General features: G+C 41.4%; 218 protein-coding genes, 8 pseudogenes and 2 other annotated features (2 of these 228 cut by a window edge). Of the genes and pseudogenes, 200 read left to right on the top strand and 26 right to left on the bottom strand.

Annotated elements, in window-relative coordinates; translation table 11 throughout:
* On the top strand, positions 1-1,047 hold the 3' portion of the coding sequence (locus tag QFZ73_RS03790) for an N-acetyldiaminopimelate deacetylase (RefSeq protein ID WP_307272569.1). 78 nt of this gene lie to the left of the window's left edge; the window shows 1,047 of its 1,125 coding nt (coding positions 79-1,125); its start codon lies off the left edge, out of view; its stop codon occupies positions 1,045-1,047.
* A gap of 62 nt (positions 1,048-1,109) precedes the next feature.
* Positions 1,110-1,769: a potassium channel family protein gene (locus QFZ73_RS03785; RefSeq protein ID WP_081395537.1), complete on the top strand. Its 660-nt coding sequence runs from the start codon at positions 1,110-1,112 to the stop codon at positions 1,767-1,769.
* Positions 1,770-1,849: 80 nt separating this feature from the next.
* Here QFZ73_RS03785 and rnjA read toward each other — a convergent pair whose 3' ends face one another.
* Together rnjA and QFZ73_RS03775 are read right to left on the bottom strand one after the other, a co-directional pair.
* A complete protein-coding gene (rnjA, locus tag QFZ73_RS03780; RefSeq protein ID WP_063231995.1) occupies positions 1,850-3,520 on the bottom strand; it encodes a ribonuclease J1 in 1,671 nt (556 codons plus the stop codon).
* Between the two features lie 3 nt (positions 3,521-3,523).
* Entirely contained in the window at positions 3,524-3,733 is a 210-nt protein-coding gene (locus QFZ73_RS03775) for a DNA-dependent RNA polymerase subunit epsilon (protein WP_063231994.1), read from the bottom strand.
* Positions 3,734-4,618: 885 nt separating this feature from the next.
* Here QFZ73_RS03775 and QFZ73_RS03770 point away from each other — a divergent pair.
* Positions 4,619-5,386 carry a Cof-type HAD-IIB family hydrolase gene (locus QFZ73_RS03770; protein WP_307263132.1) on the top strand — a complete coding sequence of 256 codons (768 nt, stop codon included), beginning with the start codon at positions 4,619-4,621 and terminating at the stop codon, positions 5,384-5,386.
* 47 nt (positions 5,387-5,433) lie between these two features.
* On the opposite strand, the gene def (QFZ73_RS03765) is transcribed toward QFZ73_RS03770, so the two are convergent.
* Positions 5,434-5,988 (bottom strand): peptide deformylase, encoded by a 555-nt coding sequence (gene def / locus QFZ73_RS03765; protein ID WP_307263130.1) that lies wholly within the window; start codon positions 5,986-5,988, stop codon positions 5,434-5,436.
* A gap of 238 nt (positions 5,989-6,226) precedes the next feature.
* Entirely contained in the window at positions 6,227-6,382 is a 156-nt protein-coding gene (locus QFZ73_RS03760; protein ID WP_251427575.1) for a YjcZ family sporulation protein, read from the bottom strand.
* A gap of 211 nt (positions 6,383-6,593) precedes the next feature.
* Between QFZ73_RS03760 and QFZ73_RS03755 the strand changes: the two genes are divergently transcribed.
* The 8 genes from QFZ73_RS03755 (at position 6,594) to QFZ73_RS03720 (ending at position 14,278) form a co-directional block, all read left to right on the top strand.
* The gene (locus QFZ73_RS03755) at positions 6,594-7,256 is read left to right on the top strand and encodes a YkyA family protein (RefSeq protein WP_307263123.1); all 663 of its coding nucleotides are present in this window, start codon (positions 6,594-6,596) and stop codon (positions 7,254-7,256) included.
* A 643-nt stretch (positions 7,257-7,899) separates the two neighbouring features.
* Positions 7,900-9,015 carry a pyruvate dehydrogenase (acetyl-transferring) E1 component subunit alpha gene (gene pdhA, locus QFZ73_RS03750; protein WP_307263120.1) on the top strand — a complete coding sequence of 372 codons (1,116 nt, stop codon included), beginning with the start codon at positions 7,900-7,902 and terminating at the stop codon, positions 9,013-9,015.
* A gap of 3 nt (positions 9,016-9,018) precedes the next feature.
* Positions 9,019-9,996, top strand: a complete 978-nt coding sequence (locus QFZ73_RS03745) for an alpha-ketoacid dehydrogenase subunit beta (RefSeq protein ID WP_251427584.1) — start codon at positions 9,019-9,021, stop codon at positions 9,994-9,996.
* A 121-nt stretch (positions 9,997-10,117) separates the two neighbouring features.
* Positions 10,118-11,476: a dihydrolipoamide acetyltransferase family protein gene (locus QFZ73_RS03740; protein WP_307263115.1), complete on the top strand. Its 1,359-nt coding sequence runs from the start codon at positions 10,118-10,120 to the stop codon at positions 11,474-11,476.
* Between the two features lie 3 nt (positions 11,477-11,479).
* Positions 11,480-12,892, top strand: a complete 1,413-nt coding sequence (gene lpdA, locus QFZ73_RS03735) for a dihydrolipoyl dehydrogenase (protein ID WP_251427590.1) — start codon at positions 11,480-11,482, stop codon at positions 12,890-12,892.
* A gap of 257 nt (positions 12,893-13,149) precedes the next feature.
* Entirely contained in the window at positions 13,150-13,407 is a 258-nt protein-coding gene (locus QFZ73_RS03730) for a hypothetical protein (RefSeq protein WP_307272566.1), read from the top strand.
* Between the two features lie 42 nt (positions 13,408-13,449).
* Positions 13,450-13,821 (top strand): polysaccharide deacetylase family protein, encoded by a 372-nt coding sequence (locus tag QFZ73_RS03725; protein ID WP_307263110.1) that lies wholly within the window; start codon positions 13,450-13,452, stop codon positions 13,819-13,821.
* Between the two features lie 19 nt (positions 13,822-13,840).
* Entirely contained in the window at positions 13,841-14,278 is a 438-nt protein-coding gene (locus QFZ73_RS03720) for a polysaccharide deacetylase family protein (protein WP_307263106.1), read from the top strand.
* A gap of 25 nt (positions 14,279-14,303) precedes the next feature.
* On the opposite strand, the gene QFZ73_RS03715 is transcribed toward QFZ73_RS03720, so the two are convergent.
* Entirely contained in the window at positions 14,304-14,738 is a 435-nt protein-coding gene (locus QFZ73_RS03715; RefSeq protein ID WP_307263101.1) for a DUF1885 family protein, read from the bottom strand.
* 373 nt (positions 14,739-15,111) lie between these two features.
* Here QFZ73_RS03715 and QFZ73_RS03710 point away from each other — a divergent pair, with 373 nt between their 5' ends.
* On the top strand, positions 15,112-15,237 hold the full coding sequence (locus QFZ73_RS03710; RefSeq protein ID WP_076366770.1) for a GapA-binding peptide SR1P: 126 nt from the start codon (positions 15,112-15,114) through the stop codon (positions 15,235-15,237).
* Between the two features lie 179 nt (positions 15,238-15,416).
* On the opposite strand, the gene QFZ73_RS03705 is transcribed toward QFZ73_RS03710, so the two are convergent.
* The gene (locus QFZ73_RS03705; protein WP_307263095.1) at positions 15,417-16,874 is read right to left on the bottom strand and encodes an aminotransferase class I/II-fold pyridoxal phosphate-dependent enzyme; all 1,458 of its coding nucleotides are present in this window, start codon (positions 16,872-16,874) and stop codon (positions 15,417-15,419) included.
* Positions 16,875-17,291: 417 nt separating this feature from the next.
* On the opposite strand from QFZ73_RS03705, the gene QFZ73_RS03700 reads away from it, so the two are divergent.
* The 9 genes from QFZ73_RS03700 to trpA all read left to right on the top strand — a co-directional run bounded on the left by QFZ73_RS03700 (position 17,292) and on the right by trpA (position 25,756).
* Entirely contained in the window at positions 17,292-18,251 is a 960-nt protein-coding gene (locus tag QFZ73_RS03700) for an NAD(P)H-dependent flavin oxidoreductase (RefSeq protein WP_307263092.1), read from the top strand.
* A gap of 56 nt (positions 18,252-18,307) precedes the next feature.
* Positions 18,308-18,583: a UPF0223 family protein gene (locus tag QFZ73_RS03695; RefSeq protein WP_063231981.1), complete on the top strand. Its 276-nt coding sequence runs from the start codon at positions 18,308-18,310 to the stop codon at positions 18,581-18,583.
* Between the two features lie 69 nt (positions 18,584-18,652).
* Positions 18,653-18,882 (top strand) — a binding site (T-box leader).
* A 35-nt stretch (positions 18,883-18,917) separates the two neighbouring features.
* Positions 18,918-19,154, top strand: a binding site (T-box leader).
* Between the two features lie 172 nt (positions 19,155-19,326).
* A complete protein-coding gene (gene trpE / locus QFZ73_RS03690) occupies positions 19,327-20,721 on the top strand; it encodes an anthranilate synthase component I (protein WP_307263088.1) in 1,395 nt (464 codons plus the stop codon).
* A complete protein-coding gene (locus tag QFZ73_RS03685; protein WP_307263084.1) occupies positions 20,718-21,323 on the top strand; it encodes an anthranilate synthase component II in 606 nt (201 codons plus the stop codon). Before trpE ends, QFZ73_RS03685 begins: the two co-directional genes overlap by 4 nt.
* Before the next feature lie 27 nt (positions 21,324-21,350).
* Entirely contained in the window at positions 21,351-22,373 is a 1,023-nt protein-coding gene (trpD, locus tag QFZ73_RS03680; RefSeq protein WP_251427602.1) for an anthranilate phosphoribosyltransferase, read from the top strand.
* The gene (gene trpC / locus QFZ73_RS03675; protein ID WP_307263079.1) at positions 22,373-23,149 is read left to right on the top strand and encodes an indole-3-glycerol phosphate synthase TrpC; all 777 of its coding nucleotides are present in this window, start codon (positions 22,373-22,375) and stop codon (positions 23,147-23,149) included. Before trpD ends, trpC begins: the two co-directional genes overlap by 1 nt.
* Before the next feature lie 10 nt (positions 23,150-23,159).
* Positions 23,160-23,774, top strand: coding sequence for a phosphoribosylanthranilate isomerase (locus QFZ73_RS03670; RefSeq protein WP_251427606.1), 615 nt, complete (start codon positions 23,160-23,162; stop codon positions 23,772-23,774).
* Positions 23,775-23,778: 4 nt separating this feature from the next.
* Complete coding sequence (gene trpB, locus QFZ73_RS03665; protein ID WP_251427608.1) at positions 23,779-24,984, top strand: tryptophan synthase subunit beta; 1,206 nt, start codon at positions 23,779-23,781, stop codon at positions 24,982-24,984.
* Positions 24,977-25,756 (top strand): tryptophan synthase subunit alpha, encoded by a 780-nt coding sequence (gene trpA, locus QFZ73_RS03660; RefSeq protein ID WP_307263074.1) that lies wholly within the window; start codon positions 24,977-24,979, stop codon positions 25,754-25,756. Before trpB ends, trpA begins: the two co-directional genes overlap by 8 nt.
* Before the next feature lie 90 nt (positions 25,757-25,846).
* Here trpA and QFZ73_RS03655 read toward each other — a convergent pair whose 3' ends face one another.
* Entirely contained in the window at positions 25,847-26,467 is a 621-nt protein-coding gene (locus QFZ73_RS03655) for a YktB family protein (RefSeq protein WP_307263071.1), read from the bottom strand.
* 194 nt (positions 26,468-26,661) lie between these two features.
* Here QFZ73_RS03655 and QFZ73_RS03650 point away from each other — a divergent pair, with 194 nt between their 5' ends.
* Positions 26,662-26,859 (top strand): hypothetical protein, encoded by a 198-nt coding sequence (locus tag QFZ73_RS03650; RefSeq protein WP_034314018.1) that lies wholly within the window; start codon positions 26,662-26,664, stop codon positions 26,857-26,859.
* Between the two features lie 408 nt (positions 26,860-27,267).
* Positions 27,268-28,062, top strand: coding sequence for an inositol monophosphatase family protein (locus tag QFZ73_RS03645; protein WP_251427633.1), 795 nt, complete (start codon positions 27,268-27,270; stop codon positions 28,060-28,062).
* Positions 28,063-28,182: 120 nt separating this feature from the next.
* Here QFZ73_RS03645 and QFZ73_RS03640 read toward each other — a convergent pair whose 3' ends face one another.
* Positions 28,183-28,365 (bottom strand): YlaF family protein, encoded by a 183-nt coding sequence (locus QFZ73_RS03640; protein WP_034314013.1) that lies wholly within the window; start codon positions 28,363-28,365, stop codon positions 28,183-28,185.
* A 124-nt stretch (positions 28,366-28,489) separates the two neighbouring features.
* Between QFZ73_RS03640 and typA the strand changes: the two genes are divergently transcribed.
* From typA to QFZ73_RS03625, 3 genes are read left to right on the top strand one after another with little or no spacing between them, the layout of a single operon-like run.
* Positions 28,490-30,337, top strand: coding sequence for a translational GTPase TypA (gene typA, locus QFZ73_RS03635; RefSeq protein ID WP_307263063.1), 1,848 nt, complete (start codon positions 28,490-28,492; stop codon positions 30,335-30,337).
* Between the two features lie 22 nt (positions 30,338-30,359).
* Entirely contained in the window at positions 30,360-30,668 is a 309-nt protein-coding gene (locus QFZ73_RS03630; protein ID WP_034314008.1) for a YlaH-like family protein, read from the top strand.
* Positions 30,669-30,672: 4 nt separating this feature from the next.
* Positions 30,673-30,957 carry a hypothetical protein gene (locus tag QFZ73_RS03625; protein ID WP_251427640.1) on the top strand — a complete coding sequence of 95 codons (285 nt, stop codon included), beginning with the start codon at positions 30,673-30,675 and terminating at the stop codon, positions 30,955-30,957.
* Positions 30,958-31,100: 143 nt separating this feature from the next.
* Here QFZ73_RS03625 and QFZ73_RS03620 read toward each other — a convergent pair whose 3' ends face one another.
* The 5 genes and pseudogenes from QFZ73_RS03620 to QFZ73_RS03600 all read right to left on the bottom strand — a co-directional run bounded on the left by QFZ73_RS03620 (position 31,101) and on the right by QFZ73_RS03600 (position 35,575).
* The gene (locus tag QFZ73_RS03620; protein WP_307263059.1) at positions 31,101-32,459 is read right to left on the bottom strand and encodes an IS1182 family transposase; all 1,359 of its coding nucleotides are present in this window, start codon (positions 32,457-32,459) and stop codon (positions 31,101-31,103) included.
* 323 nt (positions 32,460-32,782) lie between these two features.
* Positions 32,783-34,130: pseudogene (locus tag QFZ73_RS03615) on the bottom strand (IS3 family transposase).
* Positions 34,131-34,200: 70 nt separating this feature from the next.
* Positions 34,201-34,632, bottom strand: a complete 432-nt coding sequence (locus QFZ73_RS03610) for a hypothetical protein (protein ID WP_307263056.1) — start codon at positions 34,630-34,632, stop codon at positions 34,201-34,203.
* Complete coding sequence (locus tag QFZ73_RS03605) at positions 34,616-34,816, bottom strand: YlaI family protein (protein ID WP_251427645.1); 201 nt, start codon at positions 34,814-34,816, stop codon at positions 34,616-34,618. The genes QFZ73_RS03610 and QFZ73_RS03605 overlap by 17 nt, the downstream gene beginning before the upstream one ends.
* Positions 34,817-34,975: 159 nt before the next feature.
* Complete coding sequence (locus QFZ73_RS03600; RefSeq protein WP_307263050.1) at positions 34,976-35,575, bottom strand: YhcN/YlaJ family sporulation lipoprotein; 600 nt, start codon at positions 35,573-35,575, stop codon at positions 34,976-34,978.
* 267 nt (positions 35,576-35,842) lie between these two features.
* Here QFZ73_RS03600 and QFZ73_RS03595 point away from each other — a divergent pair, with 267 nt between their 5' ends.
* Positions 35,843-37,174: a PhoH family protein gene (locus QFZ73_RS03595; RefSeq protein ID WP_063231968.1), complete on the top strand. Its 1,332-nt coding sequence runs from the start codon at positions 35,843-35,845 to the stop codon at positions 37,172-37,174.
* Positions 37,175-37,238: 64 nt separating this feature from the next.
* On the opposite strand, the gene QFZ73_RS03590 is transcribed toward QFZ73_RS03595, so the two are convergent.
* The gene (locus QFZ73_RS03590; RefSeq protein ID WP_307263041.1) at positions 37,239-37,742 is read right to left on the bottom strand and encodes a peptidyl-prolyl cis-trans isomerase; all 504 of its coding nucleotides are present in this window, start codon (positions 37,740-37,742) and stop codon (positions 37,239-37,241) included.
* 221 nt (positions 37,743-37,963) lie between these two features.
* Here QFZ73_RS03590 and QFZ73_RS03585 point away from each other — a divergent pair, with 221 nt between their 5' ends.
* Together QFZ73_RS03585 and pyc are read left to right on the top strand one after the other, a co-directional pair.
* Complete coding sequence (locus QFZ73_RS03585) at positions 37,964-38,245, top strand: Fpa/YlaN family protein (protein WP_034313996.1); 282 nt, start codon at positions 37,964-37,966, stop codon at positions 38,243-38,245.
* Between the two features lie 611 nt (positions 38,246-38,856).
* Positions 38,857-42,295 (top strand): annotated as a pseudogene (gene pyc / locus QFZ73_RS03580) (pyruvate carboxylase).
* Between the two features lie 191 nt (positions 42,296-42,486).
* Here pyc and QFZ73_RS03575 read toward each other — a convergent pair.
* Positions 42,487-43,473: a COX15/CtaA family protein gene (locus QFZ73_RS03575; RefSeq protein WP_307263036.1), complete on the bottom strand. Its 987-nt coding sequence runs from the start codon at positions 43,471-43,473 to the stop codon at positions 42,487-42,489.
* Between the two features lie 602 nt (positions 43,474-44,075).
* Here QFZ73_RS03575 and cyoE point away from each other — a divergent pair.
* From cyoE to QFZ73_RS03540, 7 genes are all read left to right on the top strand, one after another.
* Positions 44,076-45,014, top strand: coding sequence for a heme o synthase (cyoE, locus tag QFZ73_RS03570; RefSeq protein WP_251427660.1), 939 nt, complete (start codon positions 44,076-44,078; stop codon positions 45,012-45,014).
* A gap of 253 nt (positions 45,015-45,267) precedes the next feature.
* Positions 45,268-46,350 carry a cytochrome c oxidase subunit II gene (gene coxB / locus QFZ73_RS03565; RefSeq protein WP_251427663.1) on the top strand — a complete coding sequence of 361 codons (1,083 nt, stop codon included), beginning with the start codon at positions 45,268-45,270 and terminating at the stop codon, positions 46,348-46,350.
* 24 nt (positions 46,351-46,374) lie between these two features.
* A complete protein-coding gene (gene ctaD / locus QFZ73_RS03560) occupies positions 46,375-48,246 on the top strand; it encodes a cytochrome c oxidase subunit I (protein ID WP_251427665.1) in 1,872 nt (623 codons plus the stop codon).
* A complete protein-coding gene (locus QFZ73_RS03555; RefSeq protein ID WP_034313980.1) occupies positions 48,246-48,875 on the top strand; it encodes a cytochrome (ubi)quinol oxidase subunit III in 630 nt (209 codons plus the stop codon). Before ctaD ends, QFZ73_RS03555 begins: the two co-directional genes overlap by 1 nt.
* 3 nt (positions 48,876-48,878) lie before the next feature.
* A complete protein-coding gene (gene ctaF / locus QFZ73_RS03550) occupies positions 48,879-49,214 on the top strand; it encodes a cytochrome c oxidase subunit IVB (RefSeq protein WP_048684534.1) in 336 nt (111 codons plus the stop codon).
* Between the two features lie 135 nt (positions 49,215-49,349).
* A complete protein-coding gene (gene ctaG / locus QFZ73_RS03545) occupies positions 49,350-50,261 on the top strand; it encodes a cytochrome c oxidase assembly factor CtaG (protein WP_307272563.1) in 912 nt (303 codons plus the stop codon).
* Positions 50,262-50,468: 207 nt separating this feature from the next.
* Entirely contained in the window at positions 50,469-50,930 is a 462-nt protein-coding gene (locus QFZ73_RS03540; protein WP_251427671.1) for a DUF420 domain-containing protein, read from the top strand.
* Positions 50,931-51,041: 111 nt separating this feature from the next.
* On the opposite strand, the gene QFZ73_RS03535 is transcribed toward QFZ73_RS03540, so the two are convergent.
* A complete protein-coding gene (locus QFZ73_RS03535) occupies positions 51,042-51,404 on the bottom strand; it encodes a YugN family protein (protein WP_063596328.1) in 363 nt (120 codons plus the stop codon).
* A 345-nt stretch (positions 51,405-51,749) separates the two neighbouring features.
* On the opposite strand from QFZ73_RS03535, the gene QFZ73_RS03530 reads away from it, so the two are divergent.
* The 5 genes from QFZ73_RS03530 to QFZ73_RS03510 all read left to right on the top strand — a co-directional run bounded on the left by QFZ73_RS03530 (position 51,750) and on the right by QFZ73_RS03510 (position 55,126).
* Positions 51,750-52,784, top strand: a complete 1,035-nt coding sequence (locus tag QFZ73_RS03530; protein ID WP_251427673.1) for a CAP domain-containing protein — start codon at positions 51,750-51,752, stop codon at positions 52,782-52,784.
* Between the two features lie 659 nt (positions 52,785-53,443).
* Entirely contained in the window at positions 53,444-53,875 is a 432-nt protein-coding gene (locus QFZ73_RS03525; protein ID WP_307263016.1) for a YlbD family protein, read from the top strand.
* Positions 53,876-53,887: 12 nt separating this feature from the next.
* Entirely contained in the window at positions 53,888-54,130 is a 243-nt protein-coding gene (locus tag QFZ73_RS03520; RefSeq protein ID WP_251427679.1) for a YlbE-like family protein, read from the top strand.
* Between the two features lie 60 nt (positions 54,131-54,190).
* Positions 54,191-54,616 (top strand): hypothetical protein, encoded by a 426-nt coding sequence (locus QFZ73_RS03515; RefSeq protein WP_251427682.1) that lies wholly within the window; start codon positions 54,191-54,193, stop codon positions 54,614-54,616.
* Positions 54,617-54,676: 60 nt separating this feature from the next.
* The gene (locus QFZ73_RS03510) at positions 54,677-55,126 is read left to right on the top strand and encodes a YlbF/YmcA family competence regulator (protein ID WP_063232132.1); all 450 of its coding nucleotides are present in this window, start codon (positions 54,677-54,679) and stop codon (positions 55,124-55,126) included.
* A 185-nt stretch (positions 55,127-55,311) separates the two neighbouring features.
* On the opposite strand, the gene QFZ73_RS03505 is transcribed toward QFZ73_RS03510, so the two are convergent.
* Entirely contained in the window at positions 55,312-55,635 is a 324-nt protein-coding gene (locus QFZ73_RS03505; RefSeq protein WP_307263010.1) for a hypothetical protein, read from the bottom strand.
* A 137-nt stretch (positions 55,636-55,772) separates the two neighbouring features.
* On the opposite strand from QFZ73_RS03505, the gene QFZ73_RS03500 reads away from it, so the two are divergent.
* Positions 55,773-56,048 carry a YlbG family protein gene (locus QFZ73_RS03500; RefSeq protein ID WP_048684554.1) on the top strand — a complete coding sequence of 92 codons (276 nt, stop codon included), beginning with the start codon at positions 55,773-55,775 and terminating at the stop codon, positions 56,046-56,048.
* Positions 56,049-56,102: 54 nt separating this feature from the next.
* On the opposite strand, the gene QFZ73_RS03495 is transcribed toward QFZ73_RS03500, so the two are convergent.
* Positions 56,103-56,492, bottom strand: a complete 390-nt coding sequence (locus tag QFZ73_RS03495; RefSeq protein WP_251427686.1) for a DUF7147 family protein — start codon at positions 56,490-56,492, stop codon at positions 56,103-56,105.
* A gap of 471 nt (positions 56,493-56,963) precedes the next feature.
* Between QFZ73_RS03495 and rsmD the strand changes: the two genes are divergently transcribed.
* Complete coding sequence (gene rsmD, locus QFZ73_RS03490) at positions 56,964-57,539, top strand: 16S rRNA (guanine(966)-N(2))-methyltransferase RsmD (protein ID WP_251427689.1); 576 nt, start codon at positions 56,964-56,966, stop codon at positions 57,537-57,539.
* The gene (coaD, locus tag QFZ73_RS03485) at positions 57,540-58,031 is read left to right on the top strand and encodes a pantetheine-phosphate adenylyltransferase (protein ID WP_251427692.1); all 492 of its coding nucleotides are present in this window, start codon (positions 57,540-57,542) and stop codon (positions 58,029-58,031) included. It abuts the gene before it with no gap.
* Positions 58,032-58,071: 40 nt separating this feature from the next.
* Here coaD and ylbJ read toward each other — a convergent pair whose 3' ends face one another.
* A complete protein-coding gene (gene ylbJ / locus QFZ73_RS03480; protein WP_307263000.1) occupies positions 58,072-59,289 on the bottom strand; it encodes a sporulation integral membrane protein YlbJ in 1,218 nt (405 codons plus the stop codon).
* 307 nt (positions 59,290-59,596) lie between these two features.
* Here ylbJ and QFZ73_RS03475 point away from each other — a divergent pair, with 307 nt between their 5' ends.
* Both QFZ73_RS03475 and QFZ73_RS03470 read left to right on the top strand, forming a co-directional pair.
* Positions 59,597-60,394: a patatin-like phospholipase family protein gene (locus QFZ73_RS03475; protein WP_251427698.1), complete on the top strand. Its 798-nt coding sequence runs from the start codon at positions 59,597-59,599 to the stop codon at positions 60,392-60,394.
* Entirely contained in the window at positions 60,384-61,403 is a 1,020-nt protein-coding gene (locus QFZ73_RS03470) for a SepM family pheromone-processing serine protease (RefSeq protein WP_251427701.1), read from the top strand. The genes QFZ73_RS03475 and QFZ73_RS03470 overlap by 11 nt, the downstream gene beginning before the upstream one ends.
* 79 nt (positions 61,404-61,482) lie before the next feature.
* Here QFZ73_RS03470 and QFZ73_RS03465 read toward each other — a convergent pair whose 3' ends face one another.
* A complete protein-coding gene (locus QFZ73_RS03465) occupies positions 61,483-62,688 on the bottom strand; it encodes a nucleotidyltransferase (RefSeq protein WP_251427704.1) in 1,206 nt (401 codons plus the stop codon).
* 218 nt (positions 62,689-62,906) lie between these two features.
* Here QFZ73_RS03465 and QFZ73_RS03460 point away from each other — a divergent pair, with 218 nt between their 5' ends.
* The 4 genes from QFZ73_RS03460 (at position 62,907) to QFZ73_RS03445 (ending at position 65,280) form a co-directional block, all read left to right on the top strand.
* A complete protein-coding gene (locus QFZ73_RS03460; RefSeq protein ID WP_048684570.1) occupies positions 62,907-63,428 on the top strand; it encodes a YceD family protein in 522 nt (173 codons plus the stop codon).
* Positions 63,429-63,493: 65 nt separating this feature from the next.
* Positions 63,494-63,667 carry a 50S ribosomal protein L32 gene (gene rpmF, locus QFZ73_RS03455; protein WP_034313929.1) on the top strand — a complete coding sequence of 58 codons (174 nt, stop codon included), beginning with the start codon at positions 63,494-63,496 and terminating at the stop codon, positions 63,665-63,667.
* A 149-nt stretch (positions 63,668-63,816) separates the two neighbouring features.
* Positions 63,817-64,581 carry an enoyl-CoA hydratase/isomerase family protein gene (locus QFZ73_RS03450; protein ID WP_307262986.1) on the top strand — a complete coding sequence of 255 codons (765 nt, stop codon included), beginning with the start codon at positions 63,817-63,819 and terminating at the stop codon, positions 64,579-64,581.
* A 78-nt stretch (positions 64,582-64,659) separates the two neighbouring features.
* Complete coding sequence (locus tag QFZ73_RS03445; protein WP_307262982.1) at positions 64,660-65,280, top strand: RsfA family transcriptional regulator; 621 nt, start codon at positions 64,660-64,662, stop codon at positions 65,278-65,280.
* 44 nt (positions 65,281-65,324) lie between these two features.
* Here the strand turns inward: QFZ73_RS03445 and QFZ73_RS03440 are convergent, their stop codons facing one another.
* Entirely contained in the window at positions 65,325-65,813 is a 489-nt protein-coding gene (locus QFZ73_RS03440; RefSeq protein ID WP_207437550.1) for an N-acetyltransferase, read from the bottom strand.
* Between the two features lie 463 nt (positions 65,814-66,276).
* Between QFZ73_RS03440 and QFZ73_RS03435 the strand changes: the two genes are divergently transcribed.
* The 3 genes from QFZ73_RS03435 to bshC all read left to right on the top strand — a co-directional run bounded on the left by QFZ73_RS03435 (position 66,277) and on the right by bshC (position 69,296).
* Positions 66,277-67,161 (top strand): 2-dehydropantoate 2-reductase, encoded by an 885-nt coding sequence (locus tag QFZ73_RS03435; RefSeq protein ID WP_307262975.1) that lies wholly within the window; start codon positions 66,277-66,279, stop codon positions 67,159-67,161.
* 4 nt (positions 67,162-67,165) lie between these two features.
* Entirely contained in the window at positions 67,166-67,558 is a 393-nt protein-coding gene (locus QFZ73_RS03430; protein WP_307262972.1) for a DUF3397 domain-containing protein, read from the top strand.
* Between the two features lie 109 nt (positions 67,559-67,667).
* Entirely contained in the window at positions 67,668-69,296 is a 1,629-nt protein-coding gene (bshC, locus tag QFZ73_RS03425; RefSeq protein WP_307262969.1) for a bacillithiol biosynthesis cysteine-adding enzyme BshC, read from the top strand.
* Positions 69,297-69,526: 230 nt separating this feature from the next.
* Here bshC and QFZ73_RS03420 read toward each other — a convergent pair whose 3' ends face one another.
* A complete protein-coding gene (locus QFZ73_RS03420) occupies positions 69,527-70,885 on the bottom strand; it encodes an IS1182 family transposase (protein ID WP_307262410.1) in 1,359 nt (452 codons plus the stop codon).
* Between the two features lie 523 nt (positions 70,886-71,408).
* Between QFZ73_RS03420 and mraZ the strand changes: the two genes are divergently transcribed.
* The 40 genes from mraZ to pyrE all read left to right on the top strand — a co-directional run bounded on the left by mraZ (position 71,409) and on the right by pyrE (position 113,523).
* Positions 71,409-71,840: a division/cell wall cluster transcriptional repressor MraZ gene (gene mraZ, locus QFZ73_RS03415; protein ID WP_034313914.1), complete on the top strand. Its 432-nt coding sequence runs from the start codon at positions 71,409-71,411 to the stop codon at positions 71,838-71,840.
* 52 nt (positions 71,841-71,892) lie between these two features.
* On the top strand, positions 71,893-72,825 hold the full coding sequence (gene rsmH / locus QFZ73_RS03410; protein ID WP_144478625.1) for a 16S rRNA (cytosine(1402)-N(4))-methyltransferase RsmH: 933 nt from the start codon (positions 71,893-71,895) through the stop codon (positions 72,823-72,825).
* 32 nt (positions 72,826-72,857) lie between these two features.
* Positions 72,858-73,214: a cell division protein FtsL gene (ftsL, locus tag QFZ73_RS03405; RefSeq protein WP_307262961.1), complete on the top strand. Its 357-nt coding sequence runs from the start codon at positions 72,858-72,860 to the stop codon at positions 73,212-73,214.
* Between the two features lie 2 nt (positions 73,215-73,216).
* The gene (locus QFZ73_RS03400; protein ID WP_307262958.1) at positions 73,217-75,373 is read left to right on the top strand and encodes a penicillin-binding protein; all 2,157 of its coding nucleotides are present in this window, start codon (positions 73,217-73,219) and stop codon (positions 75,371-75,373) included.
* Positions 75,374-75,485: 112 nt separating this feature from the next.
* Positions 75,486-77,408, top strand: a complete 1,923-nt coding sequence (locus QFZ73_RS03395; protein ID WP_251427728.1) for a stage V sporulation protein D — start codon at positions 75,486-75,488, stop codon at positions 77,406-77,408.
* Between the two features lie 158 nt (positions 77,409-77,566).
* Entirely contained in the window at positions 77,567-79,039 is a 1,473-nt protein-coding gene (locus QFZ73_RS03390) for a UDP-N-acetylmuramoyl-L-alanyl-D-glutamate--2,6-diaminopimelate ligase (protein ID WP_307262954.1), read from the top strand.
* A gap of 89 nt (positions 79,040-79,128) precedes the next feature.
* Positions 79,129-80,106: a phospho-N-acetylmuramoyl-pentapeptide-transferase gene (gene mraY, locus QFZ73_RS03385; protein ID WP_034313901.1), complete on the top strand. Its 978-nt coding sequence runs from the start codon at positions 79,129-79,131 to the stop codon at positions 80,104-80,106.
* Positions 80,107-81,459: a UDP-N-acetylmuramoyl-L-alanine--D-glutamate ligase gene (gene murD, locus QFZ73_RS03380; RefSeq protein ID WP_307262947.1), complete on the top strand. Its 1,353-nt coding sequence runs from the start codon at positions 80,107-80,109 to the stop codon at positions 81,457-81,459. It begins immediately after the preceding gene.
* Positions 81,460-81,614: 155 nt separating this feature from the next.
* Positions 81,615-82,715 (top strand): stage V sporulation protein E, encoded by a 1,101-nt coding sequence (gene spoVE, locus QFZ73_RS03375; protein ID WP_098371083.1) that lies wholly within the window; start codon positions 81,615-81,617, stop codon positions 82,713-82,715.
* Between the two features lie 351 nt (positions 82,716-83,066).
* Positions 83,067-83,975 carry a UDP-N-acetylmuramate dehydrogenase gene (murB, locus tag QFZ73_RS03370; RefSeq protein ID WP_307262942.1) on the top strand — a complete coding sequence of 303 codons (909 nt, stop codon included), beginning with the start codon at positions 83,067-83,069 and terminating at the stop codon, positions 83,973-83,975.
* Between the two features lie 131 nt (positions 83,976-84,106).
* Positions 84,107-84,889 carry a cell division protein FtsQ/DivIB gene (locus tag QFZ73_RS03365; protein WP_251427742.1) on the top strand — a complete coding sequence of 261 codons (783 nt, stop codon included), beginning with the start codon at positions 84,107-84,109 and terminating at the stop codon, positions 84,887-84,889.
* Positions 84,876-85,568, top strand: a complete 693-nt coding sequence (locus QFZ73_RS03360; protein WP_251427745.1) for a DUF881 domain-containing protein — start codon at positions 84,876-84,878, stop codon at positions 85,566-85,568. The genes QFZ73_RS03365 and QFZ73_RS03360 overlap by 14 nt, the downstream gene beginning before the upstream one ends.
* Before the next feature lie 42 nt (positions 85,569-85,610).
* On the top strand, positions 85,611-86,321 hold the full coding sequence (locus QFZ73_RS03355; protein WP_251427748.1) for a DUF881 domain-containing protein: 711 nt from the start codon (positions 85,611-85,613) through the stop codon (positions 86,319-86,321).
* Positions 86,321-86,686, top strand: a complete 366-nt coding sequence (locus QFZ73_RS03350) for a small basic family protein (protein WP_063231929.1) — start codon at positions 86,321-86,323, stop codon at positions 86,684-86,686. Before QFZ73_RS03355 ends, QFZ73_RS03350 begins: the two co-directional genes overlap by 1 nt.
* Before the next feature lie 261 nt (positions 86,687-86,947).
* Complete coding sequence (gene ftsA, locus QFZ73_RS03345) at positions 86,948-88,246, top strand: cell division protein FtsA (protein ID WP_251427751.1); 1,299 nt, start codon at positions 86,948-86,950, stop codon at positions 88,244-88,246.
* A 44-nt stretch (positions 88,247-88,290) separates the two neighbouring features.
* Positions 88,291-89,448, top strand: a complete 1,158-nt coding sequence (ftsZ, locus tag QFZ73_RS03340) for a cell division protein FtsZ (protein ID WP_251427754.1) — start codon at positions 88,291-88,293, stop codon at positions 89,446-89,448.
* A gap of 468 nt (positions 89,449-89,916) precedes the next feature.
* Complete coding sequence (locus QFZ73_RS03335) at positions 89,917-90,153, top strand: sigma-E processing peptidase SpoIIGA (protein WP_307262930.1); 237 nt, start codon at positions 89,917-89,919, stop codon at positions 90,151-90,153.
* On the top strand, positions 90,104-90,844 hold the full coding sequence (locus QFZ73_RS03330; protein WP_307262927.1) for a sigma-E processing peptidase SpoIIGA: 741 nt from the start codon (positions 90,104-90,106) through the stop codon (positions 90,842-90,844). The genes QFZ73_RS03335 and QFZ73_RS03330 overlap by 50 nt, the downstream gene beginning before the upstream one ends.
* A gap of 58 nt (positions 90,845-90,902) precedes the next feature.
* On the top strand, positions 90,903-91,622 hold the full coding sequence (sigE, locus tag QFZ73_RS03325) for an RNA polymerase sporulation sigma factor SigE (protein ID WP_034313874.1): 720 nt from the start codon (positions 90,903-90,905) through the stop codon (positions 91,620-91,622).
* 150 nt (positions 91,623-91,772) lie between these two features.
* Positions 91,773-92,552 carry an RNA polymerase sporulation sigma factor SigG gene (sigG, locus tag QFZ73_RS03320; RefSeq protein ID WP_034313871.1) on the top strand — a complete coding sequence of 260 codons (780 nt, stop codon included), beginning with the start codon at positions 91,773-91,775 and terminating at the stop codon, positions 92,550-92,552.
* 231 nt (positions 92,553-92,783) lie between these two features.
* Positions 92,784-93,053, top strand: a complete 270-nt coding sequence (locus tag QFZ73_RS03315; RefSeq protein ID WP_251427762.1) for a YlmC/YmxH family sporulation protein — start codon at positions 92,784-92,786, stop codon at positions 93,051-93,053.
* 55 nt (positions 93,054-93,108) lie between these two features.
* Positions 93,109-93,936, top strand: coding sequence for a peptidoglycan editing factor PgeF (pgeF, locus tag QFZ73_RS03310; protein WP_307262921.1), 828 nt, complete (start codon positions 93,109-93,111; stop codon positions 93,934-93,936).
* Positions 93,937-93,938: 2 nt separating this feature from the next.
* Complete coding sequence (locus QFZ73_RS03305) at positions 93,939-94,610, top strand: YggS family pyridoxal phosphate-dependent enzyme (protein ID WP_307262918.1); 672 nt, start codon at positions 93,939-93,941, stop codon at positions 94,608-94,610.
* 21 nt (positions 94,611-94,631) lie between these two features.
* The gene (locus tag QFZ73_RS03300) at positions 94,632-95,096 is read left to right on the top strand and encodes a cell division protein SepF (RefSeq protein WP_063231922.1); all 465 of its coding nucleotides are present in this window, start codon (positions 94,632-94,634) and stop codon (positions 95,094-95,096) included.
* 6 nt (positions 95,097-95,102) lie between these two features.
* The gene (locus QFZ73_RS03295; protein WP_251427771.1) at positions 95,103-95,369 is read left to right on the top strand and encodes a YggT family protein; all 267 of its coding nucleotides are present in this window, start codon (positions 95,103-95,105) and stop codon (positions 95,367-95,369) included.
* A 133-nt stretch (positions 95,370-95,502) separates the two neighbouring features.
* The gene (locus tag QFZ73_RS03290; protein WP_307262911.1) at positions 95,503-96,276 is read left to right on the top strand and encodes a YlmH family RNA-binding protein; all 774 of its coding nucleotides are present in this window, start codon (positions 95,503-95,505) and stop codon (positions 96,274-96,276) included.
* 85 nt (positions 96,277-96,361) lie between these two features.
* Entirely contained in the window at positions 96,362-96,877 is a 516-nt protein-coding gene (locus QFZ73_RS03285; protein ID WP_034313857.1) for a DivIVA domain-containing protein, read from the top strand.
* Between the two features lie 394 nt (positions 96,878-97,271).
* Positions 97,272-100,040 carry an isoleucine--tRNA ligase gene (gene ileS / locus QFZ73_RS03280; RefSeq protein ID WP_307262907.1) on the top strand — a complete coding sequence of 923 codons (2,769 nt, stop codon included), beginning with the start codon at positions 97,272-97,274 and terminating at the stop codon, positions 100,038-100,040.
* A 200-nt stretch (positions 100,041-100,240) separates the two neighbouring features.
* The gene (gene lspA / locus QFZ73_RS03275) at positions 100,241-100,711 is read left to right on the top strand and encodes a signal peptidase II (protein WP_251427780.1); all 471 of its coding nucleotides are present in this window, start codon (positions 100,241-100,243) and stop codon (positions 100,709-100,711) included.
* Positions 100,704-101,621, top strand: coding sequence for an RluA family pseudouridine synthase (locus QFZ73_RS03270; RefSeq protein WP_307262902.1), 918 nt, complete (start codon positions 100,704-100,706; stop codon positions 101,619-101,621). Before lspA ends, QFZ73_RS03270 begins: the two co-directional genes overlap by 8 nt.
* A 196-nt stretch (positions 101,622-101,817) precedes the next feature.
* On the top strand, positions 101,818-102,360 hold the full coding sequence (gene pyrR / locus QFZ73_RS03265) for a bifunctional pyr operon transcriptional regulator/uracil phosphoribosyltransferase PyrR (RefSeq protein WP_192203975.1): 543 nt from the start codon (positions 101,818-101,820) through the stop codon (positions 102,358-102,360).
* Positions 102,361-102,535: 175 nt separating this feature from the next.
* Positions 102,536-103,825, top strand: coding sequence for a solute carrier family 23 protein (locus QFZ73_RS03260; RefSeq protein ID WP_307262899.1), 1,290 nt, complete (start codon positions 102,536-102,538; stop codon positions 103,823-103,825).
* 194 nt (positions 103,826-104,019) lie between these two features.
* Positions 104,020-104,955, top strand: a complete 936-nt coding sequence (locus QFZ73_RS03255) for an aspartate carbamoyltransferase catalytic subunit (RefSeq protein ID WP_251427788.1) — start codon at positions 104,020-104,022, stop codon at positions 104,953-104,955.
* Positions 104,918-106,204 (top strand): dihydroorotase, encoded by a 1,287-nt coding sequence (locus QFZ73_RS03250; protein ID WP_307262896.1) that lies wholly within the window; start codon positions 104,918-104,920, stop codon positions 106,202-106,204. Before QFZ73_RS03255 ends, QFZ73_RS03250 begins: the two co-directional genes overlap by 38 nt.
* Complete coding sequence (locus tag QFZ73_RS03245; RefSeq protein ID WP_307262893.1) at positions 106,201-107,307, top strand: carbamoyl phosphate synthase small subunit; 1,107 nt, start codon at positions 106,201-106,203, stop codon at positions 107,305-107,307. The genes QFZ73_RS03250 and QFZ73_RS03245 overlap by 4 nt, the downstream gene beginning before the upstream one ends.
* Entirely contained in the window at positions 107,286-110,492 is a 3,207-nt protein-coding gene (gene carB, locus QFZ73_RS03240; RefSeq protein ID WP_251427797.1) for a carbamoyl-phosphate synthase large subunit, read from the top strand. Before QFZ73_RS03245 ends, carB begins: the two co-directional genes overlap by 22 nt.
* The gene (locus QFZ73_RS03235) at positions 110,489-111,268 is read left to right on the top strand and encodes a dihydroorotate dehydrogenase electron transfer subunit (protein ID WP_251427800.1); all 780 of its coding nucleotides are present in this window, start codon (positions 110,489-110,491) and stop codon (positions 111,266-111,268) included. Before carB ends, QFZ73_RS03235 begins: the two co-directional genes overlap by 4 nt.
* Entirely contained in the window at positions 111,265-112,206 is a 942-nt protein-coding gene (locus QFZ73_RS03230; protein WP_307262887.1) for a dihydroorotate dehydrogenase, read from the top strand. The genes QFZ73_RS03235 and QFZ73_RS03230 overlap by 4 nt, the downstream gene beginning before the upstream one ends.
* Positions 112,178-112,894, top strand: coding sequence for an orotidine-5'-phosphate decarboxylase (pyrF, locus tag QFZ73_RS03225; RefSeq protein WP_251427805.1), 717 nt, complete (start codon positions 112,178-112,180; stop codon positions 112,892-112,894). The genes QFZ73_RS03230 and pyrF overlap by 29 nt, the downstream gene beginning before the upstream one ends.
* Positions 112,888-113,523, top strand: a complete 636-nt coding sequence (gene pyrE, locus QFZ73_RS03220; RefSeq protein ID WP_251427808.1) for an orotate phosphoribosyltransferase — start codon at positions 112,888-112,890, stop codon at positions 113,521-113,523. Before pyrF ends, pyrE begins: the two co-directional genes overlap by 7 nt.
* Positions 113,524-113,576: 53 nt before the next feature.
* Here pyrE and QFZ73_RS03215 read toward each other — a convergent pair whose 3' ends face one another.
* On the bottom strand, positions 113,577-115,298 hold the full coding sequence (locus QFZ73_RS03215) for an Rqc2 family fibronectin-binding protein (RefSeq protein ID WP_307262882.1): 1,722 nt from the start codon (positions 115,296-115,298) through the stop codon (positions 113,577-113,579).
* 397 nt (positions 115,299-115,695) lie between these two features.
* Between QFZ73_RS03215 and QFZ73_RS03210 the strand changes: the two genes are divergently transcribed.
* The 17 genes from QFZ73_RS03210 (at position 115,696) to spoVM (ending at position 133,699) form a co-directional block, all read left to right on the top strand.
* A complete protein-coding gene (locus QFZ73_RS03210) occupies positions 115,696-118,374 on the top strand; it encodes a calcium-translocating P-type ATPase, SERCA-type (RefSeq protein ID WP_307272558.1) in 2,679 nt (892 codons plus the stop codon).
* Positions 118,375-118,529: 155 nt separating this feature from the next.
* Complete coding sequence (locus QFZ73_RS03205) at positions 118,530-119,405, top strand: YicC/YloC family endoribonuclease (protein ID WP_307262878.1); 876 nt, start codon at positions 118,530-118,532, stop codon at positions 119,403-119,405.
* Positions 119,406-119,458: 53 nt separating this feature from the next.
* Entirely contained in the window at positions 119,459-119,722 is a 264-nt protein-coding gene (remA, locus tag QFZ73_RS03200; RefSeq protein ID WP_034313813.1) for an extracellular matrix/biofilm regulator RemA, read from the top strand.
* A 10-nt stretch (positions 119,723-119,732) separates the two neighbouring features.
* Positions 119,733-120,347, top strand: coding sequence for a guanylate kinase (gene gmk, locus QFZ73_RS03195; protein WP_034313809.1), 615 nt, complete (start codon positions 119,733-119,735; stop codon positions 120,345-120,347).
* A gap of 3 nt (positions 120,348-120,350) precedes the next feature.
* Complete coding sequence (gene rpoZ / locus QFZ73_RS03190; RefSeq protein ID WP_098371057.1) at positions 120,351-120,557, top strand: DNA-directed RNA polymerase subunit omega; 207 nt, start codon at positions 120,351-120,353, stop codon at positions 120,555-120,557.
* A gap of 261 nt (positions 120,558-120,818) precedes the next feature.
* A complete protein-coding gene (coaBC, locus tag QFZ73_RS03185) occupies positions 120,819-122,027 on the top strand; it encodes a bifunctional phosphopantothenoylcysteine decarboxylase/phosphopantothenate--cysteine ligase CoaBC (RefSeq protein ID WP_307262871.1) in 1,209 nt (402 codons plus the stop codon).
* A 6-nt stretch (positions 122,028-122,033) separates the two neighbouring features.
* Positions 122,034-124,445: a primosomal protein N' gene (gene priA, locus QFZ73_RS03180; RefSeq protein WP_307262868.1), complete on the top strand. Its 2,412-nt coding sequence runs from the start codon at positions 122,034-122,036 to the stop codon at positions 124,443-124,445.
* A 95-nt stretch (positions 124,446-124,540) separates the two neighbouring features.
* Positions 124,541-125,026 carry a peptide deformylase gene (def, locus tag QFZ73_RS03175; protein ID WP_251427825.1) on the top strand — a complete coding sequence of 162 codons (486 nt, stop codon included), beginning with the start codon at positions 124,541-124,543 and terminating at the stop codon, positions 125,024-125,026.
* Complete coding sequence (fmt, locus tag QFZ73_RS03170) at positions 125,023-125,982, top strand: methionyl-tRNA formyltransferase (protein WP_307262861.1); 960 nt, start codon at positions 125,023-125,025, stop codon at positions 125,980-125,982. The genes def (QFZ73_RS03175) and fmt overlap by 4 nt, the downstream gene beginning before the upstream one ends.
* Entirely contained in the window at positions 125,969-127,321 is a 1,353-nt protein-coding gene (rsmB, locus tag QFZ73_RS03165; protein ID WP_307262858.1) for a 16S rRNA (cytosine(967)-C(5))-methyltransferase RsmB, read from the top strand. The genes fmt and rsmB overlap by 14 nt, the downstream gene beginning before the upstream one ends.
* Complete coding sequence (gene rlmN, locus QFZ73_RS03160; RefSeq protein ID WP_307262855.1) at positions 127,321-128,415, top strand: dual-specificity RNA methyltransferase RlmN; 1,095 nt, start codon at positions 127,321-127,323, stop codon at positions 128,413-128,415. The genes rsmB and rlmN overlap by 1 nt, the downstream gene beginning before the upstream one ends.
* 4 nt (positions 128,416-128,419) lie before the next feature.
* Positions 128,420-129,169: a Stp1/IreP family PP2C-type Ser/Thr phosphatase gene (locus QFZ73_RS03155; protein WP_307262852.1), complete on the top strand. Its 750-nt coding sequence runs from the start codon at positions 128,420-128,422 to the stop codon at positions 129,167-129,169.
* Between the two features lie 5 nt (positions 129,170-129,174).
* Positions 129,175-131,208 carry a Stk1 family PASTA domain-containing Ser/Thr kinase gene (gene pknB, locus QFZ73_RS03150; protein ID WP_307262849.1) on the top strand — a complete coding sequence of 678 codons (2,034 nt, stop codon included), beginning with the start codon at positions 129,175-129,177 and terminating at the stop codon, positions 131,206-131,208.
* 23 nt (positions 131,209-131,231) lie between these two features.
* Complete coding sequence (gene rsgA / locus QFZ73_RS03145; protein WP_251427844.1) at positions 131,232-132,113, top strand: ribosome small subunit-dependent GTPase A; 882 nt, start codon at positions 131,232-131,234, stop codon at positions 132,111-132,113.
* Between the two features lies 1 nt (position 132,114).
* The gene (gene rpe, locus QFZ73_RS03140; protein WP_307262844.1) at positions 132,115-132,762 is read left to right on the top strand and encodes a ribulose-phosphate 3-epimerase; all 648 of its coding nucleotides are present in this window, start codon (positions 132,115-132,117) and stop codon (positions 132,760-132,762) included.
* Positions 132,763-132,843: 81 nt separating this feature from the next.
* Positions 132,844-133,497: a thiamine diphosphokinase gene (locus QFZ73_RS03135; RefSeq protein WP_251427851.1), complete on the top strand. Its 654-nt coding sequence runs from the start codon at positions 132,844-132,846 to the stop codon at positions 133,495-133,497.
* Positions 133,498-133,618: 121 nt separating this feature from the next.
* Complete coding sequence (gene spoVM, locus QFZ73_RS03130) at positions 133,619-133,699, top strand: stage V sporulation protein SpoVM (protein WP_034313769.1); 81 nt, start codon at positions 133,619-133,621, stop codon at positions 133,697-133,699.
* Between the two features lie 191 nt (positions 133,700-133,890).
* Here spoVM and rpmB read toward each other — a convergent pair whose 3' ends face one another.
* Entirely contained in the window at positions 133,891-134,079 is a 189-nt protein-coding gene (gene rpmB / locus QFZ73_RS03125; protein WP_034313767.1) for a 50S ribosomal protein L28, read from the bottom strand.
* Positions 134,080-134,332: 253 nt separating this feature from the next.
* Here rpmB and QFZ73_RS03120 point away from each other — a divergent pair, with 253 nt between their 5' ends.
* The 37 genes and pseudogenes from QFZ73_RS03120 to codY all read left to right on the top strand — a co-directional run bounded on the left by QFZ73_RS03120 (position 134,333) and on the right by codY (position 170,127).
* Entirely contained in the window at positions 134,333-134,695 is a 363-nt protein-coding gene (locus QFZ73_RS03120) for an Asp23/Gls24 family envelope stress response protein (RefSeq protein WP_048684651.1), read from the top strand.
* Between the two features lie 18 nt (positions 134,696-134,713).
* Complete coding sequence (locus QFZ73_RS03115) at positions 134,714-136,384, top strand: DAK2 domain-containing protein (protein WP_307262832.1); 1,671 nt, start codon at positions 134,714-134,716, stop codon at positions 136,382-136,384.
* A 203-nt stretch (positions 136,385-136,587) separates the two neighbouring features.
* A complete protein-coding gene (gene sdaAB / locus QFZ73_RS03110) occupies positions 136,588-137,250 on the top strand; it encodes an L-serine ammonia-lyase, iron-sulfur-dependent subunit beta (RefSeq protein WP_251427857.1) in 663 nt (220 codons plus the stop codon).
* Positions 137,251-137,287: 37 nt separating this feature from the next.
* Positions 137,288-138,172: an L-serine ammonia-lyase, iron-sulfur-dependent, subunit alpha gene (gene sdaAA, locus QFZ73_RS03105; protein ID WP_307262827.1), complete on the top strand. Its 885-nt coding sequence runs from the start codon at positions 137,288-137,290 to the stop codon at positions 138,170-138,172.
* Positions 138,169-140,220: an ATP-dependent DNA helicase RecG gene (gene recG, locus QFZ73_RS03100; RefSeq protein WP_307262825.1), complete on the top strand. Its 2,052-nt coding sequence runs from the start codon at positions 138,169-138,171 to the stop codon at positions 140,218-140,220. The genes sdaAA and recG overlap by 4 nt, the downstream gene beginning before the upstream one ends.
* A gap of 121 nt (positions 140,221-140,341) precedes the next feature.
* Complete coding sequence (fapR, locus tag QFZ73_RS03095; RefSeq protein ID WP_034313744.1) at positions 140,342-140,899, top strand: transcription factor FapR; 558 nt, start codon at positions 140,342-140,344, stop codon at positions 140,897-140,899.
* Between the two features lie 24 nt (positions 140,900-140,923).
* Positions 140,924-141,910, top strand: a complete 987-nt coding sequence (plsX, locus tag QFZ73_RS03090) for a phosphate acyltransferase PlsX (RefSeq protein ID WP_307262820.1) — start codon at positions 140,924-140,926, stop codon at positions 141,908-141,910.
* Positions 141,911-141,937: 27 nt separating this feature from the next.
* Positions 141,938-142,886 (top strand): annotated as a pseudogene (fabD, locus tag QFZ73_RS03085) (ACP S-malonyltransferase).
* A complete protein-coding gene (fabG, locus tag QFZ73_RS03080; RefSeq protein WP_307262818.1) occupies positions 142,883-143,626 on the top strand; it encodes a 3-oxoacyl-[acyl-carrier-protein] reductase in 744 nt (247 codons plus the stop codon). The pseudogene fabD and the gene fabG overlap by 4 nt, the downstream one beginning before the upstream one ends.
* Positions 143,627-143,683: 57 nt before the next feature.
* On the top strand, positions 143,684-143,917 hold the full coding sequence (locus QFZ73_RS03075) for an acyl carrier protein (RefSeq protein ID WP_034313729.1): 234 nt from the start codon (positions 143,684-143,686) through the stop codon (positions 143,915-143,917).
* A 265-nt stretch (positions 143,918-144,182) separates the two neighbouring features.
* The gene (rnc, locus tag QFZ73_RS03070; RefSeq protein WP_137018983.1) at positions 144,183-144,926 is read left to right on the top strand and encodes a ribonuclease III; all 744 of its coding nucleotides are present in this window, start codon (positions 144,183-144,185) and stop codon (positions 144,924-144,926) included.
* A 20-nt stretch (positions 144,927-144,946) separates the two neighbouring features.
* Entirely contained in the window at positions 144,947-148,510 is a 3,564-nt protein-coding gene (smc, locus tag QFZ73_RS03065; protein ID WP_307262814.1) for a chromosome segregation protein SMC, read from the top strand.
* Positions 148,511-148,537: 27 nt separating this feature from the next.
* Positions 148,538-149,554: a signal recognition particle-docking protein FtsY gene (ftsY, locus tag QFZ73_RS03060; RefSeq protein ID WP_307262811.1), complete on the top strand. Its 1,017-nt coding sequence runs from the start codon at positions 148,538-148,540 to the stop codon at positions 149,552-149,554.
* Between the two features lie 255 nt (positions 149,555-149,809).
* Complete coding sequence (locus QFZ73_RS03055) at positions 149,810-150,142, top strand: putative DNA-binding protein (RefSeq protein WP_061462382.1); 333 nt, start codon at positions 149,810-149,812, stop codon at positions 150,140-150,142.
* An 11-nt stretch (positions 150,143-150,153) separates the two neighbouring features.
* The gene (gene ffh, locus QFZ73_RS03050) at positions 150,154-151,494 is read left to right on the top strand and encodes a signal recognition particle protein (RefSeq protein ID WP_307262806.1); all 1,341 of its coding nucleotides are present in this window, start codon (positions 150,154-150,156) and stop codon (positions 151,492-151,494) included.
* A 153-nt stretch (positions 151,495-151,647) separates the two neighbouring features.
* Positions 151,648-151,920 carry a 30S ribosomal protein S16 gene (gene rpsP / locus QFZ73_RS03045; protein ID WP_034313715.1) on the top strand — a complete coding sequence of 91 codons (273 nt, stop codon included), beginning with the start codon at positions 151,648-151,650 and terminating at the stop codon, positions 151,918-151,920.
* A gap of 13 nt (positions 151,921-151,933) precedes the next feature.
* Positions 151,934-152,164 carry a KH domain-containing protein gene (locus QFZ73_RS03040; protein WP_230158131.1) on the top strand — a complete coding sequence of 77 codons (231 nt, stop codon included), beginning with the start codon at positions 151,934-151,936 and terminating at the stop codon, positions 152,162-152,164.
* A gap of 221 nt (positions 152,165-152,385) precedes the next feature.
* Positions 152,386-152,772: a YlqD family protein gene (locus QFZ73_RS03035; protein ID WP_034313711.1), complete on the top strand. Its 387-nt coding sequence runs from the start codon at positions 152,386-152,388 to the stop codon at positions 152,770-152,772.
* A gap of 10 nt (positions 152,773-152,782) precedes the next feature.
* Entirely contained in the window at positions 152,783-153,301 is a 519-nt protein-coding gene (gene rimM / locus QFZ73_RS03030; protein ID WP_063231884.1) for a ribosome maturation factor RimM, read from the top strand.
* Positions 153,301-154,035 (top strand): tRNA (guanosine(37)-N1)-methyltransferase TrmD, encoded by a 735-nt coding sequence (gene trmD / locus QFZ73_RS03025; RefSeq protein WP_251427886.1) that lies wholly within the window; start codon positions 153,301-153,303, stop codon positions 154,033-154,035. The genes rimM and trmD overlap by 1 nt, the downstream gene beginning before the upstream one ends.
* A 130-nt stretch (positions 154,036-154,165) precedes the next feature.
* Positions 154,166-154,513, top strand: a complete 348-nt coding sequence (gene rplS / locus QFZ73_RS03020; RefSeq protein ID WP_034313702.1) for a 50S ribosomal protein L19 — start codon at positions 154,166-154,168, stop codon at positions 154,511-154,513.
* Positions 154,514-154,729: 216 nt separating this feature from the next.
* Positions 154,730-155,290 (top strand): signal peptidase I, encoded by a 561-nt coding sequence (lepB, locus tag QFZ73_RS03015; protein ID WP_251427889.1) that lies wholly within the window; start codon positions 154,730-154,732, stop codon positions 155,288-155,290.
* 17 nt (positions 155,291-155,307) lie between these two features.
* Positions 155,308-156,180: a ribosome biogenesis GTPase YlqF gene (gene ylqF, locus QFZ73_RS03010; RefSeq protein WP_251427892.1), complete on the top strand. Its 873-nt coding sequence runs from the start codon at positions 155,308-155,310 to the stop codon at positions 156,178-156,180.
* A gap of 155 nt (positions 156,181-156,335) precedes the next feature.
* On the top strand, positions 156,336-157,118 hold the full coding sequence (locus QFZ73_RS03005; protein ID WP_373458988.1) for a ribonuclease HII: 783 nt from the start codon (positions 156,336-156,338) through the stop codon (positions 157,116-157,118).
* A 12-nt stretch (positions 157,119-157,130) separates the two neighbouring features.
* Positions 157,131-157,412: a hypothetical protein gene (locus QFZ73_RS03000; protein WP_307262787.1), complete on the top strand. Its 282-nt coding sequence runs from the start codon at positions 157,131-157,133 to the stop codon at positions 157,410-157,412.
* Positions 157,345-157,935: a hypothetical protein gene (locus QFZ73_RS02995; protein ID WP_307262784.1), complete on the top strand. Its 591-nt coding sequence runs from the start codon at positions 157,345-157,347 to the stop codon at positions 157,933-157,935. The genes QFZ73_RS03000 and QFZ73_RS02995 overlap by 68 nt, the downstream gene beginning before the upstream one ends.
* A gap of 242 nt (positions 157,936-158,177) precedes the next feature.
* Positions 158,178-158,384, top strand: coding sequence for a hypothetical protein (locus QFZ73_RS02990; protein WP_307262779.1), 207 nt, complete (start codon positions 158,178-158,180; stop codon positions 158,382-158,384).
* A gap of 18 nt (positions 158,385-158,402) precedes the next feature.
* Positions 158,403-158,674 (top strand): annotated as a pseudogene (locus QFZ73_RS02985) (EscU/YscU/HrcU family type III secretion system export apparatus switch protein).
* A gap of 490 nt (positions 158,675-159,164) precedes the next feature.
* The gene (sucC, locus tag QFZ73_RS02980; RefSeq protein ID WP_061462395.1) at positions 159,165-160,325 is read left to right on the top strand and encodes an ADP-forming succinate--CoA ligase subunit beta; all 1,161 of its coding nucleotides are present in this window, start codon (positions 159,165-159,167) and stop codon (positions 160,323-160,325) included.
* 18 nt (positions 160,326-160,343) lie between these two features.
* The gene (gene sucD, locus QFZ73_RS02975) at positions 160,344-161,246 is read left to right on the top strand and encodes a succinate--CoA ligase subunit alpha (RefSeq protein WP_251427904.1); all 903 of its coding nucleotides are present in this window, start codon (positions 160,344-160,346) and stop codon (positions 161,244-161,246) included.
* A 118-nt stretch (positions 161,247-161,364) separates the two neighbouring features.
* Positions 161,365-162,231 (top strand): DNA-processing protein DprA, encoded by an 867-nt coding sequence (dprA, locus tag QFZ73_RS02970; RefSeq protein WP_307262769.1) that lies wholly within the window; start codon positions 161,365-161,367, stop codon positions 162,229-162,231.
* 265 nt (positions 162,232-162,496) lie between these two features.
* Complete coding sequence (gene topA / locus QFZ73_RS02965; RefSeq protein ID WP_307262766.1) at positions 162,497-164,572, top strand: type I DNA topoisomerase; 2,076 nt, start codon at positions 162,497-162,499, stop codon at positions 164,570-164,572.
* 427 nt (positions 164,573-164,999) lie between these two features.
* Entirely contained in the window at positions 165,000-166,307 is a 1,308-nt protein-coding gene (trmFO, locus tag QFZ73_RS02960; RefSeq protein WP_251427912.1) for an FADH(2)-oxidizing methylenetetrahydrofolate--tRNA-(uracil(54)-C(5))-methyltransferase TrmFO, read from the top strand.
* Positions 166,308-166,366: 59 nt separating this feature from the next.
* Positions 166,367-167,269, top strand: a complete 903-nt coding sequence (xerC, locus tag QFZ73_RS02955; RefSeq protein ID WP_307262761.1) for a tyrosine recombinase XerC — start codon at positions 166,367-166,369, stop codon at positions 167,267-167,269.
* Positions 167,270-167,289: 20 nt separating this feature from the next.
* A complete protein-coding gene (gene hslV / locus QFZ73_RS02950) occupies positions 167,290-167,817 on the top strand; it encodes an HslVU peptidase proteolytic subunit (RefSeq protein ID WP_048684874.1) in 528 nt (175 codons plus the stop codon).
* Positions 167,818-167,829: 12 nt separating this feature from the next.
* A complete protein-coding gene (gene hslU, locus QFZ73_RS02945) occupies positions 167,830-169,239 on the top strand; it encodes an ATP-dependent protease ATPase subunit HslU (RefSeq protein ID WP_076366543.1) in 1,410 nt (469 codons plus the stop codon).
* Between the two features lie 108 nt (positions 169,240-169,347).
* Entirely contained in the window at positions 169,348-170,127 is a 780-nt protein-coding gene (gene codY, locus QFZ73_RS02940; protein ID WP_057278408.1) for a GTP-sensing pleiotropic transcriptional regulator CodY, read from the top strand.
* Positions 170,128-170,271: 144 nt separating this feature from the next.
* Here the strand turns inward: codY and QFZ73_RS02935 are convergent.
* Positions 170,272-171,628, bottom strand: a pseudogene (locus QFZ73_RS02935) (IS1182 family transposase).
* A 987-nt stretch (positions 171,629-172,615) separates the two neighbouring features.
* Between QFZ73_RS02935 and flgB the strand changes: the two are divergent.
* From flgB to QFZ73_RS02745, 38 genes and pseudogenes are all read left to right on the top strand, one after another.
* Positions 172,616-173,009 (top strand): annotated as a pseudogene (flgB, locus tag QFZ73_RS02930) (flagellar basal body rod protein FlgB).
* A 65-nt stretch (positions 173,010-173,074) separates the two neighbouring features.
* A pseudogene (locus tag QFZ73_RS02925) lies at positions 173,075-173,223 on the top strand (chemotaxis protein CheW); the annotation flags it as partial.
* Positions 173,196-173,660 (top strand): annotated as a pseudogene (locus QFZ73_RS02920) (chemotaxis protein CheD). The pseudogenes QFZ73_RS02925 and QFZ73_RS02920, both read left to right, overlap by 28 nt.
* Before the next feature lie 122 nt (positions 173,661-173,782).
* Positions 173,783-174,550, top strand: a complete 768-nt coding sequence (locus QFZ73_RS02915; RefSeq protein WP_307262749.1) for a FliA/WhiG family RNA polymerase sigma factor — start codon at positions 173,783-173,785, stop codon at positions 174,548-174,550.
* Between the two features lie 378 nt (positions 174,551-174,928).
* Positions 174,929-175,144, top strand: coding sequence for a hypothetical protein (locus tag QFZ73_RS02910; RefSeq protein WP_251427922.1), 216 nt, complete (start codon positions 174,929-174,931; stop codon positions 175,142-175,144).
* A 400-nt stretch (positions 175,145-175,544) separates the two neighbouring features.
* Entirely contained in the window at positions 175,545-176,258 is a 714-nt protein-coding gene (rpsB, locus tag QFZ73_RS02905; protein WP_034313644.1) for a 30S ribosomal protein S2, read from the top strand.
* 308 nt (positions 176,259-176,566) lie between these two features.
* Positions 176,567-177,451, top strand: coding sequence for a translation elongation factor Ts (tsf, locus tag QFZ73_RS02900; RefSeq protein ID WP_251427925.1), 885 nt, complete (start codon positions 176,567-176,569; stop codon positions 177,449-177,451).
* 125 nt (positions 177,452-177,576) lie between these two features.
* A complete protein-coding gene (gene pyrH / locus QFZ73_RS02895; protein ID WP_034313639.1) occupies positions 177,577-178,299 on the top strand; it encodes a UMP kinase in 723 nt (240 codons plus the stop codon).
* Positions 178,300-178,302: 3 nt separating this feature from the next.
* Positions 178,303-178,860 (top strand): ribosome recycling factor, encoded by a 558-nt coding sequence (gene frr / locus QFZ73_RS02890; protein WP_053534379.1) that lies wholly within the window; start codon positions 178,303-178,305, stop codon positions 178,858-178,860.
* A gap of 400 nt (positions 178,861-179,260) precedes the next feature.
* Positions 179,261-180,034, top strand: a complete 774-nt coding sequence (locus QFZ73_RS02885) for an undecaprenyl pyrophosphate synthase (protein WP_137019721.1) — start codon at positions 179,261-179,263, stop codon at positions 180,032-180,034.
* 25 nt (positions 180,035-180,059) lie between these two features.
* Positions 180,060-180,857, top strand: coding sequence for a phosphatidate cytidylyltransferase (locus QFZ73_RS02880; RefSeq protein ID WP_251427940.1), 798 nt, complete (start codon positions 180,060-180,062; stop codon positions 180,855-180,857).
* Between the two features lie 38 nt (positions 180,858-180,895).
* Positions 180,896-182,056, top strand: coding sequence for a 1-deoxy-D-xylulose-5-phosphate reductoisomerase (dxr, locus tag QFZ73_RS02875; protein ID WP_251427943.1), 1,161 nt, complete (start codon positions 180,896-180,898; stop codon positions 182,054-182,056).
* A gap of 7 nt (positions 182,057-182,063) precedes the next feature.
* Positions 182,064-183,332, top strand: a complete 1,269-nt coding sequence (gene rseP / locus QFZ73_RS02870) for an RIP metalloprotease RseP (RefSeq protein WP_251427946.1) — start codon at positions 182,064-182,066, stop codon at positions 183,330-183,332.
* Positions 183,333-183,599: 267 nt separating this feature from the next.
* Entirely contained in the window at positions 183,600-185,300 is a 1,701-nt protein-coding gene (locus tag QFZ73_RS02865) for a proline--tRNA ligase (protein WP_307262729.1), read from the top strand.
* A 165-nt stretch (positions 185,301-185,465) separates the two neighbouring features.
* On the top strand, positions 185,466-189,788 hold the full coding sequence (locus QFZ73_RS02860) for a PolC-type DNA polymerase III (protein WP_307262725.1): 4,323 nt from the start codon (positions 185,466-185,468) through the stop codon (positions 189,786-189,788).
* A gap of 193 nt (positions 189,789-189,981) precedes the next feature.
* Positions 189,982-190,455 (top strand): ribosome maturation factor RimP, encoded by a 474-nt coding sequence (rimP, locus tag QFZ73_RS02855; protein WP_192204054.1) that lies wholly within the window; start codon positions 189,982-189,984, stop codon positions 190,453-190,455.
* 43 nt (positions 190,456-190,498) lie between these two features.
* Complete coding sequence (gene nusA / locus QFZ73_RS02850) at positions 190,499-191,629, top strand: transcription termination factor NusA (protein ID WP_076366463.1); 1,131 nt, start codon at positions 190,499-190,501, stop codon at positions 191,627-191,629.
* Between the two features lie 16 nt (positions 191,630-191,645).
* Positions 191,646-191,921, top strand: coding sequence for an RNase P modulator RnpM (gene rnpM / locus QFZ73_RS02845; protein WP_057913378.1), 276 nt, complete (start codon positions 191,646-191,648; stop codon positions 191,919-191,921).
* A gap of 4 nt (positions 191,922-191,925) precedes the next feature.
* Positions 191,926-192,231: a YlxQ family RNA-binding protein gene (locus tag QFZ73_RS02840; protein WP_061144653.1), complete on the top strand. Its 306-nt coding sequence runs from the start codon at positions 191,926-191,928 to the stop codon at positions 192,229-192,231.
* A gap of 19 nt (positions 192,232-192,250) precedes the next feature.
* On the top strand, positions 192,251-194,407 hold the full coding sequence (gene infB, locus QFZ73_RS02835) for a translation initiation factor IF-2 (RefSeq protein WP_251427954.1): 2,157 nt from the start codon (positions 192,251-192,253) through the stop codon (positions 194,405-194,407).
* Positions 194,404-194,685 carry a DUF503 domain-containing protein gene (locus QFZ73_RS02830; RefSeq protein WP_251427957.1) on the top strand — a complete coding sequence of 94 codons (282 nt, stop codon included), beginning with the start codon at positions 194,404-194,406 and terminating at the stop codon, positions 194,683-194,685. Before infB ends, QFZ73_RS02830 begins: the two co-directional genes overlap by 4 nt.
* 17 nt (positions 194,686-194,702) lie before the next feature.
* Positions 194,703-195,071 (top strand): 30S ribosome-binding factor RbfA, encoded by a 369-nt coding sequence (gene rbfA, locus QFZ73_RS02825; RefSeq protein WP_034313607.1) that lies wholly within the window; start codon positions 194,703-194,705, stop codon positions 195,069-195,071.
* A gap of 164 nt (positions 195,072-195,235) precedes the next feature.
* Positions 195,236-196,156, top strand: coding sequence for a tRNA pseudouridine(55) synthase TruB (truB, locus tag QFZ73_RS02820; protein WP_251427960.1), 921 nt, complete (start codon positions 195,236-195,238; stop codon positions 196,154-196,156).
* A 33-nt stretch (positions 196,157-196,189) separates the two neighbouring features.
* The gene (gene ribF / locus QFZ73_RS02815) at positions 196,190-197,140 is read left to right on the top strand and encodes a bifunctional riboflavin kinase/FAD synthetase (RefSeq protein WP_251427963.1); all 951 of its coding nucleotides are present in this window, start codon (positions 196,190-196,192) and stop codon (positions 197,138-197,140) included.
* Between the two features lie 135 nt (positions 197,141-197,275).
* Positions 197,276-197,545 carry a 30S ribosomal protein S15 gene (gene rpsO, locus QFZ73_RS02810; protein ID WP_053345367.1) on the top strand — a complete coding sequence of 90 codons (270 nt, stop codon included), beginning with the start codon at positions 197,276-197,278 and terminating at the stop codon, positions 197,543-197,545.
* Positions 197,546-197,864: 319 nt separating this feature from the next.
* Positions 197,865-199,982, top strand: a complete 2,118-nt coding sequence (gene pnp / locus QFZ73_RS02805) for a polyribonucleotide nucleotidyltransferase (protein WP_251427966.1) — start codon at positions 197,865-197,867, stop codon at positions 199,980-199,982.
* 157 nt (positions 199,983-200,139) lie between these two features.
* Entirely contained in the window at positions 200,140-201,099 is a 960-nt protein-coding gene (locus tag QFZ73_RS02800) for a polysaccharide deacetylase family protein (protein WP_307262699.1), read from the top strand.
* A gap of 46 nt (positions 201,100-201,145) precedes the next feature.
* Positions 201,146-202,372: a M16 family metallopeptidase gene (locus tag QFZ73_RS02795; protein WP_307262696.1), complete on the top strand. Its 1,227-nt coding sequence runs from the start codon at positions 201,146-201,148 to the stop codon at positions 202,370-202,372.
* A gap of 163 nt (positions 202,373-202,535) precedes the next feature.
* On the top strand, positions 202,536-202,805 hold the full coding sequence (locus tag QFZ73_RS02790; protein WP_307262694.1) for a YlmC/YmxH family sporulation protein: 270 nt from the start codon (positions 202,536-202,538) through the stop codon (positions 202,803-202,805).
* A gap of 228 nt (positions 202,806-203,033) precedes the next feature.
* A complete protein-coding gene (dpaA, locus tag QFZ73_RS02785; protein WP_251428244.1) occupies positions 203,034-203,936 on the top strand; it encodes a dipicolinic acid synthetase subunit A in 903 nt (300 codons plus the stop codon).
* Entirely contained in the window at positions 203,933-204,535 is a 603-nt protein-coding gene (locus QFZ73_RS02780; protein ID WP_034313581.1) for a dipicolinate synthase subunit B, read from the top strand. Before dpaA ends, QFZ73_RS02780 begins: the two co-directional genes overlap by 4 nt.
* A gap of 211 nt (positions 204,536-204,746) precedes the next feature.
* A complete protein-coding gene (gene asd, locus QFZ73_RS02775) occupies positions 204,747-205,802 on the top strand; it encodes an aspartate-semialdehyde dehydrogenase (RefSeq protein WP_251427977.1) in 1,056 nt (351 codons plus the stop codon).
* Positions 205,803-205,908: 106 nt separating this feature from the next.
* Positions 205,909-207,135, top strand: coding sequence for an aspartate kinase (dapG, locus tag QFZ73_RS02770; protein WP_307262686.1), 1,227 nt, complete (start codon positions 205,909-205,911; stop codon positions 207,133-207,135).
* A gap of 49 nt (positions 207,136-207,184) precedes the next feature.
* Complete coding sequence (gene dapA, locus QFZ73_RS02765) at positions 207,185-208,054, top strand: 4-hydroxy-tetrahydrodipicolinate synthase (protein ID WP_063231824.1); 870 nt, start codon at positions 207,185-207,187, stop codon at positions 208,052-208,054.
* Between the two features lie 283 nt (positions 208,055-208,337).
* Positions 208,338-210,008, top strand: a complete 1,671-nt coding sequence (locus tag QFZ73_RS02760; protein WP_307262681.1) for a ribonuclease J — start codon at positions 208,338-208,340, stop codon at positions 210,006-210,008.
* A gap of 133 nt (positions 210,009-210,141) precedes the next feature.
* Positions 210,142-210,888: a ClpP family protease gene (locus QFZ73_RS02755; RefSeq protein ID WP_094246577.1), complete on the top strand. Its 747-nt coding sequence runs from the start codon at positions 210,142-210,144 to the stop codon at positions 210,886-210,888.
* Positions 210,885-211,112, top strand: a complete 228-nt coding sequence (locus QFZ73_RS02750) for a YlzJ-like family protein (protein WP_063231821.1) — start codon at positions 210,885-210,887, stop codon at positions 211,110-211,112. The genes QFZ73_RS02755 and QFZ73_RS02750 overlap by 4 nt, the downstream gene beginning before the upstream one ends.
* A 241-nt stretch (positions 211,113-211,353) precedes the next feature.
* Positions 211,354-213,684 carry a DNA translocase FtsK gene (locus QFZ73_RS02745; protein ID WP_307262673.1) on the top strand — a complete coding sequence of 777 codons (2,331 nt, stop codon included), beginning with the start codon at positions 211,354-211,356 and terminating at the stop codon, positions 213,682-213,684.
* A 30-nt stretch (positions 213,685-213,714) separates the two neighbouring features.
* Here the strand turns inward: QFZ73_RS02745 and QFZ73_RS02740 are convergent, their stop codons facing one another.
* The gene (locus QFZ73_RS02740; RefSeq protein ID WP_307262671.1) at positions 213,715-214,014 is read right to left on the bottom strand and encodes a DUF6509 family protein; all 300 of its coding nucleotides are present in this window, start codon (positions 214,012-214,014) and stop codon (positions 213,715-213,717) included.
* Between the two features lie 303 nt (positions 214,015-214,317).
* On the opposite strand from QFZ73_RS02740, the gene QFZ73_RS02735 reads away from it, so the two are divergent.
* From QFZ73_RS02735 to rny, 15 genes are all read left to right on the top strand, one after another.
* Positions 214,318-215,043 carry a GntR family transcriptional regulator gene (locus QFZ73_RS02735; RefSeq protein WP_283917434.1) on the top strand — a complete coding sequence of 242 codons (726 nt, stop codon included), beginning with the start codon at positions 214,318-214,320 and terminating at the stop codon, positions 215,041-215,043.
* 160 nt (positions 215,044-215,203) lie between these two features.
* On the top strand, positions 215,204-216,301 hold the full coding sequence (locus QFZ73_RS02730; RefSeq protein WP_307262665.1) for a BMP family lipoprotein: 1,098 nt from the start codon (positions 215,204-215,206) through the stop codon (positions 216,299-216,301).
* A gap of 210 nt (positions 216,302-216,511) precedes the next feature.
* Complete coding sequence (locus tag QFZ73_RS02725; RefSeq protein ID WP_307262662.1) at positions 216,512-218,047, top strand: ABC transporter ATP-binding protein; 1,536 nt, start codon at positions 216,512-216,514, stop codon at positions 218,045-218,047.
* The gene (locus QFZ73_RS02720; RefSeq protein WP_307262658.1) at positions 218,040-219,083 is read left to right on the top strand and encodes an ABC transporter permease; all 1,044 of its coding nucleotides are present in this window, start codon (positions 218,040-218,042) and stop codon (positions 219,081-219,083) included. Before QFZ73_RS02725 ends, QFZ73_RS02720 begins: the two co-directional genes overlap by 8 nt.
* Positions 219,084-220,043: an ABC transporter permease gene (locus QFZ73_RS02715; RefSeq protein WP_307262656.1), complete on the top strand. Its 960-nt coding sequence runs from the start codon at positions 219,084-219,086 to the stop codon at positions 220,041-220,043.
* A gap of 210 nt (positions 220,044-220,253) precedes the next feature.
* Positions 220,254-221,534 carry an EF-P 5-aminopentanol modification-associated protein YfmF gene (gene yfmF, locus QFZ73_RS02710; protein ID WP_307262653.1) on the top strand — a complete coding sequence of 427 codons (1,281 nt, stop codon included), beginning with the start codon at positions 220,254-220,256 and terminating at the stop codon, positions 221,532-221,534.
* A complete protein-coding gene (gene yfmH, locus QFZ73_RS02705; RefSeq protein ID WP_251428015.1) occupies positions 221,534-222,820 on the top strand; it encodes an EF-P 5-aminopentanol modification-associated protein YfmH in 1,287 nt (428 codons plus the stop codon). The genes yfmF and yfmH overlap by 1 nt, the downstream gene beginning before the upstream one ends.
* A gap of 18 nt (positions 222,821-222,838) precedes the next feature.
* Positions 222,839-223,564: an elongation factor P 5-aminopentanone reductase gene (ymfI, locus tag QFZ73_RS02700; protein ID WP_307262650.1), complete on the top strand. Its 726-nt coding sequence runs from the start codon at positions 222,839-222,841 to the stop codon at positions 223,562-223,564.
* Positions 223,565-223,643: 79 nt separating this feature from the next.
* The gene (locus QFZ73_RS02695; RefSeq protein ID WP_251428021.1) at positions 223,644-223,901 is read left to right on the top strand and encodes a DUF3243 domain-containing protein; all 258 of its coding nucleotides are present in this window, start codon (positions 223,644-223,646) and stop codon (positions 223,899-223,901) included.
* A 241-nt stretch (positions 223,902-224,142) separates the two neighbouring features.
* The gene (locus QFZ73_RS02690) at positions 224,143-224,934 is read left to right on the top strand and encodes a DUF3388 domain-containing protein (protein ID WP_034313530.1); all 792 of its coding nucleotides are present in this window, start codon (positions 224,143-224,145) and stop codon (positions 224,932-224,934) included.
* A gap of 17 nt (positions 224,935-224,951) precedes the next feature.
* Positions 224,952-225,851 (top strand): helix-turn-helix domain-containing protein, encoded by a 900-nt coding sequence (locus QFZ73_RS02685; protein WP_251428024.1) that lies wholly within the window; start codon positions 224,952-224,954, stop codon positions 225,849-225,851.
* Positions 225,852-226,015: 164 nt separating this feature from the next.
* On the top strand, positions 226,016-226,600 hold the full coding sequence (gene pgsA / locus QFZ73_RS02680) for a CDP-diacylglycerol--glycerol-3-phosphate 3-phosphatidyltransferase (RefSeq protein WP_034313524.1): 585 nt from the start codon (positions 226,016-226,018) through the stop codon (positions 226,598-226,600).
* A 22-nt stretch (positions 226,601-226,622) separates the two neighbouring features.
* The gene (locus QFZ73_RS02675; RefSeq protein WP_307262640.1) at positions 226,623-227,855 is read left to right on the top strand and encodes a competence/damage-inducible protein A; all 1,233 of its coding nucleotides are present in this window, start codon (positions 226,623-226,625) and stop codon (positions 227,853-227,855) included.
* Between the two features lie 346 nt (positions 227,856-228,201).
* Positions 228,202-229,248, top strand: coding sequence for a recombinase RecA (recA, locus tag QFZ73_RS02670; RefSeq protein ID WP_307262637.1), 1,047 nt, complete (start codon positions 228,202-228,204; stop codon positions 229,246-229,248).
* Positions 229,249-229,600: 352 nt separating this feature from the next.
* Positions 229,601-230,686, top strand: partial view of a ribonuclease Y gene (gene rny, locus QFZ73_RS02665; protein ID WP_063231807.1) — the 5' portion only. The gene runs 474 nt beyond the window's last position; the window shows 1,086 of its 1,560 coding nt (coding positions 1-1,086); the start codon lies at positions 229,601-229,603; the stop codon falls past the right edge of the window.

The raw sequence follows: 230,686 nt of genomic DNA, 5'->3' as shown, positions 1-230,686 counted from the left end.
TACCTACTGAATTACATAACGAATCTGGCCCAGGAGCGGATGGAAATAGAAACTTGGCGGACTGGGATATTCGTGAAAGTGAAGGGAATGAACCCGCGAAAAACAATTGGCTACCGGGCTGATATAGACGGTCTGCCGATAAAAGAGGAAACCGGATTGCCGTTCGCATCCAACCACGAGGAATATATGCATGCCTGCGGTCATGATTTTCATATGAGCATAGGTTTGGGATTGTTGACATATTTCACCGAACATCCGATCGATGATGACTTGCTATTCATCTTCCAGCCTGCAGAAGAGGGTCCTGGCGGAGCTGAACCAATGCTTAAATCGGAAACCATGAAAAAATGGAAGCCGGATATGATTCTTGCTTTACATATTGCTCCAGAGTATCCAGTTGGTACGATTGCCGTTAAAGAAGGGCTTCTATTTGCCAATACATCTGAATTATTCATCGATTTGAGGGGGAAAGGAGGGCATGCAGCCTATCCGCACGAAACAAATGACATGGTCATTGCTGCCTGTGCGCTTGTAGGGCAGCTGCAAACAATCGTTTCAAGGAATGTCAATCCACTTGATTCAGCTGTCATTACAGTTGGGAAGATTACTGGAGGCACCGTTCAAAATATTATTGCGGAGACAGCGCGGTTAGAAGGCACAATACGGACCCTTAACCCCGAATCGATGGTAAAGGTCAAGTCAAGAATAAAAGCGCTTGTGGATGGTATACAAGTGGGATATGAGTGCTTGGCTGAAATCGACTATGGCGCGATGTATCACCAGGTGTATAATGAAGAACGGTTGACCCGGGAATTCATGGAATTTACAGAGAAGTCAACTGCTGTTCATTTGCATCAATGTACTGAAGCGATGACTGGTGAAGATTTTGGTTATATGTTAAAGGAGATTCCAGGATTCATGTTCTGGCTGGGGGTTTCATCGGAATACGGATTGCACCACGCTAAGTTAAGTCCGGATGAAACTGCGATTGAACTCGCGATCAATCACTTAACGGACTATATAACGTTTAAAGGAAGCGAAGCTTAAAAAATGCTTTTCAGTACAGAACATGCTCTAAAGAGAGAACGAATGACGTTGGAGGGCTTATTGTGAAAAAAGAATTTGCGGTGATTGGACTTGGCCGTTTTGGCGGCAGCATAGTCAAGACATTAGCTGAAGAAGGATTAGGGGTTCTGGCTATCGATGCTGACGAAGATCGAGTGAATGAATTTGCCAGGATAGCTTCACATGCCGTAGTAGGGGATACGACGGATGAAAATGTACTGAGAAACATAGGAATTCGTAATTTTGATCACGTCATTGTAGCGATTGGCGAGAATATTCAAGCTAGTATATTAACGACCCTCATGCTTAAGGAATTGGGTGTCGGAAATGTAACGGTTAAAGCGCAAAATGATTATCATGAGAAGGTCCTTCGGAAAATCGGGGCCGACTATGTCGTACACCCCGAACGAGATATGGGGAGAAGGATTGCCCATAATATCGTCTCCAATAATATTCTCGATTACTTGGAGCTTTCTGATGAACACTCCATCGTCGAAATTGTTGCAAGCCAAAAGATGAATGGAAACTCGATATTTGACCTTGATATCCGTGCTCATTATGGGCTGAATATCGTCGCGATCAAAAGAGGTAACGAAATAAATGTCTCCCCACAGGCGAGCGATTTAATTCATAAAGGTGATATATTGATCGTCATCGGGGCGGATTCGGACATCAATCGCTTTGAAAAAAAAATTGTGGAATAAGCAAGGCTTGCTCAATATCGGGCAGCACGCACTTTTCATCCACAAAAAAGCCCAGCCATCAATGGCTGGGCTTCTATTATTTATTGAACTTCCATGATGATCGGTAGGATCATTGGACGGCGTTTAGTTTTTTCATATAGGAATGGAGATAAAGTGTCTGTAATTTCATTTTTAATTTCAGACCATTGTGTAGTTTTGCGATCCATCACCTTATTTAAATGCTTAGTGATCAAGGATTGAGCATCGCTGATCAGGTCTCCTGATTCTCTCATATAAACAAATCCGCGTGAGATGATGTCAGGACCGGATGCAATTTTGAATTCCTTCATATTGATACTGACAACGACAACGACAAGACCTTCCTCGGAAAGAATCCGACGATCACGGAGAACGATATTACCGATATCCCCGATGCCGCTTCCATCGATATAAACCGAACCTGAAGGGATTTTACCAGCGATTTGTGCTGTGTTTTCACTTAAGGAAAGAACTTCACCATTATCCATGATAAAGCAATTTTCTTCCGGAACACCGCAATCGACTGCATGGCGGGCATGTAGTTTTTGCATACGGTATTCACCATGGATTGGCATGAAGAATTTTGGTTTTATCAAACGAAGCATCAGCTTTTGTTCCTGCTGTCCGCCATGTCCTGATGTATGAATGTCATTCAAAGGACCTGAAATGACGTCTGCTCCTGCACGATATAATTGATTGATCGTTCTGGAAACACTGATTGTGTTACCTGGGATAGGTGAAGATGAAAATACTACAGTATCACCAGGAATGATTTGAATTTGACGATGAGTGCCATTCGCTATGCGCGACAGGGCTGCCATTGGTTCACCTTGGCTACCTGTACAAAGAATGGTTACTTTATTGGCAGGCATACGATTCAATTGCTGTACATCAATAAAAGTATCTTTAGGCGCAACGATATAACCAAGATCTTGTCCAATTGATATGGCTGAATCCATGCTTCGGCCAAAAACGGCTATTTTACGGCCGTTAGCCACGGCTGCTTCCACAACTTGCTGAAGGCGATGGATGTTCGATGCAAACGTTGCAAAAATAATCCGGCCGTCAACCTTACGGAAAATGTCATGAATGGTATCGCCGACACGGCTTTCGGACATAGTAAAGTTCTGCACTTCACTATTTGTGCTATCCGAGAGTAAGCACAATACACCTTCTTTACCGATTTCAGCCATCTTGGTCAGGTTTGCAGGCTCGCCCACTGGTGTGAAGTCGAATTTGAAATCACCAGTATGGACAATTTGTCCAGGTGGCGTTTTTACAACGATTCCATAAGAGTCAGGGATACTGTGAGTTGTGCGGAAGAAAGAGACGGACGTTTTCCGGAACTTGATCACTTCATCTTCACTGATTTCAATCATGGTTGTCTGACGTAAAAGGCCGTGTTCTTCCAATTTATTACGAAGCAGTCCAAGTGCCAGCTTCCCGCCGTATACAGGGACATTCACTTTTCTGAGTAAATAAGGAATCCCGCCAATATGGTCTTCATGGCCATGGGTAATGAAAACGCCTTTAATTTTATCTACATTTTTCTCTAAATAGCTGTAATCTGGAATCACATAGTCAATACCGAGAAGTTCATCTTCAGGAAATTTAATTCCAGCATCAATGATGATGATTTCATCTTGAAACTGAACAGCATATGTGTTCTTACCGATTTCGCCTAAACCGCCCAGGGCGAATACAGCTGTTTGATCGTTTTTTACAAATTTCATAAATTATAGCTCCAATACTTTGTAATCTTCATTTTGTTTTTCATATTCTAAATATGCTCCGGTTACGGGTAGTACGATTTCTACGTTATAAGGTTCTTTTTTTAATTTTAAACGGACGTCACGAACGGATTCACCTTCGATAAACATTGTTTTAGTATTCTCCCTGATGGGAACCTCTGATATGGTTACTTGATAGTATACCTTAAAAACCATTTTAATCTCTCCTCACTTGTTTGCATTGCTTTTTTCATTATATATAAAAACAACAATTTTTTCATGTTTTTCAACATCATGTAAAAATAAACCCAGCTCCGCCATAAAAACGGAAGGGGTTTGATGAATTAAATATACCAATGTCTAAAAGTATATAAAAAATAGATGGCCGATTCTGGTATCAATCCAATTGTAGCTTCCTCTATCTTATATCCTATCCGTTTTTGCCATGTGTAAAACTTAAATCATGGGATCTTTTTTCGTAAACGATTTCTTTCTAAATTAATACAGTACCACTGTGTATATCGTTTCATGAAAACACAACGACTCATATTTTGATTGAAATATGTATTCACCTGACCATATAAAAGCCAAGATAGAAAGAATGCTTAACAAGAACTTTACAACAAGGAAGAAGCCCTCCGCAAGTTTTTGAAGGGCTGTCCGAAAAAAATTCGCATATGGATGACGGCCAAGGCAGGAATGAGTGGCAAATCATGCGATAGATTTTTTTCTTAAAAGATCATTCCACTGTTTAACAAGCTTTTTACGAAGCTTTTTTAACATGGCGATCACGCTCCCTTAGTTATTATTGTATAGGATTATTCAATAATGTAAATACGTCTTTACAGGTACTTGGCCCATTTTTGAAAAAAAAGGCTCATTCAAACAAGCAACTGGGGCTTTAGAGGCAAGAAGGATGGGAGAAGTGTAATCTGGAAAGCCTGGGTTGGTTTCTATTAAGAATAGTATATGCCCATTCCTGAATAAAAAACGTGACTTTGAGTTGAATCCGGTAGAGTTACTTGACTTATCTTGATGACAATTATTAAATGGGTACATATTAAAAAAGGAAAAAATGAATGAATTGGAAGTGAATCGTTAGTGAAAATCGTATTCTTTGATATTGACGGAACATTGCTTGATCATGAAAAAAAGTTACCTGCTTCAACAAAAAAAGCCATTAAGCAACTGCAGGATAGCGGAGTTTTTGTAGCGATTGCCACAGGAAGGGCGCCGTTCATGTTCGAGTCTTTAAGGGAAGAGCTTGGCATCGATACATTCGTAAGTTTCAATGGACAATACGTTGTTTTTGAAGGGAAAGTCGTTTATAAAAACCCTTTGAGCATACCTGAGATAAAACGGCTCCACGAACATGCTGAGAATAATGGAATACCGATCGTCTTCATGAATGAGGAGACAATGAAATCGAGTGTTCCACATCATAGCCGAATTGAAGAAGCATTAAGCAGCCTGAAGTTTCCCCACCCCGAACATGTGGCAGATTTTTATGTGGACCATGATATATACCAAGCCTTATTATTCTGCTCGGAAGATGAAGAACGGAACTTTGTTGGGAAATATGATGACTTTCACTTCATTAGATGGCATGCGTATTCGACGGATGTACTTCCATTCGGGGGTTCAAAAGCTGAAGGCATTAAAATATTAATGGAAAAAGTGGGGTTTGCTCTGGAGGATGTTTACGCCTTTGGAGATGGCTTGAATGATATAGAGATGTTAAAAGTAGCGGGATATGGCGTGGCAATGGGGAATGCCGGTCAACTTGTGAAGCAAGAAGCCGACTTTGTAACGAAGGATGTCGATGATGATGGCATACTTTTTGGTTTGAAGGAACTTGAACTGATATAAAAAACAACACCCCCGTCAACCAACAGATGGGGGTGTTGTTTATTACGTTACCTTTCCACCGCAATTGAATTTTCCGGAATGGCATAGGGGTCTTCCGGATTGATATGATCATAAAACATGATTCCATTAAGGTGGTCGATTTCATGTTGAAAGCAAATGGCTGCGATGCCTTTCAGGCGGAGTTGAACCGATTTTCCTTCCAAGTCCGTACCCACAACCGTTATTCGAGCATAACGGGGCACATAGCCGGAAACGGGACGATTTACGGAAAGACAGCCTTCTCCTGATGTCAAGTATGCTTTTTCCACTGAATGGCTAATGAGTTTAGGGTTGAAAAGTGCATAGCTATACAGTTGATCATCTTTATCTTTCAAATGAACCGCTATCATCCTTTTAGAAACATTCACCTGTGGTGCAGCCAAGCCGATTCCTGCCCTCAACCCGTATAGAGCAGTAATATCGGGCTTCTGGCTGTTTTGGACATATTCCATCAAGCTTGCTAAAAGTTGCTTATCTTCATATGATGCCGGAAGCGGAACCTCTAACGCGACCTGCCTTAAGATTGGATCGTCTTCATTAACAAAATCATCCATGGTAAGCATAATCTTTCACCCCATAAAATTTCTTATAATATGTATAGGTTATTTTAACAAAAAAAAGGCTGAAAGTTAATGGATGGTCTAATGAAAGAAAAATGGAAGGGATGGAATCAAGTCTAGTAATTCCTATCCCAGCCATTACTTTATTTGCGTGTTGAGATCGTTTAAAAAAATAAATCATTTTTTGTGAATCAGGGTAAATAGTTAACATTTTCGGGTAATGGTAATAGTAATTATCTGTTTAGCATAAGCATGCGCCGACAATGATTAGCAAAATGAACAGGACAATGATTATGGCAAAGCCGCTTCCAAAGCCGCAGCCTCCACAATCACCATAACCATAGCTGGGTGCAACGGAAACCGGATAACAACATTCCTGGTTGTAACCTCCATACATAATTTCATACCTCCGTTTTTGTATTATTAAAATGCTGACCACTCTGATTTGAAACGGTCCCTACAGCCTATGCAGTATGATTTAAAGGGTGTAGGCTAGCGCCCAGTAATGAAAAAAACCTGTTCGGAATATGATCGTAATAAGTGTCTGCGGCTTATAAGGGAATTTAGAGAAATATGAATCTTCGAAGAACTATCAGAAGGAGCTGTCTATGTTGAATCGTTTTGGTCCATATGTTATTTTACTTCTTTCTTTAGTGATATTGACTGGTTGTTTTAATGGTTCACCGGAAGAAAGAATCCACAAAATCCTAGAGAAAACTGCAGAAGAGGAAAGTGATTTCACCGAGCATCAAGAGCCACTTAATGATTTGGAGAAAAAAGAAAAAGAAAAATATGAGAAAATCATTAAACTTGGATTGGATGATTATGAACAGATTGTCGAGCTTTCAAATGAAGCAGCCAAGAATATCGACCAAAGGGAAAAAATAATCGAGAAGGAACAAAGCAGTATGCAATCCTCAAAAAAACAATTCAATCAGATAGATGAACAAATCGGGAAAATAGAGGATGAAAAGATAAAAAAAGAAGCGACTGATATGAAAAAGGTCATGAGTGAGCGCTATAGCACCTACGATGATTTATACGATGCCTATCAACAAAGTCTGGCTTATGATCGTGAATTATATGAACTTTTTAAAAAAGAGGATTTGAAAATGGATGAATTACAAGTGCAAATCGAGAAAATCAATTCCTCTTATACAAAAGTTTTGAAAGCGAATGAGGAATTTAATGCATTAACGGAAAAATCAAATCAAAAAAAAGAAAGTTTTTATGATAGTTCCGGCATAGAAATGGCTGATTCAACAAAATAATATAAATAATGATGGGCTGTGATCATGACTCACAGCCCATATTTTGTTCAATCCAGTTCATTTTTGGACTAAAAAATACTAAAATGTCTTTTTTTGTGCAACCAGCTTTATGTGAAATTTTCATACCTGTACTAAAAAAAAACGATAACTTAAAATCTAACAGCAGACTTAAATGAAAGCGTTTGAATATTTTTTGGGATATTATTCTAAAGACCCAAATGCCTTTAGTTAAAGCAGTTTCGGAATCGATCTGATATGCCGGGGAATTGAAATGTTATCCTTAGCCATCCTTAAATTGATAAATGCGGAAAATTTAATAGTACAGTTGCAAAGTGAAAACTAATACAGTGGAGAAGTATGAGTGTTGGAATTTCTATTAAATCAAAATTATAAGGAACTCCAAGTGATTGACTTGATGTTAATTCATCTTGTAAACTTAATCTATAAAAATTCTTGTATCATTTTCCTTGATTTTTTTTATGGTACAGAATAAGATTGAGACATATTAAGCATATCTACGTTTGAGGGATTGGTCTTAAGGGAAAAATAAAAGAATGAATTGTTGAAGAAACTAAAAAGCAAACTATTTTTGCTTTATAGAATAATAATAGCAAACCTTTTTAATGAAAGGATGAGGTGCCAAATGGCTCAAAAAACTAAACAAGCTAAAATTAATGTTCAGGATCAGCTTAAGAAAGTAGAAGAACAATTTGAAACTTTTCAAATTTTAAATGAAGAGGGAGAAGTCGTTAATGAAGCGGCAATGCCTGATTTAAGTGATGAACAATTGCAAGAATTAATGCGTCGAATGGTTTATACACGCATCTTGGATCAACGTTCTATATCACTGAACCGTCAAGGCAGATTAGGTTTCTATGCACCGACTGCCGGTCAAGAAGCTTCTCAAATCGCTTCCCAGTATGCTTTGGAAAAAGAAGATTTCATTCTGCCTGGTTACCGTGATGTTCCGCAAATCGTATGGCATGGCCTGCCGCTTTGGCAAGCATTCTTATTCTCCCGGGGACATTTTAAGGGAAATCAAATTCCTGAAGACGTCAATGTAATTTCCCCTCAAATCATTATCGGGGCTCAATATATCCAAGCTGCCGGAGTCGCTCTTGGGTTGAAGAAACGCGGAAAAAAAGCTGTAGCCATCACATATACGGGTGACGGTGGAACATCTCAAGGTGACTTCTATGAGGGTATTAACTTTGCGGGTGCATTTAAAGCGCCAGCTATCTTCATCGTGCAAAATAACCGTTTTGCAATCTCGACTCCTGTTGAATTGCAATCAGCATCAAAAACTTTAGCCCAAAAGGGTGTGGCTGCAGGTATTCCTGGCATCCAGGTTGATGGTATGGATGCATTGGCCGTTTATACAGCTGTTAAGGAAGCACGTGAACGTGCAATTAATGGTGAAGGTCCTACATTGATCGAAACATTAACTTACCGATATGGACCACATACGATGGCTGGGGATGACCCGACACGTTACCGTACTTCCGATATGGATAATGAGTGGGAACTGAAAGATCCGTTGGTTCGTTTCCGCAAGTTCTTGGAAAATAAAAAACTTTGGAATGAAGAATTAGAGAACGAAACAATAGAAAAAGCAAAAGACGATATTAAAGAAGCAATCAAAAAGGCTGATGCAGAACCTAAGCAAAAGGTTACAGACCTTATTGAGAACATGTATGAAGAAATGCCTTATAACTTAAAAGAACAATATGAAATTTATAAAGAGAAGGAGTCGAAGTAAGCCATGGCTCAATTGACGATGATTCAAGCAATTACAGAAGCATTACGTACAGAACTTAAAAATGATGAGAATGTACTCGTTTTTGGAGAAGATGTTGGTCTTAATGGGGGAGTTTTCCGTGCAACGGAAAATCTTCAAAAAGAATTCGGTGAAGATCGTGTATTCGATACACCACTTGCTGAATCTGGAATCGGTGGATTAGCGGTTGGTCTTTCTTTACAAGGTTTCCGTCCTGTTCCTGAAATTCAATTCTTCGGGTTTATATATGAAGTAATGGATTCCGTAAGCGGTCAGCTTGCTCGTATGCGCTACCGTTCAGGAGGACGTTACAGTGCGCCGGTTACAATTCGCTCACCTTTTGGAGGCGGAGTGCACACTCCGGAAATGCACGCTGATAGCTTAGAAGGTTTAATGGCTCAGCAACCAGGGTTAAAAGTAGTTATCCCTTCAACTCCTTACGATGCAAAAGGCTTATTGATTTCAGCGATTCGTGATAATGACCCTGTCATTTTCCTTGAGCACATGAAATTGTACCGCTCTTTCCGTCAGGAAGTTCCTGAAGAGGAATATACAATTCCATTAGGAAAAGCGGATGTGAAGAGAGAAGGAACGGATTTATCCATTATTACGTATGGTGCGATGGTACAGGAATCCATCAAGGCAGCTGAAGAATTGGCTAAGGATGGTCATTCCGTCGAAGTGGTCGACTTACGGACTGTATCTCCATTGGATATTGATACAATCATTGCTTCTGTAGAAAAAACTGGACGCGCTATCGTTGTTCAAGAAGCCCAAAAGCAAGCTGGTATAGCAGCGAATGTTGTCGCTGAAATTAACGAACGTGCCATTTTGAGCTTGGATGCTCCAGTACTGCGAGTGGCGGCTGCTGATACGGTATTCCCGTTTTCACAAGCTGAAACAGTGTGGCTCCCTAATTATAAAGACATTATTGAAACGGCAACTAAAGTCTTGAAGTTTTAACAATCTTAAGTAATGGGAATGAACGTCCTGCTAGAGGAAGTAATTTTGCATTAACGGTAATGCAAGATAAAGGACTTTATTCAATGCACTAAGTATGATTTAATATAGGAGGTTGAACTCAGTGGCATTCCAATTTAGACTCCCTGATATCGGAGAAGGTATACACGAAGGTGAAATAGTGAAATGGTTTGTAAAACCAGGAGATAAGATACAAGAAGATGACGTGCTTTGTGAGGTTCAAAACGATAAGGCCGTTGTTGAAATCCCATCACCAGTGGAAGGTACCGTTGAAGAAATCCTTGTTCAAGAAGGAACGGTTGCCGTTGTTGGCGATGTACTTGTAACATTCGATGCTCCAGGATATGAAGATCTTCAGTTTAAAGGGGATCATGGAGAAGAAGCGAAGCCTGAAGGTGGAAAGGATACGGAGGCCCAGGTTCAAGCAACTGCTGAAGCTGGACAGGAAGTCAAGAAAGAGGCTGCTCCGGTTCAAGAAAATAGTGCAGAAACGGGCGCGGGATCACAACCACAGGTTGAGGCGGATCCTTCACGACGTATTATCGCCATGCCTTCTGTTAGGAAATATGCACGCGAACAAGGGGTAAATATTCGTGAGATTTCTGGTTCTGGGGATAACGGCCGCATCATGAAAGAAGACATAGATTCTTTCAAAAACGGCAAAACCGCTCCACAGCAACCAGCAGCTCAAAGTGAAGCTTCACAACAAAATGATACGGAAACAACCGAAAAACAAAAAGTTTCGATTCCTGAAGGGCAATATCCTGAAACTCGCGAGAAAATGAGCGGCATGAGAAAAGCGATCGCAAAAGCAATGGTTAAATCCAAACAGACAGCTCCGCATGTAACATTGATGGATGAAGTCGATGTGACGCTATTGGTTGCTCACCGTAAGAAATTCAAGGAAATTGCTGCAGAAAAAGGAATCAAGCTTACATTCCTACCTTATGTTGTTAAAGCGTTAACAAGTGCATTGCGTGAATTCCCTATGCTTAACACATCATTTGATGATGAGGCTAGTGAGATTATCCATAAACACTATTACAATATTGGAATTGCGGCAGACACAGACAAAGGACTGCTTGTTCCAGTTGTAAAAGATGCAGATCGTAAATCAACTTTTGCCATTTCACAAGAAATTAATGAATTAGCGACGAAAGCTCGTGACGGTAAATTGGCTCCTAACGAAATGAAAGGTGCTTCTTGCTCCATTACGAATATCGGTTCCGCAGGCGGTCAATGGTTCACACCTGTAATCAATCATCCAGAAGTTGCCATTCTAGGGATTGGACGCATTGCCGAAAAAGCAATTGTACGCGACGGGGAAATTATCGCCGCTCCAGTTCTGGCATTATCACTGAGCTTTGATCACCGCATGATTGATGGAGCTACTGCTCAGCATGCATTGAATCATATCAAAAAGTTATTGAACGACCCAGAATTATTGTTAATGGAGGCGTAAACAATGGTAGTAGGAGATTTTCCAATCGAAACAGATACTTTAGTGATCGGTTCAGGCCCAGGGGGATATGTTGCCGCAATTCGCGCAGCACAGCTTGGACAGAAAGTAACGGTCGTTGAAAAAGGAACAATCGGCGGAGTTTGTTTGAATGTAGGCTGTATCCCATCGAAAGCTTTAATTTCAGCGGGACACCGTTTCCATGAAGCGCAGCATTCAGAAGATATGGGTATCTTTGCAGAAAAAGTTACGGTTGATTTTTCTAAAGTACAAGCTTGGAAAGGTACTGTTGTAAAAAAATTAACAGGCGGTGTAAGCAGCCTGTTAAAAGGTAATAATGTTGATGTTGTTACTGGCGAAGCTTATTTCGTCGATGAGAACAGCATCCGTGTTATGAATGATGACTCAGCCCAAACATATACATTTAAAAACGCAATCATCGCTACTGGTTCATCACCAATCGAGATTCCGTCATTTAAATATACGAAACGTGTACTTAATTCCACTGGTGCTCTTGCGTTGGAAGAAGTTCCAGGTTCGATCGTGGTAATCGGCGGAGGTTACATTGGAACTGAGCTTGGCGGAGCATTCGCAAGCTTTGGCACTAAAGTTACCATCCTTGAAGGTACGGAAGAAATTCTTTCTGCTGGCTTCGAAAAACAAATGGCAGCACTTGTTAAGCGTAACCTTAAGAACAAAGGTGCTGAAATTGTTACTAAAGCAAATGCTAAAGGCGTGGAAGAAACTGAAACAGGTGTAACTGTAACTTATGAAGTAAAAGGCGAAGAGAAAAAAGTTGAAGCCGATTACGTTTTAGTAACAGTTGGACGTCGTCCAAATACTGCTGAAATCGGCCTTGAACAAGTCGGTATCAAAATGACTGACCGTGGTTTGATCGAAACGGATAAACAATGCCGTACAAGCGTGAAAAACATTTACGCAATCGGTGATATCGTTTCCGGACCTCAGTTGGCTCATAAAGCTTCTTATGAAGGTAAAATTGCAGCTGAAGCCATTGCAGGACATTCATCAGAAATCGACTATCTTGCCATTCCGGCTGTTGTATTCTCTGAACCGGAACTTGCTTCTGTCGGTTATAATGAAAAAGAAGCGAAGGAAGCTGGAATCGAAGCAATTGCTTCTAAATTCCCATTCGCTGCAAATGGACGTGCTCTTTCATTAAATAATACGGACGGATTTGTGAAGCTTATCACTCGCAAAGAAGACGGATTGGTAATAGGAGCACAAATTGCAGGACCAAACGCTTCTGATATGATTGCAGAACTTGGTTTGGCTATCGAAGCAGGAATGACTGCCGAGGATATTGCAATGACAATCCATGCACATCCAACTTTAGGGGAAATCACAATGGAAGCTGCTGAAGTTGCCCTTGGAACTCCTATTCACATCATTAAGTAATTGATTTTATAAAAAGCGTACTGCCTAATGCAGTACGCTTTTTTGTATTGGCCAGATGATGACTCCCCATTCATTTTTTTCTTCTCACTAGTTAAATGAAAAGGACAAAAAGGGCATAAGCTATAAAAAGGACTTCTTACTTTTTTCCTTAAAAGGGAAAAAGGTAATAGAGGATAAAATATAAGATGAGCGATGTGCTAAAGGAATATTTTTTGCCAAAAAAAAGCTCATGGCTGATATATTCATATAAAAATGAGGTGGATCACTTGAAAAATTATCTGGTAATCCTCTTTCAACTAATCGTATGGAGTGGGTATACATTAGTTGAATGGCTGTCTGTTAACGATCGATTCGTTTTCAAAGTATTCATGTTTCTGGTCTTTTCTTATTTAGCCATTTACATTGGTAAAATAATTTTAAAATCCAATAGACGAACCATGCTTGTTACCGTGATAAGCCTTTTATGTTACGGGATTTTGCAAATCCTTTTGGAAACGCTAGTACCCGTTTATTAATTTTTCGTAAGCCTCAACGACACAAGAAACCACGGAGGAATCATGATTAACAAAGTAGTAGCATTATTTACCTTTGCATCATTTTTATTGATGGCTTGTAATGATCCGAGTCCCGGTCAAACTGAAAATGAGAATGAAAAAAGTGTGGAAACGACAACAACGGTCCAAGATGAAAGCCGGCAAGAGAAAGATTTGAAAAAAGAAACGTCAAAAACAATTGGCGAAGGGAATGTAAAGACAGAATATCGGGTGGAAAAAGAGAATTGGTCATTTAAACCCATTAGGAATGCAAATCCGAAAGTGGTGTTGTTAACATTTGATGATGCACCTGATAAATATTCTCTGGAAATCGCCCGAACCCTGAAGCGACTTGAAGTACCTGCGATATTTTTCGTGAAAAGGTCACTTTCTTGAAAATGATGAAAATAAAGCGATGTTGAAAGAAATTCATGAAATGGGTTTTTCTATCGGTAATCATACGTATTCCCATGTAAATTTAAAAGAGTTGACCTTAAAGGAACAAGAACGGGAAATCGTAAAATTGAACAATTTGGTTGATGGCATTATAGGGGTGCGCCCTAAGTACTTCAGGGCGCCATTTGGATCGAATACCGAGCATTCAAAAAAAGTCGCTGAGAAAGAAAAAATGTTGGTCATGAATTGGACATACGGTTATGACTGGGAAAAAGAGTATCAGGATAAAAAAGCTTTAATGGAGATCATGTTGAACAGCCCTTATTTAGGAAATGGTGCGAACTTACTGATGCATGACCGGAAATGGACCTGTGAAGCGATAGAGGATATCGTGAAAGGTTTTCAAAAGAAAGGTTATGAGATCCTTGATCCAAAATTAATTGAAACGCCTGCATGAGCCAATTTCGGCTTCGCAGGTTTTTTTATTTCCTTGGATAATAATACATCACCCGTTTATTGAAGAGATGTAGCTGCGCCCGTAATTTCTTAGCAAGGAACTTGCACAATTCATTAGCTTTTCCCTTATCACCGAAAGTTGCAGTTTCAGGGAGGGTGAATTGGATATAGGATTGAATCCGCTCCGATCCATCTTCATCCTTCACGACTTCTTGGTCAACGCCTATCAATATCATGTGATATCGATCTTCTTTTGATTGGAGATATATGGTCTTATCTTTCATTCTTTCTGGTTCTTTCATTACATAAGGAAATGCTTTCTTATCATAGTCCCAATCCAGTTGCCTTCCGGTTTTCGCTGTGATCATTTGATAATAGTTCAGCAATTCTTTCACGTCTTCGATGGTTACAGTCCCTTTCGCGGACTCAGGAACAAGTTTGATATAGGCATTTTCAGTCATTTGGATCCCCCTTAGATCTATAGGATTTAAGAATATATTAACATTTTATGGATGTATTATATACTTATCTATATGTAAATTAAAAGGCGAAATTCCTTTTTCACCTTGCTATGCTGAAGCAAGGTGTGTGATGAAATATGTAAAAAGAGGGCCAGGCCCTTCGTTTATAAAAAAATTCTCGTGTTTTATTAAATAGAATCAGTCTAACGAACGCTTGGAATCCATTTCTTCCAAGATGAGGTTTCATTAAATGGGAAAAATCATATATGTTATACTTTTTAGCTTGAAATAATAAATGTGTTATATTATAATTCATTTAAAGCGGTTACATTATGTAATTGATGCATACAATATAGAGGAAGGGGTTGTAAAAATGGGAACTATCGTATGTCAAACTTGCAATAGCACGATTGAACATTTTGAAGATGAAAAAGTAAGTGTACTATATACACACAATCACAACTGCCAAAGCTGTGATACAGCTGCCTCTGATAAATAAATGGAGAAAGAATTTTAAGATTAATAGAATTTAAGGGTGTTTCAGGATTGAACCTGGAGCACCCTTTTTATAGAAGTTAATGAAGGGAAGTTCTTCGGTTTTTATCGGGAGCTACTTGCTCCATAATAAAAGTGGCAAAAAAACCAGGGCAGTATTCTGCTCTGGTTTGATGGGATCAATCAATTTTTAATGATGCGTAAATATTTTATTTCTGGGTCCTCAGGACCTTGAACAGGAAGTCCGGCCTCGATGTTTTTCCGGATGTAATTGATATTATCTTCAGTAATCAATTCACCTGGTATGAAGATCGGGATTCCCGGCGGGTAAACCATGATGAACTCAGCGCTAATTTTGCCGACAGATTCCTCAATGGGAACCACTTCGGTTTCTGCATAAAATGCCTCCCTGGGTGATAAAGCCAGTGGTGGTGTATCAGGAAGCAGGACTTCAATTTCTTCATGTTCAGCCGCCATTTCCTTAAACTCATCCGATAAGTCTCTAAGGGCAGCGATCAGCAGGTCCGCTTCTGTTTTTGAGTCTCCAGGAGTTATCAGGCAAAGGATATTGTACAAGTCAGATAGTTCCACTTCGATATTATGCTTTTCACGAAGCCATTTCTCAACGTCGTATCCGGTAATATTCAATTCCTTGATGGATATGATCAATTTAGTCGGATCATAACTAAAGGCTGCCTCACTTTCGAGAATTTCGCTGCCGACACAGTAAAGATAAGGAATCTCATTAACGGCCTCACGGATATATCCTGCGAGATTGATCGCTTCATTGATCATTTCCCTGCCTACCGTCGCAAGTTGTCTTCTAGCAGTATCCAGGGAAGCCAAAAGGATATAGGAGGTTGAGGTGGTTGTGAGCATGCTCAATATGGCTTGAACACGATTTGCGGAAACTAATCCAGTCTTAACATTTAGTATGGAACTTCCCGTTAGTGAACCGCCCAGTTTATGAACACTCGTTGCAGCCATATCCGCTCCAGCTTGCATGGCTGACATCGGCAAGTCTTCATGGAAGTGTATATGGACACCATGTGCTTCATCTACAAGAACTGGGATTTTGTGGGAATGAGCAACTTCGACTATTTTTTGCAAATCAGCCGAAATGCCGAAATAAGTGGGATTGATGACAAGCAATCCTTTTGCATCGCTATGTTCCCTTAAAGTTTTTTCAACGGCATCGACGGTGATTCCGTGTGAGATGCCCAAATCTTTGTCTATTTCAGGATTGATGAAAATGGGAACAGCTCCGGAAAATACAATGGCAGACATTACGGATTTATGTACATTCCTTGGGACGATGATTTTGTCCCCAGGTCCGCAGACTGTCATGACCATCGTCATGATTGCTCCACTTGTTCCTTGAACGGAAAAGAATGTGTGATCTGCCCCAAAAGCTTCAGCGGCAAGATCCTGAGCTTGTTTAATGATCCCTTTTGGCTGATGGAGATCATCAAGTGGAGCGATATTGATCAAATCTATGGATAATGCATTTTCTCCAATGAAATTACGGAAATCAGAGTCCATTCCTTTTCCTTTTTTATGACCTGGAATATGAAATTGAACGGGATTTTTTTTTGCATGCTGCAATAAGGCAGTGTATAAGGGTGTTTCATTCTGTGACAATTCTTTGTGGCCCCTTTTCAATAAAATAGGTACGTAATACTTGGGAGTATATACTCCCTTTCTATTTGCGATCGTATGTTTCTCCGATTCCATTCGTATGGTTAGTAAGCTTGTGGATAGACATAAAACATATGAATTATAGCACGTCTTATAATAAATGCCTAGAGTGACTTTTTAATGTCCTGCTTAAACAAATTCAATATGTCTTTGTTGTTAAGGGGCTCAATAAAAATATCAGCAGATTATGAATGTCCATTTTCCTAGTATTAACTGGAATTACTCAAGAATTCTTCTTTTATTAAAATTGAACGCGTGAGTTTAAAAATTGAATGGGTAAACAATATTTGCCATAATGAAGCTAATGATTTGAATTCAGCTAAATAAACAAACCACCAAATGAAAAGGGAGATGAGGAGTTTGAAGTGGAAAACGCGTGTGACCGATTTGTTAGGTATTCAATACCCAATCGTACAAGGGGGATTGGCCCATTTAGCATATGCAGACCTGGCTGCGGCAGTTTCGAATGCAGGGGGGCTAGGGCAGGTCACGGCCATGTCCTTGGACAATCCCGAGCAACTGATAGATGAAATTAGAAAAACCAAATCATTGACGGATAAACCGTTTGGTGTGAACTTTGCAATCGGTCAGCATGGAAGGCCTTATGAACATATGCTTGAAGCAGCCTTGAATGAGGATATCGCAGCTGTTTCCGTAACAGGCGGTAACCCTTCTCCATTTCTTGATTTCGTCAAAGGCACCCAGGTGAAAAAACTTGTGCTCGTTGCTGCAAGACGGCAGGCAATGAAGGCTGAACAGCTTGGTGCAGATGCAGTTATGGTAGTTGGTCAGGAGGGCGGAGGACATTTAGGCCGTGATGATATTGGAACTTCTGTATTAATTCCTCAAGTTGTGGACTCCGTTAAAATTCCAGTCATCGCCTCGGGTGGTTTTGGCGATGGACGCGGTTTGATGGCAGCATTGGCACTTGGTGCCGAAGGAATCGAGATGGGAACACGATTCATAGCAGTCAAGGAGTGTGTTCATGCCCATGAATTATATAAAAATGCCTTGGTTTCCGGCACAGAAAATGATACCGTTGTCATCAAGCGGTCCATTGGTGCACCAGCCAGGGTAATTGCAAACAGCTGGACTGATAAGATTCTTGATATAGAAAAAGAAAACGGCGGATATGAACAATTGAAGGATTACATAAGTGGAAAAGCGAACCAGCGATATATCCATGAAGGTGTGGAAGGTGAAGGTTTTGCCTGGGCTGGACAAGTGATGGGGCTGATTCATGATGTACCATCGACTGCTGAACTATTCAGTCGGATTATCGACCAGGCGGAAGCAATTCGTTCAAAATGGGCAGACTGATGATGCATAGTCGCCGGACAACATGAAAAACTATCTAGAAGGAGCGTGTTTAGGGTATGGATTATCAATATCCAATGGATCTTGATTGGTCTACTGATGAAATCGTAGATGTGATTAAATTCTTTGAAGCGGTAGAAAAGGCTTATGAAAATAAAATACAAAAGGAAGAATTTATGAAGGCTTACCGAAGATTCAAAGAAATAGTCCCCGGTAAGGCGGATGAAAAAAAGTATACGGATGAATTTGAGTCGGTAAGCACCTATTCAGCATATCTTGTTATTAAGAAGGCAAAAGGAATCGATGACGGAGAATGGATAAAAATGAAAAAATAAAAATATAATTTTTAGAAAACTTCATTGACTTACTGAAAAGATTGTTTTAACATAATAATCAAGAAAAAGATAAAGGCAGTGACGAAGAAGAGTACCTTAATGATGTTCTGCAGAGAGCCAGTGGTTGCTGAAAACTGGTGAACGAATTTAAGCGAATGGACTTCCGAGCCCCAAACCGAAACGGATGACGGAGTAGGCTTTGGCGATTATCTCATCGTTAATGGAGATAGGCATGTTAATGCCGTAAAGTGAGCTAATTTAGCTAATTAAGGTGGTACCACGGGTTCCTCGTCCTTTGGATGAGGGCCCTTTTTGCGTTTTTATGGAAATGATAATTAAATCTATGAATGAGAGTAGTAATCTTTTTAGATGCGTCACAGAGAGCCGGAATAGGTGGAAACCGGTACGATATAAGAAGATGAATGGACTTATGAGTGGTTTCTTGAAATAAGTAGGGAAACTCGGCTGCCACCGTTAAAGGGTAATCGCAAGAATTTTTCATTCTTGCTTGAGAGGGAAAAATGATGCATTTTTCCAACTTGAGGTGGCACCGCGGTTTACCGTCCTCTGCAGACACATATTTGTGTTTGCGGGGGATTTTTTTATTGGAATTTCAATATATATACCTTTTAGAGAAAACATCAAAAAATATCCGGAGGAAATGAAAACTCAGGCAATTGGCCAAAAAAAGGTTTTCCCTTCGAGGGTTTATAAGATCGCATAAGAATCGGGAGGGAATTGAGATGAATAATTTGGATGAAAAAAAAATACTCCGTTTCAAAATGGACACAATTGAAGGGGATATCCACACACCCATTGCCATATTTCAGAAATTAGATGGTGACCAGAAGTTTTTATTGGAAAGTTCGAATTCGCATCATGACAACGGCCGCTACTCTTATCTAGGTTCAAAACCTTACCTGGAGGTGACATCACTTGCTGACCAAGTATATGTGAAAGACACTGAAACAGGTGACCAAATCGTAAGGAACATCAATATCATCGAGTTTCTAAAAAACGAATTATTAGTGGAAATAGGAGAGGCTCCCATGCATCTTCCGCCTTTTAACGGTGGTGCAATCGGATATATGGGCTATGATATCATTCGACTATATGAAAATATAGGACCGGTGCCTCCTGATTCTCTGCAAATGCCTGATGCTCATTTTCTTTTTTATAAAGAACTGTATATATTCGATCATGTTCTGCAGAAAATCCATCTTTTGACTGCGGAAGAAGATAGTGAAAAAAGTTTATTGGGGATGAAGGAAAAAATCAATCAGACAAGCAAGCCGTCAAAGGAAATATCGTCGGAATATTTGGAATTCAATTCGAATTTCAGTCAGGATGAATTCGAGAAAATGGTTCTTGAAGTTAAAGCAGCGATTGTAGCGGGTGAAGTGTTCCAAGTTGTTTTATCACAAAGGTTTAAAGCGGACTTCGATGGGGAGCCTTTCGATGCCTACCGACGTTTGCGATTAGCCAACCCCTCTCCTTATATGTTTTATATAGAATTTGGTGACTATACAATTATTGGGTCGTCTCCAGAAAGTTTGATCAGTGTTTCATCAGGAATGGTTCATGTTAATCCCATTGCCGGTACAAGGCCGAGAGGGAAAACGGATGAAGAAGATAAAGGCTTCGAAAAAAGCCTGCTGATGGATGAAAAGGAACTTGCCGAGCATAAGATGCTTGTTGATTTGGGTAGGAATGATCTTGGCAGGGTTTGCGAAATCGGTTCAATTCACCTTACCGAGGAAATGGAAATTCAAAGATATCAGCATGTCATGCATATTGCTTCGAAGGTTAGCGGAAAGCTTAGGGAAGGGTTCACGAGTTTAGATGCGTTGACGGTCTGCCTCCCTGCTGGAACAGTTTCAGGTGCTCCTAAAATCAGAGCGATGGAGCTGATCAATGAACTGGAAAATTGTAAACGGGGGATGTATTCGGGCTCGATAGGGTTCATAGGTTTTGGAGGGGATCTTGATATGGCTTTAGCCATTCGGACGATGATCATTAAAGATGGCAAGGCCTACGTACAGGCAGGGGCAGGAATTGTATATGATTCAGATCCAAAAACGGAATTTGAAGAAACACAAAATAAAGCACGCGCTTTAATGGAGGTTCACACAAAATGATTTTATTAATTGATAACTATGACTCGTTCACTTACAACCTTTATCAATATTTAGGCGAAGTGGAAAAAGAAATCGTAGTAAAAAGGAATGACGAAATCACCCTTGCGGAAATTGAGGAATTGAATCCAATGGCAATCGTCATTTCCCCGGGACCCGGCAGGCCGGAAGATGCTGGTATCAGTATGGAAATCATTCGTAATTTTTATGAGAAGGTTCCGTTATTAGGCATTTGTTTGGGGCATCAGGCCATTGGGGCAGTTTTTGGTGCGAATGTGGTGGGAGCGAAACAAATCATGCATGGGAAAACATCGGTTATCGAACATGATGGAACAGGTGTATTTGCCAAACAGGACTTACAATTCCCGGTAATGCGTTACCATTCCCTTGTAGTTGAAAGGGCGAGTTTGTCAGAAGAACTGACTGTGACGGCAGTAGCACTGGATGATGGGGAGATCATGGCCCTGAAACATCAAGAGTTCCCACTCTACGGTTTACAGTTCCACCCTGAATCAATAGGGACGAAAATCGGCAAGGAATTATTACATCAATTTTATGAGATTGCGGGAACCTTCCAATCAGAGAAGGAACAATCCATCTTATAAATCAAAAAACGACTGGGGGAGTTAGCGGTGAAGGAGTATTTAGCGAAGTTAGCAGAGCGTCAAACATTGACGGAAGAAGAGATGAGCAGAGCAGCCCAAGCGTTATTTTCTAAAGATATCACCGAAAGCGAGATGGCAGCATTCATCATTGCCCTAAAATCCAAAGGGGAAACGGCAGGTGAAATAGCAAGCCTTGTCAGAGTCATGAGAAAAGAAGCGAGAAGTGTACAAACAAGCTCTCTTAATGTAATGGATAATTGCGGAACGGGAGGAGATGGGTCGCAAAGCTTCAACATAAGTACAGCATCGGCCTTTGTACTTGCTGGGGCAGGTGTCAAGGTTGCCAAACATGGAAACCGTAGCATTTCAAGCAAAACGGGCAGTGCGGATGTATTGGAAGAATTAGGTGTTAATTTGTACTTGGAGCCTGACCTGTTAAAAGAACTGTTGGAGGAAAATGGGATCACATTCTTATTTGCCCCATCGGTCCACCCTAATATTGCACGGATAATGAAAGTGAGAAAAGAACTGAAAGTCCCGACGATATTTAATCTCATCGGTCCTCTGACAAATCCAGTCCAACTCGACACGCAATTAATGGGAATTAATCGACGCGATATGCTCGAGCTTTTTGCGGAAGTCCTACATAAGTTAGGCAGGAAACGCGCAGTCGTGATAAATGGTGCCGGTTTTATGGATGAAGCGAGCCTACAGGGTGAAAATTCACTCGTGCTTTTGGAGCAAGGGGATATTATCCGATTTACACTGCATCCTGAAGAAGTGGATCTGCCGGTTTACGGAAATGATGCCATTCGCGGCGGTGACGCCAAACAAAATGCCGATATCATGCTTAGGCTTCTCAAAGGGGAAAAAGGGGCCTATCGTGATACTGTTTTATTGAATGCTGGATTGGGATTATACGCACATGGTACGGCAGCAACGATCAAAAAAGGAATCTCCATGGCAAAAGAAAGCCTTGATAGCGGATCGGCTCTTGCAAAGTTAGAAAATCTGATTGCTTATGGCAATAGAAATAGGGTGGTCATGTAATGGAAAATATCTTAACGAAAATCATCGAACAGAAAAAGGTGGAAGTCGCAAAATTAAAAGAAAGGGGCTTAGATGATTCGGTAATGATCAACATAGTCAGACCATCTTTGGTGGAAAATTTGAAAACGGCGAAATCGATGGCGGTTATCGCGGAAATAAAACGGGCGTCCCCTTCAAAAGGGGACATTAAAATCAATGTAAATCCGATCGAGCAGGCCATTTCATATGAAAGTGGCGGAGCGGCAGCGATATCAGTATTGACGGATGAGGTTTTCTTTAAAGGATCAATTGCAGATTTGAGAATCGTAAGCGAGGCCATACGGATTCCCAGGTTGTGCAAAGATTTCATCATCGATGAAATCCAAATCGATCGCGCCCATCAAGCTGGTGCCACTATCATTCTATTGATTGTGGCAGCACTTTCTAAAGAACGCCTTCATGAATTATATCAATATGCAAAAAAGAAAGGGCTTGAAGTATTGACGGAAGTCCATGATGAAGCCGAATTGGAACGGGCTCTCGAGCTGAATGCAGAGCTCATAGGGATTAACAATCGGAATTTAAAGACCTTCAAAGTGGATTTGGCTGTAACGGAACGACTGGCGAAGCTACTTGATCCAAAACTCCATATCATTATCAGCGAAAGTGGAATCAAGACAAAAGAAGACGTGATGCGTGTGAAGGAAGCTGGTGCAAAAGCGATTTTAGTCGGGGAGACACTGATGACTGCATCAAATCTTCCGCACACGATGGCCGAACTGCAAATGAGTATATAAGGAGATTAATATGTTAGTGAAAATCTGTGGGATAAAGACATTGGCAGCCGCTCAGACTGCTGTTGGATCAGGGGCAGACTTCATTGGTTTCATTTTTGCCGAAAGTAGCAGGAAGGTTAAGCCAGAGATAGTAGGAGAATTCGGAGCGAATCTAGCTGGACATGTTAAAAAAGTCGGAGTGTTTGCCAATCAAACTGAACAAGAAGTGATAAAAATTGCTGAAATTGCAGGATTGGATTATATTCAGCTTCATGGTAACGAATCTGCCAGCTTCGCCCGCAGAATGCCCCTACCGGTGATCAAGGCCTTTGCCGTCCATTCAGAGAAAGACCTTGAAAACCTTCATGAATACCCGGCAGATTATCTATTAGTTGATCTTCCTAAGAGTTCATCTGGAAAGGGATTGACTTTGGATTGGGAAATGATCCGAAAAGCGGATCTGCCACCTGGGAAGGTAATTCTAGCGGGTGGGCTGACTCCGGAAAATGTCGGAAAAGCGATTAATGCCGTTTCACCATTCGCAGTTGACGTAGCCAGTGGTGTTGAAACAAACGGATTAAAGGATGCTGTAAAAATAAAAGCATTTATTAATGAGGCAAAATATACAGCCGGAAAAGAGGAATGAATAGATGAACACTTATACACAGCCTGATAAAACTGGACACTTTGGAGCATATGGAGGCCGTTTCGTTCCGGAAACTTTAATGGCGGCGATTACGGAGCTTGAAGAAGTATATGAACAATCTAAAAATGATCCTGAATTCCAAAGGCAGCTAAGCTATTACCTGAAACAATATATCGGTCGGGAAACACCTCTTTATTTTGCGGAGAACTTAACAAGACTGGCTGGTGGTGCAGATATTTATCTGAAGCGCGAAGACTTGAATCATACCGGAGCCCACAAAATAAATAATACGATCGGTCAGGCTTTGCTGACTCAGAAAATGGGCAAGAAAAAGGTGATTGCCGAAACGGGTGCAGGACAGCATGGGGTTGCGACGGCGACTGTGTGTGCTTTGCTGAAGTTGGAATGCATCATCTTTATGGGAGAAGAAGATATCAGGAGACAGAAATTGAATGTATTCAGGATGGAGCTTTTGGGAGCCAAGGTCATATCTGTATCACAAGGAAGCGGGACACTGAAGGATGCAGTGAATGAAGCGTTACGATATTGGGTGGCAAATGTAGATGACACCCATTATATAATGGGATCCGTTCTTGGTCCGCATCCATTCCCCGTTATTGTACGTGATTTTCAAAGCGTGATAGGGAATGAAACAAAGCGTCAATATTCGGAGGCGGTTCATTCCCTACCGGATGCAGTCGTCGCTTGCATAGGCGGAGGAAGTAATGCAATGGGAATGTTTTATGCCTTCATTGAGGATGAAACGGTAAAATTATACGGAGTGGAAGCGGCAGGGCATGGACTTGAAACACCATTACATGCTTCAAGTTTGACGAAGGGGAAACCTGGGGTGCTCCACGGTGCATTTATGTATGTATTGCAGAATGAGGACGGTCAGATCCAGGAGGCACATTCAATTTCAGCAGGGCTGGATTATCCAGGGGTAGGCCCTGAACATAGTTACTTAAAAGATACAAATCGGGTGGAATATACTTCCGTAACCGATGATGAAGCCTTGGAAGCTCTTGCGATGCTGTCAAGGGAGGAAGGGATCATCCCTGCTTTAGAAAGTTCACATGCCATTTCCTACGGTTTAAAGCTTGCTAAAGAAATGGAGAAAGGAACAGGACTGGTGATTTGCCTGTCCGGCCGTGGTGATAAGGATGTTGAAACGGTCCAATCTTTGATGGGGGGTAGTGAACATGAATAAATTAACAAATGCGCTTGAAGAATGTCAAACAAAGCAGGAGAAAGCATTCATACCATATATTATGGCAGGGGATGGAGGTCTGGAACGTTTAAAAAGCCAGCTTCTTTTCCTTGAAAACAGCGGGGCGACTGCCGTGGAACTAGGTATACCATTCTCTGACCCTGTCGCTGATGGACCGGTTATCCAACAAGCTGGCATCCGATCTTTGGAAAATGGCACAACTTTAAAAGATGTCCTGAAAAAAGTAATGGAAATCAAAAATGATGTGACCATCCCAATTATTTTAATGGGCTATACGAATTCAATCCTGGCATATGGACTTAAAGAGTTTACGAATGACTGTCTCCAAGCAGGGATTTCGGGGTGCATCATCCCCGATTTACCGATTGAAGAAGAAGCCGTCTTTTCATCAATCAAAACTGCTGGGATCGTTCTTATCCGACTTGTGACACTCACGTCTTCGAAAGAGCGTATCACTGAGATTACCGCAGGTGCGGAGGGATTTATCTACGCAGTTACAGTCAAAGGCATTACAGGTGCCCGTGACGCCTTTGGGGAAGAACTTGGGGGCTATTTAAAGAAGGTAAAAGAGATAAGTCCGGTTCCTGTTCTAGCCGGGTTCGGCATATCGACGCCAGATCATGTCCGTGATGCAATACAATACTGCGATGGTGTCATTGTCGGCAGCAAGATCATCGAATGCTTCGAGACAGGTATGGAAGATCAAATTAATGACTTGATACTGGCAAGCAAAGGCTTAGTGCAAAAATAAGGAAAGGAGAGCCTCAATGGCTCTCCTTTTTTCTTAACCAGTTTAATTGAAGGCATCCGATATTTCAATCCGAATACGAAGCAAATGTGTTTAATTTAGTTGATATAAGGGTAAAAGATGTTCAAACGCATCTTGAATGGTTTGAATGAAATCAGCATCTTTTAACTTAATGGCGTCATCACGGGAAATTTTTATACCGCATAGGATTTCGGCTTTTTTTACAGTTTGCAAACGAGTGAACATGGAATTCAAACCATCTACTCCAAGACCATCATGAGGGATGACATCAGGTTTTGTATGGTCCATTGACCAAACATAATGGGAGGGAATGCTATTCACTAATCGGTCTGCCTGCTGCTTCAGATGCTTTCCGATTTCAGTTTTATTAGGGGCTTCATAAATGACGGCATACCAGATGAACATATGCGTTTCCCATAACCCGATTTGGAAATGCGGCATCATTTTATAACCTCTGCTGTTGGCAGCGAAAGCAACCCATGTATCATTAGGAGGATTCACTGTCCGTCTAGCATGCTTTGCAACATGAGGGTGCATTTCATCACCGGTCATAACTGACAGTTTTTGAGAAAAGTGCTCTCCAAGGGCTTGTAATTTGGGCTGGATCCGTTCTTTTAAAGCATCCATGCGCGGTTCCAATCCATCAATATTAAAAACATCAAAATCATCTGCTGTAAAACTTGCTATATTCATTATCATCTCTCCTACCGTAATATCTGCACATATTGTAGCATAAGTAAAAGTAAAATTTAAAAAATACGATTTGGATTGGCGATGTAAAATTCCTTATAGGTTAAAGCACAAATTAGTTGCTATTTGAGGTAGGAAGTCATATGATAAAATAAATTCAGAAAATTAGGTTAATTGATGAAGGGAGAATGTTAATTATGAAACAAGTCATGAACCAAGCATTAAAAGCTAAAGAAGTTGAAAGACATAGAGCTGCAGTGTTAAGAATGGAAATGGACTATGAATTAGCAACCCTTTTTGAAGCAATCGGTGAAGAGAATGACCAAAAGAGGTCACAATGCAAGCAAAGGCTAGAACGCATTCGCTTGGAATTGTTGAAACTGAAAGCCTTGTAATTGATTGGCTGCAGAGATCTTGAAGGAGAATGAATAAAGGAAATGAATCAATTTCAATACAAGAAATTTTATTATAGATGAACGGACACATTATTTTATTAAAAAATAATGTGTCCGTTTTTCATTAAATGTCCAAAATATATAAGGTGGTATTTTATTTTTATCGGGTCCCTTTAATAAGGAAGGGAAACGTTAAGTAAAAGTGGTTTGAAAAGTATTTGTGCGGGCTAACTCATGATCGCGAAACCGATTGATGGATGGCTAGTCAAGGAACCCTCTTTCCTAATATGTTAAAAAAAATGGAAAATTTAAGATGTTAAAAACTTGAAGACAAGCTATATTTGCTTTAATCTTTAGAAGAGGATCATTTTAATGTAGTTTCTGATCATAAAGGACGGGGATATTATAATGGCATCGGTCAAGGAAATGGATACATATGCGAAGTTATGGATGAAAGAAGCGGGTACTAGGCTAAGGGCGTCCTTTAAAACCAAATTGAACATTGAAATGAAAACGAATCCGAATGATTTGGTTACTAATATGGATAAGGGGATAGAAAAGTTTTTTTGCGAAAAAATCGGCGAAGTTTTTCCTGAACACCGCATTTTTGGGGAAGAGGGAATGGGCAATGATATTAAAGACCTAAAAGGTACCGTGTGGATCATCGATCCAATTGATGGAACTTTGAATTTCATTCATCAACAGAGGAATTTTGCAATTTCTCTTGGGGTTTATGTGGATGGCATCGGTAAGATTGGCATGATATATGATGTCTTTAGTGATGAATTATATCATGCGATTAAGGGGCAGGGAGCATTTCTGAATGATCAAAGGCTCCCATCTCTTGAAGAGGCATCAGTAAGCAAAGCGATCATTTCCATTAATGCAAGCTGGGTTACGGAAAACCGAAGGATCGACCCGAGTCTTTTGGCACCGCTAGTTCGGGATGCAAGAGGGACACGTTCTTATGGCTCCGCAGCATTGGAGCTTGCTTTCGTGGCAGCTGGAAGGATTGATGCATACATAACCATGAGACTCATGCCTTGGGACTTTGCCGGAGGAGTTTTACTGGTTGAGGAAGTGGGCGGGGAAGTTAGTAATATTAAAGGTGACAAATTGGATTTTTTAGAAGGCGACTCACTTTTCGTATCTAAACCAGGGCTTCACAAAGAAATATTCAATAAATACTTATCAGGAAATTAAAACCATTAGTATCAAGGCCTAATTGAGGGCGTGACAAAAGTATTGTAAGGTTGGAATCAAATACTCATTTTTGAAATAATTAACAAAAAAAACTCGCTGTCTGTCAGCGAGTTTTTTATATTATAACTTCCCGGCTTCGCGTAATTTCTTCTTCTGAGTGAAACCGAACCCCATAATTCCGCAAAGAATAACGATTGCAGCTAATATTCCAATCAAGCTTTTTTCAGCAATGAAGATGCCAATGGAGCCAATGCTGGATGTTGCCAATACCGCTAATATTAAGAAATTCCATTTAATGTTCATTAATATCACCCCTAATATATCTATTGTACATAATTTCTGTATTTGTTTCTAGTATGTTTGTGATATAATATGTAAGTTAATACTAGTGATACGTTTTACACAAACTTTTTTAGGAGTGAATTTTTTGAAATTAAGAGAAAATATTCGTAATATAGCCATCATTGCCCACGTTGACCATGGTAAAACGACGTTAGTGGATCAGTTGCTTAAGCAATCTGGTACTTTCCGTGAAAATGAACATGTGGAAGAACGTGCGATGGATTCTAATGCGATTGAAAAAGAACGCGGAATTACGATTCTTGCGAAAAATACAGCTGTTCAATACCAAGATACAAGAATCAATATTTTGGATACACCTGGTCATGCCGACTTTGGTGGTGAAGTGGAACGGATCATGAAAATGGTTGATGGCGTTCTTCTTGTTGTTGATGCATATGAAGGCTGTATGCCGCAAACTCGCTTCGTGTTGAAAAAAGCATTGGAACAAAAGATTACACCAATCGTTGTCGTGAACAAAATCGATAAAGATTCTGCACGTCCAAATGAAGTGGTCGATGAAGTAATTGACTTATTCATCGAACTAGGAGCTGAAGAAGAACAGTTAGACTTCCCGGTTGTCTTCACTTCAGGTATTGCAGGTACTGCAAGCTTGGATTCAGATCCTGCTAAACAAGAAAAAGACATGACCCCACTTTTCGAAACAATCGTCGAAACGATCCCTGCACCAATTGATAACTCAGATGAACCGCTTCAATTCCAAGTGGCTTTACTTGACTATAATGATTATGTAGGACGTATTGGCGTTGGCCGTGTATTCCGCGGTAAAATGCATGTAGGTCAACAAGTTTCGTTAATGAAACTTGATGGGAAGGTTAAACAATTCCGTGTAACGAAAATCTTTGGTTATATTGGCTTGAAGAAAGTTGAAATCCAAGAAGCCGTTGCCGGTGATTTAATTGCCGTTTCTGGTATGGAGGATATTAACGTAGGGGAAACGGTTTGTCCGACAGAACACCCTGAAGCTCTACCTATCCTGCGTATTGACGAGCCAACATTACAAATGACTTTCCTTGTAAATAACAGCCCATTCGCAGGCCGAGAAGGTAAATTCGTTACAGCTCGTAAAATTGAAGAGCGTTTGAAAAACCAATTGCAGACGGATGTCAGCTTAAGAGTCGAAAATACTGATTCTCCGGATGTCTGGATTGTTTCAGGTCGTGGGGAGCTTCACCTTTCCATCCTGATCGAAAACATGAGACGTGAAGGTTATGAACTGCAAGTTTCTAAACCGGAAGTTATCGTTCGTTTGATTGATGGTGTCCGTTGTGAGCCAGTTGAACGTGTACAAATCGACGTCCCTGAGGAGCACACTGGTTCGATCATGGAATCAATGGGAGCCCGTAAAGGTGAATTGTTGGATATGATCAATAGCGGAAGCGGTCAAGTTCGTTTACTGTTCACGATCCCAGCTCGCGGACTTATTGGCTATTCAACTGAGTTCTTAACGATTACACGCGGATATGGTATCATGAACCACTCATTTGACAGCTACCAACCAATGGCGCAAGGTCAAGTCGGCGGAAGACGTCAAGGTGTACTTGTATCCATGGAATCAGGAAAAACTACACAATATGGTATTATGCAAGTAGAAGACCGCGGTGTTATTTTCGTTGAGCCAGGTACGGATATTTATGAAGGCATGATCGTCGGGGAACATAACCGTGATAGCGATTTGACTGTTAATATCGTTAAAGCGAAACAAATGACAAATATGCGTTCAGCAAATAAAGACCAGACTTCTTCCATGAAAAAACCAAGAATCATGTCCCTTGAAGAAGCTCTTGAATATTTGAACGATGACGAGTACTGTGAAGTAACTCCGGAGTCAATCCGTCTTCGTAAAAAAATTCTTGATAAAAACGAGCGTGAAAGAGCAGCTAAAAGAAAAAAAGTTGCTGTTGAAGAAAAATAAATAGCAAGAGGAGGAGAAAAGATTGGATATCCAAGAGCGATTATCATTTTTTGCAGCATTGTACAGAGTGGATGAAAATCCTGAAGCAGGAATGTGGTATTTATATTTGACGGTCTTTGGATTATGCATCCTTGTCTATCAGTTAGGTTTTGCCAAAAAGTTACCTTTGCTAAAAAATGTGGTCATTTATGTGGTAATGGCACTTGGATGTACCCTTCTTTCTTTCTTTGCGGTGTTTCTTCCTATGGGAGAAGCATTAGTCATCGCTTCGCTTGTTCTGGGGATTTATAGAATCCGTCTTCATAATTCGAGAAAAGAAGAACAGGCCTAAGATAATGAAATCATTACAGGATGCTTTATACAATTGGTTGACGATCAAAGTTGTCTGTGATGCAAGGCCTGATGATACAGCTGCACGCGATACAGAAATGTTTTTCATGCAGATGCTGAAAGACGAGCATCAGGTGATAATCGATTCGGTTTCAAAAACAGAACCTTTTTATTTCGTCGAGTATCTTTTGGGAGACGAAATGAAAAAGCAACGTTATCCGATTGAATTGATTGATATCATGTTAGACCAAATTCAGTTAGAGCCAGAGAAGTATAAAAATATCGAGTAATGGTAAAAGAACCGTGCGTATGCACGGTTCTTTCAGTTTGTAGACAAAAGGGGTTCGGAATTAAAAAATTCTGAACCCCTTTTGAAATTCCCTTTGAATTTTCGCCTAAAGTTAAGAGATTGGGGCTCTACGAGCCCACTATGTTAGGCCATTTTTGGACCTCGCCATGTCCAATTGGCCATCTTCTTTAAATTAATGGCAGCGAAAGTAAGCATCGCCTGCATCGACAATTTTTTAAGTCCCCTTAAAGTAGTCCAACGCATACCATGCTTTTCTTTTGCATCTGCGAATACACGCTCAATCGTTTCTTTACGTTTTGCATATATAGGTTTTACATCTTGATGATGACGCAGATGATCTGCTTCTTCCACATGTGTTTGCCAGATATGCCGTGTCACCACTTTTTGACAGTCTTTGCTTTCTGTACACCGAGATAAAAATGAGCATGTTGCACAAATTTGTTTTGGCGATTTGTACTCGCGATAGCCCTCTTTATTTGTTGTTGAGTACTTTAAAGTTTCGCCCGAAGGGCAAAGGTAACAATCAAAATGTTCATCGTATACATAGTCCTGTTTGCGGAAAAATCCTTCTTTGGTGCGAGGACGTGTATAAGCTAAAGCCGGTATGATTTCTTTGTTAAATAGGTAGCTTGTAATCGCTGGTGTTTTATAAGCTGCATCTGCGGCAACGGCTTCCGGTTTTCCAACTTTCTCAATCACTTGTTCAACTAGTGGCTCTAAGATCTGACTGTCATGTGTATTTCCAGGTGTGACAATCGTTCCCAATACAAAACCGTTGCGGTCTGCGGCCGCGTGGAATGAATAGGCAAACTGTTTTGTTCGTTCATCTTTCACATAGTAGCCACTCTCAGGATCCGTAGTACTTTCTTTAATTGCTTTGGTTTCTTCCTTATCAAATTTATCTGGTGGAAAAGGCTTTTTTCCATGGTTTTCACGATCTTGATTGATTTCTTCTTGAAGACGTCCTTGATACGCTCGTGTTTCTTTGCGGACGATTTTCTTTTCAAATTTCCGTTTATTCGCACTGGCTTTCACATGTGTGGAATCCACGAAAACGTGTTCAGCACTTATTAACTTTTTATTAGCAGCTGTCATTAAAATGCGACAGAAAATCTGTTCAAATAGGTCTGTATCTTTAAAGCGTCGCTCATAATTTTTCCCGAACGTAGAGAAATGAGGTACTTTATCATGGAAACCATAGCCTAAGAACCAACGGTAAGCCATATTGGTTTCAACTTCTTCAATCGTTTTACGCATGGAAGGAATACCGAAGGTATATTGAATGAAAGTCAGTTTAACTAAAATAACTGGATCAATACTTGGGCGTCCTACCTCTGAATACATATCTTTCACCAAGTCATAAATGAAAGTGAAGTCAATGGCAGCCTCCATTTTACGAACCAAATGGTTCGGTGGCACCAGTTGATCTAAAGTAATCATTTCAAGTTGATCTCGCTGAATAGAATCATGTTTAGAAAGCATCCTCATCACCTCAAGTTTTAATACTTCTATTTTAAAACAAAAATGACTCCAGGCAAAAGTGTTCTATCTAAAAGGTAAGACAAAGTTGATTGGAACGGAAGGTACGAGACTCCTGCGGGAAAAGCGCGTCTAGGGGAGACCCCGCAGGCGAAAGCCGAGGAGGCTCCCCGACCGCCCGCGGAAAGCGAGTGCCTAGAGTGGAAATCAACGTCCAAATTGTACAAGCCATAAAAATAGACAAACTCGATTTTCATCGAGTTTGTCTACAGTCTGAAAGAACCGTGCGTATGAAGTGAACCCAAAAAGTTAGACACTTTATTTACTTAGGCAGCCTTGAGGGCATGAACCCGGTAATCTACCGGGCTCATGCCTTTTAATTTTACCTTGATTCTTTGATGATTGTAGTAATGGATATATTCTTCTAGTTCTTGTTTGAAATGCTCCATGCTTTCAAATTCTTGAAGATAGAGTAATTCGGATTTTAATAAGCCAAAGAAGTTTTCAATGACCGCATTATCGAGACAATTTCCTTTGCGGGACATGCTTTGTGTAATGTTATGTTTTTTCAAATCATGCGAGTATTGTTTCATCTGATAATGCCAGCCCTGATCTGAATGGAGAATGGGTGAATCTTTCGATTCCAAGCGATCAAAGGCTTTATCCAGCATTTTGGAAACGAGCGGATAAACAGGACGAGATTCGATATTATGGGCGATGATTTCTCCATTAAACAGGTCTAGAATGGCCGATAAGTATAGTTTCTCCCCAGCTAGATGGAATTCTGTGACGTCTGTCACCCATTTTTCATTGGACTTTGCCGCCTTGAAATCACGTGCTAGAATGTTGGGCGCAATCTTGCCGATGTTCCCTTTGACGAACGGTATTTCTTCATGCGAACTAATGACTTCAATCCTAGTTCATTCATCAATCGGAGAACTGTTTTATGATTGATGCGAGCACCTCGGTTACGTAATTCTAGGGTGATACGCCGATACCCATAACGCCCTTTATGCGTATGGAATATCTCTTTGATAAGGAATTTAATTTCTGTGTATTTATCCTCACGCCCGAAGGCGTTAACCCAATAATAGTACGTACTCCGTGCCATTTTAGAAATGGATAGAAGTAGATTTAAATCAAATTGTTTCCTTAGTTCATGGACTACTTTCGCTTTTTCTTTCTTTGTAAGGCTTCCTTTTCTTGAACTAAGGCATTCAACTTTTTTAGATAGGCATTCTCTGCACGTAAGTATTCTAATTCGGCAAGAAGTGCTTCTTGAGAGCCATTAGCTGGTGATTTTTTCTTAGTTTCTTTTTTCATGGATAGACGCCCCTTTTTCTTTGGTTTAAGGGCGTCTATACCTCCTTCCTTAAACTGATTTGCCCAATTCAAAAGTGTAGAATCGGAAGGAAGGTTATAGTGTACAGCGGTCTCGTTGATCGATGCCCCATATTCGTTCAAATATTTAAGTACTTCTAGTTTAAAGGGCAAAGTGTAATTTGTATAGGATGAAACAAGTCCTTCCATCCCATGTTTTAGATAGCGAGCGACCCATCTTTTCAGAGGGGATAAACCTACATTTCTTTCTTGAGCAATGGATTTATAGGATTTTTTCCCTTCTAAGTACTCTAAAACTGCATTTGATTTTTCGTCTATCGTATATTTAGTCAAAAAAACTGCACCTCCAATTGTTAGATGTTGTCTAACAATTGGGGTGCAGTTCAGTATGCACGGTTCTTTTTTATATTGCTTTAGGGAGGGAAAGTCCGTAAAAAAGATGTAAGATTGTCCACAAAAAGAAAGCTGTCCAATCAGAAGGAAGGACAACTTCTGTTTTCGACAGCGCCGATAGTGGGAAGTAAAGCATGATGGTGGGAATGATCGTGATAAAAGCAAGTGCGTATTTGTTCCATTTCCTGAAAACTTTCAAAGGATGAAGAATAAAAACGTAACTAAACGTAATTGCCAGTGAGAAAAGGAGGTGGAAAAAGAACAATGATGCCTCACTCCAGGAAACATCTCCGATTACAGGAAGGAAATCCACATTCAATAAAAGCTTATACACTTGTTTACCGGAAAACATTTCGACCCACTTCATAATCACTCCAAGCAGAATTCCATTGATGAGACCAATCAGGGAAACTTTATAAAATATCTTACCATTCATCTTCATTTTTGATCGTCCGGTAAAGACGGAAGTTTCCGGTTGCAAGCCGCTCGTTCGTACGCTCTTCTATGCGTTGATTGCATGTATTGCACATATAGGTATGTATAGGACGGTTGCGAAGTTTCTTTGCTTCTGGGCTATCGTCAGGTATAGATTCAATTTGATCGCATATTACACATTTAACCTTCATATTAGTTGAACCTCACTTCAATTTGAATATGCTTTTAAGTATACCAATATTTTTATGGTAAAACGAGGATAAAGTGAAACTAACATTTGAAGGTTAAAGTTACCTGGTTCATGGAGGGGAAAGACAAAAACCCGAAGATTCACTTCGGGTCAGGAAAATTCATTCTTTAAAGTGATTGGATTGATCATTTTGCTCTTTATCGAGTTCTTTTCTTTCCGTTTTATCATCAAGTTTATTTTTTTCATTATCGATGTTCTTTGATGGCGTTGGAGTTAAAATATCACCAGGAACCTCCGGGATGACTCTACTAGTGATGTCAGCCAGTTCATTTAGTATCCCAGTTACCGGTTTGCCATCTTTAATATCTTTGGCTACCTCCCTGATCCGCTCATTTAAATCTGGGTCAGCGACGATGATGGCATTTGCACCATCAGGATCATGTTTTAAAGTTTCTCCAACTGAGTACTTTATCGTTCCAACCTGTGAACGCTCAATATCTTGGTCAATATCTATTCCGACGATGGCATATTTGCCAAGTACGACTGCAGTGGCATCGTTCACCTCCGGAATGGATTTAGCCAAACCGGTGAGTCTTTCCGCTGTTTGCTGACCTGTATTTCTGTCTGCTTCTTTAATGGTCGAATTATTGACTTTCGTTAAATTGTTTTTCGCATTATTTTCAGACACTTCATTTTTATTATCCATTGAGCAACCTGTCATCAACAAAACAGCAGCGAGAGACAATAAGATTTTTTGCAATGTAAAACCTCCTTAATGTTCTTCTTTGGTTCCAGCCCGTCCATCACTGACCAAGTCTGATGCATATAAGTATAAAATGCAGCGAAACATGGTGTAATCAATGTTGGGGATTGCATTCTTTGCTGGAAGTTTTCTTTATAGTCTGTAAATGTTCTTCTATCTTTATGCAAAGGAACATATATTTTATCAACAGTCTCGTCCGCTACATAACTGCTGAGTGTAGTAAATGGTAAGGCATATCCTAAAGAGCAGGCAGGAGGCGTTATATTGGGGAAAAAAATCTATGTTTTAGATACGAATGTCCTGTTGCAGGATCCGTATTCGATTTATTCATTCGAAGATAATGAAGTTGTCATTCCAGCAGTCGTATTAGAAGAATTGGATTCGAAAAAAAGATATATGGATGAAATTGGAAGGAATGCCAGGCAAGTATCGAAATTGATCGATAGCTTTCGAGAAAAAGGGAAGCTTCATCAGAGCATTCCGCTTCATAATGGAGGCAGCATAAGGATTGAACTCAACCACCGTTCATTTCATAAGCTTCAGGAAATTTTTGTGGAGAAAACGAATGATAACAGGATATTGGCAGTCGCGAAAAATTTATCTTTGGAAGAAGAGACGAAGGAAGATGGAAAAACGGTCATTTTGGTTAGCAAAGATACTCTCGTGAGGGTTAAAGCTGATGCCATCGGTCTTGAGGCAGAGGACTTTTTAAATGATCGTGTCGTAGAACTGGACCATATTTACGCTGGGCACAAAGAAGTGTTTGTATCGATTGATAATCTGAATAAGTTTTATGAAAAAAGTTTTCTGGCACTGGAAGAACTGACAAAAGATTTATATTATCCAAATCAATTCCTGTTGATGAAGGATACGCTGGGCAGTTCAGCTTCTGCGATTGGGATAGTGGATGAGAACTGCAGATTCGTTAAGAAATTGATGTATGAAGGGGAACATATTTGGGGAATTAAACCGAGAAATGTCCAACAGACGATGGCCCTTGATTTGTTGCTTCGTTCGGATATCCAGCTTGTGACGCTCATTGGTAAGGCAGGGACAGGTAAGACTTTATTGGCATTGGCAACAGGATTGATGCAAACTGAAGATTTGTCACAATATAAGAAACTTCTGGTTGCCAGGCCCATTGTTCCGGTTGGTAAAGATATTGGTTATCTGCCAGGGGAAAAAGAAGAAAAATTAAGACCCTGGATGCAGCCTATTTTCGATAATCTCCAATTTTTGTTCAATACGAAAAAACCTGGGGAATTGGATGCCATTTTAGCAGGCATGAGTTCGATTGAAGTGGAAGCCCTCACCTATATCAGGGGAAGGAGCATCCCGGATCAATTCATCATAATCGATGAAGCGCAGAACTTAACAAAACATGAGGTCAAGACCATCTTGACGAGAGTCGGGGAGCGGAGCAAAATTGTATTAATGGGAGATCCGGAACAAATAGATCATCCTTATTTAGATGAATATAATAATGGTTTGACCTATGTGGTGGAAAAATTCAAGACCGAGCGTATTGCCGGCCATGTTAAATTGATAAAAGGGGAAAGATCTGGATTGGCCCAACTAGCGGCTACGCTTTTATAATGCGATCGGCAAGGGATATCCCTTGCCGATTGCTCTAAAGTTTTTGGTGAGAATGGACTAAGTCTTATTTGACAGTGAAAGACCGTACATTTTTTATCGGATCATTGATGTTGGAAGCGTCTCCGAAATAAATTTCCATAGGGCCGCCCTCGGATATTTTAAGCGGCTTTCCATCCTTGGAAAAGCCCAGGAAAAATTCAAGTGCCGTTTCCAACGGGAATGTAAGCTCCTCATCATTGGTTGTAACGATGACTTCAGTTACTCCATTTTCAGGTTCGGCATTTTTAAAAAAAGGTTCAAAAGGGATGCCGAAAGTCCCTTCCAGCAATCTTTGCTTCTCGAACTTTCGTTCCGTTTTTAATGTGGGTGGCATTGTTGCGCCTTCCTGTATTTCTTTTTGCCAATGTTTGGAGGCGGCAATCGTATATTCTTCTAATTCATTCACTTGGACTCTTTCAGCGTGGAAATATGTATCGATTTCAACTTTACGGTCATCAAAAATCCATACTCCAGGATCTAGAGTAATTGGATATTTCACTTTTCCATTTATAAATACGATGGGTTCCAAATATCTCATTCCTTTCTGTTGCTCTTTAATGATTATAATCAATTATAATTGAAATGTCACATTTTCACGATGGTGAACAATTTCCATGGCTGGGTATATTCATATGAGAGGTGATCGTGATATCTCAATGGCAAATTGTTTGTCAATGTCCTTGCTTTTTCACAAAACTAAAGGTAGAATTTAGAGATAAGATATAATCGCTCTGAGCGGGGGGATTTAACATGGCATCTGATATGCTTGTCAATCATCGAGAAAAAGCTTATGCTTTATTAAAAGCAGATGCTGACAAGATTCTAAAACTGATAAAAGTTCAAATGGAAAATCTCACTATGCCTCAATGTCCTTTATATGAAGAGGTACTTGATACACAAATGTTCGGCCTATCACGAGAAATTGATTTTGCCGTACGTTTAGGTTTGGTAGAGGAAACCGAGGGTAAATCGCTTTTGGAAACCCTTGAACAGGAATTGTCAGTTTTGCATGAAGCATCATTAAAAAAATAATAGATAAAACATACTAACTCAAACAAATCTCGATGATTGTTTGAGTTTTTTATTTATATACATAATTAACCAATAGTGTTATACTATTGGTTAATAGTGACATACTAATTAAGTCGCAGATGTTCATTTTGAGTTTTTTAAATTTTCTATGTAATGTTTACAGGACTCCTTCACATTTCATATTTCTCAATCAAGCATTAAACATGTGGCATTTTCCGGTCGTATGCCTTTGATCAACAATGGATTGTTAGTGGGAAGGCAGAGCTAATTCCTTGTTTTTATATACGAATATATGTAATTTTTTATTTTTTTATTGTATTCAGTTAATTTTAGTATTATGGTTATATTAATTGAATGTTAAATCAAATTGATAATATATTATAATAGTTAATTTTCATTTGCTAATGGTGTATGGCTCTTTTTAGTGTTTATTGTACGTAAAAAACAACAATATAAAATATATCAAAATAATTGCATCAGTGATAAAAAGAGCTTAATCAGATTGATTTCCTTAATTGGGGAAATAAAATTATGAATAAAAAGTGTTGGAAATCTTTCACGCTTTTTTTCTATATATTCAATAAAAATATATATTGATTAGGGTGGTAGCAATGGGGAAACGTATAGAAAAAGTACTTGCGGCAAATCGTGGAGAAATAGCGATAAGGATTTTTCGGGCATGTACGGAATTAGACATTCACACAGTTGCAATCTATTCAAAGGAAGATTATGGTTCTTATCACCGATATAAAGCGGATGAGGCATATTTGGTTGGGGAAGGAAAAAAGCCGATTGATGCATACCTGGATATTGAAGGCATAATTGCGATTGCCAAAATGAGCGGAGTCGATGCGATTCATCCTGGTTATGGTTTCCTTTCAGAAAATATTGAATTTGCGAAACGTTGTGAGGAAGAAGGCATAATCTTCATCGGACCAGAATCAAGACACCTAGATATGTTTGGTGACAAAGTAAAAGCCAGAACACAAGCTGAACTGGCTGATATTCCGGTTATCCCTGGTAGCGATGGACCGGTGACCAGTGTTGAAGAAGTTAAGGAATTTGGTGAACAATACGGTTTTCCAATTATTATAAAAGCCTCTCTAGGCGGTGGCGGACGCGGAATGCGGATTGTCGAAAAAATCGAAGAAGTTGAAGAGGCTTATGATCGCGCAAAGTCAGAAGCTAAAGCAGCTTTTGGTAATGATGAAGTCTATGTAGAGAGATTCATACAAAATCCGAAGCATATCGAAGTTCAGATTTTAGCTGATACTCATGGGAATATCGTCCATTTATATGAACGTGACTGTTCCGTTCAGAGACGGCATCAAAAAGTTGTGGAAGTGGCACCTTCCGTTTCCCTTTCCGAGGATTTAAGGGAAAGGATTTGTGAGGCAGCTGTCAAGTTGGCAAAAAATATTGATTATGTAAACGCCGGTACGGTCGAGTTCCTTGTCGCCAATGGCGAATTTTACTTTATTGAAGTCAATCCACGGGTGCAGGTTGAGCATACCATTACTGAAATGATTACGGGCATTGATATCGTTCAATCTCAAATAATGGTAGCTGAAGGGCATGAACTCCATGGCAAAAAGATCGGGATTCCCGAACAAGCAGGAATTAAGACCCATGGATATGCGATTCAATCAAGGGTGACGACTGAGGACCCATTGAATAATTTCATGCCTGATACCGGGAAAATGATGGTTTACCGTTCCGGTGGGGGATTCGGGGTTCGTCTGGACGCTGGGAATGGATTCCAAGGTGCGGTCATCACACCATATTATGATTCCCTTCTCGTTAAACTTTCTACTCATGCGCTTTCATTTGAGCAGGCAGCTTCCAAAATGGTTCGTAACCTTAAGGAATTCAGGATTCGTGGTATTAAAACAAATATTCCCTTCCTTGAAAATGTTGTAAAACATGAAAAATTCATAAATGGGGAATATGATACATCATTCATTGATTCAACACCGGAATTATTTAGCTTCCCAATCAGAAAAGACCGTGGGACAAAAATGCTTTCATATATCGGAAATGTGACAGTGAATGGATTCCCAGGAGTCGAGAAAAAGAAAAAACCTGTTTTTGATCCAGCTCCAATTCCGAATGTTGGTGGCCTGCCGCTTATCTCGGGTACAAAAAATATACTTGAACAGCAAGGTGCAGAGGGACTGGTCAATTGGATCAAAGAACAAAAAGAGGTATTGATCACCGATACGACTTTCCGTGATGCACATCAATCTTTACTGGCGACGAGAATTAGGTCGAAAGATATCCTTGATATCGCTGAGCCTACAGCAAAACTACTTCCTGATTTATTTTCAATGGAAATGTGGGGCGGGGCAACTTTCGATGTCGCATATCGCTTCTTGAAAGAAGATCCATGGGACAGGCTGTTAAGTTTCAGGAAAAAAGCACCGAATGTCCTATTACAAATGCTTTTAAGGGCTTCGAATGCAGTTGGTTATAAAAATTACCCTGATAATGTCATTCGTGAATTCGTAGAGAAATCAGCGGATGCAGGCATAGATGTTTTCCGTATCTTCGATAGTTTAAACTGGGTTAAAGGGATGGAACTGGCTATTGATGCAGTCCGTCAATCCGGAAAAATTGCGGAAGCGGCCATTTGTTATACCGGGGATTTGAATGATCCATCACGCAGCAAGTATAATATCGACTACTATAAAAATATGGCGGTGGAATTAGAACATGCCGGTGCCCATATTTTAGCTATCAAGGATATGGCTGGCCTCTTGAAACCTGAAGCTGCTTACCGCCTTGTGTCGGAACTGAAAGAAACTACATCCCTTCCAATCCATCTGCATACTCATGATACAAGCGGAAATGGAATTTACATGTATTCGAAAGCGATCGAAGCTGGTGTGGATATCGTTGATACGGCGATTGGTTCTTTAGCTGGACTAACCTCGCAGCCAAGTGTACAAACCCTTCATTATGCATTGGAGGGGTCAAGCAGACAGCCTAAATTGGAAGTCGACTCACTAGAGCGTTTAGGAGAATACTGGGGAGAGGTCAGGAAATTCTATCATGACTTCGAAAGCGGCATGAATGCACCTCATACCGAGGTTTACAAACACGAGATGCCGGGCGGTCAATATAGTAATCTGCAGCAGCAAGCCAAAGCGGTGGGGCTGGGAGACCGCTGGCATGAAGTGAAAGAAATGTACCAGCGCGTCAATGTAATGTTCGGCGATATCGTTAAAGTAACTCCTTCATCCAAAGTTGTTGGGGACATGGCTTTATTCATGGTTCAAAATAACCTGTCTGAAGAGGATGTTCTGACAAAAGGCAAATCCATTGATTTCCCTGATTCAGTCATAGAGTTATTCGAAGGATATCTAGGTCAGCCAGTTGGGGGATTCCCTAAAGAGCTTCAGGACGTTATCCTGAAAGGGAAGAAACCTATAACAGTGAGACCGGGCGAATTATTGGAAGAAGTGGACTTTGCAGCTCTTAAAGAAGAATTATACAAGGAATTGGGACGGGCAGTCACTGATTTCGATGTGCTTGCATATGCCCTATATCCAAAAGTATTCTTGGACTACAATAAAACGATTGAGCTGTTTGGAGATGTTTCCAACCTCGATACCGCTACTTTCTTATATGGAATGAGGTTAGGGGAAGAAATCGAAGTTGAAATTGAAAAGGGTAAAACGCTCATCGTAAAATTGGTTTCAATCGGTCAGCCATTGGCTGATGGAACACGGGTTGTGTATTTTGAGTTGAATGGTCAATCACGTGAAGTGATCATCAAGGATGAAAACATTAAATCTTCCGTTATATCAAAAATGGAAAGCTGACCCAAAAAATAAAGAACAACTCGGTGCGACAATGCCAGGTACGGTTATTCGTGTAGTGGTCGAGAAAGGCGATCAGGTCAAGCAGGGTGATCACCTGATCATTACGGAAGCGATGAAAATGGAAACTACCGTGCAAGCACCATTCTCCGGGACCATTAAAGATATTTATGTGAAAGACGGAGAAGCGATCAGTACTGGAGATTTATTGATTGAAATAACTAAGTAATATCGCTGACTGTGACCTTTTGAATGATTTGGGGTATATTGGGTATGCTTAAGGTTTCAAGCTGTTCTATACCCTCTTTTTAGGCAATGTACGGTCATCGAACAACTCTTTTAGGATAAAACAAAAACCACCATTCCGGGAATGGTGGTTTTTGTTTTATCCTATTATATTATTGATTGAACAATCAGATATTAACGGGCGGGTACCGTTGGTGTTATATCCTGTTCATCCTGACCTTTGACTGTTTGCGTGGAGTTCCTTTTTTGCTTGGCTAGGGCATTTTTTTTGCTTCTTGATGTCAATAGCATCAAATAGCTCATTACACCAAAAAAGCAGGCAATGAATAATGCGTGAGTCAATGCGATATATAAGTTTTGCCTTGAGAAAATGATAAAGGCTCCAGCGGTAACCTGTAAAAATACGAGAATGAATGCAGCAATCCAACCGCCATATAACACTTTTTGTTTTTTGTAATGCTTTGTTGCGATATAAGCCACATATGATACCCAAATGAAAATAGCGCCTGCCATTGCACGGTGCCCCATCTGAATCCATTCATAAAGGTTGGAGGGGAGTGCAAGACTGTCGTTTACACATAAAGGCCAATCCTTACAGATAAGACTTGATTCTGTATGCCTTACAAGAGCACCCGTATATACAACTACCAGACAAAAAATCAATACGCCAATAATATGGAATTTCATTCGTTTGTCAACTATAAGTTTTTCGGCTTCGAACTTCTTGTCTACTTCAAAAATCAACAGTGTCAGTAAAAAGACGGCAGCAAAGGAAATGAGCGATATGCCAAAATGAAGGGCAAGGACGAAATCGGATTGTGACCAAATGACGGCAGCGGCCCCGATCAACCCTTGTAGTAACAGAAAACCAAAAGAAAGGACTGATAAAAAACGTGCTTCACGGATATGGCCGATTTTTTTCCAAGACATATACGATAAAATTAACACCAAGAATCCTCCAGCACCTGAAACGAGTCGATGGGAAAGCTCAATGACCAATTCAATCGTGATTTTATCCGGGATCAATTGGCCATTGCACAATGGCCAGGACCTGCCGCATCCCATGCCGGAATCCGTCTTCGTGACTAAAGCTCCACCAAGTAAGATGAAAAGCATTACAATCGTTGTTAAAACAGCAAACCATTTAAGAGACGATTTCACTTGTAGTCCCACCTTTTTCTCTGTAGCAAATTAGGGTTGTTCCATAAAATTAATAATAGCATAAGACTTTTCATAATATTTGTCGAACTTCCTCGATATTACACAAAATAGAATGATTTTACAAGTTCAGCTAATATTATAACTATTAATTAAAATGCCTGAAATAGTTGAAAGTTACAAAAGACTTTGATAGAAATAAAGGGAGTGTAAACCTTCAAGTAGGAGCAAAATAGGGATAGAGCCTAGGGGATGATGATAATAGCATACTATTCATGTTCTTGATGAACATCTTACAAGAGCAGTAAATTATTGAGACACAAATTGGTCAAAAAATATCCGAAAAATTTTCACAAAAGCTTCCAAAAATGTGTTTTAATATATTGAAGAAATGATTTTACTAAATTTTACTGTTATTAAGCATGATATTAAGAATGATAGCTCTCGATGGATTCCATTGACAACGGTCATTGGTAAATAATTTACTTTTTGTTTACGCTTCCTTGGTTACAAATATCAAAAAGTATGAAATAATGTTCTATAGCATATGTAAGTATTTTTTTTGCATTTGCGTCTGTGCTGAATGATTTAAAGGAGGAAAACAAATGTCAGAAACAAGGGGTTTGTCAGAAGCTGTCATGGAGGACAGTAAAGCCGCCCTTCAATCGGATATACCTGAAACAACAGCTTGGAAGGATTTTCTCGCACTTATAAAAGTGGGGATCGTCAATTCAAATATAATTACAGCTTTTACCGGCGTGTGGTTAGCTCTTCATTTTTCGGGACTTAGCTTCTTAAGCAATCTAGATGTAGTGTTTTATACACTTGCAGGTTCGGCGCTCATAATGGCGGGATCTTGCAGTTTCAATAATTATTATGACCGTGATATCGATCATTTAATGGAAAGAACGAAAAACCGTCCAACGGTGACTGGGAAAGTACAGCCTTCAAAGGTATTGGCGTTAAGTTTCGGCTTAATTGCTGCAGGGCTGATTTTGCTTGCATTGACTAATATGACAACTGCCATACTGGGTGCATTCGGCGTCTTCGCCTATGTTGTTTTATACACTATGGTTTTCAAACGTAGATTTGTCTCGAATACGATTATAGGCAGTATATCCGGAGCGGTCCCTCCACTTATCGGGTGGGCTGCAGTCGACCCGGGCCTTGATAAGATCGCCTGGGTCCTGTTCGCGATCATGTTCTTGTGGCAGCCTCCTCATTTTTATGCACTTGCAATGAGGCGTGTCGAAGAATATCGGGCAGCTGGAGTACCTATGCTTCCGGTCGTAAAAGGGTTCAAGGCCGCAAAAAGATCGATTATGCTATGGATCGTCTGTTTAATGTTCGTTCCTTTCTTTTTAACTCCATTAGGAACTCCGTTAGTTATTCTTGCTGCTTTATTGAGCACAGGTTGGCTTATTTTGGGGATTAAGGGGTATAAAAAGAAAGATGATGTTAAATGGGCAACCTCCATGTTTGTATATTCTTTAAATTATATGACCATTTTATTTGTAGCGATGGTTATTGTTACACTCATCTAGTTTTGGTTAAAATAAGCTGGCAGCCTGTTCTTTTTCAGGCTCCAGCTTACTCATAAATAATGCATTTACCGCCATTCATACATATTAAAGGAGCCAATGAGGTCATACATAAGAGCGGTTACATTCAACATCTTAATAATTCCTTAGATTAGGGATTCTTTCTTTTTAGAAATTGACATAGAGAGAATATTCGCAATTGCGCCCATTTTTATTTTTGTGAGAAAATTTTGACGAAAGAGGGGTTTCTGAAGCTATGAAAAAAAGGCTGCACAAATGGCGCCTAATTGCTCTGCTGGGTATTGTAGGACTTGTCCTTTCGGGCTGCGGCGAACCATTTCTATCCGCGCTGAAGCCAGCTGGCGATGTTGCGCAATCTCAGTATGACTTACTGATATTGAGTACACTGATCATGGTACTGGTTATTATTGTTGTAATCATTTTGTTCGTTGTAGTTATACTGCGCTTCCGTCGGAAGAAAGGTGACGAAACAATACCGAAACAAATTGAAGGAAGTCATAAACTCGAAATTATCTGGACTGTTATTCCTATCCTTCTTTTAATTGTTCTGGCTGTTCCAACTGTCGTCACGACTTTCGACTTAGCCGACACAAAGGCAATGGACAAGAAAGATAAGGATGGAAAAACGAAAGATGCACTTGTCGTGAATGTTAGGGCGAACCTTTATTGGTGGGAGTTTGAATATCCAGACCTTGGCGTTGTAACAAGTCAGGATTTGGTAGTGCCAACAGATCAAAAAGTGTATTTCAATCTAACTGCTTCAGATGTTAAGCATTCATTCTGGGTACCGTCTGTCGGAGGAAAGATAGATACAAATACAGAAGGAGTCAATCAGTTTTTCTTAGAATTCGACAGTAAAAAGGCAGAAGATTCGAACAACTTGTTTTACGGGAAATGTGCTGAACTTTGCGGTCCTTCACATGCTTTGATGGATTTTAAGGTCGTACCGAAGTCTAAAAGCGATTTTGAAGCTTGGACTAAAGATATGAAAGCCGCGAAGGAACCTGTCATTGAAGGTGATCTGGCCAAACAGGGTGAAGATGTCTTTAATCAAAGTTGTATAGGCTGCCATGCGGTGACACCAAATGACAGCAGGCCTGAGGCTGCACGTCAAGCTCCGAATCTGGCTACATTCGGTGAACGTCAAAAAGTAGCTGGCGTATTGGATCATACGGAAGAGAATGTGAAAAAATGGATCAAGGATCCTGAGAAGTATAAACCGGGCAATACGATGACCGGTACTTACGGCGAACTTTCAGATTCGGATATTAATGCACTGGCAGCTTATCTATTAGAGCTTAAGGTGGAAGACAAATAGAACATTGATTAAGGAGGTTAAATCGTGAGTACGTACGCTAATAAAAAAGGATTTGGCGCTACGATTTGGGATTATCTGACGACGGTAGACCATAAGAAAATCGCCATTCTATATCTTATTTCGGGCGGGTTATTCTTTGTAATCGGCGGTTTGGAAGCGATGTTTATCCGTATCCAGCTTGCAATCCCAAATAATGACTTCGTAAGTGCCGGATTTTATAATGAAATTTTGACCATGCACGGTACGACCATGATATTCCTGGCGGCCATGCCATTGGTATTTGCTGTTATGAATGCGGTTGTACCATTACAGATAGGGGCACGTGATGTTGCGTTCCCATTTTTGAACTCATTAGGTTTTTGGCTGTTTTTCTTTGGGGGAATCTTTTTAAATCTTTCTTGGTTTTTAGGGGGGGCTCCAGATGCAGGCTGGACATCGTATGCATCACTTTCCTTGCACTCCGAAGGCCATGGCATTGATTTTTACGTCCTAGGACTACAAATATCAGGTTTTGGAACACTAATGGCAGGGATCAATTTCCTTGTAACCATCATTAATATGCGTGCGCCTGGTATGACATATATGCGTATGCCGCTGTTTACCTGGTCAACTTTCGTTGTTTCTGCATTGATATTATTCGCTTTTCCTCCGCTTACCGTGGGATTGGTGTTAATGATGTTCGATCGGATGTTTGGTGCGAATTTCTTTGATGTAGCGGCAGGGGGAAATACGATCATTTGGGAGCATTTATTCTGGATATTCGGTCACCCGGAAGTGTATATCCTGATTCTTCCGGCGTTCGGTATTTTTTCTGAAATTTTCGCTACCTTCTCCAGAAAAAGATTGTTTGGTTATTCATCGATGGTATTTGCAACCGTTTTAATCGGTTTCTTAGGTTTCATGGTTTGGGCGCACCATATGTTTACCACTGGTCTAGGTCCGATCGCAAATGCAATCTTTGCCGTGGCGACCATGGCTATCGCTGTACCGACAGGTATTAAGATATTCAACTGGATTTTTACGATGTGGGGAGGAAGCGTCAAGTTCACGGTTCCGATGCTTTATGCAGTTGCCTTTATTCCTACATTTACAATGGGCGGCGTGACTGGTATCATGCTCGCATCTGCACCTGCTGATTATCAATACCATGATAGTTATTTCGTTGTTGCTCATTTCCACTATGTAATCGTCGGTGGGGTTGTATTAGGTTTATTGGCTGGGATCAATTTCTATTGGCCGAAGATGTTTGGAACAATGTTAAGCGAAAAATTGGGGCAAATCACATTTTGGACGTTCTTGATTGGTTTCCATTTAACATTCTTCATTCAACATTTCTTAGGTTTGATGGGGATGCCTCGTCGAGTATTTACATTCTTGGACAATCAAGGCTTTAATACAGGTAATATGATTAGTACTGTGGGAGCCTTTTTGATGGCATTTGGTGTCTTGGTTATGGTCATCAATATCATCATTACATCTGTGAAGAATGAAAAAGTCGGCAATGATCCTTGGGGAGATGGCCGTACGCTGGAATGGGCCATTCCATCACCACCGCCTTTTTATAATTTTAAACAACTGCCGTTAGTCCGCGGATTAGATCCTTACTGGGTTGAAAAAATGGAAGGGAAAAAGGAAATGACTCCTGCAGAACCACTTGGGGATATCCATATGCCAAATTCATCCATTCTTCCATTAACGATTGCTTCAGGTTTATTTATCGCCGCATTCGGTGCTTTATACCATATGGATGATAAGACATGGACCCTGCCTATAATGATAGTAGGACTTTTGGTGACATTTGGTTCAATGTTTATCCGTTCAGTTAAAGACGATCATGGATACCATATTCATAAAGCAGACCTTATGGACGATAAAGACAAGGGAGGTAAGGCATAATGCAAACAGATGAAAGATTCACGGATGCCACTTGGCCTGCTTCTCCCGAGAAAGCGACTTTAGAAGGTAAAAATAAGTATTTAGGTTTCTGGTTGTTTCTTGGTGGAGAGACTGTATTATTCGCCTCACTATTTGCAACTTACCTAGCATTGAAGGACAAAGTTCCAAATGGTGATGCAGCTCTAGCTAAAGATTTATTCGAATTACCACTTACTTTTGTAGCAACCATGCTGTTATTGACCAGTTCATTGACCAGTGTGTATGCGATGTACCATATGAAAAATAACCACTTTAAACAAATGCAGGCTTGGCTTGTGATTACGGTTGCACTTGGTTTTGGTTTTCTTGGACTCGAGATTTATGAATTTAATCACTATGTTCATGAATTCCATCATACCTTTACGAGCAGTGCCTTCGGCTCCGCGTTTTATACGTTAGTTGGTTTTCATGGAGGACACGTTGCTTTCGGTTTGGTTTGGATCATATCTCTTATGGTTCGTAATGCAGGAAGGGGCTTGAATTTGTATAACGCTCCTAAATTTTTTGTTGCGAGTCTATATTGGCATTTCATTGACGTAGTCTGGGTGTTTATCTTTACTGTCGTATACTTAATGGGAATGGTGGGATAACTGATGGCGAATGAACAATCAAATTCAGCGAACCCGAATGTCGATTTAAAATATCGCCGTAAGAAAAATGCTGAAGAGATGAAACACCAAGTAATATCATTTACACTTATGATTTTCTTTACATTACTTGCTTTTGCTGCAGTAGGAATTGAGGGTTTTTCACATTGGTTCATTAAACCAGTCATTTTGCTGCTGGCAGTTGTACAAGTGATTTTCCAATTGTATTATTTCATGCACATGAAGCATAAAGGGCATGGCACCATTGCATTGTTCTTATTTTCCGGACTTGCAGTCGGCTTGATAACAGTCCTTGTGTTCACAACGATTGTCTGGTTATAAACCATAAAGAAAATCGGCTATTGAATGATAGCCGGTTTTTCTTTATTTATCTAGAAAAAGTATCCAGGTTTATCTATATTTGTTACCATGTTTTATTTTAGGTATAATGAAAGTAAGAAAAAGTTTATGAACGAGGTGATTCTTTTGTCTATTGATATTTTCGGATTTCGCGCTTTGTGGAGTCCTTATTATTTTGCCGTCCTCGTACTTATAACCGTTGGCTATTTTTGGTTGGTGACAAAAAAAGGGGAGAAGTTTTCGGGCAGTTCCTCGCTTTCCGTTAAACAGGCAACTTATTTTTTGATAGCCATGTTCCTTCTATATGTGGTAAAAGGATCGCCACTGGATTTATTGAGCCATATCATGTTTAGTGCCCACATGTTTCAGATGGCACTGCTCTATCTCGTGATTCCGCCTTTATTTATCATAGCGATTCCAGATTGGCTTATGAGAACTTTCATAAATTCAAGGGGAGTGAAGACGTTATTTCAATTTTTCACGAGACCTCTTGTCGCCCTTTTACTATTTAATGTTCTTTTCTCGTTGTACCATATCCCGTTAGTGTTCGACTTTATCAAAACGGGGATGTGGTTTCATGCCGGCTACACGGTCCTTTTATTTACGACTGCAGTTTTGATGTGGTTCCCACTTGTCAATCAACTGCCGGAACGTGAAAGTCTGTCAGGTGTGAAAAAAGTAGCTTATATCTTCGGCAGTGGCATTCTAATGACCCCTGCTTGCGCTTTGATCATTTTTGCTAATGATCCGATGTATGATACATTTACCAATGCGGAATCTTGGGCCAGTGCCATGGAACTCTGCGTTCCGGCTTCAGCACTGTCGGGCTTAACGCTCAGTGGCCCAGAAATGTTCAATGGACTGCCATTGCTTGAGGATCAACAGCTTGGTGGGGTTCTGATGAAGGTGATTCAAGAAATCGTTTTAGGCTATGTATTAGGTGTCATTTTCTTTGCTTGGTTCAAAAAGGAGAATGGCGGCCAAAATGATATCGATCCGATACCTTCGGATTTTCAGACTGTAGAATAATTATACGATAAAAGACTTGTCTTGGGGCGGACAAGTCTTTTATCTGCCATTGCCTGATTTTTGATTTAATGCAAATAGCCAGTGATTTGACTTGGTAATTCTATAAAAGTGAGCATTCTGTTAATAATCCTTGATTTTATTGAATTTTATGATTGCCTCTTATAAAATGGTAGTTGATTAATAAATATAGAGAGGACTACAATTCATATGTCTTTACCAATCCTTCCAACGATAAGTACAGCCTTCATTGTATTAAGTGCCATCACTGTTGCAATAGGCTGGTATCAAATTAAACAACGCAAAATCGAGACCCATAAAAAAACCATGATGGCAGCTGCGGTTTTTGCGGTAATCTTTTTCACTATATATCTTACTAGGACGGTCTTCATTGGTAGTACGTCATTTGGCGGACCCGATGACATAAAAATTTATTATACGATTTTTTTGATCTTCCATATTACGCTTGCAACGACTGGAGCTGTTTTGGGGATCATCATGCTCACCACCGGGTTTAAAGGTAAATTCGCCATTCATAAAAAAATCGGGCCTGCCACAAGCATCATTTGGTTTTTCACTGGGATTACTGGAGTGGCAGTTTACATCTTGCTTTATGTGATTTATCATGGCGGCGAAACAACATCTTTAATAAAGGCGATTCTAGGATTTTAAAATAACGAAAAAGCCTGGTGCAAAAAAAGCATCAGGCTTTTGTAATGGATACAAAAAAGAGAGCATCATACAAGATTCCCTCTCTTTGTACCTACTTTTCACTAACGGCTTTTACAGTCCGTTGAATTGTGAAAGTTCCTCTTTAATTTGAGCGAGGATTTTTTCACTTTGTTTAACGAGTGATGCAGGGAAATCCTCACCTTCACCATATTCAACTCCGTGTGGATAATAATGTTTTCCTAGTAGGGGAACCATTAGTTTGATGACGGCCCTGTGAGCGCCTACATCGCCCTCTGTAGCATAGCCAAGTATTCTCAGGTAAAACGTGCCTTCTTTTAATTCGAACTTACGATCGTAACTGACTCTTTCGTAATCCCATTGTTCTGCCCGTATTAAACCATATTGTGGCATTAGGTCATCTAATCGGTTTAAGTCGGCTGTGATGTTTTCGATTCCAAAGCTTTCAAATTTCACGAGTAGTACCTCCTATGTTTACTATTGAGAATTAAAATGACATACCGGGAAAATATTATGTACATGAATATATTAAAAATCTCCAAGTATGTTTATAATATACCATTTTATCCTATATTTTATAATAGTACGAAATGGTGGAAGTTGCAATGAACTCCACCATGGTATTTTAATCATTCGCAAAAGTTCCATTTTTTAAATAAATTTAATGAAGGGGCAGTCTTTCGTAAATTAGAAAATTATGATTGAACAGTGATATAATCAGGAAAGAAAGGTTTTTGCATTGGATAGATAAATTAGATAGAGAGAGGGAGTGTTCCTCTGCGCAGTTTAGGTAAGGTGTTGGTGTTAATCATTATTTTTTTCGTAATAGGTATTTATCTTAATATCGGCGATGAAGATGAAGGAAACCCTCTTATTGATGGTAACAAAGGTGTTAACCCCAATGGACATATAAATGAAAAAAGCACTTCCTCTGAAAAGGAAGGGGTTACTGAAGTGACAGAAGGTCTGGGAGTAACAATCGGGAAAAATGCAAAAGAGATAGAAAAAGAATACGGTAAGCCAGATCGAATTGATATGTCCGCCTATGGATATGAATGGTGGGTTTATAAAAAGGACTATAATAATTATTTCCAATTGGCCGTTGAAAATGAAAAAGTGGTATCCGCTTATGGAATCGGTGATGAGGTCAATGTCGCTCCTTTTAAAATTGGACAATCGATTGATGCCATCTATTCCAGCTTATATGTGGAACCTACTGTTGATATTGAAGTTGGTCACAGTTCCTATCGTTTTGAATTGTCGGAGGAAGATATGAACATGAGGCCGTTGATTGATTTAGGGAATATTAATGTTCAGCTCTATTTGGATAAATTCACCGGAACTGTTTCAAGCATCCGATTTTTGAATGATTCCGCCCTATTGAAGCAACAGCCGTATGAGTTGACCTATCAGGGTGAACTTGTGACAGTTAAGGACCTTTCTGATGAAGACTTGGCGAAAGTGGAGGATGGCAATGAGCAGCAAATATTCGATATTACGAATATAATGCGCAGTAGGTTTGATTTGAAGCCTTTAGAATGGGATGCTCCAACTGCGGAGGTTGCTTACCTTCATAGCAGGGAAATGACGGACGCACCTGAAGGAACCCATGTTTCTGAAACAAAGGGGGATTTGGAAAAGCGTCTCGATGCAGGTCATGTAAAATACAGGGCAGCAGGTGAAAATATAGCCGCTAATTATGTGGACGCAGCTGCAGTCATGGAAGGTTGGCTAAATAGCAAAGGGCATCGGGATGCGATGCTGAACGAGGAATTTACAGGTCTGGGCGTCGGGGTATATAAAAAGTATTACACCCAGAATTTCATAAAGAGATAAAAAAACGGATCCGGTTTGGGTCCGTTTTCTTGTTCTGTATTATATTTCCAAAACGGAAAAGTTCCCTGTCGATATAGCGCAAAGTTCCCCATCATCACGGTGGACCTTCCCCTCGATGATGATCGTTTGATTTCTTATGTATTAATTCGAATGTACACGTTAATCGACCGCCAATGGAGGGTTTAAAGTAACGGACCTTGATATCCATAGTTACGGCAGCATACCCTTTTGGAACTGTTGAGCTTGCAAGGGTACCCACCCCAAGAATCAATGAAGGTAGCTATCATGCCTCCATGAGTAATGTTCAATTCATGTACAAGAGGTGTATTAGGCATAGTCATCGTAAGTGTCGCACCCTGTTTGCTTACATCCTTATTTAATTGCAGCAGGCTGGATAAATAAGAGCGTTTCCTTTGCTCTCTTTTGGCTTTTAACCCTGAAACAATTCCCGATAAAACAGATAGCTTTGTTTCATTTGCAGGCTCATCCAGGTCTGGAAGTACTTGATTGAATCACTTGTATCCGACATGGAAATACATCCTTTTTTTCTAATATTATACTATGGAAATCCAATTGCATTTGAAAAGGAATGTGATGCACTTTTTATTTACCTTTAGCATATGGTGCAATAGGCGATGTCTAAGTGTGAGGTGAGAGTAATGGCAAAAAGAAAGCGGCCCTCCGTGGATGGATTTCGGAAGTTTGTAAAGGAACATCCTCATTTAGTGAATGAAGTGAGAAGCAAACAAGCAACATGGCAGGAACTTTTTGAAGAGTGGTATTTACTCGGAGAAGATCATCCACGCTGGCAGGCTGACGGCAGTGTGGGTGAGTTCAAAGTGAATACAGGATCCCCATCACCGCCGGTTGAAAAAGGAGACCAAAGCACTGAGTTGATCGGTTCGTTAATGAGTGCAGTTAAAAATATGGATATGGGGCAGATTCAACAATATATTACGAATGCAAATCAGGCGATCGGTGCAATCCAAGGAGTGCTATCTGCTTTCCAAGGGAATAAATCAGGTGATAACAGTCCTCCCCCAAAAGAAAAAGAGCAGAGAGCTAACCCTTTTTTATTCAACAAAGATTAAGGAGGGTTTTTCATGCGCCAGAATATATATGAATTCATACAAACAAACGAAGATATGCGAAATTACTTGAGGATTCAGCCTGCATGGTACAAAAGGTTAATGCGTAATCCCCATGAAGTGGATGTGTTCGAAACCGAAGCGAAATATTTTTTTGAAAAGTCAATTCCACATCGGGTTTCTAAATTTTCGGAAAGCGTTCAGGTTGCCTCAATGATGCTTCATATGTTTCAAGCGATGAATGCTCCAGGTGAATGAAGAAAATAAGAGTAAATTACTCCTTTTTGCGAACAATAAAGGCAAAAGGGGGACGATGGAATGAGAAAGTTGATATTGGCTCTAACAGTGTTGATGGCAGCGTCGGGGTGTGGAAAGAAAATACCGGAACCTGAAAATTCAGGAGTAGCCATGCAAGGTGTTTCTACACTTAAAGCTGCCACCACTGTATCGAGCATCCGAAATTCAGATGAGGACTTTCGGGTAAAAACTTTTGTAAAAGGCAACTCTGTCTATGTAGAGTGCTACTTGAAAAACTATGGTTTTTCTGAATCAAATCCTGAACAATTGGCAACTGTGTCGGTATTTATTGATAATCAAAAGAAAGTCGATATGAAAACGGCAGCATTTATCTTAAAGGATGTCCCGAATGGCATGCATAAAATTAAGCTGGAGATTTTGAATGGTTCAGGTGAAAAAACAGGTCTGCAAAAAGAGATTGAGGTACATATCACTTCCGCGATTTAATCAAACCATTAGCATCTAATAGGGAGAAATGGTAAAATGGTTGTGGAGGTGAGCTTGTTAATGCTTGCTACTATGGAAATCATCGACATTTTACAACAGGCTGATGGATTAGCTGAAATGATCCTTCATTCTGAAATAGGGGAAGAATACCTCCTTAGTTTATATAAATTACAAAGCGACAAAGAGGCCCAGCGGAAAATTTCCAAGTTTACTTCGCTAAAGGATCTATTTGAAGATGTTCAAAGGTTCGGTAAATATCATCCGGATTATAAACGCATCAATTTAGAAACCAGGCAAGCTAAACGAGACATGGATATGCATCCTGCCGTTGCTGAGTTTAAGCGGGCGGAGACCGAATTGCAATCCGTTCTTGATGAAATCAGCGGAAGAATTGGCCGAGCGGTTTCTGAACAGGTCAAAACCCCAGCGGGGAATCCATTTTTTGTTTCATCCGGTGGATGTTCAACGGGTAGCTGCGGAACCGGCGGAAGTTGTGGGTGCTCTGCTTAAGGTAATGGCCAGATCGTTAACATTTAGGCCGGTACACAAGAACAGCCATCGAAATTCGACATTACTACGGAGTTCGGTGGCTGTGTCATGTAAGGAACCTTCGTCGAGACGGTGGGGCCAATGAACCGATGCATGTATAAAGATCCTTCCTTGAACGTTTATATTCAGGATACGTTACAAAGCGATTAACTGCGATATAAAATACAGTCCGGACAAAGGTTGCCGCAGCAAAACATCTTTTGCTGCGGCACATAAAAACGATGCCTGAATACATATAAATGTTCTTCCTGCCGTACGAAAATGGTTTCACAATGAAGCTGCTTGCCACGCATTGAAAGGCTTGCGGCTTTTTTTATTAAATAAGAAAGATTACTACTATCATTTTGTGCCGGATGATAATGGATATATAAAAAAGGTATACCTGTGAATTTTTTTATCGAAGCTTGGGTAATTTCATCATTATCCAATAGATGATCAATAAATTGATGCCAAATTTGGTTTAAATCCATCGTTTGTTTGGCTCCCTTCACAGTGTTATATTCATAATAGTGAGAGAATTTCGTTTATAATCTTTTTTTCTTGGTTGAAAGTAAAGATTCTGCTATGCTACACTTAGTTAAAACCTTTATAAAAGGGAGTTATTGATATGCTTGGAGCGAGACAGGGAATCATCGTCTATTTACATACATTAAAACAAGCTAAAATGCTTAGGAAATTTGGAAATATCCATTATGTTTCAAAAAAGTTGAAATATGTAGTGCTTTATACGAATATGGATGAAGTGGAACCACTAGTGGAAAAGCTTAATAATTATTCGTTCGTTAAAAAAGTGGACCTTTCTTACAAGCCTTTTTTGAAGGTGGAGTTCGAAAATTCCAAACCGGATAAAGCGAAAGAATATGATTATAAAATGGGAATTTAAAAAAAGCTGACTCATGCGGAGTCAGCCTTTTTCAATTCAGGGCATCAACATCTTTCAACCTAATGGGGGCAGATATCTATTCATTCGCAAAATGCCGATTAAGTGTTGGTAGTACAACTCGATTTCTGCAAACAGCACCGAAGGTTTCACGTCGATTTCAATAATTGGCTTATCCAGTTCCTCCGCCAAATTCTCAAAAAGCTCATAGCGTTTGTTTTTGGTGGCATGAGGGTTCGGTATACCTTCACGGCAAATGTAAAGCGGCTGGAATTTCCCAGGATCTGTGGGCTGCATGACGATAACCAATGACGTTACCTTTTTATCATTTATAGTAGCATGCATGGCCATAAGCCTTGCAACTCGATGTTTCTGATTGCGACCTACTTCCAGCAACTCATATATATCGGAATATCCTTGTCCAATTTCAATAAAACGTTGAATCAATTAAACCTCTCCTAACTAACTTATTATTCATTACTTTATCATTATAGCTCATAAAAGAGAAGGACAACTTTATTGACGAATCATGACAAAGAAAATTAGATATCAGAGGTTTATCAATAAAAAAAGCCCTGCAAAAATATGCAGGGTCCTTCTATGTCTAACTAAGGACCAGAAGGCAAAGGGAGAGGAGAAACCGGAGGAAGAACTTATGGGGAAACGTAAGCCTTCTCCGCGGTTGGCAACAACACCTAAAAAGGAATGTTGTTATTCACATTATTGCCAAAAATCTCTTTATTATTCAAAATGTAAAAGATTTATAAAAAGAATGGATATTTTCTTTCCAATGTACGAAATGATAAGTTGATTTTCATCTTGGAAATGAAGCCAAATTGGTTTAAATATTGGCTAGCTTTTTCTAATATGTTAGGATAGGAAAGTAACAGAAATTTGTCATAAAATGTGGTGAGAATGATGAGGGTCGTTTCCGGAATTTGTAAAGGAAGACCACTTAAGGCTGTACCGGGTACAGGAACCCGTCCGACTACTGATAAAGTCAAGGAATCCATTTTCAACATGATTGGTCCTTATTTCGAAGGAGGGCTGGTCCTCGACTTGTTTGCCGGGAGCGGTGGACTGGGAATTGAAGCGTTAAGCAGAGGCATGGATAAAGCCATTTTTGTCGACCGGGATTTTAAAGCAAATCAAACGGTTAAGGCCAATTTGGATCTATGCAAGTTTTCAGACCGTGCAGAAGTTTATAAAAATGATTCAGAGCGTGCACTGAAAGCTTTGGTGAAAAGGGAAATGACTTTTGAATTGATTTTTCTTGATCCGCCTTATAAGAAACAAAAGCTAGTCGGGATTCTTGAAGAAATACATAAATACCGATTGCTGAACGATATGGGATACATTGTTTGTGAGCATGGCCATGATGTTACGTTGCCAGAAAAAGTTGGTGACTTTACCGTTAAGAGAAAAGAAGTTTATGGCGCCATTGCCGTTACGATTTATCAATGGGGAAACGTACACGAACAGGGGGAACTATGAATGTCCAAAATAGCGATTTGTCCGGGGAGTTTTGATCCAATAACATTTGGTCATCTTGATATCATTCAAAGGGGAGCGAATGTTTTTGATGAGGTATATGTGGTCATCGTGAACAATTCAGCGAAAAATTCACTTTTTACAGTGGAGGAGAGACTGGAATTGATTACTGAAGCGACTGCCCATATGCCGAATGTTAAAGTGGATTTCTATCAGGGATTGACGGTCGACTATGCTGAAAGCGTTTCCGCGAATGCCATTATCAGGGGATTGAGGGCGACTTCCGATTTTGAATATGAAATGCAGGGAACTTCGATGAACCGATTCCTTAACAATAACATAGAGTCATTCTTTATCATGACGAAAAATCAATATTCTTTCTTGAGTTCAAGTATCGTGAAAGAGGTTGCGAAGTATGGCGGGGATATCTCCGAACTGGTGCCAAGCGTCGTCCAGAAAGCTCTGGCCAAAAAGTACGAGGAGCTGAAAGGATAGAAAAAAGAGCATTGCCAACGCGCAATGCTCTTTTTTCGGTTTACGAAAGGCCTTTGAATAGCCTTTTGGTAAATATGATGATGTATAGGGTCAAAAACACAAGGGTTAGAATGGGTCCGAAATCAAGCATGTTTTGATATAGGGAATTTGCATGTTCACCGGATCCGCTGACTGGAAATGCGTTGATCGGGCTGCCGCTGTACCTATTGCCTTTATAGAATGGTTCCCAAAGCAAGAAGGTAATAATGGATGCCAGAAGGCCATGTGCTATCCTAGCCAGAAAAAAGGGAGTGAAACGGATGTCTGTTGCTGCAATGATGCTGGCAACTTGCGCTTGAATGCTGAACCCGTTGAAGGCTAAGATGAAACTTGTCATCACGGTTTGCTGAAAGAGCGTCGCATCTTCGACCGTACTGGTTAATTTTGAACCAAGAGTCATTTCAAACATGCCGGATATGAAGGGTAGGCTTAAAGAATCCGGGAAATCAAAAATATGTAAAATTCCTCCGACCCCCGATGCTAGCAATCCGGTAATGTTCAAATGAAATAAAAGCTTGTTCACCACCGAAAAGAGAATGATGAACCCCCCGATCATTAATAGGGTTTGAATGGATGAGAGTACCGCATCTCCAAGTAAACTGCCAAACGGTCTTGTTTCTTTTAATCTGGTTCGATGCATTTGGCTAAAGGCTTGTCTTATGGAGGGGAGCCTGGTCATTACTTTTGTATGGGATTTTTCTTCTTTCCAACGGTAAAAACGCATGATGATGCCTACACAAAAATTTCCTAGGTAGTGGGAAAGTGCAAGGATGATCCCTAAATGAGGATTGTGGAAAAACCCAACGGCAACGGCAACGAACAGGAACAATGGATTGGATGAATTAGTAAAACAAACGAGTCTTTCAGCTTCAATGCGGGTTAATTGTTCTTCCTGACGAAGCCTTACAGTGAATCTCGCTCCAGCTGGAAACCCTGATGCAAGCCCCATCGCCCAAACGAAACCGCCCACTCCTGGTACACGGAATAAGGGACGCATAAATGGCTCGAGCATGACGCCAATGAACCTGACAACCCCAAAACTGATTAATAACTCCGAGAAAATCAAGAAAGGTAGAAGCGAAGGGAAAACAATTGTCCACCACATATTCAGTCCGCCTTTGGAAGCTTCAAAGGATTCTTGGGGGAAGATGATCAAGCCAACTGCCATCATCGTGACGGAGGTAGCTAACAGTACTGTTTTAGATTTTGATTTTAGCAAAATTCAGCCTCCTCTTGAAGGTTACTAAATAAGGGCAGTTCGTTTCGTATATAATAATATATGAACTTCCTTTTCTCGAAAAGTAAGCGCATGATGGAATGTGGATTGTACCGACATGTATATGAGGATTATCCGCACAATGGAATTTCAATGCCAGCCTTCACTTCATTGGCTACATAGTTTATATCTGCCATGCTTGTTTCACTGTCAATATAAATAATATGCTTCTATAAATCCGTTTAAGACCATAACTTTGAATGAGTGTTATTTCAATATTTTGAACTAGTTATAGGCGGGAGGGTTATCTTTGTCGAAACCAAAAGTCGGGCTTGCACTTGGGTCAGGAGGAGCTAGGGGATTTGCACATATTGGCGTGATAAAGGTATTGCAGCAAGAGGGCATTCCGATAGATATGATTGCTGGAAGCAGCATGGGAGCTATGGTTGCTGCCTTTTATGGAGCGGGTTCGGATATCGAGAGACTGTATAAGTTGTCCCGTGCATTTAAGCGAAAGTATTATTTAGACTTCACCATACCAAAAATGGGCTTCATTTCGGGTAAACGGACAAAAGATTTAATCAGGGTATTTACATATGGTAAGAAATTTGAAGAACTTGATATTCCTGTGGCGGTGGTCGCCACTGATATAAAAACGGGGGAAAAAGTCATTTTTCAGGAAGGTCCCATCGCACCGGCTGTAAGGGCAAGCATCTCCATTCCCGGCATTTTCACTCCCGAAAAAATCGGAAACCGACTGCTTGTTGATGGCGGCGTTGTTGACAGGGTTCCTGTTTCAGTCGTGAAGGATATGGGAGCAGACATCATAATTGGTGTGGATGTAGCCCACGTGAAACAGGATATGGAGATAAATTCCATCTATGATGTCATCATGCAAAGCCTTGATATTCTGCAAATGGAGCTGGTTAAAAGCAGGGAGTTTGCTTCAGACGTCATGATACGCCCCAGGGTTGAGAAATACAGCTCGAAATCATTTACAAACGTACAGGAAATAATTAGTATTGGAGAAGAAGCTGCAAGAGGAAAGATAGATCAAGTTAAGCAGAGCATTGTTACTTGGAAGGAGTCCTATGAAGATGAGCCGTAAAATGTATGTACGCACTTTCCTGGTGGTGGCTATACTACTCATAGCATCAGCCCTTTATTCCCTACCTTTTTATGTATCAAAACCAGGAATGGCTAAAGAATTGGAGCCAATCATTGAGGTATCCGGAGGAGATGAAGCAAAAGGAAGTTTTATGTTAACCACTGTAAGGATGGGCCGTGCGAATATATATTCCTACATGCTGGCGAAGTGGAGCAAATATCAGGAGCTTTATCCGGAATCCTCCATTCGAAGCGAAGATGAAACAGATGAAGAATATAATATCAGGCAGCTGCACTTAATGGATGGTTCTAAAAATAATGCCATTCAGATCGCATATGAAAAAGCAGGGAAAGAAGTCGATTACGAGTACCTGGGTGTATATGTTTTGGACGTGCTAAAAGGAATGCCGGCAGCTAAAGAATTGAAAGCGGGCGATCAAATCATTCAGGTCGATGATGTTAAATTCAAGTCTGCACAGGAATTCATGGACTATATTAACGGAAAAAAGGCTGGAGATGAAGTTAAAATAGTTTATAAGCGGGAAGAGACGGAGAAAACGGCCGTTCTTGCATTGCAGCCTTTTAAAGATGACCCAAATAGGGTCGGAATAGGCATTTCGCTGGATGATAACCGAAAGGTGATCACAAAACCGGCGATTGCCATAGATTCAGAACAAATAGGCGGTCCTTCAGCTGGTTTAATGTTTTCATTGGAGATTTATAATCAATTAACAAAAGGCGATCTTACAAATGGGTATGATATAGCCGGTACAGGAACGATGTCTGATGATGGGACAGTCGGTCCAATTGGCGGGATTCAACAGAAAATAGTTGCAGCCGATAAATCTGGAGCCGAAATATTCTTTGCCCCAAATGAAAACGGAGCAGCTGGTTCGAATTATGAAGATGCACTCATTGCAGCAAAGGATATCGACACGGACATGAAGATCGTGCCGGTGGACAACTTTGAGGATGCAATAGCCTATTTAACGAAGCTAAAAGGAAAGTGAAAAAAAGCGCAGGCAGTCATCTACTGTTTGCGCTTTTTTTGATGATTAGATTTTTACTATTAAGGATGGACCATTCTTTTCACTTAAAAATGATGGGAGATTCATATTCCCGTTTCATCAAGGCAGCTTGATACGGTTCGGGCAAGCCCATTGCATACACCTGTGCCGCTCGCAAGTCCGTATCGATGTCCTGCTTCGGATAGGACGAAAGTTTAGAGATGAGCGGGAGAGGTAAGCCTTTTTTTACAGTGCGAAGATATTCTTGTCCACGGCCATTCATGCCAAGAAGTCTGATATAAGCTGGTTGGTCATTGTGAATCACCTGTTCCTTTGATGTATGGGTCAATATATGGACACACATCCGCTGTAGCCGTGTCCATGTGTAGCGTTTTGTCTTCAGAGCTGCCATGAATCCAGAAAAGCTCGAAGATTGTTTGGCGATCTCCTTAATTCTGTGTTCTATGCCTTCCTCAATTTCGTATATCCCTGCCAATTCGGTAAAAGAGGAAGAAAGGATTCGGTATTTCAACATGGGCCAATACATTTCCCAGTCATGCAAGGCATGGTAGTCCGTTAAATATTGCTCAAGACCACTCATTGTCGGTTGAGGAATATAACTGGAAACAGAATTTAATTCCTTGTGTTCATGGATGGCTTTACGTATCCCCGTTGCGCTGGCAATAGGGTCTTTAGACAACTTTGTTTCATGGTATCCGGCAGCGACCCTTTGAATCGTATAAGGGCGAATGGAGTAGCCGTTTGAAAGGGCAGCACTTACATATTCCTTTCCAAGAATATTATTTGGCTTCGTCAAATCCAATGCCGCATCACCATTGATGATCGATCGATAAGCCTGGGCAGCACTGGCCGGATAACTATTACCGGAATTCATAGCCATTTTAATTGCGGCATCGAATGCTGCGGAATTATCCGAAAGAATTCTGTGGGCGGTAATGAATGGTTCAATTCTGCCATCCTCGCTTCCGAAGCAAAAGGAGTCACAGCCAAGGGATTCCAAAAGGGAAATAGATCCTTTTGCAAATATTTCCGCCTTCTGTGTCGCGAAAGCATAGGGCAGCTCAATGACAAGATCTATGCCTCCATTCAAGGCCATTTCGGCACGTGTCCACTTGCTGACGATAGCGGGCTCACCACGTTGTAAGAAGGGCCCGCTCATAACAGCCACCACGACATCTGCCCCTGTTTTTTCCCTGCTTTCTCTTGCATGTAAAACATGTCCATTATGAAAAGGGTTATATTCGACTACTAAACCGCAAGCTTTCATTCGTTCACCTCAGAGAAAAACTTTGTATTTTATCAACTTAGTGCTAAAATAGTATTTCAAGTAAAATTACTATAAGTAATCGTCCGGATTTTTTGTTTGAAATGATTTTAAAACTTAGACAATCAGTTAGGATGACTACATTATAGTGTAAAGAAAAAATATTGACAAACTTATAATTGAAAGCTATAATTATTTTTGTTGCCTTGAGGTGATTTCATTTGAAATGGACGATTAGTCAACTTCAAAAAATTCGGGACAAAGATTTACGGTTTGATGAACTGGTGGATGTCTTGGACATTAGAGAAAGAGACCCGCAAATTCGCGATGTTTCTCCAATCAGAGTAGCAGGAAGAGCTGATATCAGCTCGACCGAGATTACTTTTCACTTGCATCTTTCAGGTGAATTAACATTACCTTGCTCCCGTACACTGGTAGACGTTAAATATCCGATTGATATTGATACAAAGGAAACCTTTCTTTTAAAGGCAGATGGCACTGATTTCTACGGAGATGATGTCACTGTTGTGGAAGGTGACGTTGTAGACCTAATACCGGTAATTAAAGAAAATTTATTGCTAGAAATTCCGATGCAGGTTTTTTGTGAGGATGTCGATTCGAACGAAGCTGCTCCTCAATCTGGGAAAGACTGGGCTGTTATTTCTGAAGAGGAAAATGAGCATAAGGTTGATCCGAGATTTGCAAAGCTTGCCGACTTTTTTGACAACAATAAAGAATCTTGATTGGAACGAAAAATCGTTAATCCGATTTTTCCAGCTTTTTTATATTTTTTAAGGAGGTGGGAATAATGGCTGTACCTTTTAGAAGAACGTCGAAAACTGTAAAAAGAAAACGTCGTACGCACTTCAAGCTTCAAGTACCTGGTATGGTAGAATGCCCGAGCTGTGGTGGAATGACTCTTTCACATCACGTTTGTAAAGAATGTGGAACATATAAAGGAAAAGAAGTTGTCGCAAAATAATTTCTTGACCTACTTGAGAGCATTGCTTTCTTGATGCAACACGCTAATCAAAGCGCAGGGATTTTTCTCTGTGCTTTTTTTACAAATATATTTGGCAGAATATTTTGAATCATCTATGTTTTGCCGATGATTTTGGAGAAGGTGTTTACGTGGATCAGGTGATTGATGTAGAAAAGGATAAACGTGGTTTCATGAAGCTCCTGTTTAATAGACCGGAGAAAAGGAATGCTGTTAATTACCAATTTATGGAAGAGTTTGAGTCGATATTGTCAGAAGCTGCATGCGATGATGAAGTTAAGTTGCTGGTCCTAACAGGGGCGGGCTCTGAGGCATTCTGTTCAGGTGGGGATTTAAGAGAATTTCAGGATTTGCTTACAGAAGAAGAGGCTTTTGCTATGTTATCGAAAATGGGTGAAATTCTGTATAAACTAGCAGTTTTCCCAAAACCAACAATAGCGTTCATCAATGGAAGTGCTTTCGGCGGTGGATGCGAAATAGCGACAGCTTGTGATTTCAGATTAGCAAAGAGCGGAGTTAAGCTAGGATTTGTACAAGGTACTCTAGGAATAACGACAGGCTGGGGCGGAGCTTCACTTTTACTTGAAAAAATACCAGAGCAAAAAGCGCTAAAGCTATTATTGGATGCAAAAATACATAAAGCTGAGGAAGCAAAGGAATTTGGTTTCGTAGATGAGATAGTGGGAGAAGGTACGGATGGATGGCAATGGTTCGCAGAAGATTTTCTTCGCCATGAGACAGGGGTATTGATGGCCTATAAACGATTGCTGGTCCATAAATGGCAGGGTAGCGGGCTTAAAGGAAGAATGGATGCGGAAATCCGGGAATGTTCTAAACTTTGGGCTAGTGATGAGCATCATGCTGCAGTCGATCGTTTTTTAAATAAGAAAAAATAAATATTACCCGCTCTATATATCTTCTATCTTTCCTAGCATGTGCATATTATGAATTAAAACTTGCTGGGAGGTAGAGAGATGACGATTACGAGACAAGATGCGTGGACTCATGATGAGGATCTGTTCTTGGCTGAAGTGGTACTAAGGCATATACGAGAAGGAAGTACACAATTAAAGGCGTTTGAAGAAGTGGGGAAACAGTTATCGAGGACATCTGCTGCTTGTGGGTTCCGTTGGAATTCATTTGTAAGGAAGCAATATAAATCCGGGATAGAGCTGGCGAAAAAACAAAGGAAAGAACAGGTAGTCAATAATCCTGAAATGGAAAGGGGTTCGGTTGCAGCGGTGGAAAATGTCATGATTGAAGAAAAACCGCCCGAGCATGAAGATAAAGAATCTATTACCCTTCAGGAAGTTATATTATATTTAACCAAAATGGATGAATTCTTTCAGCTTGATAATAAGGAAAAAGAACGGATTTCTGAGCGGTCCCTATTTCTTGAACGGGAAAATGCCCGATTACTGGAAGAGAACCTTTTGCTTAAAGAAAACCTGAAAGCTGTTGAGGAAGATTATCGTGCGTTAATGCAGATTATGGAGCGTGCAAGAAAGCTTAGTGTACAAGAGGACGAAAAGACGAATCCGAAGGTGAGTTTCCAAATGGATAAGAATGGTAATTTGGAAAGAGTCAATAAATAAAAAATGCGGGTGGGAAAATCCGCCCGCATTTTCTTGATATTTCCTTATTCCTGTGTATCTATTTCTTTATTATCTTGTATGTCAAATGGGCTCCAAATCAGCGGGTTTTCTCCGAGGTCCCTGTCCAAATCATAGGAAACAGCAGAAAAACCCATCTTTTTCCAAAAGTCTTGTGAATGAACTCTTGGGTTGGTTTTGATAGGCATGTTCAGGCTTTTGGCGAATTCGACCAAAGCTCTTCCATAACCTTTTTTCTGATAGTTAGGCAGGACTTCAAGTTTCCAAAGAACAAGGAAGTCCCTAGAATTGTCAAAATACCGGTCGAATTTAGCACTTCTTTTATACAGGCTCATGCGGGCTACAAGTTTGTCGCCATAAAAGATTCCGTAAAAAGGTGATTGGCTGTCATTTTCGATGATGTTACCCTCTAAATCATCCAGCATGGACAGTTCCTGTATCCCGTATTCTTTGAATTTTTTGAATTCCTCAAGCGTTTTAAAATTTACAAGTAATCGTTCCACCTTGTATTCCATAAAAAAGCTCCCCCTTAATTCTGATAAACCTCTTCCGATAGTACCCTTTGAAAGTCATCCCACTGATCTTTATCATGTGGAATTCCAGCATAGGCTAAATCTAGTATGACATCATCGACTTATCCTAGCTGACTAAATGCTTATGCCTTTTATCCCCCGTCCTTTTCCCTTCAATTTCTCGTGGGTTGAGATTGGAGTTATCTTTTGTTCCTATAAAGTCTTCAAAATGGCTAAGCTTTTCGTATCTAATATACCATTAAATTAACACGTAAAGAAGAAAATATATCTTCAATGGCGTATTAATAATTATTCCTATTGATATTTATGGCGAGCCTTGTTGATGGCAGTTCCATTTCATTCAAACAGACTGGCTGCGTTTTCCAACGATGGGAAAATTGATGCAGGATAAAAAAGATAATGTGATAAAATAGTAAATATATTTCAAAAAGTAAGGAAGGTTATTATGAGAATTGGAATCGTTGGGGGAGGGGCCATCGGGCTGCTGTTTGCGTCTCATTTAAGTGAAAAACATAGTGTGACTCTCTATACCCATACCGGGGGTCAGGCATCAATCATTAAACGTGATGGAATCCGTCTTATTGCGGATGGTGAAAGCAGGCTGCTGACAGGCATCATTTCTAAGGGCCTTGATGATGGGATATCGGATGTGGATCTTCTTATATTGGCCGTCAAGCAATATCACCTGCCGCAAATACTGCCTAGGATCAAATGTATTCAGGTTCCATTGCTATTCTTGCAGAATGGCTATGGGCATATTTCTTATTTAAAGCAGCTTCAATCCCCGACCATATATGTGGGGGTAGTGGAGCATGGAGCATTGAAACATGACGGGAATACCGTGGAGCATACAGGGCTCGGCATTACAAGGATCGCTTCCTTTAAAGGGGAACTTGAGAAACTATCGTTAATGAATGAAAGGATCGATCATTTTCCTTTTGAGAAGAGTGAGGATTTTCACTCGATGCTGATGGATAAGCTTGTCGTTAATGCAGTGATAAATCCATTAACAGCGATACTTGACGTGGAAAATGGCGGTTTAATCACTAACTCCTTTTACTATCAATTATTTCAAGACCTTTTTGAAGAAATCTCCGGTATTTTGGAAGTTAAGAATAAGGATGAGTCATTTGAACATGTGAAATCCGTTTGTATGGCAACAGCGGAAAATCGATCGTCCATGCTAAAAGATTTAGAAAATGGCCGTAAAACGGAAATTGATGCTATTTTGGGTCATATCCTCTCGGAGGCAAAGAGTAAAGGGAAAAGTGATTGCCTGACGTCTTCTCTATATAAGATGGTCAAAGGAAAAGAGTCTCAGGGGGGATGAGAATGTGCCGTACGTAGTTTCAAGCCTTGCCGCGATATTTATTACCTTGCCTTTCGTAGGGTATGTACTTTTTTTTATAAGTGCCAAACAATTCACTGGAAACCATAGGCGTTCAGTTCAATTTGCAATGGACATGAGTACGTTGCTGTTCGTCTTATCCGTCCATTATTTGATCATTACCATATGGGATAAGCAAATTCTTTGGGTGATCATGCTCGTAATGATCATCAATGCATTCGTGGTGGTCCTTGTCCATTACAAGGTAAAAGAAGAAATCATTTTCCATAAGGTATTAAAGGGTTTTTGGAGAGTGAACTTCGCCTTCTTTTTCGTGGCTTACATCCTATTATTTTCCATCGGGATAATTACAAGTATTACAAAGATATTGACTACATAACATAGAACATCGCATCAATTTTCTGCTGCTGGGCAACTTCTTTTGTTTTATTAAATCGGAATGTTATACTCTAAAAAGAATTGTAGTTGCAGAGAAAGGGAGAACAGAAATGGAGATGAAAGATCTCGCGTTACCATCTTTAAACCGTTTTGCATCGGACTACTTACAAAACCGTCTTGAAACGGAGGATTATTTTCACTATGACTTGTCTAAGCCGGACATTTACCTCGATAGATATAATGAATTGATGAACCGCTCTTTTTCACGTGATGAATTGTCGGATTACATACAACAATACATGTCTCGTCTTTCATTCAGTGAGGCAGTTAAGGGGAATATTGAAAGGTTGCGCAGGGATGATTCCGTGGTTGTGGTTGGAGGACAGCAGGCTGGGTTATTATCAGGGCCACTGTATACCATTCATAAAGTGATTTCGATCATTAAGCTTGCGGAAGAACAAGAAAAGGAACTGGGGCAGCCAGTCATTCCGGTTTTTTGGATAGCTGGAGAAGATCATGATTTGGCTGAAGTCAATCATGTTTATGTTATGAAAAACGGTAAACCCGATAAAAAAACCTATCCTTCCTATCAGCCGTATAAAACGATGGTTTCCGATGTGGAGCTGGAAACGGAAAAGGCAGAGAAGTGGCTTGAGGATATCATTGAAACATATGGAGAAACGGCCTTTACGAATAAACTCCTGAGTGATTTGAAGGAAACCATTAAGCAATCGAATACTTTCGTCGATTTCTTCGCCAGGCTGATTCATGAATGGTTCAAAGAATATGGCCTTTTACTAGTCGATGCCGGAGATCCGGAATTAAGGCGAATTGAAAAGGGATATTTTGAATCGATGGTCAATGAAAGTGGACGGATTGCTGAAGTGGTCGAGGAACAGCAATCATTCATGCATGCGAAAGGGTATGCAAAAATGATTGAAATGGATAAACGGGCAGCTAATTTATTTTATTATGATCCAGAAAAAAAAGATCGATGTTTACTCGAACGTGTAGAAGGCGGTTTCAGCGGAAAAAACGGTGAGGTATCATTTACCGAGCAGGAACTTTTGCAGATAGCCAAAAATCATCCAGAACGATTAAGTAACAATGTCATTACTCGCCCGCTCATGCAGGAAATGCTTTTCCCTGTATTGGCTTTCGTTTCTGGACCGGGGGAAATAGCCTATTGGGCAGAATTAAAAAAGGTATTTGAGTTGTTTTCCATGAAGATGCCGCCAATCATTCCTAGGTTAAACATCACGCTGGTAGAGCGCAGTATCTATAGCGACCTTGAAGAAATGGAACTCAGTTTGGAAACTGTTCTGACTGAAGGAACCGCTAATGCTGTGAAAAGTTACCTTGATTCCGTGAAAGATGAGACGGTTGATACCCTCTTCGGGACGCTGAAATCACAGCTTGAAGAGAATCATGAAAAGCTATTTGCCCACGCTGTCTCTTTAGATAGAGGACTTGAGCCGATGTTGAACAAAAACATTGAATTCATTCAAAAGCAATTGAATTTCATGTATGGAAAAATCGGTGAGCGTACAAAGGAACGGCATTCGGTCATATTGAAAAAATATGAACGGATAGCAAATTCACTTTACCCTCTTGGATCACCCCAGGAGAGGATTTGGAATGTGTTTTATTACTTGAATCAATACGGGCCAGAGTTCGTACGGGATATGATGAAACTGGAATACCGGTTCAATAATCAGCATAAATTGATTTTCATTTAGAAAAACCATCCGTTTTGGGGAAAAGTGGCGGATAAATCATTTTGAATAGGGTTGCCACATACCAATCCTGACGGAGGGATTAAAAAGTGAAGAAAAAGACAGGCGCTAAAGCCTGTCTTTCAGTTTGTAGACAAAAGGGGTTCGGAATTAAAAAATTCTGAACCCCTTTTGAAATTCCCTTTGAATTTTCGCCTAAAGTTAAGAGATTGGGGCTCTACGAGCCCACTATGTTAGGCCATTTTTGGACCTCGCCATGTCCAATTGGCCATCTTCTTTAAATTAATGGCAGCGAAAGTAAGCATCGCCTGCATCGACAATTTTTTAAGTCCCCTTAAAGTAGTCCAACGCATACCATGCTTTTCTTTTGCATCTGCGAATACACGCTCAATCGTTTCTTTACGTTTTGCATATATAGGTTTTACATCTTGATGATGACGCAGATGATCTGCTTCTTCCACATGTGTTTGCCAGATATGCCGTGTCACCACTTTTTGACAGTCTTTGCTTTCTGTACACCGAGATAAAAATGAGCATGTTGTACAAATTTGTTTTGGCGATTTGTACTCGCGATAGCCCTCTTTATTTGTTGTTGAGTACTTTAAAGTTTCGCCCGAAGGGCAAAGGTAACAATCAAAATGTTCATCGTATACATAGTCCTGTTTGCGGAAAAATCCTTCTTTGGTGCGAGGACGTGTATAAGGTAAAGCCGGTATGATTTCTTTGTTAAATAGGTAGCTTGTAATCGCTGGTGTTTTATAAGCTGCATCTGCGGCAACGGCTTCCGGTTTTCCAACTTTCTCAATCACTTGTTCAACTAGTGGCTCTAAGATCTGACTGTCATGTGTATTTCCAGGTGTTACAATCGTTCCCAATACAAAACCGTTGCGGTCTGCGGCCGCGTGGAATGAATAGGCAAACTGTTTTGTTCGTTCATCTTTCACATAGTAGCCACTCTCAGAATCCGTTGTACTTTCTTTAATCTCTTTGGTCTCTTCTTTATCAAATTTATCTGGTGGAAAAGGCTTTTTTCCATGGTTTTCACGATCTTGATTGATTTCTTCTTGAAGACGTCCTTGATACGCTCGTGTTTCTTTACGAACGATTTTCTTTTCAAATTTCCGTTTATTCGCACTGGCTTTCACATGTGTGGAATCCACGAAAACGTGTTCAGCACTTATTAACTTTTTATTAGCAGCTGTCATTAAAATGCGATAGAAAATCTGTTCAAACAGGTCTGTATCTTTAAAGCGTCGCTCATAATTTTTCCCGAACGTAGAGAAATGAGGTACTTTATCATGGAAACCATAGCCTAAGAACCAACGGTAAGCCATATTGGTTTCAACTTCTTCAATCGTTTTACGCATGGAACGAATACCGAAGGTATATTGAATGAAAGTCAGTTTAACTAAAATAACTGGATCAATACTTGGGCGTCCTACCTCTGAATACATATCTTTCACCAAGTCATAAATGAAAGTGAAATCAATGGCAGCCTCCATTTTACGAACCAAATGGTTCGGTGGCACCAGTTGATCTAAAGTTATCATTTCAAGTTGATCTCGCTGAATAGAATCATGTTTAGAAAGCATCCTCATCACCTCAAGTTTTAATACTTCTATTTTAAAACAAAAATGACTCCAGGCAAAAGTGTTCTATCTAAAAGGTAAGACAAAGTTGATTGGAACGGAAGGTACGAGACTCCTGCGGGAAAAGCGCGTCTAGGGGAGACCCCGCAGGCGAAAGCCGAGGAGGCTCCCCGACCGCCCGCGGAAAGCGAGTGCCTAGAGTGGAAATCAACGTCCAAATTGTACAAGCCATAAAAATAGACAAACTCGATTTTCATCGAGTTTGTCTACAGTCTGAAAGACAGGCGCTAAAGCCTGTCTTTTTTTCTGTTTCCTGGGCACTTGTCAGGTATTGCTTCGACAGTAATAGTGGGACTGCGTCCTAGTCTGAGTCCATTCGAGGGAAATGCACGTTTCTTTGAATAATTTGGCTAAATAAACTTAAGTAGAAAAGAAGGGAATTTTTACTTGGAAGGAGAAAGTAAAAACAAGTGGAGAAAGGTGGGGGAATGTGGTACATTGAGATTAGAATGTGGGGGTAGTGGGTATGTTCATGGGAGAGTACCATCATAACATCGATATAAAGGGCCGTTTGATAGTCCCAGTGAAATTCAGGGAAAATCTCGGGGAGCAATTTGTCCTTACCCGCGGACTCGATCAATGTTTATTTGGTTACCCTATGGAAGAGTGGAAGCTACTTGAAGAAAAGCTGAAAGCCCTGCCTTTAACAAAAAAAGATGCCCGAGCCTTTACACGTTTTTTCTTTTCTGCAGCTACAGAATGCGAAATTGATAAACAAGGGCGAATTAATATCCCCACGCCGCTTACTTCATATGGCCAATTGGAAAAAGAATGTGTAATTCTTGGTGTTACCAATCGTATTGAGATTTGGAGCAAATCCCTTTGGGAAAACTATTTTTCAGCTTCGGAGGATTCTTTCGCTGAGATAGCAGAAAATATGATTGGCTTTGATATTTAAGGCTGCCCTCAGAAATAGAGTCACTCAATAACCGATTGGAAGGATGTCTAGCATGTTTCAACATACAACAGTGTTATTAAAAGAGACGGTTGATGGATTGAACATCAAACCTGATGGAATTTATGTGGATTGTACTTTAGGAGGAGCCGGTCACAGCGAATACTTACTTTCACAGCTCTCTGACAAGGGTAGGCTTTATGCTTTTGATCAGGACGAAACGGCGATTAGGAATGCTAAGGAAAAATTGGAAAGCTATGGCGAACGCATTGTTCTTGTTCCTAATAATTTCAAATACTTAAAAGAAGAATTGAATGCCCGGGGAATCGAGAAAGTGGACGGGATCCTATATGATTTAGGCGTGTCATCCCCACAATTGGATACACCAGAGCGTGGTTTCAGCTATAACCATGATGCACCTTTGGATATGAGGATGGACCAAAGTGCTGCCATTTCTGCCTATGATGTCGTGAATACCTGGTCATTCCATGATTTGTTGAGAATTTTCTTTCAATATGGAGAAGAAAAGTTTTCGAAACAAATTGCAAGGAAAATTGAAGCGGCACGTGAAATAAAACCGATTGAAACGACGTTCGAACTTGTGGAATTAATTAAGGATGGGATACCGGCCCCGGCAAGGCGTAAAGGCGGACACCCTGCGAAACGAGTGTTCCAAGCAATAAGAATCGCTGTGAATGACGAACTTGGTGTATTTGAAGATTCCTTAGAGCAAGCCATATCGCTTTTGGATAAAGAAGGAAGAATATCTGTCATTACATTCCATTCGCTTGAAGATAGAATTTGTAAAACGGTATTTAAAAAAGCAAGTGCCCTTCCGGACCTTCCGCCTGGACTTCCAGTTATCCCGGATGAATTCAAGCCACCTATGAAAATAATTACGAGAAAACCGATTTTACCTTCAGAAGAAGAATTGGAAGGGAATAATCGTTCCCGGTCGGCTAAGCTAAGAATCGCCGAAAAGCAATAATTACAGAATAAAAACAGTAAGGGGGAACATGAATGAGTTCCATAGCCAAAAAAATACAAGAACAGCAATATGAAGACCAACAGCAGCAACAGTCACATCAAACAGTGGTCATCCGTAAAGCGAAGATTTCCATTGGTGAAGTTATCTTACTATGTGCCCTTGCTATCATGGTTACCTTTATTGGAGTGAAAATAGTCTCTAATCAAGCGGCCATCTATGAAACGAATAAAGAGATCCAGCTAGTGGAAACTTCGATTGAAGAACAGGGTAAAGTGAATGATGATTTGAAAGTGCAGGTTGCTGAACTTAGTACATACGAAAGAATTTGGAAAAAAGCTGCAGCGCTAGGGTTCAAGTTAAATGAGAATAATGTGAAGGGTGTGCAGTAATAATGCAGAAACAAAAAAATATGAAGCATGGGGCAGCCGGATTATTCTTCTTATTCGGCCTGCTCTTTTTTGTGTTAGTCTGCCGCTTTTTGTATATTCAGGTGACAGGTACAGCAGGCGGGGAGGTTCTGGCTTCAAAAATCGACAAGAAATATGAAAAAAAACAGGTCATAGAAGCAAAAAGGGGAAGCATACTCGATACAAAAGGTGAAGTCATCGCCGAGGATACTTCCTCCTATATCTTAAGGGCTGTACTCAGTGAAAAGGAGCCGGAGCATGTCAAGGATCCGGAGATGACCGCGAATAAGCTTGCTGAATATATCGAAATGGATGAACAGGACATTTATGAAAGACTTACGAAAAAAGGGGCATACCAGGTGGAGTTTGGCAGTGCCGGCAAGGATTTGACTCAGGTCGTCAAGCAGAAAATAGAAAAATTGGAACTGCCGGGAATTACATTCGGAAGAACCAATAAACGTTTTTATCCTAATGGAATTTTCGCTTCCCATCTGATTGGCTATGTAGAAAAGGATGAAGAAACGGGAGAAATGGCTGGTAAGTTCGGCATCGAAAAGTACCTCAATAAAGAATTGCAGGAAACGGATGGGAAGCTGACATATGACAGTGACTCATGGGGCTTCCTCTTGCCGGATAAGGAGGAAAAGGTTGTTGCTCCGGATAATGGCAATGATGTCATGCTTACCATCGACAAGAAAATACAAACGTTCCTGGAAGATTCGATGAGCAAAGTGCAGGAAAAATACGATCCCGAGCAAATCATAGCGATTGTCTCCAATCCCAAAACGGGGGAGATTGTGGCGATGGGGCAAAGGCCTACCTTCCATCCGACAACGAAAGTCGGGCTTACGGATACATGGCGTAACCTGGCTATTGAAGAAACCTTCGAACCGGGATCAACCATGAAAACATTCACCCTTGCCGCGGCTGTTGAGGAAGGGGTCTTTAATCCGAATGAAAGTTTTGTTGCTGGGACCTACAAAGCCGGATCGGGGAAAATCGGAGATCATAGCGGAATCGAAAGAGGGAAGAGCATGACCTTTCTTGAAGGGGTTCAACGTTCCTCCAACGTCGCTTTTGCTACTCTTGCAATGGATAAGATAGGAGCGGATACTTTCCGTGAGTATTTGACTAAGTTCGGATTTGATGAAAAAACGGGAATTGACCTGCCGAACGAGATAACCGGTAAAATTCAATACAAGTATAAGCTTGAAAAAGTGACAACTTCCTTTGGGCAGGGTTCAACCGTTACACCGATTCAACAAATCCAGGCTGCATCCGCAATAGCCAATGACGGAAAAATGATGCGTCCGTACGTGATAAAAAGCATTTCCGATCAGGATACCGGAAAAGTTTTGAAAACGACAAAGCCGAAAGTGACAGGGCAACCGATTTCGGCAGAAACTGCAAAACAAGTACGTGATTATTTGGAAACGGTAATTTCCGCGAAAAAAGGAACAGGGAAAAAATATGCCATTGATGGATATGAAGTAGCGGGGAAAACCGGCACTGCACAAATTGCGGGTCCGACAGGTAGATATTTAGAAGGGAAAAATAACTATGTATTCTCCTTTTTAGGTATGGCTCCAAAAGATGATCCGCAGTTGGTCATGTATGTTGCGGTCAAGCAGCCGAAGTTAGGTGCATCATATGTTGGGGCTGATCCATTGTCAGAAATATTTAATCCTGTCATGCAAAATAGCTTGCAATATCTAAACATCAAACCTTCTGATGTTAAAAAACAGAAAGCAAATAAAATCGTTGACTATACGAATCAAACCGAGAGTTCAGCTGTCAAAGAACTGAAGGAACTAGGTTATGATGTAAGTACGATCGGAAGTGGACGTAAAGTGCTCGATCAATCCCCGAAAGCAGGGAGTATACTCTTACAGGGTGAAAAGATAATCCTGAGGACGGAAGGCGAAATGAAAGTTCCTGACATGAAGGGATGGTCCCTGCGCGATGTTATGAAATTGGCTAAGCTTGCAAAACTGGATCTGAAAACTGAAGGTGCCGGATATGTGAGTAAACAGAGTCTTGAGGCCGGGAAAAAGGTTAATGAAGGAGAGATCTTCAATATTGAATTATCCCAGCCTGAAGGGGCTGGTGAAGATATACCGACAGAAGAGAAAACAGATTGAAGATAAAGAGGGGATCCAAATGGATCCCCTCTTTAATTCTTTCGAAGTTTCTATTCTAGCATCGAGTAGACAAGCATATATTGAAGCATGTATGAAATGGAGGTGCCTGTTTTTGCGTGTTTCGAATGTTACTGTCCGAAAACGGCTGGCAATCGCATTGGCGATCGGTATCGTTGTTTTTTTTATCATTGATATCCGATTGGGAATTGTACAGTTTTATCTAGGGGATAAGTTGACGGGGCTGGCTAAAGATTCCTGGAGCAGGAATATTCCTTTTGAAGCCAAACGAGGAGAAATTCTGGATCGGAATGGTGTCGAGCTGGCAACGAATATATCTGCGCCAACAGTCTATGTCATCCCAAGACAGATTGAGAATCCTGGGGAGACGGCGGAACAGCTTGCTTCAATATTGGATATGACAAAGGAAAAGGCTTATCAATGGTTAACGAAACAGGCGATGAGCGTCAGAATTCCGGAAGGCAGAAAGATATCTCATGAAAAGGCGAAGGAAATTAAAGCATTAGGGATAAAGGGTGTTTATATCGCTGAAGATTCAAAGCGCCATTACCCATTTGGTGAATACCTTTCTCATGTTCTTGGCTTTACAGGCTCTGACAATCAAGGGTTGATGGGTATTGAATTGTCTTATGATAAGGAACTAAGTGGGGAAAAAGGATTCGTTAAATTTTACTCGGATGCGAAAGGGAAAAGGCTTGAGAATATGGCCGATGACTATAAGCCCCCTGTTGATGGTGATAACTTGAAGCTTACCATCGATAGCAAAATCCAGACAATTGTAGAGAGGGAGCTCGATAATGCGGAGGCGACATATAATCCCGATGGTATAATTGCCATTGCAATGGACCCGAATACAGGGGAAATATTGGCGATGTCAAGCAGGCCAACCTTCGACCCGGCCAATTTTCAAAATGTACCTTCAGAAGTGTATAATCGTAATTTACCAGTTTGGAGTATATATGAACCAGGTTCGACTTTTAAGATCATCACGCTTGCTGCGGCGCTTGAGGAAGGGAAGGTCGACTTACAAAAGGAACATTTTTATGATTCCGGACATGTGGAAGTGTCAGGGTCTACACTGCATTGCTGGAAAAGAGGAGGACATGGGGACCAAACTTTTCTTGAAGTCGTCGAGAACTCATGTAACCCTGGTTTTGTAGAATTAGGGAACCGGCTTGGTAAAGACAAGCTGTTTAAATATATAAATGATTTCGGGTTTGGGCAAAAGACGGGGATTGATTTAACGGGAGAAGGAAAAGGAATCATGTTCAACATGGATCAAGTGGGTCCGGTTGAGCAGGCAACGACCGCGTTTGGACAAGGTGTAGCCGTAACGCCCATTCAGCAGGTGACAGCGGTATCAGCGGCTGTGAATGGCGGAACTTTGTATACACCTTATATCGCGAAGGAACTGGTTAATCCAAAAAATGGGGAAGTGCTGATGCGAAAGACCCCACAGGCGAAGAAAAAGGTAATTTCAGAAGCAACCTCGAAGAAAGTCCGTGAAGCACTTGAATCCGTTGTTGCCCAAGGTAGCGGTAAAGGAGCATTCGTGGAGTCTTACCGAGTGGGCGGGAAAACGGGTACAGCCCAAAAAGCTGAAAATGGCAGATACCTTGATAATAATTATATTCTCTCATTCATTGGTGTCGCTCCAGCGGATGATCCGCAAATCGTCGTTTATATAGCTGTGGATAATCCGAAAGGAACGGTACAATTCGGCGGGGTCGTTGCCGCACCGATCGTTGGGAATATCATGGAGGATTCACTTAGGGCCATGGGCGTCAAGCCGAGGAAAAACCAGATTGAGAAGGAAACGGTCTGGACGGATCCCGTCATGGTCAAGGTACCTGACGTTGTGGGTCTCAGCAAAAAAGAGTTGCAAACCCAGCTCATCGACCTTAAGCTGGATATTGCCGGCAATGGGGATAAAGTCATAAATCAAGCCCCGGATCCAGGTGTTAAGGTAAAACAAGGCTCTACAATAAGAATTTATCTTGGCGAAAATACAGAATAAGTATAATATAATATATGAATAGTTAAAGCGGCTGAAGAATCATCAGCCGCTTTGTTTACGGAGTCGGGATAACCCCGTATAATTGAAATTGGTTTCTCGACAAGCCAAGGCAAATCACATATAATGAATCCTCAAATTAAGTTGAGAGGGATGGAAAAATGAAGCTTCACAAATTACTATCTTATTTACACTCCTTATTTACGTATGAAGGAGAAAATCCTGAAATCACCTCCATTGAAAATGATAACCGTAAAGTCATAGACGGAAGTTTATTTGTTTGTATAAAAGGTTATACAGTTGATGGTCATGATTTTGCCCAACTTGCTGTAGAACATGGAGCTGCAGCAGTCATTGCCGAAAGGCCGCTTGACCTCGATGTTCCCGTGATCGTAGTCAGGGATTCGAGCAGGGCTATGGCGGTGCTTGCCGATGCATTCTATGGCCATCCGACACAAAAGATGCGCTTGATCGGAATTACAGGTACGAATGGAAAGACGACGACCAGTCACTTATTGGAAAAGATTTTCGAGGATCGACAAGAAAAAACAGGCTTGATCGGCACGATGTATACAAAAATTGCCGATACGGTATATGAAACTAAGAATACGACGCCAGATAGCGTTACGCTGCAGAAGGCTTTTCATGAAATGGCCGAAGCATCTGTTACCACGGCCATAATGGAAGTTTCATCGCATGCACTTGAGCTTGGACGTGTCCATGGCTGTGATTATGATATTGCCGTCTTTACGAATCTCACACAGGATCATTTGGATTTTCATAAAACCATGGACAGATACAGGCAGGCAAAATCCTTATTTTTCTCACAGCTCGGCAATGCTTACATAGAAAACCGTCCTAAATATGCTGTTCTTAATGCTGATGATGAGGCAACAGCTGATTTCATTAAAGCGACTGCTGCTACAGTCGTAACATACGGCATAGACAAAGAAGCAGATATCAGGGCCAAGGATATAAAAATTGATGCAAATGGCACATCGTTCACCTTGACAGCAGGTAAAGAAGAGCGTTACATTCAGCTGAAGCTAATTGGTAAATTCAGTGTTTATAATGTACTCTCTGCCATCTCTGCTGCTTTGTGCGCCGGTAACGATCTAGATGAGACAATTAGGTCCATCGAGGAAATAAAAGGTGTTGCAGGCCGTTTTGAGCTCATTACAGCGAATCAGGACTTCCCGGTCATTGTTGACTATGCCCATACTCCGGACAGTTTAGAAAATGTTCTAAAGACTGTTGGTGAGTTTGCTAGAAAGAAAATCTTTGTGATAGTGGGCTGCGGAGGGGACCGAGACAAGACAAAGCGTCCCATCATGGCCGAAATTGCATGCAGCTTGGCGACTGACCCGATCTTCACTTCGGATAATCCACGCAGTGAAGATCCTGCCCAGATTCTGCGGGATATGGAAGCTGGTGTAGCAGGCAAAGAATATACGGTTATTGAAGACCGCAGGCAGGCGATAGCTTACGCTGTTTCCAAGGCGGAAGAGGGCGACGTTATATTAATAGCTGGAAAAGGTCATGAAACATATCAATTGGTCGGTGAAGAAGTGCTTCACTTCGATGATCGTGAAGAAGCGGAAAAGGCGATTCAAAGTCGTTTGGGTTCAGTTTGAACCAACGCTGAAATTGCCCTGCAACAAATAAGAAAAGACATCAAGCAGAACTTTATATTTGAATTGTGTTAGGAATGAGGGAGTAAGGAATGTTGGAACAAGTGATTTTTTATACGATTTTGGTGGCGTTTTTAGTAACCGTTCTTCTTTCGCCGATTTTCATCCCGTTTTTAAGAAGATTGAAATTCGGGCAAAGTATCAGGGAAGAAGGCCCACAATCGCATCTTAAGAAAACAGGAACACCCACAATGGGCGGTTTGGTCATATTATTATCTGTTACCATCGCAACACTAGTCATGACTTTGAAATTTTCGGCACCTTCAACCGAAACGTATTTATTATTATTCGTTACTTTAGGATTTGGTTTATTAGGTTTCCTGGATGATTTCATCAAAGTGGTCATGAAGAGAAACCTAGGACTGACTTCCAAGCAAAAACTGCTTGGACAAATTGTGATTTCGGTCATCTTTTACTTCGTCTTTAAGCAGACAGACCGTTTTAATCCTGAATTGACGATTCCAGGCACTGACTTTGCATTTGATTTTGGCTGGTTTTATCTGTTTATCGTTATTTTCTGGCTGGTAGGTTTTTCGAATGCCGTCAATTTGACGGATGGGCTTGATGGACTTGTCTCAGGAACATCAGCCATTGCCTTTGGTGCTTTTGCCATTTTGGCCTGGAGTCAGTCACAATATGATGTCGCTATTTTTTCGGTGGCGGTAGTCGGTGCAGTACTTGGATTTTTGGTGTTCAATGCACATCCAGCAAAGGTTTTCATGGGGGATACGGGTTCCTTGGCCCTTGGAGGAGCGATCGCAACCATCGCCTTGTTAACGAAGCTTGAAATCCTCCTGGTAATCATTGGCGGAGTCTTCGTCATTGAGACGCTCTCGGTCATTCTGCAGGTAGGATCTTTTAAAACGACTGGTAAACGTATTTTTAAAATGAGTCCGCTTCACCACCATTATGAGCTTTCCGGCTGGTCGGAATGGCGCGTCGTCGTGACTTTCTGGACAGTGGGGCTGCTGTGTGCGGTACTCGGAATCTATTTAGAGGTGTGGATATAATTGAAAGAGACTGTAAAGTATTCAGAGAAAAAGATATTAGTATTGGGTTTGGCAAAAAGCGGAGTGATGGCAGCTTCGCTTCTACATAAATTAGGTGCTTTCGTGACGGTTAATGACATGAAGCCATTATCGGAAAATCCTGAGGCTCAAGGACTTCTTGAACAGGGAATCAAAGTCATCTGCGGTAGTCATCCGATCGAGCTACTTGATGAGGGTTTCGAACTGATCGTTAAAAACCCGGGAATTCCCTATCGGAACCCTATTGTAAAAGGGGCAATGGAAAAAGGGATTCCCGTTATCACGGAAGTTGAACTGGCCTATCAGATAAGTGAAGCACCTTTTATAGGAATCACTGGTACAAATGGCAAAACGACTACGACAACATTGATATACGAAATGTTGAAGACAGGTGAAAAATCCCCGCTGATTGCCGGTAATATCGGGACAGTGGCTTCAGGTGTTGCTGAAAAAGCAAAACCAGATGACTCGATCGTCATTGAATTATCATCGTTTCAGTTAATGGGAATAGACGAATTTCGTCCTGAAATCTCAATCTTGACAAATTTGTATGATGCACATTTGGATTATCACAGTTCCAAACAGGAATATGTCGAAGCAAAAGCTGCCATTACGAAAAATCAAATAGCCTCAGATTTCATGATTTATAATGCAGATCAAGATCTTGTTTTATCCATGGCGAAAAAGACCAAGGCTGAACTTGTTCCTTTTTCAGCTGAAATGAAACATGAGAATGGAGCCTATGTGGAAGATGGTGCAGCCTGTTTCCGAGGAGAAAAAATCATTGAAGTTTCAGAGATAGCCCTTCCTGGGAAGCATAATTTGGAAAATGTGCTCGCGGCCATCTCAGCGGCCAAACTGAAGGGTGTAGCTAACGAAGCCATTCAGACTGTACTGAAAACATTTTATGGTGTGGAGCACCGTCTGCAGTTCGTAGCAACGGTCGATAACCGTAAATTTTATAATGATTCGAAAGCGACGAACATTCTTGCAGCAACCAAAGCGCTAACATCCTTTACGGATCCTGTCATCTTATTGGCGGGCGGTTTGGATCGGGGAAATGAATTTGATGAGTTGAAACCGGCGATGAAAAATGTTAAAGCTGTGATAACTTTTGGTGAAACGGCAGAAAAAATTGAACGGGTAGCCAAAGAAATAGGAATAGCGAATATAAAACGTGTCGATAATGTAGAAAAGGCCGTGCCGGCTGCATTTGAATTATCAAATGAAGGCGACTGCATTCTTCTCTCCCCGGCTTGTGCAAGCTGGGATCAATATAAAACTTTTGAGCAAAGAGGAGACATGTTTATGGAGGCCGTGCATAAACTTAAGTAAGAGCTTTCGCAGAGAGAAGTGAACCTGCTTCTACGTTGACACCTTGGAAAAAAGCGATAATGAGCCGTTATCGCTTTTTTTTTGACTAAAGTGCTGACAAGCAATCAGCATGTTTATATTCGTAGGCTCGAAAAACTTCCTAGAGGTGGATGTCCGTGCCATTAAAAAAATCGAATCCTGATCTCATTCTCATAATCGTCACCTTAAGTCTTTTGACTGTTGGATTAATCATGGTTTACAGCGCGAGTGCCATTTGGGCAACATATAAATTTGATGATTCGTTTTATTTTGCTAAAAGACAGTTGCTGTTTGCCTGCGTTGGTGTCATAGCCATGTTTTTCATCATGAATGTGGATTACTGGACGTGGCGGACATGGGCCAAGATCCTTATCATCATTTGTTTCATTATGTTACTGGCTGTGCTTGTACCAGGTATAGGGATGGCGAGAAATGGTTCGAGGAGCTGGATTGGTGTAGGTGCCTTTTCGGTCCAACCCTCTGAGTTCATGAAGCTGGCGATGATCGCTTTTTTAGCTAAGTTTTTATCAGAACGGCAAAAGCTGATCACCTCCTTTAAAAAGGGGATGCTTCCATCCCTGGGGTTAGTGTTTTTGGCATTTGGATTGATCATGTTACAGCCGGACCTTGGAACGGGAACGGTAATGGTTGGAACATGCATCGTTATGATTTTTATTTCCGGGGCAAAAATCAGTCATTTTGTCGGCTTGGGTCTAATCGGGGTAGCAGGTTTTATCGGTCTGATTTTGTCAGCGCCCTACCGGATAAAAAGGATCACGTCTTTTCTAGATCCTTGGGAAGACCCTTTGGGCAGTGGATTTCAAATGATTCAATCGTTTTATGCTATCGGGCCCGGGGGATTGTTCGGATTGGGACTCGGGCAAAGCCGTCAAAAGTTTTTCTATTTACCAGAACCGCAGACTGATTTCATTTTTGCCATACTTTCCGAGGAACTTGGCTTCATCGGGGGCTCCCTGGTCATTTTATTATTTGCCCTTATGCTTTGGCGGGGCATTCGGATTGCACTTGGTGCTCCTGATTTATATGGGAGCCTTGTAGCGGTGGGAATCATTGCAATGGTCGCCATTCAAGTGATGATCAATATAGGGGTGGTAACGGGACTGATGCCAGTTACGGGGATCACCTTGCCCCTCTTAAGTTATGGTGGTTCATCCTTGACACTTATGTTGATGGCGATTGGGGTGCTCCTGAACATTAGCCGTTATTCAAGGTTCTGAAATAAGTAAAATGGTTTGGCAAAAAGGAAGTCCTGTTAAACGCAGGGTTTCCTTTTTTTTACGTTAAAAACCCTTGCAGGAAAACGATTTTGGAGGGTGCCTCGCCGAAATTTAGAAATAATTGAAATGCCGCTTAAATATTACCATGTATGAATGTTGGGGAATCCACAATAAATATTGGCAATACGGCTTTGTTTAGACTATAGTATAAGAGGGTTAGGCCGTACTGGGGCTTGCTTCTGTTCATTTTTCTGCTAAAAAGGCGTTGTTAATCTTGTAATATAAGTGACCTCATGGAAGAGGAAATGAAAATCATAACTTGGAATTTTTGGAACAACAAGGAGGTTTATCATGGATAATGTGATAAAGCAATTAACTGAAATGAAAATCGGCAAAGTTCTTGAACAGGAACCGCTTGCGAATCATACAACTATGAAAATTGGGGGGCCGGCTGATTTATTCATCGTGCCGTCATCCATTGAAAATATAGAAAAAACGATGCAGGTCATTAAAGAACATGGAATGCCATGGAGGGTGATCGGCAGGGGCTCGAACCTACTTGTCAGTGATGGCGGAATTGAAGGTGCCGTGCTTAAATTGGGTAAAGGACTTGATCATCTCGAGATAAATGGAACGGAGATTAAAGCAGGAGCTGGGGTATCACTTGTCAGCCTATCCGTACAAATCAGTAAAAAAGGGTATGCAGGATTGGAATTTGCCAGTGGGATTCCTGGTTCCGTCGGCGGAGCTGTCTATATGAACGCTGGTGCACACGGTTCCGATATGAGTGAAATCCTCAAGGAGGCTCATGTTCTTTTTGAAGATGGAACTCTAGCTTGGCTTTCGAGGGAAGACATGGAGTTTTCTTATCGAACTTCTCTGCTTCAGAAGAAAAGACCTGGTATCGTACTGGAAGCAATTTTTCAATTGACAGAGGGTGATAAAACCGAAATCGTTGAAAGAATGCAGAATAACAAGAATTATCGTAAAGAAACCCAGCCGTATAATCTTCCGTGTGCCGGGAGCATATTTAGGAATCCACTTCCACATCATGCTGGTAAATTGGTCGAGAATGCGGGCCTGAAGGGACATTCTATTGGCGGAGCCCAGATTTCACCGATGCATGGGAACTTTATCGTTAACACAGGTAATGGAAGTGCAGCGGATGTTCAAGCCTTGATACAGCATGTGAAGGATACTGTGTATGATAAATTTGAAATTGAAATGGAAACAGAAGTGGAAATTATCGGCAGGAAATAATAGGATTCATTATATCCAAATATTGTGATATAATGTGTTACCTTTTAAAGTTTGTTAATAACCAAATATTGAGTTTGTCTTGATTTCGCACTGTCAAGAACCATCCATTTTTTCAGGAAGAGGTGAATGGGATGGAAAAGGGGAAAATCGTTTCCATTGAGGACCGCATCCCGAAATTAAAACAATTAAGAAAAAGCAAAGCTAACAGGCGACTTGTTCTTTTGCTTTCCCTTTTCTTCATTCTGGTTGCTTGTGTGCTATATTTCTTATCCCCGTTGAGCTATGTGAAAACCGTGCAGGTAGAGGGGAATCGTTATATTACTTCCAAACAGATCATTAAATTGAGTAAGGTGAAGAAGGATCGAAGCATCTGGAAGGTTGATACAGGGGAAGCCGCAGCCAATATCAAAAAAAATCAAGAAATAAAAAGCGTTAAGGTGACACCGGTATTTCCTAATTCCATTAAAATTACTGTTTCGGAACATAACAGGATGGCATATCTGTCCAATAATGGGAAGTTTGCACCCATTTTGGAAAACGGGTCCGTTTTAGAGGAGTTAGCAACAGGTGAAATTCCAGTATTTGCCCCTGTTTTAATTGGTTTCAAAGAGGGTAAAGCATTAAAGTTGCTTTTAGAAGAGCTGGACAAGCTTCCTGTCGAGATTCAGAATGCCATTTCAGAAATTCATTACGCTCCAACCAAAACCGATGTCTATCATATCGTCATGTTTATGAACGATGGGTTTGAAGTAAGTGCGACAAGCCGTACTTTATACGAGAAAATGATTCACTATCCATCGATTGTCAGCCAGTTGGATCCAGAGGTAAAGGGAGTCATCGATCTGGAAGTCGGTTCTTATTTTAAAGCATATGAAGACGCGGAACAAAAGGAAGACACTAATGAGGAAAATTAATGGCAAACAGGTGGTATTATCCCTGGTTTGCGTGGTTCTCGGATTCATGATTGCCTTCTCTTACAATCTGACCAAAGAAGGTGAAGGTGCAGGGAAGGACAAAGCCTGGGATCAGGAATATGTGCTCAGGCAGCAGCTGATCGAACAAGAGAAACAGAACCGGGAACTTCAGAAGGAACTCCTTCAGAAGCAAGAAAATGTATCCCAAATAGAAAAAGACTTAGCTCAGGAAAAGCAGCTTTTTTTCAATTTGGCAAAGGATACGGAAAAATACCGTATGTTTCTCGGAAAAGTGAAAGTGAAAGGCTCAGGCCTTCAAGTGACACTTGAAGATGGTACAGATATAGATTCAGAAGCCAATGTTAATAATTACCTCGTCCATGAACAGCATGTCTTCAAGGTCGTCAATGAACTATACATATCAGGTGCAGAGGCTGTTGCGATTAACGGTCAAAGGTTAAATCATGATTCATACATAACTTGTAATGGGCCAGTGATTACAATCGATGGCCATCAGCATCCTGCTCCCTTCATCATATCTGCGATTGGGGACCCGGATGTCCTGGGCGCTTCACTAGACTTACCCGGTGGCATCAAGGAACAGCTGGTTAATGAGAATATTATCTTTACAGTGGAAAAGCAAAAGAATATCATTTTTGATCCAATTATTGGAGGGTGATCAGACCGCCGGATTCGATGAAAGATTGGTGAGAAACTGGAAATGAAAAAAAAGCTTTCTTTTAGTTTGGTTACGTTGATTGCTGGCTTCATGCTCGCTATTCAATTCAATTTGGTGAATCAGCCTGTCGTTTCCGATACAAGGGATATGTGGGAGCTGAAAAATGATTTATTGAAAGAACAGCAGACCCAGGCGGATTTAATAGAGGGTATCAGTAAGCTAGAGGGAAAAATAGCATCCTATGAAACAAAGAAAAATGAGAGTAAAGAGGAAGTTTTGCGTGACACCCTGACCGAATTAAAGACTGACGCAGGTTTGACCGAAATAAAAGGAAATGGAGTAATCGTATCAATACAGCCTATCAAAGCAGATATCCTTCTTGGTGAGAAGGTCGAGTATATTTCACCTGTATTGATCATTCGGCTCATTAATGAAATGCATAGGTATGGCGCTGACGAAATTTCCATTTCAGGTCAAAGGTATATATCGACATCGGTTATTCGTGATATTAATGGGCAGCCGAAAATGGACGGATATCCTCTTGTTCATTACCCGGTCGAAATTCAGGCAATAACCGTTAATCCAAAGAAACTGAAGCAGCGTATTGAAGGTTCCGAACTTATGGATGATTTCTTTATAGATAATTTTGAAGTGCAGATTAAGGTGCCTTCCGGTCAGTTGACATTGCCGGCCTACCAAAATGCTATTAATGTGGAACACATGGAACCCATTATGGATGGGGGGGAATCGTAATGTGGCTGCCAGTTTTTGGACTATTGATTGGAATCACCCTCGGTTTTTTGGTGGATTTTGATATTCCCCATGAATATTCAAATTATCTCTCCATCGCCGTGCTTGCTGCTTTTGATACCTTATTTGGGGGCATACGGGCACATCTGCAAAATATTTATGATGAAGTTGTATTTGTAACAGGATTCTTCTTTAATATCGTTTTAGCTGCAGGTTTGGCTTTTCTAGGTGTACATCTTGGTGTAGACTTATATTTAGCCGCAATCTTTGTGTTCGGTGTAAGGCTCTTTCAAAATATCGCCCTGATTAGAAGGATCCTAATTGAAAAATGGTCCATTTCCCGGAAAAAGCAGAAAAAAAATCTATAATTTTAAAGGGAATTAAGTTATAAATGACGAATAGTTTAAGGCAGTATCTAGTTTATTAAGTAGATCATTCTTGTTTAGAAGCGAACAATAAACACCATAGATTGAGAAATCTACGAGTTTTGTACGGGAAATACAAAATGAACCGCTTAATATGATTCGCGAGTTGTTGCAATCAGTTCTGTTATTCTATAATGTATAAGTCTTCGATATAAAAATGTTATTCTACTAATACATGTATAAAACTGAAGGAGGTGCCATGGAATGAACAGCAACGAAATATACGTAAGTCTTGACATCGGTACATCCAGTGTAAAAGTTATCATTGGGGAAATGGTCAATGACACATTAAATATAATCGGTGTAGGAAATGTTAAATCAGAGGGGCTCAAAAAGGGTTCGATCGTCGGTATAGATGAAACCGTCCAATCCATTCAAAAGGCTATAGAGCAAGCAGAACGGATGATAGGGATGGAGATAAAAAAGGTAATCGTCGGCATAAGTGGAAATCACGTGACGCTTCAACCGTGTCATGGGGTAGTAGCGGTATCCAGTGACAATAAAGAGATTACCGAGCATGACGTTTTCCGTGTTAGAGAAGCAGCGGAGTTAATAACGATACCATCCGACAGGGAAATCATCGACGTGGTGCCGATTCACTACAAAGTTGATGAACTTGATGAAATCAGTGATCCAAGGGGCATGATAGGTGTCCGGTTGGAAATGAGAGGGATTTTAATCACAGGTCTTCGGACAATTTTACATAATACGCTGCGCTGTGTGGAAAGGGCAGGGTTAGAAATAACCGATATCGCCCTTCAGCCCTTAGCCGCAGGTTCCCTTGTTTTATCCAAGGATGAAAAAGAACTTGGTGTGGCACTTGTCGATATTGGCGGAGGTTCCACGACTCTGGCAATTTTCGAACAAGGCTATTTACAATATACGTCTGTGATACCTATAGGCGGGGAAACACTTACGAAGGACCTTTCCATCGTTCTAAGGACAACGATGGAAGAAGCTGAGAAAATAAAAGTAAAGCATGGACATGCCTTTTATGATGACGCGTCTGAAGATGAAGTATTCCAAATACCGATCATCGGCAGCGATCAGAAGCAGACCTGCAACCAGTTAATGCTCTCGGATATCATTGAAGCGCGGGTGACCGAAATATTCGAGTTGATTCAAGATGATTTGAAGAGACTTGGCTTCCAGGATATACCGGGTGGTTTCGTGTTGACCGGGGGCGTCGTCAAGATGCCGGGAGTCCTGGAGCTAGCTCAATATGTGTTCCAAAACAGAGTAAGGACAGCTGAACCCAATTACATCGGTGTTAGGGAACCCCAATACACGACAGCTGTTGGTTTGATTAAACACGCATGCAAGAAAGAGAGAATGCAAAAAAACACCGCTAATAAAACTCCTGTAGCAGCTGGACAAGCTCAAGAAGATAACAACCAGCGCAGCCAGAAGGTTTCTCAGAAAAACAAAGAGAACACGGCTAAAAAACAAGGTGAAAAAGGTGAATCTAAATTCAAAAAAATCTTGGGTTACTTTTTTGAATAACAATCATTAAGAATCGGGAATTTCGTCAAAATAGGAGGATTGTCATGTTGGAGTTTGATTCTAATCTAGAACAATTAGCAACGATAAAAGTAATAGGTGTTGGCGGCGGCGGAAACAATGCGGTAAACAGAATGATCGAGCATGGTGTACAGGGTGTTGAGTTTATTTCTGTCAATACTGACGCACAAGCTCTTAATCTATCAAAAGCAGAAATCAAAATGCAAATCGGTGGGAAGCTTACACGCGGTTTGGGTGCAGGTGCCAATCCCGAGGTAGGAAAAAAAGCTGCTGAAGAAAGCAAGGAGCAGATTGAAGAAGCGCTTAAAGGTGCCGATATGGTATTCGTAACGGCTGGAATGGGCGGCGGTACAGGAACGGGGGCTGCTCCTGTCATAGCGGGCATTGCTAAAGATCTAGGGGCTCTTACAGTGGGGGTAGTTACACGTCCATTTACTTTCGAAGGCCGAAAACGTGCAACACAGGCACAAGGCGGCATTTCCTCCATGAAGGAATCGGTTGACACACTGATCGTCATTCCGAACGACCGCCTCCTTGAAATCGTCGATAAAAGCACGCCAATGCTTGAAGCATTCCGTGAAGCCGATAATGTACTTCGCCAAGGTGTACAAGGGATTTCAGATTTAATTGCTGTTCCAGGTCTTATTAACTTGGACTTTGCCGATGTGAAGACCATCATGTCCAACAAAGGTTCCGCACTTATGGGAATCGGGATTTCCTCAGGGGAAAACCGTGCGGCGGAAGCGGCGAAAAAAGCCATTTCCAGTCCGTTGCTTGAAACATCGATTGATGGTGCCCAAGGCGTACTGATGAATATTACCGGTGGTACGAACCTAAGTCTTTTTGAAGTCCAGGAAGCTGCCGATATCGTGGCTACTGCTTCCGATCAAGACGTAAACATGATTTTTGGTTCTGTTATCAATGAAAACCTTAAAGATGAAATCGTCGTTACGGTAATTGCAACAGGGTTTAACGAGGTTGAAGCTTCAATACGGCCTTCTGGACGTCCAACACTCGGACAACAGCAGCAATCAAGACCTCAGACACAACAAACGCCACAGCCAAACGTGAAGCGTGAAGTGAAGAGAGAAGAAGTCAATGAACAGCCTGCACGTAATGCCAATCAAGGTGATGAGGCTTTGGATATTCCAACCTTCCTCCGTAACCGTAATAGACGCCGTTAAAATCGACGTCACATGCCGTTCCCATTTGGGGACGGTTTTTTGTCGTTAATAAATGAATTCCTTAATAGCATTAGTGTCCAATGACCATATAATAATGGGGCTTTCTCGAGCTTTCTCACTCGGACCGAAGTTCTAAACGAAATCTGCATAATTGTCTCCTTGATCTTGTCTGAATGTCCCTGGGCAGAAGGGAGCCTCCATCTTTTGTTCACTTCCATTCATAATGCAAAAAGATGTAGAGAGCAATAAATTATTAAACTTTTATAACATAAATCGACAGCAGTAAAAGGGAGCAGGATAGTCTCTAAGAAAGTATTGAAAATATCAATAGCTGTTTTTCTACAAAAAGGGTAAAAATGACTGAAAAACTCTTAAGTTTTCAGTACAAAAAGTGACACACTTTCTAAGTGCAGGTACGCTATACTTTTTGCTAGTGGAAGGTTAGTTCATAAAAGGAGGGGAGGGTGTTTGACTTTATATTTAGATGTGATCTGGTTGTTGAATTGGTTATTTGACTGCCTCCTTTTATATTGGACCGCAATCATTCTCAAACGAAGGGTAGCTCTTTGGCGGGTATGCATCGGCGGGCTGATTGGTTCCTTCATTATCGTAGTTGGCATTCACTCCTTTTTATGCAATTGCCGACCGAGTGTTCATGAAGATTTTAGTATCCCTGGTCATGGTGCTGGCAACCTTTGGGTTTAGTAGGTTAAAACTTTTCATGAAATCGGTTGGCACTTTATATTTTGTGACGTTTTTATCGGGAGGAATCCTTTTGGGACTTCACTACCTATTTGAATTCCAAATCGTGTCCAAGGACCCTGGCCAATATGCAGGAATCAATCGTTTTGGCGACCCTGTCAGCTGGATATTCGTAATGATCGGGTTCCCGCTCGCATGGCAATTTTCCAAGCGAACACTTGAAGGGGTGGAGATGACCAAGCTTACACATGAACAAATGGTTTCGGTCTCGGTTAAAATTTCTGACTTTGAAGGAACGTTTCATGGATTGGTGGATAGCGGCAATCAATTATATGACCCGATTACACGTTCCCCAGTAATGATCATCTCTCTTTCAGGCGGGGAAACAGGAATTCCGAACGATATGCTAGAGCTCTTTAAAAACCCTGATAACTTGATTAGTCAGGAAGTACAGCCCGAATATTCATGGACAGGAAGAATGCGTGTCATCCCTTATAAAGTCGTGGGTCATGAACATCAGCTGTTAACCGCAATCAAACCGGATTACATTAAAATCGTTCAAGGAGAAAATGAATATCATGTCAAGCAGGGTCTCGTTTCGTTTACCTTTCAGCAACTCTCTCCCGACAATAGCTATCAATCTATCGTTCATCCGAAAATGTTAACCGGGATACCGGTGCAAAATGCCTCCTGAACCATCGCTTCACTCTTAAATTTGACCCATAATCCGTTTATTAGAAGGGAGAATTATTTTGAAGAAATTCATTCTTCGGCTCACTTATTTCTGGTACAAACTATTGTTCAAGCTCGGATTGAAAACGGACGAAATATTTTATATAGGAGGGAGTGAGGCACTGCCGCCGCCCCTTTCAAAGGAAGAAGAGGCAATACTGATCAATAAATTACCCAATGGCGATGAAGCTGCACGCTCGATCTTGATTGAACGTAATTTAAGGCTTGTGGTTTATATTGCCAGGAAATTCGAAAATACTGGCATCAATATTGAGGATTTAATCAGCATCGGTACCATAGGTTTGATCAAAGCTGTGAATACATTCAATCCTGAGAAGAAAATAAAACTGGCTACATATGCTTCAAGATGCATCGAGAATGAAATATTAATGTATTTACGCAGAAATAACAAAATCCGCTCTGAAGTTTCTTTTGATGAACCCCTGAATATTGATTGGGATGGAAATGAACTCCTGTTATCCGATGTACTTGGAACGGACGATGACATTATCACGAAAGACCTTGAGGCAAACGTTGACCGTAAGCTGCTGACAAAAGCACTTACGCAGCTATCCGAACGTGAAAAACAGATAATGGAACTCCGTTTTGGACTTGCAGGCGGAGAAGAAAAAACCCAAAAGGACGTTGCCGACATGCTGGGGATTTCCCAATCTTACATTTCACGTTTGGAAAAAAGGATTATTAAGAGGCTTCGAAAAGAATTTAATAAAATGGTGTAAAAAAATAAAGTGCTTAAATGTCAATCAAATCAATACTTTGGTAGCTATAATGAAAAATAATGAAGATTTTCTGTTCTAGCCATGTGCATATTTTTTCCTCCCGCGGAAATACTGTTTTTTGTACAGCGCTCCTGTGAGGAGGGAATAATTTTGTCTCGTAATAAGGTTGAAATCTGCGGTGTGGATACATCAAAATTACCGGTTTTAAAGAATGAAGAAATGAGAAAACTCTTTAAAGAACTGCAAGATGGCGATATTTCAGCAAGAGAGAAACTGGTAAACGGGAATCTTCGACTCGTTCTTAGCGTCATTCAACGCTTCAACAATCGAGGAGAGTATGTAGATGATCTATTTCAGGTAGGCTGTATAGGGTTGATGAAGTCGATAGATAACTTTGACCTAGGTCAAAATGTTAAGTTTTCAACGTATGCTGTACCGATGATTATTGGAGAAATCAGAAGATATCTTCGTGATAATAATCCGATTCGGGTATCCCGTTCTTTAAGAGACATCGCTTACAAAGCTCTGCAGGTAAAAGAAAAGCTCATAAGCCAGACCCTTCGTGAGCCAACAGCTGAAGAAATCGCCAAGGTGTTGGAAGTACCTCATGAAGAAATTGTTTTTGCACTAGATGCTATACAAGATCCAGTTTCACTTTTTGAACCGATTTATAATGATGGCGGGGATCCGATTTATGTACTCGACCAACTGAGTGATGAAAAAAATAAAGATAGTACCTGGATTGATGAAATAGCTATAAATGAAGGCATGAGACGGTTGAATGACCGGGAAAAAATGATCCTTCGCAAACGGTTTTTCCAAGGGAAGACGCAAATGGAGGTAGCCGAGGAAATCGGCATTTCACAAGCACAGGTCTCCCGATTGGAAAAAGCGGCAATCAAGCAAATGAATAAAAATATCCAACAGTAGAAGCTGAGCATGAGAGAAAGTTAGCTAAAGCGGGTAGGGCAAAAATGTCGATACCCGCTGACAGCTACTTTTCCATAGCGGCTTTTTTATTTTGTTGAAATGCCCTTCCGGTAGGTAAGTCGTGAATCGAGTGGACGTTTATTTATCGTATTCTTCATCCTTGAGCGCATCATGTCATATACATAGGAATAGGACCTTCATCTATGATGAAATTTTGAGGAGCTGAGTGATGTGACCAGGATTTCCGACTTTCAAATTAAGGATATCGTCAATATAGCGGATGGTAAGAAATTAGGTAATATGTCAGATCTTGAAATCAATACGGCCACGGGGAAAATAGAGGCCATCATCGTTTCAAATGGAACCAGATTGATGGGTTTTTTTGGCAGGGAACAGGATATTGTGATTCCATGGCGGAAAATAAAAAAAATCGGTGCAGATGTCATTCTTGTTGAACATCAGACGGTATTTCAAGAAGAACTGAAAGATGAACGGTTTTAAAGGTGCATGGCGCAAATATATGATACACTAGACTAAAAATAAAGAGGTTTATAGCATGAGAGAGCCATTTGTTTTAATAAAAGACCAATATATGCTCATTGACAGCTGGAGACAACAAAATCTCCAGCTCGTAGCTGGCTTCACCACAAAAAATGGGGGAGTCAGTACAGGTGATTTTCAAACATTGAATACGGGTTTTCATGTTGGGGATAAGCTTGAAGATGTCCAGGGAAACCGCAGGATTTTAGCCGATAAGCTGATGTTTCCGCTAAATGGATGGATAGGCGCCGAGCAGACTCATGAAACGAAAATCCATCAAGTTACCAGCCGCGATGGCGAGAGAGGTGCAACGGATTATGATTCAGCCTTTAAAGCGACTGACGGATTCTATACGAAGGACCAAAACGTTCTATTGACCCTTTGCTATGCAGACTGCGTGCCCTTATACTTTCTTGCTCCGGCACATGGTATGATTGGGGTGGCACATGCTGGCTGGAAGGGTACCGTTAATGGAATTGCACGAAAAATGGTTGAGGCATGGCAGAGTGAGGGTATAAAAGCAAGTGAGATATATGCTGTTATTGGACCGTCTATTTGTTCGAAGTGCTATGTAGTTGATGATTATGTCATGGATTTAGTGCAGAATTTGCTGGTAGATATTGACGAAAAGCCCTATAATTTAATCAGTGAAGGACAATATGAGTTAGACCTTAAGCAACTTAATGCATTGATTCTTCAAAAATCAGGAATTCCAAAAAGTCAGATCGACGTTACATCATACTGTACAAGCTGTGATCATGAATTGTTTTTTTCACATCGCCGTGATAACGGGAAGACAGGTAGATTGATGAGCTTTATCGGTTGGAAGGAGGATTTAGAGTAACAGTGAAAGTAGTGGACAATTTAAAGAACATCGAAGAAAAAATAAATATAGCATGTGAAAATAGTGGAAGGGACCGTGCAGCGATAAAGTTGATAGCAGTGACGAAATATGTTTCGGTCGAGAGAGCGAATGAAGCATTGGAAGCGGGAATACTTGATTTGGGTGAAAACCGTGACGAAGGGCTTTTGAATAAATATGAAGTGCTGAAGGACAAGCCCAATTGGCATTATATCGGTTCCATGCAAACACGCAAAGTAAAGAATGTCATCGATAAAATTTCGTATATCCATTCACTGGATCGCATTTCTTTGGCAGAAGAAATTCAAAAACGCGCAAATGAGCCGATAAACTGTTTAGTACAGGTGAATGTTTCTGGTGAGGAATCCAAACATGGTCTGAATCCTGAGGCGACAATGGATTTCATAAAAGGGTTATCTGATTTTGATAAGGTGAATGTTGCAGGATTGATGACGATGGCTCCATTGACCGATGATGAGCAGGTTTTGCGGGAATGCTTCCGGAAACTGAAAGGCATCCAGATTCAAATACAAAGTTTAGAGTTGAAGCACGCCCCCTGCACTGAATTGTCCATGGGCATGTCCAATGATTTCATGATTGCCATTGAGGAAGGCGCTACAATGATCAGGATTGGTACAGCACTTGTAGGCGAATAATTTTAAGGAGGTACGCTATAGATGTCGTTCGTATCAAAATTTAAATCTTATTTCGCGCTGGATGATGAGTATGAGTACAAGGATGAAGTGATGGAAGAAGAGGAGGCTGAACCAAAAGTCGTGAAGTCAGCTAAACAGCAGCAGTCCGCTTCTGCAGGGAATAATACCAATCAGAATATCGTAAGTTTGCAAAGCGTACAGAAATCTTCTAAAGTAGTATTATTGGAGCCTCGTGCTTATGCAGAAGCCCAGGAGGTAGCTGACCATTTAAAAAACAGGCGCGCTGTAGTCGTGAACCTTCAACGGATCCAGCATGACCAAGGAAAGCGAATCATCGATTTTCTAAGTGGGACTGTCTATGCAATCAGCGGGGATATCCAAAAAATCGGAACAGATATATTCTTATGTACCCCGGACAACGTCGATGTTTCCGGTAATATTACCGGCTTCGCCGCCGAAGAGGAGTACGAAGAAGCGAGGTGGTAATGGTTAATGGGTTTAGTGCTTCAGGGTTTATATTATTTAATTGAAATTTATTCAATGGCATTAATCGGTTACATATTGATGTCATGGTTCCCCAATGCAAGGGAGACAGCGATTGGTCAATTTCTGGAAAAAATTTGCGAACCGTATTTAGAACCGTTCAGAAAGTTCATTCCGCCACTTGGCATGATTGATCTTTCACCTCTTGTGGCCTTGCTGGTACTTAATTTTGCCAGCGGTTATGGAATCCATTACTTACAGACATTATTAGGATAATCAACAATCAACCTGACATGCATCTTACTACACAGTCGGAACACTCTCCGCTGTGTAGTTGCAACGCAGAACCGTTTAATCAATTCCTTATGATCGACCATTAATTTGATAACTAAGGAGCATTTATTCAATCATGAGTATTTATCAGCATTTCAGGCCGGAGGAAAAAGATTTTATTGACCAGGCTATGAATTGGATTGATCAGGTTAAAAATTCCTACGCTCCGAAACTATCTGATTTTCTTGATCCGCGTCAGCAGGAAATCCTTACTTCCCTAATAGGTAATGATCCGGAAGTGAAACTGCAATTCAATGGCGGGAGCGATTTCGTAGAGCGAAAACGTGTGCTCATTTACCCTGATTATTACTCTCCTGAACCATCTGATTTCAATATCTCCTTATACGATATCTCCTATCCAAAAAAATTTGTAACGCTTGAACATAGGCAAATACTTGGAACCTTGATGTCACTAGGGGTAAAACGTGAAAAATTTGGTGATATAATAGTGACGGAGGAGCATATTCAATTTATAGCTGCCGAAGAGATGGATTCATATCTCACAGGAAATCTGGAGAAAATAGGTAATGCTTCCGTTTCCATCAAACGGCTTCCAATCGAGAATATCGTCCAAGTTAAGGAAAAATGGGAAGAGCAAGTAACCACCGTCAGTTCTCTAAGGCTTGACAGTGTGCTATCGTCCGTCCTGAATATGTCCCGTCAAAAAACCCAGTCCTTGATTACGTCAGGAAAAGTAAAGGTGAATTTCAAGCAAACGGAAAACGTCTCGGAAGAATGCCGTGAAGGTGATACACTTTCCATCAGAAGTTTTGGCAGATGTAAAATAGCTTCAATCGATGGGAAAACCAAGAAGGATAAGTGGAGAATCTCGTTAGGCAGACAAAAATAATACAATTAAAAGCAGGATTTATGAATTTATTGTCGAATATAGAGTTTTAACATACTAGAGTAGAAACCGTTCTGGAGGTGCCGTAATGCCCTTAACCCCGATAGATATACATAACAAGGAATTTAACAAAGTATTTCGAGGGTATGATGAAGATGAAGTAAATGAATTTCTCGACCAGGTCATTAAAGATTATGAACTGATTTTGAGGGAGAAGAAAGAACTTGAAGATAAACTGAACGAGACTTTTGATCGTTTGGGACATTTTACGACAATTGAGGGTACACTTAACAAGTCGATTATTGTCGCTCAAGAAGCAGCCGAAGAATTAAGGCGCAATGCCCAAAAAGAAGCGAAACTGATCATAAAGGAAGCAGAGAAAAATGCTGACAGGATTGTCAATGAGTCACTTGTGAAAGCAAGGAAAATAGCGATGGATATTGAAGATTTGAAAAAGCAATCCAAAGTATTCCGGACGCGTTTCAAAATGCTTGTAGGTGCACAGCTGGATTTGCTGGACAATGACGATTGGGATCATCTTCTGGATTATGAAGTGGATGCAACTGAAATAGAATTAAATGAGAGAGTGGAAGAGGAAATTTAAACGATTCCTTGACTTTGAACACTTTTTTCGCATATAATTTTTTAACAATACTATTCATTATGAAATTAGACGATGACAGGGAAAGTAAATTCTTCACACACTTATTTTTAGCGAACCGGGGATGGTGAAAGCCCGGAATAAGCGAAGACATTGAAGATCACCCTTGAGTTCTGAGTTGAACCTGCTTTTGCAGTAAGTAAATGAAGCGTTTCATTCACGTTACGAATGCTCGAGAGGTTGGATTCACTTTGTGAATCTTTCTAGCCAGGGTGGTACCGCGGGAAGCGAAGCTTTCTCGTCCCTTTTTTAGGGATGAGAGGGCTTTTTATTTTGGCCGGATATCAAGTCATCGGTTCGAATGAATTTTTTTAAAAGACGGATGGAGGATTTTATGATGGAATACAAAGATACCTTATTGATGCCTAAAACTGAATTTCCAATGCGGGGGAATTTGCCTAAACGTGAACCGGAGATCCAAGAAAAATGGAAAGAAATGAACATCTATAAAAAAGTGCAAGAACAAACGGAAGGACGTCCTTTATTCATTTTGCATGATGGACCTCCATATGCCAACGGCGATATCCATATGGGCCATGCAATGAATAAGGTTTTAAAGGATTTCATTGTCCGATTTAAATCGATGAGCGGTTTTCAAGCACCGTATGTACCTGGCTGGGATACACATGGGCTTCCAATCGAAACGGCATTGACGAAAAAAGGCGTGAAACGGAAAGAAATGAGCGTTGCCGAATTCAGAAAGCTTTGTGAAGAGTATGCTTATGGTCAGATTAACAATCAACGTGAGCAGTTTAAGAGAATAGGGGTCCGTGGTGATTGGGAAAATCCTTATATTACATTAAAGCCTGAATATGAAGCACAGCAAATCAAGGTATTCGGTGAAATGGCGAAAAAAGGCTACATTTATAAAGGGAAAAAACCTGTATACTGGTCCCCATCAAGTGAATCAGCACTAGCCGAAGCTGAAATTGAATATCAAGATAAACGCTCTGCGTCGATCTATGTTGCTTTTGAAGTCACAGATGGCAAAGGTGTAATCGATGAAGGCGTCAAAATCATCATCTGGACGACAACTCCATGGACGATTCCGGCTAATCTTGGTATCTCATTGCATCCACAATTAAATTATGTAGTAGTGGCTGTCGAAAATGAAAAATTCTTACTTGCTGAGGCACTGCTGGAATCGGTTACGGAAACATTAGGCTGGGAAAACCCGTCTATCCTGAAATCAGTAAAAGGAAGCGAGTTGGACCGTGCTGTTGCCAAACATCCTCTTTATGATCGCGAATCTTTAGTGATGTTAGGTGAGCACGTAACGACTGAAGCTGGAACGGGATGTGTTCATACTGCTCCTGGCCATGGTGAAGATGACTTTATCATTGGGCAAAAATATGGCTTGGACGTACTTTGTCCTGTAGATGAAAAAGGAGTCATGACGGAAGAGGCAGGGGAATTTGCCGGATTATTTTATGATCAAGCGAATAAACCGATTACCGAAAAATTAACTGAAGCAGGCGCGTTATTGAAATTGACGTTCATTACGCACTCTTACCCACATGACTGGCGGACGAAGAAGCCAACGATCTTCCGTGCAACAGCACAATGGTTCGCGTCAATCAAAGACTTCCGCAGTGAACTTCTGGAAGCGATTGAAGAAACCAAATGGGTACCGGCTTGGGGCGAAACCCGCCTATTCAATATGGTCCGTGACCGCGGGGATTGGTGTATTTCCCGCCAACGCGCTTGGGGCGTGCCAATTCCAGTGTTTTATGCAGAAAATGGCGAGCCGATCATTACGGATGAAACCATCAACCATATTTCAAACCTATTCCGCGAACACGGTTCAAACATCTGGTTTGAGCGTGAAGCGAAAAATCTTCTGCCTGAAGGCTTTACACATGAAGGCAGCCCGAATGGTATCTTCACGAAAGAAACGGATATCATGGACGTATGGTTCGATTCCGGTTCTTCTCATCAAGCGGTACTTGAAGAAAGAGACGACTTGCAACGCCCTGCTGACCTTTATTTAGAAGGGTCCGATCAATATCGCGGCTGGTTTAACTCATCACTTTCAACAAGTGTTGCGGTTACAGGCAAAGCACCATATAAAGGTGTGCTTAGCCACGGGTTCGCATTGGATGGCGAAGGCCGTAAAATGAGTAAGTCGATTGGAAACGTTGTACTGCCATCGAAGGTCATGAACCAACTTGGTGCAGATATCTTACGCCTTTGGGTAGCTTCGGTGGATTACCAATCGGATGTCAGGGTTTCCGATCCTATTTTAAAACAAGTTTCGGAAGTTTACCGTAAAATCCGTAATACATTCCGCTTCCTGCTAGGGAACTTGGATGGATTCAATCCAAAAACCGATAAAGTGGCAGTCCAGGAATTGCCTGAAGTCGATCGATACATGCTAGTTAAATTGAATAAACTGATCAAACAGTCGAAGCTAAGTTATGAAAATTATGAGTTTGCTACAATTTATAATATGGTCAATAATTTCTGTACACAGGATTTAAGTTCGTTCTACCTTGATTATGCAAAAGACATTCTTTATTGTGAAGCACCAAATGGTAAAGAGCGTTTGGCCATCCAAACGGTCCTTTACGAATCATTGGTCAGCTTAACGAAATTGGTGTCACCGATCCTCTCTCATACAGCTGATGAAGTATGGGCGTTCATTCCGGGTGTAACGGAAGAAAGTGTACAGTTGACATTGATGCCTGAAGAAATTTCCATTGATGATGCTGAGATCATTGAAGAAAAATGGACGGCGTTCATGGAAGTCCGTGATAATGTTCTGAAAGCATTAGAAGAAGCCCGTAACCAGAAGGTCATCGGAAAATCACTGAACGCTAAAGTGATGGTATTTGTTAATGAAGAAACGAAGAATCTGCTTGATGGCATCAAGGAAAGCTTTGAACAGCTGTTCATCGTATCCGATTTCGAAATCGCTGGCGATGTGGCAAGTGCCCCAGCAGAAGCGGTTAAACTTGAGGATATAGCGATCCTTGTTACAAAAGCAGAAGGTGAAACGTGTGAACGTTGCTGGAATGTTTCGAAGGAAGTAGGTCAAGTGGAAGAACATCCAACACTTTGCCCGCGTTGCGCTACAGTCGTGAAAGAGCATTACGTGAATCAATAAATCCCACAAAAAAGCCGGTCCCTTTATGAAGGGCCGGCTTTTTTGTGGGAATGAAAGCTGAAATCTGGAATTTTGCCTTTATTGAATCTTCCTTATATTCTTCAGATACAGTTAGCAACTTCTGTTTTTCGGATTAGTCATTATTTCTAGTTTATGCTACAATTCAAAAGTGAAGATTTGATTAGTTTGGGGGAAAAAATGTGTTTTATTATTTGATTGCCCTTTTGGTCATAGCTCTCGATCAGCTGACAAAATGGATGATTGTGAAAAAAATGGAGTACGGAGAAAGCATTGAAATTATTGAAAACCTTCTATATATCACCTCGCATCGTAATCGTGGGGCAGCATGGGGAATTCTACAAGGTCAAATGTGGTTTTTCTACATCATCACCATCGCTGTCATTATTGGACTTGTCTATTATATTCAGAAAATGGCGAAGGAAAGCATTTTGCTTGGAGTTGCACTTGCTCTCATGCTAGGCGGTGCAATTGGTAATTTCATCGATCGTGTTTCTCGTCAGGAAGTAGTGGATTTCGTTCATACCTATATTTTCAGCTACAGTTTCCCGGTATTTAATGTTGCTGATGCTGCGCTTTCAATTGGTGTCGGACTGCTCGTGATTCATATGTTTTTAGAAGAAAAAAACGCTAAGGAGAAAGATAATGGATAAAAGGTTATACAGCATCGATGAAACACTAAAAGGAGTTAGGATTGATAAGGCTCTTTCCACTTTGAATGAGGAATGGTCGCGTACTCAGGTCCAGCAATGGATTAAGGATGATCATGTTTTGGTAAATGGCACGGCGATAAAGACGAATTACAAAGCTATTCCTGGCGATACAATCGAAGTGACGATTCCTGATCTTGAGGAATTGGATGCGGTAGCAGAGGAAATGGATTTGGATATCTATTATGAAGATGCAGATGTACTCGTGGTTAATAAACCGAGCGGTATGGTCGTCCATCCGGCACCGGGACATGTATCTGGCACGCTTGTAAATGGATTGATGGCTCACTGCAAGGATCTTTCTGGAATCAACGGTGTCATGCGGCCTGGAATCGTCCATCGGATCGACAAAGACACATCAGGTCTATTGATGGTTGCCAAAAATGATATGGCACATGAAAAACTGGTACAGCAGCTTGTTGACAAAACGGTTACCCGTAAGTATCAAGCTGTAGTACATGGTGTGATCCCTCATGACTTCGGAACGATCGATGCACCGATCGGCCGAGATAAAAAAGATCGCCAAAGCATGACTGTCACAGATTCGAATTCCAAAAATGCTGTCACGCATTTCCGTGTCATCGAACGCTTCAAGGCTTTCACTTTGGTGGAATGCCAGCTTGAAACAGGAAGGACACATCAAATCCGTGTTCACATGAAATACATTGGCTTCCCACTAGCGGGAGATCCGAAATATGGTCCGAAAAAGACCCTGAAATTAGATGGACAAGCGTTGCACGCCGGTCTTCTAGGTTTCATTCATCCACGTACAAATGAGTATATGGAATTCGAAGCTCCGATTCCGGAAGAGTTTGAAAATCTAATTAATCAATTGCGTAGAAGTAAGGATTGACAAATTCGTTTTTCTGATATATTATAATATCAACTTAATAAGAACCTTTAACACAGTTCAGAGAGACTGAGAAGGAAACGGATACGCAAAGTGGGATAATTCTGCCCATGGCGAAAAAATCCTCATGCCTTCTTGGCATGAGGATTTTTTGTTGAAATTGACCTATCAGAAAAATGGAATCGGGGTGGCCGACGTGTTGAATGAGAAAGCCATAGTACTTGATGAGCAGGCCATTAGCAGAGCCTTGACGAGAATTGCCCATGAAATTATTGAGAAAAATAAGGGGATTGAGGATTGCGTCTTAATCGGGATACGTACACGCGGGATTTTCCTCGCTGACCGACTTGCAAAGCGCATCAATCAAATAGAAGGCAAGGAAATAGAACTGGGTGAACTGGATATTACACTTTATCGCGATGACCTTTCGAAAAAGACCAATGATGGGGAACCCATCGTAAAAGGCTCAGATATTCCGGTTAATATCACTGACAAGAAAGTGATTTTAGTGGATGATGTTCTTTTCACAGGCAGAACCGTTAGAGCGGCAATGGATGCTCTGGTGGATTTAGGAAGACCTTCGCAGATCCAGCTTGCCGTATTAGTAGATAGGGGACATAGGGAATTGCCGATTCGTGCGGATTTCGTCGGTAAAAACGTTCCGACTTCCCAATCTGAAAAAATTACGGTTACTTTAACAGAAGTTGATGAAGTGGATCAAGTTACTATATTAGAAAACTAAACAACATGAAAATTTCATATTACCCTTTTAAAGACAGTCCAGAGAGGCTGGCAAAGGGGAGTCAATCGGGAGGGCTGTGCCTATGCATAGGAATTCGCCTTCTGAGAAACCCTCTTTGTATACCGCAAAGAGGGTTTTTGCAGTTTTGATGGAATTTTCATGAGGGGGATACGATATGGAAGAAACAAAAAGGGACATAGTACTGGATGTCGAGGACGTGCCAAAGGCTGGCCAGTGGATTACGTTAAGCATCCAGCATTTGTTCGCCATGTTCGGTGCAACGGTGCTGGTTCCTTTCTTGGTAGGATTAAGCCCGGCGGTAGCACTGGTTTCAAGCGGATTGGGCACACTTTCATACTTATTGATAACCAAAGGTCAGATACCAGCTTATCTCGGTTCATCTTTCGCTTTCATTACGCCAATCATCGCGGCAAAGGCCTTAGGAGGTCCGGAAGCGGCCATGATCGGCTGTTTTGCAGCAGGGTTCATATATGGGATAGTAGCTTTGATTATCCAAAAAGTCGGATTGCGCTGGTTAATGAATATACTTCCTCCGGTTGTGGTGGGTCCGGTGATTATCGTAATCGGATTAAGCCTTGCCGGAACGGCCGTGGACATGGCCATGTATGATCCACAAGATAAATACAGCGTAACATATATAGTAATTGCACTGATCACTTTAGCGGTAACCATCATCTGTAACGTGTTCTTTAAGGGATTCATTAACTTGATCCCCATTTTAATGGGAATCATAGTGGGCTACGGCTGTTCGGCTGTTGCAGGAATAATAGATTATGAACCGATCAAGTCGGCACAATGGTGGGAAATGCCTGAATTCATGTTTCCATATGTAACCTATAAACCGTCCTTCTCATGGGAAGTAATTGCCATCATGGTACCGGTCGCCATCGTAACTTTATCAGAACATATCGGACACCAGATGGTACTGAGCAAAGTAGTCGGCAGAAACTTTTTGGAAAAGCCAGGTTTGCATCGTTCGATTTTAGGAGATGGAGCAGGAATCATGATTGGTTCCTTCATCGGTGGGCCGCCGCTGACTTCATATGGCGAAAATATTGGGGTCCTGACTATGACTAAGGCGTACAGTGTGTATATCATCGGAGGGGCAGCATTGACTGCAATCATCTTTGGCTTTAACGGCAAGATTTCAGCAGTCATCAGCTCGATACCTACAGCTGTGATGGGCGGCATTTCCATCTTGCTCTTCGGCATCATCGCATCAAGTGGTTTGAGGATGCTGATTGATAATAAGGTCGATTTTGACAAGAAAAGAAACCTGATGATAGCTTCAGTCATCCTGGTATTAGGAATCGGAGGAGCGTTCGTACAACTATCGGAAACGGTATCGCTTTCCGGAATGGCACTTTCAGCCATCGTCGGAATCCTTCTTAACTTGATTCTTCCGGACCGGGAAAAAATATCCGGAGATATATTTGAAAAATAAGATACTGCATCAAAACAATAAATCACCTTTTAAAAGAAGTCCAGAGAGGCTTAAAAGGGTGTTGCTGTAAAGATGAATGAGAACGGGATAAAGAGTAAACCCCATGTCCTCACAATCTTTATGACCTACACCCTGTCCTTAATGGCGGGGCGTTTTTTATGCCCCGCATCACAAATGTGAAAGGAGCAGGATCGATGAAAAAATTATTGACCATGAATGAATTGTCTTTAACTGAAATTGAAAGAATTTTACATGAGGCAGAGTGTTTTGCCAACGGATCTAGCTGGAATCCAAAACAGCAGACCACAGTTGCCAACCTTTTCTTTGAACCAAGTACACGTACAAAATCAAGCTTTGAAATGGCTGAAAGAAAATTGGGACTTGAGGTCATTCCTTTTGATGCGGGTACATCATCCGTGTTAAAAGGCGAAACCTTATATGACACTGTTAAAACGTTAGAAGCAATAGGTGTAAATGCCTTGATCATCCGTCATGAACAGGATAATTATTTTGACGAATTGAATGAGAAGATCGGGATTCCAATAATCAATGCAGGGGATGGCTGTGGAAATCACCCAACCCAATCCTTACTGGACTTATTGACGATAAAACAAGAATTTAAAAGTTTCAATGGGCTGAAGATTGCGATAATCGGTGATGTGAGGCATAGTCGGGTTGCAAAATCGAATGCAGAAGCATTAACTCGTTTAGGAGCGAATGTCGTATTTTCGGGTCCGCCTGAATGGTTTGACAGAACAAGCAGTTTAGGAAGGTATGAAGACATCGATCATGCGGTTGCTACATCGGATGTGGTCATGCTGCTCAGAATACAGCATGAAAGGCATATTGAAAAATACGATCAGGAAAATGGAGATTATCTGGAAAGTTTCGGCCTGACCAAACAACGTGAAAAAAATATGAAACCGGATGCGATCATCATGCATCCTGCACCAATAAACCGCGGTGTTGAAATAGACAGTGATTTAGTCGAATGCAGCCGCTCAAGAATTTTCAAACAAATGGAGAATGGCGTGTTCATTAGAATGGCCGTATTAAAAAATGTGCTTGAACAATCCGAAGGGGGAAACATTCATGAAAACAGTAATCAAAAATGGAGTATTGCTAGATAATAAAAACTCATTCAAAAAAGCGGACATTGAAATAGAAGGCAAGGTCATCACAAAAATCGGCGAGAACTTGGCAACGGAAAATTGTAAAGTTGTTGACGCTGAAGGGTTACTTATTACCTCAGGTTTTGTTGATCTACATGTCCATTTACGCGAACCGGGCGGTGAACATAAAGAAACAATAGCAAGTGGAACGCTTGCAGCGGCAAGAGGCGGTTTCACAACGGTAGCGGCGATGCCTAATACAAGGCCAGTTCCTGATACAGTGGAGAACCTTGAGGCGCTTAACAGGAAAATTGAAGAAACGGCTCATGTCAGGGTACTTCCATATGCATCCATAACGATTAGGGAGGCAGGCAAGGAGTTGACCGATTTTACTTCGTTAAAACAAACAGGTGCTTTCGCCTTTACGGACGATGGCGTAGGAATTCAAGAAGCGGGGATGATGCTGGAAGCGATGAAACGGGCAGCCGCTCAAGATATGGCCATTGTTGCCCATTGTGAAGACAACAGCTTAATCAATAAAGGCTCCGTCCATGAAGGAAGATTTTCAAAAGAACAGGGGATAAATGGAATTCCGTCCGTATGTGAAGCTGTACATATTGCCCGGGATATCCTCCTTGCTGAAGCTGCGGACTGCCATTATCACGTTTGCCATATATCCACGAAGGAATCGGTAAGGACGGTAAGGGATGCCAAACGCGCCGGTATCCGCGTCACAGCCGAAGTTACACCGCATCACTTATTATTGTGTGAAGATGATATACCGGGACTTGATACGAATTATAAAATGAACCCGCCATTAAGGGGCCGTGAAGATCGGGATGCGTTAATAGAAGGACTGCTTGACGGAACCATTGATTTTATAGCAACAGACCATGCCCCGCATGCCGCTGAGGAGAAAGCGCAGGGAATGCAGCTGGCTCCTTTCGGAATAGTGGGATTGGAAACGGCCTTCCCGCTGCTTTACACCGAATTGGTTAAAAAAGGCGTCATAACATTAAAGCAATTGATCGATTTCATGACAATCAAACCATCTGAAAGTTTCTCCCTTCCTTATGGAGAGCTAAAGGAAGGTGCTGCTGCGGATATCGTGCTCATCGATTTGGAAACGGAAAAAGAAATTAATACTGAAGAGTTTGCTTCAAAAGGAAAAAATACACCTTTTGATGAAAAGAAATGTTATGGCTGGCCAGTCATGACGATTGCGGAAGGAAAAATAGCTTGGGAAAAAGGACGTGTTCAAGGATGAAAAGACAGCTAATTTTAGAAGACGGGACAGTATTCCTTGGGGAAGCATTCGGAGGGGACGTAGAAAAAATAGGTGAAGTCGTTTTTAACACAGGAATGACGGGGTACCAGGAGATTCTATCCGATCCATCCTATTGCGGTCAAATCGTTACACTTACGTATCCATTAATCGGGAACTACGGGATAAACCGGGATGACTTTGAATCCATCAATCCAGCGATATCAGGATTCGTCGTGAAGGAAACAGCAGAACTTCCTTCCAACTGGCGGAACCAATTATCACTTGATGAATATCTGAAAATGAAGAACATACCTGGAATAAGCGGAATCGATACGAGAAAGCTGACAAGAATCATCAGGAAATCAGGTGCACTTAAAGGGGCGCTCTGCAATATCAATAAAGATGCAAAAGAAGTGGTTTCCCAGTTGAAAGCAACGGTGATCCCTTCTAATCAAGTTAAACAGGTTTCAACAAAAGCACCTTATTCCAGCCCGGGCAGAGGCCCGCGGGTAGTTCTTGTAGACTATGGCATGAAGCATGGGATTTTACGTGAGTTGACGAAACGCGGCTGTGATGTCGTGGTTGTGCCTTATAACGTCACGGCCGAAGAAGTGATGCAATATCATCCGGATGGCGTGATGCTTTCGAATGGTCCTGGAGATCCGAAAAGTGTTCATGAGACGCTTGAAATGATCCGTACAATCCAAACTCAAGTGCCATTATTCGGGATCTGTTTAGGACATCAATTATTCGCACTTGCAAACGGGGCGGATACGGAAAAATTGAAATTCGGCCATCGAGGTTCTAATCATCCGGTTAGGGATCTTCGTACCGGAAAGGTATCCATCACATCTCAAAATCATGGATATACAGTAGAAGAGCTTTCCATTGAAAATACAGATCTTATTGTGACACATACAGCATTGAATGATGATACGATTGAAGGTCTGCGCCATAAAAAGTATCCGGCTTTCACCGTACAATATCACCCGGAAGCATCACCAGGGCCGGAAGATGCCAACTACTTATTCAATGAATTCTTACAAATGATTGAAGCTGCAACCAACAAGGGGGAAGAAACATGCCAAAACGCACTGATATAAAAAGCATCCTAGTAATTGGTTCCGGTCCGATCGTCATCGGACAGGCCGCCGAGTTCGATTATGCAGGAACCCAAGCGTGTATAGCCTTAAAAGAAGAAGGCTATCGAGTGATCCTGATTAACTCTAACCCTGCTACAATCATGACAGACACTGAAATGGCTGACGCGGTTTATATCGAACCGATCACATTGGAATTTGTCAGCAAAATCATTCGTAAAGAGCGCCCTGATGCCCTGTTACCTACCTTGGGCGGACAGACTGGCTTGAACATGGCCGTCGAGCTTGCCGAATCAGGAATCCTGGAAGAGTGCAATGTCCAAATTCTTGGGACCAAACTTTCAGCTATCCAACAAGCGGAAGACCGTGACCTTTTCCGTACGCTAATGAACGATCTAGGGGAACCAGTACCTGATAGCGACATTATTCATAACTTGCAAGAAGCTTATACATTCGTTGAACGAGTCGGCTACCCAGTCATTGTTCGTCCTGCCTTCACGCTTGGCGGAACAGGCGGTGGGATTTGTGATAACGAAGAGCAGCTGATCGAGATTGTTGAGGGTGGCCTGAAAAGCAGCCCGGTACACCAATGTCTGCTTGAGAAGAGCATTGCCGGTTTCAAAGAAGTGGAATATGAAGTGATGCGTGATTCGAATGATAATGCGATAGTCGTTTGTAATATGGAAAACTTCGATCCTGTCGGTGTCCATACAGGAGATTCAATTGTTGCCGCACCAAGCCAAACATTAAGTGACAGAGAGTACCAAATGCTTCGAAATACGTCTTTGAAGATTATCCGTGCCTTGAAGATTGAAGGTGGATGTAATGTTCAGCTGGCGCTGGATCCAAACAGCTATCAATATTATGTCATTGAAGTGAACCCAAGGGTCAGCCGTTCTTCTGCACTTGCTTCAAAAGCGACAGGATATCCAATTGCAAAGCTTGCAGCAAAGATAGCCGTTGGTTTGACGCTCGATGAAATGATGAACCCTGTCACTGGCAAAACCTATGCCAGCTTTGAACCGGCACTGGACTATGTCGTTACGAAAATTCCGCGCTGGCCATTTGATAAGTTCGAAAGCGCCAACCGTAGGCTCGGGACCCAAATGAAGGCGACCGGAGAAGTCATGGCAATCGGACGAACATTCGAGGAATCCATCTTAAAAGCTGTCCGTTCCCTTGAAGCGGGTTTATACCATCTTAATTTGAATGACGAGTTTGAAGATGGGAAAATAGAGAAACGGATCCGAAAAGCGGGAGATGAACGGTTATTCTATATCGGTGAAGCATTAAGAAGGGGAATAACGATCGAAACAATACACGAATGGAGCCAGATTGATTTATTCTTCTTGCATAAGTTGAAAAAGATCATCGACTTTGAAAAGCAGCTTAAAGAACATTCTTTTGACTGTGAAGTACTGCAAAAGGCTAAAGAACTAGGATTTTCTGACAAAACGATTGCAGAAATATGGGGAGTTCCAGAAATTGACGTCTATGAGTACCGGAAACAGCAAGGAATCATCCCTGTTTACAAAATGGTTGATACATGTGCTGCGGAATTCGAATCGGAAACACCGTATTTTTATGGGACATACGAAGATGAGAATGAATCCATCGTTACTGACAAGAAAAGTGTCATAGTTCTGGGATCAGGCCCAATTAGGATCGGGCAAGGAGTAGAGTTTGATTATGCGACCGTACATTCGGTATGGGCCATTAAAGAAGCTGGATATGAAGCGATCATCATCAACAACAATCCCGAAACGGTTTCGACGGATTTCAGTATCTCCGACAAACTTTATTTCGAACCATTGACTATTGAAGATGTCATGCATGTCATCGATTTGGAAAAACCGGAAGGGGTCATCGTCCAGTTTGGCGGACAGACAGCAATCAACCTTGCTGATGGTCTTGTTGAAAGAGGAGTGAAGATCCTTGGTACTTCACTTGAAGACCTGGATAGGGCGGAAAATCGCAATAAATTCGAAAGAGCACTTAAGGATTTAGGCATTCCGCAGCCAAAGGGTAAAACCGCGACATCGGTTGATGAAGCGATCGTCATCGCTGAAGATATTGGTTACCCGGTTTTAGTTAGGCCATCGTATGTTCTCGGAGGAAGAGCGATGGAAATCGTCTATAAACAAGAAGAATTGCTGCATTACATGAAAAATGCCGTGAAAATAAATCCGGATCATCCTGTCCTGATAGACCGCTACTTAACGGGTAAGGAAATCGAAGTCGATGGAATTTCCGATGGCGAAACGGTCGTTATCCCTGGAATCATGGAGCATATCGAACGTGCCGGCGTCCATTCAGGTGATTCGATTGCAGTCTACCCGCCTCAAAATTTAACGGAAAAACAAAAAGAAGTAATCATCGATTATACGACCCGATTGGCAAAAGGTTTGAATATAATTGGTCTCTTGAACATTCAATATGTCATCAGCAATGAAGAAGTGTATGTGATTGAAGTAAATCCACGTTCAAGCCGAACCGTTCCATTCTTAAGTAAAATTACGAACGTGCCGATGGCTAACTTAGCCACGAAGGTCATCTTGGGCCACACACTTGAAAGCCAAGGTTACAAATCGGGGTTAGTGCCAGAACAAACTGGGGTCTATGTGAAAGTGCCGGTCTTCTCTTTTGCAAAATTAAGAGGTGTGGACATCTCACTCGGACCTGAAATGAAATCGACTGGTGAAGTAATGGGGAAAGATAGCACCCTTGAAAAGGCTTTATACAAAGGGCTGGTCGCTTCCGGTTTCAAAATTGAGGGGCATGGTTCGGTGTTATTGACGATATCTGATAAAGATAAGCAAGAAGCGCTGCTTTTAGCAAGACGTTTCCATAATATCGGTTTCAAGCTGATAGCCACCAGCGGTACTGCTGCCCTATTGGAGCAATCCGGCATCCCGACTGCGATTGTCGGCAAAATTGGCGAAGAAGGTACAAACCTGCTGGATGTTATCCGGAACGGGGAAGCACAATTTGTCATAAATACTTTGACCAAAGGAAAGCAGCCGGAACGAGATGGTTTCAGAATCCGACGTGAATCGGTTGAAAATGGAGTGACATGCCTAACATCACTTGATACGGCAGAAGCCATTTTAAGAGTGATAGAATCCATGACCTTCTCGGCAGAAGCAATGGGAAAAACGGAAAAAAGTCGTGAGGTGAGCTATATATGATCAAGAAGGAAAGAATGAAGGTGTTAAATCATAAGGAACTGGCCCCATCCATTTTTGAACTTACCTTGCAAGGTGAATTGGTTTCAGAGATGAATCAGCCAGGCCAGTTTGTCCAAGTCAAGACAACAGATGGCACTGAGCCATTGTTAAGACGCCCGATTTCAATTTCTTCTTACAACAACAGTGATAAACAGTTCACGATGATATACCGGGCTGAAGGTAAAGGAACGACGCTGTTATCACAGCGTAAAGAGGCGGAAGCGGTCGATATCCTTGGACCCCTTGGCAACGGATTTCCCGTTCATGAGGCCAAAAAGGGCGAAACGGCATTATTGGTTGGTGGCGGGATTGGGGTCCCGCCCCTGTATCAATTATCACGGATGTTGGTTGCGAAAGGTGTTAAGGTAATCCATGTATTGGGCTTCCAGACCAAGTCAGCCATCTTTTACGAAAAAGAATTCAGTGAATTGGGTGATACCCATATTGCCACGGTGGATGGTTCATATGGGACAAAAGGATTTGTTACGACTGTAATAGACAACCTGGAGCAAGAGTTTGCAACGATCTTTTCATGCGGGCCTACACCAATGTTAAGAGCGTTGGAAGCGGGCTATCGTGAGAAAAAGCTTTACCTGTCCCTTGAGGAAAGGATGGGGTGCGGCATCGGTGCATGCTTTGCCTGCGTGTGTCATACAGGGGATGATCCAACTGGTTTCAGTTATAAAAAGGTATGCAGCGATGGACCCGTATTCCGGGCAGGAGAGGTGGTATTATGAGCAGGCTTTCAGTTGAATTACCAGGATTACATTTGAAAAACCCGGTCATGCCAGCATCTGGATGCTTTGGATTCGGCCGTGAATACAGTCAATTTTTCGACTTGGATATTCTTGGGGCGATCATGATCAAAGCGACCACTCCTGAGCCGAGGTTCGGTAACCCGACTCCGCGTGTTGCGGAAACCTCTTCGGGAATGCTCAACGCCATCGGCCTGCAGAATCCAGGTTTAGAAAAGGTCATCAGTGAAGAACTGGCCTGGCTAGGTGGATATGATGTTCCCATCATCGCCAACGTGGCGGGTTCGCAAATAGCTGACTATGTAAAAGTTGCCCGTGATATAAGTAAGGCGGGGAATGTCAAAGCACTTGAATTGAATATCTCTTGTCCGAATGTAAAAGAGGGAGGCATAGCTTTCGGTACGGTTCCGGAAGTTGCCAAAGAGGTAACCAGGGCGGTCAAGGAAGTATCTTCCGTCCCTGTATATGTGAAGCTTTCACCGAATGTCAGTAATATTGTGGAAATGGCCAAAGCTGTAGAAGAAGGCGGCGCCGACGGGTTGACAATGATAAATACATTAGTCGGCATGCGGCTGGATTTAAAAACTGGCAAACCGATCCTTTCTAACAGAACGGGTGGGTTATCTGGTCCTGCAATAAAACCTGTTGCGCTCCGGATGATTTATGAGGTAAGCCAGCAAGTGTCGATTCCAATAATCGGAATGGGCGGCATCGCTACAGCGGAAGACGTCATTGAATTTTTCTATGCGGGTGCAAGTGCTGTTGCGGTGGGAACCGCAAACTTCGTGGATCCCTTTGTATGTCCGACCATCATCGAGGAATTACCGAAATTGTTGGATGAGCTGGGATTTGACCATATTTCAGAATGTACCGGAAGGAGCTGGAAGCAGAATGAAACAGTCACTAATCATCGCTCTTGATTTCCCTGACCTCATTCAAACAGAAGAATTCCTAAAACAGTTCCAATCGGAAAAACTCGCTGTAAAAGTGGGGATGGAATTATTTTATCAGAATGGACCATCAATAATTTCTTTCGTAAAAGAGCAAGGCCACGATGTGTTTTTGGACTTGAAGCTTCATGATATTCCGAATACGGTCAAAATGGCCATGACAGGATTGGCCACTTTAGGTGCTGACATGGTCAATGTACATGCGGCTGGTGGACAAAAGATGATGGAAGCGGCCATGGAAGGTCTGGATAAGGGAACGTCCGCCGGTAAAAAACGTCCATTATGCATAGCGGTTACCCAACTGACGAGCACGTCACAAGAACAAATGAATGTTGAGCAAAACATTGCCGGATCTCTGGAGGATTCGGTCCTCCATTATGCAAAACTTACTCAACAGGCAGGATTGGATGGCGTCGTCTGTTCCACCCATGAAGTAAAGAACATACATGAACGCATCGGTCATGGATTCTTAACGGTCACACCTGGAATCCGAAGTGCAGGTGGACAGACGCATGATCAAAAGAGAATAGCCACGCCTGAACAGGCTAGGGATTTTGGAGCGGATGCCATCGTTGTAGGGAGAGCCATAACGGGGGCGGCAGATCCATTAAGGGCTTATTTGGATATGAAAGCAGCTTGGGAGGGAATATCATGTTAAATAATAAGATAGCAGAACATCTATTGGAAATAAAAGCAGTATACCTACAGCCGAATGACCCCTTTACTTGGGCATCTGGAATTCAATCACCCATTTATTGTGACAACCGCTTAACCCTTTCATACCCAGAGGTTCGCAATGAAATAGCGGAAGGATTGAAAGGATTGATTGAACAGCATTTCCCTGAGGCTGAACTGATTGCAGGCACAGCAACTGCCGGCATTCCGCATGCAGCTTGGGTGAGTGAAAAATTAAATGCACCGATGTGCTATGTTCGATCCAAGGCCAAGGAGCACGGAAAGGGCAATCAAATCGAAGGCCGCGCAGTTCCAGGACAAAAAGTGGTGGTTGTGGAAGACTTGATTTCCACCGGCGGAAGTGTGATTACTGCTGTTAACGCGCTGAAACAAGCTGGCTGTGATGTTCTAGGAGTCGTTTCGATCTTTACTTACGAATTGGAAAAGGGAAAAGAAAAATTCGATGCTGAGGGCATTATTAACCATTCGCTGAGTGACTACTCGACTTTGATAAAAGTCGCCAATGAAAAAGGGTACATCACAGCAGAAGAATTGGAAAAGCTAAAAAAATGGCGGGAAAATCCGGCTGATACGGCTTGGATTTCAGCATGAAAATAGAGGTGGCCCAATCATGTAGGATTGGGTCACCTCTATTTTTTTACCATTTAATCCTTTACCGCTTCCTTTAAGCGTATGACGGTATCGGCATCCGGTGTAATATATACGGTCTGCTGCTGGTCGTAGATCACGAACCCGGGCTTAGAACCATTTGGTTTCTTAACATGGCGAACTTGTGTGAAGTCAACGGGGACTGAGCTCGATTGCTTTGCTTTACTGAAGAAAGCTGCCAATACGGCTGCCTCTTTTATCGTTTTTTCACTTGGTGCTTCATTTCGAATCACAACATGTGAGCCAGGTATATCTTTTGTATGAAGCCATATTTCATCCCGGCGTGCAAACTTATTCGTTAGATACTCATTTTGTTTATTATTCTTCCCGACAAAAATGAGATCTCCATCTGTAGCATAATAAGTTTCAAGCTGCGGTTTTGCATTTGCGGGCTTTTTCATGCCTTTTTTCTTTTTTTGCCTAATGTATCCTTCTTCCTGCAGTTCTTCGCGAATCTCCTCTATATCTCTGGGTGACGCAGATTGGAGCTGTTGATGCAAGGCTTCAAAGTAGGCCAATTCCAATTTTGTTTTTTCGATTTGTTCTTGGACGACTCCGACTGCATTTTTGGACTTTTGGTATCTGGAGAAGTACTTTTGTGCATTATCTGATGGATTTTTTAATGGGTCAAGCGGGATGGTGACCATACTTTGTTCTTCATCATAATAATTGACGACTTCTATTTCCTTCATGCCTTTTTTCATTTGATATAGATTAGCTGTAAGCAGCTCACCGAACAACTGATACTGTTCTCCGCGTTCCGTATCTTTTAATGTACGTTCGAGCTTCCCGATTTTTTTTGAGTTCTTTTCGATTTCATTAGTAATGAAACGTTCCACATCCTGGCTCTTTTGCTTAACCCGATCTCTTTCTGCCTTTCCGAAGTAATAGCGGTCGAGCATCTCGCTCAATGAAGAAAATGTACGTTGATTCCCAGACAGATGCCCTAGTGAAAGCATATAAAAAACTTCTTTATTTCCATCTTGTTTGATCGTCGCAGCATAGTTCTGTTCCGAGATTTCTTGGATAATCCTTAAAAAAGCTGATGGAAGGGTCGTACTGTTGGCAAGTCCAGCCCGGTAGACGGCTTCCTTTGCAACTAATGGTGATACTCCTGAAAAATGGGCAACAAGCTGTCGGTCCAGCTTTCCTGCATTGAAGTCAATATCCTTTCTGATATCGTCCTCGGTAGCCTCAAAGGGATTACTCTTTTCTTGTGCGGGCGGAGCCTTATATTCCTGGCCGGGCAATATCGCCCGATAACTGTTAACGGCATGTGAAACATGCTTAATGCTGTCCAAAATCATATTCCGTTCTTTATCGACTAAAACAATGTTGCTGTGACGCCCCATGATTTCGATGATTAACTGCTTTTGAGATACATCACCAAGCTCATTGCGGCCCTTCACTTCAAAAATGATCATCCTATCAAGTTCATATTGATAAATATCTTCAATCGTATAGCCTTCGAGGTGCTTCCTAAGAAGCATACAGAACATGGGTGCCTCTTTGGGGTTTTCATAACTCTCTTCGGTCATTTGCACCCTCGAATAACTTGGGTGGGCTGATAATAGGAGCTTATGGTTCTTACCTCCAGCACGAACAACCAGTATTACTTCATTTTTATAAGGCTGATGTACCTTATTGATTCGTCCACCTTTTAATAAAGAAGCGATTTCTTCCGTCATCGCTTTCGTGAATAATCCATCAAATGACATTCTATTTTTACTTCCTTTACATAAGATTTTCTAAGGACTCATTTTGGCTGCCCATTTTAGCTAATATCAATTTTTTAGCGAACTGGGTGAAAAGCTGGGGTTGCCGTTCAGGTAAATTGAATGGCTGCTTTTTTTAGTTCCAGAGATTAATTGCAAATTTGGTCCATTCATCATGATCAGCGGTCGTTCATTCATTAAATTATCCGGATCCTTCTTCTTTCCGCAATTCTGTTTAATTATAGCATTATTTTGGACGAGTCTGAATAATCATGGAAGAAGAGCAGGTTGTTTTATGTATCGGTAAGCAGGCAGGTGTTGGATGAGTAAAGCAAAGAGCGCCTGTTGAGATGTATACAGGAGCCTATTTCATTCTATTCAAAGGGATGTGTGATACTTGATGGAGTTCAAGGAAATGAATAATCAAGAAATGGAGAAAGCGCTTCAAACAAACGTTACACACGGTTTGGACGATGATGAAGTAAAGGACAGGCTGCGTAAGCATGGGTTTAACGAATTGAAGGAAGGAGAAAAACAGTCTGCCATTCTTTTATTTTTCGCCCAATTCAAAGATTTCATGGTCATAGTTTTACTTGCCGCGACATTAGTCTCCGGGATATTGGGTGAATATATCGATGCGATTGCCATCATGGCGATTGTTTTTTTGAATGGATTGCTTGGTTTTTTTCAAGAACGGAAAGCTGAAAAATCCCTTGATGCCCTAAAGGAAATGGCGGCGCCGCAAGTTAACGTTCTTCGGGATGGCCAATGGCTGAAAATCCCTTCGAGAGAAGTTGTTGTAGGGGATATCCTGAAGTTCTCGAGCGGTGACCGAATTGGTGCCGATTTACGGATCATCGACCATTCAAGCCTTGAAATAGAAGAGTCTGCACTTACCGGCGAGTCACTTCCTGCTGTTAAATGTTCTGATCCGTTGATGAATGAGGTCGAAGGTATCGGTGATCAGGAAAATATGGCTTTTATGGGAACGATGGTAACAAGGGGAAATGGAGTCGGAATCGTAACCGCTACAGGAATGAATACGGCAATGGGCAAGATTGCGGACCTCCTACAGACTGCAGAAACAAAAGAAACACCGCTTCAACGGCGGTTGGAGCAGCTGGGCAAAATTTTGATCGTCACGGCTTTAATATTAACTGTAATCGTGGTCCTGACTGGCGTCATTCAAGGGCATGACCTCTATACGATGTTTTTGGCCGGGGTATCCTTGGCAGTTGCAGCGATTCCCGAAGGCTTGCCAGCCATTGTGACCGTTGCCTTGTCTTTAGGCGTTCAGCGTATGATCAAACAAAAAGCGATTGTCCGCAAGCTTCCTGCCGTAGAAACGCTTGGCTGCGCAACGGTGATTTGCTCAGATAAGACAGGTACACTGACACAAAACAAAATGACGGTGACGAAGATTTGGAGTGGAGGGAAAACTTGGGATGTCGGCGGTACTGGTTATCATCCTGTCGGAGAGTTTTCTTTAGAAGGAGTCTCAGTTGCACCGAAAAATCATAATGCCTTGCTTCAAATAATTACTTTCGGCATGCTCTGTAACAAAGCTGAGTTAAAGGAGAATGGTAAACAATATATTTTAGACGGTGATCCGACAGAAGGGGCGATGTTGGTTGCGGCAATGAAAGCGGGATTGACGAGGGAACACTTATCTAAGAGGTTTACGATAGTCAAGGAGTTTCCATTTGACTCGAGCCGCAAAATGATGAGTGTCATAGTGAAGGATGATAAAGATAATCATTTCGTCATCGTAAAAGGGGCACCTGACGTATTGATCGCCCAGTCCGACACGATTCTTTGGGAAGGAAGGTCGGAAATATTAAATCGGGAGAGTAAGGAAAGGGTGCAACAGGACATGAATGGGCTTGCATCTCAGGCACTTCGAATGATTGCTGTTGGCTATAAACCCCTTTCAAAAGGAACGATTTTGCTTCATGAAACCGAGGCTGAGCGCAATTTGACCTTCATGGGACTGCAGGGCATGATCGATCCCCCACGTCCGGAAGTGAAGCAGGCAGTTAAGGAATGCAGGGATGCCGGGATCAAAACTGTCATGATTACCGGCGACCATGTAATAACCGCAAAGGCAATAGCTAAAGAACTTGGTATTTTAAAAGGAAAAGACCGTGTACTTGAAGGTCGGCAATTGGCGGACATGGAAGTCGGGGAACTTGAGGAAGTTGTTGAAAGTGTTTCGGTATTTGCCCGCGTTTCCCCGGAACATAAGTTGAAAATCGTAAAAGCATTGCAAAATAAAGGACATGTCGTTGCAATGACAGGGGATGGTGTCAATGATGCTCCTGCGATAAAATCAGCGGATATTGGTATCTCCATGGGCATCACGGGGACTGATGTCGCTAAGGAAGCTTCTTCCTTGATTTTGGTTGACGATAATTTTGCCACGATTAAATCGGCCATCAAAGAAGGCCGGAATATTTATGAAAACATCAGGAAGTTCATCCGTTACCTGCTTGCTTCCAATGTTGGGGAGATTTTGGTCATGTTTTTTGCGATGCTATGTGCCTTGCCATTACCTTTGATACCAATCCAGATCTTATTCGTGAACCTTGTAACCGACGGACTGCCTGCGATGGCGTTGGGCCTGGATGCCGCAGAGGAAGATGTAATGAAAAGGAATCCAAGAAATGCTAATGAAGGTGTCTTTGGAAGGGGGCTTGGCTGGAAGATCATCTCACGCGGTTTTCTGATCGGGATTTCTACATTGATCGCATTTTATGTAGTATATCGTGCAAATCCGGATAACCTTGCTTATGCACAAACGATTGCGTTCGCTACCTTGGTCCTGGCTCAGCTAATACATGTATTCGATTGCCGAAGCGAACATTCGATCTTCTCGAGAAATCCATTCGGAAACCTTTATCTAGTGGGGGCGGTATTGTCCTCCCTATTATTGATGGTTGCCGTCATGTATGTACAGCCTTTACAAACAATCTTTCATACGGTACCGATTTCGGGAAGGGATTGGCTATTAGTAATAGGAATGGCATCCATTCCAACTTTTTTACTGGCTGGAACCTTTTTAGCAAGAAAAGCACAATGATATATGGTATAATCTTTAAGGTGGTAGAGTCTTGCTCTATTGCCTTTTTATTTTTGTAGTATTTTATTTGTGAGCTAAAGTGTTCGCACTGTAGCTAATATATAATGAATGTTAAAGACCAAATTACTACATTATGTTTGATAGGATGTGGAACCATGGTTACCAGTATGACGGGCTATGGAAGAGAAGAGGCGGAAAACGAACAGGTCAAGGTTTTTGCCGAAATTAAGACCGTGAACCATCGTTTTTGTGAATATACGATTAGAATGCCGCGCCAGCTTTTGGTTTTGGAAGAAAAGGTGAAGAAGAAGGCGAATCAATACATAAGAAGGGGACGGGTGGAAATCTTCATTACAGTGGAAGGTGAGAGCCTGGTTTCCAAAAAGGTGAAGATCGATTGGGATCTTGCTGATCAGTATGTGGGTTTGATGGATGAAGTCAAGGGAAAATACAATCTGGAAAGTTCCATTACATTACAGGATATGCTGCAACTTGAATCGATTTTCATGACGGAAGAAGTACCTGCAGTTCCTGCCGATTTGGAATCCCTGTTATTGAAGGCTGTCATGGGGGCATTGGAAAATCTGAAAAAAATGCGGCATCTGGAAGGTCAGGAACTGGCCTTGGACATGAAACGCCAGCTTAATAAGTTTGATGAGATTATAGCAGGGGTCAAAATGCATGCACCTTCAGTCGTCGAAAAATATAAAGCCCGGCTGGAAATCAAACTGGCCGAGCTGACTGAAGGGTTGATTGAAGATAGCCGCATCGTGACGGAAGCGGCCATTTTTGCTGACAAATGTGATATAAATGAAGAACTGACCAGACTCGATAGCCATGTACAGCAATTTTCAAGGACGCTTACCCATAGTGAACCAATCGGAAGAAAACTTGACTTCCTTGTCCAGGAAATGAATAGGGAAGTCAATACGATTGGATCAAAGGCAAATGATTCGGCCATTACCAAAGAAGTGGTGGAAATGAAAAGTCTGCTTGAAAAATTAAAGGAACAGGTTCAAAATATCGAGTAGTCGGTTTATGATGAACCTAACAAGGTGACAATAGATATGAATGGGGGACAAAAATGTCAATCAAGCTCATTAATATTGGTTTTGGGAATATCGTTTCCGCAAACCGGATCGTATCCATCGTGAGCCCTGAATCGGCTCCGATTAAAAGGATCATTCAAGATGCCCGAGACCGCGGATCCTTAATAGATGCTACATATGGTAGAAGAACTAGGGCCGTTATAATTACAGACAGCGACCATGTTATCTTATCCGCCGTTCAACCGGAAACGGTTGCCGCACGGCTTCAAGATAGAGATGACAGCGTAGAAGAGGGGTAACTGAAACAATATGAGAGAAAAAGGTTTATTAATCGTTTTGTCCGGTCCATCCGGTGTTGGTAAAGGAACTGTAAGGAAGGCTATTTTTTCTCAGCCAGGAACGGCATTCGAATATTCAATTTCGATGACGACACGGCTGCCTCGCCATGGTGAAGTGGACGGGGTGGACTATTTCTTCAAAAAACGCGAGGAATTCGAAGCACTGATCGAAGAAGGCAAATTGCTTGAATATGCTGAGTTCGTCGGTAATTATTATGGAACACCCGTGGATTATGTCCGTGAAACAATCGATTCCGGAAAAGATGTATTTCTGGAAATAGAAGTTCAAGGAGCTAAACAGGTCCGGGAGAAATTCCCTGAAGGACTTTTCATTTTCCTTGCTCCTCCGAGTTTGACCGAACTCGAAAGCCGTATCGTTACTCGCGGAACCGAGACGGAGGAAGCGATAAAAGGACGGATGAAAGTGGCCAAGGAAGAAATAGAACTTATGGATCTGTATGATTATGTTGTTGAAAATGATCATGTGGATGCCGCATGTGCTAGAATTAATGCAATTGTAATTGCCGAGCATTGCCGTCGGGAAAGAGTTGCTGTTTTATATAAAAAAATGTTGGAGGCGGAATAAATAATGTTATATCCATCAATTGATTCTCTATTACTTAAAATCGATTCAAAATACTCACTAGTATCAGTGGCAGCTAAACGTGCCAGGGAAATGCAAATTAAAGATAATTGCCTCGTAACTAAACCGGTTTCCCATAAATCAGTAGGTCGTGCCCTTGAAGAAATTCATTCCGGTAAATTGACTTACGATAATTCTTACGAGGAAAACTAAAAGAACACATAGCTTGACCTATCGGGCCTGACACCCTAAAGCAAACAGGAGCGTTACATTTGGAAAGTGCTTCCTTCCTGCGGCCAAGGTGTCAGGCCTGTTTGTTTTGGTTTTAAAAAAAAGGTCCGGAAGTCATTGATGAAAGCAGGCAAAGATATGGAATGTTTGGGAAATCCATATGTTATTGCGCTTTTCAAATGAAATTTCTTCTGTTTTCCGTCATAATTAGAATAAAAGAATGTATAGTTAGGGGAAATTTGCATGCTTATCGATAAAAAAGTACTTCTTTGTGTCACCGGCGGGATTGCTGTATATAAGGCTGCTGCCCTGACAAGTAAATTAACTCAGGAAGGTGCACATGTTAAAGTGATCATGAGTGAATCGGCACGTAAATTCGTGACGCCGCTCACCTTTCAAGCACTTTCGAGAAATGATGTATATACAGATACTTTTGATGAGAAGGATTCTTCAGTCATTGCCCATATCGACTTGGCTGATTGGGCTGATATCATCCTGTTGGCTCCAGCTACAGCGAATGTCATTGGCAAGGTAGCAAATGGAATCGCGGATGATATGATCACGACCACACTATTGGCAACGGAAGTGCCTGTTTGGGTTGCGCCGGCAATGAACGTGCACATGTACGCCCACCCAGCGGTTCAGAAAAATATGGAGACACTTCGGTCGTTTGGATATCAATTCATTGAACCGGGTGAAGGGTATTTGGCCTGCGGTTATGTAGGGAAGGGACGATTGGAGGAACCAGAAACAATCGCAGAACACCTTAATCGATATTTCGGTGAACGCAAATCAGAGCAACAGCCTCTAAAAGGAAAGAAATATTTGATAACGGCAGGACCGACTCGTGAAGCAATCGATCCGGTGCGTTACGTGACGAATCATTCCAGCGGCAAAATGGGCTATGCCCTAGCTGAGCAGGCAATTGAAATGGGCGCTGAGGTAACATTGATTACTGGCCCAGTGAACTTGACGCCACCTTCCAAGGCTAGAGTAATACCAGTGGAATCAGCAGCGGATATGTATGATGCGGTATTCGATCAGTTCGATTCCAGTGACGTCGTAATCATGACGGCTGCAGTGGCGGACTATAAACCGAAGATTTATCATGCTCAAAAGATGAAAAAGCAGCCAGGGGAAAATGTGATTGAATTTGAACGGACAAAGGATATCCTTAAGGAACTCGGTGAAAATAAAACTCATCAGATCTTGGTGGGCTTTGCGGCTGAAACGAACAACGTTGAAGAATACGCAAGAGGAAAATTAGTCAAAAAGAAAGCAGATATGATCGTTGCCAATAATGTTACCGTCGCAGGGGCAGGATTTGGAACGGATACGAACATCGTGACCATTTACGATAAAGATGGAAGTGCGACAGAACTTCCAAAAATGAGTAAAGCGGATATAGCTAAAAGCATCCTGGCAGAAGTATCTCGCACGCAAAAGGAATGATGTCTTATGGATATAGCATCCGTCATTGTGGATGTACCTGCTAAACAAACGGATCGAGAATTCGACTATCGCATACCTGAAAAGTGGAACCAAGTCATCAAGCCCGGAATGCGAGTCATCGTTCCATTCGGTCCAAGAATGGTGCAGGGATTCGTAACAGGCTTAAAAGCTAAAAGCGACTTTGCAAAATTACGCTATATAAAAGAACCAATGGATTTGGAGCCCATCCTTAATGATGAATTGCTTCAGTTGGGTGACTGGTTGACCAAAGAGGCGATGTGTTTTAAAATTTCAGCGCTACAGGCCATGCTTCCGGCAGCGATGAAAGCAAAGTATGAAAAAGTGATCAAAGTACTTGAAGATAAAAAGGATCAGCTCCCTCCCTTCATTCAAAATCTTTTCGGAAAAAGTGATTCAATATCTTGGAAAGACGTAATTGAAGGGGAGAACACTTCCCTCTTCCAAAAGGAAATGCAAAATGGCAATCTTGAGCTCGTATATAATGTGAAAAACCGACTTAATAAGAAGACGGTCCGTGTCATTAAATCTTTGCTTTCCCCTAAGGAACTGAAAGAAATGGCATCAGCCATGTCCAGCCATGCAAAAAAACAACAGGAACTCCTTCATTATTTCATTGAACATCAAGAACCAATTCCGTTAAAAGAATTGCTTGAATTGAAAAACACATCAAGCGGTACCGTCAAATCCCTAGTGTCAAAAGGGGCCTTGGCGGAAATGGACCAAGAAATATACCGTGATCCATATGAAAACCGTGTGTTCGAAAAATCCGCTCCCTTTACACTAACAGCTGAACAAGCAGCTGCCTTGAAGCCCATCCACGAGAAAATTCATCATGATGAACATGATGTTTTCCTTTTATATGGTGTAACCGGCAGCGGGAAGACGGAAGTGTATCTACAGGCAATTGCCTCTGTCATCGAAAAAGGGAAGGAAGCCATCATGCTTGTACCTGAAATCTCCTTAACGCCACAGACGGTGAAAAGGTTTAAGGAACGATTTGGGGAACAGGTAGCTGTCATGCATAGCGGTTTATCCGTAGGTGAAAAATATGATGAATGGCGGAAAATTCACCGTAAAGAAGTAAAAGTGGTGGTTGGCGCGCGTTCAGCCGTGTTTGCTCCTTTTGAAAACCTGGGACTGGTCATCATTGATGAAGAGCATGAATCCAGTTATAAGCAAGAAGAAACGCCAAGGTACCACGCCAGGGACGTCGCCATTGAAAGAGCAAAATCATATAGGTGTCCGGTTATTCTTGGTAGCGCCACACCTACACTTGAATCTTTTGCGCGAGCCAAGAAAAACGTCTATAAATTATTGACCCTTAGCCAGAGGATGAATAAAAATGCGTTGCCAGCAGTGGATATTGTAGATATGAGGGAAGAACTGAGAACGGGAAATCGTTCCATGTTTTCGGAGCTGCTCTTTACCAGGCTGAAAGACCGGCTTGAGAAGGGGGAGCAAACAGTTCTGATGCTAAATAAAAGGGGACATTCTTCCTTTGTGATGTGCCGAAGCTGCGGATTGGTCATCAACTGCCCTAATTGTGACATTTCACTCACATATCATCGCTTTAATGATATAATGAAATGCCATTATTGCGGTTTTGAAGAAGGAATGCCTTCCGTTTGCCCTGAATGTGAAAGTGAACATATAAGGTTCTTCGGTACAGGAACTCAAAAGGTTGAAGAAGAGCTTGCAAAAATCCTCCCTGAAGCACGGGTAATACGGATGGATGTTGACACGACGAGTAAGAAGGGTTCACATGAGCGGTTGCTGAATGCCTTTGGTGAAGGGAAGGCCGATATATTGTTAGGCACCCAAATGATAGCCAAGGGCCTTGATTTTCCTAATATCACCCTTGTTGGAGTCCTTTCAGCTGATACGATGCTACATCTGCCTGATTTCCGTTCTTCGGAAAAAACATTCCAGCTGCTGACACAAGTCAGCGGAAGGGCGGGACGTCATCAGCTACCGGGGGAAGTGGTCATCCAAACCTATACACCTGAGCACTACAGCATCGAGCTTTCTGCGTTACAGGATTATGATGCTTTTTATGAACGGGAGATGCATCTAAGGAGGCAAAGTCATTACCCTCCCTATTATTATGTTGTCCTTATAACCGTTTCACATGAAGACTTAATGAAGACGGTGAGTGTTACAGAGAAAATCACCAATTATTTAGGCTCACGATTGAATCGGGATTCTATCGTACTAGGTCCGGTTGCTTCGCCCATTAGTCGAATCAACAATAGATATCGCTATCAATGTCTGATAAAATACAAACGAGAGCCGGACCTGAATCAGCATTTACGCACACTTTTGGAGCATTACCAAAAAGAAACCGCTCAAAATCATCTGCAGATTTCAATAGATTTAAATCCACAGATCATGATGTAATTGTTTAAGAGATGGATGATTACCGCGAGCTGTTACAGCTTGCGTTTTTATATAATGAAGTGTTGTTTTTCATATCTAGGAGGGTACCTTTAATTTTGGCTATTTTACCGATTGTCTTGTTTCCTGAAAAAATTTTACAACAAAAATGTGATAAAGTAACAAGTTTTGATAAAAAGTTGGCAAAGCTGTTAAATAACATGTATGAAACGATGGTGGAGGCGGATGGCGTTGGACTTGCAGCACCTCAGGTTGGCGTGAAAAAGCAAGTGGCCGTCGTTGAAATAGAGGAAGGGTCAGGTGCAATCGAACTGATTAATCCGGAAGTGCTGGAAATGGATGGCGAACAGACAGGTGTTGAAGGATGCTTGAGCTTCCCGAGTTTATATGGTGAAGTATCGCGTCCATACCGTGTCAAAGTTCGGGCACAAGACCGAAAAGGATCTTTTTTCGAGATAGAAGCGGAAGATTTCCTCGCAAGGGCCCTTCAGCACGAAATCGATCATCTGCAAGGAGTTTTATTTACAAGTAAGGTTTCCCGGTATATTTCGGAAGAAGAGTTAGAAAGGTTTGGAGAAGAATGACAAAAATTATTTTTATGGGTACACCGGACTTTTCAGTGCCGGTACTGAAAAGAATCATTGATGATGGGTATGATGTGGTCGCAGTTGTCACACAGCCCGATCGTCCAGTGGGCCGCAAAAAGGTGCTAACGCCGCCGCCAGTTAAGGTCGAAGCCGAAAAGCAGGGGATTCCCGTTTATCAGCCCGAAAAAATCGGTGAAAAAGAAAAACTTGAAAAGATCATTGCATTGAATGCTGACTTAGTGGTGACAGCGGCTTTCGGACAAATCCTTCCGAATGAATTGTTGGATGCCCCTAAGTACGGTTGTATTAATGTACATGCCTCACTGCTTCCTGAACTGCGTGGAGGGGCACCCATCCATTATTCCATTTTACAGGGGAAAGAAAAGACTGGGATAACCATCATGTATATGGCGGAAAAATTGGATGCCGGTGATATATTGACTCAGGCGGAAGTTACTATAGAGGAAGAAGACAATGTCGGTACACTGCATGATAAATTAAGCAAGATAGGGTCGGATTTACTTGCAGAGACACTCCCGAAACTTATTAATGAGGAGTTACAGGCGATCAAGCAAGATGAGGCTAAAGCGTCTTTTGCGCCTAACATCAAACGGTCGGAGGAAAAAATCGATTGGTCAAAATCAGGGGAAGACATCTATAACCATGTACGCGGCCTGAATCCTTGGCCTGTTGCTTATACATCCTTAGACGGTTCCATTTTGAAAATTTGGCAAGTAAGGAAACTTGAAGGCGGCAAACAGGCCTTGCCGGGCACGGTCATTGATGTACAAAATGATGGTTTCATCGTTTCGACAGGCAATGAGACGGCAATACTAGTAACAGAACTGCAGCCTTCAGGAAAGAAAAAAATGCTGGCGAAAGATTACTTGCGCGGAGCCGGGTCGTTCATTAAAGCAGGCATGAAGTTAGGAGAACAGAATGAAGCAAACTAAAAAGGGAGTACGTGAAATCGCTCTCGATATTTTGGAATCAGTAGAGAAAAATCAATCCTACAGTAACCTATTATTGAACAACTTGATTAAAAAGCACCAGTTATCCGTCGTGGACAGCGGTTTGCTTACAGAAATAAGCTACGGTACCATACAGCGGAAGATGACTTTGGATTATTATTTGAGCCCGTATATTAAACAACCTAAAAAAACGCAAAGCTGGGTCATAAACTTACTCAGACTTTCCGTTTATCAAATGGTCTATTTAGATAAAGTGCCTGATCATGCAATCATATTCGAGGCTGTCGAAATTTCCAAAAAGCGTGGACATAAGGGTACCTCTTCGATGGTAAATGGTGTGCTTCGTAATATTCAAAGAAATGGTGTTCCTTCTTTAGATGATATTAAAGATGATCTGGAACGGCTCTCCATAGAAGTAAGTCATCCAATTTGGTTGGTCAAGCGTTGGGTAGAGCAATTTGGTTATGAAAAAACCAAGGAAATGTGTGAAATAAACTTAACTGCACCATTACAGACAGGACGGGTTAATTTAAAGAAGATTTCACGCCGTGAACTAATCAGCATATTAACGGAAGAAGGATATGATGTTGAAGCAAGTGAAGTCGTTCCCGAAGCAATCGTAAGCTATAAAGGGAATCTTGCTCATTCAGAAAGCTATAAATTGGGGTATTTATCGATTCAGGACGAGAGTTCAATGCTTGTTGCACATGCATTGGGTGCGAATGAAAATGATGCTGTACTTGATTGCTGTGCTGCACCTGGAGGGAAAACGACACATATCGCAGAAGGCTTGACCACTGGACAAGTATATGCGCTCGACCTTCATGAGCATAAGGTCAAGCTCATTAAAGAGCAGGCGGAGCGCCTGAAACTCAGAAACAACATTAAGACAATGGCCCTGGATAGCAGGAAAGTGCAAGAACACTTTAATAAGGAAGGGTTTGACAGGGTCCTGATCGATGCACCATGTTCCGGGTTGGGAGTCATGCGCCGGAAGCCTGATGTAAAGTACACTAAAACAAAAGATGATATAATGAAACTCTCAAGTATACAAAAACAATTATTGGAATCAGCTGCCCCGCTTGTTAAGCAAGGCGGGCGGTTAGTATATAGTACCTGTACGGTGGATAAAGAAGAAAATGAAAAAGTCGCTGCGGCATTTTTGGAAAGCCATCCGGATTTTGAAAGCGATGTAACCTTGTCCACAAGAATGCCTGAAAGCGTTCAGCCATTTATCGAGGGTCATACGCTACAAGTTTTTCCGCAATATTTTAGCAGTGACGGATTCTTTATTGCGAGTTTTAGAAAGAAGGTGCTGTAATGGCAGAAATCACTAAATCATCAAGAGTAAGAAAAGACACGACACCAGAAAAACCATCGATCTACTCATTAGAGCCTCACCAAATTAAAGAATGGCTTATTCAGAATGGAGAGAAGGCATTCCGGGCCGATCAAGTATATGACTGGCTTTATAAAAAACGTGTCTCCAGTTTTGAAGATATGTCCAACCTTTCGAAAACATTACGGGATAAGCTGGAATCACAATTTACTTTCACCACATTGAAAACGTTGATTCAGCAAACGTCAAATGATGGAACGATGAAGTTTTTATTTGAACTCCATGATGGATATTCGATTGAAACGGTGCTGATGCGCCATGAATATGGAAACTCCATTTGCGTGACGACGCAGGTAGGCTGCAGAATTGGCTGTACATTCTGTGCGTCGACACTTGGAGGTTTAAAGCGGAATCTTGAATCAGGGGAAATTGTTGCCCAAGTCGTTAAAGTTCAGCAAGCACTTGACGAATCGGAAGAACGTGTTAGTTCTGTCGTTATCATGGGAATCGGTGAACCGTTTGATAACTATGACAATATGATGTCATTCCTGAAGAATATAAACCATGAAAAGGGCTTGAACATCGGGGCGCGTCATATTACCGTTTCCACAAGTGGAATCATACCTAAAATCTATAAGTTTGCCGAAGAAAGCATGCAAATAAACTTTGCTGTTTCCCTTCATGCACCGAACACCGAATTGAGAAGTAAATTGATGCCGATCAATAAGGCCTACAAACTTCCAGACTTGATTGAAGCCATCAAATACTATACAGAAAAAACAGGTCGCCGTGTAAGTTTTGAATATGGTCTATTCGGTGGCGAAAATGATACAGTGGAGCACGCAGAAGAATTAGCAAATTTAATAACCGGGATAAAATGCCATGTCAACTTAATACCGGTTAACTATGTACCTGAACGCAACTATGTACGTACACCTCGGGACCAAATTTTTGAGTTTGAAAAAACATTGAAGAAGCGCGGCATTAATGTAACGATCCGAAGGGAACAAGGCAGTGATATTGACGCAGCCTGCGGCCAGCTTCGGGCCAAGGAGCGCAAAGAAGAGACGAGGTGACCCTATGAGGGCAATATTTAAGACAGACCGTGGAAAAGTCCGCCAGCATAATGAAGATAATGGCGGGATCTTTAAGAACTCGGAAGGCGTTCGCCTTGCCATCGTTGCAGATGGCATGGGCGGCCACCGTGCCGGGGATGTAGCCAGTGCAATGACGATAGACCTTCTGAAAAAGGGCTGGGAAGTATCCACCGGTATCGAAACGGCAAATGATGCCGAGGATTGGCTGAAGCAGCAAATTTTCTTGGTCAATCAGTTGCTTTTTGAACATGCAGAAGCTAATACGGAATGTAAGGGCATGGGGACCACTATTGTTGCAGCCATTTGCACCGACAAGTTTGCTACCATTGCCAACATCGGGGACAGCCGATGTTATTTGTATAATGAGAGCGGCTTTAAGCAGGTCACGGAAGATCATTCACTTGTTAACGAATTGGTCCGTTCCGGGCAAATTTCCAAGGAAGATGCAGAAAACCATCCACGGAAAAATGTTTTATTAAGAGCCTTGGGGACAGAAATGCAAGTGGAAATGGACATTATGACGGTCATCTTCGAAGAAAATGATTTACTATTGCTTTGTTCGGATGGTTTGACGAATAAAGTGAGTGAACAGGAACTGGAAGAAACGGTAACCAATGGACGGCCACTTGAAGAAATGGCAATTTCATTAATAGATAAGGCCAATCACTACGGTGGGGAAGATAATATCACACTTGTGCTTGTTCAATTTACTGAAGAAAGTGAAAGCAGGTGAATTGAATGTTGATTGGTAGAAGAATCAACGGCCGCTATAAACTGATCGAGATGGTCGGCGGCGGCGGTATGGCGAATGTTTATCTTGCAAGGGATATGATCTTAGATAGGGATGTTGCATTGAAAATCCTTCGCATGGATTTTAATAATGATGAAGAGTTCATCAAGCGCTTCAATCGGGAAGCCCAATCGGCAACCAGTTTGGCCCATCCAAATATCGTAAGTATTTATGATGTTGGTGAAGAAGATTCCATCTATTATATTGTAATGGAATACGTGGACGGTTTTACACTTAAGCAATACATACAAAAATATTATCCAATTCCAATTGATGAAGCCTTGGATATCATGAAGCAAATCACGGCAGCGATTTCCCATGCCCATCATAATGGGATCATCCATCGTGACATCAAGCCACAGAACATTTTGATTGATAAAGAAGGAACCGTCAAGATTACGGACTTTGGAATTGCATTGGCCCTAAGTGCAACAAACATAACGCAGACCAACGCAGTCTTGGGCTCGGTTCATTATTTATCTCCGGAACAGGCAAGAGGCGGTATGGCCAATAAGAAATCGGACATTTATTCACTTGGCATCGTCATGTTTGAATTATTGACGGGGAGATTGCCTTTTTCTGGTGAATCAGCCGTTTCGATAGCTCTTAAACATTTACAATCGGAAACTCCTTCGCCAAAACGCTGGAACTCTGAAATACCTCAGAGTGTGGAAAATATTATCTTGAAAGCGACAGCCAAAGATTCATATTACCGCTATGAGAGCGTGGACTCAATGGAAGACGACATGCGGACGTCGCTAAATCCAGAGCGTTCAAATGAACTGCCTTTTGCGATTCCCGAAGATCATGATGCAACAAAAGCCATCCCCGTCATAACGGATGATCAGCTTTCAAGCATCGATGAGACAATCATTAGGGGGCCTGAAAAAAATACATTAGTCTATGCGGATGAAGAAGAAAGTGAATCAGTAGCAGAGAGTTATTCGAAAAAGAAACAGAAAAAACAAAAGAAACAGAAGAAACAAAAAAAGAAGTCGGAACACAAAGGTAAAAAACGAAAGAACATGCCTGCTATCTTGGTGACCACCTTTTTGATTCTCGCCCTGCTTGCTGTTTTATCTGTCACCGTTTTACCTCCCCTCCTTGTTTCGAAGGAAGTGACGATCCCTGACCTTAAAGGGAAAGAATTAGATGATGCCATTACTGATCTGCTTGAATTGGATTTGGAAATTGGAGAAACGATCGAGATTGAAGATGAAGAGGTTGAAGCTGGTCTTGTAATCAAAACCAACCCTAAGGAAGGTAAGACGGTCAAGGAAGGCGCAGAAATCGATATTTATCAAAGCATTGGTAAAGAGACGATTTCATTGTCCAGCTATGAAGGTCGAGACTACTCGGATGTTAAATCCCTGCTTGATAAAATGGGATTCAAAAACATAAGCGTGACTGAAAAATATGATGACAGTGCTGCCGGCACGATCATAGAACAATCGCCTTCGGGTGCCACTGAAATCGTACCATCCGAAACGGAGCTTGAGTTAACGGTCAGTAAAGGGGAAGATCTGCTTAGCTTGAAGAACTTAACGGGGTTCAATGAAGCTGGCCTTAATGATTATTCAAGTGAGAGTGGAATAAAGGTTGAGGTCGAAGAAGAAGTCTATGATGATTCCGTAGCAGAGGGCCTTGTCATTTCCCAGTCACCGGAACCTGCTACTAAGGTGGAAAAGGGCAGTACTGTGAAAGTAGTCCTTTCAAAAGGGAAAGAAGAGATTCCTCCTAAGAGTGTAACGGAGGAAGTCAATATCGAGTATGATCCGGTTGAACCAGGCAAAGCGCAAAAAATACAAATTTTCATTGAGGATATCAATAATAGCATGACGGAGCCCAAAGAAACATTCTTTATCGTGGAAAATGCCAAGAGAACGATCGAATTAATGGTTTCCCCGGATAAGAAAGCAGGATATAAAGTCATGCGGGATAATCAGGTCATCATCGACCAAGCTGTCTCTTATCCAGAATAAACCTAATAATTAGGAGTGTGGTTATGCCCGAAGGAAAAATTATAAAAGCATTAAGTGGATTTTATTATGTCCTTGATGGTGAAGAGGTATATCAATGTCGCGGACGGGGAGTGTTCAGGAAGAATAAGGTAACGCCACTTGTGGGTGATTATGTGGTTTTTGAAGCGGAAAATAAAACGGACGGGACCGTAACCGAAATAAAACCGCGAAAGAATGAATTGATACGTCCGCAAATCTCGAATGTAGACCAGGCAATCCTTGTCTTTTCGGCAGTAGAACCTGATTTCAGTCCAGCCTTGCTTGATCGATTTCTCGTACTGATCGAAGATAACGAAATCGAACCCATTATCGTCGTGACGAAACTGGACTTGGTTACTGCTGAAAACCAAAAGAAATTGTCTCAGTATATCAGGGATTATCAGAAACTTGGCTATACTGTACTGGAGACATCTTCAGTTACAGCAGGAGGAATTGAAGAACTGGTGCCGTATTTAGAAGGAAAAACCAGTGTATTTGCAGGTCAGTCCGGCGTTGGGAAATCGTCTTTGCTGAATGCAATCAATCCTGAATTGGCTTTAAAGACGGATGATATTTCTTCACACCTCGGACGTGGGAAGCATACCACCCGCCACGTTGAATTGATTCATATTGGCTCTGGACTTGTCGCGGATACTCCAGGATTCAGTTCACTCGAATTCATGGAAATGGAAGCTGAAAGGTTATCCTATTGCTTCCCGGAAATGCATAAGCATGGGGAAGACTGTAAATTCCGGGCATGCCTTCATGATAAAGAACCGAAGTGTGCAGTGAAGGAAGCGGTTGATGCCGGGGAAATTCCACGTTATCGATATGAGCATTATATGCAATTCTTAGAAGAAATCAGAGATAGAAAGCCGAGGTATTAAAATGGTTAAAATCGCACCATCCATTTTATCAGCTAACTTTGCAAAATTGGGAGAAGAAATTCTTGATGTTGAAAGAGGCGGAGCGGATTTAATCCATGTAGATGTCATGGATGGGCATTTCGTGCCGAATATTACGATAGGCTCACTAATTGTCGAAGCTATCCGGCCGGTGACAAAGCTTCCGCTTGATGTTCATTTAATGATCGAACAACCCGATCGTTATATCGAAGCTTTTGCGAAAGCGGGAGCCGATTATATAACTGTACATGTAGAGGCATGCACTCATTTGCATCGGACGATCCAATTGATTAAATCTTTTGGTGTAAAGGCAGGCGTGGTGCTTAATCCAGCCACTCCAGCTTCCTTAATCCAACCTATAATCGCAGATATTGACATGGTATTGTTGATGACGGTTAATCCGGGTTTTGGCGGGCAAAAATTCATTAAATCCGTACTGCCCAAAATTGCCGAAGTGAAGGCGATGGCAGGAATGTACAATCAGAATTTGGAAATAGAGATTGATGGCGGAGTAAATGAAGAAACGGCTAAACTATGTATTGAACAAGGGGCGACAGTCCTAGTGGCCGGCTCGGCAATATATAATCAAGAAGATCGACACGCAGCGATTCAAAAGATCCGGGGAAAGTGATATAAGCCGACACTATCATATTCGTATGATGGTGATCGGCTTTTTTTATCAATTGAATTTATATAGAAAAGGATGATTTAGATGATTATCAGTATAATGGCTGGAGGTCCTGAATGTCTTTGGCCTGATTTGACATGGTATAAGGAGAAGACTGATCTTTGGGTCGGGGTTGATAGGGGAGTATGGTCCTTGCTTGAAAAAGGTATCGAACCTAAGTGCGGTTTTGGGGATTTTGATTCAGTTTCGGAAGGTGAATACAAGATGATTGAGCAAAGGCTGGAACAAATCAATCTATATTCTTCGGAAAAGGATGAAACGGATTTAGAAATCGCATTTAAATGGGCATTAGGGCAAAAGCCAAGTGAAATTCACATTCTGGGCGCTACAGGGGGGAGAATGGACCATTTTCTTGGAAATATCCAGCTGCTCCAAAAAGAAAGTGTCCTCCCTTACCATGGCGATATAGATATATACATAGTTGATAAGCAAAATATATTCACAGTAAAGACAGCGGGTTCATACGAGGTCACTGCTTTGATTGATAAGAAATACTGGTCATTGCTCCCTGTGACGGCGGAAGTCACAGGCATTACTCTTTCGGGTTTCAAATATCCATTGAATGATGCAAGCTTGGAAATAGGTTCGACGCTTTGCATCAGCAATGAACTAATTTCCGAATCTGGGAATGTTTCATTTGAGAAAGGCATATTAATGGTGATAAGAAGCAGTGATTAAAATTCATGCTTAGAGCAGATTCGGATATAATTACGATCATCCTATATCCGCTTAAAAGCTTATGTTGTAATAGAAAAATTCCACTTCATCTTATTTGTGGGATGCAAAGAGGAGGGGCATGATGAAATTTTATACGATTAAATTGCCAAAAGTTCTGGGCAGTTTGGTAAGGGCTATGCTCGGAGCGTTTAAAAAAGGCTGATACTTATCTCCATGACACCTCTCGAATATAGGGAGGTGTTATTTTTCGGGAAAATGAAAGGGGCGGCCATCCATTAATGGGTGAAGGCTTCCTTTCTTGATGCAGGCTAGACCTGATCAACGAATTATAACCATCCCCATTAAATACCGGCCATTACAAGTAAAAAGGCATCCTAAGAGGATGCCGTAACATTATACGCGTTCTACTTTGCCCGATTTAAGAGCTCTTGCAGAAACGTATACACGTTTAGGTTTACCGTCAACTAAAATACGTACTTTTTGAAGGTTAGCGCCCCATGTACGCTTGCTAGCGTTCATTGCGTGAGAGCGGCTGTTACCAGAACGAGTTCTTCTTCCAGTGATTACACATTTACGTGCCATGTTAAATTCCCTCCTAACTACAACAAGCTTAAGTTTTTCGCAGTCGTCTTAAGTCTTTGTAAAATACTTTAATAATTTATCATACCTACCGTTAGAATGCAATACTTCAGTTAATTACTTTCAAGAAAAAAACCTTGACATACATACTTCAAAATAGAATTATATATAGGACCGTAAGACATTTACTTTTAAAACCATAGACATTATAGTAAAATGTCTTTAGTTGATTTGATTTTTTGGGAGGGAAAAGAAAATGTCTATCGAATTACAAACGAAGTATGGACAAATTGATATCTCTAATGATGTTATCGCTACTGTAGCGGGCGGTGCAGCCGTGGATTGCTACGGAATTATAGGAATGGCTTCCAAAAAACAATTTAAAGACGGCATTGCCGAAATTTTAAGAAAAGAAAACTTTACTAAGGGTGTAATTGTCCGTCAAGAAGAGGAAGAAGTTCATATCGATATGTATATTATCGTAAGTTATGGAACGAAAATCTCGGAAGTTGCACATAATGTGCAATCGAAGGTAAAGTACACTCTGGACAAAACTGTAGGATTAGCTGTTGATTCCGTTAACATTTTTGTACAGGGAGTTCGTGTGACGAACCCTTAAGTATGGGAGGAAAGTTTTGTGTCAATTACAAGTTTAAACGGAAAGCGCTTTGCAGAAATGATCATTCAAGGTGCCAACCATTTAGCGGCTAATGCCCAAATGGTTGATGCGTTGAATGTTTTCCCTGTTCCAGATGGAGATACAGGAACGAATATGAATTTATCGATGACTTCGGGAGCGAAGGAAGTGCAAAATAACGTCCAGGAACACATCGGGAAAGTGGGTACGTCCCTTTCAAGAGGACTGCTGATGGGCGCACGCGGCAATTCGGGAGTTATCCTTTCGCAACTGTTCCGCGGTTTTGCTAAAGCGATTGAACATAAATCGGAAATCAATAGTGAAGAATTTGCCCAAGCTTTTGAAGCAGGGGTTCAGACAGCTTATAAATCTGTAATGAAGCCTGTTGAAGGAACCATTTTAACGGTTGCAAAAGATGCAGCCAAGCAAGCGGTTTCATCAGCAGCAAAGCATATAGATCTTATTCAGGTAATGGAAGAAATCGTTACGGAGGCCAATGCTTCATTAAAACGTACACCGGATCTTCTTCCAGTCTTAAAAGAAGTGGGAGTCGTTGATAGCGGCGGGCAAGGGTTGGTGTTTGTTTATGAAGGTTTCCTTGCTGAACTGAAAGGTGAAGCCCTTCCAGTCCGATCTGCAAATGGCCCAAGCATGGATGACATGATCAGTGCCGAACATCACATGAATGTACAAGGGCATATGAACACGGAAGATATCGTGTATGGCTACTGCACGGAATTCATGGTCCGATTGGAAAGTGAAAAACTTGCCAATAAATCATTTGATGAAGAAAAATTCAGAAATGATTTAAGTGAATACGGAGATTCTTTATTAGTCATCTCTGATGATGAAGTTGTCAAAGTACATATTCACTCTGAACAGCCTGGCACGTGCCTGAATTATGGACAGCGATATGGTAGTTTAATAAAAATGAAAATCGACAATATGCGTGAACAGCATACTGCGATTGTAGGTGAGACGAATACACCGCTTCAAACTAAACCTTCCACCAAAGAGAAGTACGCTGTAGTGTCAGTGGCGATGGGTGCTGGCATCAGCGAATTATTCAAAAGCATCGGCGCTAAGTCCGTAATCGAAGGCGGACAAACGATGAATCCTAGCACGGAAGATATCGTAAAAGCTGTCGAAGAGGCATATGCAGATCATGTGATCATCTTGCCTAACAATAAAAATATCATCATGGCGGCCAATCAGGCTGCAGATGTACTTGGGGATCATGTGACTGTTATCCCAACGAAAACAGTGCCACAAGGAATGGCTGCATTGTTGGCTTTCAACCCTTCACTTGATGCTGAAGAGAATAAAAAAGCGATGAACGAAGCCCTTTTGCATGTGAAAACGGGCCAGATTACTTATGCTGTCCGGGATACCAACATTGATGGTCTTGCAATCGAGACCGGGGACTTCATGGGAATTGCTGAAGGAACCATCAAAGTGAAGGATAAAGACATGACTCAAGCGGCAAAAGATCTTCTCGCCGATATGATTGACGAAGATTCAGAAATCCTTACCATTTTATATGGAGAAGATGCCACTGCTGAAGATGTCGAAAGTCTTGTTGCGTTTTGTAATGAGAATTTCGAAGACGTTGAAGTTGAAGTCCATAATGGGAAACAGCCTTTATATTCTTTTATTTTTTCAATTGAATAAGTAGAGAGCCATGAACATAAGGGAGACTTATTCGTCACAATGTTTGGCGGATCCTGAAAATAAAAGGCAATAAACTGCATATGTCATTAGGCTATGCAGTTTTATTTTTATGAAAAGAAGGATTACGGACAGCGTAATTATAATTACAATATATCAGGCTTTATTATTAAACCACTCCCAGTGTTTAGAAGGAGGAGCAAATCATGAAATTTAGAAGTGTATTCGATATAATTGGTCCTGTTATGATCGGCCCCTCTAGTTCCCATACAGCAGGAGCTGCAAGGATCGGTAGGGTTGCCAGGAATTTATTCGACCGGGAACCAAAATGGGCCCATATTTCTTTTTACGGATCGTTTGCCAAAACCTATAAAGGCCATGGAACGGATGTAGCCATTGTAGGAGGCTTACTTGATTTTGATACATTTGATGAGAGAATCAAAGAATCGCTGGAAATAGCCCGTAAAAAGAAAATGAAGATTACTTTTCGAGAAGAAGAAGCCGTACCGGAACATCCCAATACAGCAAAAATAACAGTTGGTGATGAAGATGGTGAACTGGAACTTGTCGGAATATCGATTGGCGGGGGAAAGATCGAAATCGTCGAACTGAACGGATTTAAATTGAGGCTCTCCGGGCACAACCCTGCCATACTCGTCGTTCATGATGATCGATTTGGTGCCATTGCCAATGTTTCAAACATATTAGCCAAGCATCAAATCAATATTGGCCAGATGGAAGTCTCCCGAAAAGAGAAAGGGAAGATGGCCTTGATGACGATTGAAGTGGACCATAACCTGGAGGATCACGTCATCGCTGAAATTACAGCACTCCCCAACATCACTCAAGTAGCAAGGATTGTGGATTGATAGGGCAATCGTTTCCACTTAGGAAGGAGAAGAAATCATGTTTCGAAATGTAGCGGAATTAGTAGAATTAGCTGAATCAAAGGAGAAAAGAATTTCAACGCTGATGATAGAGCAGGAAATGGAAGTAACGGGAAAAAGCCGTGAAGAAATCATCCGCCAGATGGGAGTCAACCTGGATGTAATGGAACGGGCAGTTGAAAAAGGACTTCAAGGTGTACGGTCCGTTTCCGGCCTGACGGGAGGGGATGCAGTCCTTCTTCAGAATTACATTGAATCAGGAAAGTCCTTATCCGGTGAACTGCTGTTGGATGCGGTAAGCAAAGCCGTGGCAACAAACGAAGTGAACGCAGCCATGGGGACGATTTGTGCGACACCGACTGCCGGTTCTGCTGGTGTTGTGCCTGGAACCCTTTTTGCTTTGCAAAATAAATTAAAACCGAATCGGGAACAGAAAATTGAGTTCCTATTTACAGCAGGGGCGTTTGGTTTTATAGTAGCGAATAATGCTTCGATCTCTGGAGCCGCAGGGGGCTGTCAGGCGGAGGTCGGTTCTGCTTCGGGTATGGCAGCGGCAGCCATCGTTGAAATGGCAGGAGGGACACCTGCACAAAGTGCAGAAGCGATGGCAATCACATTAAAGAACATGCTTGGTCTTGTGTGTGACCCTGTTGCTGGGCTTGTGGAGGTGCCTTGTGTGAAGCGTAATGCCATGGGTGCAGCCAATGCTATGGTTGCCGCAGATATGGCGTTAGCGGGGATCACAAGCCGCATTCCGTGTGATGAAGTGATTGATGCGATGTACAAAATCGGTCAAACGATGCCATCGGCTCTTAGGGAAACTGCACAAGGAGGTTTAGCGGCTACACCGACTGGGCGGGAGTTGGAAGCGAAAATCTTTGGCTTACCGCTGAATAAGAAGTGAACTCGACTTTACAGGAACCCATCACAGCAGTAAAAGGCATTGGGGCCGAAACGGCAGCAGCATTGGGGGAAATGGAGATCCATACCGTCGCGGATCTCCTTGAGCACCTCCCATATCGCTATGAAGATTACCGGTTGAGGGATTTAGAAACGGTCGAGCATGATGAGCGGGTTACAGTAGAAGGCAAGGTTCATACGGTGCCCACGTTAGGGTACTTCGGAAAGAAAAAATCCAGGCTTACGATTAAAGTGTTGACTGGAAGATATTTAATAAATGTCATTTTTTTTAACCAGCCATATCTGAAGCCCAAGCTTGCGATTGGCGAAACCGTAACTATAACAGGAAAGTGGGATCGTCATCGCCAAACCATTACAGGCTCAGAATGCCACGTTGGTGATCGTAGCCGGGAGAAAGAGTTCGAACCGGTGTATTCAGTGAAGGGCAGCATTACTGTCAAAGGGCTCCGCCGCTTTATCTCCAATGCATTTTCTGAATATGGAACAATGATAGAAGAAAATCTGCCCCCGCAATTACTGGCGGCATACAAACTGATGCCGCGTAACGATGCTCTTCGTACCATGCATTTCCCGCAATCGGCCAATGATGTAAAAAAGGCAAGACGCCGTTTTGTGTTTGAAGAATTTTTATTGTTTCAACTTAAAATGCAGGCACTTCGTAAAGTGCAGCGGGAGCAGTCAAAAGGAATTGGCCAGGAGTTTGACATGGAGCAGCTGGAAGCCTTTGTTAAAACTCTCCCTTTTCCTTTGACGAACGCCCAGAATAGGGTTGTCGAAGAAATAATGAATGACATGAAATCTCCCTACAGGATGAATCGTCTACTTCAAGGGGATGTCGGGTCTGGAAAAACGGTGGTTGCCGCCATATGCCTGAAGGCGACGATTACAGCAGGTTTCCAAGGTGCACTTATGGTCCCGACGGAAATCTTGGCCGAGCAGCATACACAATCCTTGAAGGCGATGTTGGAACCGAGTGGAGTAAAGGTCGCATTGTTGACAAGTTCGGTAAAAGGCAAAAAGCGCAAGGAACTATTGCAAATGCTCGAATCCGGTGAGCTAGATCTTTTGATAGGAACTCATGCGTTGATACAGGATGAAGTGAATTTTCGGAACCTGGGTCTGGTCATAACGGATGAACAACATCGTTTCGGAGTGGAGCAGCGCCGAATCCTTCGTGAAAAAGGTACAAATCCAGATGTACTTTTCATGACGGCTACACCGATTCCGCGAACGCTCGCTATTACAGTGTTTGGGGAAATGGACGTCTCAACGATCGATGAAATGCCTGCCGGGCGTAAAGCGATAGAAACCTATTGGGCGAAACACCAAATGCTTGATCGGATCTTAACCTTTGTCGAAAAGGAACTAAAGAAAGGGAGACAGGCTTACGTCATCTGTCCATTGATTGAGGAGTCGGAGAAACTCGATTCTTTACAGAATGTTCTTGATGTTCATGCAATGCTGACCCAATACTTTGCGAACAGGTACCAAGTGGGACTTATGCATGGAAGGCTGCCCGCGGATGAAAAAGACGAAGTGATGCAGCAGTTTAGTGCCAATGAAGCACAAATCCTTGTTTCCACGACGGTTGTCGAGGTTGGGGTGAATGTTCCGAATGCCACGGTAATGGTCATTTATGATGCGGAGCGCTTTGGGCTTTCACAGTTGCATCAGTTACGCGGAAGGGTAGGACGGGGAAGTGATCAGTCTTTTTGCATCCTGCTGGCCGATCCGAAAACGGAAGTCGGCAAAGAAAGGATGAAAATCATGACCGAAACAAACGATGGTTTTGCCCTTTCTGAAAAAGATTTGGAACTACGTGGCCCCGGGGACTTCTTCGGTAAAAAACAAAGCGGCCTTCCCGAGTTCAAGGTAGCCGACATGGTCCATGATTACAGGACCCTGGAAGTGGCAAGGACGGATGCTGCAAAATTGATTGCCTCCCAAAGCTTTTGGCATTCCCCGGAGTATGCACCGCTGCGGAACTATTTAGAGGGAACTGGCGTATTTACGGGAGAAAAACTGGACTGAACTGAATATAAAAAACCAATAGCAGATTGTGAGATTTTACGCAATATCTTGCAATCTGTTTTTAAAATATATATACTACTATTAGTACCTAGTCATAATACTACGGATGGTGACCTTCAAAATGCGAAGAAATAAGAAGGAACGCCAGCAATTATTAATCGAAACGATTAAACAGAATCCTTTTGTAACGGATGAGGAGCTGGCTGAAAAATATTCGGTGAGCGTCCAGACCATTAGGCTTGACCGTCTTGAATTATCGATACCGGAACTGCGTGAACGTATTAAAAGCGTGGCCGAGAAAAAATTCAGTGACGAAATCAGGGCATTGCCTTTGGATGAAATCATCGGGGAAGTAATTGATCTTAATTTAGATGACAATGCAATTTCGATTTTGGATATAAATAAAGAGCATGTCTTTAAGCGGAATGGAATTGCAAGGGGACATCACCTTTTTGCCCAAGCAAATTCATTGGCTGTAGCAGTCATAAATGATGAATTGGCATTAACTGCGAAAGCATCCATTTTATTTACTCGTTCTGTAAAGGAAAATGAAAGAGTGGTAGCTAAAGCGAGGGTCAAAAACGTGGACCACACCAACGATCGTTCCGTGGTGGAGGTTAGAAGCTACGTGGGTAATGAACTGGTTTTTAAAGGCGAGTTCGAAATGTATCGCTCTTAACTTGCTAGTAAAGGATGAAATAAAATGAAGATAACGATAGATGCAATGGGTGGCGATAATGCTCCCAAGGCACAGGTTTTGGGAGCGATGAAAGCTGTCGAGACTTTTTCCGATGTGGAAATCACCTTGATAGGCAATGAATCCGAGATTAACCAATACTTAGCGAAACATGGCCGAATAAGGGTTATACATACTGATGAAAAAATATTAAGTACCGATGAACCTGTTCGTGCGGTTCGCCGCAAGAAAAGCGCCTCGATGGTATTGGCTGCACAGCAAGTGGCTGATGGAGAAGCCGATGCATGCATTTCTTCAGGCAATACCGGGGCGCTAATGGCTGCAGGCCTGTTTGTGGTCGGAAGGATAGAAGGCATTGAACGTCCGGCATTGGCACCCACCCTTCCGACAATCGATGGTAAAGGTTTTGTACTACTGGATGTAGGCGCGAACTCCTATGCGAAACCGGAGCATCTCCTTCAATTCGCCATAATGGGGTCTGTTTATGCCCAAAAAGTGCGGGGAATCGAAAAGCCCCGTGTAGGATTACTTAATATCGGAACGGAAGAAAAAAAAGGGAATGAACTGACTAAGCATGCCTTTACATTACTGCAGCAATCATCGGAGATATCCTTTATAGGTAACGTAGAGGCAAGGGACCTCCTAAGCGGTCCGGCAGATGTTGTCGTAACGGACGGCTTCACGGGAAATATGGTGTTAAAGACGCTGGAAGGTACTGCTATGGGCGTATTCAAAATGGTGAAAACGGCCTTGATGAGCAATCTCAAGAGTAAATTGGCTGCAGCAATGGTAAAGCCTGAACTAAAAGGCATAAAAAGTAAAATGGATTACTCGGAGTATGGCGGTGCTGGCCTATTCGGTTTGAAGGCGCCTGTCATTAAGGCTCATGGTTCTTCAGATGCGAATGCGGTCTTTAATGCAATACGCCAGACTCGCGATATGGTTGGTAATGACGTCATATCGACAATTGCGGAGACGATAGAAAAACAATAATAAATCATAGAGGCAGGGGAGTAACAGATGGGTAAAATTGCTTTTGTCTTTCCAGGACAAGGTTCACAATCAATAGGAATGGGGCATGGCTTATTTCAGGAAAACGAGCGTGCTCAGCAAATTTTTCGAACAGCTGATGAAAAACTTGATTTTCCACTTTCCGAATTGATCTTTAATGGCACACAACAAGAATTAACGGTGACTTATAATGCACAGCCTGCTTTATTGACCACGAGTTATGCTTTTGTCAAGGAGTTGGAAGAAGCGGGGATCAAACCTGATTATACAGCCGGGCACAGTTTAGGTGAATATACGGCATTAGTGGCATCTGGTGCAATTTCTTTTGAAGATGCCGTATATACAGTGCGTAAGCGTGGTGAATTCATGGAAGCTGCGGTACCGAATGGACAAGGCTCAATGGCTGCGATATTGGGAATGGACCGGGAAGCTCTATCCGATGTCACTGCTGAAATTACGGCCACAGGGGAATCCGTTCAATTGGCCAATATTAATTGTCCAGGGCAAATCGTCATTTCAGGCACCTCGGAAGGGGTTAAACTTGCCAGTGCAAAAGCCAAGGAAAATGGGGCTAAACGGGCTCTTCCTCTTGAAGTGAGTGGACCGTTCCATTCGGAATTGATGAAACCGGCAAGCAGAAAAGTTACAGGGTGTCCTCGATGAGGTAAGCTTTAAACAGGCAGAAATTCCTGTCATTTCAAACGTAACGGCTAAGCCCATTACTGCACCTGCTGAAATAAAAGAAAAATTAATCGAACAGCTGTATTCACCGGTCCTTTGGGAGGACAGTGTGAAAAATCTACTTGCATTGGGCGTGGATACGTTCATCGAGGTGGGCCCGGGGAAAGTATTGGGCGGATTGATAAAGAAAATTGATCGTTCCGTTCAAATTCACTCGGTATCCGATATAGATACTCTAACTAAAACAATTGAAACTTTGAAGGGGGTACAAGCATGATCCTCGAAGGTAAAAAAGCACTTGTAACGGGAGCTTCACGAGGAATTGGCAGGGAAGTTGCGTTAGAACTTGCCCGTCAAGGAGCAGACGTTGCCATCAACTATTCTGGAAATGAAGCTAAAGCGAATGAAGTGGTTGATGAAATCAAGGAATTGGGCCGTAAAGCATTCACCATCCAATGCGATGTTGCAAATAGTGAATCGGTGACAAGCATGATCAAAGAGGTCGTCGAACAGTTTGGCAGAGTGGATATCCTGGTTAATAATGCAGGTATCACGCGTGATAACCTATTGATGCGTATGAAAGAAGATGAATGGGATTCTGTGATCAATACGAATCTTAAAGGCGTGTTCCTATGCACCAAAGCGGTTACAAGGCAAATGATGAAGCAGCGCAGCGGCAGGATCATCAATATGGCATCGATCGTCGGCGTCAGCGGAAATGCAGGGCAGGCTAATTATGTAGCGGCTAAAGCTGGTGTGATCGGCCTGACTAAAACCACGGCAAAGGAACTTGCTTCAAGAGGCATTACGGTCAATGCGATTGCCCCAGGTTTCATCTCAACGGATATGACTGGTGAATTGCCTGAAGACGTCCAAAAAGCCATGCTGGACCAAATTCCGCTTGCACGCTTCGGTGACCCTAAAGATATTGCTGCAGTGGCGTCTTTCCTCGCTTCTGAGGCTAGCAAATATATGACTGGGCAAACTCTTCATGTAGATGGCGGCATGGTCATGTAAGTTTTCTTTGATTTTTTTCGAAATTAATTTATAATGTCTTGAGGGGAGGTGAACACATTGGCAGATGTATTAGAAAGAGTAACTAAAATCGTTGTAGATCGTTTGAACGTGGAAGAATCAGAGGTAAAACTTGAAGCTTCTTTCAAAGAAGATCTTGGTGCCGATTCCCTGGATGTAGTTGAACTAGTCATGGAATTCGAAGACGAGTTTGATATGGAAATTTCGGACGATGACGCTGAAAAAATCGCCACAGTAGGTGATGCTGTGAATTACATACAAAGCACTATGTAATGAATTGTCATTTGACTAAAAGCTCCGTTTTTTAACGGGGCTTTCTCTTATTGCTTAAAGAAGTTTGATGCAGCGGCAGATAAGGGAATGAGCATGTACACGGGTAAGCTCCGCCTGCTTGGCAGTGGTCTTTTGCCATTAGTTTTCTTTAAGCGGATAATAATGTATGATGGTACATAGGAAAGCTTGACAGGAATTCCTGCCAGGTTTCTTTTTATATATTGGAAAAATATGCTTTTTGAACCGTTGTGGAGGGTTTTGTGTGATGCGTAGGAACGGAAATAATCGTAAACCATCAATCAAGGATAATAAATTTAAACAGTTGCAAGAAAATCTGGGTTTTCATTTTAAAGATGAAAATTTATTGAAACAAGCTTTTACACATTCATCTTATGTGAATGAGCATCGCCGTAAGCCTTATGAAGATAATGAAAGGCTTGAATTCCTGGGGGACGCTGTACTTGAACTGACCATCTCTAAATACTTATATCAAAAATATCCGATGATGAGCGAAGGTGAACTTACCAAACTAAGGGCAGCCATTGTGTGTGAGCCTTCACTTGTTGCTTTTGCAAATAGCCTTTCTTACGGGGAATATGTATTACTCGGAAAAGGGGAAGAAATGACAGGTGGAAGAGAACGCCCTGCCATGCTTGCGGATGTATTCGAAGCTTACATTGGTGCTTTGTACCTTGATCAAGGATTAGAGCCAGTTGTGCAGTTTTTGACGAATGTCGTGTTTCCGAAGATAGACGAGGGTGCTTTTTCTCATGTGATGGATTATAAGAGCCAGCTTCAGGAGCTGATCCAGCGGGATGCCATCGGTGTCCTGCAATATAAGATCTTGCAGGAAAAAGGACCGGCTCATAATCGGGAGTTTGTTTCGACCGTCTCCCTGAATGGGGAAGAGCTGGGCTCTGGAATAGGAAAGTCCAAAAAAGAAGCGGAGCAGCATGCTGCCGAGCATGCATTGATCGTTTTAAAAGAAAAAAACCAACAAGATAGTTGAACAGTAGAGGAGGAAAGGTCATGTTCCTCAAACGCTTGGACGTTGTAGGATTTAAATCTTTCGCAGAGAAAATTTCGATTGATTTTGTACCTGGTGTCACGGCAGTGGTTGGACCAAACGGAAGCGGTAAAAGTAATGTGACCGATGCAGTCCGATGGGTACTTGGAGAGCAGTCTGCGAAATCACTGCGTGGAGCCAAAATGGAAGATATCATCTTTTCGGGAAGTGATACGAGGAAAGCGTTGAATTTTGCGGAAGTATCATTGACCCTTGATAACGAGACCAATTCCCTGCCGATTGACTTTCATGAAGTCAGTGTGACAAGACGTGTATATCGATCGGGGGAAAGTGAATTTTTCATTAATAATCAAGGTTGCCGTCTGAAAGACATCATAGACCTTTTCATGGATTCTGGTCTTGGACGAGAAGCATTTTCAATCATCAGCCAAGGGAAAGTGGAAGAAATCCTAAGCAGTAAGGCTGAAGAGAGACGAGTGATCTTTGAAGAAGCAGCCGGTGTCCTGAAGTATAAAACAAGAAAACGAAAAGCGGAATCGAAGCTGACGGAAACACAGGATAACTTAAACCGTGTCCATGATATCCTCCATGAATTGGAGGGGCAGGTGGAACCGTTAAAAATTCAGTCTTCCCTCGCCAAGGAATTTTTGGCGAAGAAAGAAGAACTTGAGCAAATAGAAGTGGCTTTAACCGTTTTTGAAATAGAAGAACTTTATGAAAAATGGGAAAAACTGTCACAGGAACTTGAAAAACATAATGAAATGGAACAGCAAATGGCAGGACAGCTTCATGACAGGGAAGCGCATCTCAAAAAGCTAAGGGATAGTCTTGCGACGCTTGAGACATCGATCAATGGACTTCAGGAAATTCTCCTGAATGCCAGCGAAGAACTTGAAAAGCTTGAAGGCCGTAAAGAAGTTTTGAAAGAACGGAAAAAAAATGCTGCCCAAAACAAGTCACAGCTAGAAAAAGCGATTGTGGAAGGTGAGGCGGCTGTCGAGCGTTTGTCTTTGCAAAAGGAAAGAGAAACGGAAATCCTGAATGCACTGAACTTGGAAGTGAAAGGGATTCAAGAAACCTTACATGAAAAACAAAAAAGCCTAGGCCTATTCAATAGTGATATCGAAGCGATGATCGAAGCGAAAAAGAGTGACTATATCGAGTGGTTGAACAAGCAGGCATCAGCTAAAAACGAAAAACAATACCTGCTCCAGCAGCTAACACAGCAGGAACATAAAAATGCTAAACTTGATATGGAAAATGAAAAGTTCTTAACCGAAAGAATGGATATCACTGCTAAAAAAATGGAATATTCACAGCTGATGGACAATATGACAAAGCAGCTTGAAGAGCATGTCACTTATTTCCGAAATCAGCAGAATAAATTGAATGCGGCAAAAGATACGTATCAAAAACAAGAAACCACCCTTTATAAGGCCTATCAATTCCTTCAACAGGCAAAATCACGTAAGGAACTGCTTGAAGAAATGGAAGATGATTATGCAGGCTTTTTTCAGGGTGTAAAAGAGGTTTTGAAAGCGAAAGAAACCCTTCGAGGCATTGAAGGGGCAGTTGCGGAATTGATAAAGGTTCCAAAGGAATATGAAACGGCCATAGAAACGGCTCTGGGCGGAGCGATGCAGCATGTGGTCGTGGAACGCGAAGAGCATGCACGGGAAGCCATTTCCTTCTTGAAGAAAAATAGGTATGGACGTGCGACGTTCTTGCCTTTATCAGTAATGAAGGCAAGAGAGATATCAGCTAACCAATTATCGATGCTGAAGAGTCATTCAGCTTTTGTAGGGACTGGTTCCTCTTTGATCCAATATGATGATAGGCATGCAGCGATTGCTGAAAACCTATTAGGAACGGTGATGATCACCACAGATTTAAAAGGTGCAAATGACCTGGCGAAAATGATGCAGCACCGTTTCCGCTTCGTAACACTTGAAGGGGATATCGTGAATCCAGGTGGTTCAATGACTGGTGGAGCCTTAAAGCAAAAAACGACCTCCCTGCTTTCAAGAAAAACGGAATTGGAAGAGCTCCATCAAAAACTTGATGCCATGGAAGCTAAAACGAATCAGCTGGAAAAGCAAGTCAAACAGCTCAAAGTGGATGTGGGTGTTCAAGAGCAAACGCTTGAACAAACCAGAAAAACAGGAGAGAGACTTCGATTACAAGAACAAACCCTTAAGGGCGAACTCCGTGAAGTTGAGCTGCAGGAAAGAAATGTGAATGAGCGGCTGCATCTTTATGATTTGGATAAAAATTCATATTTAGAAGAACAACAGCAAAAAACGGCAAGACTTGAAGAGCTGGAAGAACTTTTGGAATCATGTAAAACGGAAATTGAAGGGCTGGACCGGTTGATTTCCGAAATGACCGAACAAAAGCAATCTCAACAATCCTCAAAAGAGAGCCTTGCTGAAGAAACGAATGAACTGAGGGTAATTCTGGCTTCTAAGCGTGGGCAGCTACAAAACCAAAAAGAGAAGATGGAACGCATTGAATCGGATCTTTCAAAGGAAACAAGCAGGCTTGCCGAAAACAAAGATGATTTAGGGCTTCTGACCAATGAAATGACAGACAGTTCAAGCGGGGAAGAGTCCCTGGAAGATATGGCCAAACAGAAATTGCTCGATAAAAATGGAGCAATTGAAGGAATCACCATGAAAAAACAGGAAAAAAACGAGCTTCTAACGGAAGTTGAAACGCTTGAACTGTCCTTGAAAGAAGAGAATCGACTTTATAGAGGCATTGTCGAAGTGATAAAGGATGAAGAAGTGAAATTAACACGTCTGGATGTCGAACTGGAAAATCGCCTCGACCACTTGAGAGAAGAATATACCCTTTCCTTTGAAGGTGCTAAAGAACAGTATCCATTGATGATGCCAGCAGAAGAGGCTCAAAAAAGGGTGAAGCTCATCAAGCTTGCAATCGAGGAACTGGGGACGGTGAATCTAGGTGCAATTGATGAATACTCACGTGTAGCTGAACGCTACGAATTCCTTCTTAGTCAAAAGGAAGACCTTCAACAGGCGAAAGATACATTATTCCAAGTCATCGATGAAATGGATGATGAAATGAAGCGGCGCTTTGCGGACACCTTCCATTCGATCCGTGAAGAATTCGAACAAGTCTTCAAAGCTTTATTTGGCGGAGGCAGAGCGGAGCTGAAACTGACAAATCCTGATGATTTATTGAATACAGGGGTAGATATCATTGCACAGCCTCCTGGGAAAAAACTGCAAAATTTGAGCCTCTTATCCGGGGGAGAACGAGCATTGACAGCCATAGCCCTTTTATTCTCCATTCTAAAAGTGCGTCCGGTACCTTTCTGTATCCTTGATGAAGTCGAGGCAGCGCTTGATGAGGCGAATGTCGTCCGGTTCAGTCAATTTTTAAGGAAGTTCAGCAGGGAAACGCAGTTCATCGTGATTACTCACCGAAAAGGCACGATGGAAGCGGCGGATGTCCTATATGGCATTACAATGCAGGAGTCAGGCGTCTCCAAACTTGTTTCAGTCCGGATGGAAGAATCAGAAAACTTTATTGAAGTTTAAAATTCATGAATTAGAGGAAGTGGGACAATGAGTTTTTTCAAAAAGCTAAAAGAGAAATTTACGACCCAGGAAGAAAAAGAAAAATCAGTTGAAGCAGAAGTATCCATAGGGGAAAAATTCAAGCAAGGTTTGACAAAGACGAGGAATTCCTTTACTGGAAGGGTTAATGAACTTGTTGCCCGTTACCGGAAAGTGGATGAGGACTTTTTTGAAGAACTTGAAGAAATCCTGATACAGGCTGATGTAGGCTTTGATACTGTGATGGAACTAATTGATCAATTAAAAATGGAAGTCAAGCTTCGCAATATCTCTGATACGAGGGAAGTGCAGTCCGTTATTTCCGAAAAGCTTGTTGAAATCTACCAAGGTGATGATGAAGCGACTTCAAGCCTGAATATACAAGAAGAAGGTTTGACGGTCATTTTGTTTGTAGGGGTTAATGGGGTAGGTAAAACGACGACTATTGGTAAACTTGCCCATAAATTCAAAACGGAAGGTAAATCTGTCGTATTGGCTGCCGGGGATACCTTCCGTGCCGGTGCGATTGAGCAGCTTGAGGTTTGGGGGGAGCGTGTCGGTGTCAGTGTAATCAAACAGGGTGAAGGCTCTGACCCTGCAGCGGTCATGTTCGATGCCATCCAGGCCGCCAAGGCACGAAAAGCTGATATCCTGATCTGTGACACTGCCGGTCGCTTACAGAATAAAGTGAATTTAATGAAGGAATTGGAAAAGGTGAAACGTGTAATTGAACGTGAAGTACCAGGTGCACCACACGAGGTGTTGCTTGCCCTTGATGCTACAACTGGACAAAATGCCCTTGTTCAGGCCAAGACATTCAAAGAAGCGACCAATGTTTCCGGTATCGTTTTAACAAAGCTTGATGGCACCGCAAAAGGTGGAATTGTTTTGGCGATTCGCAATGAATTGGCCATTCCCGTGAAATTTGTCGGGCTAGGTGAAAAAATGGACGATCTACAGGAATTCGATGCTGAGAAATATGTTTATGGCCTTTTTGCTGATATTATCGATAAAGAAGAGGTTTAAGAAAAATTGAAGCCGGAAGAGATTATTCTCTTCTGGTTTTTTTGTCCTTGCTTTGATGAGCACCATTCTTAATACAGGATTCACAGTGGCTATTTGGAGGAACAATTGCAGAAAGGTCTAAAAAAAAGTGGGAAAAAGAAAAAAATATTGCTTTGCAAACAAGTGGTAAGGAGTTTGACTTGACATCAAATAAACAAGGCTTTACAATATAAACTTGTAAAGGGTTTTCACTTAACAGCAGGGAGGCTTGCTAAGATGCTTGAAAAGACAACGCGGATTAATTATTTGTATGACTTTTACCAATCGTTGTTAACAGAGAAGCAGCAGAGCTACATGTCCCTCTACTATCTGGATGATTACTCTCTTGGCGAGATTGCCGATGAATACGAAGTCAGTAGGCAGGCAGTCTATGATAATATAAAAAGAACAGAAGCGATGCTTGAGGAATACGAAGCAAAGCTATTGTTATTTCAAAAATTTCAAGAGCGTAACCAGTGGATTGCGAATATGAAGGGACTCATAGAAAAGGATTCCTTTTCAAAAGAGAAGCTGCTAGACGCAATCACAACGCTTGAGAAGTTGGATTAGGAGGCGGCAATATGGCATTTGAAGGATTGGCCGACCGACTGCAGAGCACGATGCAAAAGATCCGTGGAAAAGGGAAGGTCAACGAAGCGGACGTAAAAGAAATGATGCGTGAAGTTCGATTGGCCCTGCTTGAAGCGGATGTTAACTTTAAAGTCGTGAAGGATTTTGTAAAACGTGTCAGTGAACGTTCGGTAGGTCAGGAAGTGCTGAAAAGCTTAACCCCCGGTCAACAGGTAATTAAAGTAGTTAAGGAAGAATTGACGGAGCTGATGGGCGGCGAACAGAGCAAGATTGCCGTTGCCTCGAAACCACCGACTGTCATTATGATGGTAGGGCTTCAGGGTGCTGGTAAAACGACGACCACCGGAAAGCTTGCCAATCTTCTTAGAAAAAAATACAACCGCAAGCCATTGCTCGTTGCGGCTGATATTTACCGTCCGGCGGCGATTAAGCAGCTTGAAACACTTGGCAAACAATTAAGCATGCCTGTTTTCTCCCTTGGGGACCAGGTCAGTCCTGTTGAAATTGCCAAACAGGCAATTGAAAAAGCTAAGGAAGAACATCATGATTATGTGTTGATTGATACCGCAGGCCGCCTTCATGTTGATGAAAACTTGATGGGCGAACTGAAGGATATCAAAGAGTTGACAAAACCTGATGAAATCTTCCTGGTTGTCGATGCGATGACAGGTCAGGATGCGGTCAATGTAGCCCAAAGCTTCAATGAACAGCTAGGCCTGACGGGAGTCGTATTAACGAAACTTGATGGGGATACACGTGGTGGTGCGGCACTTTCAATTCGTTCAGTCACCGATACGCCGATTAAATTCGTCGGTATGGGTGAAAAATTGGATGCACTTGAAGCGTTCCATCCGGAACGGATGGCGTCAAGGATCCTCGGCATGGGTGATGTATTGACCCTTATCGAAAAAGCACAGGCCAATGTAGATGAAGAAAAAGCGAAAGAATTAGAGAAAAAGATGCGTACAGCCACTTTTACCTTTGATGATTTCCTTGAGCAGCTTGGTCAGGTGCGGAATATGGGACCGCTTGATGATATTCTGAAAATGATTCCCGGTGCGAATAAAATGAAAGGGATGGACAACCTTCAGATTGATGAGAAACAGATCGGTCATGTTGAAGCTATCATCCGTTCAATGACAACGCTTGAAAAGGAACATCCAGAAACCATGAATGCATCCCGCAAGAAACGGATTGCCAAAGGAAGCGGCAGATCGATTCAAGAAGTGAACCGTCTACTGAAGCAATTCGAAGAAATGAAAAAGATGATGAAACAGGTTACGAACATGCAAAAAGGAAAGAAAAAGGGATTCAAATTCCCGTTCATGTAAGGTTTATTTTAGGTCAAAACTGAGGCGAAATACGGATCGAAGCCATGTATTTCAACACTTTTTTTACCTGTTAAGAAAAAAACCTTTACAAACATGCAAGACATTTGATATTATACTATCTTGTGTGAAACTATTCGGAGGTGCTTATTTAAAATGGCAGTAAAAATTCGCTTAAAACGTATGGGAGCTAAAAAATCTCCTTTCTATCGTATTGTAGTTGCAGATTCTCGTTCACCACGTGACGGACGTTACATTGAAGTGGTAGGAACTTATAACCCGGTGACTCAACCAGCTAAAGTTGAAATCAACGAAGAGCTTGCTCTTAAATGGTTACAAGATGGCGCTAAACCATCTGATACAGTTCGTAACTTATTCTCTACACAAGGCATCATGGAAAAATTCCATGTTGCAAAAAACAGCAAGTAATCGACGGTAGTTGATGAAAGCTCTGATTGAAACGATTGTTTCAGCACTTGTGGATTATCCGGAAGAGGTCATCGTGACCTCCAAGGAAGAATCCGACCGGGTTGTTTATATCCTCTCCGTTCATAAAGAGGACATGGGCAAGGTGATCGGTAAACAAGGGCGTGTTGCTAAGGCGATTCGGACTGTGGTATATGCAGCAGGATCTTCACAGCAGAAGAAAATCTATTTGGAGATTTCCGAATAAGGAGGGTTAATAGCCCTCCTTTTTTTGTACTTCAAGAAAGTGAAATTCCGACTTGGATCCTAATTGAATAGACCCGGACTTTAAACTTTACGCCTTTTTAAGACGCATCTTTTACCGATTTACGTTATACTTAAGAGAATGGCCCCCATTTCAAAAAGATTACCCCATCATACATATTTTTTGAAGGAAATAAGAAATCATAGATAATAGGAGGTGCTGGAATGAAAATTCTCCAAAATGTAATCGTTAACCAAGTATTAACGGAATCCAGCAAGAATCAGCTCCTCGAGAAATACAAGTCAAAACGCCTTCAGCTTCAAAAAGAGAGTGAACAGCTTCGCTTTGAACTGAAAAAACTTGAAAAAACAAGAACTCTCCAACCTGCTAGTCTCCGTGCTCATTTCGAAAAAGAAATAAACCAGAGGCAAGAAAAAATTAAACTGCTTGAATTTCAAATGGAGCAGTTGGAGATCCTTCCCGCAGGTAGTGAATTGAAGGAACGGGAAGTTCAAAGTATCATTGATGTGGAAATTGGGGCAGATTGGGACGAAATTATGGCAACGAAGACCATTGTCATTAAAGATGGAATCGTCTCGGAAATTCGTTAGAGGTGAAAGAATGGAAAAATGGTTTAATGTAGGTAAAATTGTCAACACACATGGTCTTTTAGGAGAAGTCCGTGTTATTTCTTCAACAGACTTTCCAGAAAAACGATACAAAGTGGGAAATACTCTGTATTTGTTTAGGGACACGGAGAAAAAACCTTTGCCGCTTATCATCAGGTCGCATCGCACCCATAAAAACTTTAACCTATTGACGTTCGAGAACTATTATAACGTCGGACAGGTCGAGGCTTTTAGAAACGGGGTCCTGAAAGTCAAGGAAGCACAGCTTGGTAAATTGGACGAAGGTGAGTTCTACTTCCATGAAATCATCGGCTGTTCGGTATTTACGGATGAAGGCATGGAAGTTGGGGAAATCATTGAGGTTCTTACGCCTGGTGCCAATGATGTTTGGGTCATTAAGAAAGCTGGCAGTAAGGACATCCTGATCCCGTATATTGAACAAATTGTAAAAGAAGTGGATATTTCCGCTAAAAAGGTCATCATTACACCGATGGAAGGACTTTTAGACTGATGAAAATCGATGTGCTTTCGCTTTTTCCAGAAATGTTCGAAGGGGTATTTGGTTCGTCAATTTTAAAAAAGGCTGCGGAAAAGCAGGCTGTCAGCTATAAGGTGACTAATTTTCGAGATTATGCAGATAATAAGCATTCGACGGTAGACGATTATCCGTATGGGGGCGGTGCCGGAATGGTATTGAAGGCACAACCGATCTTTGATGCTGTGGAAGCTCTTAAAGGGCAAGGAGAGCTAACCCCAAGGGTAGTCCTGCTTTGTCCCCAGGGAGAGCGTTACACGCAGAAAAAAGCCGAAGAGTTTGCTGAAGAGGAACATCTCATTTTCATTTGCGGGCATTATGAAGGGTATGATGAGCGCATCCGGGAGCATGTCGTAACTGATGAAATATCGATTGGTGACTTTGTGCTTACAGGCGGGGAATTGGGTGCAATGGTCATTATTGACAGCGTTGTTCGCTTGCTGCCTGGCGTTCTGGGAAATGTTGACTCCCCGATTCTTGATTCCTATTCTTCTGGTTTGTTAGAGCATCCCCATTATACTAGACCTGCAGATTTCCGGGGTATGAAAGTTCCCGATCCGCTAATATCCGGGAATCATAAAAAAATCGATGAATGGCGGATGAAGGAATCACTGCGCAGAACTTGGATTCGACGTCCGGATTTGCTCGATAGTTATGAACTATCGGAAGTTGAAGAAAAATTATTGTCCGAGATTAAAAAAGAAGACTGATGTCTATTGCATCGACGTTTATAGTATGATAGGATATACCTTGTGACTTGGGCAAAATGCTCAGTCTTATAACGATGTTCCGCTGCAAACAATAAGTATTTGCAAGAGCGTCCAGGAGGAGTTGAAATCGATGCAAAATCTTATTAACGAAATCACAAAAGAACAACTTCGCTCAGATCTTCCATCATTCAGACCTGGTGACACAGTACGTGTACACGTAAAGGTTATTGAAGGAACTCGCGAACGTATCCAGTTGTTTGAAGGCGTTGTAATCAAACGTCGTGGCGGCGGAGTCAGTGAAACTTTCACAGTACGTAAGATCTCTTACGGCGTTGGAGTAGAACGTGCTTTCCCTGTTCACACACCAAAAATTGCGAAACTAGAAGTTATCCGTCACGGTAAAGTACGTCGTGCGAAACTTTATTACCTACGCGAACTTCGTGGTAAAAAAGCACGTATTAAAGAAATTCGTCGTTAATTCTTCGAATATCTTCAAGCGGGCTTACCATGATCCACATAAGGTGAATAACCAAACAGTATCATGCAAAAAGGGAGCTTGTTTATCAGGCTCCCTTTTTGCACTTTAAGAAACGGTGAATACACATACGGTGAAAACTATATAGAATCCTGCTCGCTATAGCGTCCGCAACATGTTAAAATAATTGTTGATATGCTTCAAAAAGGGTGGGTAAGGATGGCGAAAAAGAAAAATGAATTGTGGGAATGGACAAAGGCGGTCATAATCGCGGCTATAGTGGCGACGCTGATTCGTTATTTCCTCCTGGCTCCTATTGTTGTGGACGGCAATTCCATGATGCCGACATTAAAGGATACGGACCGCATGATCGTTAATAAAATCTCCTATTCGATTGGCGAACCGAAAAGATTCGACATTATCGTTTTCGAAGCTCCAGAAGGAAAAGATTACATAAAGCGGGTCATCGGATTACCAGGGGAAAAAGTGGAATATAGAGATGATATTCTATACGTGAATGGAAAAGCTTATGATGAGCCATACTTGGATGAATATAAAGAACAATTGATTGATGGCGGGGCTTTGACGGAGCCTTTTACATTAAGTGATGTCATAGAACAAGGAACGGTGCCTGAAGACCACCTATTTGTCCTAGGGGATAATCGCCGTTTTAGTAAGGATAGCCGCCATATTGGCGTGGGTGTCGTTCCTTACGATAAAGTGTTAGGAAAAACTAAATTAGTTTATTGGCCGATTGAAGACTTTCGATTGGCGGAATAGTAGGAAGGTGGATTCCATTGACAATACAGTGGTTCCCTGGCCATATGGCCAAAGCAAGACGGGAAGTAACAGAGAAATTAAAACTGATCGACATCATCTTTGAACTTGTGGATGCCCGGATTCCGGCATCTTCACGAAATCCGATGATCGATGAAATCATTCAGCATAAACCGAGGGTTATCCTTTTGAATAAAGCTGATATGGCCGATCCGGTAAAAACTAATATGTGGCTTGAACATTATAAATCGCAGGGGAAAACGGCGATTGCCATTAATTCACAGGCAGGAAACGGTTTAAACCAGATTACAGCTGCTTCCAAAAAACTTTTAAAAGAGAAGTATGAGAGGATGGAATCAAGAGGAATAAAGCCGAGAGCGATCCGTGCCATGATAGTAGGTATTCCTAATGTGGGGAAATCGACATTAATCAATCGACTTGCCAAAAAGAACATTGCCAAAACAGGTAATACACCTGGCGTCACGAAAGCGCAGCAATGGATAAAAGTTGGTAAGGAATTGGAATTGCTCGACACGCCGGGGATTCTCTGGCCGAAATTCGAGGATCAAGAAGTAGGTTTGAAGCTTGCATTGACAGGTGCGATCAAGGATACGATTTTAAACTTGCATGAAGTCTCATTATACGGCCTTCGCTTTTTGGAAAAAGAATATCCGGATAGATTGAAATCCCGTTATAACCTGGATGTAATTCCGCAGGAAACGCTCGAATTGTTCGATGCGGTCGGAAAGTTCAGGGGCTGTTTAGCATCTGGGGGCTTCATCGATTATGACAAAACCGCAGAGTTGGTCGTACGTGAAATCCGTTCAGAAAAGATGGGCCCGCTTACGTTTGAGGTCCCATTGGATTATGAAGAGGATAATATCCCCGAATAAAATTAACATTGACCTGATTGTTGTAATACGGAGGTGGAGTTGGATGTCGAAAAGGCTTTTTCTTTTTGATGTCTCTTTTCCGCTCCGTATTTTTGTCTGAACTGTAGAAAGGAAGCCAAACTGCCGATAATTAATATGATGGGTGATAAAAGATGATAACTGCAATGAGCATTAAGGAAATCTCCTCAAAGTTAAAGACAATAAGAGAGCCCGAAGATTTATTTATACAAGAATGCCGGGAGGACGGACGAAAGGGAGTAAACGACTTAGTAAGCAAATGGCAAAGAGCTTATGAAAAAGAACAACAGGTAAGGGATACTTTCACGGAAATGACGGAATTTGAAAGGCAATTGCGAAAACAGGGGTTTTCCATTCTGGCTGGTATCGATGAAGTGGGAAGAGGACCGCTGGCAGGACCAGTTGTGACGAGTGCAGTCATCTTGCCTGAATCTTTTTATTTACCAGGGCTTAATGATTCTAAAAAGATTCCAGAGTCAAAAAGGGAACTGTTTTATGAAATGATTTTTAAGGAAGCAATATCCATAGGTGTAGGTGTTGTACATAGCGAAGTAATTGATGAATTCAATATTTATCAAGCTACGAAAAAGGCAATGGTGGCCGCATTGAACGATCTGTCAGAACTTCCTGATCATTTGTTGATCGATGCCATGGAACTGGATGTGCCGATTCCGCAGCTTTCACTCATAAAGGGGGACGCAAGAAGCATTAGCATCTCTGCGGCCTCCATAATAGCGAAAGTGACCCGTGATAGGATGATGATGGAATATGGTGAAAAATATCCGGAATATGGTTTTGAAAAGCACATGGGTTACGGGACAAGCCAACATTTAGAAGCGCTCGACACCCACGGGCTTACACCTTGGCATAGAAGAAGTTTTGCACCAGTTAAGGAAATCGCTGCACGAACGAAGGACTAAGGGGGGGGAGTGGTGCAATCCATAACAAGCGGTCAAACCGTATCTTCACCCATTGAAATAAAAGGAACTGCGAGTTTGAAAAACGGGCAAATCCTTTTCGGGAAGGTGAATAAGGTTTTTCCTAACCAAACGGCTGAGGTACAGATTGGCCATCAAAAAATGATTGCCACTCTCGATATCCCGCTTCGGACAGGAGAAAAGTCCGGTATTCCTGAGAATTCAGCGATTGATAAATTACACCAAGGATTGCAGCTGCTTTCGGAGGGCAAAAAGCGGAGCATTTGCAAAAGTTGAAGAGATCGAAACTGCTATTAATCGCATATTGAATAGTCATGATCCTGGGGAGGCAAACCTGCCAATTGACATTCACTCGATGCAGAGAAAAAATATTTCTGTAGAAAAACTTTCCCCTCTTGCCTATCATTTACTTCAGAGAGCTTTTATCGAAGCGGCAGCTAAAAATGCAGTAGGCAGAAAAATAGTTGTGGATGACCTTATAGGCTACTTGAATAAGGACACAGAGCAAGTTGCTGAGTCGAAGGGTAAGGTGGCTGAATTGCTGTTTCAGTCGCTTAATAAGCTCCCTGAGGCCCAATACGCTAGAATTAATAAGAAGCTGGTCCTTTCACATGTATTGGATGCTGATTTTCAAACAATCAATTTCACCAATGGACATTCTGTTGCACACCAATTGAAAGACATGACCAAGATCTTTGGTCTTCAGCTGGAACATGCACTCATTAATCTTTCTGAAGATGATATGGCGGATTTCCCGAAGGATCTAGAGACACTTAAACCGCTGCTGCTTAAATTGTGAATGAGCAAATTCCGGCATCTATCAAGGAGATGGCAGAACAAATCCTAAATCGGATTACTGCGCAACAGATCCTTTCACAGGAAAACGGGCCGATTCAGAATTTACTCCTTACACTTCTGCTCAATCTGGGATCTACTCAAACGGATCTAGGAAGGAAAACAAAAGATGGCAAAATAGACCCGGATTACTGCCGAGTCCTATTTTATTTAAAAATTGGAACGCCTTAAGAGACGGTCATCGACATGCAGGTTCAAAACCGAATCATAAAAGTGACGGTCATCACCGGGCATGGTGCGATCCTTGAAGAGGCAGCCGGTCAATATCTTGACATCCTGAGAGAGAATCTGGGAAAAATGGATTACAGATTATCAGGGGTTTCATTTGTAAATCCCATGAATGAAAAAGAGCGGTATGAAACCGATTCCTTTTTCAGAAGCCGGTTCATATAGCGGAGTGGATATTCGAATATGATAAATGATAAACGAAAAGAAGCCATTGCCTTAAAGTATGATGAAAGACATCCAAAGCGCCCGTCATATTGGCGAAGGGGAAAGATAAAACGGCTGAAAATATTCTGGAATAGGCCCTGAAACTGGATATACCGGTCCAAAGGGACGAATCGCTTGCTGCACTTTTAGGTCAATTGGATATAAATCAAACGATTCCGGAAGAATTGTATGGAGCTGTTGCAGAGGTATTTGCCTTCATTTATAAAGTTGACAAGGACATGAATCGGTAGAAGTCTAATTATCCATGTGATTTCATCAAATGGGTTTCTGTTGGTTTATGTAGAATATTAGGGAAATCACTGATGAATTTTCATTATATTAAAAAAATACTAAACTATTTGCAAAAGGACAAGGCTGTGGCTTTGTCCTTTTGCTTTTCCTATGAGTCAAGACAAGGATAACCGTATTTTTTCATGAAAAGATCTCTGAGTTAATATGGTGAAAAGGCTTTCACGGGAGTATTTTTAATAGATTTATAACTGTAATTACTTTTTTTGTAATAGAATTTCAGAACCAAAATAAATGATTTTAATAAGAATAAAACACAATGGCGAAGAAGGCTTTTTCCATATAACACAAGGGTATGGAAGTATATTATAATAATATTTTAAAAATTTTGTGAAAGAATATTATGCACGAAGGAGAATTTTGTTGTAATATGGTAGAGAAAACACGCATTAAATTTCAAGGTTGGTTTTTAGTAGATAAGGAGGATGGGAAATGAATATCCATGAGTATCAGGGGAAAGAGATATTGCGACAATACGGGGTATCCGTTCCAAATGGCCGGGTTGCCTTTACTGTGGATGAAGCAGTTGAAGCAGCGAAGGAGTTAGGTACGGAAGTTGTTGTCGTCAAAGCTCAAATTCATGCGGGCGGCCGCGGGAAAGCCGGCGGAGTCAAGGTAGCGAAGAATCTTGATGAAGCACGTACATATGCAGAAGAGATTCTTGGCAAGACGCTGGTGACCCATCAAACAGGACCTGCAGGCAAGGAAGTTAAGCGTTTACTTATTGAAGAAGGCTGCGACATTACGAAGGAATATTATATCGGGCTGGTCCTTGACCGTGCTACGAACAGTGTCGTATTGATGGCTTCCGAAGAAGGCGGAACGGAAATTGAGGAAGTGGCTGAAAAGACGCCAGAGAAAATTTTCAAAGAAGTAATCGATCCGGTTGTCGGCCTGACTGGCTTCCAGGCACGTAGGATTGCATTCAATATCAATATTCCGGCTTCACTTATAAATAAAGCTTCCAAACTGATGGTTAACTTATATACTGCTTTCGTTGAAAAAGATTGCTCAATCGCAGAAATCAACCCATTAGTGGTTACGGGCGATGGCAATGTAATGGCACTTGATGCTAAATTGAATTTCGATGATAATGCGATTTACCGCCATAAAGACATCGCGGAGTACCGTGATCTGGATGAAGAGGATGCGAAAGAGATTGAAGCATCAAAACATGGCCTTAGTTACATATCGCTTGACGGAAATATAGGATGCATGGTTAATGGTGCAGGACTTGCTATGGCAACGATGGACATCATTAAACATTATATGGGAGATCCGGCTAACTTCCTTGACGTTGGTGGCGGTGCTACTGAGGAAAAAGTAAAAGAGGCTTTCAAAATCATCCTATCAGATCAAAATGTTAAAGGCATCTTCGTTAATATCTTCGGAGGAATCATGAAATGTGACATCATCGCGACAGGCGTAGTGGCTGCTGCTAAAGAGCTTGGCCTGGATGTCCCTCTTGTTGTTCGTCTTGAAGGAACGAATGTGGACCTTGGCAAAAAGATTCTAAAAGAGTCAGGTTTAAATATTACGGCTGCTGAATCAATGGCAGATGGGGCACAAAAAATAGTATCACTTGTAGGATAATAGGCAGGGGGGAACATAATGAGCGTTTATATTAATAAAGATACGAAAGTGATCGTTCAGGGAATCACTGGTGCAACAGCATTATTTCATACAAAACAAATGTTGGAATACGGCACGAAAATCGTTGGAGGAGTCACTCCGGGTAAAGGCGGAACAGAAGCGGAAGGGGTACCTGTATTCAATACAGTTTCCGAGGCTGTCACTGAAACCGGAGCGACTGCTTCTGTTATCTATGTACCGGCTCCATTTGCTGCCGATGCAATTCTAGAAGCCGTAGATGCAGAACTTGATCTTGTCATTTGTATCACGGAACATATTCCTGTCCTGGATATGGTCAAGGTGAAGCGGTACATGGAAGGCAAAAAAACTCGCTTGATCGGACCAAACTGCCCAGGTGTCATTACTCCTGATGAGTGTAAGATCGGTATCATGCCAGGGTATATCCACAAAAAAGGCCATGTAGGCGTAGTTTCTCGTTCTGGAACTTTAACGTACGAAGCCGTTCACCAATTATCACAAGCTGGCATTGGGCAATCTTCGGCTGTCGGTATCGGTGGGGATCCCGTTAACGGAACGGATTTCATTGATGTTTTGAAAGCGTTCAATGAAGATCCGGAAACACATGCGGTGATCATGATCGGGGAAATCGGCGGAACGGCAGAAGAAGAAGCGGCAATCTGGGTGAGGGAAAATATGACTAAGCCAGTTGTTGGTTTCATTGGTGGCCGTACGGCTCCTGCCGGTAAACGCATGGGACATGCTGGTGCCATTATCTCAGGAGGAAAAGGGACTGCTGACGAGAAAATCCGCGTTATGAACGAATGTGGAATTAAAGTTGCCGAAACTCCATCCGTAATGGGTGAAACACTGATCTCCGTCTTGAAAGAAAAAGATATTTACGAACCTTGTAAAACACATTGATTTAAACTGGGCCGACCTTTTTTTGGGTCGGTCTTTTTTTCCTCCAATTTCCTCGGGAGAGACCAAGTACATCTCTATCAACCTACCTGTAAAAATATCCGATTAGGGGCGTTTCCAATTGAACACAAAAGAAAAGTTAATCCATCTCCATCATTGCCGCGGAGCAGGATGGAAAACAATCCAAACAATCATGTCCAAAGACCCGTCATTATCTTCCCTATTCACGACGAATTATGTTGAATGGGCAAATATGCTCCCTATCCCTTCAAATAAGCTTAACCTCTTTCACAAAGATTTACATTCACTCAATACCATCGATAAACTTAAAAAATACGAAGATAGCCAAATCCATTGTTTGACGATTTTCGATGATGAATATCCTTTTTTGCTGAAGCAAATATTCGATCCTCCGTGGGTTCTTTATTTTAAAGGTGATGAGAAGCTTTTAACAAGGAAGAATACGCTAGGTGTTGTTGGTACACGCAGGCCAACCACGTATGGTCTGGAGGCCTTAAAAACGATTCTATTACCGCTTGTAAAGAAAAAGTTCGTGATCATAAGCGGAGTGGCGGCTGGAATCGATGCAGAGTCACATAAGGTCACATTAAGGGAAGGCGGAGATACGATTGGAGTTTTAGGAGGGGGGCTTATGCAAATATATCCGAAATCCAATGTCACTCTTGCTGAAGAAATCATCAATAAAGGCCTGCTTATATCTGAGACTCCACCGGAAATGAAGGCGGAACCTTGGATGTTTCCGCTTAGGAATCGAATCATCAGTGGATTATCACAGGGAGTATTCGTGGTCGAGGCAAAAGAAAGAAGCGGTTCCCTTATTACGGCACAAGCTGCTTTGGAACACGGCAGGGAGGTTTTTGCGCTTCCTGGTAATGTTACGAGTCCTGAATCACTGGGGACCAATCAATTGATTCAGGATGGTGCCAAACTTGTTTTGAGTTCCAGGCAGATCGAGGAAGAGTTTTGAACAATATAATATAGAAGATAGACGGAGAATAAAAGGGGAAAATAGAAAAAAAGGTGCTTTTTTAGAAGGATTGGTTGAATTATTAGACAAAAAGGTTGAAAATATTGTAAAACTGTTATAAGTTTTGCAAATGGCACCTCTTTTCAAAATATCTATAAATAAATGAATCAGCATGCTTTGAAAAGTAAAGAGGTGTTGACAAATGATTTTTGAATGATTAATAATAGTGAAGATTTATATTACCTCTTTGAGGAGGATTTATTGGATGTCAGAATACTTAGTGATTGTGGAATCGCCCGCAAAGGCGAAAACGATAGAACGTTACTTGGGAAAAAAATATAAAGTAAAGGCTTCCATGGGGCATGTACGCGATTTGCCTAAAAGTCAAATGGGTGTCGATGTCGAACATGAATATGAACCTAAATATATAACTATCCGCGGCAAAGGCCCGGTTTTAAAAGAATTGAAGACCGCTGCAAAAAAAGCGAAAAAAATCTATCTCGCGGCTGACCCCGACAGGGAAGGGGAAGCCATAGCCTGGCATTTGGCTCATAGTCTTGATGTTGACATTAACTCGGATTGCCGCGTGGTATTCAACGAGATCACGAAAGAGGCTATCAAAGAATCATTTAAATCGCCGAGGCCAATAAATATGAAATTGGTTGATGCCCAGCAGGCAAGAAGGGTCTTGGATCGTTTGGTCGGTTACAATATAAGCCCGCTTTTGTGGAAAAAGGTAAAAAAAGGCTTAAGCGCGGGACGGGTCCAATCGGTTGCTGTGCGGATGATCATTGACCGGGAGAAGGAGATCAAAGATTTTATCCCGGAAGAGTATTGGACAATCAAGGCTGATTTTGTAAAAGGAAAAGAACAATTTGAAGGTTCCTTCTTCAGCCTTGGCGGCGAGAAGAAGGAATTAAATACCGAAGAGGACGTCAAAAAGGTGCTCGCTTCTTTAAATGGCGGAGAATTTACGATAGGAACTGTGGCTAAAAAGGAAAGAAGGCGCAATCCAGCTGCACCTTTTACAACTTCTTCCCTGCAACAGGAAGCGGCACGTAAATTGAATTTCCGTGCAAAGAAGACCATGATGCTTGCCCAGCAGCTTTATGAAGGAATCGAGCTTGGCAAGGAAGGTACAGTCGGTTTAATCACATATATGAGAACCGATTCGACCCGGATTTCCGATGTTGCGAAAGAGGAAGTCCATACCTTCATTCAAAATAATTATGGTAAAGATTATGTTCAGGTTGAACAGCGCAAGGAGAAAAAACAAACCAATGCCCAGGACGCCCATGAAGCAGTCAGGCCAACAAGCACATTACGTGAACCGGGAGTAGTCAAGGAGTTCTTATCCAGAGATCAATTCCGTCTTTATAAATTGATTTGGGAACGATTCGTTTCTAGTCAAATGTCTTCGGCGGTCATGGATACGATGAGCATCGACCTGCATAACGGGGATGTCATCTTCAGGGCAAATGGTTCAAAAATTAAATTTCCGGGTTTCATGAAGGTATATGTTGAAGGGTCCGATGACTCGGTGGAAGAAAAGGAAAATGCACTACCGGATGTAAAAAAAGGAGATGAATTCTTTTCAAAAGATATCGAGCCGAAGCAGCATTTCACACAGCCTCCGCCCCGGTACACTGAGGCCCGTCTTGTCAAAACCCTCGAGGAACTGGGAATAGGCCGTCCTTCTACGTATGCCCCTACCTTGGATACGATTCAAAAACGTGGCTATGTTACCTTGGATAATAAACGGTTCATCCCGACAGAGCTTGGTGAGATCGTCCTTGAATTGATACGTGAATTCTTCCCGGATATTCTTGATGCAGAGTTCACTGCCAAGATGGAACAGGAATTCGACAGCGTCGAGGAAGGCAGTATTGAATGGATAAAGGTCATCGATGAATTTTATAAAGAATTTGCAGTTCATTTGGCTAAAGCCGAAGTCGAGATGGAGAAAATTGAAATCAAAGATGAACCTGCAGGTGAAGATTGCGTGGAATGCGGACATGGGATGGTCTTTAAGATGGGACGTTATGGAAAGTTCATGGCATGCAGTAATTTCCCGGATTGCCGTAATACAAAACCAATCGTTAAAGAAATCGGTGTCAAATGCCCAAAATGTAAAGAAGGAAACATCATTGAAAGGAAAAGTAAAAAACGCCGCATATTTTACGGGTGTGATACCTACCCTGGATGTGACTTCATATCTTGGGATAAACCGCTGCCGCGTAGTTGTCCGAAATGTGAAGGTACACTTGTTGAGAAAAAACTCAAAAAAGGCGTCCAAGTCCAGTGCATGGATTGTGATTTCAAAGAAATGCCCCAAGCATAGAAAAGACCGTGAAATCGTTTACTTACCCTGTGAACTTTCGAAAAACCCTAAATATAAATTGACTCGGCATCTGCCGAGTTTCTTTATGTTCAGGAAAGTATGATATCATGATGCTATGTGGATTTACTTAAAAGAAGAAAATGGATAGAGCTTGAAACTTTTTTATTTAGGCCATGTGATGTAAAATTCAGTGGACAAGTACATTCTTTTAAAGATATAATTCCTATTTGCGTCCGTTACCCTTTTTAGAAAAGATGGAATGCAGGAAGAATGCCGGCTTTATGGCATATGCTTTAAAATAATCGTTAGCAGGAAAGAGTATTTCGGGTATAAATACATAGATATCGTTAAAAATGAAACTTTTATGAAAGCAGTTTTAATGATAAATGATCCTGTCTTATCATATCTATACATGGAGGTTCGAAAAATGAAAGAAACAAAAGTAAGTGTAATCGGTGCTGGGCTTGCTGGAAGTGAAGCGGCGTGGCAGTTAGCTAAAAGAGGAATTAAAGTCGATCTATATGAAATGCGACCTGTAAAACAAACGCCAGCCCATCATACCGATAAATTCGCTGAACTTGTTTGTTCCAATTCACTTCGGGCAAATACTTTAACAAATGCAGTTGGGGTATTAAAAGAAGAAATGCGTATACTGGATTCGGTCATCATGTCCGCAGCAGATACTTGTGCTGTACCGGCTGGCGGTGCTTTAGCTGTTGATCGTCATGAATTTGCCGGTCTTGTTACGGAAAGGGTCAAAAATCATCCAAATGTGACGGTCATTAATGAAGAAGTGACGGAAATTCCGGAAGGTCCTACCGTCATTGCAACCGGTCCCCTTACAAGTCAGTCACTATCTGACAGCTTAAAGCAAATCATGGATGAAGAATACTTGTACTTCTATGATGCTGCTGCACCAATTCTTGAAAAAGACAGCATCAACATGGATAAAGTATATTTGAAATCCCGTTATGATAAAGGGGAAGCAGCTTATTTGAACTGTCCGATGACGGAAGATGAGTTTGACCGCTTTTATGAAGCATTGATTGCTGCTGAAACAGTCCCGCTTAAAGAATTCGAAAAAGAAATCTTTTTTGAAGGCTGCATGCCCATTGAAGTGATGGCATCACGTGGGAAGAAAACGATGTTATTCGGTCCATTGAAGCCTGTTGGCTTGGAAGATCCAAAAACGGGAAAACGCCCTTTTGCTGTAGTTCAATTGCGTCAAGATGATGCGGCAGGAACACTTTACAATATTGTTGGTTTTCAGACACATTTGAAATGGGGGCCGCAAAAAGAAGTATTGCAGCTCATACCTGGATTGGAAAATGCGGAAATTGTCCGTTATGGAGTTATGCATCGAAACACGTTCATAAACTCACCTAATGTTTTGAAGCCTACGTACCAATTCAAGAATCGGGATGATTTATTCTTTGCCGGTCAGATGACTGGCGTCGAAGGGTATGTAGAATCGGCTGCATCGGGACTTGTTGCAGGTATCAATGCTGCAAGGATCGTCCAAGGATTGGAGCCTATCATTTTCCCTGCGGAGACGACGATGGGCAGCATGGCAAGGTACATAACGTCGACGAATGGAAAGAGTTTCCAACCGATGAATGCCAACTTTGGGTTGCTTCCAGACCTTGAAGTGAGAATCAAATCCAAAAAAGAGCGGAACGAAACGCATGCTAAACGCGCTTTGGACACAATTCAGAACTTTGTGAAAAATTTGTAAAATATTTGCCTGCTGTTTTAAAGTATGATACTATTTATTAGCCTTTGCGAGGTGTTTCCATGATTGATCAAAAAAAGGCATTATCATCCTTCATTGAATATTTACAAATTGAAAAAAACAGTTCACATTACACCATTGAAAATTATAAACGTGATATTCACGGATTTTTTCTGTTCCTTAATGAACAGGGCATTGAGGATATCACGTCCGTTGAATATTTTGATGTCCGGTTGTATTTAACGAATTTATATGAGAAAAAACTTTCTAAGCGCACTGTAGCAAGAAAAACTTCTTGCTTGAGGAGCCTTTATAAATTTTTACTACGTGAAGGCGATGTGAAGGATAATCCTTTTTCTCTTGCTTCTTTACCTAAAAAGGATCAAAGACTGCCACGTTTTCTTTATGAGAAGGAAATGAATCAGTTGTTTTCTTCTTTAAAGAAAGATTCACCGATAGGAATAAGAAACAGTGCCTTACTGGAATTATTGTATGCTACAGGCATTCGCGTAAGTGAATGTTGTGAGATTAAACTGCAGGATATCGATCTTTCCTTAGGTACGGTACTTGTCCATGGAAAAGGAAAAAAAGATCGCTACGTTCCGGTTGGTAGATATGCACAAGAAGCGATAGATTTATACATACGTACAGCCAGGATGGAATTGACTTCGTCTGACGCCAAGGCGCATGTTTATTTATTTGTTAATTTTCGTGGAGACCCTCTTACACCTAGGGGAGTTCGCTATATATTGAATGAATTGATTAAAAAGTCAGCCGCAGATGGAAGTCTTCATCCCCATATGCTAAGGCATTCATTTGCTACACACCTATTGAATAATGGGGCGGACATTCGCACGGTTCAGGAATTGCTTGGTCATTCTAAAATTTCATCAACGCAAATGTATACGCATGTTACAAAAGACCAATTAAAAAAAGTCTACAATGCATCACATCCGCGGCCTTAAATGTTGAAAGGGGACACTTTATGACAACGATATTTGCAGTGCATCATAAAGGTGAATGTGCCATGTCCGGTGATGGGCAGGTTACTTTAGGAAATTCAGTAGTGATGAAGCATACAGCGAGGAAAGTAAGAAAAATCTTTAATGGTAATGTCCTTGCAGGTTTTGCAGGTTCCGTTGCAGATGCATTCACTTTATTTGAGATGTTCGAAGCTAAACTTGAAGAGTATAATGGCAATCTTCAGCGTGCTGCCGTCGAAATGGCAAAGCAATGGAGAAGTGACAATGTATTGAGAAAGCTGGAAGCCATGCTAGTCGTGATGGATAAGAACCATTTGCTGCTCGTTTCTGGTACCGGGGAAGTAATTGAACCGGATGATGGCATTCTCGCCATAGGATCGGGAGGGAATTATGCACTTGCTGCCGGCAGGGCATTAATGCGGTTTTCCAGTGACCATTTATCGGCAAAGGAAATCGCCCAATCATCTTTACAAATTGCAGCGGAAATTTGTGTATTTACGAATACGAATATAATCGTGGAAGAGTTGTAAGGAGGAGCGCATATGTCAAAAAAGGCTAATTTAACACCGAGGCAAATCGTTGAAAAACTGGATCAGTATATCGTAGGGCAGCGTGAGGCAAAACGGGCAGTGGCAGTGGCTCTTCGGAATCGCTACCGACGTTCCCTTCTCTCGGATCAACTTCGTGATGAAGTCGTTCCGAAGAATATATTAATGATTGGACCGACAGGCGTTGGGAAAACAGAAATAGCTCGGAGAATGGCTAAATTGGTAGGTGCTCCTTTTGTAAAAGTTGAAGCAACGAAATTTACGGAAGTCGGGTATGTCGGCCGGGATGTAGAGTCCATGGTTCGTGATTTGGTTGAGACTTCCGTCCGCCTCGTGAAGGAAGAAAAGATGGCCAGCGTAAAGGAACGGGCAGAAGAAAATGCAAATCGCCGTTTAATAGAGCTATTAGTGCCATCAACTAAAAAACAGAGTAATTTCAAGAATCCACTTGAAGTCTTTTTTGGAGGCAATAACAATCAAGACGAACAGGATTCGGAAGAAAATTCCGAAGATTTAAGTTTGCAGGAAAAAAGAAAAATTGTCGCTGAAAAGCTGGCTAATGGTGAGTTAGAAAGTGAAATGATAACGGTCGAAGTGGAAGAACAGGCTGCTTCGATGTTTGATATGCTCCAAGGTTCGGGAATGGAACAAATGGGGATGAACATGCAGGACGCCTTAGGAAGCTTGATGCCGAAAAAAAGCAAGAAGCGCAAATTGAAAGTAAGTGAAGCGAGAACCGTTTTAACAAATGAAGAAGCGGCAAAATTGATTGATATGGATGAAGTCACTTCCGATGCAGTATACGGGGCTGAGCAAAATGGGATTATCTTCATAGATGAAATCGACAAAATTGCCAGTAAGCAATCTGGAAGTTCATCAGCGGATGTATCAAGAGAGGGTGTCCAAAGGGATATCCTGCCAATTGTTGAAGGTTCGACAGTAGTGACTAAATATGGTTCAGTTAAAACGGATCATGTCCTATTCATTGCTGCAGGGGCCTTTCATATGGCTAAGCCATCCGACCTTATCCCTGAATTACAAGGTAGATTCCCAATTCGTGTAGAATTGAACAAACTGACTGTAGACGACTTTGTACGGATTCTCCATGAACCGGATAATGCCTTGTTAAAACAATATGTTGCTTTATTAGAAACTGAAGGTATAGAAATTGAATTTTCTGACGATGCTGTTCGTAAGATAGCTGAAGTCGCCTTCGAAGTAAATCAAAACACAGACAATATTGGTGCAAGAAGACTTCATACCATTTTGGAACGGTTGCTTGAAGACTTATCTTTTGAAGCTCCGGAAATAACGATGGAGAAGATTACAATTACGCCCCAATATGTCGAAGGTAAGCTTGGTTCTATCGCCCGGAATAAAGATTTAAGCCAGTTTATCCTATAATTAAGAAACAATTTTGGCAATGATTTGCCTACGCAATGAACATAAAATTACGGAAATACAACTTCATAGTTATTGTGAACCATGGTATTTTTAGGAGGAACAAATCAAATGAACTTATTAGCAAAAACGAGAAAAATCAATGCAATGCTCCAAAAAGCAGCAGGTAAAGCAGTTAACTTCAAGGAAATGGCTGAAAGTTTAAGTGAAGTTATCGAAGCGAACGTATTCGTCGTCAGCCGACGTGGAAAATTACTTGGCATAGCGGTAAGTCAGCAAATTGAAAACGAACGCATGTACAAAATGTTGGAAGATAAACAATTTCCTGAAGAGTACACAAAAAACCTGTTCAATATTCCTGAAACCTCTTCGAATCTTGATATCGAAAGCGAATATACTGCTTTCCCAGTCGAAAACAAAGAGCTTTTTGCAACTGGATTAACAACGATCGTACCGATTATGGGTGGGGGAGAACGTTTAGGAACGTTGGTTCTTGCACGATTACAAGAAAAATTTCACGATGATGATTTAATTTTGGCTGAATATGGTGCGACTGTAGTCGGGATGGAAATCCTACGTGAAAAATCAGAAGAGATAGAAGAAGAAGCTCGTAGTAAAGCTGTCGTTCAAATGGCAATTTCCTCGTTATCTTACAGCGAATTGGAAGCAATTGAGCACATCTTTGAGGAGCTTAAAGGTAATGAAGGTCTGCTTGTAGCATCTAAAATTGCCGACCGTGTTGGTATCACCCGTTCCGTTATCGTAAATGCACTAAGGAAACTGGAAAGTGCAGGAGTCATTGAATCACGCTCTCTTGGAATGAAAGGTACTTATATCAAAGTATTGAACGATAAATTCCTTCTTGAATTAGAGAAGCTTAAAAATAATTAACATATAGAAGGGCAGTCCTTGAAAAAGGGCTGCCTCAGTTTGTAGACAAAAGGGGTTCGGAATTAAAAAATTCCGAACCTCTTTTAAAATTCCTTTTGAATTTTGAACAAAGGTTAAGAGATTTGGGCTCTTCGAGCCACTATGTTAAGCCATTATAGGACCCTGCCATGTCCAATTGGCCATCTTCTTTAAATTAATGGCAGCGAAAGTAAGCATCGCTTGCATCGACAATTTTTTTAGTCCCCTTAAAGTAGTCCAACGCATACCATGCTTTTCTTTTGCATCCGCGAATACACGCTCAATCGTTTCTTTGCGTTTCGCAAATATAGGTTTTACATCTTGATGATGACGCAGATGATCTGCTTCTTCCACATATGCTTGCCAGATATGCCGTGTCACTACTTTTTGATGGTCTTTGCTTTCTGTACACCGTGATAAATATGAGCATGTTGCACAAATTTGTTTTGGCGATTTGTACTCGCGATAGCCCTCTTTATTTAATGTTAAGTACTTTAAACTTTCGCCCGAAGGGCAAAGGTAACAATCAAAGTGTTCATCGTAAACATAGTCATGTTTGCGAAAGAATCCTTCTTTTGTTCGAGGACGTGTATAGGGTAAAGCAGGTGTGATTTCTTTGTTAAATAGGTAGTTTGTAATCGCTGGTGTTTTATAAGCTGCATCTGCGGCAACTACTTCTAGTTTTCCGAATTTCTTAATCACTTGCTCAACAAGTGGCTCCAAAATATTACTGTCATGTGTATTACCAGGTGTTACAATCGTTCCCAATACAAAACCGTTGCGGTCTGCGGCCGCGTGGAATGAATAGGCAAACTGTTTTGTTCGTTCATCTTTCACATAGTAGCCACTCTCAGGAACCGTAGTACTTTCTTTAATTGCTCTGGTTTCTTCCTTATCAAATTTATCTGGTGGAAAAGGCTTCTTTCCATGGTTTTCACAATCTTGATTTATTTCATCTTGAAGACGTCCTGATATGCTCGTGTTTCTTTGCGTACGATTTTCTTTTCAAATTTGCGCTTATTCGCATTGGCTTTCACATGTGTGGAATCGACGAATACGTGTTCAGCACTTATTAACTTTCTATCAGCAGCTGTTATTACGATGCGATAGAAAATCTGTTCAAACAGGTCTGTATCTTTAAAGCGTCGCTCATAATTTTTCCCGAACGTTGAGAAATGAGGTACTTATCATGGAAACCATAGCCTAAGAATCAACGGTAAGCCATATTTGTTTCAGCTTCTTCAATCGTTTTACGCATGGAACGAATACCGAAGGTATATTGAATGAATGTCAGTTTAACTAAAATAACTGGATCAATACTTAGGCGTCCTACCTCTGAATACATATCTTTCACCAAGTCATAAATGAAAGTGAAGTCAATGGAAGCCTCAATTTTACGAACCAAATGGTTCGCCGGCACCAGTTGGTCTAAAGTAATCATTTCAAGTTGATCTCGCTGAATAGAATCATGTTTCGAAAGCATCCTCATCACCTCAAGTTTTAATAGATCTATTTTAAAACAAAAAAGACTGTAGGCAAAAGGAGTTCTATCTAAATTTTTAAACATAGTTGATTGGAACGGAAGGTGCGAGACTCCTGCGGGAATAGCGAGTCCAAGGGAGACCCCACAGGCGCAAGTGCGCCGAGGAGGCTCCCGGACCGCCCGCGGAAAGCGAGTGCCTGAAGTGGAAATCAACGTCCAAATTTGTACAAGCAAAAAACTGTAGACAAACTCGATTTTCCTCGAGTTTGTCTACAGTTTTTTTGTGATATTTGGATGTGTTGCTGTCTGGGACAACAGGCAAATGCGGGTGAATGACAGGGGGAAAGGATAAGGAGGTAATTAGTATTGATAATCTTATATCTGAAATGTGAATAGAGGCGTGTTTTCTATTAGAAGTAATAAAATAGTTAAATTTTTCTTTAAAAAGGACATTACATTATATTATTATAACTGTCGAAATGATGAAAATGAATGATGTTGTAACTTTTTGATTTTAATAGACTATGTTAACGGGTTTCAGCCTTTAGAGAATTTTGTCGAATGGAACAGCACTTTGAAAAAAACGTATTTTTTCAAAAAGGAAAAAGTGCATGAATCCTTTATTTTAAAGGGGAAAATCAACTAAACTAAAATAATTTTAATTGAAAGTAAATGAGGAGATAGGTTCTTAAGTATCGGGTATATAGTTTTGTTTTTCAATATGATATAAAAACTGATAGAGGTAAAATTTGGTTAATGTGTCGAATTTTATATTAAAGTGTCATATAACCTAATATTAATCTTATAATCATGCTAATAAAAACGACAATTTAAGCAATTTGTGACAATTTTCGATGATAATAGGTCTAAAGTCATGCATCGTTTATGGACATAGTTATAATGTTTCATTAAAATTAAAACGTAAATGAACTGGATTAATTAATTAATAAAGTCATTATCTGTTACTTATAGAAAGAGGTGATCGGTGTGGAATTATTTTCAAATACTTTTCAATCACTAGAAAATGCCCTTAATTATTCTAATGCAAAAAAAAGTCATTTCACAGAACATAGCCAAATCGGTTACGCCTAATTATAAAGCTAAAGAGGTCGACAAAATACAATCCTTTAAGGCTGAGCTGGAATCTTCCTTAGAGGCATATCGTACCGATGAACGACATTTCACCTTCAATTCAGAGGGGGGGCATGCTTCTCACATCGTAACACAGAAAAATGTCCGATATAACAATAATGGAAATAGCGTGGATGTTGATGAGGAAATGACGGATCTAGCTGCCAATCAGATTTTTTATAATGCAGTAACCGACAGGCTTTCAGGTAAGTTTCAATCATTGCAGAATGTAATAAGAGGAGGTAAGTGATGGGAATCTTCCATGTCAAAATGTATGGTTGAAACGTTCCAGGAAGAAATGGAATATATGGGGCCAGCGGATTAGTCGTTGATTCAATCATCGGGCAGCTGGAAGTTGTTCTGAAATCACTAGGTAGTTATTTAACTAGTGCATTGCAATATCGGGGGCGACGATTCTTGGTGATGGTCAAGTTGCATTAATCATAGATTGCAACACATTGATTCATTTACGATTCGTACTTCCGGGTTGGGGTCGGTGTTGGTGTTGTGATTTATGATCAAAAAAAAGAAATTGCAGGTTTGGCCCATATCATGCCGCCTGACTCTTCACTTTGCTAAATCGGGACTGATAAACATTGCCAAATTTGCAGATACGGCGATAAAGGAATTAGTACAGAACTTAGTAAAAGAAGGTGCAAGAATGCCATTCCTAAAAGCGAAGTTGGCTGGCGGGGCGCAAATGTTTCAATTTGCCTCCGGAGGGGCTTTAATGAGAATAGGCCCCCGGAATGTGGAAGCTGTCCGGAAAGAGTTATCTGACTTGCACATTAGAGTCGTTGCCGAAGATTTTGGCGGGAATAGCGGAAGAACGATTGAATTCAATTTAAATGATTGTTTGCAAAATATACGGACCGTTACAAAAGGGACTAAAAACATATAGGATCGGATTTGGCTTTTGAAAAGCCAAAAATATGACAGGTACACTTGCAACCGTATTTTATTGCATTTATGGCTAGGGGCCGTTTGATTACAAATCGTATAACAATGTTAGGAGGATGTCCAATGTCTCATCTGACCATCGAAGAAGAGCAGTTATGTTGGAAAAATTGGGTGGATTGCAGAGATCCGCTAGCCGGGGGCATTTTGGTGAAGAAATACATACCTCTCGTATCGTATCATGTTCAACGTATTTCAGTGAGTCTTCCTAAAAATGTGAGCCGGGATAATATAAGGAGTTTAGGGATGATGGGGTTATTCGATGCCCTGGAACGTTTTGATACGAAGCGTGACCTGAAGTTTGACACATACGCTTCATTTAGAATTCGTGGTGCTATTTTAGATGGATTAAGAAAAGAGGATTGGCTTCCACGGAGTGCAAGAGATAAAGCCAAGAAAATAGAATCTGCAATAGAAAAGCTGGAGCAGCAATACATGAGGAACCTTTCGCCATATGAGATTGCCGCTGAATTGAATATCCCGGAAGATGAAGTATATGCTGCATTAAATGAGAATTTCTTTGCCAATGTACTATCAATGGATGAAAATCCCCAAGAGGACGATAAAGAAAGCGCGAATTTTCATATTATTAAAGATGAAAAGGCGGATTTACCTGAGGAACATGTGTTAAGGGAAGAACTGCATGTGGAATTAGCCAAAGTCATAGAAACCCTTAATGAAAAAGAACAGTTGGTTTTACAGCTTTTTTATAAAGAAGAACTAACATTAACCGAAATCGGACAAGTGATGAGCCTATCTACTTCCCGGATATCCCAAATTCACTCGAAAGCGATATATAAATTAAGAAACACGATGCAAGATCAAAAGATTTAATCATGATATTTTGATTGAAGAGGGCTATGGAGTCTGGGAAGCATAAAGATCTCAATTGAACGAAGAAAGCCCCTATATGTCAACTTGAAAGGATTCATACGGGTACCCGCTTCAATAAATGTTTCGAAATCAAAGAATGTTCGAACTGTACTTTGTCAAGAAGAGCATGGAGAAAGTAATCAAGAAAAAACAACAGTGAAAAAAGATTCCCATCCGTATAAAGGTAACAGGATTGACTAGGTTAATTAGGATGCAACATGTCAGCGTTTTTTATATTTCTGTTGTTTGTATTAAACCCATTTTTGCCATAATCGTTTTATAACTTCGTCAAAATCGTTTAAGTAAGTTGGAAAAAGACCAAAAACCATCATTGGAGAAATGGAACAACTTTTGTCTGGTTATTTAATGGAGATGAAAGAGGACAACGAGACATTGGTAAAGGCATTCACCAATTCGGTGGCAATGAATCCCGAGCATGGACAAAAAGGACAAGAACATGGTTCAATCAAAGAAACAAAGGAAGATAAAGAAGAAAAACAAGAACAAAACATGCTGCTAGAGTATAAAGAGGGAAGCCATGCCGCCGCCAAATAGAAGGCGATTAACGCCTATAAAATAATGCCTGAAGAAAATGAGGCCAATGTATTACCCGTAAAAGTCGAGGACAAATTGAAGCTTTCATCGGCTGGCAATTCCCCTCAAATTAGCGATAGCTCTTTCTCCGTATGACCGCGACCTAACTTTTGGCGATTTCCTCTACTGAATGTCCTGATCCGCTAGCATATCCACTTTTTCATTTAATGACCGTTCATTTAACGAAAGTTTCGCATGAATAGATAAAGATATCTCTTGATTGTGCAGAGCCATTATGATATATTATGAAATGGTGTTAATACACACGCCCCGTGATTCTTGCAGATGGTGCTGTTACGACAGTTTCTGTATGAAAATGATCGGTGCGGAGGAAAAACAAAACCATTTAGGAGGAACTAAAATGTCAGTCATTTCTATGAAACAATTGCTTGAAGCTGGTGTGCATTTCGGACACCAAACACGTCGCTGGAACCCGAAAATGAAGAAATATATCTTCACTGAGCGTAACGGCATCTACATCATCGACCTTCAAAAAACAGTTAAAAAGGTTGAAGAAGCTTATAACTTCGTGAAAGAACTAGCTGCTAACGGTGGTACTGTTCTTTTCGTCGGAACTAAAAAACAAGCTCAAGAATCTGTTAAAGAAGAAGCTATCCGTTCTGGTATGTACTATGTAAACCAACGTTGGTTAGGTGGAACTTTAACAAACTTTGAAACAATCCAAAAACGTATCGCTCGTCTTAAAGATATCGAAAAAATGGAAGAAAACGGAACTTTCGAAGTACTTCCTAAAAAAGAAGTTATCCAACTTAAAAAAGAATGGGATCGCTTAGAGAAATTCTTAGGCGGTATTAAAGATATGAAGACTCTTCCAGATGCGATCTTCGTTATCGACCCTCGCAAAGAGCGTATTGCTGTTGCGGAAGCACACAAATTACACATTCCGCTTGTTGGTATCGTTGATACAAACTGTGATCCGGATGAAATCGATGTAGTTATTCCTGCGAATGACGATGCAATCCGTGCTGTTAAATTATTAACAGGTAAAATGGCAGATGCTATCTTAGAAGCTAAACAAGGCGAAGAAACAGCAACTGAAACAACTACTGCTTAATAAGTAAAAAAGGTTGCTTACTCAGTAAGAAAAAAGGTGATAAGAGGATAATGCCTTTTATCCCTTTTTTTTGCACTAAATAAACATACATAAAATCACTGTACGGAATGTCTTTTTAAAAAGGTATGGGCGATTTTTAAGGGATGAAATTCATCAGCTGGTTTAGTTCCGTCAGATTGACTGAAAAAGTGGATGTTTTTTCTGAAATATTGTCAAGGGTCGTTATTTTCTTTGATGATAACAAGTATTTTTTGCAATAATGGGTAAAGATTGAATAAACTGCATTTAATTTGAGGAGGATATATATTATGGCAATCACTGCACAATTAGTTAAAGAATTGCGTGAAAAAACTGGTGCCGGTATGATGGACTGTAAAAAGGCACTTGTACAAACAGAAGGCGATATGGAAAAGGCAATCGATTTCCTACGTGAAAAAGGAATTGCAAAAGCTGCTAATAAAGGCGACCGTATTGCTGCTGAAGGTTTAACTTCAATCGTTGTAGAAGGAAACCAAGCGGTTATTCTTGAAGTGAACTCAGAAACTGATTTCGTTGCTAAAAACGAAGGCTTCCAAACTCTTGTTAAAGAATTGGCTGCATTCCTTCTTGCTAACAAACCTGAAAGCGTTGAAGCAGCTCTTGAGCAAACAATGGAAAATGGAGCAAAAGTTGCAGATCATATCAATGCTGCTGTTGCTAAAATCGGGGAAAAATTAACTCTTCGCCGTTTCCAAGTCGTTTCTAAAACTGATAACGACGCATTTGGTGCATACCTTCACATGGGTGGGCGTATCAGCGTACTTTCAGTTCTTGAAGGTACAACTGACGAAGAGGCAGCTAAAAGCGTTTCAATGCATATCGCTGCAATTAACCCTAAATATATCTCTCGCGACCAAGTAGATGCTAGTGAATTAGAACGCGAACGCGAAGTTCTTACGCAGCAAGCGCTTAATGAAGGAAAACCTGAAAAAATCGTTGCGAAAATGGTTGAAGGACGTATTAATAAATTCTACGAAGAAATCTGTGTTAACGAACAAGCTTTCGTTAAGAACCCTGATCAAAAAGTGGGACAATTCGTTGAATCAAAAGGCGGAAAAATCCAATCATTCGTTCGTTATGAAGTAGGGGAAGGTCTTGAAAAACGTCAAGAAAACTTTGCTGAAGAAGTAATGAACCAAGTTAAAAAAGACTAATTGTCAGATAATTAATAATGGGGAACACTCTTGTGTTCCCTATTTTTTGAAATATCATGAATTTTTGGTAGTATTGCAAGAAAGCATGATGAACGAATGAAAAGATTACATAGTTGGAGGTTCTCATGAGTAACGCTAAATATAAACGTGTCGTTTTAAAACTAAGTGGCGAAGCATTAGCCGGTGAAGAAGGATTTGGAATTAACCCTGCAGTAATTAAATCTATTGCTGAACAAGTCAAGGAAGTGGCTGAGCTTGATGTGGAAGTGGCTGTTGTTGTCGGCGGTGGAAACATTTGGCGCGGGAAAATAGGCAGTGAAATGGGCATGGATCGTGCTAATGCCGATTATATGGGTATGCTGGCTACTGTCATGAACTCATTGGCATTACAAGACAGTCTTGATCAGCTTGGAATTGAAACGCGCGTGCAAACTTCCATTGAGATGAGACAAGTCGCAGAACCATACATTAGACGCCGTGCAATCAGGCATCTAGAGAAAAAGAGAGTGGTGATTTTTGCAGCTGGTACAGGTAATCCATACTTCTCAACGGATACCACTGCCGCCCTGCGTGCTGCTGAAATTGAAGCTGATGTCATCTTGATGGCGAAGAATAATGTGGATGGCGTTTACAATGCAGATCCGGTTAAGGACAAAAATGCAGTGAAGTATGATAAACTTTCCTATCTTGATGTGATCAAAGAAGGGTTAGAAGTAATGGATTCAACTGCTTCCTCGCTATGCATGGACAATGATATTCCATTGATCGTCTTCTCGATCATGGAAAAAGGTAATATTAAACGGGCCGTTTTAGGCGAAACGCTTGGAACTATTGTAAGGGGGAAATAAAAGATGCCGAAACAAGTTATTTCGAATGCGAAAACGAAAATGGAAAAAGCCATTGGAGCGTACACACGTGAATTAGCAAGCATCCGTGCCGGAAGGGCAAACGCCTCATTGCTTGATAGAATCTCGATTGATTATTATGGTTCGCCGACACCAGTTAATCAGGTGGCTGGTATTTCTGTCCCGGAAGCTAGACTATTAGTAATTCAACCATATGATAAAACGGTATTGGGTGAAATCGAAAAGGCAATTTTGAAATCGGACTTAGGCTTAAATCCTTCTAATGATGGATCGGTCATCAGGATAGCCATCCCGGCGTTAACTGAAGAGCGCAGAAAAGAGCTTGTGAAAGTTGTGAAAAAAGAAGCGGAAGAAGCGAAAATAGCTGTCCGTAATGTGCGTCGCGATGCTAATGATGATTTGAAAAAGCTTGAAAAAAGTGGTGAAATCACTGAAGATGATTTACGTGGCTATGCTGATGACATCCAAAAGATGACAGATGGCAATATCACGAAAATCGATGAAATTACAAAAGATAAAGAAAAAGAAATTTTGGAAGTATAATTTCCACTGAAGAATTGATTAAATAAAGAGGGCCGAATCCATACTGGGTCATGTCTTGGTTCTAACATATAGGTGTGCTTAAAGGAGAAAACTGTTATAATAAGGTTTCTCCGATAATGATTACTCCTTTAGTTAGTATGTTGCATGCAAACTTTGGAGGTGGTCCTTTTTTTGCATTTTTCATGTTAATCATAACCGGTTTTAGAAAAAAAAGAAGTAATGATTTCTCCCTTTCTGACTTCTAATGAAGAAATAATTTTCATAATAATAATATGAGAACCAGTTTTTTTTTGATATTATAATATAGATTCTTTTTAAGCGGCAGAAAGCTTGATATACATAGTGCACGAAAACTTTGCCTTTGTAGAGAGATAAGTACAACCTGATGGGGGACTAACATATGTATTCACTTTGGAAGCGTTTCGTTAAAAAAGATGCTTCTTCCGATGTAACAAATAGGATTCAGCATATTAAACAGTTTGATGTTCCTCAGCATATCGCCATCATTATGGATGGGAACGGCCGTTGGGCCAAAAAGCGTGCATTGCCACGTGTGGCGGGTCATCATGAAGGAATGAAAACCGTTCGTAGAATTACGAAAGTTGCCAATAAATTAGGGGTCAAAACTTTGACAGTCTATGCGTTTTCCACTGAAAATTGGAAACGTCCGAAAAGTGAAGTCGACTTTTTGATGAAGCTTCCCCAGGAATTTCTTGGGACATTTTTACCCGAGCTCATTTCCGAAAATGTAAGAGTTGAAACGATAGGGGACTTGTCACTCATTCCTTCACATACTCAAAGTGCCGTTAAACGGGCGATGGAAGACACGAAAGACAATGATGGGATGATTCTGAATTTTGCCCTGAACTATGGAAGCCGTGGGGAGATTGTATCTGCAGTGAATAGCATCATTCAAGATGCTAAGAATGGTATAATAAAGGAAAATGTAACTGAGGAAATGCTATCCAGTTACCTGATGACCAAACATTTGTCGGATCCAGATTTACTGATCCGTACAAGCGGTGAAATCCGTTTAAGTAATTTCATGCTTTGGCAGGCGGCATATACTGAGCTGTGGTTTACTGAGGTGCTATGGCCGGATTTTAGTGAAGAGCATTTATTGCAGGCAGTTGAGGAGTATCAAAAGCGTTCACGAAGATTCGGTGGCGTTTAATGTAGAAGGCGAGGAAAATGGAATAATGAAACAACGAATTATTACGGCGGTCGTAGTTGCCGCTATCTTCATTCCACTAGTCATTTTAGGGGGCACTCCCTTTTTACTGACGGTTTATCTGTTAGGGTCAATTGGTTTGTATGAACTGATGAAAATGAAAAAGTTACGTGTACTATCTTTTGAATCATTTCTTTCTCACATATTATTGTGGGTGCTTTTATTGCCTAATGAGCATACCGCTTTTTTAGCAGAAATAAATTACGATAAAGTTCAAGTCTTCTTAATCGGGGTTTTGCTGCTGTTGCTTTATACAGTCGTTTCAAAAAACCGTTTTACTTTTGATGACGCAGGCTTTCTAGTGATTTCAATCCTGTACTTGGGGATGGGTTTCTACTACCTATTTGAAACACGTGACTCTTTGGGGTTGGGGCTGATCTATATCCTGCTTACCCTATTTACGATCTGGGCGACCGATTCCGGTGCCTACTTCATAGGTAAGTCAATGGGTAAAAGAAAGCTATGGCCAGAAATAAGTCCAAACAAGACGGTGGAAGGATTTATCGGCGGGTTATTTTCCGCGATGGTAGTGGGTGTTCTATTTTACGCCTTCTCCAGCCTTGACTACACGTTATTGCAATTATTATTGATTTCATTAATCATTGGGGTATTCGGCCAATTGGGTGATCTCGTTCAATCGGCGTATAAACGTCACTATGGCGTTAAGGATTCAGGGAAGCTTCTCCCGGGACATGGTGGAATTTTGGACAGGCTTGATAGCGTGATATTCATTTTACCGATTTTGCATTTATTGCATGTTTTATAAATATAGGCAAGCGTTATATGAATTAGGAGATGAACAATTTGAAAAATATCAGCCTTTTGGGCGCGACAGGATCTATTGGTCAACAAACAGCTGATGTAGTTAGGTCCCATCCAGATCAATTCAAGATCGTGGCGCTTTCTGCTGGAAGGAATATAGAATTGGTCAGGACTTATATACAAGAGTTTGAACCGAAACTGGTTTCAGTCCAGACGGAAGAAGATTTTCATGTTTTGAAAAGTGAATTCTCCAGCAGCAAAGATATCGAGTTCATGTATGGAGATGAGGGATTGACTGCTGTTGCTGTTTATGGTGAGGCGACGATTTTGGTCAATGCAGTCATCGGAAGCGTGGGTCTTTATCCGACACTTCAAGCAATAAAGGCTAAAAAAGATATTGCTATCGCCAACAAGGAGACTTTGGTGACGGCAGGTCATTTGGTCATAAGTGAAGCAAAAAAAGCGGGGGTCAGATTGCTGCCGGTTGACAGTGAGCATTCCGCTATTTTTCAGGCATTGCAAGGTGAAAAGGAAAAAAATATAGAACGTCTTGTCATTACAGCTTCAGGAGGCAGTTTTCGAGATCGAACCAGGGAAGAATTGAAGGATGTAACGGTGGAAGAGGCTCTGAACCATCCGAACTGGTCAATGGGAGCTAAAATCACGATCGATTCAGCATCAATGATGAATAAAGGATTGGAAGTAATTGAGGCCCACTGGCTATTCGATCTTCCCTACGATAAAATTGATGTATTGCTACATAAAGAGAGCATCATCCATTCCATGGTTGAGTTTCATGACTCCAGCGTGATAGCGCAACTGGGGACACCTGATATGCGGGTGCCGATACAATATGCACTTACTTATCCAGACCGTATCCCGCTAGCAGGTCGCAAACGACTTAACCTTGCTGAAGCAGGCAAACTGCATTTTAGCGATATGGATTTCACCAGATATCCTTGTTTGCAATTCGCCTATAAAGCGGGTAAAATGGGCGGAACGATGACTACTGTGTTGAATGCCGCCAATGAAGCCGCAGTCTCTGCATTCTTATCTGGAAAGGTAACCTTCCTTGAAATTGAAACGTTAATTGAAAAGGCGCTGAATCAGCATTCCAACATAGCCCTTCCAGATTTAGAAACGATTCAGGAAGTGGATCATATGACAAGGCAGTATATAGAATCTTTAGTGAAAGATAGGTGACCGGAACATGCAGACTTTAGAAACGATTATAGCGTTCATCATCATTTTTGGCGCTCTTGTATTTTTCCATGAGCTTGGGCACTTAGTGTTTGCAAAGCGTGCAGGAATTTTATGCCGTGAGTTCGCAATCGGTTTCGGGCCAAAAGTATTCACATATAAGAAGAAGGAAACCGTTTATACCATTCGATTGCTTCCTCTTGGCGGGTATGTGCGCATGGCTGGTGAAGACGCAGAGAATGTAGAATTGAAGCCCGGCTATCGAGTGGGATTAATGTTTGATAATGAAGAGAATATTACAAAAATCATTTTGAACAATAAAGATAAATATCCTGATATTCGTCTTGTGGAAGTTGAAGTGATCGACCTTGATCATAAACTGATCCTTACTGGTTATGAAGAAGGTGAGGAAGAAACACTAAAAACGTTTGCCATTCATAAAGAAGCGGTGATCGTTGAAAATGGTGTGGAGAACCAGATTGCTCCTTTTGACCGGCAATTTGCCTCAAAGTCGCTTGGGCATCGTTTCCTAACGATTGTAGCGGGTCCGGCAATGAATTTTGTTTTGGCTTTTGTCATTTTTGTATTGATAGGCCTGTTTCAAGGAGTTGTGGTGGATGAAGCGAAACTTGGTGAGTTGACTCCAGATGGTTCGGCAGTAAATGCCGGTTTAAAATCGGGGGATGTCATTCAATCCATAGAAGGGACGGAAGTCTCCACTTGGGGAGATGTTCAGGAAAGCATTCAGAAGAACCCTGGGCAAGAGATCGAGTTTGTCGTTGACAGGGACGGGAAAACTTTGGAAGTTCCGGTTGTTCCACAAGAAGTGGAGAGGGAAGGAAAGGAAATCGGGATTATCGGTGTTTACCCTCCGGTTGAAAAAGCACCGATTAAAGCTATACAATATGGTTTCACAGAAACATATTTTTGGACAAAACAAATCTTCATCATCCTTGGTGACCTCGTAACCGGTGGATTTACGATTGACAGTTTATCTGGTCCTGTAGGAATATATAAATCAACTGAGGAAGTAGCGAAACAAGGTTTATTCACGTTAATGAAATGGGCAGGGCTGCTCAGCATTAACCTGGGAATCATGAACCTGCTTCCGTTACCGGCATTGGATGGAGGAAGACTGTTATTCTTTGTGGTCGAATTCTTAAGAGGGAAACCAATTGACCGTCAAAAAGAAGGGATGGTCCACTTCATCGGCTTTGCTTTGCTGATGTTATTGATGATTGTCGTTACATGGAATGACATCCAGCGATTCTTCCTGTAAGACGTGTTTGGATAATGCAAAACAGGCCAGCAGATTTATCTGTTGGTCGTTTTCTTATCTGAAGGGATTTCCTAGTTTTTTAACCGTTTTGGGGAAATTGTTTGTTTTCTAGGGAAATCGTAAGTATAATCGAGAATGAGTATATTAAATTAGCTTTTCTGAATAACGCGGAAAGTCTTTTTTGTATGAAATGACCGTATTAATGTTGCGGTATGAATTTTACCGTAGCTGCAAGTAATTTAAAGGAAATATTGAAGAGGTGCAGATATGAAACAAAGTATGACGTTGATCCCTACATTAAGGGAAGTGCCTGCAGATGCTGAAATCAAAAGTCATCAGCTGCTATTACGTGCAGGATTTATGAGACAAAACTCCAGCGGGGTTTATAGTTTTATGCCGCTTGGAAAAAAGGTGCTTCAAAAGGTCGAGGCGATCGTTCGGGAAGAGATGGAAAATGCTGGCGCAGTAGAACTGTTGATGCCGGCTTTACAACAGGCCGAATTCTGGCAGGAATCAGGACGCTGGTATACCTATGGTCCAGAGTTGATGCGACTTAAGGATCGCAACAACCGTGAATTTGCGCTTGGTGCCACACATGAAGAAGTGATAACCAGCTTAGTTCGCGATGAGGTGAAATCCTATAAGCGTCTTCCATTAACGGTTTATCAAATCCAAACCAAATTCCGTGATGAAAAAAGACCGCGTTTCGGATTGTTGCGCGGACGTGAGTTCATCATGAAGGATGCTTATTCTTTCCATGCTAATCAAGAAAGCCTGGATGCTGTTTATAAAAATTTATATGCAGCATATTCGAATATATTTAGCCGTTGTGGGTTGAACTTCCGTGCCGTAATTGCCGATTCGGGTGCTATGGGTGGTAAGGATACACATGAATTCATGGTCCTATCTGAAATAGGGGAAGATACCATCGCATATTCGGATACTTCCGATTATGCAGCTAATATTGAAATGGCACCGGTGAGTGTGAAATATGAAAAAAGCTCCGAAGAACAAATTGCACTTGAAAAAGTTCATACACCAGGTCAAAAATCGATTGAAGAAGTCGCTTCATTCTTGAATACTGATGCAGAGAAACTAATAAAATCGTTATTGTTTAAAGTGGATGAAAAGTATGTGCTTGTTTTGGTGCGAGGAGATCATGAAGTCAATGATATCAAGCTGAAGAATTTCTATAACGCTTCAATTGTTGATTTGGTCGAACCAAATGAGACGAAAGAAGTCTTAGGATGTACAATTGGATCTCTTGGACCAATCAATGTCACTTCTGAAGTGGAAGTGATTGCGGATGCTGCCGTCGCAGCCATGGTTAATGGGATTTGTGGTGCAAATGAGGAAGACCACCATTATGTGAACGTAAATCCCGTTCGTGATTTTAACGTGGCCAATTATATAGATCTTCGTTTCATCCAAGAGGGTGACCCATCACCGGATGGAAACGGAAAAATTAAATTTGCCAAAGGGATTGAGGTAGGCCACGTATTCAAACTAGGAACTAAATATTCCGAAGCTATGAATGCGACATTCCTAGATGAGAATGGACGGTCGCAGCCTATGATCATGGGCTGTTATGGTATAGGTGTTTCCCGAACACTTGCAGCTGTTGCTGAACAATTCAACGATGAAAAAGGATTGGTCTGGCCGGCGAATTTAGCCCCATATCAAGTCCATTTGATTCCAATCAATATGAAGGATGAGGCTCAGGCTGCCCTGGCAGAAGAATTATATAATGATTTAAAGGCACAAGGCATGGAAGTTCTTATGGATGATCGTCAAGAACGTGCTGGCGTAAAATTCGCAGACTCTGACTTGATCGGTCTTCCTGTCAGGGTGACTGTAGGTAAAAAGGCATCCGACGGAATCGTCGAAGTGAAAATCCGTAAAACGGGTGAGGTTCTTGAAATTGAAAGAGTTGAACTAACTCAAAAGCTTCACGAAATACTGGGATAATATAAAAATAGGGGAATTAGGCATCATTCAATTGGATGATGCCTTTCCTTTTCATGGATTTGGATACTATTGAAACATTCATGATATGTTATAATAGCCTCTGATATCAAAACGAAAATGATAGTGAATAATATCTAAAGAGATAGTAGAGAGGGGAGAGAGGGAATGGATCAAAATCCAAATAGCGGTAGAGAGAGATTTCAACTCTTGCTCCAGCAAATGGACTTGACTGAGGATGCCTTTGTGAATTATTTCATAGGTGCCGAAATTGATAAACTCTCAATCGAGAGGGAGTCCAAAACATGGCATTTTGCCTTTAATATACCTGCGTTAATTCCTTGCAGTGTCCATACAAGACTTGCTACTCATCTAGCAAGTACGTTTTCCCATATTGCCAAGGTCACATTCAACTTGAATGTGGCCAATCCGCAAGTGACCGAACAATTGGTGAAGGAGTATTGGAAAAATTGCATTGGCGAGCTTGAGGGCATGTCTCCAGCACTGTTATCACTTCTGAATGAACAAGTGCCAACGGTGAATGGATATAAGCTTATCGTAAGTGCCCGAAATGATACGGAGGCTGGTCAGTTGAAACGAAAATACTCCGGCATCATTTCGAATATCTACCAAACATTCGGTTTTCCTCCGTTGACACTTGAAGCGGAAGTGAAGGAAACGGTTTCGAATCCTGATTACCAGAAGTTCTTAGAAGAGAAACAAAAGGAAGACGCAGAAAAGGGACTTGCTGCCCTAGTGGAAATGCAGAAAAAAGAATCGGAAAAAGGCGGCGACGATGGCGTCTACGAAGGACCGGTTAAAATTGGCTATACGATTAAAGAAGATGCGGATTTCCGCAGAATCGAACAGATTATCGATGAAGAGCGCAGGATTGCTATCGAAGGCTTCGTATTTGATGCAGAAGTGCGTGAGTTACGCAGCGGAAGAAGCCTGTTGACCTTTAAAGTCACTGATTATACGAGCTCGATATTGGTCAAAATGTTTTCGCGTGATAAAGAAGATGCTGCCATACTTGCCCGAGTGAAAAAAGGGATGTGGGTACGTGCCCAAGGCAGCATCCAAAATGATACATTCGTACGTGACCTTGTAATGATCGCAAATGATATAAATGAAATTTCTAAACAAGGACGGCAAGATAAGGCTCCAGAAGGGGAAAAGCGCGTAGAACTGCATATGCATACCCCAATGAGCCAGATGGATGCAGTGACACCTACTTCCGCGCTTGTTGCCCAGGCTGCAAAGTGGGGGCATAAGGCTGTGGCCATTACAGATCATGCGGGAGCACAATCATTCCCTGAAGCTTATAGTGCCGGGAAAAAGAATGGTATCAAAATCCTTTATGGCGTCGAAGTGAATCTTGTAAATGATGGTGTACCCATTGTTTATAATGAGGCACATATCGCTTTGGCGGATGCCACCTATGTTGTGTTTGACGTAGAGACGACTGGCCTGTCAGCCGTTTATGATACGATCATTGAATTTGCTGCAGTGAAAATTTGTGACGGTGACATCATTGATCGATTCGAGTCATTTGCGAATCCGCATCACCCACTATCCAATACGACGATAGAATTGACTGGAATAACTGATGATCTTGTGGAAAATGCTCCAGAAGTCTCGGAAGTACTGGAGAAGTTCAAGGACTGGGCGGGCGATGCGATCCTGGTTGCCCACAACGCAGCCTTCGATATGGGCTTTTTGAATATAGGTTATAAAAACATGGGTTATCCTAAAGCTTCCAATCCAGTTATTGATACATTGGAACTTGCCCGTTTCTTATATCCGGAGTTTAAAAATCACCGGTTAAATACATTATGTAAAAAGTTCGATATTGATTTGACCCAGCATCATAGGGCCATTTATGACGCCGAAGCTACAGGTTACCTTATGTTGAAGATGCTGAAGGATGCAATGGAAAAGGAGATTACCCATCATGATCAACTTAATGACAATATGGGTAAAGGAAATGCTTATCAGCGTTCCCGGCCTTCCCATTGTACGTTGATCGCGCAAACACAGGCTGGCTTAAAAAACCTTTTTAAATTAATTTCAATATCACACATCGATTATTTCTATCGTGTGCCCCGATTACCGCGCTCACAACTTAAAAAGTATCGTGAAGGAATCTTGGTCGGATCGGGCTGCGATAAAGGGGAAGTTTTTGAAGGAATGATGCAGAAGGGTTTTGAGGAAGTCGTCGATATTGCCGAATTCTACGATTATCTTGAAATCCATCCGAAGGAAGTGTATCAGCATTTGATTGAGCTTGAATATGTACGCGATGATAAATCATTAGAAACGATCATCTCCAATATCGTCAAGCTTGGTGAAAAATTGGATAAGCCAGTCGTAGCCACGGGAAATGTGCATTATTTGGATCCGAATGATAAAATTTACCGTAAAATCCTTGTGAATTCACAAGGTGGCGCAAATCCGCTGAATCGTCATAAGCTTCCTGACGTACATTTTCGTACAACAGATGAAATGCTACGGGAATTCTCCTTCCTCGGTTCCGAGAAAGCCAAAGAGGTTGTGGTAACCAACACGAATAAAATCGCTGATATGATTGAAGAAATCAAGCCAATCAAGGATGAGTTATACACACCTAAAATTGAAGGTGCAGAAGAAGAGATGCGTGAAATGAGTTATGGCATGGCAAGGAAGATTTATGGAGAGAACCTGCCGGAAATCGTGGAAGCCCGTCTTGAGAAAGAATTGAAAAGCATCATTGGCCACGGTTTTGCCGTTATTTATTTAATTTCACACAAACTTGTTAAAAAATCATTGAATGATGGTTATCTAGTTGGCTCAAGGGGATCGGTTGGGTCATCTTTCGTTGCCACCATGACTGAAATTACAGAGGTAAATCCGCTTCCGCCGCATTATGTATGTCCGGAGTGCAAGAAATCCGAATTCTTCAATGACGGTTCAGTAGGTTCCGGGTTTGACCTGCCCGATAAAGACTGTCCCGATTGTGGCATTGCTTATACAAAAGACGGGCATGATATCCCGTTTGAAACATTCCTTGGATTTAAAGGGGACAAGGTTCCCGATATCGACTTGAACTTCTCCGGTGAATATCAGCCGAAGGCCCATAACTATACGAAGGTCTTATTCGGTGAAGAATATGTATATCGTGCCGGAACGATTGGTACGGTCGCGGAAAAAACGGCTTATGGGTATGTAAAAGGGTATTCCTCTGATAATAACATCCATATGCGTGGAGCCGAGACTGATCGCCTTGTTGCCGGTTGTACTGGTGTGAAACGGACGACAGGACAGCATCCGGGCGGAATCATCGTTGTTCCGGATTATATGGATATCTATGATTTCACACCTATTCAGTTCCCTGCGGATGACAGGAATTCTGAGTGGAAAACAACTCACTTTGATTTCCATTCCATTCACGATAATATTTTGAAACTTGATATACTTGGACACGATGATCCGACTGTAATCCGGATGCTTCAAGATTTAAGTGGCATCGATCCAAAGACCGTTCCTACCGATGATCCAGAAGTAATGAAAATATTCAGCAGTACTGAATCTTTAGGAGTTACCGAAGAACAGATCATGTGTAAAACGGGTACGCTTGGCATCCCGGAATTTGGTACTCGTTTTGTCCGGCAGATGCTTGAAGATACCAAACCTACGACATTTTCCGAGCTTGTTCAGATCTCGGGGCTTTCTCACGGTACGGATGTATGGCTGAGCAATGCACAGGAACTGATCCACAACCGGATATGTACACTAAGTGAGGTTATAGGCTGCCGGGATGATATTATGGTCTATCTGATTTATCAAGGTCTCGATCCTTCCCTAGCGTTTAAAATTATGGAATCTGTACGTAAAGGGAAAGGGCTCTCGGAGGAATTCGAAGAGGAAATGAGGAAAAATGAGGTGCCGGAATGGTATATCGATTCATGTAAGAAGATTAAATACATGTTCCCGAAAGCCCATGCTGCAGCTTACGTCTTGATGGCTGTCCGGATTGCCTATTTTAAAGTGCATCTGCCTTTATTGTATTATGCAGCCTATTTCACAGTACGTGCCGATGATTTTGAAATCGACGCGATGACTCGGGGATCGCAAGCGATCAAATCAAAAATGGAAGAAATCATGGTAAAGGGATTGGATGCATCCACAAAGGAAAAGAATACATTGACGGTTCTTGAACTAGCTTTGGAAATGTGTGAACGCGGATATGCATTCGCTAAAGTGGACTTGTACAAATCCAGTGCAGATCAATTCTTAATCGAAGGGAATACTTTGATACCGCCTTTCAATTCGATACCTGGTCTTGGAACGAATGCGGCGATCAATATCGTCAACGCGCGGAAAAATGGTGAATTCCTCTCCAAAGAAGATCTTCAACAACGGGGGAAGGTTTCGAAGACCATCCTTGAATATCTTGATAAACAAGGCTGTCTGGAGTCATTGCCTGAACAAAATCAGTTATCTTTATTTTAAAGAGGAAACTGATTTCAAAAAGGAAGAAACAGACATGGTATTTGCATAAAAATCTTGATTATGGTATATTTTTATTGGAAATACTAAGAGGAACCAATGGCAAGAGTGGGGAAACCCACTCTTTCGTGTTGTATTGACCATTTAATTTTGAATCCGAAACCAAGCGCATACAACGCACGTATGGAGGAAACAAATGAGTAAAAAGGTAACGGAAGTCGTAGAGGAATTAGCATTACCAATTCTTGAAGAATTGCAGCTTGAATTAGTCGAAGTGGAGTATGTGAAGGAAGGTAAAAGCTGGTTCCTTCGAGTGTACATTGATAAAGAAACAGGCGTAGATATTGATGATTGCGGAAATGTGAGTGAAAAACTCAGTGAAAAGCTTGATGAGGTTGATCCGATTCCACAAAATTATTTTCTCGAAGTTTCATCACCCGGAGCTGAAAGGCCTCTGAAAAAAGAGAAGGATTTCCTTAATGCTATCGGTAAAAATGTTTACATAAAAACATACGAGCCCATTTTAGATGAAAAAGAATTCGAAGGAATCCTAACCAGTTTCGATGGTGAAGAAGTGACAATCGAAGTCAGAATCAAGACAAGAAAGAAAACGATCGTCATACCATTCGAAAAGGTAGCGAAGGCAAGATTGGCGATTACCTTCTCTTAAGTCAAGCAAATCATTAATTTAAATATCCGTAAGGGGGATCACCATGGGCAATGAGTTATTGGATGCTCTCTATATTTTAGAAAACGAAAAAGGAATTTCCAGGGAGGTTTTGATCGACGCGATTGAATCTGCCCTTATATCGGCATATCGCCGTAACTTTAACCAAGCACAAAATGTACGTATCGACTTGAATCTTGGTAAAGGAACTATGCGTGTATTTGCCAGAAAAGACGTTGTGGACGAAGTGTTCGATTCGCGTCTGGAAATTTCTGTTGAAGAAGCAAGAGCAATTGATCCCAACTATCAGTTAGAGGATATTGTCGAAATGGAAGTAACACCTAAGGATTTCGGCCGCATTGCTGCACAAACAGCAAAACAAGTCGTTACTCAAAGGGTGCGTGAAGCGGAACGAGGCATCATTTATGCCGAATTCATCGATCGTGAAGAGGATATCATGACTGGCATCGTTCAACGCCAGGATTCCCGATTCATTTATGTCAGCCTAGGTAAAATCGAAGCTTTGCTACCGGTGAATGAGCAAATGCCGAATGAACAGTATAAACCTCATGATCGCATTAAAGTTTTCATCACTAAAGTTGAAAAGACTTCCAAGGGCCCGCAAATTTTTGTATCCCGTTCACATCCTGGCCTTTTAAAACGTTTATTCGAAATCGAAGTGCCTGAAATTTTTGATGGAACAGTGGAAATTAAGTCAGTTGCCCGCGAAGCAGGCGACCGTTCAAAAATCTCCGTGCACTCCGATAACGAAGAAGTAGATCCTGTCGGTTCCTGTGTAGGCCAAAAAGGACAGCGTGTTCAGGCCATCGTCAATGAATTGAAAGGTGAAAAGATCGATATCGTTAAATGGTCGGAGAATCCGGTCATTTTCGTTGCGAATGCTTTAAGCCCTTCAAAAGTACTTGAAGTTATTGTAAAAGAAGAGGAAAAGGCGACGACTGTAATCGTTCCGGATTATCAACTTTCCCTGGCTATTGGTAAGCGTGGACAAAATGCCCGTTTAGCTGCCAAGCTTACAGGCTGGAAAATTGATATCAAGAGTGAAACGGAAGCCCGCGAAGCTGGTATTTATCCTGTGGAAGAACAGGAATTCCTTTTGAGCAGAGATAGTTATGTTACTGAAGAGGAAACAGATTTCGAAGAGGATAACGAGTAATTCGAGGTGAAAAAAGATGAATAGCCGAAAAAAAATCCCGATGCGTAAATGTGTGGCTACAGGTGAAATGAAGCCGAAGAAAGAACTCATTCGCATCGTTCGATCTAAAGAAGGGGAAGTCAGCCTTGATCCGACCGGAAAGAAATCGGGAAGGGGAGCTTATTTGACTCTTGATCGGGATATTATCGAGCTGGCCAAAAAGAAAAATGTGCTGGCTAATCACCTTAGTACCCAAATCGATTCTTCCCTTTATGAACAATTGCTTGAATTAGTGAATAAGGAGAAAAACTAACAACATGACCCAACAACAACAATGGATGTCTCTATTAGGTTTGGCCAATCGAGCACGCAAGCTAATTTCGGGTGAAGAATTAGTGGTTAAAGAGATTAGAAGCGGTAATGCCAAAGTTGTTATTTTATCCGCGGACGCTTCAAAAAACACTGAAAAAAAAATATCTGATAAGTGCGCATTTTATCAGGTTCCTTTAAAAAGAGTCGAAAGCAGGTCAATGCTCGGCCATGCGATAGGCAAGGATGCTAGAGTTGCCGTCGCAGTTCTGGATGAAGGTTTTGCACAAAAACTCCGAACGCTGCTCGATTAAATTTTACGGGGGTGAACGTATGACAAAATTGCGTGTATATGAATATGCAAAACAGAAGAACGTTTCAAGCAAGGATGTAATAAATAAACTTAAAGAAATGAATATAGAGGTAACAAACCATATGACAGCATTAGACGATTCAACTGTAAATAAATTAAACGATTCAATCAAACCTAAAAACGAAGATAAAACCCAAGCTGCTGAACCAAAAGCTAACGCTACGGTCGCGAAGTACGAAGCTGAAGCGGATGAAAAGAGCACAGTCAATAAAGAAAAACTGAAGAAGAAACCACCAGTTAAACCTGTAGGGACGAAAAAACCAACAGGTCAGTTCAACAAGGGTCGCAATAACAAGAATAAAAATAATAAACAAAGACAACAAGCGCCTCAGGCACCTGTTACAAAACGTAAAGAAAGAGAACTTCCAGAGAAAATTACGTTTTATGAGTCTTTGACGGTTATGGAACTTGGAAAAAAACTTCACCGTGAACCTTCTGAAATCATTAAAAAGCTCTTTATGCTTGGTGTTATGGCAACAATCAACCAAACTTTGGAAAAAGATGCAATTGAATTGATTTGTGCGGAATACGGTGTAGTGGCCGAAGAAGAGATTCGTGTCGACCTAACAGACCTTGAATCACTTGTCACTGAGGACGCTTCTGAAGATTTGATTGAACGTCCGGCTGTCGTGACGATCATGGGACATGTTGACCATGGTAAAACGACATTGCTTGATTCTATCCGCCATACAAAAGTTACTGAAGGCGAAGCGGGCGGAATCACTCAGCATATCGGTGCTTATCAAGTTAAAGTTAACGATAAGAAAATAACATTCCTGGATACACCAGGCCATGCTGCGTTTACAACAATGCGTGCCCGCGGTGCACAAGTTACCGATATCACCATTCTTGTCGTAGCTGCGGATGATGGCGTTATGCCTCAAACGATTGAAGCGATCAATCATGCTAAAGCGGCAGAAGTTCCAATTATCGTCGCTGTCAATAAGATGGATAAAGAAGCTGCCAATCCGGACCGTGTCATGCAAGAATTGACAGAACATGGTTTAGTTTCTGAAGCATGGGGCGGAGACACAATTTTTGTACCAATTTCAGCTAAAAACGGTGAGGGTATCGATAGCTTGCTTGAAATGATTCTTCTTGTCAGTGAAGTGGAGGAGTATAAGGCGAATCCATCTCGTAAAGCGAATGGAACGGTTATCGAGGCACGTTTGGATAAAGGGCGCGGATCGGTTGCCACTTTGCTTGTTCAAAACGGAACGTTGAAAATCGGTGATCCGATTGTTATCGGTAATACATTCGGACGTGTTCGTGCTATGGTTAACGATCTTGGACGCCGTGTTAAGGATGCAGGTCCTTCAACACCGGTTGAAATCACTGGATTGAACGAAGTGCCACAGGCCGGCGATCGTTTCATCGTCTTTGAAGATGAGAAAACGGCCCGTCAAGTTGGGGAAGTGCGTGCACAGAGACAACTTGCTTCACAACGTAATGAAAAATCCCGTGTGACCCTAGATACATTGTTCGAGCAAATGAAAGAAGGGGAAATTAAAGAATTAAACATCATTTTAAAAGCTGATGTTCAAGGTTCTGCGGAAGCAGTAGCCGCTTCCCTGAATAAAATAGAAGTGGAAGGCGCTAAGGTGAAAATCATACACATTGGCGTCGGTGCCATTACAGAGTCTGATATCATCCTTGCTACAGCTTCGAATGCAATCGTCATCGGATTTAACGTCCGTCCTGACGTGAATGCGAAGCGTGCAGCTGAATCAGAAAATGTTGATGTCCGCCTTCACCGCATCATCTATAAAGCGATCGAAGAGATCGAGTCGGCTATGAAAGGGATGCTTGACCCTGAATTCGAAGAAAAAATTATCGGTCAGGCTGAAGTTCGTACGACTTTCAAAGTATCCAAGGTAGGTACGATTGCAGGTTCTTACGTTACAGAAGGAAAAATTACACGTGATAGCGGAATTCGCTTAATTCGTGAAGGTGTCGTCATTTACGAAGGTGAAATTGATGCATTGAAACGTTTTAAAGATGATGTAAAAGAAGTGGCAACGAACTATGAGTGCGGTATTACGATTAAAAATTACAACGACCTTAAAGAAGGCGATGTAATTGAAGCGTATGTAATGGAAGAGATCGAACGTAAATGATCGTTGGCTCTGTCCAATGTGAATGCATCATCCATGACACCCATTCTTTGAAAGAAAAGAGGGCCGTGCTTCAGCGTGTCATGACACGGCTTAAGCAGAAGTTCAATATTTCTGTAGCAGAGACCGATTTTCAGGATTTATGGCAGCGGACAAAGATTACTATCGTAACCGTAACATCCTCAAGGAAGGCTACTGAACGGGAACTTCAAAATGCCCTTAAATTTCTAGATTCTTTTCCGGAAATAGAGCGAACAATAACAGATATAGACTGGCTTTAGGCTATCGAGGTGATATTATGAGCCTTCGTTCAAATCGTGTTGGCGAACAAATGAAAAAAGAGCTGAGTGAAATTATCGGCCGAAAAATTAAAGATCCAAGAATCGGATTTGTTACAGTGACGGATGTCGCGGTTACAGGCGATTTACAACAGGCAACAGTTTATATTTCCGTTTTGGGTGACCAGGAACAAAGGGAGAAAACCCTGCAAGGTCTTGCTAAGGCGAAAGGATTCATGCGTTCAGAAATTGGGCAGCGAATCCGCCTGCGCAAAACTCCTGAACTGTTTTTTGAATTTGATGAATCGGTCGATTATGGTAATCGTATCGAATCGTTGATTTCCCAAATCAATTCAGAAGATAAACCGGCTGAAAAAGACGAGGAATAAGCAAGCAGTAAAAGAAGGCCGACTCAATAAGTGCTTTGCACTTCTTGAAGTCGGTCTCTTTTTTTTTGAAAAATGAATATGTAAAAAAAACACCTTTCGGAATTGGAATTCATTTTGCTTTATGATAGTAGTTTAGGGTGTTTTATAAATGATGAGGTGAAAGCGTGAACGGTATTCTTCCATTATGGAAACCTAAGGGATTGACATCCCATGATTGTGTTTTTAAATTAAGAAAGATTTTAAAGACAAAAAAGGTTGGGCACACAGGTACTTTAGATCCTGATGTAACAGGGGTTTTACCTATTTGTATTGGCAGGGCAACTAAGATAGCCGAATATTTGACAGAAGCCGGTAAAGCGTATGAAGGGGAAGTGACCCTTGGTTTTTCAACGACAACTGAAGACGCAAGCGGTGAAAAAGTGGAAGAGAAAAAGATTGATCAAGTGATTCAGCGTAAACGGATTCTGGAAGTGTTGGAATCATTGACTGGAAAAATCGAACAGACGCCGCCGATGTTTTCAGCGGTAAAGGTAAACGGGAAGAAGTTATATGAATATGCCCGTGCAGGGATAGAAGTGGAGAGGCCGACAAGGGAGGTCACCATCTATGATATTACCCTTCTCGATGATCGTTCTGAATTTAAAGGAGAAACCATTTCTTTTCGTTTTCGCGTCAAATGCAGCAAAGGAACGTATATTCGGACGCTTGCAGTCATGATGGGTGAAGAACTGGGGTTTCCTGCCCATATGTCTGATTTGACTCGTATTGAATCAGCAGGTTTTAAGCAGGAGGACTGTTTCACATTTTCTGAAGTGGAAGAGATCATGGAAAGTGGACAAACGGATGAATTTCTGTTGCCTTTGGAGCGGGGATTATTTCATTTGCCCAAATTTCAGATTAGTGATAAAGTAGCAAAGAAAGTACTTAACGGTGCGGTATTGGAACAAACAAAGGATGTTGTTGTTGAAAAAGGGAAGCCTTTTGTGATGGTCGACCCAACAGATAAGGCCATTGCCATTTATCAAATACATCCGACAAAAGAGGGATTAATTAAACCTGTAAAAGTATTGGCACAAGAATTATAGACCGTTTTACCGCCGGAAAGAGGAGATTGAAAGGTGAAAGTGATCGCAATAGAGCATCCTCATCAATTTAATTCGGATGATTTTCCCGAGCTTGTAATGGCCCTTGGATTTTTTGATGGTATACATAAAGGTCATCAGATTGTTATTCAAACAGCCAAGCAAAAAGCCGATGAAATGAATCTTAAGTCAGCAGTCATGACATTTGACCCGCATCCTTCTGCAGTACTGGGTAGGAAAACGGAAAATATCCGCTATATCACTCCACTTGAAGATAAGGTGGATATCATAGAGTCGATGGAGATAGATTATTTATTCATTGTCCATTTCAGCAAGGAATTCGCTTCGGTTCTGCCGGAACGGTTCGTTGACGAGTACATTGCCGGGCTGAATGTCCGTCACGTAGTTGCAGGCTTTGATTATTCATACGGTCGCTATGGTCAAGGATCGATGGAAGATTTGCCTGTTTACGCAAAGGGAAGATTTTCGCAGACAGTCGTTGCAAAACAGACACTTGAAGATGAAAAGGTTAGCTCGACGAGAATCAGGGAAACTCTCGGTAATGGTAACTTTTCTGACTTTTATCATTTGGCTGGCCGACGTTATTTAACGAAAGGCCATGTCATCCACGGTGAAAAACGGGGCAGGAAGTTGGGATTCCCCACCGCTAATATTGAAGTAAGTGACGATTATATCTTCCCTGCTGCAGGCGTATATGCCGTCAGGATCAAAATAAGCGGTAAATGGTATAATGGAGTTTGCAATGTCGGTTACAAACCTACATTCCACGAAGAAAAACCTAAATATCCCACTGTAGAGGTTCATGCCTTGGAGTTCTCGGGAGATATATATGGCAGCCAGGTTTCGGTTGAATGGCATAAAAGACTTCGGAGTGAGCAGAAATTTTCCGGGCTTGAAGCATTGGTCGCTCAGATCGAAACGGATAAGCAAAATGCAATCGCGTATTTTGCAAAGCTTGAAGCATAAAAGACAAGACTTGCAATTTCAATGAAAAACATGTATTCTATTGTATGTATGAAAATAACCATTGCTTGGCTAGTCGAGACTCCGACGCTGGCTCGGTAATAGGTGATTTTACAGAATTTTAGGAGGAATAATAACATGGCAATTACACAAGTACGCAAAAATGAACTTATCGCTGAGTTCAGAACTCACGATACTGACACTGGGTCTCCAGAAGTTCAAATCGCAGTATTAACAGAAGAAATCAACAACTTGAACGGTCACTTACGCACACACAAAAAAGACCACCATTCACGTCGCGGTCTTCTTAAAATGGTAGGTAAACGTCGTAATCTTTTAACTTACCTACGTAACAAAGACGTTACTCGTTACCGTACACTAATTAACAAATTAGGTCTACGTAGATAATTTTTTCAGGAAGGCGGGAAATTTCCCGCTTTTTTGATGTTATTCAAATGATTTGGACGTATTCTACATAAGGCTGGGCCTTCGTCCTTGGGACTCGGCAGGAGCCGGGTCCTTTTCCATTTATAAATGATCAGGATATACATAAATCAAATGAAAGAAATTTTTATTCATTTTACTGTTAATGCTTGTTTTTTTCGTGCATAATAGGAATAGTTTGGTTTTAACTCGAGTTCAGTACTTTCACATATAAATGATTTAATCCAATACAGGTTTAGGTAAACTAAGCCTCTAAGTGAAGATTCAGAGAGGGGTTTAATAAATGGGACAGGAAAAACATACGTATTCATTTGACTGGGCCGGCCGTAATATAACGGTAGAGATAGGGCAATTGGCCAAACAAGCAAACGGGGCAGTTTTAGTCCGTTATGGAGAAACTGCCGTATTAAGTACAGCAACAGCTTCGAAGGAACCTAGAAATGTCGACTTCTTCCCTTTGACAGTCAACTACGAAGAAAGACTTTATGCAGTCGGTAAAATTCCGGGAGGCTTCATCAAACGTGAAGGCCGGCCGAGTGAAAGGGCCATTCTTGCAAGCCGTTTAATCGATCGTCCAATCCGTCCGCTTTTCGCCGATGGCTTCAGGAACGATGTTCAGATCATCAGCATGGTCATGAGTGTCGATCAAGATTGCTCTACGGAAATGGCAGCTATGCTAGGTTCTTCCCTTGCACTTTCAGTTTCCGATATTCCGTTCGAAGGTCCAATTGCTGGAGTTGTAGTGGGGAGAATCAATAATGAATTCATTATTAACCCTACTGTTGACCAATTAGCTAAAAGTGACATCAATCTGACGGTTGCCGGCACTAAAGATGCTATCAACATGGTTGAAGCCGGAGCAAATGAAGTACCAGAGGAAACCATGCTTGAAGCAATCATGTTTGGACATGATGAAATCAAGAAAATCATTGCATTCCAAGAGAAAATCGTTGCTGAAATCGGCAAGGAAAAAATGCAGGTCACTTTATATCAAGTGGATGCTGAACTGGAAGCAGAAGTGAAAGGCCTATGTGGAGCAGACTTGAACAAAGCTGTACAAGTTCAGGAAAAACATGCTCGTGAAGACGCGATCAAAGAAGTAAAAGATCGTGTGTTGGCTCATTATGAAGAAGAAACTGATGAAGAAAAATTAAAGCAAATCAAAGAAATCCTGAATAAATTGGTCAAATCCGAAGTCCGCCGTTTAATCACGGAAGAAAAAGTGCGTCCGGATGGCCGTAATCCTGACGAAATCAGACCATTATCATCAGAAGTTACCATTCTTCCCCGTACACATGGTTCCGGTTTGTTCACGCGCGGACAAACCCAAGCGCTATCCATCTGTACATTAGGTGCACTTGGTGATGTGCAGATTCTGGACGGACTTGGAACCGAAGAGTCAAAACGTTTTATGCACCACTATAATTTCCCGCATTTCAGTGTTGGTGAAACTGGCCCTATCCGTGGGGCAGGACGTCGTGAAATCGGTCATGGAGCACTTGGTGAAAGAGCATTGGAGCCTGTCATTCCAAACGATAAAGACTTCCCATATACAATCAGACTTGTTTCTGAAGTGCTTGAATCGAACGGTTCAACATCACAAGCAAGTATCTGTGCAAGCACTTTGGCAATGATGGATGCCGGTGTTCCATTGAAAGCTCCAGTTGCCGGTATTGCTATGGGTCTTGTCAAAACAGGTGAGCACTATACGATCTTAACGGATATTCAAGGTATGGAAGACCATCTGGGAGACATGGACTTTAAAGTCGCAGGGACTTCAAAAGGTGTTACTGCCCTGCAAATGGATATTAAGATTGAGGGTCTTTCTAGAGAGATTCTTGAAGAAGCTTTACTTCAAGCCAAACATGGCCGGATGCATATTTTGGAATCAATGATGTCAACAATCAATCAACCGCGTGAGCAGTTATCCAAATATGCTCCAAAAATCGTTACGATGTCCATAAATCCGGATAAGATCCGTGATGTCATTGGACCGAGCGGTAAACATATCAACAAAATCATTGAAGAAACTGGCGTGAAAATCGACATCGAACAAGATGGAACGGTATTCATATCTTCTACTGATGAACCAATGATTCAAAAAGCGAAGAAAATCATTGAGGATATCGTACGTGAAGTCGTAGTCGGCGAACTATACTTAGGTAAAGTTAAACGTATCGAAAAGTTCGGTGCCTTCGTTGAAATCTTCAATGGTAAAGACGGTTTGGTTCATATTTCTGAACTGGCTGAAGAAAGAGTTGGAAAAGTGGAAGATGTCGTTTCACTTGGCGATGAATTATTGGTCAAAGTTACTGAGATTGATAAGCAAGGAAGGGTAAACCTTTCTCGTAAAGCGGTCCTGAAAGAGCAAAAAGAGGCAGCTAACCCTTCTCAATCGTAATGAAAATGAAAATCCCGGCATGCGATTCTTTGTGAATCTGCATGCTTTTTTTGTTTGAAAGTATTGGAATAACCATAGTGTGAATGGCATTAAAAGGATGTCATGTTCTACCTTGTCCGTTTTCTTCATACATTTTGGTATGAAGGGGGCGTAAAAAATGAATAATAAATGGAAGCAGATAGTTGCGATAAGTGCCATTGCAGGTATATCATGGTTATTAGTGCAAAATCCATATACACAAATTTATTTGACCCAATTAACCGATGATTCAGTTGCTTCAATTAAGCAAGAAGACGAGCTTCTTTTACAAATAAAAGAATCAACAAAAAAATATGAGATTGCACCACAGGATGCACGAATAGATTCTGTTTGGAAAACCGTTCCTGCGTATAACGGCCTGAAGGTAAATATTGATGATTCGTATAAAGCCATGAAGAAGGAGGGTGTGTTCGATAAGGATAAACTGGTATTTCAGCAGGTACCTGCAAAGATACATATGGAGGATCTGGATCCGGCTCCAATATACCGGGCCCATCCCGAAAAGCCAGTGGTTTCATTTTTAATCAATGTGGCCTGGGGGAATGAATACTTACAAGATATGTTGGCCGTGTTAAAAAAGAATAATGTCAAGGCCACTTTTTTCCTTGAAGGTAATTGGACCAAGAAAAATCCTGATTTGGCCAAGATGATTAAGGGTGGCGGGCATGAAATTGGAAATCATTCTTATTCACATCCCGATATGGAAAACATATCCGCACAAGCTACTCGTGAGGAAATTCGAAAAACGAACGAAGTCATTGAAGCGGTGACAGGTTTGAAAATGAAGTGGTTCGCACCACCAAGTGGAAGCTACCGGGACGAAACGGTGAAAATCGCGGATTCTTTCGGTATGGAGACAGCCATGTGGAGTGTGGATACGATCGACTGGCAAAAGCCAAGCCCTGAAGTCCTTCAACAAAGAGTGCTTTCTAAGGTACACCCAGGAGCATTTATATTGATGCATCCGACGGAATCTACAGCAAAATCATTGGAAACGTTAATAATTGAAATAAAAAAGAAAGACTTAGATGTTGTTACCGTTTCGGAAGCAGTAGATGAGGAGCGATCGAATCCATAATGTATTGGTAACGATAGCAGCATAGAATGATTGGGAGGAATGTTAGTTGATTAAGAAATACACGTGTCAAAATGGAGTTAGAATTGTATTGGAAAATATTCCAACTGTAAGATCAGCAGCAATTGGAGTATGGATCAAAACAGGTTCAAGAAATGAAACACCTGAATTGAATGGGGTTTCACATTTCCTGGAGCATATGTTCTTCAAAGGGACAACTACGAGAAATGCGCGTGAAATTGCCGAGTCGTTCGATAGTATTGGGGGACAAGTGAATGCATTCACATCAAAAGAATATACATGCTATTATGCTAAAGTAATGGATAACCATGCAAGCTATGCGCTTGAAATCCTTGCTGATATGTTCTTCAATTCAACATTTGATGGGGAAGAATTGAAAAAAGAAAAAAATGTCGTCTACGAAGAAATCAAAATGTACGAAGACACACCAGATGACATTGTCCATGACCTTTTAAGCAAGGCGGTATATGAAAATCACCCCCTTGGCTATCCTATACTCGGGACGGAAAATACGCTTGAAACGTTCAATAGTGATACATTAAAAAAATACGTCCATGACATGTATACACCCGATAAAGTGGTAGTGTCCATTGCTGGGAATGTGGATGAAAAATTGATTCAGGAAGTCGAAAACTACTTTGGCTCGTATCAAGGAGGGGAAGATCGTCTTGAATTGGCCAAACCTTCTTTCCATGAAAATAGGATCACCCGTAAAAAAGATACGGAACAAGCCCACTTATGCCTTGGTTACAAAGGGTTGGAAATCGGTAATGATAAAACATACAGCCTGATTACCTTGAATAATATTCTTGGAGGAAGCATGAGTAGCCGCCTATTCCAGGACGTCAGGGAACAACGTGGCCTTGCCTATTCCGTTTATTCCTATCATTCCAGCTATCAAGATAGCGGTATGGTGACAGTATATGGGGGGACAGGCACAAAACAGCTGGACAGCCTGTATGAAACCATTCAGGAAACACTGGATACTTTAAAAAGGGATGGCATTACTGAAAAGGAATTACGAAATAGTAAAGAGCAACTTAAAGGAAGCTTGATGCTCAGCCTTGAAAGCACGAATAGCCGCATGAGCCGGAACGGAAAAAATGAGCTGATGTTGGGTGAGCACCGTTCCCTTGATGATATCATCATCAAGATTGACGCGGTGACAGAGGATACCGTCAATGAATTGGCAAACCAGATCTTTACGGAACATTCCTTGTCATTAGTGAGCCCGTTGGAAAACTGGGACAAATAATAACGAACAAGTCTGCACCTTCCTCTTATTAATGGGAGGTCAGGCTTTTTTTCTTTGAATGTGGGAGGGTCCAGTGAAATGGACAATATTTGGATAAATTCCTTCTAAGTTTACCTTTTTCGGATATAGATTGAATAGAAGGCGAAAAAAGGGGGAACCAACATTGAGGTTGAGCGAATTGAGCGGTAAGGAAATAGTCGATGTTAATAGGGCGGAAAGATTAGGAATCCTTGGTCAGACGGATTTGGAAATAGATGAAACTGGACAAATTACCTCGTTGATCATCCCATCTGTTAAATGGTTCGGCTTTATAAGGAATGGCAGTGAAATAAGAGTGCCATGGGAACATATAAAAAAAATCGGTGCGGATATGGTCATCATTGATTTTCAGGAAGGACTTTCACTTAAAGACGGAGAGCCTATGGACGGTTAATGACGCTCGCGCCATACTCATTGGAACTTCTCGAAATGCACTCTCGAAAACGCCTTAGCTGGCAATAGCTAGGGCGTTTTTTCTTTTCTTATCACCGTTTTTTAAATGAAAACATAATATGGCAGGGTAACTAGAGAATGTAGCAAAAACCGAATTGCTTCCTGAAGGAATTGTATCATGAGGCAAGGAATGTTTAGGATCTTTTATATAAAGAAGGTGACGGTTTTAATGCTCACAGGCATGCAAATCGCTGTAATTGGTGGAGATGCGCGTCAGCTTGAAGTTGTCCGTAAACTGACGGAGCTTGATGCAAAGCTATTATTGGTAGGTTTTGAACAGCTCGACCATGCTTTTACCGGCGCGGTTAAGGAAAAAATGGAAGATTTAAATTTCATGGAATTAGATTCAGTTATTTTACCTGTCCGGGGCACGGATTCAGATGGGAAAGTAGAAACGATCTTTTCCAGTGAAGAGGTTGTTTTGACTGAAGAAATGATAAAAAATACCCCGGCACATTGCATTTTTTATGCAGGAATCAGTAACGATTACCTCGATGAGATATTCAAGAAAGTGGATCGCAAACTCGTTCTATTGTTCGAACGTGATGATGTGGCTATTTATAATTCGATTCCCACTGTTGAAGGTGCGATCATGATGGCCATTCAACATACGGATTTTACTATCCATGGATCGAATGTAGCCGTTCTCGGACTGGGAAGGGTCGGTATGAGTGTAGCCCGGTCATTCCAGGCACTTGGAGCAAAAGTAAAGGTGGGGGCAAGAAAAAGTGAAGATATTGCGAGGATCAGTGAAATGGCATTGACCCCTTTTCATTTAAATGATCTTGCTGCAGAAATGAAAAATGTTGATATATGTATCAATACGATTCCTTTTCCGATAATTACCGCAAAAGTTATAGCTAATATGCCCGTTCATACATTAATCATCGACCTTGCTTCAAAACCGGGGGGGACGGATTTTCGTTACGCTGAAAAAAGGGGAATTAAGGCGCTGTTGGCACCGAGCCTGCCGGGTATAGTTGCCCCGAAAACAGCTGGTCAGATATTAGCGAATGCACTGGGACTATTGATTCAAGACGAGTACTTGAAAAGGAAGGGGAAAATAAAATGAGTCTCAAAGGGAAACGGATTGGTTTCGGATTAACAGGATCACATTGCACATATGATGAAGTGTTTCCGGAAATAGAAAAACTTGTAAATGAAGGGGCGGAAGTCATTCCAATCGTAACATCGACAGTACAAAACACGGAAACCCGTTTTGGAAAGGGAGAGGACTGGGTCGAAAGAATAGAAAAATTGACGGGGAATCATGTCGTTGATACAATCGTCAAAGCAGAGCCATTAGGACCTAAATTGCCACTTGATTGTATGGTGATCGCTCCTTTAACAGGTAACTCAATGAGTAAAATGGCAAATGCACTTACCGATTCGCCTGTACTTATGGCTGCAAAAGCGACGATGAGAAATCACCGTCCAGTCGTGGTCGCGATTTCAACAAATGATGCACTTGGGTTAAATGGTGTCAATCTAATGAGGCTGATGGCAGCAAAAGATATTTATTTTGTTCCATATGGCCAGGATAATCCCACAGGCAAACCAAGTTCCATGGTTGCAAGGATGAGCATGATAAGGGATACGATCATATCGGCACTGGAAAGGGAACAGATTCAACCTGTCATCGTCGAAAGGTTCAAGGATGATTTAGCCTGAACAAGTTTCGTCACGGATCTAGCTTTCTAACGACTGACATATATGCATAAATTTGTAGGTTGAAGTTATAAAAAACCACTCCGCTACCAGAATATTTTGTTAAAGTGCGACCCTTTGGAATGTTAATGTGATAAAATAAATGATATTCTGAACAAGAAGTAATAAATCCAACAAATAACTAATTTAAGAGATAGAAAAGGAGTATGTATAAATGACTGAGACACAGGGATTGCGTATTGCAGTTGTGGGAGCAACTGGAGCAGTAGGACAACAAATGATTTCAACACTCGAACAAAGGGACTTACCGATTAAGAAAATCATCTTTTTATCATCGGCTCGTTCCGCAGGAATCAAACTTACGTTTAAGGGCGAAGAAATCGAAGTGCAGGAAGCAAAACCTGAAAGCTTTGAAGGCATCGATATCGCTTTATTCAGTGCTGGAGGAAGCGTGTCTAAGGAATTGGCTCCAGAAGCAGTGAAACGCGGTGCGATAGTAGTGGATAATACGAGCGCTTTCCGCATGGACGAAAATGTGCCGCTAGTCGTTCCTGAAGTAAATGAAGAAGACTTGAAACAGCATAATGGGATCATTGCAAACCCGAATTGTTCAACTATCCAAATGGTTGTGGCATTAGAGCCTATCCGCCAGACATATGGCTTATCAAAAATTGTTGTTTCTACCTACCAGGCTGTTTCTGGTGCAGGTGCTGCAGCGATAAATGAATTAAAGGAACAAGCTCGCGACTTGCTTGATGAAAAAGAAATAGAACCGAAGATTTTACCGGTAAAAGGGGACGAAAAGCATTATCAAATCGCATTTAACGTCATTCCCCAAATCGATAAATTCCAAGATAACGGGTACACATTCGAAGAGATGAAAATGATTAATGAAACAAAGAAAATCATGCATATGCAAGACCTTCCAGTAGCTGCAACTTGCGTAAGGCTTCCTGTTGTAACAGGTCATTCGGAATCTGTATACATTGAAGTTGAAAAAGAAGGCATAGCGGCTTCTGAAATCAAAGATCTAATGAGAACGGCACCTGGAATTGTGTTAGAAGACGAACCGGAACGACAAGTTTACCCAACTCCTGCTTCATCCGTCGGCAAGAATGATGTATTCGTCGGTCGAATTCGCAAAGATTTGGATGAAGATAAAGGCTTCCATTTATGGGTGGTTTCCGATAATCTATTAAAAGGAGCAGCTTGGAATTCCGTTCAAATTGCTGAAAGCCTTTTGAAATTAGGTTTGGTTACCGTTAAGTAATAATTTATTCTAATGAACTCGACAGAAAAAATTAATTTCCAGTAGGATAGAGAGTTTTTGTCAGCTTCCCGGATCGGGAAGCTGGCTTATATTTGGGGTGCATATTATGAAAATTATTGTCCAGAAATACGGAGGGACATCCGTTCGGGATGAGGCAAGCCGTTCATTTGCCAAGGGACATATTGAAAATGCGATTAAAGAAGGCTATAAAGTGGTGGTTGTGGTTTCAGCAATGGGAAGAAAAGGCGATCCTTATGCAACGGATACCTTACTTTCCCTAGTAAATGGAGCGAAAGCCAGCCTTTCAAAACGAGAACAGGATTTACTTATGTCAGTAGGAGAAACGATATCATCTGTCGTATTTACAAACATGCTCTTGGAAAATGGTATTGATGCGGTCGCTTATACTGGAGCTCAAGCGGGATTCTTGACGAATACCGACTATTCAAGTGCGAAAATAATCGAAATGAAATGCGATCGTCTCATGAAAGAACTTGAAGTGAAGGATGTCGTCGTTGTAGCAGGTTTCCAGGGAGCTGCTAAAAACGGGGACATCACGACCATTGGCCGTGGTGGAAGTGACACTTCAGCTGCTGCATTGGGTGCGGCATTGCAAGCTGAACGGGTCGATATTTTTACGGATGTGGAAGGAATCATGACGGCAGATCCACGTATTGCCGATCAAGCTCGTCCATTATCAATCGTTTCATATACGGAAGTTTGCAACATGGCTTATCAAGGGGCGAAGGTCATTCACCCGAGAGCCGTTGAAATTGCGATGCAGGCAAAAGTCCCGATTCGGATAAGGTCAACATACAGCGAAGGTTTGGGGACACTTGTTACAAGCGTGAACAAGGGAAGCCAGGGTAGTGACATACGTGAAAGGCTCGTAACCGGGATTGCTCATGTTCCAAAAATCACTCAAATCAAGGTCCGTGCGAAAAAAGATCAATATAATCTACAGGCAGAAGTTTTTAAAGCAATGGCCAATGCCTCCATTTCAGTGGATTTTATAAATATATATCCAAATGGCGTAGTTTATACCGTTTCGGAAGAGATGACAGAACTTGCCCTCTCGATTTTGGCCGAGCTTGGTCATGAACCGGTCATTGAGCGGAATTGTGCCAAGGTTTCAGTAGTTGGTGCAGGCATCAACGGAGTGCCGGGCGTTGCAGCGAAGATTGTCACCGCGCTTTCAGAAAAGGAAATTGCCATTCTCCAGTCAGCGGACAGCCATACGACGATTTGGGTACTCGTAAAAGAAGAAGATTTAATAGAAGCTGTTAATTCCCTGCACTATGCATTTCAATTGCATGAAAGTGAAGTACATTAATCATAGGGTTTTTAATAACTAAAGGTTTTAAAATTTAAAGAGGTGTTAGATGATGATATTTGGTAGAGTATCAACCGCAATGGTCACCCCTTTCGATAGCAAGGGAAATGTTGATTTTCAAAAGACGACTTCATTGGTTAATTACTTATTAACGAATGGAACCGATTCGCTTGTGATTTCGGGAACGACAGGTGAATCCCCGACTTTATCTTCGGAGGAGAAAATCGCGTTATTGCGTCATGTTTCTAAGGTTGTTGAAAAACGTGTACCCATCATCATGGGTACAGGAAGCAACAATACGTATGCTTCCATCGAGTTGACAAAAAAAGCGGAACAAAATGGCGCCGATGCGATAATGCTGGTGGCCCCGTATTATAGTAAAACGAATCAAGAAGGTCTGTATCAGCATTTTAAGGCTATTGCAGCTAGTACGACTCTCCCTGTTATGGTATATAATATCCCTGGGCGCGCTTCGGTTAACATTGAACCGGAAACGATCATCCGCCTTTCAAAAATTCCTAATATCGTAGCCGTTAAGGAAGCGAGCGGGGATTTAAACGCTATGACCCAAATCATAGCCGGCACGGATGAAGATTTTGCATTATATAGTGGGGACGACGCTTTAACACTCCCAGTATTGGCGATTGGTGGTGTGGGTGTAGTTTCGGTTGCTTCACATATTGCTGGTAATGAGTTGCAGAAAATAGTGGAGGCCTTCATCAGTGGGAATTTGAAAGAGGCAGCCCGCCTGCATCAGGAACTGTTACCGCTTATAAAAGGTTTGTTTGCGGCGCCAAGCCCTGCACCTGTCAAAACAGCGCTTCAGTTATATGGAATTGACGTTGGATCGGTGAGACTTCCAATCGTGCCATTGACAGAGCAGGAGCGCCTTGCATTAACCAAGGTATTAAAAAAATAAAAAGACACGGAACAAGCTGATCGTTGAAGATTGGCTTGTTTTTACATAATGATGTATATGAATGGGATATACTTTCCGATTTCGGGATGAAAATATTTGAATTTTTTTATGATCAATCGAAACTGGATAAAAGTACAAAGGATATCTTACATAATAGGTTGTTTTTTTGAATTAAATGAAAAAGTCCCTCTGAAAATGGTAAGTGTTGTCATGTTTTTTGAACATCGGTTATAATGAATTCATTGGGAAATTATGAACGGGATTTTTTAAGGAGGATATTCGATTGGGTAGAGATAAAAATAATGGAATAAAAGTGATTTCTCTTGGAGGACAAGGGGAACTTGGTAAAAATATGTACGTCGTCGAGGTGAACGAGGACATCTATCTTCTTGATGCAGGGTTAATGCTGCCAGAAGACGGAATGCTCGGAATCGATGCGGTTATCCCTGATATTTCTTATTTGATGGATAATAAGGAGCGGGTGCAGGGGATATTCATTACTCATGGTCATGAAGACCATATGGGGGCGCTTGCTTATGTCTTGAAATATTTACCAGTACCTGTTTATGGAACAAAGCTTACACTTGCTTTAATCAAAACGAAATTAAAGGAAGATGGCTTTAACGGCAGGGCAACATTCACTGAAATCGATTCGGATTCTCTTTTAAGTTTCCCTCAAGCAGCCGTGTCTTTTTTCCGGACTAACCATAGTATTCCCGATTCCGTCGGAGTAGTGATCCACACTCGTGAAGGTGCAATCGTTTATACAGGGGATTTCAAATTCGACCAAGCAGCAACAGATCTATATAAACCGGAAATCAGTAAAATGGCCAGTATCGGTGAAGAAGGTGTCCTATGCTTGCTTTCGGATAGTACTGGTGCCGAGAGGCCAGGGTATACGACATCAGAAGCAGTTGTGGCCAAAGATATTACAGAGGCTTTTCATGCAGCCTCCGGAAGGATCATCGTTGCGTGCTTCGCTTCGAACATCAACCGGATTCAGCATGTTTTCAATGCAGCGGCAGCAAGTCGCAGAAAAGTGGCAGTAGTAGGAAAAAGCCTGCAACGCGTTTATGAAACAGCCTTGAACCTTGGCTACTTAAAGGTAGAAGAAGAGCTGATAATCCCAGTTAATGAAATTAGTCAGTATGACGACCGTGAAATCGTCGTGTTATCGACAGGTCATCAGGGGGAGCCTATTGCGGCACTTCAAAAGATGGCAAAACAGACCCACAAGCAGGTAACGATCAAAAAGGGAGACACAGTTTTGATCAGTGCATCACCCCTACAAGGCGGCGAACTTATTTTATCCAAAACCGTCGATTTGCTATACAGGGTAGGTGCGGAAGTGGTATCTGCAAATAAATATAAAGTGCACGTAACGGGGCATGGCAGCCAGGAAGAACTTAAAATGATGATCAATTTGATGAATCCTAAATTCTTCATCCCTGTACATGGGGAATACCGCCATTTATATGCCCATCAAAAAGTTGGGATAGCCGCGGGGATTAAACGAGAAAACATCATAATTGCCGAAAAAGGTGATGTCATTGAACTAAAGGGCAATAAAATGGGTCTATCCGGAAAAGTTTCTGCAGGAAATATCTTGATAGATGGCAGCGGTGTTGGAGATGTGGGTAATATCGTTCTTCGTGATCGGCGCTTGTTATCCCAGGATGGTATTTTGATTGTAGTGGTCACGTTGAACCGTCAGGATAAAAGCATTGCAGCAGGCCCTGAAATCATTTCAAGGGGCTTCGTATATGTTCGCGAATCAGAAAAAATGATTGGGGAAGCAACTGAAATAGTAAGTGAAATCGTAAAGAAAAATGGGTCGCGCCAGCCTTTTGATTGGTCCACACTGAAGCAGGAAATGCGTGATGCGTTAAACCAATTCTTCTATGAAAAAACGAAACGCCGCCCAATGATTTTACCGATTATCATGGAATATTAAGTAAGGAACCCCTGATTTGAACAGTCAGGGTTTTTTTTTTCTGTGTCAAACCTCTTCTCTTTTATCTTGAAGAATGAAGTCCGAGACTCGAGACATAATAAACCTATAGGCTTAAGAGAAAGGGGTTGGCATAGTGGATAATGCACCATTACCAAATGAAAATGAAGGCAAGCAGGAAGGTAAGAATTCAACTTTAATCGAAAAAATCCAGCAGCTGGGGGCTACTAATGTTCCGCAACTATCTCAGGACTCAAAAATCCATTGTTTGACGATCATTGGACAAATTGAAGGACATATGCAGCTGCCGCCTCAAAATAAAACGACCAAATATGAACATGTTATTCCACAAATTGTGGCAATTGAACAAAATCCCAATATAGAGGGGCTGCTTGTCATTTTAAATACAGTGGGAGGAGATGTCGAAGCGGGACTAGCCATCGCAGAAATGCTGGCTTCCCTTTCAAAGCCATCCGTCTCGATTGTACTTGGCGGGGGGCATTCGATCGGTGTGCCGATTGCGGTTTCGTGTGACCATAGCTTTATAGCAGAAACAGCAACGATGACGATTCATCCCATTCGTTTGACAGGGCTAGTCATTGGCGTGCCTCAAACCTTTGAATACTTGGATAAAATGCAGGAAAGAGTCATTAAATTTGTTACGAGGCACTCTAACGTTACGGAAGAAAGTTTTAAGGATTTAATGTTTGCTAAAGGAAATTTAACCCGTGATATCGGCACGAATGTAATCGGGGCCGAGGCAGTTGAAATCGGTATGATCGATGATGTAGGAGGAGTAGGCCAGGCCATGAGAAAACTAAATAGCTTCATGGAAGAAAGAAGGCCCAAAATTGCCGGGGAAGAGGAGGGGCTTTTGCAATGACGCTTTATACGATCGTTCCTGAAGAAATAATTTTCCCTCATCACCATGAGAAGACGGCGAATTTAATAGAAATGATTTATAATGGTGTACATGTGATGGTTGAACATGACGGTGGCCGCACGTTTCGCATTGATCGAATTGTAAGCACGGATCCTGAAGATTATATGAATGTACACATTCAGCCGGGGGCTGTCATAAATGTGTTCGAACAGATGAATCCTTAGTAAAAACGACCAAACTGAGGTAAATTATGATATACTGGAATGAAAATCAGCAGCCGCTTGGCTGCTTTATTTATTATATGGGGAAATTGTCCGCATTAAGAGTAAATGGTATATATATCAAGGACAGGGACATATTTATTTGGTATAATCAGTGAGCGAACGTTTGTTTTGTGAAGGGAAATCATGTAATGATGTTGAATTAGGAAAGTTAGAATAGTTTCATGAAGAATCAGGTGATATTATGGCAAAGAAGAAACGCAGAAAAAAGAATAGTACAGAGAAGTTAAAACTAACGCTTAAATATGAATTGATTGGCCTCACTTTAATAGGTCTGGCCATCATTGCCATTGCCAAGCTTGGAGCAGTGGGTAATGGGACGGTCTTTTTAATCCGCTTCTTCATGGGGGAATGGTATATCCTCTTTTTATTGGGGGCAATTGCAGCTGGGTTCTATTTGATGATAAAGAGAGAGGTCCCTTACCTGTTAAAACGGCAATTCGTCGGGATGTACTTCCTTGTCGCGAGCATGCTCCTACTAAGTCATGTGACGCTTTTTAACATGCTTGCAGATGGAGGACCGTTTACGAAGCCCAGCGTCATTTCTAATACATGGGAACTATTCTGGATGGAAGTGACCGGCAAGGCCAGCACAAAGGACCTTGGGGGCGGTATGATTGGCGCGATCTTATTTGCAGCCTCATACTTTTTATTCGACGAAGCTGGTTCGAAAATCGTTTCATTCCTTTTTATCATTGTAGGTGCCGTCCTATTGACCGGGAAAACTTTAGGTGAAACCCTCGGGAAGTTTTTCAGGGGTCTTGGCGGCTTTTTCAAAAAGCAATGGTCCGCATTCAGAGATGATATGAAAACGTGGAATGAAGACAAAAAAGAAAAGAAAAAGAATCCCGTGAAAAAGAAGAAACGGGAAAAAGATCCCGATGAAGAAACGGATCAGCCCCTTCATCAAGAAGAGGAAACTCAGCAAATGGCGACGGAACGGATCATTTCCAGCTTTGCTGATAAAGCCTATATCGACGAAAATGAAATAATTCCGGTTGTTACGGAACCTGCAGCTGAAAGTACAGAGGACCATGATGATGCCGTTCCACCTATGAATTTTACGGAAGTGGAGAATAAAGAATATCTTTTACCGCCTCTTTCATTATTATTGCAGCCCAAAAAAACGGACCAAAGCGGAGAGTACCAATTGATCCATGAAAATGCGGCAAAACTTGAGCGCACCTTTCATAGCTTCGGAGTGAAAGCGAGGGTCACGCAAGTGCATTTAGGCCCAGCCGTAACCAAATATGAAGTTCATCCGGATGTAGGGGTGAAGGTAAGTAAAATTGTCAGCCTATCCGATGACTTGGCCCTTGCACTGGCCGCAAAGGATATTAGGATCGAAGCTCCGATTCCCGGAAAATCGGCTATCGGAATAGAAGTGCCTAACTCCGAAGTGGCAATGGTGTCATTAAGGGAAGTTTTGGAGGCCAAAGAAGTTGACAAGCCTGACGCAAAACTGCAAATAGGCTTAGGGCGGAATATTTCTGGTGAAGCGGTTAAAGCGGAGCTCAATAAAATGCCGCATTTACTAGTGGCTGGTGCTACTGGCAGCGGGAAATCCGTTTGTATCAACGGGATTATCACGAGTATTCTGATGCGGGCAAAACCGCATGAAGTGAAAATGATGATGATCGATCCAAAAATGGTGGAGCTGAATGTCTATAATGGAATTCCCCACTTACTCGCACCTGTAGTGACAAATCCAAAGAAAGCTGCACAGGCTTTACAAAAAGTGGTCAGTGAAATGGAAAGGCGCTACGAGCTATTTTCCCATTCCGGTACACGTAATATTGAAGGCTACAACGATTATATTAACCGGCATAACATAGAAGAAGATGCAAAACAACCGCTCTTGCCTTATATAGTAGTCATTGTCGATGAGCTGGCGGATTTGATGATGGTCGCCTCAAATGATGTAGAGGATGCCATCACACGTCTTGCACAAATGGCACGTGCCGCTGGCATCCATTTGATAATTGCCACTCAGCGGCCATCCGTAGATGTAATTACAGGGGTCATTAAAGCGAACATCCCATCTCGGATTGCTTTTAGTGTCTCTTCAATGACCGATTCGAGAACGATCCTCGACATGGGCGGAGCCGAAAAACTGTTAGGCCGGGGTGACATGCTCTTCCTGCCTGCTGGAGCTTCAAAACCGGTTCGCGTCCAAGGGGCCTTTTTATCCGACAATGAAGTCGAGGAAGTTGTCACATATGTCATTTCACAGCAAAAAGCACAATATAACGAAGAAATGATACCGGATGAAATTGCAGAAACTTCAAATGGTGAAGTCGAAGATAGTTTATACGGGGATGCGGTGTCCTTGATCGTAGAAATGCAGACTGCATCTGTTTCCATGCTGCAGCGACGTTTCCGGATTGGCTATACCCGGGCAGCAAGATTGATTGATGAAATGGAAGCGAGGGGAATTGTCGGTCCATATGAAGGCAGTAAACCACGAAATGTATTGGTTACTAAAGATGAACAGGATGAAGCGCATTCATCATAGGTAAAAAAAACCGGGCTGCAGCCCGGTTTTTTAATTATTCATCGCCTCGTCTAAATGTTTAAGGCAGAAGTCGGTAATCATCGCTTCTTCATCTTCTTCTAAATCGAATTCGAGTGCGGCTTCGTTCCCTTTTTCAAAAATATCATATTTAATCAATTTGCCTATTTGTTCTTCCACGGCAAAAAGCACGCGGATATATAAACCATTTTCTGAAAAGAGCTCATCCTCTTCAGGCACTTCAATATCCAAGAACAACTCGTAACGTTCCCCGGACAAAATACCAAATGGATCATTCAATTTTTCGATCGAGTATTCTGTAATCTTTAACATCTTGTGTACATCCCTTCAAAGAAGATAAATCCTATTATACAGGAAAATAGTATCTTGAACATAGCTGCATTCATTTTGCATTTTCAAATAAAATTTATCTGATTTAGGAGAATAATCGTACAAATTCCGCGGCCTTCTCTAGATTGAAAGACACAGGGAAGGGTAATTTCTCCTAAATTCTTTTATAGTAAATAGTAAAACACTATTTATTTATATCAAAAAAAATGTTATATTATTTTCGATTAGTAGGAATGATTCAACATCAGAGGTCTGATGTCTTAAGAAATTACTGGGGGAAACTGTATGTCAATAAAATCAGATAGTCGACATTTATATTTGCAGGTCATTGATTACCTGAAGCAGGATATTGAAGCTGGAGTCTATCAGGAAAATGAAAAATTCCCTTCAGAATTCGATCTTGCAAAAAAGTTGGGAGTGAGTAGGGCGACACTTCGAGAAGCGCTGCGAATTTTAGAAGAAGAAAACATCATCATTCGCCGCCATGGGGTTGGGACTTTCGTCAATCCGAAACCTCGATTCACTTCAGGTATCGAGCAATTAAAAAGTGTCACGAACATGATTGAAGAGGCAGGAATGAAGCCGGGTACGATTTTCTTAAGCTCGACGGCCCTAGAACCTACAGAAGAGGATATACGCAGGTTTTCTTGTTCAACAGATGAACGCATCGTCATCATCGAACGTGTAAGGACAGCGAATGGGGAGCCAGTTGTCTACTGTATTGACAAAATTCCTGAATCTATACTATCAGAAAATTTTGACCGTAATGATGAGTCTCTTTTTGATATTTTGGAAAGAGATGCACATCGGAAAATTACGCATGCCGTAGCAGAGATTGAGCCTATTGGATATCATGAGAAAGTTTCTCCTATCCTTAAATGCTCGCCAGAAGCCGCACTACTCGTTTTAAAGCAGATGCATCTGGATGATTGGGACCAGCCTATCCTGTATTCTGTTAACTACTTTAAAGCCAATATGTTCAGCTTTCATGTTCTTCGTAAACGTGTGTAGGCCTTAGCTCTTCATACGGGTGAATGCAAGCGTTTGTTTCGATTCCGTAAAAGTCGATCAAACGTATGCAAAAAAAATTAACGAGAAGTGAAAACGCAAACATAAATGACTTTTCAGAACATTCCTGCTCAAAAAACAATGTATATTAGGGGGATGAAAATTGAAAAAGCGCAAATTAGGTCTAGCTCTTTCACTTGTTCTTGCAGCCGGTACGCTATTGGGGGCATGTGGTAATTCAGAGAATGATGATAAAGAATCCTCAAATGGGAAAGACAAAGATAACTTCACTGTATCGATGGTTACCGATATTGGCGGTATCGATGACAAATCCTTCAACCAATCTGCTTGGGAAGGTCTTCAAGCTTTTGGTAAAGACAATGGATTGGAAAAAGGTAAAGACGGCTATAATTACATTCAGTCAAAATCAGATTCTGAGTATACGACGAACCTAAATACACTTGTTAAAGAAAATTATAATATTATCTATGCGATTGGGTACGCATTAGCGGAATCGGTTGATGAGGTGGCAACACAGCGTCCTAAATCTCAATTTGCAATCGTTGACAGCGTTGTTAAACAAGATAATGTTGCAAGCATCGTTTTTAAAGAGCAACAAGGATCATTCCTAGTGGGCGTTATTGCTGGTTTACAGACTAAATCGGATAAAGTAGGTTTCATCGGCGGTGTGGATTCCGAACTAATCAAGAAGTTTGAAGTAGGCTTTAAGGCTGGTGTCCTATCAGTAAATCCGGATGCGAAAATTACAGCGCAATATGCAGGGTCATTTGGAGATGCAGCAAAAGGACAGCAAATCGCAAATAACATGTATTCTTCTGGAATTGATATCATTTACCAAGCAGCTGGCGGAACAGGAAACGGTGTATTCACTTCTGCTAAAGAATTGAAGAAAAAAGAACCTAAAAAAGACATTTGGGTTATCGGGGTAGACCGTGACCAAAAAGAAGAAGGCGCATTGAAAGTTGATGGCAAGGATTATAATGTTACTTTGACTTCAATGGTAAAACGTGTAGATGTTGCAGTTCAGGATTTAGCGAAAAAGACAAAAGAGGGTAAATTTCCTGGTGGAGAAACGATTGAATACGGTCTTGAAGAAAACGGGATCATGATTTCGGAATCTCAAGAAAATGTAACCGAAGAATCATTAAAAGCGGTTAATGAATACGTGGAAAAAATTAAATCTGGCGAACAAAAAACTCCTGGTACTGAAAAAGAATTAAAGGAATTAGGATTTAAATAATTCAGTCAGAAATGAAAAGGAATAAGAAGGCCTGTTGAAGGCCTTCGAATCCTTTTTCTTATGGATGAAAAACCGAATGAAAGACTATGACAATTTTTGTAGTTTTTCATTTGGTTTTTTATGAAAAAAACCAAATGAAAACTATTAGGAATCTATCAATATCTCCTAGTTAGGTATCAGAATCCTCATTTCTATAGGAGTTGATTATACGTGGAACATGTAATTGAGATGCTTAATATCCGTAAAGAATTTCCTGGTATTATTGCAAATGATAATATAACCCTTCAGGTGAAAAAAGGGGAAATTCACGCATTGCTAGGCGAAAATGGAGCTGGAAAATCCACGCTAATGAATGTACTATTCGGATTATATCAGCCAGAGCAGGGAGAAATCCGTGTGAATGAGCAGGTTGTTCAGATTACAAGTCCGAGTGTTGCCAATGACCTCGGAATTGGAATGGTGCATCAGCATTTTATGCTGGTAGATCCATTTACAGTTACTGAAAATATAATTCTTGGAAAAGAACCATCAAAATATGGAAAGGTTAATGTAAAGGAAGCGAGTGAAGAGGTAAGGGAACTTTCAGAACGGTACCATTTAAGTGTGGATCCAGATGCGAAAATTGCTGATATTTCCGTTGGGATGCAGCAAAGGGTGGAAATCTTGAAAACCTTGTACCGAGGTGCGGAAATTCTGATTTTTGATGAACCTACTGCTGTATTGACACCTCAGGAAATAAAAGAATTGATCACGATCATGAAAGCCCTTATTAAGGAAGGAAAATCCATTATCCTGATTACCCATAAGTTAAAGGAAATTATGGAAGTTTGCGATAGAGTCACGGTTATTCGAAAAGGCAAGGGCATTGGGACAGTGAATGTAAAAGAAACAAATCCTGATGAACTAGCCAGTTTAATGGTTGGAAGGGATGTCGTTTTTAAAACCGATAAATCCATAGCGAATCCTCAAGAAGTCGTTTTAGAAGTGAAGAATCTGGAAGTGAAAGATTCCCGTGGTGTATCTGCTGTTCATAACCTTGACCTTTCTGTACGTGCTGGTGAAATAATCGGCATTGCCGGAGTGGATGGCAACGGACAGTCCGAACTTATCGAGGCTCTTACAGGATTGAAGAAAGTGACCACTGGAACTATATCATTGAACGGAAAACAGATACAGAATATGAAACCTCGTAAAATCACTGAGGCTGGAGTAGGGCATATTCCTGAAGATCGTCATAAACATGGGCTTGTCCTGGACTTTAGTATTGGTGAAAACATCGTACTGCAAACTTATTATCAAGAGCCTTTTTCATCAGGCGGCATTTTGCACGCTAAGAAAATCTTTGATAAGGCTCGTACGATCATTAAAGAATATGATGTTAGGACACCTGATGAATATACACCTGCCCGGGCACTATCAGGAGGAAATCAGCAAAAAGCAATTATTGGTCGAGAAGTGGATAGAAACCCTGATTTATTGATTGCGGCACAGCCTACACGTGGGTTGGATGTCGGTGCTATCGAGTTTATCCACCGTCGGTTGATTGAACAGCGTGACGCTGGTAAAGCCGTTCTTCTCATCTCTTTTGAACTAGATGAAATTATGAATGTCAGTGATCGAATCGCTGTCATTTATGAAGGAGAAATCGTTGCGATTGTCGATCCTAAAGAAACGACAGAACAGGAATTGGGATTATTAATGGCTGGAAGTAAGCGTCCGGAAGCAGGTGAAAGAGAACATGTCTAAATATTTTAATAAATTAACGAGTCCATTATTTGCTGTCATCCTTGGATTGCTTGCTGGGGCAGTTATCATGTTGGTGAGTGGATATAACCCAGTTGAAGGATATGGGGCAATGTTGGCTGGAATCGTTGGCGATTCCTATTATGCAGGCGAAACTTTACGAACAATCATACCGTATATTCTTGCTGGTTTAGCCGTTGCCTTCGCGTTTAGAACAGGTTTGTTCAATATTGGAGTTGAAGGTCAATTAATAGTTGGCTGGCTTGCAGCAGTTTGGGTTGGGGTCGCTTTTGATTTCCCGAAAATCATCCACTTACCATTAGCAATACTTGCAGGAGCTATAGCTGGATCGCTTTGGGCCTTTATTCCAGGGTATTTGAAGGCTAAATTCCGCGTGCATGAAGTAATTGTATCCATCATGCTAAATTACACGGCTTTGTATGTAACCAATTACTTAATACAAAACGTTATTTCCGATAATCAGGACAAAACGGAACGGATTGCTGAAACTGCATCCCTTCGCTCGCCATTTTTTGAGAGTTTAACAGATTTCTCCCGACTTCATTGGGGAATCTTTATAGCGATTATCTGTGTATTCATTATGTGGTTCATCTTGGAAAAGACAAAGACCGGTTTCGAGTTGAAAGCTGTTGGATTTAATCAGCAGGCTTCCGAGTATTCCGGAATGAGCGTAAACAAAAATATCATTCTATCCATGGTCATTTCAGGTGCATTTGCAGGTTTGGCTGGAGCAATGGAAGGTCTGGGGACTTTTGGTTATGCAGCCATAAAAGGTGGATTTACGGGAATCGGGTTTGATGGGATAGCCGTTGCCTTATTAGGAGCCAACTCAGCAATCGGGGTTGTCCTGGCAGCTTTCTTGTTCGGTGGACTTAAAGCAGGGGCAATCAATATGCCATTACAGACAGGTATTCCAAGTGAAATTGTTGATATTGTCATTGCATTGATTATATTTTTTGTTGCATCCAGCTATTTTATCCGCTGGATTGTGCAACGCTTTAAGAAGGGGGCGAAATAAGTGGACTTTTATCAAGTGCTACAAATCATCATTCCGTCCATGATTGCTTACGCTGCCCCGCTGATTTTCACTGCGCTTGGTGGTGTATTTTCTGAACGATCTGGTATTATCAATATAGGGCTGGAAGGGCTAATGGTAATTGGAGCCTTCACAGGAATAGTTTTTAACTTAATGTATGCAGATGTATTGGGGGCCTGGACACCATGGCTTTCTGTTTTAGGCGCCATGATTGCTGCGTTGCTATTTTCAGCGCTACATGCAGTCGCGTCCATAACATTCCGCGCAGATCAAACCGTAAGCGGGGTGGCTATAAACTTATTGGCAGTTGGGCTTACCTTATTTCTTGTTAAGAAGATTTATGATAAAGGGCAAACGGATATTATCACCGAAACTTTCCCGAGGATAGATATTCCTTTGCTAAGTGATATCCCTTTTATAGGTCCAATATTGTTCTCGAACGGCTACTATATTGCTTATCTGGCAATTATTGTGGCAATTTTCGTTTGGTATATCATTTTTAAAACACCATTTGGACTTCGCCTCCGTTCTGTAGGGGAGCACCCGATGGCTGCTGATACAATGGGTGTAAATGTGACCAAGATCCGTTATCAAGCTGTCCTTCTATCAGGAGCCTTTGCGGGTATCGGGGGAGCTATCCATGCGACTTTATTTGCGAATGACTTTAGTCATACGACCATCAATGGACAAGGTTTCATGGCCATTGCCGCGATGATTTTCGGTAAATGGAACCCGCTTGGAGCAATGGGAGCTGCGTTATTCTTTGGTTTGGCACAAAGTTTAAGCATCGTCGGTTCCAGCCTTCCGTTCATAAAAGACATACCGTCCGTTTTCTTATTGATTATGCCATATATCTTGACGATCATTGCACTAACTGGTTTCATTGGACGTGCAGATGCTCCAAAAGCATCCGGACAGCCATACATCAAAGGGAAAAGATAAGTATTTAACCGGTCAGCAAATTGCGCTGGCCGGTTTTTTCCTTTGAGATTGAGCAGTAAGTGATGGTGAGCTGGTGAAAACCCAAAAAAAGTAGCTGTAACTTGCATGATTTTTCCTTTCACATGTATATTTTAAGTAGATGTTTAAAAGGGTTCCAATCTACAAACAATAAGCTAATAAAGGTGATTTATATAATGAGGAGGATTATTCATGTCTATTGCTTCCGATACAATTACGGAAAAAAGCGGCTACAAGCTTCATGTGGTCCGGACGGATAAATATAAAACGAATACTCTCGTGCTGAAGATGAAAGCCCCGTTGACAAAAGAGGACGTTACATATCGTGCATTGCTGCCCTATGTGTTACAAAGCAATACAAGTAAATATCCTACAACACCCGAGCTTCGATCTTATCTTGATGATTTATATGGAGCAGGGTTTTATGTCGATGTAGCTAAAAAAGGAGAATATCAAATCATAAGTTTTACGATCGATATCGTAAATGAAAAATTCCTTAGTGATTCAACCCCGCTTCTCGAAAAGGCTTTTGGGCTATTATCAGAGGTGATCTTTAATCCGAAGAAGAACGGCGAAGCCTTTGACTCTAAAACGGTTTCCAATGAAATCCGTTCTTTAAAACAGCGGATTCAATCCATTTCCGACGACAAAATGCGATATTCAGCTACACGCCTTGTAGAGGAAATGTGCAAAAACGAACCATATGCTTTAGAAGCGAGCGGTAATCTTCAAGACTTGGAAACGATAACTCCAGAGTCCCTTTTCGCCTATTATAAAAAAATGCTGACGGAGGATGAAATCGATTTATATGTAATCGGTGACATCGATGAATCGGAAGTGGAGGCCCTAGCTGACAAGTATGTGTCGTTGCAAGAACGAGTGCCTGTGAGACTGCCAAGGAAGACGGGCAAGGTAGTGGAGAAGGAAAAAGAAATCATTGAGAATTCGGATGTGAAACAAGGGAAATTGAATATCGGTTATCGAACCCAAGTTGCATACGGTGATCCGGATTATTATGCTCTTCAGCTATTCAATGGGATTTTTGGTGGCTTTTCACATTCGAAACTTTTCATTAATGTCAGGGAGAAAGCCAGCCTTGCTTATTATGCAGCTTCAAGGCTCGAAAGTCATAAAGGACTTTTAATGGTCATGGCCGGAATTGAAAATGCCAACTACAAGCAGGCATTGGATATCATTCATGCACAAATGAAGGAAATGAAACAAGGGAACTTTTCCGAAGAAGAACTGGCACAGACAAAGGCGGTCGTTAAGAACCAACTCCTTGAAACCATTGACGTTTCGAGAGGCCTTGTGGAAATTTTATTTCATAATGTGGTTTCCGGGCAGGATATATCACTCGACGAGTGGTTTGCAAAAACAGAGCGGGCGACAAAGGAAGAAATCATTGCAGTTGGTCAAAAGATTCAGCTTGATACGATTTATTTCTTAACGGAAGCGGAGGTGCAAGGGTAATGGAAAAAATAGCATTCACTCAATTGAAAGAAGAACTTTTCCATGAAAAAATGGATAATGGTCTCGAAGTATATATTCTTCCGAAAAGTGGGTTCAATAAATCATTTGCGACTTTCACGACGAATTATGGTTCAATCGACAACCATTTCAAACCATTGAATGAAACGGAATTCTCTAAAGTACCCGATGGGATTGCCCATTTTCTTGAACATAAGCTATTTGAAAAGGAAGATGGTGATGTTTTTCAGCAATTTTCAAAGCAGGGAGCATCTGCAAATGCCTTTACTTCTTTCACTCGTACAGCTTATTTATTTTCCAGCACGTCCGATTTCGATAGGAATCTAACTACCTTAATTGACTTTGTCCAGGATCCTTACTTTTCGGAAAAGACGGTAGAGAAGGAAAAAGGAATCATTGGGCAGGAAATCAATATGTATGATGATAATTCAGACTGGCGATTATATTTCGGGACGATAGCCAATATGTATCATCAGCATCCAGTGAAAATCGATATTGCCGGTACTGTGGAATCCATTGCAGATATTACGAAGGATATGCTTTATGAATGTTATAATACGTTTTATCATCCTAGCAACATGCTCCTTTTCGTTGTAGGACCGGTAGATGTCGAAAGTACCATGAAACTGATTCGGGATAATCAAAATAATAAAGGGTACAAGGAACAACCTGAAGTGGAACGTAAATTTGACGAAGAGCCGGAAACCGTTGCCAAGGAAAAGGAAGTCTTAAGGATGAATGTCCAGACACCAAAAGTGATGCTGGGCATCAAGGCCATCAATGTGCACCAATCCGGTTTACAGCTTTTGAAAAGGGAATTGGCGACCAATATTTATTTGGAAATGCTGTTTGGCAAGAGTTCACCTTTGCATGAGGAGCTATATGAGGAAGGGTTGATCGATCAAAGCTTCTCTTATGATTATACACAGGAACAAGGTTTTGGGTTTGCGTTAATTGGCGGGGACAGTGGCAAACCTGATGAGTTGACGGAGTCTTTATTTGGTATCCTGCAAAAATCAAAAGCTGGAACCGGCCTGAATGAAGAAAGCCTGCAAAGGACAATCAAGAAAAAAATAGGTTCTTTCCTTCGTTCCCTGAATTCGCCGGAATATATAGCGAATCAATTCACCAGATATGCATTCAATGACATGAACTTGTTCGATGTTGTATCAGTATTGGAAAAACTAACGATCGAAGATATCAGGGAGGTTGCCAAGGACTTAATATCCGATCAACGGATGACTGTCTGCCAGGTACTTCCTAAATAATATAAAGGGGGCGGGAATGTGGGGAAACGTTTTGCCCTTATTACTGGAGCCAGTGGAGGAATCGGCAGGGAAATCGCTATTAAGCTCGCCGAGGAGAATTACTCACTTTATTTACATTATAACAGCAATGAAGAAGCGATACTTGAACTGATTGAAGAACTGAAGCCTCATCAAGTCGAACTTATTCCGGTTCAAGCGGATTTGGCTGCACCGTACGGCTACAAGAAATTGGCGGAAAGTATTTTTGCCCTCCATGCAATCGTCCTTAATAGTGGCAATAGCTATTATGGGCTTATATCGGACATGGATGAGACAATCGTTAATGAAATGGTCCAGCTGCATGTAACGAGCCCTTTCCAATTAACAAAGGAACTTCTTCCAAAGCTTATGTACCAAGAACAGGCTGCCATCGTTGCGGTCACATCGATTTGGGGGCAGACAGGTGCATCTTGTGAAGTATTATATTCTATGGTCAAGGGCAGTCAAAATGCTTTTATCAAGGCGCTTAGCAAAGAAGTATCGCTTAATGGAATCCGGGTGAATGCCGTTGCCCCCGGTGCGATTTCCACTTCCATGCTCGAATCATTCAGTGCAGAAGATCTGGAGATCATCAAAGGCGATATCCCGATGGGCAGGATGGGGCATTCCAAAGAAGTTGCCGAGGCCGTATATTATTTGCTTTCCGACAAGTCGTCTTATATAACCGGGCAAATCTTAGGCGTAAATGGCGGATGGTACACATGATTTTTTTTAGACATGTATAATTTTCTCGGTTCCTTCACAAAATATCTATGTACTATTTTGAAGGAAAGGGTGACCATACATGTCTGTACTGGACAATTGGGATCAATGGAAAAATTTCTTAGGCGACAGATTAAATCAAGGTGAACAACAAGGTTTGTCAGAAAGTGCTGTTAACAACTTGGCTTTCGAAATCGGTGATTACCTGGCTAATCAGGTTGAGCCCCAGAATGATCAAGAGAAAGTGCTTGCTGATCTTTGGTCGGTCGCAAGCGATGAAGAAAAACATGCCATGGCAAATGTCATGGTCAAGTTAGTCGAGAACAATGGAACGAGGTAAAATATCAATCCAAAGGCCCTGTTATTAATTAACAGGGCCTTTTGGATTGAAGTGGATGATTATTTATCCTCTTATATAAAAATGAATATTTTTCTAGGGTTTTTCCTTTTAACTTATCACGAAATGCTATATTATAGAAGCTAGACAATTAATATTAAAGTGTTCAGACCTTGAAATTTACGATGGATAAGTTTTTTGCCCTTGAGTAGGGTAAAAGCTTTTAGGCTTAAGGAGTGTTATCGTGGATAATAAAGAATGGTATTTTGAATATGAAATTCAAGTCAACCGTCCTGGTTTATTAGGGGATATTTCATCCCTTCTGGGTATGCTTTCCATTAATATCATCACCATTAACGGGGTCGATGAAGGCAGGCGTGGTTTACTTTTGTTGGCGAAAGACAGCCGTAATATAGAAAGATTCGAGTCAATCCTCAGGACGATGGATACGATAAAGGTCATTAAGCTTAGGGAACCTAAATTGCGTGATCGCCTCGCAGTCAGGCATGGACGTTATATTCAGCGCGATGCCGATGAGAAAAACACCTTTAGGTTTGTTCGTGATGAACTAGGCTTGCTTGTCGATTTCCTGGCCGAGCTATTTAAACAGGAAGGTCATAAATTAATTGGGATACGAGGGATGCCTCGTGTCGGGAAAACTGAATCTATCGTAGCCTCGAGTGTATGTGCTAATAAGAGATGGTTGTTTGTGTCATCGACCCTTTTAAAGCAGACTATCCGCAGTCAGCTCATTGAGGATGAATATAATAATGATAATTTGTTCATTTTAGATGGAATTGTTTCCACTCGCCGTGCAAATGAGCGTCATTGGCAGTTGATCCGCGAAATAATGAGGCTTGATGCTGTCAAAGTAATCGAACATCCGGATGTTTTTGTCCAAAATACGGAGTATACCCTCGAAGACTTTGATTATATTATTGAATTGCGAAATAATCCTGAAGAAGAAATAACATATGAAGTTGTCGACCAAAAAGACCAGTTTTCAGGGTCCGATTTTGGTTCCTTTGACTTTTAAAATGGCAGGTGTTTTATTTGACTGAGTTAGGTAATCGATTAAAGGAAGCTAGGGAAGCCAAAGGTCTTGGCTTAGAAGATTTGCAGGAATTAACAAAGATTCAAAAGCGTTACCTCATTGGCATTGAAGAGGGAAATTACAGTATGATGCCTGGAAAGTTCTATGTACGGGCATTCATAAAGCAATATTGTGAAGCGGTCGGACTGGATTCAGAAGAGATTTTCGAACAATATAAGAGTGAAATACCATCGGTCTATAGCGAGGAATTGCCAGAACAGCTTTCAAGGGTACAATCCCGGAAAACTATACCCGCAGGAGATTCAAAGGTTGTAGAAATGTTACCGAAGATATTGGCTGTCGTTTTAGTAATTGGTGCGGCCGTTTTGATATGGGTACTGGTATCGAACTATATGAGTAACCCGGATAATGATGATAAAAAGAACGCTAAAGAGAATGAAGCCGTGGGCTACAATAAAAGTGATGGGTTTAACGAAGAAAAAGGGAATGCAGACCAAAAACAGAATGAAGAAAAATCAGATTCATCTGATGAGAAGAATGAAGATGATGCAGTTGTCAAAGATGAAAAGAAAGAGCAAAAACTTGCCGTCACCAGTTCCAGCGGTAAAAATAGTACGTATGAATTAAAAAATACCGATACCTTTAAATTAAAGGTGACCTCCAAAGGCTCACCATGGGTCGGCATAAAAAATGGTGAAGGTAAATTGCTTTTCCAGGGCACTATCGACAAGGACAAAAGCCAGGAAATTGATTTCACCAATGAAAAAGAAGCTGTCATCAATATAGGCAGAGCATATGAAACTGAGATTTATGTGAATGATGAGAAGCTGGAGTATTCCATTTCACCGACTGAAGTGAATACGCAATTGGTTACGATACAATTTACGAAAGCCGAATAGTCATCTTATAGATGACTATTTTTGCTCTATATAATAGTAAGGCGGCGGGAAATGGTTTACCCGGCATATAAGATTGGATTTTGAGTAAAATTATACATATAAGCATTATTTAGATCTAAGACGCATTGCCCAAATGGCAGGCGTGAATTTTGGAGGTAAAAGTTTTGAATCTGCCTAATAAGATTACAGTAGCAAGAATCTGTTTAATACCAGTGTTTTTAATCATCATGCTCGTTCCTTTTTCATGGGGGACGCTGACTTGGGGAGAATACAGTTTGCCAGTGGCGCACTTAGCTGGAGCCATCCTCTTTATTATCGCTTCCACTACGGATTGGATCGATGGCCATTTTGCCAGAAAATATAATATGATTACTGATTTAGGGAAATTTTTAGATCCATTGGCTGATAAACTTCTGGTTTCGGCTGCCTTAATCGTTTTGGTTGATCTAGATTTAATGTACGGTCAATCTTGGATTGCCATCGTTATCATAAGTCGCGAGTTTGCAGTCACCGGATTGCGTCTGGTGTTAGCGGGTACAGGGGAAGTGGTTGCAGCGAACCAGCTTGGTAAAATTAAAACATGGGCACAAATTGTTTCTATTTCGGCATTATTGCTGCATAACCTTCCTTTTGCCCTCATTTCACTTCCATTTGCTAATATCGCATTATGGATTGCATTAATCTTTACAATCTGGTCAGGTTTGGATTATTTTATAAAAAACAAAGAAGTATTTGTTAATTCAAAGTAAAACGAATGGTGGTTTTGAAAAGATGGATGCAGAAATCATTGCAGTGGGCTCAGAGCTTCTTTTAGGACAAATCAATAACACTAATGGAAGATTCTTATCGCAGCAGTTTGCGGAAATGGGGATCAACGTTTTTTACCATACTGTGGTCGGGGATAACGACCGCCGATTACAACAAGCTATAGAAATCGCTGAATCGAGGGCGAACTTGATTGTCTTTACCGGTGGACTTGGTCCTACCAAAGATGATTTAACGAAAGAAACGATTGCTCGCCATATAGGGAAAAAGCTCGTTTTTAATGATGAAGCTTTGCAATCCATTGAAGCTTACTTTCAAAAACGGGAACGGCCGATGACGGAAAACAACAAAAAGCAGGCCCTTGTCTTAGAAGGCAGTGAAGTGTTGGCAAACGATCATGGCATGGCACCGGGAATGGTCTTGTCCAAATCTGGGATTACATATATGCTTCTACCTGGTCCACCAAGTGAAATGGAGCCAATGTTTTTAAGTTATGGTTATGAAAAGATCATGAATAAATTGGAAAAGCATGAACGGATCGATTCCAAGGTTCTTCGGTTCTACGGTATAGGTGAAGCCGAACTGGAAACGGTTATTGAAGATCTCCTTGTCAATCAAACGAATCCGACAATTGCTCCGCTGGCAGCCGAAGGGGAAGTGACGTTAAGGATCACCGCTAAAGACTCTTCTAAAGAAAAATGCGAAGAGCTTATTCTAGAAGCGGAAAAAGAAATTCTCAGCAGGGTCGGTAAGTTCCACTATGGAAGTGATAATACTTCGCTAATAAAGGAACTTGTAAAAGAATTAACGGTCCGCAAGCTTTCAATCGCGGCAGCTGAAAGCTTGACCGGAGGGATGTTCCAAGAACAGCTGACAACCATCCCGGGTGCCGGTAAAGTATTCAAAGGCGGAATTGTCTGCTATACGAATGATGCGAAGTCGAATGTCCTCGGCGTCAGTGATGATACGATATCTGAGCATGGGGTGGTCAGTGGTGAGTGTGCAATGGAAATGGCCTCTAATGTCCGGAGCAAGCTCGATGCGGATGTAGGCATAAGCTTTACGGGTGTTGCAGGGCCGGATGAACAAGAAGGAAAGCCTGTAGGGACAGTATTTATTGGCATTTCCTATCGGGATGGGAACACTCATTTCAAGGAGTTGAATCTTTCCGGAAGCAGGGCGCAAAACCGTATTCGGAGTGTGAAGTACGGCTGTCACTACCTATTAAGGGATTTATAATCGCTAAAAGCAGGGCTTTTTACAGCTCTGCTTTTTATTTGGTCTGAGAAGTTTGTTTCTTGAAAAATAGGGAAAAAAGAAAAAAGTTAATTCAATGAAAATGTTTTTTTTAGGGAGTAAGTGAAATGAAATGGGGTTTTCCTTATGATAAAACGCTTTTTTACAAAGAATATCCCGACAGAAAAAACGAATGAATGTTCGACTTTTTGCTTGGCAAAATAGTAAAAAGAGTATATAGTAAAGATAGGTTTTGAGACAGGATACAAACCTTGATCTCAAATAATTGCTAACGTAAGTACACCTTTAATCGGACAGCCGATTATTTGAATATAGAGGAGGAAATTGAGTGAGTGATCGTCAAGCGGCTTTAGATATGGCGTTAAAACAAATTGAAAAACAATTTGGTAAAGGTTCCATTATGAAACTTGGGGAACAGACTGATCGTAGGATTTCAACGATTTCAAGCGGTTCTTTAGCATTGGACGTAGCATTGGGAGTGGGCGGATATCCAAGAGGCCGGGTCATTGAGATATATGGACCTGAAAGCTCCGGTAAAACGACTGTTGCATTACATGCTATTGCAGAAGTACAAAAGACTGGCGGCACGGCTGCATTCATTGATGCCGAGCATGCCTTAGATCCAGCATATTCAGAAAAACTTGGTGTGAATATCGATGAGTTACTGCTTTCACAGCCTGATACGGGTGAACAAGCCTTAGAGATCGCTGAAGCGTTAGTTCGAAGTGGAGCGGTGGATATCATTGTCATTGACTCGGTGGCAGCACTTGTTCCTAAAGCTGAAATCGAAGGCGAAATGGGAGATTCCCATATGGGTCTTCAAGCCCGGATGATGTCCCAGGCACTAAGAAAACTGTCTGGTGCCATTAATAAATCAAATACCATTGCCATTTTCATTAACCAAGTCCGTGAAAAAATCGGTGTTATGTTTGGGAATCCTGAAACGACTCCGGGAGGCCGGGCATTGAAGTTCTATTCAACTGTTCGTCTGGAAGTGCGCCGTGCGGAACAACTAAAACAAGGAAATGAAATTGTCGGTAATAAAACCAAAATCAAAGTTGTAAAGAACAAGGTTGCTCCACCATTCCGTCAAGCGGAAGTTGACATCATGTATGGTCAAGGGATTTCCCAGGAAGGTGAAATCATCGATATGGGTGCAGATCTTGATATCGTCCTTAAAAGCGGCTCGTGGTATTCATACAATGAAGAGCGTGTCGGACAAGGCCGCGAAAATGCGAAGCTGTTCTTGAAAGAAAATCAGGATATCGCTCAGGAAATTTCTCAGAAAATCAGAGATCACTATAATCTCGATGGAGAGCATGAATTACCACCAGAAGAAAATGAACCAGAAGAGCATTTTGAATTGCTTGATTAATGGTATTTGGAAAAGGCCTAAGCTTGTTCGCTTAGGCCTTTTCAATATATTTTGAGAAAGTGCGAAATTTTGAGAGGATTAAATGGCAATGAAATCAGATTTAAAGACTTCTTCCATAATGAATGCTGTACATTATGATGGTTGATATTAAGAAAACTTGAATAATCATTGATACATAAGGGACAAACGCTTGACAATAAAAATTCTCAACTATACAATTAATATGTATATTTTACAATTTTTCAAACTAAAATTTTGAAAATTAAGTGCTGTATATTGAATTTATGTGCAATGTACTTGCCGACAGTTCAACATTTTATGTAAAAAGTTCATAGCAAGGGGAGGTGAAACGATGGAACCCATGACAATCATCTTCACTTTGCTTGGCCTAATCGTCGGTGCAGTTGTTGGTTATTTTATTCACAAATCAAAATTTGAGAGTAAAATAGCAGGGGCAAAGGGCTCTGCAGAACACATCCTTGAGGATGCAAAACGTGAAGCGGAAGCACTTAAGAAAGAAGCCTTGTTGGAAGCAAAAGATGAAATTCATAAAGTTCGTGCCGATTCGGATCGGGAAGCCCGTGAAAGAAGGAACGAATTACAAAAACAAGAAAATCGGTTATTGCAAAGAGAAGAGAATCTGGACCGCAAGGATGAAACGTTAGACAAACGTGAAAGCCTTTTGGAGAAAAAAGAAGATTCTCTAAACCAAAGACAACAGCATATTGAAGAGATGGAAAGCAAAGTGGACGAGACGGTTCGTAAGCAGCAAACAGAGCTTGAACGTGTTTCCGGTTTAACTCGTGAAGAAGCTAAAGCAATCATTATAGACCGAATGGAAAACGAGCTGGCTCACGATGTAGCGCTTATGATTAAAGAAAGTGATACCCGTGCCAAAGAAGAAGCTGATAAAAAAGCAAAAGAAGTCCTTTCTCTTGCCATTCAGCGTTGTGCGGCTGATCATGTTGCAGAAACCACCGTTTCTGTAGTAAATCTTCCAAACGATGAAATGAAAGGACGGATAATCGGACGTGAAGGACGAAATATCCGGACGTTAGAAACGCTAACAGGTATTGACCTTATTATTGATGATACTCCTGAAGCTGTCATTTTATCTGGATTCGATCCAATTAGACGGGAAACGGCACGCTTGGCTCTTGAGAAACTTGTTCAGGACGGACGGATCCATCCGGCCCGCATTGAAGAAATGGTTGACAAAGCAAGACGTGAGGTAGATGAACATATTCGTGAAATTGGTGAGCAAACAACTTTTGAAGTTGGAGTTCACGGTCTCCATCCAGATCTCATCAAAATACTAGGACGTTTGAAGTTCCGTACCAGTTATGGGCAAAACGTACTTAAACATTCAATTGAAGTGGCCCAGCTTTCAGGTTTACTGGCCGCTGAGCTTGGTGAGGATGAAGTTCTTGCCCGCCGT

Source organism: Peribacillus sp. V2I11 (assembly GCF_030817135.1).
In the GTDB taxonomy this organism is placed as follows: domain Bacteria; phylum Bacillota; class Bacilli; order Bacillales; family DSM-1321; genus Peribacillus; species Peribacillus simplex.
This window is presented reverse-complemented; position numbering and strand designations above follow the sequence as displayed.

What these genes read in the sequence shown, in the direction of transcription:
- QFZ73_RS03605 (WP_251427645.1), bottom strand. Translation starts at nt 34,816, where the DNA reads ATGAAGGTTAAATGTGTAATATGCGATCAAATTGAATCTATACCTGAC.
- QFZ73_RS02860 (WP_307262725.1), top strand. Translation starts at nt 185,466, where the DNA reads ATGGATCAAAATCCAAATAGCGGTAGAGAGAGATTTCAACTCTTGCTC.
- spoVM (WP_034313769.1), top strand. Translation starts at nt 133,619, where the DNA reads ATGAAATTTTATACGATTAAATTGCCAAAAGTTCTGGGCAGTTTGGTA.
- rplS (WP_034313702.1), top strand. Translation starts at nt 154,166, where the DNA reads ATGCAAAATCTTATTAACGAAATCACAAAAGAACAACTTCGCTCAGAT.
- QFZ73_RS02830 (WP_251427957.1), top strand. Translation starts at nt 194,404, where the DNA reads ATGATCGTTGGCTCTGTCCAATGTGAATGCATCATCCATGACACCCAT.
- rpmB (WP_034313767.1), bottom strand. Translation starts at nt 134,079, where the DNA reads ATGGCACGTAAATGTGTAATCACTGGAAGAAGAACTCGTTCTGGTAAC.
- rnpM (WP_057913378.1), top strand. Translation starts at nt 191,646, where the DNA reads ATGAATAGCCGAAAAAAAATCCCGATGCGTAAATGTGTGGCTACAGGT.
- priA (WP_307262868.1), top strand. Translation starts at nt 122,034, where the DNA reads ATGGATATAGCATCCGTCATTGTGGATGTACCTGCTAAACAAACGGAT.
- trpA (WP_307263074.1), top strand. Translation starts at nt 24,977, where the DNA reads ATGAATAAATTAACAAATGCGCTTGAAGAATGTCAAACAAAGCAGGAG.
- QFZ73_RS03655 (WP_307263071.1), bottom strand. Translation starts at nt 26,467, where the DNA reads ATGAATATAGCAAGTTTTACAGCAGATGATTTTGATGTTTTTAATATT.
- pyrH (WP_034313639.1), top strand. Translation starts at nt 177,577, where the DNA reads ATGAGTAACGCTAAATATAAACGTGTCGTTTTAAAACTAAGTGGCGAA.
- QFZ73_RS02800 (WP_307262699.1), top strand. Translation starts at nt 200,140, where the DNA reads ATGAATAATAAATGGAAGCAGATAGTTGCGATAAGTGCCATTGCAGGT.
- rnc (WP_137018983.1), top strand. Translation starts at nt 144,183, where the DNA reads ATGCGTAGGAACGGAAATAATCGTAAACCATCAATCAAGGATAATAAA.
- asd (WP_251427977.1), top strand. Translation starts at nt 204,747, where the DNA reads ATGACTGAGACACAGGGATTGCGTATTGCAGTTGTGGGAGCAACTGGA.
- QFZ73_RS03510 (WP_063232132.1), top strand. Translation starts at nt 54,677, where the DNA reads ATGCTTGCTACTATGGAAATCATCGACATTTTACAACAGGCTGATGGA.
- QFZ73_RS03300 (WP_063231922.1), top strand. Translation starts at nt 94,632, where the DNA reads ATGTCGTTCGTATCAAAATTTAAATCTTATTTCGCGCTGGATGATGAG.
- QFZ73_RS03625 (WP_251427640.1), top strand. Translation starts at nt 30,673, where the DNA reads ATGAAATCATTACAGGATGCTTTATACAATTGGTTGACGATCAAAGTT.
- QFZ73_RS03390 (WP_307262954.1), top strand. Translation starts at nt 77,567, where the DNA reads ATGAAGCTTCACAAATTACTATCTTATTTACACTCCTTATTTACGTAT.
- QFZ73_RS03355 (WP_251427748.1), top strand. Translation starts at nt 85,611, where the DNA reads ATGAAAAAAAAGCTTTCTTTTAGTTTGGTTACGTTGATTGCTGGCTTC.
- QFZ73_RS02840 (WP_061144653.1), top strand. Translation starts at nt 191,926, where the DNA reads ATGACCCAACAACAACAATGGATGTCTCTATTAGGTTTGGCCAATCGA.
- rlmN (WP_307262855.1), top strand. Translation starts at nt 127,321, where the DNA reads ATGGCAGAAATCACTAAATCATCAAGAGTAAGAAAAGACACGACACCA.
- QFZ73_RS03295 (WP_251427771.1), top strand. Translation starts at nt 95,103, where the DNA reads ATGGGTTTAGTGCTTCAGGGTTTATATTATTTAATTGAAATTTATTCA.
- rseP (WP_251427946.1), top strand. Translation starts at nt 182,064, where the DNA reads ATGCAGACTTTAGAAACGATTATAGCGTTCATCATCATTTTTGGCGCT.
- QFZ73_RS03585 (WP_034313996.1), top strand. Translation starts at nt 37,964, where the DNA reads ATGGCATCTGATATGCTTGTCAATCATCGAGAAAAAGCTTATGCTTTA.
- QFZ73_RS03500 (WP_048684554.1), top strand. Translation starts at nt 55,773, where the DNA reads ATGCTTGGAGCGAGACAGGGAATCATCGTCTATTTACATACATTAAAA.
- fapR (WP_034313744.1), top strand. Translation starts at nt 140,342, where the DNA reads ATGCGAAGAAATAAGAAGGAACGCCAGCAATTATTAATCGAAACGATT.
- pdhA (WP_307263120.1), top strand. Translation starts at nt 7,900, where the DNA reads ATGGCTCAAAAAACTAAACAAGCTAAAATTAATGTTCAGGATCAGCTT.
- trpC (WP_307263079.1), top strand. Translation starts at nt 22,373, where the DNA reads ATGGAAAATATCTTAACGAAAATCATCGAACAGAAAAAGGTGGAAGTC.
- bshC (WP_307262969.1), top strand. Translation starts at nt 67,668, where the DNA reads ATGGAGATGAAAGATCTCGCGTTACCATCTTTAAACCGTTTTGCATCG.
- QFZ73_RS02720 (WP_307262658.1), top strand. Translation starts at nt 218,040, where the DNA reads ATGTCTAAATATTTTAATAAATTAACGAGTCCATTATTTGCTGTCATC.
- rimM (WP_063231884.1), top strand. Translation starts at nt 152,783, where the DNA reads ATGGAAAAATGGTTTAATGTAGGTAAAATTGTCAACACACATGGTCTT.
- QFZ73_RS02780 (WP_034313581.1), top strand. Translation starts at nt 203,933, where the DNA reads ATGAGTCTCAAAGGGAAACGGATTGGTTTCGGATTAACAGGATCACAT.
- QFZ73_RS03205 (WP_307262878.1), top strand. Translation starts at nt 118,530, where the DNA reads ATGGTTACCAGTATGACGGGCTATGGAAGAGAAGAGGCGGAAAACGAA.
- sdaAA (WP_307262827.1), top strand. Translation starts at nt 137,288, where the DNA reads ATGTTTCGAAATGTAGCGGAATTAGTAGAATTAGCTGAATCAAAGGAG.
- rimP (WP_192204054.1), top strand. Translation starts at nt 189,982, where the DNA reads ATGAGTAAAAAGGTAACGGAAGTCGTAGAGGAATTAGCATTACCAATT.
- QFZ73_RS03610 (WP_307263056.1), bottom strand. Translation starts at nt 34,632, where the DNA reads ATGAAGATGAATGGTAAGATATTTTATAAAGTTTCCCTGATTGGTCTC.
- QFZ73_RS03260 (WP_307262899.1), top strand. Translation starts at nt 102,536, where the DNA reads ATGGAAGAAACAAAAAGGGACATAGTACTGGATGTCGAGGACGTGCCA.
- QFZ73_RS03035 (WP_034313711.1), top strand. Translation starts at nt 152,386, where the DNA reads ATGAAAATTCTCCAAAATGTAATCGTTAACCAAGTATTAACGGAATCC.
- QFZ73_RS03055 (WP_061462382.1), top strand. Translation starts at nt 149,810, where the DNA reads ATGCTTGAAAAGACAACGCGGATTAATTATTTGTATGACTTTTACCAA.
- trpE (WP_307263088.1), top strand. Translation starts at nt 19,327, where the DNA reads ATGAATAATTTGGATGAAAAAAAAATACTCCGTTTCAAAATGGACACA.
- QFZ73_RS03235 (WP_251427800.1), top strand. Translation starts at nt 110,489, where the DNA reads ATGATCAAGAAGGAAAGAATGAAGGTGTTAAATCATAAGGAACTGGCC.
- infB (WP_251427954.1), top strand. Translation starts at nt 192,251, where the DNA reads ATGACAAAATTGCGTGTATATGAATATGCAAAACAGAAGAACGTTTCA.
- QFZ73_RS03040 (WP_230158131.1), top strand. Translation starts at nt 151,934, where the DNA reads ATGAAAGCTCTGATTGAAACGATTGTTTCAGCACTTGTGGATTATCCG.
- QFZ73_RS03285 (WP_034313857.1), top strand. Translation starts at nt 96,362, where the DNA reads ATGCCCTTAACCCCGATAGATATACATAACAAGGAATTTAACAAAGTA.
- rpsB (WP_034313644.1), top strand. Translation starts at nt 175,545, where the DNA reads ATGTCAGTCATTTCTATGAAACAATTGCTTGAAGCTGGTGTGCATTTC.
- pyrF (WP_251427805.1), top strand. Translation starts at nt 112,178, where the DNA reads ATGAAACAGTCACTAATCATCGCTCTTGATTTCCCTGACCTCATTCAA.
- QFZ73_RS03525 (WP_307263016.1), top strand. Translation starts at nt 53,444, where the DNA reads ATGGCAAAAAGAAAGCGGCCCTCCGTGGATGGATTTCGGAAGTTTGTA.
- QFZ73_RS03435 (WP_307262975.1), top strand. Translation starts at nt 66,277, where the DNA reads ATGAGAATTGGAATCGTTGGGGGAGGGGCCATCGGGCTGCTGTTTGCG.
- nusA (WP_076366463.1), top strand. Translation starts at nt 190,499, where the DNA reads ATGGGCAATGAGTTATTGGATGCTCTCTATATTTTAGAAAACGAAAAA.
- QFZ73_RS03760 (WP_251427575.1), bottom strand. Translation starts at nt 6,382, where the DNA reads ATGTATGGAGGTTACAACCAGGAATGTTGTTATCCGGTTTCCGTTGCA.
- trpB (WP_251427608.1), top strand. Translation starts at nt 23,779, where the DNA reads ATGAACACTTATACACAGCCTGATAAAACTGGACACTTTGGAGCATAT.
- cyoE (WP_251427660.1), top strand. Translation starts at nt 44,076, where the DNA reads ATGTCAGAAACAAGGGGTTTGTCAGAAGCTGTCATGGAGGACAGTAAA.
- QFZ73_RS03620 (WP_307263059.1), bottom strand. Translation starts at nt 32,459, where the DNA reads ATGCTTTCTAAACATGATTCTATTCAGCGAGATCAACTTGAAATGATT.
- ftsL (WP_307262961.1), top strand. Translation starts at nt 72,858, where the DNA reads ATGAGTTCCATAGCCAAAAAAATACAAGAACAGCAATATGAAGACCAA.
- pknB (WP_307262849.1), top strand. Translation starts at nt 129,175, where the DNA reads ATGTTGATTGGTAGAAGAATCAACGGCCGCTATAAACTGATCGAGATG.
- QFZ73_RS03555 (WP_034313980.1), top strand. Translation starts at nt 48,246, where the DNA reads ATGCAAACAGATGAAAGATTCACGGATGCCACTTGGCCTGCTTCTCCC.
- QFZ73_RS02990 (WP_307262779.1), top strand. Translation starts at nt 158,178, where the DNA reads ATGCAGGTTCAAAACCGAATCATAAAAGTGACGGTCATCACCGGGCAT.
- hslU (WP_076366543.1), top strand. Translation starts at nt 167,830, where the DNA reads ATGTCAAAAAAGGCTAATTTAACACCGAGGCAAATCGTTGAAAAACTG.
- QFZ73_RS02740 (WP_307262671.1), bottom strand. Translation starts at nt 214,014, where the DNA reads ATGTTAAAGATTACAGAATACTCGATCGAAAAATTGAATGATCCATTT.
- def (WP_307263130.1), bottom strand. Translation starts at nt 5,988, where the DNA reads ATGCTTACCATGGATGATTTTGTTAATGAAGACGATCCAATCTTAAGG.
- QFZ73_RS03720 (WP_307263106.1), top strand. Translation starts at nt 13,841, where the DNA reads ATGTTGAAAGAAATTCATGAAATGGGTTTTTCTATCGGTAATCATACG.
- dapA (WP_063231824.1), top strand. Translation starts at nt 207,185, where the DNA reads ATGATGATATTTGGTAGAGTATCAACCGCAATGGTCACCCCTTTCGAT.
- QFZ73_RS03270 (WP_307262902.1), top strand. Translation starts at nt 100,704, where the DNA reads ATGGATAAAAGGTTATACAGCATCGATGAAACACTAAAAGGAGTTAGG.
- QFZ73_RS03250 (WP_307262896.1), top strand. Translation starts at nt 104,918, where the DNA reads ATGAAAACAGTAATCAAAAATGGAGTATTGCTAGATAATAAAAACTCA.
- fabG (WP_307262818.1), top strand. Translation starts at nt 142,883, where the DNA reads ATGATCCTCGAAGGTAAAAAAGCACTTGTAACGGGAGCTTCACGAGGA.
- QFZ73_RS02865 (WP_307262729.1), top strand. Translation starts at nt 183,600, where the DNA reads ATGAAACAAAGTATGACGTTGATCCCTACATTAAGGGAAGTGCCTGCA.
- ffh (WP_307262806.1), top strand. Translation starts at nt 150,154, where the DNA reads ATGGCATTTGAAGGATTGGCCGACCGACTGCAGAGCACGATGCAAAAG.
- QFZ73_RS03640 (WP_034314013.1), bottom strand. Translation starts at nt 28,365, where the DNA reads ATGAACATTAAATGGAATTTCTTAATATTAGCGGTATTGGCAACATCC.
- QFZ73_RS03725 (WP_307263110.1), top strand. Translation starts at nt 13,450, where the DNA reads ATGATTAACAAAGTAGTAGCATTATTTACCTTTGCATCATTTTTATTG.
- rpe (WP_307262844.1), top strand. Translation starts at nt 132,115, where the DNA reads ATGGTTAAAATCGCACCATCCATTTTATCAGCTAACTTTGCAAAATTG.
- QFZ73_RS03230 (WP_307262887.1), top strand. Translation starts at nt 111,265, where the DNA reads ATGAGCAGGCTTTCAGTTGAATTACCAGGATTACATTTGAAAAACCCG.
- pnp (WP_251427966.1), top strand. Translation starts at nt 197,865, where the DNA reads ATGGGACAGGAAAAACATACGTATTCATTTGACTGGGCCGGCCGTAAT.
- smc (WP_307262814.1), top strand. Translation starts at nt 144,947, where the DNA reads ATGTTCCTCAAACGCTTGGACGTTGTAGGATTTAAATCTTTCGCAGAG.
- topA (WP_307262766.1), top strand. Translation starts at nt 162,497, where the DNA reads ATGTCAGAATACTTAGTGATTGTGGAATCGCCCGCAAAGGCGAAAACG.
- QFZ73_RS03745 (WP_251427584.1), top strand. Translation starts at nt 9,019, where the DNA reads ATGGCTCAATTGACGATGATTCAAGCAATTACAGAAGCATTACGTACA.
- QFZ73_RS03520 (WP_251427679.1), top strand. Translation starts at nt 53,888, where the DNA reads ATGCGCCAGAATATATATGAATTCATACAAACAAACGAAGATATGCGA.
- xerC (WP_307262761.1), top strand. Translation starts at nt 166,367, where the DNA reads ATGATTGATCAAAAAAAGGCATTATCATCCTTCATTGAATATTTACAA.
- QFZ73_RS02735 (WP_283917434.1), top strand. Translation starts at nt 214,318, where the DNA reads ATGTCAATAAAATCAGATAGTCGACATTTATATTTGCAGGTCATTGAT.
- lpdA (WP_251427590.1), top strand. Translation starts at nt 11,480, where the DNA reads ATGGTAGTAGGAGATTTTCCAATCGAAACAGATACTTTAGTGATCGGT.
- QFZ73_RS03290 (WP_307262911.1), top strand. Translation starts at nt 95,503, where the DNA reads ATGAGTATTTATCAGCATTTCAGGCCGGAGGAAAAAGATTTTATTGAC.
- rpoZ (WP_098371057.1), top strand. Translation starts at nt 120,351, where the DNA reads ATGTTATATCCATCAATTGATTCTCTATTACTTAAAATCGATTCAAAA.
- fmt (WP_307262861.1), top strand. Translation starts at nt 125,023, where the DNA reads ATGACAAAAATTATTTTTATGGGTACACCGGACTTTTCAGTGCCGGTA.
- QFZ73_RS03245 (WP_307262893.1), top strand. Translation starts at nt 106,201, where the DNA reads ATGAAAAGACAGCTAATTTTAGAAGACGGGACAGTATTCCTTGGGGAA.
- frr (WP_053534379.1), top strand. Translation starts at nt 178,303, where the DNA reads ATGCCGAAACAAGTTATTTCGAATGCGAAAACGAAAATGGAAAAAGCC.
- trmFO (WP_251427912.1), top strand. Translation starts at nt 165,000, where the DNA reads ATGAAAGAAACAAAAGTAAGTGTAATCGGTGCTGGGCTTGCTGGAAGT.
- rpsO (WP_053345367.1), top strand. Translation starts at nt 197,276, where the DNA reads ATGGCAATTACACAAGTACGCAAAAATGAACTTATCGCTGAGTTCAGA.
- coaD (WP_251427692.1), top strand. Translation starts at nt 57,540, where the DNA reads ATGTCCAAAATAGCGATTTGTCCGGGGAGTTTTGATCCAATAACATTT.
- rpmF (WP_034313929.1), top strand. Translation starts at nt 63,494, where the DNA reads ATGGCTGTACCTTTTAGAAGAACGTCGAAAACTGTAAAAAGAAAACGT.
- ftsY (WP_307262811.1), top strand. Translation starts at nt 148,538, where the DNA reads ATGAGTTTTTTCAAAAAGCTAAAAGAGAAATTTACGACCCAGGAAGAA.
- QFZ73_RS03440 (WP_207437550.1), bottom strand. Translation starts at nt 65,813, where the DNA reads ATGGAATACAAGGTGGAACGATTACTTGTAAATTTTAAAACGCTTGAG.
- sucC (WP_061462395.1), top strand. Translation starts at nt 159,165, where the DNA reads ATGAATATCCATGAGTATCAGGGGAAAGAGATATTGCGACAATACGGG.
- QFZ73_RS03755 (WP_307263123.1), top strand. Translation starts at nt 6,594, where the DNA reads ATGTTGAATCGTTTTGGTCCATATGTTATTTTACTTCTTTCTTTAGTG.
- sucD (WP_251427904.1), top strand. Translation starts at nt 160,344, where the DNA reads ATGAGCGTTTATATTAATAAAGATACGAAAGTGATCGTTCAGGGAATC.
- QFZ73_RS02750 (WP_063231821.1), top strand. Translation starts at nt 210,885, where the DNA reads ATGACGCTTTATACGATCGTTCCTGAAGAAATAATTTTCCCTCATCAC.
- remA (WP_034313813.1), top strand. Translation starts at nt 119,459, where the DNA reads ATGTCAATCAAGCTCATTAATATTGGTTTTGGGAATATCGTTTCCGCA.
- pgeF (WP_307262921.1), top strand. Translation starts at nt 93,109, where the DNA reads ATGAGAGAGCCATTTGTTTTAATAAAAGACCAATATATGCTCATTGAC.
- QFZ73_RS03400 (WP_307262958.1), top strand. Translation starts at nt 73,217, where the DNA reads ATGCAGAAACAAAAAAATATGAAGCATGGGGCAGCCGGATTATTCTTC.
- QFZ73_RS03540 (WP_251427671.1), top strand. Translation starts at nt 50,469, where the DNA reads ATGTCTTTACCAATCCTTCCAACGATAAGTACAGCCTTCATTGTATTA.
- QFZ73_RS03505 (WP_307263010.1), bottom strand. Translation starts at nt 55,635, where the DNA reads ATGGATTTAAACCAAATTTGGCATCAATTTATTGATCATCTATTGGAT.
- QFZ73_RS02745 (WP_307262673.1), top strand. Translation starts at nt 211,354, where the DNA reads ATGGCAAAGAAGAAACGCAGAAAAAAGAATAGTACAGAGAAGTTAAAA.
- hslV (WP_048684874.1), top strand. Translation starts at nt 167,290, where the DNA reads ATGACAACGATATTTGCAGTGCATCATAAAGGTGAATGTGCCATGTCC.
- QFZ73_RS03645 (WP_251427633.1), top strand. Translation starts at nt 27,268, where the DNA reads ATGGCATCGGTCAAGGAAATGGATACATATGCGAAGTTATGGATGAAA.
- dpaA (WP_251428244.1), top strand. Translation starts at nt 203,034, where the DNA reads ATGCTCACAGGCATGCAAATCGCTGTAATTGGTGGAGATGCGCGTCAG.
- murB (WP_307262942.1), top strand. Translation starts at nt 83,067, where the DNA reads ATGGATAATGTGATAAAGCAATTAACTGAAATGAAAATCGGCAAAGTT.
- QFZ73_RS03330 (WP_307262927.1), top strand. Translation starts at nt 90,104, where the DNA reads ATGAAGATTTTAGTATCCCTGGTCATGGTGCTGGCAACCTTTGGGTTT.
- QFZ73_RS03120 (WP_048684651.1), top strand. Translation starts at nt 134,333, where the DNA reads ATGTCTATCGAATTACAAACGAAGTATGGACAAATTGATATCTCTAAT.
- plsX (WP_307262820.1), top strand. Translation starts at nt 140,924, where the DNA reads ATGAAGATAACGATAGATGCAATGGGTGGCGATAATGCTCCCAAGGCA.
- QFZ73_RS02695 (WP_251428021.1), top strand. Translation starts at nt 223,644, where the DNA reads ATGTCTGTACTGGACAATTGGGATCAATGGAAAAATTTCTTAGGCGAC.
- QFZ73_RS02910 (WP_251427922.1), top strand. Translation starts at nt 174,929, where the DNA reads ATGGAACAACTTTTGTCTGGTTATTTAATGGAGATGAAAGAGGACAAC.
- lepB (WP_251427889.1), top strand. Translation starts at nt 154,730, where the DNA reads ATGGCGAAAAAGAAAAATGAATTGTGGGAATGGACAAAGGCGGTCATA.
- QFZ73_RS03515 (WP_251427682.1), top strand. Translation starts at nt 54,191, where the DNA reads ATGAGAAAGTTGATATTGGCTCTAACAGTGTTGATGGCAGCGTCGGGG.
- rpsP (WP_034313715.1), top strand. Translation starts at nt 151,648, where the DNA reads ATGGCAGTAAAAATTCGCTTAAAACGTATGGGAGCTAAAAAATCTCCT.
- QFZ73_RS03135 (WP_251427851.1), top strand. Translation starts at nt 132,844, where the DNA reads ATGATTATCAGTATAATGGCTGGAGGTCCTGAATGTCTTTGGCCTGAT.
- ctaF (WP_048684534.1), top strand. Translation starts at nt 48,879, where the DNA reads ATGGCGAATGAACAATCAAATTCAGCGAACCCGAATGTCGATTTAAAA.
- QFZ73_RS03350 (WP_063231929.1), top strand. Translation starts at nt 86,321, where the DNA reads ATGTGGCTGCCAGTTTTTGGACTATTGATTGGAATCACCCTCGGTTTT.
- QFZ73_RS03215 (WP_307262882.1), bottom strand. Translation starts at nt 115,298, where the DNA reads ATGTCATTTGATGGATTATTCACGAAAGCGATGACGGAAGAAATCGCT.
- QFZ73_RS03650 (WP_034314018.1), top strand. Translation starts at nt 26,662, where the DNA reads ATGAAACAAGTCATGAACCAAGCATTAAAAGCTAAAGAAGTTGAAAGA.
- gmk (WP_034313809.1), top strand. Translation starts at nt 119,733, where the DNA reads ATGAGAGAAAAAGGTTTATTAATCGTTTTGTCCGGTCCATCCGGTGTT.
- QFZ73_RS03255 (WP_251427788.1), top strand. Translation starts at nt 104,020, where the DNA reads ATGAAAAAATTATTGACCATGAATGAATTGTCTTTAACTGAAATTGAA.
- ileS (WP_307262907.1), top strand. Translation starts at nt 97,272, where the DNA reads ATGGAATACAAAGATACCTTATTGATGCCTAAAACTGAATTTCCAATG.
- QFZ73_RS03710 (WP_076366770.1), top strand. Translation starts at nt 15,112, where the DNA reads ATGGGAACTATCGTATGTCAAACTTGCAATAGCACGATTGAACATTTT.
- dapG (WP_307262686.1), top strand. Translation starts at nt 205,909, where the DNA reads ATGAAAATTATTGTCCAGAAATACGGAGGGACATCCGTTCGGGATGAG.
- QFZ73_RS03465 (WP_251427704.1), bottom strand. Translation starts at nt 62,688, where the DNA reads ATGAAAGCTTGCGGTTTAGTAGTCGAATATAACCCTTTTCATAATGGA.
- rbfA (WP_034313607.1), top strand. Translation starts at nt 194,703, where the DNA reads ATGAGCCTTCGTTCAAATCGTGTTGGCGAACAAATGAAAAAAGAGCTG.
- QFZ73_RS03420 (WP_307262410.1), bottom strand. Translation starts at nt 70,885, where the DNA reads ATGCTTTCTAAACATGATTCTATTCAGCGAGATCAACTTGAAATGATA.
- trmD (WP_251427886.1), top strand. Translation starts at nt 153,301, where the DNA reads ATGAAAATCGATGTGCTTTCGCTTTTTCCAGAAATGTTCGAAGGGGTA.
- carB (WP_251427797.1), top strand. Translation starts at nt 107,286, where the DNA reads ATGCCAAAACGCACTGATATAAAAAGCATCCTAGTAATTGGTTCCGGT.
- QFZ73_RS02675 (WP_307262640.1), top strand. Translation starts at nt 226,623, where the DNA reads ATGGATGCAGAAATCATTGCAGTGGGCTCAGAGCTTCTTTTAGGACAA.
- yfmF (WP_307262653.1), top strand. Translation starts at nt 220,254, where the DNA reads ATGTCTATTGCTTCCGATACAATTACGGAAAAAAGCGGCTACAAGCTT.
- rsmB (WP_307262858.1), top strand. Translation starts at nt 125,969, where the DNA reads ATGAAGCAAACTAAAAAGGGAGTACGTGAAATCGCTCTCGATATTTTG.
- mraZ (WP_034313914.1), top strand. Translation starts at nt 71,409, where the DNA reads ATGTTCATGGGAGAGTACCATCATAACATCGATATAAAGGGCCGTTTG.
- rsmH (WP_144478625.1), top strand. Translation starts at nt 71,893, where the DNA reads ATGTTTCAACATACAACAGTGTTATTAAAAGAGACGGTTGATGGATTG.
- QFZ73_RS02880 (WP_251427940.1), top strand. Translation starts at nt 180,060, where the DNA reads ATGAAACAACGAATTATTACGGCGGTCGTAGTTGCCGCTATCTTCATT.
- coaBC (WP_307262871.1), top strand. Translation starts at nt 120,819, where the DNA reads ATGCTTATCGATAAAAAAGTACTTCTTTGTGTCACCGGCGGGATTGCT.
- QFZ73_RS03445 (WP_307262982.1), top strand. Translation starts at nt 64,660, where the DNA reads ATGACGATTACGAGACAAGATGCGTGGACTCATGATGAGGATCTGTTC.
- QFZ73_RS03210 (WP_307272558.1), top strand. Translation starts at nt 115,696, where the DNA reads ATGGAGTTCAAGGAAATGAATAATCAAGAAATGGAGAAAGCGCTTCAA.
- QFZ73_RS03470 (WP_251427701.1), top strand. Translation starts at nt 60,384, where the DNA reads ATGAGCCGTAAAATGTATGTACGCACTTTCCTGGTGGTGGCTATACTA.
- sdaAB (WP_251427857.1), top strand. Translation starts at nt 136,588, where the DNA reads ATGAAATTTAGAAGTGTATTCGATATAATTGGTCCTGTTATGATCGGC.
- mraY (WP_034313901.1), top strand. Translation starts at nt 79,129, where the DNA reads ATGTTGGAACAAGTGATTTTTTATACGATTTTGGTGGCGTTTTTAGTA.
- QFZ73_RS03715 (WP_307263101.1), bottom strand. Translation starts at nt 14,738, where the DNA reads ATGACTGAAAATGCCTATATCAAACTTGTTCCTGAGTCCGCGAAAGGG.
- rsgA (WP_251427844.1), top strand. Translation starts at nt 131,232, where the DNA reads ATGCCCGAAGGAAAAATTATAAAAGCATTAAGTGGATTTTATTATGTC.
- QFZ73_RS03360 (WP_251427745.1), top strand. Translation starts at nt 84,876, where the DNA reads ATGAGGAAAATTAATGGCAAACAGGTGGTATTATCCCTGGTTTGCGTG.
- QFZ73_RS03695 (WP_063231981.1), top strand. Translation starts at nt 18,308, where the DNA reads ATGGATTATCAATATCCAATGGATCTTGATTGGTCTACTGATGAAATC.
- QFZ73_RS03685 (WP_307263084.1), top strand. Translation starts at nt 20,718, where the DNA reads ATGATTTTATTAATTGATAACTATGACTCGTTCACTTACAACCTTTAT.
- QFZ73_RS03365 (WP_251427742.1), top strand. Translation starts at nt 84,107, where the DNA reads ATGGAAAAGGGGAAAATCGTTTCCATTGAGGACCGCATCCCGAAATTA.
- rsmD (WP_251427689.1), top strand. Translation starts at nt 56,964, where the DNA reads ATGAGGGTCGTTTCCGGAATTTGTAAAGGAAGACCACTTAAGGCTGTA.
- codY (WP_057278408.1), top strand. Translation starts at nt 169,348, where the DNA reads ATGAACTTATTAGCAAAAACGAGAAAAATCAATGCAATGCTCCAAAAA.
- tsf (WP_251427925.1), top strand. Translation starts at nt 176,567, where the DNA reads ATGGCAATCACTGCACAATTAGTTAAAGAATTGCGTGAAAAAACTGGT.
- QFZ73_RS03155 (WP_307262852.1), top strand. Translation starts at nt 128,420, where the DNA reads ATGAGGGCAATATTTAAGACAGACCGTGGAAAAGTCCGCCAGCATAAT.
- coxB (WP_251427663.1), top strand. Translation starts at nt 45,268, where the DNA reads ATGAAAAAAAGGCTGCACAAATGGCGCCTAATTGCTCTGCTGGGTATT.
- QFZ73_RS02885 (WP_137019721.1), top strand. Translation starts at nt 179,261, where the DNA reads ATGTATTCACTTTGGAAGCGTTTCGTTAAAAAAGATGCTTCTTCCGAT.
- QFZ73_RS03670 (WP_251427606.1), top strand. Translation starts at nt 23,160, where the DNA reads ATGTTAGTGAAAATCTGTGGGATAAAGACATTGGCAGCCGCTCAGACT.
- ftsZ (WP_251427754.1), top strand. Translation starts at nt 88,291, where the DNA reads ATGTTGGAGTTTGATTCTAATCTAGAACAATTAGCAACGATAAAAGTA.
- pyrE (WP_251427808.1), top strand. Translation starts at nt 112,888, where the DNA reads ATGTTAAATAATAAGATAGCAGAACATCTATTGGAAATAAAAGCAGTA.
- rnjA (WP_063231995.1), bottom strand. Translation starts at nt 3,520, where the DNA reads ATGAAATTTGTAAAAAACGATCAAACAGCTGTATTCGCCCTGGGCGGT.
- QFZ73_RS03775 (WP_063231994.1), bottom strand. Translation starts at nt 3,733, where the DNA reads ATGGTTTTTAAGGTATACTATCAAGTAACCATATCAGAGGTTCCCATC.
- ftsA (WP_251427751.1), top strand. Translation starts at nt 86,948, where the DNA reads ATGAACAGCAACGAAATATACGTAAGTCTTGACATCGGTACATCCAGT.
- yfmH (WP_251428015.1), top strand. Translation starts at nt 221,534, where the DNA reads ATGGAAAAAATAGCATTCACTCAATTGAAAGAAGAACTTTTCCATGAA.
- QFZ73_RS02915 (WP_307262749.1), top strand. Translation starts at nt 173,783, where the DNA reads ATGTCTCATCTGACCATCGAAGAAGAGCAGTTATGTTGGAAAAATTGG.